Annotated in this window: 226 protein-coding genes, 3 tRNA genes, 1 other RNA gene, 8 pseudogenes and 1 riboswitch (2 of these 239 only partly in view); of the genes and pseudogenes, 42 read left to right on the top strand and 196 right to left on the bottom strand. The window is 43.3% G+C overall.

Going from position 1 to position 230,686, the window contains the following annotated elements; all coding sequences use genetic code 11:
- The 3 genes from comA to D8790_RS01535 form a co-directional block, all read right to left on the bottom strand.
- Positions 1-1,753 carry the 5' portion of a peptide cleavage/export ABC transporter ComA gene (gene comA / locus D8790_RS01545; RefSeq protein ID WP_005591091.1) on the bottom strand. Its footprint begins 401 nt before the window's first position, so 1,753 of the gene's 2,154 nt are visible here — the first part of the coding sequence; its start codon is at positions 1,751-1,753; its stop codon lies off the left edge, out of view.
- A gap of 352 nt (positions 1,754-2,105) precedes the next feature.
- A complete protein-coding gene (locus D8790_RS01540; RefSeq protein WP_125387334.1) occupies positions 2,106-2,366 on the bottom strand; it encodes a hypothetical protein in 261 nt (86 codons plus the stop codon).
- Between the two features lie 32 nt (positions 2,367-2,398).
- Entirely contained in the window at positions 2,399-2,572 is a 174-nt protein-coding gene (locus D8790_RS01535) for a class IIb bacteriocin, lactobin A/cerein 7B family (protein ID WP_005592399.1), read from the bottom strand.
- Positions 2,573-2,798: 226 nt separating this feature from the next.
- Between D8790_RS01535 and rnhC the strand changes: the two genes are divergently transcribed.
- From rnhC to recD2, 3 genes are all read left to right on the top strand, one after another.
- Entirely contained in the window at positions 2,799-3,683 is an 885-nt protein-coding gene (rnhC, locus tag D8790_RS01530; RefSeq protein WP_125387333.1) for a ribonuclease HIII, read from the top strand.
- Positions 3,684-3,686: 3 nt separating this feature from the next.
- A complete protein-coding gene (gene lepB, locus D8790_RS01525; protein WP_062004066.1) occupies positions 3,687-4,319 on the top strand; it encodes a signal peptidase I in 633 nt (210 codons plus the stop codon).
- Positions 4,320-4,394: 75 nt separating this feature from the next.
- Entirely contained in the window at positions 4,395-6,761 is a 2,367-nt protein-coding gene (gene recD2, locus D8790_RS01520; RefSeq protein ID WP_125387332.1) for an SF1B family DNA helicase RecD2, read from the top strand.
- A 167-nt stretch (positions 6,762-6,928) separates the two neighbouring features.
- Here the strand turns inward: recD2 and dinB are convergent, their stop codons facing one another.
- A complete protein-coding gene (gene dinB, locus D8790_RS01515; protein ID WP_125387331.1) occupies positions 6,929-7,993 on the bottom strand; it encodes a DNA polymerase IV in 1,065 nt (354 codons plus the stop codon).
- A gap of 392 nt (positions 7,994-8,385) precedes the next feature.
- Here dinB and pflB point away from each other — a divergent pair, with 392 nt between their 5' ends.
- The 3 genes from pflB to D8790_RS01500 all read left to right on the top strand — a co-directional run bounded on the left by pflB (position 8,386) and on the right by D8790_RS01500 (position 12,055).
- On the top strand, positions 8,386-10,701 hold the full coding sequence (gene pflB, locus D8790_RS01510; RefSeq protein WP_125378941.1) for a formate C-acetyltransferase: 2,316 nt from the start codon (positions 8,386-8,388) through the stop codon (positions 10,699-10,701).
- 117 nt (positions 10,702-10,818) lie between these two features.
- On the top strand, positions 10,819-11,592 hold the full coding sequence (locus tag D8790_RS01505; protein ID WP_125387330.1) for a threonine/serine exporter family protein: 774 nt from the start codon (positions 10,819-10,821) through the stop codon (positions 11,590-11,592).
- A 4-nt stretch (positions 11,593-11,596) separates the two neighbouring features.
- Positions 11,597-12,055, top strand: coding sequence for a threonine/serine exporter family protein (locus D8790_RS01500; protein ID WP_125387329.1), 459 nt, complete (start codon positions 11,597-11,599; stop codon positions 12,053-12,055).
- A gap of 16 nt (positions 12,056-12,071) precedes the next feature.
- Here the strand turns inward: D8790_RS01500 and D8790_RS01495 are convergent, their stop codons facing one another.
- The 22 genes from D8790_RS01495 to fabM all read right to left on the bottom strand — a co-directional run bounded on the left by D8790_RS01495 (position 12,072) and on the right by fabM (position 32,881).
- On the bottom strand, positions 12,072-13,352 hold the full coding sequence (locus tag D8790_RS01495) for a hydroxymethylglutaryl-CoA reductase, degradative (protein WP_125387328.1): 1,281 nt from the start codon (positions 13,350-13,352) through the stop codon (positions 12,072-12,074).
- On the bottom strand, positions 13,349-14,527 hold the full coding sequence (locus tag D8790_RS01490; protein ID WP_125387562.1) for a hydroxymethylglutaryl-CoA synthase: 1,179 nt from the start codon (positions 14,525-14,527) through the stop codon (positions 13,349-13,351). The genes D8790_RS01495 and D8790_RS01490 overlap by 4 nt, the downstream gene beginning before the upstream one ends.
- A 289-nt stretch (positions 14,528-14,816) precedes the next feature.
- Positions 14,817-16,127, bottom strand: a complete 1,311-nt coding sequence (gene der, locus D8790_RS01485) for a ribosome biogenesis GTPase Der (RefSeq protein WP_125387327.1) — start codon at positions 16,125-16,127, stop codon at positions 14,817-14,819.
- A 42-nt stretch (positions 16,128-16,169) separates the two neighbouring features.
- Complete coding sequence (locus D8790_RS01480) at positions 16,170-16,886, bottom strand: nitroreductase family protein (RefSeq protein ID WP_125387326.1); 717 nt, start codon at positions 16,884-16,886, stop codon at positions 16,170-16,172.
- On the bottom strand, positions 16,883-17,782 hold the full coding sequence (dnaI, locus tag D8790_RS01475; RefSeq protein ID WP_125387325.1) for a primosomal protein DnaI: 900 nt from the start codon (positions 17,780-17,782) through the stop codon (positions 16,883-16,885). The genes D8790_RS01480 and dnaI overlap by 4 nt, the downstream gene beginning before the upstream one ends.
- Complete coding sequence (locus D8790_RS01470) at positions 17,783-18,937, bottom strand: replication initiation and membrane attachment family protein (protein ID WP_125387324.1); 1,155 nt, start codon at positions 18,935-18,937, stop codon at positions 17,783-17,785. It lies immediately after the preceding gene.
- Between the two features lie 6 nt (positions 18,938-18,943).
- Positions 18,944-19,417: a transcriptional regulator NrdR gene (gene nrdR / locus D8790_RS01465; protein ID WP_005591110.1), complete on the bottom strand. Its 474-nt coding sequence runs from the start codon at positions 19,415-19,417 to the stop codon at positions 18,944-18,946.
- 148 nt (positions 19,418-19,565) lie between these two features.
- Complete coding sequence (locus D8790_RS01460; protein ID WP_125387323.1) at positions 19,566-20,897, bottom strand: alanine/glycine:cation symporter family protein; 1,332 nt, start codon at positions 20,895-20,897, stop codon at positions 19,566-19,568.
- A 90-nt stretch (positions 20,898-20,987) separates the two neighbouring features.
- A riboswitch (glycine riboswitch) is annotated at positions 20,988-21,077 on the bottom strand.
- A gap of 428 nt (positions 21,078-21,505) precedes the next feature.
- Entirely contained in the window at positions 21,506-22,054 is a 549-nt protein-coding gene (locus D8790_RS01455) for a carboxymuconolactone decarboxylase family protein (RefSeq protein ID WP_185761884.1), read from the bottom strand.
- A 182-nt stretch (positions 22,055-22,236) separates the two neighbouring features.
- On the bottom strand, positions 22,237-23,007 hold the full coding sequence (locus D8790_RS01450) for an acetyl-CoA carboxylase carboxyl transferase subunit alpha (RefSeq protein WP_125387321.1): 771 nt from the start codon (positions 23,005-23,007) through the stop codon (positions 22,237-22,239).
- Complete coding sequence (accD, locus tag D8790_RS01445; protein WP_125387320.1) at positions 23,004-23,867, bottom strand: acetyl-CoA carboxylase, carboxyltransferase subunit beta; 864 nt, start codon at positions 23,865-23,867, stop codon at positions 23,004-23,006. Before accD ends, D8790_RS01450 begins: the two co-directional genes overlap by 4 nt.
- 65 nt (positions 23,868-23,932) lie before the next feature.
- Positions 23,933-25,300: an acetyl-CoA carboxylase biotin carboxylase subunit gene (locus D8790_RS01440; RefSeq protein ID WP_125387319.1), complete on the bottom strand. Its 1,368-nt coding sequence runs from the start codon at positions 25,298-25,300 to the stop codon at positions 23,933-23,935.
- A gap of 18 nt (positions 25,301-25,318) precedes the next feature.
- Complete coding sequence (gene fabZ, locus D8790_RS01435; RefSeq protein ID WP_125387318.1) at positions 25,319-25,741, bottom strand: 3-hydroxyacyl-ACP dehydratase FabZ; 423 nt, start codon at positions 25,739-25,741, stop codon at positions 25,319-25,321.
- Positions 25,738-26,235, bottom strand: a complete 498-nt coding sequence (accB, locus tag D8790_RS01430) for an acetyl-CoA carboxylase biotin carboxyl carrier protein (RefSeq protein ID WP_125387317.1) — start codon at positions 26,233-26,235, stop codon at positions 25,738-25,740. Before accB ends, fabZ begins: the two co-directional genes overlap by 4 nt.
- A complete protein-coding gene (gene fabF / locus D8790_RS01425) occupies positions 26,236-27,468 on the bottom strand; it encodes a beta-ketoacyl-ACP synthase II (RefSeq protein ID WP_125387316.1) in 1,233 nt (410 codons plus the stop codon).
- 51 nt (positions 27,469-27,519) lie between these two features.
- Complete coding sequence (gene fabG / locus D8790_RS01420) at positions 27,520-28,254, bottom strand: 3-oxoacyl-[acyl-carrier-protein] reductase (protein ID WP_125387315.1); 735 nt, start codon at positions 28,252-28,254, stop codon at positions 27,520-27,522.
- 12 nt (positions 28,255-28,266) lie between these two features.
- The gene (gene fabD, locus D8790_RS01415; RefSeq protein ID WP_125387314.1) at positions 28,267-29,187 is read right to left on the bottom strand and encodes an ACP S-malonyltransferase; all 921 of its coding nucleotides are present in this window, start codon (positions 29,185-29,187) and stop codon (positions 28,267-28,269) included.
- The gene (gene fabK, locus D8790_RS01410; RefSeq protein ID WP_125387313.1) at positions 29,180-30,154 is read right to left on the bottom strand and encodes an enoyl-[acyl-carrier-protein] reductase FabK; all 975 of its coding nucleotides are present in this window, start codon (positions 30,152-30,154) and stop codon (positions 29,180-29,182) included. Before fabK ends, fabD begins: the two co-directional genes overlap by 8 nt.
- 130 nt (positions 30,155-30,284) lie before the next feature.
- The gene (locus tag D8790_RS01405) at positions 30,285-30,509 is read right to left on the bottom strand and encodes an acyl carrier protein (protein ID WP_005591706.1); all 225 of its coding nucleotides are present in this window, start codon (positions 30,507-30,509) and stop codon (positions 30,285-30,287) included.
- 54 nt (positions 30,510-30,563) lie between these two features.
- The gene (locus D8790_RS01400; RefSeq protein WP_125387312.1) at positions 30,564-31,538 is read right to left on the bottom strand and encodes a beta-ketoacyl-ACP synthase III; all 975 of its coding nucleotides are present in this window, start codon (positions 31,536-31,538) and stop codon (positions 30,564-30,566) included.
- Positions 31,538-31,972 (bottom strand): fatty acid biosynthesis transcriptional regulator FabT, encoded by a 435-nt coding sequence (gene fabT / locus D8790_RS01395; RefSeq protein ID WP_045500607.1) that lies wholly within the window; start codon positions 31,970-31,972, stop codon positions 31,538-31,540. The genes D8790_RS01400 and fabT overlap by 1 nt, the downstream gene beginning before the upstream one ends.
- Before the next feature lie 117 nt (positions 31,973-32,089).
- The gene (gene fabM, locus D8790_RS01390) at positions 32,090-32,881 is read right to left on the bottom strand and encodes a trans-2-decenoyl-ACP isomerase (protein ID WP_125387311.1); all 792 of its coding nucleotides are present in this window, start codon (positions 32,879-32,881) and stop codon (positions 32,090-32,092) included.
- Positions 32,882-33,124: 243 nt separating this feature from the next.
- Here fabM and D8790_RS01385 point away from each other — a divergent pair, with 243 nt between their 5' ends.
- The gene (locus D8790_RS01385) at positions 33,125-34,492 is read left to right on the top strand and encodes an aspartate kinase (RefSeq protein ID WP_125387310.1); all 1,368 of its coding nucleotides are present in this window, start codon (positions 33,125-33,127) and stop codon (positions 34,490-34,492) included.
- A 64-nt stretch (positions 34,493-34,556) separates the two neighbouring features.
- Here D8790_RS01385 and D8790_RS01380 read toward each other — a convergent pair whose 3' ends face one another.
- The 10 genes from D8790_RS01380 to D8790_RS01330 form a co-directional block, all read right to left on the bottom strand.
- Positions 34,557-35,468 (bottom strand): DMT family transporter, encoded by a 912-nt coding sequence (locus D8790_RS01380; protein ID WP_125387309.1) that lies wholly within the window; start codon positions 35,466-35,468, stop codon positions 34,557-34,559.
- Positions 35,469-35,722: 254 nt separating this feature from the next.
- Positions 35,723-36,016, bottom strand: coding sequence for a hypothetical protein (locus tag D8790_RS01370; RefSeq protein WP_015605774.1), 294 nt, complete (start codon positions 36,014-36,016; stop codon positions 35,723-35,725).
- 48 nt (positions 36,017-36,064) lie between these two features.
- On the bottom strand, positions 36,065-36,421 hold the full coding sequence (locus tag D8790_RS01365; RefSeq protein ID WP_048763482.1) for a hypothetical protein: 357 nt from the start codon (positions 36,419-36,421) through the stop codon (positions 36,065-36,067).
- A gap of 90 nt (positions 36,422-36,511) precedes the next feature.
- A complete protein-coding gene (gatB, locus tag D8790_RS01360; protein WP_125387308.1) occupies positions 36,512-37,945 on the bottom strand; it encodes an Asp-tRNA(Asn)/Glu-tRNA(Gln) amidotransferase subunit GatB in 1,434 nt (477 codons plus the stop codon).
- Positions 37,945-39,411, bottom strand: coding sequence for an Asp-tRNA(Asn)/Glu-tRNA(Gln) amidotransferase subunit GatA (gatA, locus tag D8790_RS01355; RefSeq protein ID WP_045500592.1), 1,467 nt, complete (start codon positions 39,409-39,411; stop codon positions 37,945-37,947). Before gatA ends, gatB begins: the two co-directional genes overlap by 1 nt.
- Positions 39,411-39,713, bottom strand: coding sequence for an Asp-tRNA(Asn)/Glu-tRNA(Gln) amidotransferase subunit GatC (gatC, locus tag D8790_RS01350; protein ID WP_005591696.1), 303 nt, complete (start codon positions 39,711-39,713; stop codon positions 39,411-39,413). Before gatC ends, gatA begins: the two co-directional genes overlap by 1 nt.
- Positions 39,714-39,915: 202 nt before the next feature.
- Positions 39,916-41,652, bottom strand: a complete 1,737-nt coding sequence (gene aspS, locus D8790_RS01345; protein ID WP_125387307.1) for an aspartate--tRNA ligase — start codon at positions 41,650-41,652, stop codon at positions 39,916-39,918.
- A gap of 310 nt (positions 41,653-41,962) precedes the next feature.
- Positions 41,963-42,520: a cysteine hydrolase family protein gene (locus D8790_RS01340; protein WP_125387306.1), complete on the bottom strand. Its 558-nt coding sequence runs from the start codon at positions 42,518-42,520 to the stop codon at positions 41,963-41,965.
- Positions 42,520-43,308, bottom strand: coding sequence for a GTP-sensing pleiotropic transcriptional regulator CodY (codY, locus tag D8790_RS01335; protein ID WP_005591692.1), 789 nt, complete (start codon positions 43,306-43,308; stop codon positions 42,520-42,522). Before codY ends, D8790_RS01340 begins: the two co-directional genes overlap by 1 nt.
- A gap of 212 nt (positions 43,309-43,520) precedes the next feature.
- On the bottom strand, positions 43,521-44,735 hold the full coding sequence (locus D8790_RS01330) for a pyridoxal phosphate-dependent aminotransferase (RefSeq protein ID WP_125387305.1): 1,215 nt from the start codon (positions 44,733-44,735) through the stop codon (positions 43,521-43,523).
- Between the two features lie 257 nt (positions 44,736-44,992).
- Between D8790_RS01330 and D8790_RS01325 the strand changes: the two genes are divergently transcribed.
- Positions 44,993-45,448, top strand: a complete 456-nt coding sequence (locus tag D8790_RS01325) for a universal stress protein (RefSeq protein WP_005591690.1) — start codon at positions 44,993-44,995, stop codon at positions 45,446-45,448.
- A 108-nt stretch (positions 45,449-45,556) separates the two neighbouring features.
- Here D8790_RS01325 and uvrA read toward each other — a convergent pair whose 3' ends face one another.
- Positions 45,557-48,382: an excinuclease ABC subunit UvrA gene (uvrA, locus tag D8790_RS01320; RefSeq protein ID WP_125387304.1), complete on the bottom strand. Its 2,826-nt coding sequence runs from the start codon at positions 48,380-48,382 to the stop codon at positions 45,557-45,559.
- A gap of 122 nt (positions 48,383-48,504) precedes the next feature.
- Between uvrA and D8790_RS01315 the strand changes: the two genes are divergently transcribed.
- Together D8790_RS01315 and D8790_RS01310 are read left to right on the top strand one after the other, a co-directional pair.
- Positions 48,505-49,449 carry a magnesium transporter CorA family protein gene (locus D8790_RS01315; RefSeq protein ID WP_125387303.1) on the top strand — a complete coding sequence of 315 codons (945 nt, stop codon included), beginning with the start codon at positions 48,505-48,507 and terminating at the stop codon, positions 49,447-49,449.
- A gap of 18 nt (positions 49,450-49,467) precedes the next feature.
- Positions 49,468-50,142 carry a DUF1129 domain-containing protein gene (locus tag D8790_RS01310; protein ID WP_125387302.1) on the top strand — a complete coding sequence of 225 codons (675 nt, stop codon included), beginning with the start codon at positions 49,468-49,470 and terminating at the stop codon, positions 50,140-50,142.
- Between the two features lie 30 nt (positions 50,143-50,172).
- Here D8790_RS01310 and D8790_RS01305 read toward each other — a convergent pair.
- The 11 genes and pseudogenes from D8790_RS01305 to gla all read right to left on the bottom strand — a co-directional run bounded on the left by D8790_RS01305 (position 50,173) and on the right by gla (position 58,773).
- Positions 50,173-50,682: pseudogene (locus D8790_RS01305) on the bottom strand (GNAT family N-acetyltransferase).
- 97 nt (positions 50,683-50,779) lie between these two features.
- Entirely contained in the window at positions 50,780-51,019 is a 240-nt protein-coding gene (rpsR, locus tag D8790_RS01300) for a 30S ribosomal protein S18 (RefSeq protein WP_000068664.1), read from the bottom strand.
- A gap of 40 nt (positions 51,020-51,059) precedes the next feature.
- The gene (locus D8790_RS01295) at positions 51,060-51,554 is read right to left on the bottom strand and encodes a single-stranded DNA-binding protein (protein ID WP_005591685.1); all 495 of its coding nucleotides are present in this window, start codon (positions 51,552-51,554) and stop codon (positions 51,060-51,062) included.
- A gap of 11 nt (positions 51,555-51,565) precedes the next feature.
- Entirely contained in the window at positions 51,566-51,856 is a 291-nt protein-coding gene (rpsF, locus tag D8790_RS01290; RefSeq protein WP_002896497.1) for a 30S ribosomal protein S6, read from the bottom strand.
- Positions 51,857-52,033: 177 nt separating this feature from the next.
- Positions 52,034-53,038, bottom strand: coding sequence for a type 2 isopentenyl-diphosphate Delta-isomerase (gene fni / locus D8790_RS01285; RefSeq protein ID WP_125387301.1), 1,005 nt, complete (start codon positions 53,036-53,038; stop codon positions 52,034-52,036).
- Positions 53,022-54,041 (bottom strand): phosphomevalonate kinase, encoded by a 1,020-nt coding sequence (locus D8790_RS01280; RefSeq protein WP_125387300.1) that lies wholly within the window; start codon positions 54,039-54,041, stop codon positions 53,022-53,024. Before D8790_RS01280 ends, fni begins: the two co-directional genes overlap by 17 nt.
- Complete coding sequence (gene mvaD, locus D8790_RS01275; protein ID WP_125387299.1) at positions 54,031-54,978, bottom strand: diphosphomevalonate decarboxylase; 948 nt, start codon at positions 54,976-54,978, stop codon at positions 54,031-54,033. The genes D8790_RS01280 and mvaD overlap by 11 nt, the downstream gene beginning before the upstream one ends.
- Positions 54,960-55,838: a mevalonate kinase gene (mvk, locus tag D8790_RS01270; protein ID WP_125387298.1), complete on the bottom strand. Its 879-nt coding sequence runs from the start codon at positions 55,836-55,838 to the stop codon at positions 54,960-54,962. The genes mvaD and mvk overlap by 19 nt, the downstream gene beginning before the upstream one ends.
- 179 nt (positions 55,839-56,017) lie before the next feature.
- Positions 56,018-56,950 (bottom strand): serine hydrolase domain-containing protein, encoded by a 933-nt coding sequence (locus tag D8790_RS01265; protein WP_125387297.1) that lies wholly within the window; start codon positions 56,948-56,950, stop codon positions 56,018-56,020.
- Positions 56,947-57,684, bottom strand: a complete 738-nt coding sequence (locus D8790_RS01260; RefSeq protein ID WP_125387296.1) for a CppA N-terminal domain-containing protein — start codon at positions 57,682-57,684, stop codon at positions 56,947-56,949. Before D8790_RS01260 ends, D8790_RS01265 begins: the two co-directional genes overlap by 4 nt.
- A 192-nt stretch (positions 57,685-57,876) precedes the next feature.
- On the bottom strand, positions 57,877-58,773 hold the full coding sequence (gene gla, locus D8790_RS01255; protein WP_048764115.1) for an aquaglyceroporin Gla: 897 nt from the start codon (positions 58,771-58,773) through the stop codon (positions 57,877-57,879).
- Positions 58,774-58,874: 101 nt separating this feature from the next.
- Between gla and D8790_RS01250 the strand changes: the two genes are divergently transcribed.
- The gene (locus D8790_RS01250) at positions 58,875-61,166 is read left to right on the top strand and encodes a Xaa-Pro dipeptidyl-peptidase (RefSeq protein WP_125387295.1); all 2,292 of its coding nucleotides are present in this window, start codon (positions 58,875-58,877) and stop codon (positions 61,164-61,166) included.
- Positions 61,167-61,202: 36 nt separating this feature from the next.
- Here D8790_RS01250 and D8790_RS01245 read toward each other — a convergent pair whose 3' ends face one another.
- Positions 61,203-61,616 carry a glycosyltransferase gene (locus D8790_RS01245; RefSeq protein WP_185761883.1) on the bottom strand — a complete coding sequence of 138 codons (414 nt, stop codon included), beginning with the start codon at positions 61,614-61,616 and terminating at the stop codon, positions 61,203-61,205.
- Positions 61,617-61,785: 169 nt separating this feature from the next.
- On the opposite strand from D8790_RS01245, the gene D8790_RS01240 reads away from it, so the two are divergent.
- Positions 61,786-62,085: a YbaB/EbfC family nucleoid-associated protein gene (locus tag D8790_RS01240; RefSeq protein ID WP_061908727.1), complete on the top strand. Its 300-nt coding sequence runs from the start codon at positions 61,786-61,788 to the stop codon at positions 62,083-62,085.
- Between the two features lie 119 nt (positions 62,086-62,204).
- Here D8790_RS01240 and purH read toward each other — a convergent pair whose 3' ends face one another.
- The 22 genes from purH to rsgA form a co-directional block, all read right to left on the bottom strand.
- Positions 62,205-63,752: a bifunctional phosphoribosylaminoimidazolecarboxamide formyltransferase/IMP cyclohydrolase gene (gene purH / locus D8790_RS01235; protein WP_125387294.1), complete on the bottom strand. Its 1,548-nt coding sequence runs from the start codon at positions 63,750-63,752 to the stop codon at positions 62,205-62,207.
- Between the two features lie 17 nt (positions 63,753-63,769).
- Positions 63,770-64,189 carry a hypothetical protein gene (locus D8790_RS01230; RefSeq protein ID WP_125387293.1) on the bottom strand — a complete coding sequence of 140 codons (420 nt, stop codon included), beginning with the start codon at positions 64,187-64,189 and terminating at the stop codon, positions 63,770-63,772.
- A 3-nt stretch (positions 64,190-64,192) separates the two neighbouring features.
- The gene (gene purN, locus D8790_RS01225) at positions 64,193-64,744 is read right to left on the bottom strand and encodes a phosphoribosylglycinamide formyltransferase (RefSeq protein ID WP_125387292.1); all 552 of its coding nucleotides are present in this window, start codon (positions 64,742-64,744) and stop codon (positions 64,193-64,195) included.
- On the bottom strand, positions 64,741-65,763 hold the full coding sequence (gene purM / locus D8790_RS01220) for a phosphoribosylformylglycinamidine cyclo-ligase (protein ID WP_125387291.1): 1,023 nt from the start codon (positions 65,761-65,763) through the stop codon (positions 64,741-64,743). The genes purN and purM overlap by 4 nt, the downstream gene beginning before the upstream one ends.
- A 44-nt stretch (positions 65,764-65,807) precedes the next feature.
- On the bottom strand, positions 65,808-67,250 hold the full coding sequence (purF, locus tag D8790_RS01215; protein ID WP_125387290.1) for an amidophosphoribosyltransferase: 1,443 nt from the start codon (positions 67,248-67,250) through the stop codon (positions 65,808-65,810).
- A gap of 12 nt (positions 67,251-67,262) precedes the next feature.
- Entirely contained in the window at positions 67,263-70,988 is a 3,726-nt protein-coding gene (locus D8790_RS01210; RefSeq protein WP_125387289.1) for a phosphoribosylformylglycinamidine synthase, read from the bottom strand.
- Between the two features lie 66 nt (positions 70,989-71,054).
- Entirely contained in the window at positions 71,055-71,762 is a 708-nt protein-coding gene (purC, locus tag D8790_RS01205) for a phosphoribosylaminoimidazolesuccinocarboxamide synthase (protein ID WP_125387288.1), read from the bottom strand.
- Positions 71,763-71,946: 184 nt separating this feature from the next.
- Entirely contained in the window at positions 71,947-73,293 is a 1,347-nt protein-coding gene (glnA, locus tag D8790_RS01200) for a type I glutamate--ammonia ligase (protein WP_005591666.1), read from the bottom strand.
- A gap of 31 nt (positions 73,294-73,324) precedes the next feature.
- Positions 73,325-73,690: a MerR family transcriptional regulator gene (locus D8790_RS01195; protein ID WP_005591665.1), complete on the bottom strand. Its 366-nt coding sequence runs from the start codon at positions 73,688-73,690 to the stop codon at positions 73,325-73,327.
- Between the two features lie 76 nt (positions 73,691-73,766).
- On the bottom strand, positions 73,767-74,291 hold the full coding sequence (locus tag D8790_RS01190; RefSeq protein WP_005591664.1) for an FUSC family protein: 525 nt from the start codon (positions 74,289-74,291) through the stop codon (positions 73,767-73,769).
- Between the two features lie 431 nt (positions 74,292-74,722).
- Complete coding sequence (locus tag D8790_RS01185; RefSeq protein WP_125371180.1) at positions 74,723-75,922, bottom strand: phosphoglycerate kinase; 1,200 nt, start codon at positions 75,920-75,922, stop codon at positions 74,723-74,725.
- A gap of 245 nt (positions 75,923-76,167) precedes the next feature.
- Positions 76,168-77,175, bottom strand: a complete 1,008-nt coding sequence (gene gap, locus D8790_RS01180; protein ID WP_005591661.1) for a type I glyceraldehyde-3-phosphate dehydrogenase — start codon at positions 77,173-77,175, stop codon at positions 76,168-76,170.
- Between the two features lie 239 nt (positions 77,176-77,414).
- Entirely contained in the window at positions 77,415-79,493 is a 2,079-nt protein-coding gene (gene fusA / locus D8790_RS01175) for an elongation factor G (protein WP_125387287.1), read from the bottom strand.
- A gap of 278 nt (positions 79,494-79,771) precedes the next feature.
- The gene (gene rpsG / locus D8790_RS01170; RefSeq protein ID WP_005591659.1) at positions 79,772-80,242 is read right to left on the bottom strand and encodes a 30S ribosomal protein S7; all 471 of its coding nucleotides are present in this window, start codon (positions 80,240-80,242) and stop codon (positions 79,772-79,774) included.
- 19 nt (positions 80,243-80,261) lie between these two features.
- A complete protein-coding gene (gene rpsL, locus D8790_RS01165) occupies positions 80,262-80,675 on the bottom strand; it encodes a 30S ribosomal protein S12 (protein WP_005591658.1) in 414 nt (137 codons plus the stop codon).
- Positions 80,676-80,978: 303 nt separating this feature from the next.
- Entirely contained in the window at positions 80,979-81,596 is a 618-nt protein-coding gene (locus D8790_RS01155) for a hypothetical protein (RefSeq protein ID WP_125387286.1), read from the bottom strand.
- 15 nt (positions 81,597-81,611) lie between these two features.
- Positions 81,612-82,427: a pur operon repressor gene (purR, locus tag D8790_RS01150; protein WP_061422196.1), complete on the bottom strand. Its 816-nt coding sequence runs from the start codon at positions 82,425-82,427 to the stop codon at positions 81,612-81,614.
- 200 nt (positions 82,428-82,627) lie between these two features.
- A complete protein-coding gene (locus D8790_RS01145) occupies positions 82,628-83,572 on the bottom strand; it encodes a 3'-5' exoribonuclease YhaM family protein (protein ID WP_045500508.1) in 945 nt (314 codons plus the stop codon).
- Positions 83,562-84,818 carry a DNA recombination protein RmuC gene (locus tag D8790_RS01140; RefSeq protein WP_125387285.1) on the bottom strand — a complete coding sequence of 419 codons (1,257 nt, stop codon included), beginning with the start codon at positions 84,816-84,818 and terminating at the stop codon, positions 83,562-83,564. Before D8790_RS01140 ends, D8790_RS01145 begins: the two co-directional genes overlap by 11 nt.
- A 1-nt stretch (position 84,819) precedes the next feature.
- A complete protein-coding gene (locus D8790_RS01135; protein WP_125387284.1) occupies positions 84,820-85,452 on the bottom strand; it encodes a thiamine diphosphokinase in 633 nt (210 codons plus the stop codon).
- On the bottom strand, positions 85,445-86,104 hold the full coding sequence (rpe, locus tag D8790_RS01130; RefSeq protein WP_125387283.1) for a ribulose-phosphate 3-epimerase: 660 nt from the start codon (positions 86,102-86,104) through the stop codon (positions 85,445-85,447). Before rpe ends, D8790_RS01135 begins: the two co-directional genes overlap by 8 nt.
- 14 nt (positions 86,105-86,118) lie before the next feature.
- Positions 86,119-86,997, bottom strand: coding sequence for a ribosome small subunit-dependent GTPase A (gene rsgA / locus D8790_RS01125; RefSeq protein ID WP_125387282.1), 879 nt, complete (start codon positions 86,995-86,997; stop codon positions 86,119-86,121).
- A gap of 99 nt (positions 86,998-87,096) precedes the next feature.
- Between rsgA and D8790_RS01120 the strand changes: the two genes are divergently transcribed.
- Positions 87,097-87,179 (top strand) — tRNA-Leu (locus tag D8790_RS01120).
- Between the two features lie 117 nt (positions 87,180-87,296).
- On the opposite strand, the gene rsmA is transcribed toward D8790_RS01120, so the two are convergent.
- The 6 genes from rsmA to D8790_RS01090 all read right to left on the bottom strand — a co-directional run bounded on the left by rsmA (position 87,297) and on the right by D8790_RS01090 (position 92,894).
- Entirely contained in the window at positions 87,297-88,169 is an 873-nt protein-coding gene (gene rsmA / locus D8790_RS01115; RefSeq protein WP_125387281.1) for a 16S rRNA (adenine(1518)-N(6)/adenine(1519)-N(6))-dimethyltransferase RsmA, read from the bottom strand.
- A 20-nt stretch (positions 88,170-88,189) separates the two neighbouring features.
- Positions 88,190-89,044 (bottom strand): SDR family NAD(P)-dependent oxidoreductase, encoded by an 855-nt coding sequence (locus D8790_RS01110; protein WP_125387280.1) that lies wholly within the window; start codon positions 89,042-89,044, stop codon positions 88,190-88,192.
- An 11-nt stretch (positions 89,045-89,055) separates the two neighbouring features.
- Positions 89,056-89,652: a ribonuclease M5 gene (rnmV, locus tag D8790_RS01105; protein ID WP_125387279.1), complete on the bottom strand. Its 597-nt coding sequence runs from the start codon at positions 89,650-89,652 to the stop codon at positions 89,056-89,058.
- Positions 89,618-90,388, bottom strand: coding sequence for a TatD family hydrolase (locus D8790_RS01100; RefSeq protein WP_125387278.1), 771 nt, complete (start codon positions 90,386-90,388; stop codon positions 89,618-89,620). The genes rnmV and D8790_RS01100 overlap by 35 nt, the downstream gene beginning before the upstream one ends.
- A 102-nt stretch (positions 90,389-90,490) precedes the next feature.
- Positions 90,491-91,723 carry an MFS transporter gene (locus tag D8790_RS01095; protein WP_125387277.1) on the bottom strand — a complete coding sequence of 411 codons (1,233 nt, stop codon included), beginning with the start codon at positions 91,721-91,723 and terminating at the stop codon, positions 90,491-90,493.
- Positions 91,724-91,856: 133 nt separating this feature from the next.
- Positions 91,857-92,894: an ArsR/SmtB family transcription factor gene (locus D8790_RS01090; protein WP_125387276.1), complete on the bottom strand. Its 1,038-nt coding sequence runs from the start codon at positions 92,892-92,894 to the stop codon at positions 91,857-91,859.
- A 252-nt stretch (positions 92,895-93,146) separates the two neighbouring features.
- Between D8790_RS01090 and D8790_RS01085 the strand changes: the two genes are divergently transcribed.
- Genes D8790_RS01085 through D8790_RS01075 form a run of 3 tightly spaced genes read left to right on the top strand, consistent with a single transcriptional unit; the run spans position 93,147 to position 95,271 of the window.
- Complete coding sequence (locus D8790_RS01085; RefSeq protein WP_041826919.1) at positions 93,147-93,623, top strand: DUF2975 domain-containing protein; 477 nt, start codon at positions 93,147-93,149, stop codon at positions 93,621-93,623.
- Between the two features lie 8 nt (positions 93,624-93,631).
- Positions 93,632-93,850 carry a helix-turn-helix domain-containing protein gene (locus D8790_RS01080; RefSeq protein WP_005591644.1) on the top strand — a complete coding sequence of 73 codons (219 nt, stop codon included), beginning with the start codon at positions 93,632-93,634 and terminating at the stop codon, positions 93,848-93,850.
- 2 nt (positions 93,851-93,852) lie between these two features.
- Positions 93,853-95,271 (top strand): DUF4153 domain-containing protein, encoded by a 1,419-nt coding sequence (locus D8790_RS01075; RefSeq protein ID WP_125387275.1) that lies wholly within the window; start codon positions 93,853-93,855, stop codon positions 95,269-95,271.
- Between the two features lie 411 nt (positions 95,272-95,682).
- Here the strand turns inward: D8790_RS01075 and rpmH are convergent, their stop codons facing one another.
- From rpmH to D8790_RS00930, 24 genes are all read right to left on the bottom strand, one after another.
- Positions 95,683-95,817, bottom strand: a complete 135-nt coding sequence (gene rpmH, locus D8790_RS01065; RefSeq protein ID WP_000831905.1) for a 50S ribosomal protein L34 — start codon at positions 95,815-95,817, stop codon at positions 95,683-95,685.
- 139 nt (positions 95,818-95,956) lie between these two features.
- Positions 95,957-96,589: a ribonuclease P gene (locus tag D8790_RS01060; protein ID WP_125387274.1), complete on the bottom strand. Its 633-nt coding sequence runs from the start codon at positions 96,587-96,589 to the stop codon at positions 95,957-95,959.
- 51 nt (positions 96,590-96,640) lie between these two features.
- On the bottom strand, positions 96,641-97,651 hold the full coding sequence (gene jag, locus D8790_RS01055) for an RNA-binding cell elongation regulator Jag/EloR (RefSeq protein WP_125387273.1): 1,011 nt from the start codon (positions 97,649-97,651) through the stop codon (positions 96,641-96,643).
- A gap of 18 nt (positions 97,652-97,669) precedes the next feature.
- Positions 97,670-98,485: a YidC/Oxa1 family membrane protein insertase gene (locus tag D8790_RS01050; protein ID WP_125387272.1), complete on the bottom strand. Its 816-nt coding sequence runs from the start codon at positions 98,483-98,485 to the stop codon at positions 97,670-97,672.
- On the bottom strand, positions 98,469-98,828 hold the full coding sequence (rnpA, locus tag D8790_RS01045) for a ribonuclease P protein component (RefSeq protein ID WP_045500481.1): 360 nt from the start codon (positions 98,826-98,828) through the stop codon (positions 98,469-98,471). The genes D8790_RS01050 and rnpA overlap by 17 nt, the downstream gene beginning before the upstream one ends.
- Positions 98,829-99,157: 329 nt before the next feature.
- Entirely contained in the window at positions 99,158-99,805 is a 648-nt protein-coding gene (locus D8790_RS01035) for a DUF6287 domain-containing protein (RefSeq protein ID WP_125387271.1), read from the bottom strand.
- A 97-nt stretch (positions 99,806-99,902) separates the two neighbouring features.
- The gene (gene gltX, locus D8790_RS01030) at positions 99,903-101,360 is read right to left on the bottom strand and encodes a glutamate--tRNA ligase (RefSeq protein ID WP_125387270.1); all 1,458 of its coding nucleotides are present in this window, start codon (positions 101,358-101,360) and stop codon (positions 99,903-99,905) included.
- A 112-nt stretch (positions 101,361-101,472) separates the two neighbouring features.
- Entirely contained in the window at positions 101,473-102,252 is a 780-nt protein-coding gene (locus D8790_RS01025; RefSeq protein WP_125387269.1) for an alpha/beta hydrolase, read from the bottom strand.
- A gap of 160 nt (positions 102,253-102,412) precedes the next feature.
- The gene (locus tag D8790_RS01020) at positions 102,413-104,080 is read right to left on the bottom strand and encodes a ribonuclease J (protein ID WP_125387268.1); all 1,668 of its coding nucleotides are present in this window, start codon (positions 104,078-104,080) and stop codon (positions 102,413-102,415) included.
- 462 nt (positions 104,081-104,542) lie between these two features.
- Positions 104,543-105,580: an alcohol dehydrogenase catalytic domain-containing protein gene (locus tag D8790_RS01010; RefSeq protein WP_125387266.1), complete on the bottom strand. Its 1,038-nt coding sequence runs from the start codon at positions 105,578-105,580 to the stop codon at positions 104,543-104,545.
- A 669-nt stretch (positions 105,581-106,249) separates the two neighbouring features.
- Positions 106,250-107,008 (bottom strand): ABC transporter ATP-binding protein, encoded by a 759-nt coding sequence (locus tag D8790_RS01005; RefSeq protein WP_005591610.1) that lies wholly within the window; start codon positions 107,006-107,008, stop codon positions 106,250-106,252.
- Positions 107,005-107,871: an ABC transporter permease gene (locus D8790_RS01000; RefSeq protein WP_045500429.1), complete on the bottom strand. Its 867-nt coding sequence runs from the start codon at positions 107,869-107,871 to the stop codon at positions 107,005-107,007. Before D8790_RS01000 ends, D8790_RS01005 begins: the two co-directional genes overlap by 4 nt.
- A 102-nt stretch (positions 107,872-107,973) precedes the next feature.
- Positions 107,974-108,468 (bottom strand): beta-class carbonic anhydrase, encoded by a 495-nt coding sequence (locus D8790_RS00995; protein WP_125387265.1) that lies wholly within the window; start codon positions 108,466-108,468, stop codon positions 107,974-107,976.
- Between the two features lie 167 nt (positions 108,469-108,635).
- A complete protein-coding gene (locus tag D8790_RS00990; RefSeq protein WP_125382794.1) occupies positions 108,636-109,331 on the bottom strand; it encodes a TIGR00266 family protein in 696 nt (231 codons plus the stop codon).
- Between the two features lie 73 nt (positions 109,332-109,404).
- Positions 109,405-110,775 carry a DNA repair protein RadA gene (gene radA / locus D8790_RS00985; protein WP_125387264.1) on the bottom strand — a complete coding sequence of 457 codons (1,371 nt, stop codon included), beginning with the start codon at positions 110,773-110,775 and terminating at the stop codon, positions 109,405-109,407.
- Between the two features lie 6 nt (positions 110,776-110,781).
- On the bottom strand, positions 110,782-111,297 hold the full coding sequence (locus tag D8790_RS00980) for a histidine phosphatase family protein (protein ID WP_185761899.1): 516 nt from the start codon (positions 111,295-111,297) through the stop codon (positions 110,782-110,784).
- 1 nt (position 111,298) lies between these two features.
- Positions 111,299-111,742, bottom strand: coding sequence for a dUTP diphosphatase (locus D8790_RS00975; RefSeq protein WP_125387262.1), 444 nt, complete (start codon positions 111,740-111,742; stop codon positions 111,299-111,301).
- An 85-nt stretch (positions 111,743-111,827) separates the two neighbouring features.
- Entirely contained in the window at positions 111,828-112,277 is a 450-nt protein-coding gene (locus D8790_RS00965; protein ID WP_125387261.1) for an 8-oxo-dGTP diphosphatase, read from the bottom strand.
- Positions 112,278-112,531: 254 nt separating this feature from the next.
- Positions 112,532-113,221, bottom strand: a complete 690-nt coding sequence (locus tag D8790_RS00955; protein WP_125387260.1) for a gamma-glutamyl-gamma-aminobutyrate hydrolase family protein — start codon at positions 113,219-113,221, stop codon at positions 112,532-112,534.
- Between the two features lie 169 nt (positions 113,222-113,390).
- The gene (locus D8790_RS00950) at positions 113,391-114,134 is read right to left on the bottom strand and encodes a 16S rRNA (uracil(1498)-N(3))-methyltransferase (RefSeq protein WP_125387259.1); all 744 of its coding nucleotides are present in this window, start codon (positions 114,132-114,134) and stop codon (positions 113,391-113,393) included.
- Positions 114,135-115,088, bottom strand: coding sequence for a 50S ribosomal protein L11 methyltransferase (prmA, locus tag D8790_RS00945; RefSeq protein WP_125387258.1), 954 nt, complete (start codon positions 115,086-115,088; stop codon positions 114,135-114,137). It lies immediately after the preceding gene.
- A gap of 11 nt (positions 115,089-115,099) precedes the next feature.
- Positions 115,100-115,999, bottom strand: coding sequence for a GIY-YIG nuclease family protein (locus D8790_RS00940; RefSeq protein ID WP_185761882.1), 900 nt, complete (start codon positions 115,997-115,999; stop codon positions 115,100-115,102).
- Positions 115,986-116,447, bottom strand: coding sequence for an NUDIX hydrolase (locus tag D8790_RS00935; protein ID WP_125387256.1), 462 nt, complete (start codon positions 116,445-116,447; stop codon positions 115,986-115,988). Before D8790_RS00935 ends, D8790_RS00940 begins: the two co-directional genes overlap by 14 nt.
- 9 nt (positions 116,448-116,456) lie before the next feature.
- A complete protein-coding gene (locus D8790_RS00930) occupies positions 116,457-116,927 on the bottom strand; it encodes a DUF3013 family protein (protein WP_125387255.1) in 471 nt (156 codons plus the stop codon).
- 87 nt (positions 116,928-117,014) lie between these two features.
- On the opposite strand from D8790_RS00930, the gene D8790_RS00925 reads away from it, so the two are divergent.
- Together D8790_RS00925 and D8790_RS00915 are read left to right on the top strand one after the other, a co-directional pair.
- Positions 117,015-118,283, top strand: a complete 1,269-nt coding sequence (locus tag D8790_RS00925; RefSeq protein WP_125387254.1) for a replication-associated recombination protein A — start codon at positions 117,015-117,017, stop codon at positions 118,281-118,283.
- Between the two features lie 265 nt (positions 118,284-118,548).
- Positions 118,549-118,621 (top strand) — tRNA-Lys (locus D8790_RS00915).
- A 70-nt stretch (positions 118,622-118,691) separates the two neighbouring features.
- On the opposite strand, the gene D8790_RS00910 is transcribed toward D8790_RS00915, so the two are convergent.
- Positions 118,692-119,825 (bottom strand): site-specific integrase, encoded by a 1,134-nt coding sequence (locus D8790_RS00910; protein WP_111676683.1) that lies wholly within the window; start codon positions 119,823-119,825, stop codon positions 118,692-118,694.
- 61 nt (positions 119,826-119,886) lie between these two features.
- Between D8790_RS00910 and D8790_RS10470 the strand changes: the two genes are divergently transcribed.
- The 4 genes from D8790_RS10470 (at position 119,887) to D8790_RS10780 (ending at position 121,565) form a co-directional block, all read left to right on the top strand.
- Positions 119,887-120,075, top strand: coding sequence for a hypothetical protein (locus D8790_RS10470; protein WP_125387253.1), 189 nt, complete (start codon positions 119,887-119,889; stop codon positions 120,073-120,075).
- A 278-nt stretch (positions 120,076-120,353) separates the two neighbouring features.
- Positions 120,354-120,842: an LPXTG cell wall anchor domain-containing protein gene (locus tag D8790_RS00900; protein WP_172454769.1), complete on the top strand. Its 489-nt coding sequence runs from the start codon at positions 120,354-120,356 to the stop codon at positions 120,840-120,842.
- Positions 120,843-121,295, top strand: a complete 453-nt coding sequence (locus D8790_RS00895; RefSeq protein ID WP_111676697.1) for a hypothetical protein — start codon at positions 120,843-120,845, stop codon at positions 121,293-121,295. It abuts the gene before it with no gap.
- Positions 121,296-121,484: 189 nt separating this feature from the next.
- A complete protein-coding gene (locus D8790_RS10780; protein WP_376739449.1) occupies positions 121,485-121,565 on the top strand; it encodes a putative holin-like toxin in 81 nt (26 codons plus the stop codon).
- Positions 121,566-121,928: 363 nt separating this feature from the next.
- Here D8790_RS10780 and D8790_RS11025 read toward each other — a convergent pair.
- Positions 121,929-122,120 (bottom strand): annotated as a pseudogene (locus D8790_RS11025) (site-specific integrase); the annotation flags it as partial.
- A gap of 238 nt (positions 122,121-122,358) precedes the next feature.
- Between D8790_RS11025 and D8790_RS00885 the strand changes: the two are divergent.
- The 4 genes and pseudogenes from D8790_RS00885 to D8790_RS00865 all read left to right on the top strand — a co-directional run bounded on the left by D8790_RS00885 (position 122,359) and on the right by D8790_RS00865 (position 125,614).
- Positions 122,359-122,790 (top strand): Rrf2 family transcriptional regulator, encoded by a 432-nt coding sequence (locus D8790_RS00885; RefSeq protein WP_125387252.1) that lies wholly within the window; start codon positions 122,359-122,361, stop codon positions 122,788-122,790.
- Positions 122,791-122,883: 93 nt separating this feature from the next.
- Positions 122,884-123,888, top strand: a complete 1,005-nt coding sequence (locus tag D8790_RS00880) for an NADP-dependent oxidoreductase (RefSeq protein WP_125387251.1) — start codon at positions 122,884-122,886, stop codon at positions 123,886-123,888.
- A gap of 13 nt (positions 123,889-123,901) precedes the next feature.
- Positions 123,902-124,738 carry an alpha/beta fold hydrolase gene (locus D8790_RS00875; protein ID WP_125387250.1) on the top strand — a complete coding sequence of 279 codons (837 nt, stop codon included), beginning with the start codon at positions 123,902-123,904 and terminating at the stop codon, positions 124,736-124,738.
- Position 124,739: 1 nt separating this feature from the next.
- Positions 124,740-125,614, top strand: a pseudogene (locus D8790_RS00865) (SDR family NAD(P)-dependent oxidoreductase).
- 273 nt (positions 125,615-125,887) lie between these two features.
- Here the strand turns inward: D8790_RS00865 and groL are convergent.
- From groL to D8790_RS00800, 13 genes are all read right to left on the bottom strand, one after another.
- Positions 125,888-127,510 carry a chaperonin GroEL gene (gene groL / locus D8790_RS00860; protein ID WP_125387247.1) on the bottom strand — a complete coding sequence of 541 codons (1,623 nt, stop codon included), beginning with the start codon at positions 127,508-127,510 and terminating at the stop codon, positions 125,888-125,890.
- Between the two features lie 23 nt (positions 127,511-127,533).
- Positions 127,534-127,815: a co-chaperone GroES gene (gene groES, locus D8790_RS00855; protein ID WP_125387246.1), complete on the bottom strand. Its 282-nt coding sequence runs from the start codon at positions 127,813-127,815 to the stop codon at positions 127,534-127,536.
- Between the two features lie 142 nt (positions 127,816-127,957).
- The gene (locus D8790_RS00850) at positions 127,958-128,248 is read right to left on the bottom strand and encodes a hypothetical protein (protein ID WP_005591588.1); all 291 of its coding nucleotides are present in this window, start codon (positions 128,246-128,248) and stop codon (positions 127,958-127,960) included.
- Positions 128,249-128,265: 17 nt separating this feature from the next.
- A complete protein-coding gene (locus D8790_RS00845; protein ID WP_125387245.1) occupies positions 128,266-129,105 on the bottom strand; it encodes a PTS system mannose/fructose/sorbose family transporter subunit IID in 840 nt (279 codons plus the stop codon).
- 1 nt (position 129,106) lies between these two features.
- On the bottom strand, positions 129,107-129,952 hold the full coding sequence (locus D8790_RS00840) for a PTS mannose/fructose/sorbose/N-acetylgalactosamine transporter subunit IIC (RefSeq protein WP_005591586.1): 846 nt from the start codon (positions 129,950-129,952) through the stop codon (positions 129,107-129,109).
- Between the two features lie 124 nt (positions 129,953-130,076).
- Entirely contained in the window at positions 130,077-130,571 is a 495-nt protein-coding gene (locus D8790_RS00835) for a PTS sugar transporter subunit IIB (RefSeq protein WP_125382829.1), read from the bottom strand.
- A 38-nt stretch (positions 130,572-130,609) separates the two neighbouring features.
- Positions 130,610-131,044 (bottom strand): PTS sugar transporter subunit IIA, encoded by a 435-nt coding sequence (locus tag D8790_RS00830; RefSeq protein WP_125387244.1) that lies wholly within the window; start codon positions 131,042-131,044, stop codon positions 130,610-130,612.
- A 179-nt stretch (positions 131,045-131,223) separates the two neighbouring features.
- Positions 131,224-132,504, bottom strand: coding sequence for an ABC transporter substrate-binding protein (locus D8790_RS00825; protein WP_125387243.1), 1,281 nt, complete (start codon positions 132,502-132,504; stop codon positions 131,224-131,226).
- Complete coding sequence (locus tag D8790_RS00820; RefSeq protein WP_061908824.1) at positions 132,501-133,184, bottom strand: response regulator transcription factor; 684 nt, start codon at positions 133,182-133,184, stop codon at positions 132,501-132,503. The genes D8790_RS00825 and D8790_RS00820 overlap by 4 nt, the downstream gene beginning before the upstream one ends.
- Positions 133,177-134,490, bottom strand: coding sequence for a sensor histidine kinase (locus D8790_RS00815; protein ID WP_125382837.1), 1,314 nt, complete (start codon positions 134,488-134,490; stop codon positions 133,177-133,179). The genes D8790_RS00820 and D8790_RS00815 overlap by 8 nt, the downstream gene beginning before the upstream one ends.
- Entirely contained in the window at positions 134,490-135,476 is a 987-nt protein-coding gene (locus tag D8790_RS00810) for a substrate-binding domain-containing protein (protein WP_125387242.1), read from the bottom strand. The genes D8790_RS00815 and D8790_RS00810 overlap by 1 nt, the downstream gene beginning before the upstream one ends.
- A gap of 211 nt (positions 135,477-135,687) precedes the next feature.
- A complete protein-coding gene (locus tag D8790_RS00805) occupies positions 135,688-137,466 on the bottom strand; it encodes an ABC transporter ATP-binding protein (RefSeq protein WP_125387241.1) in 1,779 nt (592 codons plus the stop codon).
- A 1-nt stretch (position 137,467) separates the two neighbouring features.
- On the bottom strand, positions 137,468-139,174 hold the full coding sequence (locus tag D8790_RS00800) for an ABC transporter ATP-binding protein (RefSeq protein ID WP_125387240.1): 1,707 nt from the start codon (positions 139,172-139,174) through the stop codon (positions 137,468-137,470).
- 157 nt (positions 139,175-139,331) lie between these two features.
- On the opposite strand from D8790_RS00800, the gene D8790_RS00795 reads away from it, so the two are divergent.
- Positions 139,332-140,348 carry an NAD(P)H-dependent glycerol-3-phosphate dehydrogenase gene (locus tag D8790_RS00795; RefSeq protein ID WP_125387239.1) on the top strand — a complete coding sequence of 339 codons (1,017 nt, stop codon included), beginning with the start codon at positions 139,332-139,334 and terminating at the stop codon, positions 140,346-140,348.
- Between the two features lie 30 nt (positions 140,349-140,378).
- Positions 140,379-141,281 carry a UTP--glucose-1-phosphate uridylyltransferase GalU gene (gene galU, locus D8790_RS00790; protein ID WP_125387238.1) on the top strand — a complete coding sequence of 301 codons (903 nt, stop codon included), beginning with the start codon at positions 140,379-140,381 and terminating at the stop codon, positions 141,279-141,281.
- Positions 141,282-141,572: 291 nt separating this feature from the next.
- Here the strand turns inward: galU and D8790_RS00785 are convergent, their stop codons facing one another.
- The 13 genes from D8790_RS00785 to D8790_RS00725 form a co-directional block, all read right to left on the bottom strand.
- Complete coding sequence (locus tag D8790_RS00785) at positions 141,573-142,256, bottom strand: rhomboid family intramembrane serine protease (RefSeq protein ID WP_125387237.1); 684 nt, start codon at positions 142,254-142,256, stop codon at positions 141,573-141,575.
- Entirely contained in the window at positions 142,240-142,776 is a 537-nt protein-coding gene (locus D8790_RS00780) for a 5-formyltetrahydrofolate cyclo-ligase (protein WP_125387236.1), read from the bottom strand. The genes D8790_RS00785 and D8790_RS00780 overlap by 17 nt, the downstream gene beginning before the upstream one ends.
- Before the next feature lie 19 nt (positions 142,777-142,795).
- Positions 142,796-143,929, bottom strand: a complete 1,134-nt coding sequence (locus tag D8790_RS00775) for an N-acetyldiaminopimelate deacetylase (RefSeq protein WP_125387235.1) — start codon at positions 143,927-143,929, stop codon at positions 142,796-142,798.
- Between the two features lie 87 nt (positions 143,930-144,016).
- Complete coding sequence (gene dapD / locus D8790_RS00770; protein WP_125387234.1) at positions 144,017-144,715, bottom strand: 2,3,4,5-tetrahydropyridine-2,6-dicarboxylate N-acetyltransferase; 699 nt, start codon at positions 144,713-144,715, stop codon at positions 144,017-144,019.
- A gap of 123 nt (positions 144,716-144,838) precedes the next feature.
- A complete protein-coding gene (locus tag D8790_RS00765; protein ID WP_260470251.1) occupies positions 144,839-145,564 on the bottom strand; it encodes a hypothetical protein in 726 nt (241 codons plus the stop codon).
- Positions 145,565-145,715: 151 nt separating this feature from the next.
- Positions 145,716-146,606, bottom strand: coding sequence for a hypothetical protein (locus D8790_RS00760; RefSeq protein WP_125387232.1), 891 nt, complete (start codon positions 146,604-146,606; stop codon positions 145,716-145,718).
- Between the two features lie 112 nt (positions 146,607-146,718).
- Positions 146,719-147,696, bottom strand: a complete 978-nt coding sequence (locus D8790_RS00755; RefSeq protein ID WP_260470250.1) for a hypothetical protein — start codon at positions 147,694-147,696, stop codon at positions 146,719-146,721.
- Positions 147,697-147,771: 75 nt separating this feature from the next.
- A complete protein-coding gene (locus tag D8790_RS00750) occupies positions 147,772-149,121 on the bottom strand; it encodes a hypothetical protein (protein ID WP_125387230.1) in 1,350 nt (449 codons plus the stop codon).
- Between the two features lie 596 nt (positions 149,122-149,717).
- Positions 149,718-151,067 (bottom strand): glucose-6-phosphate isomerase, encoded by a 1,350-nt coding sequence (locus D8790_RS00745; RefSeq protein WP_007519938.1) that lies wholly within the window; start codon positions 151,065-151,067, stop codon positions 149,718-149,720.
- Positions 151,068-151,593: 526 nt separating this feature from the next.
- Positions 151,594-151,679, bottom strand: an RNA gene (gene ffs / locus D8790_RS00740) — signal recognition particle sRNA small type.
- A 38-nt stretch (positions 151,680-151,717) separates the two neighbouring features.
- Positions 151,718-152,185, bottom strand: coding sequence for a tRNA adenosine(34) deaminase TadA (gene tadA / locus D8790_RS00735; RefSeq protein WP_185761880.1), 468 nt, complete (start codon positions 152,183-152,185; stop codon positions 151,718-151,720).
- A gap of 182 nt (positions 152,186-152,367) precedes the next feature.
- Positions 152,368-153,024: an HAD family hydrolase gene (locus D8790_RS00730; protein WP_125387228.1), complete on the bottom strand. Its 657-nt coding sequence runs from the start codon at positions 153,022-153,024 to the stop codon at positions 152,368-152,370.
- Between the two features lie 213 nt (positions 153,025-153,237).
- Positions 153,238-154,530 carry an adenylosuccinate synthase gene (locus tag D8790_RS00725; protein ID WP_125387227.1) on the bottom strand — a complete coding sequence of 431 codons (1,293 nt, stop codon included), beginning with the start codon at positions 154,528-154,530 and terminating at the stop codon, positions 153,238-153,240.
- A gap of 302 nt (positions 154,531-154,832) precedes the next feature.
- On the opposite strand from D8790_RS00725, the gene gshAB reads away from it, so the two are divergent.
- From gshAB to D8790_RS00710, 3 genes are all read left to right on the top strand, one after another.
- Positions 154,833-157,085, top strand: coding sequence for a bifunctional glutamate--cysteine ligase GshA/glutathione synthetase GshB (gene gshAB / locus D8790_RS00720; protein WP_185761898.1), 2,253 nt, complete (start codon positions 154,833-154,835; stop codon positions 157,083-157,085).
- Positions 157,086-157,309: 224 nt separating this feature from the next.
- A complete protein-coding gene (locus D8790_RS00715) occupies positions 157,310-158,155 on the top strand; it encodes a hypothetical protein (RefSeq protein WP_125387225.1) in 846 nt (281 codons plus the stop codon).
- Between the two features lie 24 nt (positions 158,156-158,179).
- Positions 158,180-159,436, top strand: a complete 1,257-nt coding sequence (locus D8790_RS00710) for a toxic anion resistance protein (RefSeq protein WP_125387224.1) — start codon at positions 158,180-158,182, stop codon at positions 159,434-159,436.
- A gap of 152 nt (positions 159,437-159,588) precedes the next feature.
- Here the strand turns inward: D8790_RS00710 and tpx are convergent, their stop codons facing one another.
- From tpx to D8790_RS00690, 4 genes are all read right to left on the bottom strand, one after another.
- Complete coding sequence (gene tpx / locus D8790_RS00705) at positions 159,589-160,080, bottom strand: thiol peroxidase (protein WP_125387223.1); 492 nt, start codon at positions 160,078-160,080, stop codon at positions 159,589-159,591.
- Positions 160,081-160,232: 152 nt separating this feature from the next.
- The gene (scbA, locus tag D8790_RS00700; protein ID WP_125387222.1) at positions 160,233-161,162 is read right to left on the bottom strand and encodes a metal ABC transporter substrate-binding lipoprotein/adhesin ScbA; all 930 of its coding nucleotides are present in this window, start codon (positions 161,160-161,162) and stop codon (positions 160,233-160,235) included.
- Between the two features lie 18 nt (positions 161,163-161,180).
- Positions 161,181-162,029, bottom strand: coding sequence for a metal ABC transporter permease (locus tag D8790_RS00695; protein ID WP_312023742.1), 849 nt, complete (start codon positions 162,027-162,029; stop codon positions 161,181-161,183).
- Between the two features lies 1 nt (position 162,030).
- A complete protein-coding gene (locus D8790_RS00690; RefSeq protein ID WP_125387220.1) occupies positions 162,031-162,750 on the bottom strand; it encodes a metal ABC transporter ATP-binding protein in 720 nt (239 codons plus the stop codon).
- A gap of 148 nt (positions 162,751-162,898) precedes the next feature.
- Here D8790_RS00690 and D8790_RS00685 point away from each other — a divergent pair, with 148 nt between their 5' ends.
- Positions 162,899-164,791, top strand: a complete 1,893-nt coding sequence (locus D8790_RS00685; RefSeq protein ID WP_125387219.1) for a M13 family metallopeptidase — start codon at positions 162,899-162,901, stop codon at positions 164,789-164,791.
- 72 nt (positions 164,792-164,863) lie between these two features.
- Here the strand turns inward: D8790_RS00685 and D8790_RS00680 are convergent.
- Positions 164,864-165,529, bottom strand: a pseudogene (locus D8790_RS00680) (potassium channel family protein).
- Positions 165,530-165,709: 180 nt separating this feature from the next.
- Here D8790_RS00680 and leuS point away from each other — a divergent pair.
- A complete protein-coding gene (gene leuS / locus D8790_RS00675; protein WP_125387560.1) occupies positions 165,710-168,211 on the top strand; it encodes a leucine--tRNA ligase in 2,502 nt (833 codons plus the stop codon).
- Between the two features lie 179 nt (positions 168,212-168,390).
- A complete protein-coding gene (locus D8790_RS00670; RefSeq protein ID WP_045500318.1) occupies positions 168,391-169,080 on the top strand; it encodes a VIT1/CCC1 transporter family protein in 690 nt (229 codons plus the stop codon).
- Positions 169,081-169,163: 83 nt separating this feature from the next.
- Here D8790_RS00670 and tsf read toward each other — a convergent pair whose 3' ends face one another.
- Complete coding sequence (tsf, locus tag D8790_RS00665) at positions 169,164-170,207, bottom strand: translation elongation factor Ts (protein WP_125387218.1); 1,044 nt, start codon at positions 170,205-170,207, stop codon at positions 169,164-169,166.
- Between the two features lie 81 nt (positions 170,208-170,288).
- Positions 170,289-171,071 carry a 30S ribosomal protein S2 gene (gene rpsB, locus D8790_RS00660; RefSeq protein WP_015605907.1) on the bottom strand — a complete coding sequence of 261 codons (783 nt, stop codon included), beginning with the start codon at positions 171,069-171,071 and terminating at the stop codon, positions 170,289-170,291.
- A gap of 275 nt (positions 171,072-171,346) precedes the next feature.
- Here rpsB and D8790_RS00655 point away from each other — a divergent pair.
- A tRNA-Cys gene (locus D8790_RS00655) sits at positions 171,347-171,417 on the top strand.
- A gap of 197 nt (positions 171,418-171,614) precedes the next feature.
- Here the strand turns inward: D8790_RS00655 and nusG are convergent.
- From nusG to pbp2a, 4 genes are all read right to left on the bottom strand, one after another.
- Positions 171,615-172,151, bottom strand: a complete 537-nt coding sequence (gene nusG, locus D8790_RS00650; RefSeq protein ID WP_005591544.1) for a transcription termination/antitermination protein NusG — start codon at positions 172,149-172,151, stop codon at positions 171,615-171,617.
- Positions 172,152-172,445: 294 nt separating this feature from the next.
- Positions 172,446-172,625 carry a preprotein translocase subunit SecE gene (gene secE / locus D8790_RS00640; RefSeq protein ID WP_015605909.1) on the bottom strand — a complete coding sequence of 60 codons (180 nt, stop codon included), beginning with the start codon at positions 172,623-172,625 and terminating at the stop codon, positions 172,446-172,448.
- A 9-nt stretch (positions 172,626-172,634) separates the two neighbouring features.
- Positions 172,635-172,787, bottom strand: a complete 153-nt coding sequence (gene rpmG, locus D8790_RS00635; protein WP_015605910.1) for a 50S ribosomal protein L33 — start codon at positions 172,785-172,787, stop codon at positions 172,635-172,637.
- A gap of 60 nt (positions 172,788-172,847) precedes the next feature.
- Positions 172,848-175,070: a penicillin-binding protein PBP2A gene (pbp2a, locus tag D8790_RS00630; protein ID WP_125387217.1), complete on the bottom strand. Its 2,223-nt coding sequence runs from the start codon at positions 175,068-175,070 to the stop codon at positions 172,848-172,850.
- Positions 175,071-175,221: 151 nt separating this feature from the next.
- Between pbp2a and D8790_RS00625 the strand changes: the two genes are divergently transcribed.
- Positions 175,222-176,109: an RluA family pseudouridine synthase gene (locus D8790_RS00625; protein WP_125387216.1), complete on the top strand. Its 888-nt coding sequence runs from the start codon at positions 175,222-175,224 to the stop codon at positions 176,107-176,109.
- Positions 176,110-176,455: 346 nt separating this feature from the next.
- Here D8790_RS00625 and D8790_RS00620 read toward each other — a convergent pair whose 3' ends face one another.
- From D8790_RS00620 to D8790_RS00380, 47 genes and pseudogenes are all read right to left on the bottom strand, one after another.
- Positions 176,456-177,649, bottom strand: coding sequence for an acetate kinase (locus tag D8790_RS00620; RefSeq protein ID WP_125387215.1), 1,194 nt, complete (start codon positions 177,647-177,649; stop codon positions 176,456-176,458).
- Positions 177,650-177,684: 35 nt separating this feature from the next.
- Complete coding sequence (locus tag D8790_RS00615; protein WP_125387214.1) at positions 177,685-178,650, bottom strand: class I SAM-dependent methyltransferase; 966 nt, start codon at positions 178,648-178,650, stop codon at positions 177,685-177,687.
- Between the two features lie 80 nt (positions 178,651-178,730).
- The gene (gene comGG, locus D8790_RS00610; protein ID WP_125387213.1) at positions 178,731-179,129 is read right to left on the bottom strand and encodes a competence type IV pilus minor pilin ComGG; all 399 of its coding nucleotides are present in this window, start codon (positions 179,127-179,129) and stop codon (positions 178,731-178,733) included.
- Positions 179,110-179,547 carry a competence type IV pilus minor pilin ComGF gene (comGF, locus tag D8790_RS00605; RefSeq protein WP_005591538.1) on the bottom strand — a complete coding sequence of 146 codons (438 nt, stop codon included), beginning with the start codon at positions 179,545-179,547 and terminating at the stop codon, positions 179,110-179,112. Before comGF ends, comGG begins: the two co-directional genes overlap by 20 nt.
- Positions 179,531-179,824: a competence type IV pilus minor pilin ComGE gene (gene comGE / locus D8790_RS00600; RefSeq protein ID WP_185761879.1), complete on the bottom strand. Its 294-nt coding sequence runs from the start codon at positions 179,822-179,824 to the stop codon at positions 179,531-179,533. Before comGE ends, comGF begins: the two co-directional genes overlap by 17 nt.
- Positions 179,790-180,224, bottom strand: a complete 435-nt coding sequence (gene comGD / locus D8790_RS00595) for a competence type IV pilus minor pilin ComGD (protein WP_125387211.1) — start codon at positions 180,222-180,224, stop codon at positions 179,790-179,792. Before comGD ends, comGE begins: the two co-directional genes overlap by 35 nt.
- On the bottom strand, positions 180,184-180,501 hold the full coding sequence (comGC, locus tag D8790_RS00590; RefSeq protein ID WP_125387210.1) for a competence type IV pilus major pilin ComGC: 318 nt from the start codon (positions 180,499-180,501) through the stop codon (positions 180,184-180,186). The genes comGD and comGC overlap by 41 nt, the downstream gene beginning before the upstream one ends.
- Complete coding sequence (comGB, locus tag D8790_RS00585; RefSeq protein WP_125387559.1) at positions 180,498-181,514, bottom strand: competence type IV pilus assembly protein ComGB; 1,017 nt, start codon at positions 181,512-181,514, stop codon at positions 180,498-180,500. Before comGB ends, comGC begins: the two co-directional genes overlap by 4 nt.
- Positions 181,462-182,403: a competence type IV pilus ATPase ComGA gene (gene comGA, locus D8790_RS00580; protein ID WP_125387209.1), complete on the bottom strand. Its 942-nt coding sequence runs from the start codon at positions 182,401-182,403 to the stop codon at positions 181,462-181,464. Before comGA ends, comGB begins: the two co-directional genes overlap by 53 nt.
- Before the next feature lie 85 nt (positions 182,404-182,488).
- A complete protein-coding gene (locus tag D8790_RS00575; RefSeq protein WP_125387208.1) occupies positions 182,489-182,860 on the bottom strand; it encodes a DUF1033 family protein in 372 nt (123 codons plus the stop codon).
- 134 nt (positions 182,861-182,994) lie between these two features.
- Positions 182,995-184,263, bottom strand: a complete 1,269-nt coding sequence (locus D8790_RS00570; RefSeq protein ID WP_125387207.1) for a CapA family protein — start codon at positions 184,261-184,263, stop codon at positions 182,995-182,997.
- 242 nt (positions 184,264-184,505) lie between these two features.
- A complete protein-coding gene (gene comW, locus D8790_RS00560; RefSeq protein ID WP_125387206.1) occupies positions 184,506-184,736 on the bottom strand; it encodes a sigma(X)-activator ComW in 231 nt (76 codons plus the stop codon).
- Positions 184,737-184,925: 189 nt separating this feature from the next.
- A pseudogene (locus D8790_RS00555) lies at positions 184,926-185,159 on the bottom strand (UDP-glucose 4-epimerase); the annotation flags it as partial.
- 44 nt (positions 185,160-185,203) lie between these two features.
- Complete coding sequence (locus tag D8790_RS00550) at positions 185,204-186,256, bottom strand: glycosyltransferase (RefSeq protein WP_125387205.1); 1,053 nt, start codon at positions 186,254-186,256, stop codon at positions 185,204-185,206.
- A gap of 10 nt (positions 186,257-186,266) precedes the next feature.
- Positions 186,267-187,259 carry a stealth family protein gene (locus tag D8790_RS00545; RefSeq protein WP_125387204.1) on the bottom strand — a complete coding sequence of 331 codons (993 nt, stop codon included), beginning with the start codon at positions 187,257-187,259 and terminating at the stop codon, positions 186,267-186,269.
- Positions 187,256-188,356, bottom strand: coding sequence for a UDP-galactopyranose mutase (gene glf, locus D8790_RS00540; RefSeq protein WP_125387558.1), 1,101 nt, complete (start codon positions 188,354-188,356; stop codon positions 187,256-187,258). Before glf ends, D8790_RS00545 begins: the two co-directional genes overlap by 4 nt.
- Positions 188,357-188,369: 13 nt before the next feature.
- Positions 188,370-189,368, bottom strand: coding sequence for an acyltransferase (locus tag D8790_RS00535; protein ID WP_125387203.1), 999 nt, complete (start codon positions 189,366-189,368; stop codon positions 188,370-188,372).
- Between the two features lie 2 nt (positions 189,369-189,370).
- Positions 189,371-190,786, bottom strand: coding sequence for a flippase (locus D8790_RS00530; protein ID WP_125387202.1), 1,416 nt, complete (start codon positions 190,784-190,786; stop codon positions 189,371-189,373).
- A 49-nt stretch (positions 190,787-190,835) separates the two neighbouring features.
- Entirely contained in the window at positions 190,836-192,011 is a 1,176-nt protein-coding gene (locus tag D8790_RS00525) for a polymerase (RefSeq protein WP_185761878.1), read from the bottom strand.
- A gap of 78 nt (positions 192,012-192,089) precedes the next feature.
- The gene (locus tag D8790_RS00520) at positions 192,090-193,076 is read right to left on the bottom strand and encodes a glycosyltransferase family 2 protein (RefSeq protein ID WP_125387201.1); all 987 of its coding nucleotides are present in this window, start codon (positions 193,074-193,076) and stop codon (positions 192,090-192,092) included.
- Positions 193,077-193,098: 22 nt separating this feature from the next.
- Entirely contained in the window at positions 193,099-194,073 is a 975-nt protein-coding gene (locus D8790_RS00515) for a glycosyltransferase (RefSeq protein ID WP_125387200.1), read from the bottom strand.
- Between the two features lie 54 nt (positions 194,074-194,127).
- Positions 194,128-194,736, bottom strand: a pseudogene (locus D8790_RS10770) (DUF1919 domain-containing protein).
- Positions 194,729-195,886: a glycosyltransferase family 4 protein gene (locus D8790_RS00500; RefSeq protein ID WP_125387198.1), complete on the bottom strand. Its 1,158-nt coding sequence runs from the start codon at positions 195,884-195,886 to the stop codon at positions 194,729-194,731. Before D8790_RS00500 ends, D8790_RS10770 begins: the two are co-directional and overlap by 8 nt.
- Before the next feature lie 3 nt (positions 195,887-195,889).
- Positions 195,890-197,062: a beta 1-4 rhamnosyltransferase Cps2T gene (gene cps2T / locus D8790_RS00495; RefSeq protein WP_125387197.1), complete on the bottom strand. Its 1,173-nt coding sequence runs from the start codon at positions 197,060-197,062 to the stop codon at positions 195,890-195,892.
- Between the two features lie 30 nt (positions 197,063-197,092).
- Positions 197,093-198,469, bottom strand: a complete 1,377-nt coding sequence (locus tag D8790_RS00490) for a sugar transferase (RefSeq protein WP_125387196.1) — start codon at positions 198,467-198,469, stop codon at positions 197,093-197,095.
- A 3-nt stretch (positions 198,470-198,472) separates the two neighbouring features.
- Positions 198,473-199,186, bottom strand: coding sequence for a tyrosine-protein kinase (locus D8790_RS00485; RefSeq protein WP_125387195.1), 714 nt, complete (start codon positions 199,184-199,186; stop codon positions 198,473-198,475).
- Positions 199,187-199,194: 8 nt separating this feature from the next.
- Positions 199,195-199,890 (bottom strand): CspC family polysaccharide chain length determinant protein, encoded by a 696-nt coding sequence (locus tag D8790_RS00480; protein ID WP_125387194.1) that lies wholly within the window; start codon positions 199,888-199,890, stop codon positions 199,195-199,197.
- A gap of 28 nt (positions 199,891-199,918) precedes the next feature.
- Positions 199,919-200,650 carry a capsular polysaccharide biosynthesis protein Cps4B gene (cps4B, locus tag D8790_RS00475; RefSeq protein ID WP_125387193.1) on the bottom strand — a complete coding sequence of 244 codons (732 nt, stop codon included), beginning with the start codon at positions 200,648-200,650 and terminating at the stop codon, positions 199,919-199,921.
- A 3-nt stretch (positions 200,651-200,653) separates the two neighbouring features.
- Positions 200,654-202,111 carry an LCP family glycopolymer transferase CpsA gene (gene cpsA, locus D8790_RS00470; RefSeq protein ID WP_125387192.1) on the bottom strand — a complete coding sequence of 486 codons (1,458 nt, stop codon included), beginning with the start codon at positions 202,109-202,111 and terminating at the stop codon, positions 200,654-200,656.
- Between the two features lie 328 nt (positions 202,112-202,439).
- On the bottom strand, positions 202,440-203,039 hold the full coding sequence (gene nrdG, locus D8790_RS00465; protein ID WP_061910173.1) for an anaerobic ribonucleoside-triphosphate reductase activating protein: 600 nt from the start codon (positions 203,037-203,039) through the stop codon (positions 202,440-202,442).
- On the bottom strand, positions 203,005-203,550 hold the full coding sequence (locus D8790_RS00460; protein ID WP_125387190.1) for a GNAT family N-acetyltransferase: 546 nt from the start codon (positions 203,548-203,550) through the stop codon (positions 203,005-203,007). The genes nrdG and D8790_RS00460 overlap by 35 nt, the downstream gene beginning before the upstream one ends.
- A gap of 9 nt (positions 203,551-203,559) precedes the next feature.
- A complete protein-coding gene (locus tag D8790_RS00455; RefSeq protein ID WP_125387189.1) occupies positions 203,560-204,057 on the bottom strand; it encodes a GNAT family N-acetyltransferase in 498 nt (165 codons plus the stop codon).
- Positions 204,058-204,112: 55 nt separating this feature from the next.
- Positions 204,113-204,250 carry a hypothetical protein gene (locus D8790_RS00450; protein ID WP_005592063.1) on the bottom strand — a complete coding sequence of 46 codons (138 nt, stop codon included), beginning with the start codon at positions 204,248-204,250 and terminating at the stop codon, positions 204,113-204,115.
- A 1-nt stretch (position 204,251) separates the two neighbouring features.
- Entirely contained in the window at positions 204,252-206,447 is a 2,196-nt protein-coding gene (nrdD, locus tag D8790_RS00445; protein WP_125387555.1) for an anaerobic ribonucleoside-triphosphate reductase, read from the bottom strand.
- A 121-nt stretch (positions 206,448-206,568) separates the two neighbouring features.
- On the bottom strand, positions 206,569-208,125 hold the full coding sequence (locus tag D8790_RS00440; protein ID WP_125387188.1) for a heme transporter CcmD: 1,557 nt from the start codon (positions 208,123-208,125) through the stop codon (positions 206,569-206,571).
- 35 nt (positions 208,126-208,160) lie between these two features.
- A complete protein-coding gene (locus D8790_RS10465; RefSeq protein ID WP_185761877.1) occupies positions 208,161-208,307 on the bottom strand; it encodes a hypothetical protein in 147 nt (48 codons plus the stop codon).
- 286 nt (positions 208,308-208,593) lie between these two features.
- Complete coding sequence (gene cls / locus D8790_RS00430; protein ID WP_125387187.1) at positions 208,594-210,129, bottom strand: cardiolipin synthase; 1,536 nt, start codon at positions 210,127-210,129, stop codon at positions 208,594-208,596.
- 179 nt (positions 210,130-210,308) lie between these two features.
- Positions 210,309-210,806, bottom strand: coding sequence for an SP_0198 family lipoprotein (locus D8790_RS00425; protein WP_125387186.1), 498 nt, complete (start codon positions 210,804-210,806; stop codon positions 210,309-210,311).
- A 60-nt stretch (positions 210,807-210,866) separates the two neighbouring features.
- The gene (locus D8790_RS00420; protein ID WP_125387554.1) at positions 210,867-212,099 is read right to left on the bottom strand and encodes a bifunctional folylpolyglutamate synthase/dihydrofolate synthase; all 1,233 of its coding nucleotides are present in this window, start codon (positions 212,097-212,099) and stop codon (positions 210,867-210,869) included.
- Positions 212,100-212,372: 273 nt separating this feature from the next.
- Positions 212,373-212,684 carry a DUF1292 domain-containing protein gene (locus tag D8790_RS00415; RefSeq protein ID WP_005591498.1) on the bottom strand — a complete coding sequence of 104 codons (312 nt, stop codon included), beginning with the start codon at positions 212,682-212,684 and terminating at the stop codon, positions 212,373-212,375.
- 20 nt (positions 212,685-212,704) lie between these two features.
- Entirely contained in the window at positions 212,705-213,124 is a 420-nt protein-coding gene (gene ruvX / locus D8790_RS00410; protein ID WP_005591497.1) for a Holliday junction resolvase RuvX, read from the bottom strand.
- A complete protein-coding gene (locus D8790_RS00405; protein WP_005592119.1) occupies positions 213,124-213,390 on the bottom strand; it encodes an IreB family regulatory phosphoprotein in 267 nt (88 codons plus the stop codon). Before D8790_RS00405 ends, ruvX begins: the two co-directional genes overlap by 1 nt.
- A 168-nt stretch (positions 213,391-213,558) precedes the next feature.
- Positions 213,559-214,116 (bottom strand): SP0191 family lipoprotein, encoded by a 558-nt coding sequence (locus D8790_RS00400; protein WP_125387185.1) that lies wholly within the window; start codon positions 214,114-214,116, stop codon positions 213,559-213,561.
- 43 nt (positions 214,117-214,159) lie between these two features.
- A complete protein-coding gene (locus D8790_RS00395) occupies positions 214,160-214,726 on the bottom strand; it encodes an SP0191 family lipoprotein (protein WP_125387184.1) in 567 nt (188 codons plus the stop codon).
- A gap of 107 nt (positions 214,727-214,833) precedes the next feature.
- On the bottom strand, positions 214,834-215,232 hold the full coding sequence (gene spx / locus D8790_RS00390) for a transcriptional regulator Spx (protein WP_005591493.1): 399 nt from the start codon (positions 215,230-215,232) through the stop codon (positions 214,834-214,836).
- A gap of 85 nt (positions 215,233-215,317) precedes the next feature.
- Positions 215,318-216,466: a recombinase RecA gene (gene recA, locus D8790_RS00385; RefSeq protein WP_125387183.1), complete on the bottom strand. Its 1,149-nt coding sequence runs from the start codon at positions 216,464-216,466 to the stop codon at positions 215,318-215,320.
- Between the two features lie 57 nt (positions 216,467-216,523).
- Positions 216,524-217,780: a competence/damage-inducible protein A gene (locus tag D8790_RS00380; RefSeq protein ID WP_185761876.1), complete on the bottom strand. Its 1,257-nt coding sequence runs from the start codon at positions 217,778-217,780 to the stop codon at positions 216,524-216,526.
- Between the two features lie 270 nt (positions 217,781-218,050).
- On the opposite strand from D8790_RS00380, the gene relB reads away from it, so the two are divergent.
- Positions 218,051-218,461 carry a type II toxin-antitoxin system RelB family anti-toxin gene (gene relB, locus D8790_RS00370; protein ID WP_125387181.1) on the top strand — a complete coding sequence of 137 codons (411 nt, stop codon included), beginning with the start codon at positions 218,051-218,053 and terminating at the stop codon, positions 218,459-218,461.
- 171 nt (positions 218,462-218,632) lie between these two features.
- Here relB and D8790_RS00365 read toward each other — a convergent pair whose 3' ends face one another.
- The 3 genes from D8790_RS00365 to D8790_RS00355 are packed head-to-tail and all read right to left on the bottom strand — an operon-like array spanning position 218,633 to position 221,753.
- Entirely contained in the window at positions 218,633-219,151 is a 519-nt protein-coding gene (locus tag D8790_RS00365; protein ID WP_125387180.1) for a hypothetical protein, read from the bottom strand.
- Complete coding sequence (locus tag D8790_RS00360; RefSeq protein ID WP_002894088.1) at positions 219,148-219,771, bottom strand: ATP-binding cassette domain-containing protein; 624 nt, start codon at positions 219,769-219,771, stop codon at positions 219,148-219,150. Before D8790_RS00360 ends, D8790_RS00365 begins: the two co-directional genes overlap by 4 nt.
- Positions 219,771-221,753, bottom strand: a complete 1,983-nt coding sequence (locus D8790_RS00355) for a bacteriocin-associated integral membrane family protein (protein WP_125387179.1) — start codon at positions 221,751-221,753, stop codon at positions 219,771-219,773. The genes D8790_RS00360 and D8790_RS00355 overlap by 1 nt, the downstream gene beginning before the upstream one ends.
- A gap of 345 nt (positions 221,754-222,098) precedes the next feature.
- Between D8790_RS00355 and D8790_RS00350 the strand changes: the two genes are divergently transcribed.
- Positions 222,099-222,947, top strand: a complete 849-nt coding sequence (locus tag D8790_RS00350) for a helix-turn-helix domain-containing protein (RefSeq protein ID WP_125337578.1) — start codon at positions 222,099-222,101, stop codon at positions 222,945-222,947.
- Positions 222,948-222,956: 9 nt separating this feature from the next.
- Here D8790_RS00350 and D8790_RS00345 read toward each other — a convergent pair.
- From D8790_RS00345 to ruvA, 4 genes and pseudogenes are all read right to left on the bottom strand, one after another.
- A pseudogene (locus D8790_RS00345) lies at positions 222,957-223,070 on the bottom strand (DNA-3-methyladenine glycosylase I); the annotation flags it as partial.
- A 121-nt stretch (positions 223,071-223,191) separates the two neighbouring features.
- On the bottom strand, positions 223,192-223,845 hold the full coding sequence (locus D8790_RS00340; protein ID WP_125387178.1) for a CPBP family glutamic-type intramembrane protease: 654 nt from the start codon (positions 223,843-223,845) through the stop codon (positions 223,192-223,194).
- A 4-nt stretch (positions 223,846-223,849) separates the two neighbouring features.
- On the bottom strand, positions 223,850-224,404 hold the full coding sequence (locus tag D8790_RS00335; RefSeq protein WP_125387177.1) for a DNA-3-methyladenine glycosylase I: 555 nt from the start codon (positions 224,402-224,404) through the stop codon (positions 223,850-223,852).
- Positions 224,405-224,413: 9 nt separating this feature from the next.
- Complete coding sequence (gene ruvA, locus D8790_RS00330; RefSeq protein WP_048763536.1) at positions 224,414-225,007, bottom strand: Holliday junction branch migration protein RuvA; 594 nt, start codon at positions 225,005-225,007, stop codon at positions 224,414-224,416.
- Positions 225,008-225,176: 169 nt separating this feature from the next.
- Here ruvA and D8790_RS00325 point away from each other — a divergent pair, with 169 nt between their 5' ends.
- The gene (locus D8790_RS00325; protein ID WP_037586090.1) at positions 225,177-225,683 is read left to right on the top strand and encodes a helix-turn-helix domain-containing protein; all 507 of its coding nucleotides are present in this window, start codon (positions 225,177-225,179) and stop codon (positions 225,681-225,683) included.
- Positions 225,667-226,242, top strand: a pseudogene (locus D8790_RS10765) (RDD family protein). The gene D8790_RS00325 and the pseudogene D8790_RS10765 overlap by 17 nt, the downstream one beginning before the upstream one ends.
- Positions 226,243-226,374: 132 nt before the next feature.
- On the opposite strand, the gene mutL reads toward D8790_RS10765, so the two are convergent.
- Positions 226,375-228,321 (bottom strand): DNA mismatch repair endonuclease MutL, encoded by a 1,947-nt coding sequence (mutL, locus tag D8790_RS00310; protein WP_015605960.1) that lies wholly within the window; start codon positions 228,319-228,321, stop codon positions 226,375-226,377.
- A gap of 184 nt (positions 228,322-228,505) precedes the next feature.
- On the opposite strand from mutL, the gene D8790_RS00305 reads away from it, so the two are divergent.
- Positions 228,506-228,946, top strand: coding sequence for a LytTR family DNA-binding domain-containing protein (locus D8790_RS00305; RefSeq protein ID WP_125387176.1), 441 nt, complete (start codon positions 228,506-228,508; stop codon positions 228,944-228,946).
- On the top strand, positions 228,943-229,413 hold the full coding sequence (locus tag D8790_RS00300; protein ID WP_125387175.1) for a DUF3021 family protein: 471 nt from the start codon (positions 228,943-228,945) through the stop codon (positions 229,411-229,413). Before D8790_RS00305 ends, D8790_RS00300 begins: the two co-directional genes overlap by 4 nt.
- 191 nt (positions 229,414-229,604) lie before the next feature.
- Here the strand turns inward: D8790_RS00300 and mutS are convergent, their stop codons facing one another.
- A protein-coding gene (mutS, locus tag D8790_RS00290) for a DNA mismatch repair protein MutS (RefSeq protein WP_125387174.1) crosses the window boundary here: on the bottom strand, positions 229,605-230,686 show its 3' portion. Its footprint extends 1,468 nt past the window's final position; only the last 1,082 of its 2,550 coding nucleotides appear in the window; its start codon lies beyond the right edge, outside the window — the gene reads right to left on this strand; the stop codon is at positions 229,605-229,607.

Raw genomic sequence — 230,686 nt, 5'->3', positions numbered from 1 at the left:
CGGGCTTGGCACCTAGGAGAACATTCTCCAAGATGGTACCATTAAAGACATAAGGCTGTTGCGGCAAGTAATTGATATGACGGCGCAAGACATGCTTGTCAATCTGATTGAGGTTGATATTATTAACCAGAATTTCTCCCTCGTTTGGATCGTAAAAGTTCACGATCATCTTGGCAAGAGTCGTCTTTCCAGAACCAGAAATTCCTACAAAGGCCACCTTGCTGCCTCTTTCAATGGTCAAATTAATATCCGACAGAACATTTCGTCCATAGCCATACTTGTAGCTGACATTTCTCAACTCAATGTCGCCCTTGGTCATGCTCAAATCACGGATCGCTTTTTTATCCATAAATTCAGAGTCAACCAAATAGACCTCGTTCAAGCGATTATTGGCAACTTGTGCTGTCTGAAGCTTGGTTTGTAGGTTGATAATATTTTCCAGCGGATTTGTGAAATAAACCAACAAAGTATTATAAGTAATCAGCTGCCCCAAGGTCATTTTATTGTCCATTACCAAAAGGGCTCCCATCCAAAGGATTGCAACATTCAGTAAGAGCTGAGCGGTCTTCTTCAAACCGATTTGGATATTCTCCATCCGACTATAGGCAAATGATTTCTTCAGATAGTCAACAAATTCTCTATCAATCTTTTGATAGCGGAAATCTTCACTTGTCAAGGATTTGATCGTCTCAATACCATTGATATCTTCGATAATAGAAGAAGACAAAATGGCATTAGATTCCATCGTATCGCGATTCATTTTTTCAAATGGCTTCATGAAAGCAAAAATCACGACGATATAGATCGGCAGCGAGAGCAAACTGATAAAGAACAAGTAAAAGTTTTGCGAGAACAAAACAATTGCCATAACGACAACGATAGAGACATCCAAAAAGATGGACAGAATGGTACTGGCCAAAGCATCAATGATACTATTGGCATCGTTGAAGCGCGATACGATTTCCCCTGTCCTTCTTGTCGCAAAAAAAGACATGGGTAGATGAAAGACATGCTTAATATAGGACAAAATCACATCAATCGAAAGGCGTTGTCCCAAAATGAGAAGCAGATAGCTCTGAGCATAAGTTAGGACCTGTTGCAAAATGTAGACGACTATTAGACCGAGAGAAATAATTCCTAAGGTATTCCTCATCTGATTCGGTACGTAAGTATCAATAATCCCCTGCATGTAGTAAGAGCCCACGATATTGATAATCGTCACCAGCATCGTTGCGATAACGATATTGGCAATCAGTCCCTTTTGTTTCATTAAAATTGGAACAAAAGACCAGAGACCGTTTTTCTTTTCCTTGTGTGGTCTATATTCTGGCGCTGGGGCGATGAAAATAGAGACACCTGTCCACTCTTGCGCAAACTGTTCCTTAGAAAGTTTGGTCATTTTAACAGCCGGATCTGGATCCGCAATATAAACCGAATGTTTATCGTGCCCAGTCACAACATAATAGTGAAGCAATTTCTTGTCTTTGATAACATGGGCGATAAAAGGATAAACAATGCCCTTCATGTCAAATAAAGACATATCCGCTTTAAAGGCTCGTGTTTCAAAACCTAACTCTTCCGAAACCTTCACTAGCCCAAAAGCAGTTGTTCCTCTTAAAGTTGTCTTGGCCATTTCACGCAAACTAGCCAAAGAATAATAGGAACCATAATAACCATATATCATGGCTAGCGCTGCTACACCACAATCTCTCGCGTCAACTTGAGCCCTATAATGACGCTTTGTAAATCTCATACAAACTCCTTTATTCACAAAAGTGTAAATTTGCTTTTATGGAGAACAACCCTCGCATAAAAACTCCTAATTAGTAAACATACTATTCAACAAAAACTGCTTGTCAACTTTATCCATAACGGTTCTCTTCAACAAAAAACAAGTATAAATTAGGGAGAAGAACTTTCATAACAAGCAAAAAATAGATATCTCTATCATACACTAATGTGGCGTATTTTTCCAATGGTATCAGTCGTTTTACTCTGTATAAGTACAAAATTACTTAAAAAACAGACATAATGTAACTTTTACACTAAAAAACCTCTTGTCCCAATCAAGACGAACAAGAGGCTCTATGTCGAAACACAAAATATTAGTTAAAAACGTCTGGACTTGCAGCACCACCGTTGTTAGCGCCACCACCGTTGCTAGAGCCAGAACGTGATCCAATTCTAGAACGAATACGACCATATGCACGAATAGCAAGTCCACGTATAGTGCGACCAACTTCACGACCGATATCAAATACGGCACGTACAAGGTCACCACCGACCCATCCACCTTCTACTTCAACCAATTCAGCTTCAGTAAGTGGCATAAATTTTTGATCCAATGATTTAAAATCTTTGTTCATGAAATTCACCTTCTTCTATTTAAAATATTAAATTAGCTGAAAAGTCCTACTAAGAAGCCTGAAACCAATGAGCCACCCAAAATAGCCAATGATACTGTGAAAATGTCAACAGGGATACCGTAGAATGCCCATCCACCGTCGATCATCATCATTTCTTCTTCAGTCAACGCAGCAAATTGGTTGTCCATCATAGCAAAGTTTTCCATATGTGTTCTCCTTTTTTACAAGGCCTTCTTAACCTTGTTAATATATTGTTTGCGGTCAGTTTTTTTTCAAACATTGACTCAACACCTATATTATACAACAACCATATGTGGTTCAACATGACATTGATGTCATGTTGAGAAGAAAAATGTGTAATTTTTTCATAATCTTTTAAATATCCTATTTTTCCCATTTTCCCTAGTTTCATTTTGTGGTACAATAGGGGCTATGGAAAGTATTACTTTGAGTCCTAAACGAGCAGAAATTGAGGCTTTTGTCCAGAAATATCAAGACAAGCTTGTGCCTAGTAAAAATCAGTATATCCAATATCTACTGAAATTGAACCAGGCAACTGTCAGTATCTATACTTCTGGCAAGGTTCTTTTCCAAGGAGAAAAAGCTGGTCACTATGCTGCTTTTTTCGGCCATCAAGCCGAAGAAACAAGCAAGACCTCTCAGAACATTTCCCTTATCGGTACTGATGAGGTCGGAAATGGCTCTTACTTTGGTGGTTTAGCAGTTGTTGCTTCCTTTGTCAGTCCAGAACAGCACGCTTTCTTGCGCAAGTTAGGCGTGGGCGATTCAAAAGCCTTGACCGACCTTAAGATTCGACAGCTGGCGCCGATTTTGAAAAAGGAAATCCAACATCAAGCCCTGCTCTTGTCTCCAGAAAAATATAACGAAGTGATTGCCTCTGGTTACAATGCCGTATCTGTCAAGGTGGCCCTTCACAATCAAGCCATTTATCTGCTGTTACAAAAAGGTCTGACACCAGAAAAAATCGTCATCGATGCCTTTACCAGTCAGCAAAATTATAACAAATACCTGCAAAAGGAAAAGAATCATTTCCCAAATCCCGTTAGCCTCATTGAAAAGGCTGAAGGGAAGTTTCTAGCTGTCGCCGTTAGCTCCATTATCGCTCGCGATCTCTTTCTGGAAAATCTGGAAAATCTGAGCCATGAGCTTGGCTATACCCTTCCGAGCGGGGCTGGGAGCAAGAGCGATCAAGTTGCTTGCCAGATCCTCCAAGCCTATGGAATGACTGGCCTCCAGCATACCGCTAAACTTCATTTTAAAAATACAGAAAAAGCTAAAAAGCTCTTAGAAAGGTAGACTATGAAAAACAAACGCTTTGACTTCCGTGCCTTCCTCAAGGAGTGGGGAGTCTTTACCCTGATTATCTCTGTTATCTTACTCACTCGCTGGCTACTCTGGGCACCTGTCAAGGTAGACGGCCACTCTATGGACCCAACCTTAGCAAATGGGGAGTATCTGATGGTTTTGAAACACCAGTCCATTGATCGTTTCGATATTGTTGTAGCCTCTGAAAAGGATGACGACGGCAAAAAGAAAGAAGTCGTCAAGAGAGTGATTGGCCTTCCGGGCGATACCATTCAGTACGAAAACGACACCCTTTATATCAATGGTAAAAAAACTGATGAATCTTACTTAACAGAATACATCCAGAAATTCAAAAAGGACAAGCTCCAATCTACTTATGTAGGCAAGGATTACACGGACAACGGAACTTTCTTCCGCAAGCTAGCCTCTCAAGCCCAAGCCTTTACCGTGGACAAGGAAGGTAGCCCCGTCTTTACCATCAAACTCCTAGATGATGAGTACCTGCTTTTAGGTGACGATCGCATCGTGTCCAAGGATAGCCGGCAGGTCGGTGCCTTTAAATCCAGTCAGATTCAAGGCGAAGCTAAATTCCGTATCTGGCCAATCCTACCTTTCAAGACTTACTAATACTTAAGAGTATACCTCCTCCAAACTCAGTTGACTACTCAGCTGGGTTTGCTTTTTAAAGAGCATATATAAACAATGACAGAATTTTATTTTTCAGGCACTATTGAGCGCATCATTTTTGAAAATCCCAGCAATTTCTTTCGAATCCTCCTCTTGGATATCCAAGACACGGATTGTGAAGATTTTGATGATTTTGAGATTATCGTGACCGGAACCATGGCCGATATTATCGAAGGCGAGGATTATACATTTTGGGGCAACCTAGTCCAACATCCAAAGTACGGACAGCAGCTAAAAATTTCCCGCTACGAGAGGGCAAAACCGACTAGCAAGGGGCTGGTTAAATATTTTTCCAGTGACCACTTTAAAGGCATCGGGGTCAAGACAGCTCAAAAAATCGTGGAACTCTATGGGGACGAAACCATTGACAAGATTTTAGCTGAGCCAGAAAAACTTAAAGAAATCGGTGGCCTTTCTGCCAAGAACCGAGAAGCCTTTGTGGCCAAACTGCAACTCAACTATGGAACAGAGCTGGTCTTAGCTAAACTGGCCGCCTACGGCATTCCCAACAAACTAGCCTTTCAAATCCAAGAAACTTACAAGGAAGAAACGCTGGAAATCGTCGAGCAGTATCCCTACCAACTGGTTGAAGATATCCAAGGTATCGGCTTTAAAATCGCCGATCAGCTGGCCCAGCAGTTGGGAATTGAAAGTGATGCTCCTGAGCGTTTTCGAGCTGGCTTGCTTCATACCCTTCTGACCCAGTCCATGGAAACTGGCGACACCTATTTGGAGGCTAGAGACCTATTGGCTCATACGATTGAGCTTCTGGAAAGTTCGCGCCAAGTAGAGCTAGACCCTAGTCTGGTAGCCGATGAATTGGCTCACCTGATTGAAGAAGACAAAGTCCAAAATGTTGAGACTAAGATTTTTGAAAACAGCCTCTTCTTTGCCGAGGAAGGCATCCGCAGCAATCTGGTCCGCCTCTTGGAAAAAGGCCATCAAGACCGCTTTGAAGAAGAGAAAATCCTCGATGCCATCAGCCAAGCTGAAGATGACCTAGGCATCCACTATGATCAGATTCAGAAGCAGGCCATTTTCGACGCTATCACACAAAAAGTCTTTATCCTGACGGGTGGACCAGGAACAGGAAAAACAACCGTCATCAATGGTATCATTTCCGTCTATAGCCAGCTTCGAGACTTGGATTTGAAAAAGAAGGCCGATTTGCCCATTCTCCTTGCTGCTCCGACTGGTCGAGCTGCTCGCCGTATGAACGAACTGACTGGACTACCCAGCGCTACGATCCACCGACATCTCGGTATGACTGGAGATGATGATACCAGTCATTTGGATGATTATCTGGATGCTGATTTTATCATTGTTGATGAGTTCTCCATGGTGGACACTTGGCTGGCCAATCAGCTCCTCAGTAATATCTCCTCCAATACCAAACTGCTTTTGGTGGGCGATGCAGAGCAGTTACCCTCTGTCAGTCCTGGGCAGGTATTAGCTGACCTACTGCAAATACCTAGTATCCCCCAAACCAAGCTGGAAAAAATTTACCGTCAGAGCCAAGATTCGACCATTGTCACTCTGGCTAGTCAGATCCAAAAGGGACTACTGCCAGAAGATTTTACTGAGAAAAAAGCGGATCGTTCCTATTTCGAAGCTCGAAATGAACACATCCCGCCCATGATTGAACGAATTGCCAGCGCAGCTATTCGCAGCGGCATTCCTGCTCAAGATGTGCAAGTGCTAGCTCCAATGTACCGTGGACAGGCCGGTATTGACCAGATAAACAACCTCATGCAAAATCTCATCAATCCTGTGGAAAAAGACCAGCTGACCTTTGAAGCACCCGACTGCCAATATCGACAAGGAGACCGGATCATCCACCTCGTCAATGATGCTGAAAGCAATGTCTTTAACGGTGACTTGGGCTACATCGTCGACCTGCTGCCAGCTAAGTACACCGAGTCCAAGCAGGACGAATTAACCATCAACTTTGACGGCAATGAAATTAGCTACCAGCGCAGCGAGTGGTACAAAATCCGCCTAGCCTATGCCATGAGTATCCATAAGTCTCAAGGCAGCGAGTTTCCCGTGGTCATCCTTCCCATTACCCGAAGCAGCCACCGCATGCTCCAGCGCAATCTGGTCTACACAGCTATCACCCGAGCCAAGAGCAAACTGATCCTACTTGGGGAAAAGTCGGCCTTTGACTACGCCGTAAAAAATACTGGAACAGCCCGCAAAACCTATCTGATTGAACGTTTTGGAGATGTAGAATCCCTTCAAGAAATTATCCACAATCCTGTGTATAACAGCGAACCGACTGTGGAAAACTATACCCTAACAGAGGAAAACTTACAGAAAATTGACCCTATGATTGGGATAAGGGAAGAAGATATTCACAGTATTTTTGGCGATGGCAATTAAATGGAAACCGAATCCAATAGGTTTTACTTTTTATGCTGTCACAGAACCTTACTAAGAAAGCCTCACAAGTTCCTTCTTTACTCAGATTCGACCAAGAGTGCCTTATCAAATATTCCCCTTTAAAACAATAGAGTCTGAGATAGTTGTGTCCCAGACTCTTTTCTATCTTATCCAAACCCCGTCACTGTCAGTCCTAACAAACGAACGCCTCGAGGCTGCTCTTCCAGACTGTCGTAGATTTCATGGCCGACTCGCTCAATCACTTCAACTTCCCTCGTTTCTTGCTCTAAGGTCCTCCTCTTGGTTAGAGTTGAAAAGTCAGCATAGCGGATTTTGAGGACAACCGTCTTGCCGGCTTTCTGGTGTTTCTCTAAGCTGAGAGCGACCTTAGCTGCCAAACGAGATAGTTCTTTTTTTATATCCTCCTCGCCATGGAGCAGTTTGGCATAGGTCCGCTCCTTCCCGATCGACTTACGAATACGATTGGATTTGACTGGACTATTACTGATGCCACGCGCTTTCCGGTAGAGATCAAAACCAAAGCGACCAAACTTATCTATTAAAGTCATTTCTGGTATCTTGAGTAGATCTGCACCAGTATAAACTCCCATTTCATGCAGTTTTTCAACACTCTTCTTACCAATTCCATGAAACTTGGCAATGTCCATAGGTGCCAGAAAGGCCTCTGCCTCGTCAGGCAGAATAACAGTCAGACCATGAGGCTTCTCATAGTCACTGGCAATCTTGGCTAGAAACTTATTATAAGAAACGCCTGCCGAAGCCGTCAGTTGCAGCTCATTCCAGATATCGTGCTGAATCAACTTGGCTATTTTGACTGCGGATTTAATCCAAAGCTTGTTTTCCGTTACATCCAGATAAGCCTCGTCGATGCTCATTGGCTCAATCAAGTCCGTATAGCGCTTGAAAATTTCTCGGATCTGCAATCCGACCGCCTGATATTTTTCGTAATTCCCAGAGATAAAAATCCCCTGCGGGCAGCGCTCATAGGCTTCCTTAGAGCTCATAGCCGAATGAACTCCGAACTTTCTGGCCTCATAATTGCAGGTGGAGACGACACCACGACCGCCTGTCAAGCGTGGGTCGCTGCCGATGATGACTGGATGCCCCTTTAACTTAGGATTATCCCGCTCTTCCACCGAAGCGAAAAAAGCATCCATATCAATATGAATGATCTTTCGCGATGTGTCATTGATTAGCGGAAAAATTAGCATGCCGTCTCCTATAAGTTAGAATAGCTCTTTAGCAAATTTTATCATTTTTAAAGCAAGTTTCAAAGGATTTTTGCTCAAAAGCAAGACCGGAAAATGTGAGACACTTTCTGAGGTGAATAGACAAAGTATTAAAATAGGAATTTCAGTATTGGACAAATTTCTACATAGTAACGTTCAAAGCAAGTACAAAATAATTCAACTTATCAGCTTCTTTCTACTATTTTCATTTACCATTTTCAAAATTATAAAACAGTTTACGATAAAATATCAATCTGTATTATAAAAGAAAGCCTCTTTTAGCACCGAAATTCGTTTGTGAAACCGATTACCTTATGATATACTTTAATTATAAATGTAACAGTTTATGTTGCTAGAATAAAGAGGAAAATCTAATGGTTGTTAAAACAGTTGTGGAAGCTCAAGACATTTTTGACAAAGCTTGGGAAGGCTTCAAAGGTGAAGACTGGAAAGAGAAAGCAAGTGTTTCTCGCTTCGTTCAAGCCAACTACACACCTTATGATGGAGATGAAAGCTTCTTGGCAGGTCCTACTGAGCGCTCACTCCACATCAAGAAAATCGTAGAAGAAACAAAAGCTCACTACGAAGAAACTCGTTTCCCAATGGACACTCGTCCAACATCTATTGCAGATATCCCTGCTGGTTATATCGACAGAGATAACGAACTAATTTACGGTATTCAAAACGATGAACTCTTCAAATTGAACTTCATGCCAAAAGGTGGTATCCGTATGGCTGAAACAACTTTGAAGGAAAATGGTTATGAACCTGATCCAGCTGTTCACGAAATTTTCACAAAATATGTGACAACTGTTAACGACGGTATTTTCCGTGCTTATACTTCTAACATCCGCCGCGCTCGTCACGCTCACACTGTAACTGGTCTTCCAGATGCCTACTCACGTGGACGTATCATCGGTGTTTACGCACGTCTTGCTCTTTACGGTGCAGACTACTTGATGCAAGAAAAAGTCAACGACTGGAATGCAATCAAAGAAATCGACGAAGAAACAATCCGTCTTCGTGAAGAAGTAAACCTTCAATACCAAGCTTTGCAACAAGTTGTTCGCTTGGGTGATCTTTACGGTGTTGACGTTCGCAAACCAGCGATGAACGTTAAAGAAGCAATCCAATGGGTTAACATCGCCTTTATGGCTGTCTGCCGTGTTATCAACGGTGCTGCTACATCTCTAGGACGTGTGCCAATCGTATTGGATATCTTTGCAGAACGTGACCTTGCTCGTGGTACATTTACTGAATCAGAAATCCAAGAATTTGTTGATGATTTCGTTATGAAACTTCGTACAGTTAAATTTGCTCGTACAAAAGCTTATGACCAATTGTATTCAGGTGACCCAACCTTCATCACAACTTCTATGGCTGGTATGGGTAACGACGGTCGTCACCGTGTTACGAAGATGGACTACCGTTTCTTGAACACTCTTGACAACATCGGTAACTCTCCAGAGCCAAACTTGACAGTTCTCTGGACTGACAAACTTCCATACTCATTCCGTCGCTACTGTATGCACATGAGCCACAAACACTCTTCTATCCAATACGAAGGTGTAACAACAATGGCTAAAGACGGATATGGTGAAATGAGCTGTATCTCATGCTGTGTGTCACCACTTGACCCAGAAAACGAAGAACAACGTCACAACATCCAGTACTTCGGTGCTCGTGTAAACGTTCTTAAAGCCCTTCTTACTGGTTTGAACGGTGGTTACGATGATGTGCATAAAGACTACAAAGTATTTGACATCGATCCTATCCGTGACGAAGTTCTTGAATTTGAATCAGTTAAAGCGAACTTTGAAAAATCTCTTGACTGGTTGACTGACACTTATGTAGATGCTTTGAACATCATCCACTACATGACTGACAAATACAACTACGAAGCTGTTCAAATGGCCTTCTTGCCAACTAAACAACGTGCTAACATGGGATTCGGTATCTGCGGATTCGCTAACACTGTTGACACATTGTCAGCTATCAAGTACGCTACAGTTAAACCACTCCGTGACGAAAATGGCTACATCTACGATTACGAAACAATCGGTGAATACCCACGTTGGGGTGAAGATGACCCACGTTCAAACGAATTGGCAGAATGGTTGATCGAAGCTTACACAACTCGTCTACGTAGCCACAAACTTTACAAAGACGCAGAAGCTACTGTATCACTTTTGACAATCACATCTAACGTTGCTTACTCTAAACAAACTGGTAACTCACCAGTCCACAAAGGTGTATACCTCAACGAAGATGGTTCTGTGAACTTGTCTAAACTTGAATTCTTCTCACCAGGTGCTAACCCATCTAACAAAGCTAAAGGTGGCTGGTTGCAAAACTTGAACTCACTTGCTAGCCTTGACTTTGGCTACGCAGCTGACGGTATCTCATTGACAACTCAAGTTTCACCACGCGCTCTTGGTAAGACTCGTGACGAACAAGTTGATAACTTGGTAACAATCCTTGATGGTTACTTTGAAAATGGTGGACAACACGTTAACTTGAACGTTATGGACTTGCAAGATGTTTACGACAAGATTATGTCTGGCGAAGATGTTATCGTACGTATCTCTGGATACTGTGTAAACACTAAATACCTCACTCCAGAACAAAAAACTGAATTGACACAACGTGTCTTCCACGAAGTTCTTTCTATGGATGATGCACTTAGCTAAGCCTCTTTCCTAATTGTAAAACCAGCTGAAAATCAGCTGGTTTTCTTTTGCTTTGGAGAGATAGCTTTGAGCATTTGTGTTATAATAGAGTTATTGTGAAATGAAAAAGGGGATATAATGGCTGAGAAAATGTCTACAGATGAAAAAAATCTTAATCTGGCCGTTGATGTTATCATGCTAGCTGGGACCTTGCTATTACAAAGCGGTTCAGAGATTTATCGGGTCGAAGACACCATGATCCGGATTGCCCATTCACAAGGCATCCTGGACTGCAATGCCTTAGCCATGCCCGTTGCCATATTCTTTTCAATTGAAAATACTAATATTTCTCGAATGAAGCGAAATATCCATATGAACTACAATATCGAGAAAGTCTGCGATGTCAATCAGGTTTCTCGGCAATTAGTCAGTGGAGCAATCAATTTGGAAGAAGCTCTTGAACAGCTAAAGGCACTTAAAACAAAAGGGGTTCCCTATAGCAAAAGAGAACTCATCACAGCAGCTACACTCAGTGCTCCTTTCTTTTCTATCATGTTCGGTGGAAATTTCTACGATGCTCTTGGAGCCGGCATCGCGACTCTGTTTGGCTTCTCTTTCTCTCTTTATGTCGATAAATATATTCGAATTCCTTTTGTTTCAGCCTTTGCTGGAGCTTTTGTCTTCGGATTATTAGCCCAGATTTGGGCTCACTATTCGGGCTTCGATTCAACAGCAGACTTGATCATCGCAGGAGCTGTTATGCCCTTCGTCCCAGGAATCGCTCTGACCAACTCAGTTAGAGATATCATGACCAACCATATCAACTCTGGAATGAGCAAACTCTTTGAATCGCTCCTCATTACCCTTGCTCTCGGCGCCGGAACCTCTGTCGCCCTCATTCTTATGAAATAAGCCTATGACAATCTTGACTTTCTTACTACAAGCTCTGGCCAGCCTACTGGCTATCATCACTTTTCTAATCGTTCTAAATGTCCAGCGTAGTATGCTGATTCCTGGCGGAGTTTTAGGAATGGCTACTTGGCTACTCTATCTTCTACTCAAGGGACCGACTAATGTTATCATTGCAACTTTCGTGGCTGCTATCATTGGTTCCTGTGCCAGCCAAATCCTCGGCATCATCTATAGAACGCCGGCTGTCGTCTTTATTTTGGCTATTCTAGCGCCTCTAGTACCTGGATATATTTCCTATCGGACAACCGCCTTCTTTGTGATAGGTGATTACAGTCATGCTATGGTTAATGCTACCTTGGTCGTCATCCTAGCCTTAGTCATCTCTATCGGCATGGCTAGCGGGACGGTTGTCTTAAAGATTTACAGCTACCTGAAGAAACATCCTCTTCACTATAAAAAATGAGTCAATACATATTGACTCATTTTTCTTTACGCATTTTGGTTAGAATTTCCTTAGCTTTTGCCTGATTAAATTGCTTCTCTTTGAGAAGTTCTGCAACAACAGCAGCAATCTCACCTTCCTGAGCACCGGCCAATAAAGCTAGGGATTTAGCTTGAAGCTTCATGTGGCCAGCTTGAATTCCCGTAGTCACCAGTGCTCTCAAAGCCGCAAAATTCTGCGCTAAGCCGACAGAAGCGATAATCGAAGCTAATTCTTTGGCTGTCGGTTGCCCCAATAAATCAAAACTAGCGACAACCATTGGATTAAGACCGATGGAGCCTCCCTTAGCCGCAACCGGCATGGGTAAAGTCAACTGGCCATAGAGTTTTCTTTCCTCTAAATTGGCCTTCCAGTTACTCAATCCTTGATAACGGCCATCACGAGCAGCATAGGCATGGGCCCCTGCTTCAATGGCCCGCCAATCATTACCTGTCGCCAAAAGAACTGCATCAATGCCGTTGAAAATCCCTTTATTATGCGTGCTGGCCCGATAAGGATCCTGTTTTGCGAATTGACTGGCTAAAGCGATTCTTTGAGCAGTTCGTTCAGCTTCTGCCTTGTCTCGACTGAGTGAGTGGAAATCAATTTCGCAAGAGGCTGTTACAAGCGCTTCAGTCGCATAGTTAGATAAGATAGCCATCAAGCTCTGTCCACCTGTTAACTCCTCTAACCGTTCTTTTAGGGCTTCTAGCATTGTATTAAGGATATTGGCACCCATGGCTTCCTGAGTGTCCACGACAAGGTAGACAACTAGAAAGTCCGTCTCTCCCTCCAGGAAATCCGTTCTCAAATCACGCGCCCCACCTCCTCGCTTGACGATGGAAGGATGGGCTTGATTTGCCAATTCTAATAAAGCTGACTTCTCATTTTGGATCTGCTCCAGGGCTTTAGCTACATCGGGCACATCATAAAGTGCGACCTGCCCAATCATTTGCCGATTATGAATCTTGGTCTTGAAACCGCCGTTGCGCTTAATGATTTTTGCTGCAAAACTAGCAGCAGCAACGACAGAAGGCTCCTCTGTTGCAAAAGGTACCTGATAAACCTGCTCATCTATGAGAAAGTCCGGTGCAATCGAATAAGGCAAAGCCAGAATAGAAAGCACATTTTCACTCATTTGACTAGCTGTCTCCAGCGGCAGATGGCTTTGATTAGCAAGATTCTGCCAATTCTCAGCCTGGAGTAGTTCATGGGATTTCAGAAACTCTAGCCGCTCTGCAGGCGTTTTTTTAGAAAATCCAGTCCAATTTATTTTCATAATGGTTTCTCAACTTTGATATACTTGCGCTGGTGTTGGTCGATTTGAACCAAGGCGTAAACTTGGTCATCGTAGTCAGAAAAAACAGCTGATCCGTTTTCATCTAGCTGGGCTTCTGCAAAGAAAAGCTCTTCATAAGCAGCAACTGTCAGTTCCTGCCGTTGATTCAATTGCTCTAAACGATGAATCGTCAGCTGTTCTTCATAACCTTCTACCAGATTTGCACTGAAAATCTCAGCGACAGCACCACTACCATAACTAAAGAGAGCAATCTTGTCACCAGCCTTAAGATTTTCAGAGTTTTCCAAGAGGGACAAAAGCCCTAAAAAGAGGGAGCCTGTATAGATATTCCCAACCTTTTGGCTATAGAGAATAGACTTGTCAAAGTTTTCTTGCAGACCCTTTTGCTCCTCCTGAGACAAGCTTTTATCCATAATTTTATTCAGCCCCTTAAGCGCCAATTTAGGATAAGGGAGATGGAAACAAATCGCTGCAAAGTCTCCCAAAGCTAAAGCATGACGCTTTTGGTATTCGTTCCAAGTCGTCTTGAGGCAATCCAGGTACTGCTGGGTTGAATAAACACCATTGACGTAAGGAGTCGTAGAGTAATTTGGCCGCCAGAAGTCCATAATATCACGAGTCTGAGCCACATTATCTTCATTGAATTCAAGGATGCGTGGATTTTGACTGATCAACATGGCGACAGCGCCTGCACCTTGAGTCGGCTCGCCTGGCGTCTCTGCCCCGTATTTGGCAATGTCACTAGCGATGACCAAGACCTTGCTTTCTGGATATTGTCTGATATGCAGCTTGGCATAGTCTAGAGCAGCAGTTGCCCCATAGCAGGCCTCTTTAATTTCAAAGCTACGAGCAAAGGGCTGGATGCCCAAAAGACCATGAATAAAGACCGAAGCCGCCTTACTTTGGTCGATGCTAGACTCTGTTGCGACAATGACCATATCAATGGCCTTCTTGTCCTCTGCAGTCAAGATTTGCTCAGCCGCTGTCGCACCCAAAGTGACAATATCCTCAGTTAAAGGAGCAATGCTGATCTCCTTCATCAATAATCCCTTGCTGAGCTTGTCAGGATCAATGCCCCGCTTCTCAGCTAGATGATCTAATTTTAAAACATAATTGCTGGTCGCAAAACCGATTTGATCGATTCCGATTTTCATCACAAAGACCTCATTCAATTCATTTGATAGCTAATAGTATTCAGACATTATTTTACCATAATTAAGGCTAAAACTCTTTTAAAAACCATTTTTTAAGCTCAAATCCGACTTGAGACGGAGAAAGTTTCTCATCAAAAAATGAGAGAAACTCAATTTTTCCAATTCAGTTTCCCTCATCAGTCTATTCCACATTTTGAACTAGCAAGTTTATGGATTTAAGGATAAGCTTCCCCCCCATAAATTCTTTGCAATATCCCTTTTTTTCTTTGTAAACAGGCTGAAGCAAGCCCTACTTCCGCTTCCTTGCAATCAAGTGAATCGGTGTTCCTTCAAAGACAAAGGCCTTGCGAATTTGATTTTCCAAGAAACGCAGGTAAGAGAAGTGCATAAGCTCTTCTTCGTTGACAAAGATGACAAAGGTCGGCGGTTTGGTCGCAACCTGAGTCGCATAAAAAATCTTGAGACGCTTGCCCTTGTCAGTCGGTGTCGGATTGATGGCGATAGCATCCATGATGACATCATTGAGCACCGCTGATGGAATACGGGTATTCTGACTCTGACTGATTTGCTTAATCATGTCCGGCAGCTTATGGAGACGCTGCTTGGTTAGGGCAGAGACGAAGATAATCGGCGCATAAGACAAGTACTGGAACTGGTCGCGGATATCTTCTTCCCAGTCTTTCATGGTATGGTTGTCTTTTTCCAGCGTATCCCACTTATTGACGACGATGATCATCCCTTTTCCTGCTTCATGGGCAAAGCCAGCGATTCGCTTGTCGTACTCACGAATTCCTTCTTCAGCATTCAGCACCATCAGAACGACATCTGAGCGATCAATCGCCCGCATAGCCCGCATAACAGAGTATTTCTCCGTATTTTCATATACCTTGCCCGACTTGCGCATACCAGCCGTATCGATCATGGTAAATTCCTGACCTTCACTGTCCGTAAAGACCGTATCAATAGCATCGCGCGTGGTACCAGCCACTGGACTGGCAATGACCCGATCCTCACCTAAGATGGCATTGATCAAGCTAGACTTGCCGACATTAGGCCGGCCAATCAAGCTAAACTTAATCATATCAGGATTTTCAACCACTTCCTCATGTGGAAGATTTTCAACGATAGCGTCTAGAACATCCCCTGTACCAATCCCATGGACAGAAGATACTGGAAATGGATCGCCCAAGCCTAGCGCATAGAAATCATAGATTTCGTTGCGCATTTCGGGATTATCCACTTTATTAACCGCTAAAATAATCGGCTTGTTGGTCTTGTAGAGCATGCGAGCGACATACTCGTCCGCATCAGTGATGCCTTCCTTGCCAGACACGACAAAAACGATAACGTCAGCCTCGTCCATAGCAATCTCAGCTTGGTGCTTGATTTGCTCCATAAAAGGTGCATCAACATCGTCAATTCCGCCCGTATCAATGATACTGAACTTACGATTTAGCCAATCTGCCGTCGCATAGATGCGGTCACGGGTAACCCCTTCTACGTCTTCCACAATGGAAATCCGCTCACCAGCAATCCGATTAAATAGCGTTGACTTGCCGACATTGGGACGGCCGACAATGGCAATAGTTGGTAAAGCCATGTTTTTCCTCTTTCATTCTTTGAGACAGAGCTGAGCTCCGCCTTAGTTTTCTAATTTCTTTTCTTTGAACAGTTGATCAATCGCTTGATTTGGCTCCTGACCAAATTGAGCTGCCAAACGCTGGCTCCAAGTATCCTGTGCTCGCTCACCAGCATACTCAGCCTGCACACGGTCATAGGTCTCGATGACTGAGCTGAGTTGCTCACAGTATTCTTCCTCAGAGACCACCGCTTCATAAGGCAGACGTGGCTTGACAGCATGGTTTTGATTGGGTTTTCCTAAAGCCATACCAAAAACTGGATAAGTATAGTCTGGCAGATTAAAGAGCTGGGCAATTTTTGAAGCTTCATAGCGAACTAAACCAATAATAACGCCGCCATAACCCAGACTTTCAGCTGCTAAGAGGGTATTTTGCCCCGCCAAAGCAGCATCTACCGAACTAATGAGAATATTTTCGGTTCCTTCAGGGTAAAAACCATCCGTGTGCAATTGAACGCCCTTTTCAGCTCGATTGAGGTCTCCTACAAAGAGCAAAAAGGCTGACGCCTGAAGAATTGCTTTTTGCGGAACTAAGTCAAAAAGAGCCTCTTTTTTCTCCTGGCTGCGCACCACAATGATCGAATAGGACTGGAAATTCTTCCAACTGGAAGCAGCACGTCCAGCATCGATAATGGCGCGTAGTTCTTCAGCTGAAATCTGCTCTTCCGTAAAGCGCCGAACAGACGTATGAGCCTTCATCAAGTTAATTGTTTCATTCATCGACGGTTCTCTCCTTCTAGATGCACTTCTTGAGCCAGAAACTTAATCCGCTCCATAACCCGCTTGGCTTGCCAGGTCTCATCGCCATTCTTAGAATTAGCAAAGTGACGCTCCAAATCTGCAAAACTAAAGTTAGAAGTAAAGAAAGTTGGCAGATTTTCCTGCATGCGGTGCTGGAGAATGACCTGCAAAATCTCATCCCGCATCCAGGGACTAGACTGCTCTGCACCGATATCGTCCAAAATCAGCACTTGAGCTGTCTTGACCTGGTCAATCTTGTCCTTGACCAAACCAGAGCTGATAGCATTCTTAACATCCAAAACAAAGCTCGGATAGTGAAGCAGAGTCGTTGAGACACCACGTTTTTCTGACAAATCATGTGCCAGCGCAGCCATCATGTAGCTCTTACCCACGCCGAAATCTCCGTAGAGATAAACAGCCTTTTGATAATGCGGAAAATCCGCAACAAAACTGGTCAAGAGCTCAAAAGCTTTGTAACGACCAATATCGTCTAAATCCACTTTGGCCAAACTAGCCTCTTTTAGACTGACTGGCAGATTGATAAGGTTGAGACGGCTTCTAATCGCCTCCTGTCTCTCCTGCTCAATCAACTCAGGCGTCTCTTCATAGGCAACATCCGCATAGCCTTCATTTTTCACCAAAATTGGCTTATAGCCCTTAGCAATATAGTTCTGATCTTCTAGCAGGAAACGATCTCGTTCGGTAATGTATTGATTGAACTTAGAAATGCTACGCTGAATTTCGGTTGGAGACAGTTGTTCTCGACTGATAAAGGCAGCGATATCTGGATCTGCTAAAATCTGCTGGACTAATTTTTGATAATCAAACTGCTTCACCTTATTCATATGAGGCATTGCCTGTCCTATTTTTTCCATTTAATCGCCTCCTTCTTCCAGTTTTGCTAAAAGCCTTCTTTTTTGTTCTTCTAGTTCCGCTTGTTTTTCTAAACTCGTTTCATTCTTGTAGTCCGGCTGACTCCAGTTCGGCACATTGCTTTTAGCAGCAGCTGGGCTGACTTGCGCAGGACGACTATTCGTCTGCTGATTACGCTCACGGATTTTCAGGACTGCCTCTTCAGCCGAGGTCACCTTTTGATAAGAAAAGTCATTGGCCACCTTGAGGGCATACTTTTCATTGAGGTTGGCTGAATCCACCTTGTTAAAAGTCAATAGCAGGATGATATTGATAACTTCATCCAACAGTCCCATCTCTGCCAAATCCTGAATCAGCTTCCGTTCACTACGCGTAATGGCCGCTTGACGGGTTTTCTTGATTTCTGCCAAAAAGAGCAAGGGCTGCTTGCTTTTAGCCTCACGGATAATAGACTGCTCTTGCTGAGAAAAATCTCCCGAAACTGGTTTTTGCTGAATCTTTTGCTGCATCCTTTTCGTCGAAATCACATGCGACACAGCTGTTTCACGCGCTAAGACATAGGTCTCATACCAAGTCCATTTCTTCTGCTCCGCAATAGCAAACAAGTCCAAGAGATCCGCTTTTTCATCTGCAAAACGCAAGCCATCCTGAGCCATTCTCTGTTTAAAATGCGTCAAATCAAAATCATTTTGGCGACTAGTTCTCGTCGGACTGATGTCATCCATGCCATAAATCTGGCTAAAAGAAGCACCGATTTTTTGCCCAGCTGGATTTTCCGGTCGTAGCTTATCTACCGCCGCCTGACCAATCTTTTTCTCCAAAAGACTAGTGTACACATGATGAGCAAAGAAGTCCTCAGCGGACAAGGTTGGATAGAGTCGAATGAAAAATCCCGTCTCCGTCTGGAAAAGCTCTAGCAATCCAATAGCTGATAGACGTTCCAAGCTTCTCTCCAACACTTCCATACCAAAATCAAGATGATTCAAAATATGGCTGAAAAGTCGCTGCTGAGCTCCATTATCCCAAAAAGAAACCAGATAAAGATAAAGCGCGACTGCATCCTTGCCCACAATGGGTAGGTAATAACGGGTCAGCCCGCTCATATCTTGACTGACCTGGTTATTAGACAAGAAAGAAAAATGATCATTTGGTTTCATAAGCCATTATTTTTCCTTTTTCTTCTTAGAACCCTTGGTAATCTGCTTCAAAAGGCTTTCCAGCTCGCCAACATCCTTAAAACTCCGGTAAACACTGGCGAAACGAACGTAGGTGATTTCATCCAGCTCGGCCAGCTCATCCATAACCAGAGAGCCAATATATTCGCTGGCAATTTCATTTTCACTCTGACTGCGAAGTTTTTGCTCAATCCGATTGACCAATTCTTCGATCTCGTCACTTGAGACCGGACGCTTCTGAGCAGAGCGGATGATTCCGTTAAATATCTTATCCCGAGAAAACTGCTCACGCGTTCCATCTTTTTTGACAACGACTAGGGTTCTTTCTTCCACGCGCTCATAAGTTGTAAAACGATGCTGGCATTCCTCGCATTCACGGCGACGACGGATTGTATTTCCATCTTCTGCCTGCCGGCTGTCAACCACACTTGATTTGCTTCCGCCACATTTGGGACAACGCATGTCATTTCCTCCTAGAATCTTAATACTTCATTATACCATGTTTTGACCAATAACAAAAGACGAGAGATTTCCCAGCCATAAAAAAACTAAAGCTGATAAAGCAGCTTTAGCAAGAAAATCTTCTTTCAAAAATCCAGCAAATGGAAACTCAGCCCTTCTTGTCAAAATACTTTTTGGTCTCAGCAATAATAACAGGAGATAAGGCCAAGAGAGCAATCAGATTTGGCAAGGCCATCAAGGCATTGACAATATCGGCAATGACCCAAACTGCTTCTAGCTCAATAAAGCCCCCTAAGAGCACCATAGCAACAAAGATAATTCGGTACAAGCGAATATATTTAACACCAAACAGGAACTCAAAGCAACGCTCACCGTAATAGTTCCAGCCTAAAATCGTGGTAAAAGCAAACAGAACTAGAAAAACGGATAGAAGGATTGGACCAAAATTAGCAAAGACAGTCGCAAAGGCTGCCTGAGTCAAGGACACACCATTGAGATTGCTATCCCAAACTCCTGTGATTAAAATTGTTAAACCTGTCAGACTACAAATAATCAGAGTATCAATAAAGGTTCCCGTCATCGAAATCAAGCCTTGCTCAACAGGCTCCTTGGTCTTGGCTGCCGCCGCAGCAATAGGTGCTGATCCTAGACCAGATTCATTGGAGAATACCCCGCGCGCGACCCCATTTTGAATCGCCATCTGGATGGTTGCACCAGCAAAGCCACCAACAGCAGCTGTCTGACTAAAGGCAGAACTAAAGACTAGCTGAAGAGTTGGCAGCAGACGATCTAGATTGACTGCTAATACAGTCACAGTCCCCAAGATATAAATAGCCGCCATAAAAGGCACAACCTTGGTCGACACTCGAGCAATCGACTCGATACCGTTAAAAATAACCAGAGCCACCAAAATAGCCAAGATAGAGGCAGTCACAGCTGGAGGCAGCTGAATGGTATTCTGCATAGCTTCTGTAATGGAATTCACCTGTGTGAAGGTCCCAATCCCTAAAAGAGCCACCAAGACACCAGCTACAGCAAAGAAGATAGCAAGTGGACGCCATTTTTCGCCCATTCCCAAAAGAATATAGTGCATGGGACCACCAGCAACTGCTCCATGGGCATCCTTGGAACGATACTTGATCGCTAATAAACCTTCGGCATACTTGGTTGCCATTCCAAAGAAAGCAGCTAGCCACATCCAAAATAAGGCTCCTGGTCCACCAACTTTTATGGCAGTCGCTACACCGATAATATTACCCGTTCCAACCGTGGCTGCCAAAGCTGTACAAAGAGCCGCAAAGCTTGACACTTCTCCATGATGATCCTCGCCGGATACAAAAATTAAGCGAAAGGCTCGAGAAAGACGCGAAATCTGTAGCAACCTCAGACGAAAAGTCAGATAAATTCCCGTTCCAACTAATAAAATCAAAAGGGGAGGCCCCCAGACCAAAGAATCAATTTGATTCAGCAACTTCAACATAAATCTTCTGCTCCTTTTCCACACCGAGAAAAAGAAAAGTACATGTTTACACATGTACTCTGGATGCCTGAGAATGACCGACTCCTGTCCTTCCCTTGCTCTGTCCTTTTACCTGAGAGTTTGAGCAGTTGCCTGCCTTGCCCCTTCGGTGCCAATCATGGTCTCTCCAGAGTTCCGTCCATTTCACAGTCATAAGGTACAAACGCTTATTTCTGAAAAACTTCATTCGGTGTTTATTCTAAATTTTCTATTATTTTAAAATAATATTCGGTTTTTGTCAATGTTTTATGAAAAATTTTGAATATTATATTGACCCCAAAAGGTTAGACATATAATTTATTCGAAGGTAAGATAATAATAGCTCATAGAATCTCCTTTATTACCTGTTGATGTAGTTATTTATGGTTTACACTGTTTGAAGTTCTGTAAGTTTTTGTTGCACTATATTTTACAATTTTTCATTCCTTAAAGTATTGATGACATTCTTCCAAGAGTTAGTCAAGAAAAATTTTAGAAAGTTCTGCTAGTTCAGCACTGGTTTCTTGCTTGACTTGTAGTCAATGAAAAAGAATGGGTCGTTCTAAAAAGCCCTTTCACCCCCTCAAAGACTAGGCATAAGGCTGTAATTCCGGATTGATTGGTGTGTTGGCCAGATTATTGGCATAATTGCAGAGGGTCGCAAGGCTGACACCCAGAACCACATCCAGAGCATTCTCATGTGTATAGCCTGCTTCTAGGAAGTCTGCCAAAGCCTCATATCCGACCCGTCCCTTGGTATTGATGACAGCAATGGTAAATTTAGCAAGCGTATCTAGCTTCGGATCTGTATCAATCGGAGTACGATTGCGCAGAGCCTCCAAAAGATCATCATTCATTTGAATCTGCTTGATTGAAAAGGCTGTATGGCCCGCTACACAGAAAGCGCAGCCGTTGGTAACCGCGGCCGTAATCTGCACTACTTCACGCTCAGTCGGTGTCAGGCTGTTACGACGATTGATGGCTCCAACCGTCCGATAAGTTTCCAAAGCCGTTGGCGCATTGGCCAAAAGACCGATAAGATTGGGAATGTAGCCACCGTTATCTTTTTGAACCGTTTCTAAAACCTCTTTCACCTCAGCTGGTGCGGACTCAATCGTGTGGATAGTAAATTCTGACATATGAAACCTCATTTCTTTTGATTAGCAACTATCTTAACATAGGTCTGACAGCTTGTATAATATATATTTTATATGACCTCTATAAAGAGAATATATTGCTATATGTCAAACCAAAATATATTACTGCTTTAACTGTCTCCTTACCTCTCTCAAACAAGAAAAAGAAGCCCTAAGGCTTCTGACTAATATTTTCTAAAACGTTGATAGCGATCTTCCAAAAGTTGCTCGATAGAAAGTTTGGAAAGTTCCGCTAGTTCAGTACTGATCTCTTGCTTGACTGCAGCCAAGAGCTCATTTTTATTAAAGCCGCGTTCGGGGATGACCTTATCAACGACACCCATCTGCAAAAGCTCGTGCGAGGTGATTTTCATCATCTCCGCCGCCTCCATTGCTCGGCTGCCATCTTTCCATAAAATCGAAGCAAAACCTTCTGGACTGAGAATGGCATACATAGAGTTTTCCAGCATCCAGACCTTATCAGCAACTGCTAAGGCCAGTGCCCCGCCAGAGCCACCCTCGCCGATGATAATGGCAATAATGGGCACTTTCAAATCACTCATTTCCATGAGATTACGGGCAATGGCTTCACCCTGTCCGCGCTCCTCAGCACCGACACCAGGATAGGCACCAGCCGTATTGATAAAGGTCACGACTGGACGGCCGAATTTCTCAGCCTGCTTCATGAGACGTAGGGCCTTGCGATAGCCTTCCGGATGAGGTTGACCAAAGTTCCGCCGTAAATTATCCTGCAAATTGCGACCTTTTTGAATACCGACCACTGTGACCGGCTGACCATTTAAGGTTCCGATACCGCCAATGACAGCACCATCATCACGAAAACCACGATCTCCGTGCAATTCCACAAAATCATCAAAAATTCCTTGAGCAAAATCCAGAGCCGTCAAACGGGACTGATCACGCGCTGCTTTGATAATCTGACTGATTTTTGTCATTGGTCACCTCCATGAAATCTCAAGAGAGTAGCAATCCGATCCCGCAATTCACCACGCTTGACTATCGCATCAACAAAGCCATGCTCCAGCAAAAATTCTGCCTTTTGAAAGTCATCTGGCAACTTTTCTCGTACAGTAGACTCAATAACTCGACGACCAGCAAAGCCTACCAGAGCCTGCGCTTCTGCCAAGATAATATCCCCTTCCATAGCGAAGGAAGCTGTGACACCGCCTGTCGTCGGATCTGTCAAAACGGTTAGGTAAAAAAGACCAGCCTTTGAATGACGTTGCACAGCAGCTGAGGTTTTAGCCATTTGCATCAGGCTCATGATACCTTCCTGCATGCGGGCACCGCCAGAAGCCGTAAAGAGGACGACTGGCAGCTTATGCTCTGTCGCATACTCAAAGAGGCGGGTAATCTTTTCACCTACAACCGTCCCCATAGAAGCCATAATAAAGTTGGAATCCATGATCCCAAGGGCAGATTTGTGACCTTTTATCAGAGCGGTTCCTGTCAAAACGGCCTCATCTAGACCAGTCTTTTCCCGCATCTTTGCCAGTTTTTCTTGATAATTTGGAAAATGTAAGGGATCTGTCGTCTCAATACCAGTGAACAATTCCTCAAAACTTCCTTGATCCACCGTTAAACTCAGGCGCTCAAAAGCTGAAATCCGAAAAGTGTAGCCACAGCTTGGACAGACACGCTCTGCCCCCAAATCCTTTTGATAAATGGTATGCTTACAACCTGGACACTTGGAAAAAAGCTCATCTGGAACTTCTGGTTTTGGCTGAGGCAAGGCACGAGAGGAACGATTAGGATTGATCCGAATATATTTATCCTTTTTTGAAAACAAAGGCATTGCTTACTCCTTCATTAAATTTTAGAGTGATTCTGCTTCTTTCAAACAAAATCACTCCTTGTCATCTATTTTTTCTCTTGATAAGCCGGAAGGAACTTCTCCATGAGAAAGGCTGTATCATAATCACCAGCAATCACATTAGGATCTGAAATCAGATCCAGTTGGAAACTGCTATTGGTCACAACACCGTCGATTTCTAGCTCATAGAGAGCCCGTTGCATCTTCATCAGGGCATCAAAGCGATTTTCCCCATGAACGATGATTTTGGCAATCATACTGTCATAGTAAGGAGGAATGGTGTAGCCAGGATAGACTGCCGAATCCACGCGCAGTCCCACTCCGCCACTTGGCAGATAAAGATTGGAAATCTTGCCTGGGCTCGGTGCAAAGTTAAAGGCTGGATTTTCAGCATTGATCCGACATTCAATCGCATGACCGCGAATTTCAACATCTTCTTGACTAAAGGACAGCTCTTGACCATCTGCAATCTTAATCTGCTCTTTAACAATATCCACACCAGTAACAAACTCAGTCACTGGATGCTCTACCTGAACCCGAGTGTTCATCTCCATAAAGTAGAATTCACCCTTGGCTTCATCCAGCAGAAACTCAATCGTTCCGGCATTTTCATAGCCGACAGACTCAGCTGCTCGAACAGCCGCTTCCCCAATCTGCTGGCGCAGGGTTTTCCCAATCGCTACAGATGGACTTTCTTCCAGTACCTTTTGGTTATTCCGCTGCAAAGAGCAATCCCGCTCGCCCAAGTGGACCACATGCCCCTGCTGATCTGCTAAAATCTGCACTTCAATATGGCGCGCTGGATAGATAACTCGCTCCATATACATGGCACCATTACCAAAGGCTGCTTTGGCTTCACTAGAAGCAGACTCAAAGGCCGCTACTAAATCCTCAGGCTTTTCAACCTTACGAATACCCTTGCCGCCGCCGCCAGCAGAAGCTTTAAGCATGACTGGATAACCAATCTTTTCGGCGACTTCCAAGGCTTCTTTAGAGGTATGGACTTCCCCATCAGAACCCGGGATAACTGGCACTTTTGCCTTAATCATCTGAGCCCGAGCATTGATCTTGTCCCCCATCAAGTCCATGACAGCACCTGAAGGTCCAATAAACTTAATGCCAACTTCTTCGCACATAGTCGCAAATTTGGAGTTTTCACTCAAAAAACCAAAACCAGGATGAATGGCTTCCGCACCTGTCAGAACAGCAGCAGACAGGACAGCGTTCATATTCAGATAAGAATCTGTAGACTTGGCTGGCCCGATGCAGACTGCTTCATCAGCCAGTAAAGTATGGAGCGCTTCCTTATCAGCTGTTGAATAAACAGCGACTGTATCAATTCCCAGCTCGCGGGCTGCACGAATAATTCTGACCGCAATTTCCCCACGGTTAGCAATTAAAATTTTACGAAACATGGTGAAATCTCCTCTTTCTTATTGACCAATCGCAAAGGTCAAGGTTCCGCTGGCTGCAAGTTTACCGTCAACTTCGCCCTTGGCCTCTACCACTGCAATAGTGCCACGACGCTTGACAAACTTGGCCGTCATAATCAGCTGATCACCTGGCACAACTTGCTTTTTGAACTTGACCTTGTCCATGCCAGCATAGAAGACCAGCTTGCCCTTGTTTTCTTCTTTAGACAATTCCAGCACACCAGCCGTTTGAGCCAGTGCTTCCATGATTAAGACACCCGGCATAACTGGATACTGAGGGAAATGTCCGTTAAAGAATGGCTCGTTGATCGTCACATTTTTCAAAGCGACAATCTCATCTTCGCTGACTTCCAATACACGGTCCACCAACAACATAGGATAGCGGTGCGGAAGCGCCTCTTTTATTGCATTGATATCAATCATTTGATGCGTACCAGCCCTTTCCCAAACTCAACCATTTCTTCATTCTGAACCAGAATTTCTGTAATCAGACCATCTTTCGGCGCTGGCACTTCATTCATGACCTTCATGGCTTCAATAATCATCAGGGTTTGACCTTTTTTAACTTGGTCTCCTACACTGACAAAAGCTGGTTTATCTGGACCTGCGGCCAAGTAAGCCACGCCAACCAAGGGACTTTCCACAACATCACCTTCAGCAGCAGGGGCCGGAGCCTCTAGAGCCACCTCAGGTGCTGCAGTTGGAGCTGCTTGGGAAACCGTATCAGCTACAGGTGCACTTGCTGGCTGCACAGGAGCTACAATTGGAGCTGCACTGGCTGCTGGAGTTGTTGCGACTGCGGCAGAACTTTCATTCTTGCTGAAAGTCAATTCATCACTTTGATTTTTATAAGAAAATTCACGCAGGCTTGATTGGTCAAACTGAGCCATCAAGTCTTTAATTTCATTGATATTCATCTAGCCCTCCCAACGCTTGAATGCCAGAACAGCATTGTGACCGCCAAAACCAAATGTATTGGAAATCGCATAAGGAATTTCCTGCTCTAAGCCCTGTCCATAAACGACGTTCGCTTCAATATAATCTGACAATTCACTTGTTCCAGCTGTTTTTGGTACAAAGTTATGGCGCATTGCTTCGATTGTAGCGATTGCTTCTACCGCTCCTGCAGCTCCAAGCAAGTGTCCTGTAAAGGACTTGGTTGAAGATACAGGTACTTCTTTACCAAGAACAGCTACGATAGCTCCACTTTCTCCTTTTTCATTAGCAGGAGTTGAAGTACCGTGGGCATTGACATAAGCTACTTGCTCTGGAGAAATTTCTGCTTCTTCCAAAGCCAATTTAATTGCCTTGATGGCACCTTGACCTTCTGGATGAGGTGAAGTCATGTGGTAAGCATCACAGGTATTACCGTAGCCAACTACTTCAGCCAGGATAGTCGCTCCACGTTTTTCAGCGTGTTCCAAACTTTCAAGCACCAACATACCAGAACCTTCTCCCATGACAAAGCCATTACGGTCTTTATCAAATGGAATAGAAGCACGAGTTGGATCTTCTGTAGTTGATAGGGCAGTCAAAGCTTGGAAACCAGCAATGGCAAATGGAGTGATAGAGGCTTCTGATCCACCCACCAACATGACATCTTGGAAACCAAACTTGATAGAGCGGAAGGCATCCCCAATCGCATCATTTGATGAGGCACAAGCTGTATTGATTGATTTACAGATACCATTTGCACCAAAGCGCATAGCAACATTTCCTGAAGCCATATTTGGCAAAGCTTTTGGAAGAGTCATTGGCTTAACGCGTTTTGGACCTTTTTCATGCAAACGGATAACTTGATCTTCGATTTCCTTGATACCACCGATACCAGAAGCCACGATGACACCAAAGCGGTCTTTATCGATTGCTTCTACATCAAGATTGGCATTTGTTACCGCTTCTTGAGCTGCATACAAGGCATACAAAGAATAATTGTCAAAACGATTGGTATCTTTCTTGATAAAGTATTTATCAAATGGAAAGTCTTGGACTTCAGCCGCATTATGAACAGCAAAATCGCTATGATCAAACTTGGTGATGGGAGCAATCCCAATCTTACCTTCTTTCAAACTATTCCAAAATTCTTCTGGTGTATTTCCGATGGGAGAGGTTAAGCCATAACCTGTCACAACAACTCGATTTAGTTTCATAGTGAACTCCTTTATGATAATTGGTAAACTGTCAAATCCAAATGCATGTAATTACTGCATTGTCAGTCCGCCATCAATCGCGATGACCTGACCAGTAAGGTATTCCTGACCTGCTAAGAATAGGGCAACATCCGCCACTTCTTCGGTATTTCCGAACCGCTTCATTGGGATTTGAGCCAGAGAAGCATCTTTGATTTTTTCAGAAAGCCCGTCTGTCATATCCGATTCGATAAAGCCTGGGGCAATCACATTGACACGGATATTGCGCCCAGCTACCTCACGAGCAACCGACTTAGAAAATCCAATTAAGCCAGCTTTAGAGGCTGCATAGTTGGCCTGGCCGACATTACCAGTCAAGCCGACAACACTTGATAAGTTAATGATTGCTCCCTGACGAGCCTTGGTCATTGGTTTCAATACAGCTTGCGTCATATTAAAGGCTCCAGTCAGATTGACCTTCAGCACTTGCTCAAAGTCTTCCTCTGTCATCTTGAGCATAATCTTATCGCGGGTAATTCCAGCATTATTGACCAAGACATCTACAGAGCCCAAAGCTGCAATCGCCTCTTCAATCATTCGCTTAGCATCAGCGCCATCAGATACGTCGCCTGAAATAGCCACGACCTTGACCGGATAGCCAGCAAACTCAGCCAAAACTTCGTCTGAAATTTGTCCGCGACCGTTCAAGACAATATTGGCACCTGCACTTGCAAACTTATGGGCAATAGCCAGACCAATCCCACGGCTAGAGCCTGTAATAAAAACATTTTTATTCTTTAATTCCATTGGTATTCCCCATTATTTTTCCAGCAGGGCTGTCAAAGTCTCCACACTTTCAACAGAATAAACAACTGCTGATTTATCAATTTTCTTCATAAAGCCAGACAATACTTTCCCTGGACCAATCTCGATAAACTCAGTCACACCAGCTTCCTGCATTTTAGCGATACTATCGTAGAAACGAACCGGTTCCATGACCTGACGAGTTAACAATTCCTCAATTCTATCGGCTTCCATGATATCCGCCTCTGTATTGCCCACTAGCGGAAGTTGAAAATCAGCAAATTCTGTTTCAGCCAAAACCTGAGCTAATTGCTCACTGGCTGGTTTCAAGAGTGCTGTATGGAAAGGACCTGAAACATTCAGCGGAATCAAGCGTTTCACACCTGCTTCCTTGAGGAGTTCTACCGCTTTATCCACCGCTGCCACATCTCCCCCAATGACGATTTGACCTGGAGTGTTGTAATTGGCAGGAGAGACCACTCCTAGCTGACTAGCTGTCTGACAGGCTTCCTCGATAAGAGCCACGTCCGCATTTAGGACCGCAACCATCTTTCCAGAGCCAGCAGGAGCTGCTTCCTCCATGAAAGCTCCGCGTTTAGCGACTAGAGCTACCGCTGTTTTGAAGTCCAGCGCACCAGCAGCTACCAAGGCAGAGTATTCACCTAGAGAGAGGCCAGCCACCATATCAGGACGGATTCCTTTTTCTACCAACAGGCGATAAATAGCAAGAGAAGTTGTCAAAATTGCTGGTTGAGTATAGCGAGTTTGGTTGAGTTTTTCTTCATCTTGGTCAATCAATGCCCGAACATCATAGCCCAGGACCTGACTAGCTTCCTCAAAAGTCGCCTTAACCACATCATACTGCTCATAGAGGTCACGAGCCATTCCCAGATATTGGGCTCCCTGACCAGCAAATAGAAAGGCTGTCTTAGTCATTTCTAGTTACTCCTGCCCAACGTTTTGCTTCTTGCTGAATCTTCTCAGCAGCGCCATAATAGATATCCTTGAGGATTTCTTCGACTGTTTCTTCCTTGCTGACCAAGCCGGCAATCTGACCAGACATGACGGAACCATTTTCCACATCGCCACGGACAACTGCATTGGCCAGAGCACCAGCACCCAGATTTTCAAAAACAGTCAAGTCTGGATTTTCTTGCTTGAATGCTTCTTTTTCAGCCTTTTCAAAATCGCGAGTCAGCTTATTCTTGAGCGCACGAACCGCATGACCGAAGTGCTGAGCAGAAATTGTCGTATCGATATCACGAGCTTTCAAGATCATATCTTTATAATTTTGATGGGCATTGGATTCTTTAGCCACAACGAAGCGTGTACCGACCTGAACCGCTTCTGCTCCTAACATAAAGCCAGCCGCAGCACCAGATCCATCCGCAATACCACCAGCCGCAATAACTGGAATGTTAACTGCTTCTACAACCTGACGGACCAAGGTCATCGTTGTTAACTTACCGATGTGACCACCAGCTTCCATTCCTTCAGCAATGACGGCATCCGCTCCAATTTTTTCCATCCGTTTAGCCAAAGCCACACTTGGTACAACAGGAATCACCGTAATACCTGCTTCATGGAAACGAGCCATGTACTTACTTGGATTGCCCGCACCAGTCGTCACCACTTTTACACCCTCTTCGATCACCAAATCCACGATGTCATCTACAAAAGGCGACAAAAGCATGATATTGACGCCGAAAGGACGATCCGTCAAAGACTTAATCTTGTTAATATTAGCTTTCACCACTTCCTTAGGCGCATTTCCGCCACCGATGATCCCAAGACCACCAGCCTTTGAAACAGCACCAGCCAAATCACCATCTGCGACCCAGGCCATACCACCTTGGAAAATAGGATATTTAATATCTAATAATTCTGTAATTCGTGTTTGCATAATACCTTCCTCATAATCATTGCTTAAGTAATAGCTTGAGCCCAAACCGCTAGATAGCAGTCTTTTTACTTTGAAATTCAAACTATTACCTAAACAAGAGAGAATATCTTGCGATACTCTCAAATCTTTATTATTTTGTTTTTTCTTCTACGTAGGCAACCAAGTCACCAACTGTTTTCAAGCCTTCTTCAGTTTCGATTTGGATGTCAAATGCATCTTCGATTTCTGAAATTACTTGGAACAAATCCAATGAATCTGCTTCAAGATCATCGAAAGTTGACTCAAGTGTAACTTCTGATGGCTCTTTACCAAGTTCCTCAACGATAATTTCTTGTACTTTTTCAAATACTGCCATGGATAGACTCCTTTAAAAAATATATTTTTTATCTATGTGTTTCCACATGATTAACTAAATTGTAACAATAAGCGTGCCCCATGTCAAACCTCCACCGAAACCTGACAACAAAACTGTCTGGTCTCCGTTCAGCTTAATCAAGTCCTGTTGGACACACTCAGATAATAAAATCGGGATGCTAGCTGCACTAGTATTGCCATATTCCATCATATTAGCAGGTAGTTTTTCCCGAGAAACTCCGAGTTTCTTAGCCATTTTATCTAAAATTCGGATATTGGCCTGATGCAAGAGCAGATAATCAAGCTCCTCCACTGAAAATGGACTCTCTTCAATGGTATTTTTGATAGACTGTGCCACATCACGAATGGCGAAATCAAAGATTGCTCGGCCTTCCATTTTCAAATAGCGATCATCAACTTGCTTTTCCGAAAACGGAGAGAACAAACCAAGTCCACCACAGGTCAAACTCTGACCTCTCAAGCCATCAGTAAACTGACTTTCAGCCCAAAAATGCTGCTTTTCTGCCGCTTCAAGCAAGACTCCCCCAGCCCCATCGCCAAATAAGACTGACGTCGCACGATCCGACCAATCAACGACCTTTGATAGCGTTTCGCTACCGATGACCAAACCTCTTTGATAGCGACCAGAGGAAATGAACTTTTCTCCAGTTGATAAGGCAAAGATAAAGCCACTGCATGCTGCCGTCAAGTCAAAAGCAAAAGCCTTGGTAGCTCCAATATTGGCCTGCACTCTAGCTGCAGTTGACGGCATCATAGAATCCGGAGTGATCGTCGCAACAATGATAAAATCAAGCTGATCAGCAGACAGCTGGGCCTTTTCTAGCAATTGCTCAGCAACCCTTGTAGCCAAGTCACTTGTTGACTCAGTCCGAGATAAATGTCGCTGTTTGATACCCGTGCGGCTGGAGATCCATTCATCACTTGTATCCATCATCTTAGCCAGATCATCATTTGTGACAATCTGCTCTGGAGCATAATGAGCTACTTGAGTAATTCTTGCATAGTTCATTATTTCAACTCCTCTAAAAAATTATACAAGTTCTGCAAACCTTTTTGCATTGCATTTTTTTCTTCTGAGGACATTCCTTCCACTACTTGCATGACCATGCGATTGTGGAATCGTTTATGAAGGCGATACAAGAGCCTCCCCTTCTTAGTCAAACTCAGATGAACTACACGACGGTCAATGGATGAACGGCGACGCTCGATATACCCTTTACGCTCCAAGTTATTCAAGCTGGTTGTGACAGTCCCCAAAGTGACTAACAATTCCTTTGAAATATCGCTTGGAGTCGCATTAGGCATGGTACCAATAACATCAATAGTGTGCATTTCTTTAATCGAGACATCTTTAAATTGACTGCCTCGGAGGCTGGACTCTTCAATAACCAAAACATTATTAAAAATAGATGTTAAATAATCATTGACTAATTGATAATTCAAACCAACACCTCCTTCATAAATACTTTGACATTCAAATTTTATCAGATCTCAAAATAATTTGCAAGTCCTTTTGAAAATTTATTTGATTTTCAAACAATTTTCTTATCCTGCAAATCCTTACTTACCTATAAATTGTGGACGACGCTTCTCAGTATAAGCTTGGACACCTTCTTTGAAGTCCTCAGTGAAAGCAAGAGACTTCTGTAAAGATAGCTCCAACTCCGCATATTCTTTCCAACCGCTGAACAGGCTCTTCCAGACCATTTCTTTCATAGCTCTGTAAGAATTCAGCGAACCGCGTTTTAGCTTCTTCAGCAACTGTTCCGTTGTTTTTTCCAGTTTTTCTGCTTCACAAACTTTATAGAGCAAACCATAATCCAGAGCCTTCTCTGCTGTCAGGGCCTCTCCCGTCATGACCAAATGGGTCGCCCGAGTCACACCAATTGCCCGAGTCAGAAGATAAAGTCCACCGGCATCTGGCGCTAAGCCCACTCCCACAAAAGCCTGAATGAAGCGAGATTTTTCCGTTGCAATACAGAAATCTGCAGCCACGACCATATTGGCAGCTGCACCAGCAACAGGGCCATCCACACTCATAATAACTGGCTTAGGTAGCCGTTTCATAGCAAAGGAAATATCATTGACCAACTCTGCAATTTTTACCAGGGATTGAATATCGTCAGCACTGACAGCTCTTTGCATCTCAGCTAGGTCGCCACCGACAGAAAAGACCTTCCCATTGGCATTGATCACTAGAAACTTCACTGCCTCATCATTTGCGGCCAGCTCAATCGCTTCTAAAATCTCCTCACACATCGGAATATTGAAACCATTTGAAACTTCAGGACGATTGAAGGTAATAGTCGCCACTTCATCAACTACCTTATAAAGAATACCATTAAAAGTCATTCTAACTCCATTCCAGACTGGGTAATTACAGTCGTTTTATTTCATAATTAAATAATTTGATAGTCAAATTACATTTATTCTAGCATAAAAGATGTAAGAAAGAAAACAAAAACTGGAAAATTTGATTTCATATTCGTTTTTTGCTTATTTTGCAACAAATTTACATAAAACAGTACTTCTGATAGATTTGCAAAATTTTCAGAATTTTGTTATAATTTTCCTAAATTATGTTTAGGAGTCTCCATGAAAGTTGTTAAATTCGGTGGAAGTTCACTCGCTTCTGCTTCACAGTTAGAAAAAGTCTTACATATTGTAAAATCTGATGCCGAGCGTCGCTTCGTTGTCGTTTCTGCACCAGGAAAAAGAGATGACCAGGATACAAAAGTCACCGATGCCCTGATTAAGTACTATCGCCAGTACATTGCAGGAAATGATGTCTCCAAGGAGCAAAATTGGATTATTAAACGCTATTCCGATATGGTCTCTGAGCTAGGCCTGAAATCTGCAATTATTGAGAAAATCTCTAAGAGCATCATCTCCCTAGCTACTCTGCCAATTGAAAACAATGAATTTCTTTACGACGCCTTCCTAGCAGCAGGTGAAAACAACAATGCCAAGCTAATCGCCGCTTACTTTAATCACAATGGCATTCCAGCCCGCTACGTCCATCCTAGAGAAGCTGGGCTAGTGGTTTCAAGCGAACCTGGAAATGCCCGCATCCTTCCTTCGAGCTATGATAAGTTGGAGGAATTGAACCATTCCGATGAAGTCCTTGTGATTCCTGGCTTCTTTGGTGTCACTCAAGATGGACAGATCTGTACTTTTTCTCGTGGTGGCTCAGACATTACTGGGTCGATTATTGCAGCTGGTGTCAAGGCTGATGTCTATGAAAACTTCACTGATGTGGACGGCATCTTTGCTGCTCACCCTGGGATTATTCACAAACCACGCTCCATCGCTGAGCTTACTTATCGCGAAATGCGGGAATTAGCCTATGCAGGCTTTACGGTTCTTCATGATGAAGCCCTACTGCCAGCCTATCGCGGAAAAATTCCACTCGTCATCAAAAATACCAACAATCCCGAACACCCTGGTACACGCATCGTCCACAAACATAGTGAGGATCATCCCCCTGTTGTTGGAATCGCTGGAGATTCTGGCTTTGTAAGTATTAACATGTCCAAGTACCTCATGAACCGAGAAGTTGGATTCGGTCGCAAGGCGCTGCAGATTTTAGAAGATTTGAACATTGGTTGGGAACATATGCCGACAGGAATTGATGATCTTTCTATCATCCTTCGTGAACGCGAATTGACTCCAATCAAGGAAGAAGAGATTCTGCGCCAACTTGTGCAAAAAGCGGAAGTAGACTTCGCAGAAATTGAGCACGATCTTTCTATTATCATGATTGTCGGCGAAAAAATGAAAAGTCATATCGGGGTGACTGCTACTGCGACTAGAGCTCTTTCTGACAATAAAATCAATATCCAAATGATGTCACAAGGTTCCAGTGAAGTTTCCATCATGTTTGTTGTCAATAAAAACCAAGAAAAGGCTGCCATTCGTGCCCTTTATAAAGCTTTCTTTGGCAGCTCAGAAAACGATGAATAAACTGAACAAGCAAACAACAAAGACCTAGCTCTGAATAGAGCTAGGTCTTTGTTATTCTTTCTTGTTATAATAATCCTTTTTTCTTTTCCAATATTAGGTCTTTGACAGATATCAACAGGACAGCCAGCAAAATCATGCCCATACCTACGAAATCGAGTAGATAAAAGCGTTCATTCATAATGACAAAGGCAAAGAAGACGGCTGAAATTGGCTCAATCGAGGCTAGGAGGCTAGATTTGACAGGACCGACCAAGCTTGTTCCCTTCAAAAAGACAGTGTAAGCAAAGATTGTTCCGATGACAATGATGCCAACCAAGGCCAGAAGAATATCCAAACGGAATTGCCACTGATGATGGAAAATACCGCTGAAAGGAAGGAGCAAGATACCTGCAATGGTCATGCCAATCCCGATAACCAGCATGCTTCCCCACTTTTTAATGAGCTCAATCGGCAAAAGAATATATAGCGCGTATGTAAAGGCTGAGAAAATCCCTAAACATAAGCCTTTTGGCGTCATCGAGAGCTGATTGACCTGACCGTGGGTCGCAATCAGAAAGGTTCCTCCAATAGCTAAAATCATGGAGCAGACCTGAGCCACAGTCGGAACTACTCTATCTTTGACACAAGTGTAAGCCAAGACTCCCACTGGACAGAGATATTGTAAAACCGTTGCTGTTCCTGCATTTGTCTCATGAATAGCCGCCAGATAGGCGTATTGGTTGATGAACAAGCCTAAAATTGAAAAAATTAAAATGTGTAGTAGAGAATTCTTATCTTTCCAAATCTTTTTAAAGGATTCTTTATTTGTAGCATAAGCCAACATCATCAAGACTAAACCCGCTAGCAACAAGCGCACATTGGTCAAGCTCAGCGCCGAAAAACCGTTCTCCATCAGATATTGACCACTTGTTCCCGATAAGCCCCAGGCAATCCCCGCAGCCAAGGTATAGATAGTTCCCCTTAAAACTTTTGACATCCCTAACCTCTTTCTTTTAGCTTTGATCATTATAACATAAACCATAAAAAAGAGAGTGGGACAGAAATCGGTAATTCGTTAGAATTCGATTTCGTCGTCCCACCTCCGCACAGTTGAGTAGGGCTGTAAAAGCTGATGAAATCAGCCTAGTAGAGCCCACTCAACCACTGTGTCTTGCTCGACAATCCAAAGATAATTAAGAGGCTAGGACTTTTGTCCCAGCCTCTTTATGATTCAACATAGCTAAAAGACGACTAAGCCTCTATCTCAAGAAGTAAATAAGGCAAGCCTAAGATCAAGCCAATAACTCCTAGCATAGCTCGCATTCCAGAAGCTGTAACAAGTACCTTCTGACCATCTTTTACCTGAATCTTATGCGATTTCATAAAACTTTGTCCAACCTGTAGTTCAACACTGTCTCCCTCAAAAGTCAGCGTTTTACCTTCATCATTCGCAAGTTTATCCACAAGTTCGCCATTTAGATAGACTGCAACATTTTGAACTACTCCAACCATACCCGTAGAACGCGTAATTGTAAATTTTGACATCAAAAGCTCCTTTATTTCAATCCAGCCTATCAACAAAAATTCTTTAGTTTATTCTTCAATCCTAGCTGAGTAAAAAGGCAGAAGAAACATTAAAACAATATAAAGAATTAAGAGAATTGCACGCACTAGACCACCAAAGAACAAGCCGAGCAACAAAACTCCTAGACAGATAGAAAAATTAGTAAAATTTGTTTCAACCAGCAAGGTTTGCCCTGCTTTAACTGTCACTGGCTTGGTTCTCATAGGAGCTGCTCCTACACGAACAACAGCTTCTTCTCCCTCAATAGGAAAGGCCGCCTCGTCGCCATTCTGGATTGTACCAACCTTTTGACCATTGATTAAAATTGGAAAATTCCCAATGATCCCTACAAAGCCTGTTCCGCGTTTTACTTTAATTTCTGACATAAGAACTCCTTTATTTTTTATTTATTTTACCATAAATACCATTCAAATAAAAGGTGAAAACCAGCCTCGCGACTGGTTTTCTACTTATTTCTATAGTTTTTCCAACTCTTCATTGAGCAGTTTTTGTGCTACTTGTGGGTTGGCTTGACCCTTGGTTGCTTTCATGAGCTGACCGATCAGGGACTTAGCCGCATTCTTATTGCCACCCTTATAGTCATTGATAGCTTTTTCGTTGTTGGCAAATACTTCTTGGATGATTGGCAGAAGCTGCGCAGGGTCTGAGATTTGAACCAGGCCTGCTTTCTGTATATACTCTCTAGCAGAGCCACCGTTTTTAGCCAGATGGACAAAGACCTTCTTGGCAATCTTAGAAGAAATCGTTCCGTCTGCAATCAGAGCAATCATCTCAGTCAGGTTCTCAGGCGTCAGCTCAATCTCAGAGATAGTCTTGCCTTCAGCATTGAGGTATTGCGCTACTTCTCCTTGGAGCCAGTTAGAAACAGATTTAGCGTCACCACCTGCAGCAACAGCTGCTTCAAAGAAGTCTGACACAGCCTTCGTCGCTGTCAACTGCTTGGCATCATAGTCAGACAGACCGTAATCGCCCACATACTTAGCCCGGCGTTCTTTTGGAAAGGCTGGCAGGCTACTGCGTACTTGCTCAATCCAAGCATCTTCAATCTCAAAGATAGGCAGATCAGGCTCTGGGAAGTAACGGTAGTCAGCCGAACCTTCCTTGACCCGCATGAGCAAGGTTTCGCCAGTCGCTTCGTCATAACGACGGGTTTCCTGACGTATTTGACCGCCACTGCGTAGGATTTCTGCTTGACGTTTTTCCTCAAATGCTAGACCCTTACGAACAAAATTGAAGGAGTTAAGGTTTTTCAGCTCAGTCTTGGTACCAAATTCTTCCTGGCCGTAAGGACGGATAGAAATATTGGCATCGACCCGCATGGAACCCTCTTCCATCTTGACATCAGAGATCCCAGTGTACTGGATGATTTCCTTGAGGGCAGTCAAGTAGGCATAAGCTTCTTCTGGACTGCGCATATCTGCTTCCGATACGATCTCAATCAACGGCACCCCTTGACGGTTGAGGTCCACATAAGAGTAGCCATCGCTGCCGTGGGTATTTTTTCCGGCATCTTCTTCCAAGTGGGCCCGCTCGATACGGATTTTCTTGGTCGTGCCATCTTCTAGTTCAATCTCAATCCAGCCATTGTAGCCAATCGGCTCATCAAACTGAGAAATTTGATAGGCTTTTGGATTGTCCGGATAGAAGTAATTCTTGCGGTCAAAGTGCATCTTCTGGTGAATGTCCATGTTCAAAGCCAGAGCAGCCTTGATACCATAGTCAATGACACCCTTGTTCATAACAGGCAGGACACCTGGGAAAGACCAGTCAATGATATTGGTGTTGGCATTTGGATCTTCACCGAAGTGAGCTGGAGCCGGTGAGAAAATTTTTGAATTGGTCTTCAATTCAACATGGACTTCCAGTCCGATAACTGTTTCAAAGTTCATTATTTTTCACCTCCAAAGATAACTGGCTGCTGTTTGTGATAGTCAGTCGTCGATTCAAATGCTGCGGCTGCCTGATAGATGGTCGCTTCATCAAAGTGGTTCCCAATCAGCTGCAAGCCAACTGGAAGACCATCTGCAAAGCCAGCTGGGATTGAAATGCCAGGCAGACCAGCCAGATTGACTGGAATGGTCAAAAGGTCAGCCAGATACATGGCCACTGGATCTTGGTTTTGACTGCCCAAGTCATAAGCTACAGTTGGTGCAGTTGGGCCTAAGATCAAATCATATTTTTCAAATACTTTAGCAAAATCTTGCATAATCAAGGTCCGAACCTGACCAGCTTTCTTGAAGTAAGCATCGTAGTAACCAGACGACAAGCTGAATGTCCCCAGCATGATGCGGCGTTTCACCTCTTCACCAAAGCCTTCGCTGCGAGATTTGACATAGACATCTTCTAGATTTTCAATGCCTTCTGCACGATAGCCATAGCGAATGCCATCAAAACGCTGCAGGTTAGAGCTAGCCTCAGAAGAAGCAATGATATAGTAAACAGCCACTCCATACTTGCTGTGGGGCAGGCTAACTTCTTCAACAATCGCACCTAGGCTTTCCAAGTGCTTAGCTGCTGCCAGAATCGTTTCCTTGACCTTGCTGTCAATTCCCTCACCCATGTATTCCTTAGGCAAGGCAATCTTCATACCCTTGATGTCTTGGCCAATTTTGCTAGTAAAGTCTGGCACTGCTTCTTGTGATGATGTCGAATCCTTAGGATCATTACCAGAAATAACATTCAAAAGCTGGGCATTTTCCTTAACCGTCTGAGAGAAAGGCCCAATCTGATCTAAAGAAGAACCAAAAGCAATGAGACCAAAACGAGAAACCCGTCCGTAAGTTGGCTTGAGGCCGACTACACCGTTAAAGGAAGCAGGCTGGCGAATAGAACCACCCGTATCTGAACCCAGTGACAGACGAACCTGACCAGAGGCAACAGCTGTCGCTGAACCACCAGATGAGCCACCAGGAACCTTGCTACTGTCCCAAGCATTCTTAGTCGTCTTAAAGTAAGAGTTTTCGCTGGATCCCCCCATGGCAAACTCGTCCATGTTGGTTTTCCCAACGATAATCATATCCTTACCATAGAGCTTCTCTACACTGGTCGCATCGAAAATTGGTTTATAGTTGTAGAGCATTTTAGATGCAGCTGTTGTCAAAATCCCCTTGGTTGAGATATTGTCCTTAACCGCCAGCGGAATTCCGCTCATGAGATTGTCAGCATCAATGCCCTTAGCATCCAGAGCTGCTGCCTGAGCCAATGCTTCTTCTTCGCTGACAGTAATAAAACTATCCACAGCTCCTTCACGTTCTTTGATGTCTGCCAAAGTCGCCTGAGTTAACTCTACTGCAGAAATTTCTTTCTTGACCAGCAGATCATGCAACTCTTCAATGGTCTTGTGATTAAAAGTCATTAGGCATCTCCTCCGTCATCTAGGATGGCAGGCACTTTGATGTAGCCCCGCTCTTTTTCAGGTACATTTTGGAAAAGCTCTTCTCGGTTCCAGCCCGGCTGAGCCACATCTTCTCGCATATAGTTGATGTTAGCTGCCACATTGGAAGTGAAAGGCACACCCTCCGTATCCACTTCATTGAGCAATTCGACCATGTCGACAATTTTAGACAAGGTTGTCGCAAACTCAGCTGTCTCTTCTGGTGAAAAAGCCAGTTTTGACAGTTTTGCAACGTGACTTACTTCTTCTTGAGTAATCTTCATCTCTGATTCCTTTCATAAGATAGGCGAGCCTGAATACCAGTCGAAAATGATAAGTCTAAGAAAGATCTTTGTTTTCGAGGTATTTAACTCGCATTGTTTTGCTAAGATAGAGGCACCAAGCTCTCGTAGCTGCGACCTCTTTCTTTAACTTCTTCCTGATTTCTTCAGGAATTCGCATCATTTCATTTTACCATATTTCCGGCTAATTCTTCAATTCCAAATACAGTTCTTTAAGCTGTCTTTGGTCCACCAAACTCGGACTTTCAAGCATAGGGTCAAAGCCAGTACCATTTTTCGGAAAAGCAATGACTTGGCGGATATTTTCTTCCCCAGCCAAAATCATAACCAAGCGATCTAAGCCTAGAGCCAAGCCGCCATGTGGTGGGAAGCCATACTCCAAGGCTTCTAAGAAGAAACCAAAGTCCCGCTCATAATCTTCCCGGCTCATGCCCAATAGCTCAAACATCGCTTCCTGAGCCTTCCGATCATGAATCCGTAGACTTCCTCCACCAATTTCATAACCGTTCAAGACGATGTCGTAGGCGTGACTGCGGAATTGATCTGGCTCCTGACCTTCTTCAAAAATGCCCTGTGTGAAAGGATGGTGCATGGCTTGATAACGATTTTGGTCTTCATTCCACTCCAACAGTGGCCAATCCACAACCCAGAGGAAATGAAGCAGGCTTGGCTCAATCAAATCCAAAGTTTTTGCGACTTCTATGCGCAGATGTCCCAAAGCTTCCTGAGCACGACGCTTCTTGGCCATGACTAGCAGAATGAGATCTCCATCTTTGGCCTCAAAACGTGTCAGTAACTCCTGACTTTCAGCTTCAAAGGTGCTAGCCAAATCCCCAACCAACTGACCATTTTCAACCTTTAGACTGGCGAAACGACTGCAGCCAAATTCCTTCATTTCCTGATAGTAGTGACTCAGCTGTTTCTTACTAAAAGCACTAGCCGCATCTGGCACACAGATTCCCATCACTTCCTCTTGGTTGCCCAAAGCTTTCTTGATGAGAAGCGATTCATTGGACTGGCACAAATCCGTCAAACTCTTTAGCTCTAAACCAAAGCGTGTATCTGGCTTATCAGAGCCAAAACGGCTCATAGCCTCTTCATAGCTGATCGTTGGAAAAGCTTCTGTCAGCTCTAAACCATGAGTTTTCTTGATAACAGCCTTGAGCATAGCTTCAACCAGAGCTCGGATTTCTTCCTCGCTGGCAAAACTCAGTTCTAGGTCCACCTGGGTAAACTCTGGCTGACGATCGCCCCGCAAATCTTCGTCACGGAAACAACGAACAATCTGATAATAGCGCTCGAGGCCAGCTCCCATCAGCAACTGCTTGAGCATCTGTGGACTCTGTGGCAAGGCGTAGAACTGATTTTTAAAGACCCGACTAGGCACCAAGAAATCCCTAGCCCCTTCAGGAGTTGACTTGGTCAGATAGGGCGTCTCCACTTCCAAAAAGTCCAAACCGTTTAAATATTCCCGAATGGTTGAGGTGACCTTGTGACGCAGTTTGAGGTTATGTGTCATCTTCTCACGGCGCAAGTCTAGGTAGCGGTATTTCTGACGTAGGTCTTCCCCCGTATGGGCATGCTGGTCCAGCTCAAAAGGCAGGGCCTTGCTGCTAGCAATAACCTCAATCTTTTCAGCTCTCAGCTCAACCTGACCAGACTTGATTGCCTTGTTGACAAAACGCTCTTCCCTCTGAACGACTTGCCCTGTCACTGCAATGACATCCTCTTTGCCAATTTCTTCTAGCTTAGCAAAATCTTCAAGCTCACCGTCAACGAAGACCTGAAGCAAGCCTTCGCGGTCCCGCAATTCAATAAAGGCTAGCTTGCCGTGATTGCGGATGTTGGCCACCCAGCCAGTTGCAGTCATGGTCTGTCCAACCTGCTCTAAACCATAGTTTCCGATAAAAATTTCTTTCATATTCTTCCCTCTCACATCCATTTGCAAGCCGCCCTGTCCTTAGGCATATTAGCAACTTTCTTACAGCATATCCACTTTCTCTTTTGCAAAAGAAAAGGGCCTCCGTCTCTGAAACAGACGAAAGCCGTGGTACCACTGTTATTCGCCGCCCTAAAAGGCAGCCTCTATGCTCGTAACGTGAGCGGCGTTTGTGCTTAATCACACAAAAGATTACGAAACATGTTCTTCGGTTTTTGCTCTCTTGGTACTGCTCTCAGCTATCAGTACTCTCTGTGCAAGTCAGCAAGCCTACTCTGCTTCTCTTTTACTCTTAAATTGTATTTATTATAGTCGAACCTAGGACATTTTGCAAGTGGTTTAGGGCAAATTTATGATTTTCCTCTGAAATAGAAGCCACAGCAGGCTCTACCACCTGAATCTGATAACCAAGATTATAGGCATCAATTGCTGTATGCAAGACGCAAATATCCGTCAAGACCCCTGTCAAAATGACCATATCTACCTTTCTTTCCCGCAAACGGATATCTAAATCCGTGCCAGAAAAAGCAGAATAATGGCGTTTATCCATCCAAAAGACCCGAGAGTCTGCTTGATGCTTGTCATAAAAATCAGCCAAAGGACCGTAAAGATTGCGACCGCTAGTCCCTTTGATATTATGAGGTGGAAACAGCTTGCTTTCAGGATGAAAGGCGTCATTTTCATCATGGGCATCAATCGCGAAGAAGATATAGTCGCCTCGATCAAAAGCTGCCTCGGTCACTTGGGCAATGGCTTCAGAAATCGCCTGAGCCGGCGCTCCTGCGGTCAACTTGCCCTCATCTGCAACAAAATCAACTGTATAATCAATGGAAATCAGTGCTTTAGCCATTAATAGTCCCTCTTTTTAATTTCCTCAAAAACATCTGGAATCAGTACTTTCAGATAAGTTCCCTTCATCCCCAGCGAGCGGCTTTCAATAATCCCCGCACTTTCCAGCTTGCGCAAGGCATTAACAATCACTGAGCGGGTAATCCCAATACGGTCAGCAATGACAGAAGCCGTCAGTTGCCCTTCATTGCCATTGAGTTCTCCCAGAATAGCTGAGACAGCTCTTAACTCTGAGTAAGACAGGGTATTGACTGCCATGGTCACAGCTGTCCGGCGGCGGATATTTTTCTCATCCTCTTCACGCTGGAAGTTAAGCAGCTGGATACCAACCACTGTGCTGGCAATCTCGACCAAAATCAGGTCGTCATCCAAAAATTCCTTGTCATTGCGCCAGATAATCAGCGAGCCCAAGCGAATTCCTGAAACATGAATCGGTGCGATAGTAGTCAAACCATCTGGAAATTCATCCTTGGTTTCCACTGGGAAAATGGTTAAATCGTGAGTTACAGGCAGATTAGCCTCCGTCTCATACACCATGTTTGCTTCTTGGACATATTCTTTGGGGAATGTCTTGTCTTGGAAAAAGGCTTCTACACGATCATTATTTGTCTTGTAGCGCATGAAATAGCCCAAGAGACGACCCTTGCTGTTGATGATGCAGGCATTGCAATGAATAATATCAGCAAGCTGGCGAGTGATCGCATTGTAAGGAAGTTCCTCCTGAAGCTGCTCTTCTGAACGTTTCAAGATAGAAGTAATCTTCCTTGTTTTTTCTAATAGTTTTGCCATACATTTACCTCGTATTTAGTCTCCTTGATTGTATCATAATCGACCGAAATTTTCAATAATTATCTGAAAATTGTGTATTGAAAAAAAATTCGCTACAATTCTGAAAGATTCAGAATTTGGCGATTGCGAAAAAAATCACTCCATCAAAAAAACCATTTAAAACAATTCTAAGACGAATTTGTTTTAAACGGTTTATGACTTGTATTTTATGCTTATCTGCGGTATTGGCGTAGGAAGCGTGTCATTTTTTCTTGGATCTGAGCTAGCTCATCTACCCGAGGCAGATAAACGATTCGGAAATGATCTGGATCCTTCCAGTTAAAGCCTCGTCCATGGACAAGAAGGACTTTTTCCTGCTTGAGGAAATCCAAGACAAACTGCTCATCATCATCGATCCGGTACATTTCCCGATCAATTTTCGGGAAGATGTAAAGACCCGCCTTAGGTTTGACTGCAGACAAACCTGGAATATCTTGAATGGCATTGTAAATGAAGTTTCTTTGTTCATAGATACGGCCACCTGGCAAAAGCAATTCATCCACCGACTGGTGACCTCCAAGCGATGTTTGCACAACCTGTTGAGCCAAGACATTGGAGCACAGGCGCATATTTGAAAGCATATTGAGGCCTTCAATATAGCCTTTAACATGCCGCTTAGGACCAGATAGCACCATCCAGCCAACTCGGAAGCCAGCGATACGGTGGGATTTTGACAGGCCATTCATGCTGACACAGAAAACATCTGGAGCTAGGCTTGCCACAGGCGTATGCACATATCCATCCATCACCATGCGGTCATAAATCTCATCCGCAAAGATAATAAGATTGTTCTGGCGAGCAATTTCTACGATCTCTAGCAAAAGTTCCTTAGGATAAAGTGCCCCCGTTGGATTGTTAGGATTGATGATAATGATAGCCTTAGTGTTAGAAGTGATTTTTGACTTGATGTCGTCAATATCTGGATACCATTCTGCCTGCTCATCACAGACATAATGAACCGCATTCCCACCAGCCAGACTAACTGCAGCCGTCCAGAGCGGGTAGTCCGGCATCGGTACTAAGACCTCATCTCCATCATCCAAGAGTCCCTGCATAGACATAACAATCAGCTCGCTGACTCCATTTCCAAGATAAATATCATCAATATCAACATTAGGGAAATTTCTGAGCTGGCAATACTGCATAATGGCCTTACGAGCTGAGAAAATCCCCTTAGAATCAGAGTAACCCTCACTATCACGCGCATTCATAATCAAATCATGAATGACCTCGTCTGGAGCGGTAAAGCCAAATTCAGCTGGATTTCCCGTGTTCAGGCGGAGAATTTTTTCTCCGTTGGCCCGCATCCGCATCGCTTCATCCAAAACTGGTCCACGAATATCATAAGCTACATGCTCCAGTTTGCTGGACTTATTAAATTCTTTCATCCTATTTTCCTCAATTCATCTGAATGATTTTATTATACCACCAGAAAAAAAGATTGACAATTAGGAAGAATCTAAGAAAGTTCCTTTCAACTAAAATAAGGCTTATAACTTAGGAAAATACACTTGTCCATCATGATAATTTCACTTGATTTCTGAATTTCATTTGCAGCTTTACTTTTTTTCTGAAAAGGTTTACAATATAAGTGAAGATATAAGAAACTCGAATCTAGGATTCGACAAAAGATGGAGGTAGCTTTATGACTCAACAAAAATATGAAAATATCATGGTCGCTGTTGACGGCTCTCGCGAAGCAGAACTCGCTTTTGAAAAAGGTGTTAATGTAGCGCTGAGAAACGCTTCTCGTTTGACAATTGCTCATGTGATTGATACACGGGCTCTCCAAAGCGTCTCAACCTTTGACGCTGAGGTCTACGAAGATCTCCAAGAAGAGGCACAAAAGTTGATGACAGAGTACAAGGAAAAGGCGCAAAAAGCTGGGGTCAAATACGTTGATGTCGTCATTGAATTGGGCAATCCCAAAACCCTCCTGTCAACTGACATTCCTGACGAACACAAGGTTGACTTGATTATGGTCGGAGCTACTGGTCTCAATGCCTTTGAACGCCTCCTAGTCGGCTCATCATCCGAATATATCCTCCGCCACGCGAAAGTGGACTTACTGGTCGTTCGTGACAAAGAAAAAACATTCTAAACCCACCAGGTAAGCAGTTCTAATGCCCTGCTTCACCCATAAATGCAAGTTAAAATCCCTCATTAGGTTAGCCTAGTGAGGGATTTGTGTTTTAGAACGATAAAAATCTTATTTCAGCTTGCCTTTCAAATACTGACCAGTATAGCTGGCTGGATTGGCTGCGACTTCCTCTGGTGTACCTGTCGCAATGATCGTTCCACCACCGACACCGCCTTCCGGTCCTAGGTCGATGATATGGTCTGCCGTTTTGATAACGTCCAGATTGTGCTCAATAACGAGGACCGTATTGCCATCATCCACGAAGCGGGCTAAAACCTTGAGCAAACGCGCAATGTCCTCTGTATGAAGCCCTGTCGTCGGCTCATCCAAGATATAGAAGGACTTACCAGTCGAGCGCTTGTGAAGCTCGCTGGCCAGCTTCATCCGCTGGGCTTCACCACCCGACAAGGTTGTGGCTGGCTGCCCTAGAGTCACATAGCCTAGTCCCACATCCTTGATGGTCTGGAGTTTGCGAGCAATCTTGGGAATGTGCTGGAAGAATTCTACCGCATCATTGACCGTCATGTCCAGAACCTGAGCGATATTCTTCTCCTTGTAGTGAACTTCTAGAGTCTCGCTATTATAGCGGGTACCGTGGCAGACCTCACAGGCTACATAGACGTCAGGCAGGAAGTGCATCTCAATCTTAATAATTCCATCACCCGAGCAGGCCTCACAGCGGCCTCCCTTGACGTTAAAACTGAAACGGCCCTTCTTGTAGCCGCGAATCTTGGCTTCATTGGTCTTGGCAAACAGATCGCGAATATCGTCAAAGACTCCAGTATAAGTGGCTGGATTAGAGCGAGGTGTCCGCCCAATCGGACTTTGGTCAATATCAATCAGTCGATCCACATGCTCAATGCCGCTGATTTTCTTGAACTTACCTGGCTTAGCAGAATTGCGGTTGAGTTTTTGGGCAATGGCCTTTTTAAGGATAGAATTGACCAGCGTTGACTTACCGGACCCAGAAACTCCAGTCACAGCGATGAATTTGCCCAAGGAGAATCTGGCCGTGATATTCTGCAGATTATTTTCCTGAGCACCAGTCACTTCAATAAAGCGGCCATTGCCTACACGACGTTCCAATGGTACTGGGATCTCGCGCTTACCTGACAGGTATTGGCCAGTAATAGACTTCTTATTTTTAGCCACTTGTGCAGGAGTACCGGCTGCGACGATTTCTCCACCGAAAACACCGGCTCCTGGTCCCACATCAATCAGCCAGTCAGCCTCCCGCATGGTGTCCTCATCGTGCTCAACTACGATGAGAGTATTGCCTAGATCACGCATCTTCTTGAGGCTGGCAATCAGGCGGTCATTATCACGCTGGTGCAAGCCAATAGAGGGCTCGTCCAGGATATAGAGGACGCCACTCAAGTTAGAACCAATCTGAGTCGCCAAACGAATCCGCTGACTCTCACCTCCTGATAGAGTCCCAGCCGAGCGAGACAAAGTCAGGTAATTAAGGCCAACGTTATTGAGGAAAGTCAGGCGATCATGAATTTCTTTGAGAATAGGCCGCGCAATAGTAGCTTCATTGTCAGTCAAGTGAAGCTTGTCCAACTGAAGCAAATGATCTGCAATGGACAAGTCTGAAATCTCACCGATGTGCAAGCCATCTTCGCCGCCAACCTTGACAGAAAGAGCCTGAGGACTGAGTCGATAGCCCTGACAAGCTGCACAGGTCAGCTCATTCATATAAGCCCGCATCTGTGTCCGAGTAAAATCACTATTGGTCTCATGGTAGCGCCTGTTGATATTGGTGACAACCCCCTCAAAAGGAATATCAATATCACGCACACCGCCAAATTCATTTTCATAGTGGAAATGGAACTCCCGCCCATCTGAGCCAAAGAAAATCAGCTGCTTTTCTTCCTCAGTCAGCTCCTCAAAAGGCTTGTCCATATCAATGCCAAAGGCTGCCATGGCCTGCTCCAGCATCTGCGGATAATAGTTGGAGGAGATGGGATTCCAAGGCGCTAGCGCTCCTTCGCGCAAGGTCTTGCCAGCATCCGGCACAACCACATCTAGATCCACCTCAAGCTTAACCCCCAGACCATCACAGTCCGGACAGGAGCCAAAAGGCGCATTAAAAGAAAAGAGGCGTGGCTCTAGCTCTGGCACCGTAAAGCCACAGACTGGGCAGGCATAGTGCTCAGAAAAGAGCAGCTCTTGACCGTCCATGGTATCAATCACCACATAACCCTCAGCAATCCGTAGAGCTGCTTCGACCGAGTCAAAGAGGCGGCTGCGCACCCCTTCCTTTATGACAATTCTGTCCACCACGACTTCAATATCATGTTGCTTGCTCTTAGAAAGCTCTGGCACTTCTGTTACATCATAGACATCGCCATCCACGCGCACCCGGACATAACCGTCCTTCTGAATCTTGTCAAAAACGGTCTTATGCTGGCCCTTTTTCTTGCGGATGACCGGCGCCAAAATCTGCAGTCGCTGACGCTCGGGCAATTCTAAAACCTTGTCGACAATCTGCTCAACAGACGAAGCCTTGATAGCCCCGTGGCCGTTGATACAGTAAGGCGTTCCGACACGAGCATAGAGCAGGCGCAGGTAGTCATTGATTTCGGTAGCTGTTCCCACTGTTGAGCGGGGGTTTTTGCTGGTCGTCTTCTGGTCAATGGAAATAGCCGGGCTGAGACCATCAATCGAGTCCACATCTGGCTTTTCCATGTTGCCCAAAAACTGCCGAGCATAGGCCGATAGGCTCTCAACGTAACGGCGTTGTCCCTCAGCGTAAAGGGTGTCAAAAGCCAGACTGGACTTGCCCGAACCAGACAGACCAGTTACCACGACCAGCTTGTCTCGGGGAATTTCCACATCAATATTTTTTAAATTATGAGCTCGCGCTCCATGAATCACAATTTTATCTTGCATCTAGTCCACACTTTACCTTTAAACTTCTTCTATTATAGCAAATTTTTCTGCAAACTTTTGCCCAAAAGACTAGAATTTGTAGTATAATAGGACGGTGCTTATAAACGATTCTAGGAGGAGATATGAAACAAGTATTTTTATCAACAACAACCGAGTTCAAGGAAATTGATACACTTGAATCGGGAACTTGGATCAATATGGTCAATCCTTCCCAGAACGAATCTTTAGAAATCGCAAACGCCTTTGGCATTGACATAGCTGACCTACGAGCACCGCTCGATGCCGAAGAAATGTCTCGTGTCACCATTGAAGATGAGTACACACTGATCATCGTAGACGTACCCATCACTGAGGAGCGGAATAATCAGACTTACTATGTTACTATTCCGCTCGGTATTATCATCACAGAAGAAGCCATCATCACGACTTGCTTGGAAAAATTGCCCCTGCTCGATATTTTCATCAATCGACAACTGCGCAACTTTTACACCTTCATGCGGTCACGTTTTATCTTTCAGATTCTCTACCGCAATGCCGAGCTATATCTGACAGCCCTGCGTTCCATTGACCGCAAGAGTGAGCAGATTGAAAGCCAATTGCACCAGTCGACTCGAAACGAAGAACTGATTGAGCTCATGGAGCTGGAAAAGACCATCGTCTATTTCAAAGCCTCCCTCAAGACAAATGAGCGCGTGATTAAGAAACTGACCAGCTCTACCAGCAATATTAAGAAATACTTGGAAGATGAAGATTTGCTGGAAGATACCCTGATTGAGACCCAGCAGGCCATTGAGATGGCTGATATTTATGGAAACATCCTCCACAGCATGACAGATACTTTTGCGTCCATTATTTCCAACAACCAGAACAATGTCATGAAGACACTGGCTCTGGTAACTGTTGTTATGTCCATCCCGACTATGCTCTTCTCAGCCTATGGGATGAACTTCAAAGATAACGAACTACCTCTAAATGGCGAGCCCCATGCTTTCTGGATTATCATGTTTATCGCCTTTGCTCTGAGTGGCTCTCTGACCCTCTACCTCTTCCATAAAAAATTATTCTAACCACCAGAAAGGACCACCATGTCACAAGTATTATTAGACAAACTAACCAAGAAAAACAAGGAATTTCTCCACATTGCTACTCATCAACTCCTCAAAGATGGCAAATCCGATGAAGAAGTGAAGGCAATCTTGGAGGAAATTATTCCAAACATTTTAGAAAATCAAGCCAAGGGTATCCCTGCCCGTGCTCTCTATGGGGCACCAACTTACTGGGCTTCTTCTCTCACTGCTAAGGAGCGCTATGATGCCGAGCATCCCAAGCAAAATGATGATCCAAAATGGATGATGCTGGATTCCGTCCTCTTCATTTTCGGTTTCTTCACCGTTCTGACTTCCATCGTCAATTTGGCATCTTCTAAACCCTCTGTTTACGGCATGACGACACTTGTCTTTGGTAGTATTGTCGGTGGTCTCGCTTTCTACGCCCTCTATCATTTCGTTTACCGTTTTTACGGACCAGACACTGACCGTAGCCAGCGTCCACATCTGCTCAAATCTATCCTTATCATGCTAGTAGCTATTGCTCTTTGGACCCTTTCAATTGTTGGTTCTAGCCTATTGCCCGACTCTCTCAACCCACATTTGTCAAATATCGTCGTTGCCATCATCGGAGGGATCACCCTAGCACTTCGTTTCTACCTCAAGAAACGCTTCAGTATTAAGAGTGCAACCATGGGGCCAGCGAAATACTAAGCCACATAAAAAAGAGGTTTTCGACCTCTTTTATTTTGCTCTTTTTGAAAAGTATAATACCAAGTCATCGTTATTCTCGCACGAAGCATAGGGCGTGAGTGGCTGATTTTGAAACCAAACTCCTGATCCATCTGGCATATAACCACGACCCACATACAGTCGTTGTGCTGGACCATAGCCTTTATGTAGCCCAACACCCAAGCTGACCACATCTGAATAATGCTGCGCTGCTTGTTCAGCTTTGTCCAATAAAGCTGTCCCAATTCCTCGCCTTTGGAAACTTTCAAAAACATTAAAATCCGTTAACTCAGGATAAAGGCCAGCAAAGGGTCCATGCTTTGCCAAGGGAATAACCGTAATGTAACCAGCCAAAGATTCCCCAACAACCGCCACCAAAACTTGGCGTTCACCCTCCTCTTGCTCCAGAAAGTAGTTTTTTTAAATCTCTCTCCGACCAGGCCAGCCTTGCTGGATAAAAGCATTCGATAAGGCCTCAATATCCTCAAAAAGCATCTTTCTGATGGCTAGTTCTTCTGTCATGGCAAGCCTCCCATATCTTGATAGTTTCTTCTATTATAGCACTGGCCCTTCCTATCATCAAGACAGCAAAAATCCCTGCTAGAAGCAGGGATTCATATTAGTCTTCATTTACGAAAGGCATCAAAGCCATTACGCGAGCGCGTTTGATAGCTGTTGTTACTTTACGTTGGTTTTTAGCTGAAGTTCCTGTTACACGACGAGGAAGGATTTTCCCACGTTCTGAAACGAAACGGCTAAGAAGCTCAGTATCTTTGTAATCAACATATTCAATCTTGTTTGCTGCGATGTAATCAACTTTTTTACGGCGTTTGAATCCGCCACGACGTTGTTGAGCCATGTTATTCTCCTTTATATTATAGTTCTAGTTTTGTCCATTATTAGAATGGTAAATCATCGTCTGAGATGTCCATCGGGTTTGAATTGCCGAATGGGCTTTCATCACGAGAAAAATTCGGTACTTGGTTGAATGAGTCAGCATTACCATAGCTTGGTGCAGAATTTCCACCGAAGCCACCGCCACCAAAGCCAGCTGAAGGCTGCCCTTCACGGCTTGCACGACTTTCCAGAAGCTGGAAGTTGTCTGCAACGACTTCTGTGACATAGACACGCTGGCCTTGCTGATTGTCGTAGTTACGAGTCTGGATGCGACCAGTAATTCCGATTAGAGCGCCTTTTTTGGCCCAATTAGCAAGATTTTCTGCCTGCTGACGCCAGATAACAACATTGATAAAGTCCGCTTCACGCTCACCACTTTGATTTTTAAAGTTGCGATTAACAGCCAGAGTAAAGGTTGCGACCGCTTGGTTTTGCGGTGTATAGCGAAGTTCAGCATCACGGGTCATACGTCCCACAAGTACAACGTTATTAATCATAATTTACCTTCTTAAGCGTCAAGTTTGACGATCATGTGACGAAGAATGTCAGCGTTGATTTTTGAAAGACGGTCGAACTCTTTAAGAGCTGCATCGTCGTTTGCTTCAACGTTAACGATGTGGTAAAGTCCTTCACGGAAATCTTGGATTTCGTATGCAAGACGACGTTTTTCCCAGTCTTTTGATTCAACAACAGTTGCACCGTTGTCAGTCAAGATAGAGTCAAAGCGTGCTACCAAAGCGTTTTTAGCTTCTTCTTCAATGTTTGGACGAATAATATAAAGAATTTCGTATTTAGCCATTGATATGTTCCTCCTTTTGGTCTAATGACCCCAAGACGCTGCAAGGGGTAAGTGAGGTTCACTCACAAATAATAATTATACTAGATTTTCCAACAAATAGCAAGAATAATTTTCACTTTTCCTTGAATGATTTGCTAAAGCATTTTATCAACTAGACAAAGTACATAAGCTGGTGATTTATTGCACCTGCTCGGCTCCTTCTTTTAATCGACCATAGAGCAGATAGGGGACGGATGTTAATTCTTCAAGGTTGCGACAGGATAGGGCACACATCAGCAGACGTAAATCTTCTTTCCAGCCATTTACAATAGCAATGACCTCTTCGACTGAGTGTTTTTCGACCAAGTCTAACATAGTCCGAGAAAGGCCGACTGCTTTAGCACCAAGGACCAAGGCTTTAACCATGTCTAGAGGATGGCGAATGCCACCGCTTGCCAGCAACTCCACCTTGTCCACCCAGTCTTGGGCTGCCAGTAAGGCCTGAGCTGTGGTCTGCCCCCAACCGTTGAGGTAGTCTCGCTGACCGCTCCGCTGATTTTCAATATAGGCAAAGCTCGTTCCACCACGACCAGAAATATCAAAGGTTGAAATCCCTAGTGTCTGAGCTTCCTCAATCGTTTTCCGATCCATGCCAAATCCTACTTCCTTGAGGACAAGGGGAACTGGAAAATCTTTTCCATAAACTTCCAAATGCTGTTTCCAAGTTCTGAAAGTTCGTTCTCCCTCCGGCATTAGCAATTCCTGCATGACATTGACATGTAGCTGGAGAAATAAAGGTTTCAAATCCGACACCGCCTGCAAGCCTGCTGCTACTGGTTTGTCAAGTCCGATATTGCTGGCCAAGAGTAGATTAGGCTTATCCTTTGCCACAGCATAAGAATCATCATCTGGATTTTTCAGGGCTGCACTGTAGGAACCTGTCACAAAGAGGATGCCGCAGTCCTCCGCCACTTTAGCCAGTTTTTCATTGATTTCTCGCCCTTTTGGACTTCCACCTGTCATAGCATTAATATAAAAGGGAAAATCCCAGTCACGCCCAGCGAAATGAGTGGATAAGTCAATCTCGTCCAAATCATAGGCTGGCAAAGAGCGATGGATTAATTCTATATCATCAAAGCTATTGTAGCCAAGGGGCTGTTCTAAGGCGTAGTTGATGTGATCATCTTTACGACTTTGGCTCATGAGCACCCATCCTTTCTTGGTAGAGTAATTCCAGACCAGCTTCTTGCCAGCGTTGGATCAAGGTTTGGCTATCTTCGGTAGCAAAAGACAGGGCGAAGCCACAGTCTCCACCGCCAGCTCCACTGCTTTTAGCGACACAATCCAAGCCTTGACTCGCCTCTCTTAAGGTCTGTAATTTCTCCGTGTAAATTAGCGGACTGAGCCTGTCTAATAACTGACTGGCAGTCAATAAACTATTTTTTACAGCTGTCTTATCAGCCGACAAAAAAGCTTCTTTCAGACCGTCCACCTGAAGCTGGGTTTGAGTCAAGAAATCTTCGTTTAAGCTCGACTTAACCTGCTTGACAAGGTCACTCGAAATAGCTGGTTCTCTCGTCCAACCAACCAGAAAATCACAGGATAAAGCAGGATAGATTGGTTTGATCTCATAGCCCCAGTCGTGCTTCAAAATCTCTAACAGATTTGTGTTGACCAATCGCTGGCGGATTGCCATCCGATCAAAAGAACGATAATAAACCAGTTGTTCATAAGCAATGCAGGCCAGATCTCCCATGGAGCCATTATCCCCCCGCTTGAGAAGCACTACTGCAGCTAGTCTAAAGAAGAGGTCAGAGCTTAGTTTCAGTTGATAAAAGGCAGCCATAGCCTTGATCGTCAAGACAACCACGCTGCCACTGGAACCCAGCCCAAACTTGCGCCCGTCTTTCTCCATTTTTCCTCTGATAGTCAAAGCAAAAGGATGCGATGGTATTTGCAGCAAGCCGAGATAATCGTTCATCAGCTGAATGGTCTCTTGAATCAAGCCATAGTCCGCGTCTGGCGCTAGACTGGCTTTGTGGCTAAAGAGATCCGAATCCAGCTCATAACTATCCGCCGCCTCAATCTCTGCCCGCATATAGATGGGAATATTCTTAATCAAAGCCGCATGACCAGGACTCAGAACAGCGTATTCCCCAGCTAGATAGAGCTTTCCGCAGGTCTGGACTTGCATATTAGTTTCCATCAGGCAATTCCTTCGTTTTGGAGACAATCAGACGGTACTGATCCGCAAAGAGGGGCACCAAGTCTTCCAAGTCCTCTTCAAGGCAGAGAACCTTGACATTAGGGCCAGCGTCCATGGTGAAATAGCAAGGATGCCCCTGGCCTCGAAGCTGGCGAACAAAGTCCATTGCAACATAACTTTCCTCCGTCAGATAAGTAAATGGAGGCGTGGCTGTCTCGGTCGTTGCATGCATCCGCAGGGCATTCTCCTCGGTCAACTGCCCAACTTTCTCAAAATCATTATCCTTTAAGTAGGCCAGCATATCCTGATAGTCCTGTGCTGACTGGTCAATCCAAGCCTGAAAATTTTTGGACGTTTCGGCACAGAGCTGCATGCCGAGTCGACTAGAAATCGGCTTTTTCTCATCATGAAGCACCAACATAATCATGGCTAGCTTAAGATCGGTTTGCACAGGGTAAATTGCTCCGCTATCCTTGTCCCATGCTGCCAAAGGACCAAAAAAGGAGCGGGCTGACGAACCTGAAGCAAACTTGGCCAACTGGGCCAGCTCCTCAGTATTGTAACGGGTTTCAAAATAAGCATCACAAGCCTTGACCAGAGCAGATAAGCCGCTGGAACTAGAGGATAAACCTGCTGCTGTCGGCATATTGTTACTGGTGTCAATCCGCACCCAGTCACTTGGCTCCGTGCGAAAGCGATCAATAATCCGACTGACCTTAGCATGCTCTTCTGGGCTTTGCAGTTGCCCATCGATATAAAATTCATCGCCAGCAGCCTCAGCCGAAAGCGGGCTTAACTGGGTTTGGGTGTACATATTCTCTAAAGTCAAGGAAATACTGCTGGTGGAAGGAATCATCCGCTCAGCATCTGCCTTTCCCCAATACTTGACAATAGCAATATTGGCGTAAGACTTGACACTTACAGGCTTTCTATCCATATATTGCTGGCTCCTTTCTCTCTCAAAAGACGGGCTAGGTCTTCCGCCTCTTTCTTTTCTTTTATTAGCACAATCACGCAGCCACCTAGGCCGCCGCCACTCATTTTAGCTCCGAGAGCCCCATTTTCAAGCGCTAGCTCGACCAAGTCATCAGATAGCTGGCAGGAAACTCCCAACTGGGCTAGTTTGCCGTGAGCCTTGGTCATGGCCTGTCCCATAGTTAGCAAATCCTTGAGATGGATCGCCTTCTCAACGATTTTTGTCAGATTTCCCAACTCCTGTAAGAGGGGCAGAGCCTCCTGACCCAAACTTTCTACCTTTTTGATGGCTTCCCGCGTATGTCCGTGAATACCCGTATCCGCAATCAGCAGATGAGCATCCAAATCTAACTCAATCTCTGAAAATCCGACATTGCGGATAAACTTGATGGCTACACCGCTAAGGCAGGTCTTGGCATCCAGACCACTTGGATTCATATGAGCAATCATCTCTGCTCGATTAGCCAAAATTTCCAGCGTTTCATGGTCCAAGGATTCTTCAAAGTAGTCAAAAACCGCACGAATAGCTGCAATGCTGACAGCTGCAGACGAACCCATCCCCCGCTTTTCTGGTACCATGGAATTCACCTGGCAACGAATCTGAACACCTTGCTTCCCCAAGTGCTCCAGACAGGCAAAAACAGCCATGGACAAGGTATCTTCCTCATAGAGATTCCAAGGCTTCTCAGAAGGAAATACCTGACAAGTCACTTCGATATTATTGAGAGGCAAAGCCAAGGCTGGATAGCCATAGACCACCGAATGCTCCCCCATCAGAATAATCTTGCTATGTGCCTTGCCGACACCCTTCTCTTTTGTCATACTTTCTCTCTATTTCTTCCTTCTATCTTCTATATTTTAATATACTTTTGAAAAAAAAGCGATCTTTTCCTGTTTTGACTGACAAAGTCACGTTAAGCAGTCAAAAACTCCAAGCTAAAGCCGGAGTTCTATCCTATTTTATCATCAGTGACTAGTCTTTAGCTTCGGTAGGGAGGATGCTACCACTCTTTCCTGATTAGATCCATCAGTTCATTGCGGTCTAAAATCCACTGGGCACGCTCATCCTTTTCATAGGTGCGATTGGACAGAAAGATTGCGGCTTTCTGTTCCGCCCGATTGTATATGATAAAAGTACCCGTATAGCCAGTATGATCCAGCCAGTCCCCTTCCAAATTCCAAGCTAGACTGCGTGTCTTGCCCGGCTCTAGAGCAAAGTTTTGGCTCAATTTCTCTGCAAATTCGTCCTGCAAATAATGCTCTAAAAAGATCTGCAAATCCTCAAGTGTTGAAAAAAGCCCGGCACTTCCAGCATGATGGCCTAAGACACGCGCTTTGGGATCATGAACCACCCCTGCTTCAACGCCACGAACAGTCGGCACCGCAGAAGCTACTGGTCCAAAGCTAGTTTTCCGCATCGCCCACGGCTTAAAAATCTTGTCTTCAAATAAGCGGTCCAAAGCTTCCCCGTACAGCTCCTCCAGCATAAAGCCCAGCAGGAGAAAATTAACATCTGTATAATGGAAGGATTTGTCATCCAGCACCGTCAAGCTATTGAGGGCTGCCTTTAATTCTTGAGCATTGAGCCTATCCCGATTAAGAATAAAGGGATCTAGCCCAGAGGTATGGGTCAACAACTGGCGCAGAGTCACCCGATCATCATGAAAGGCTGGATAGTATTGTCGCAAAGGCGCATCGATATCCAAGTCACCAGTCTGAAACAAAAATGCCACCAAGGTCCCTACACCAACCACCTTGCTGACGCTGGCCAGATCATAAACCAGACCAGCTCGCGTTACTGATTGATTGGCCGGGTCTGCTAAGCCCAGATAAAAACTCTGCCAGTGTCCATCACGATAAAGAGACAAACTAGCCCCAGAATAAAGCCCTGCAGCAAGCTGCTGATCGATCTTTTCTAAAATCCGCTGGGTCATAGTTGCTCAAACCATAGTTCAATATTACTTTGGTCTTGGCTGACTAAGAATTTTTTAGATTTAGGTACAAAAAATTCCTGTATCGCAAAAATCGATGACAATTTTTCCACATCAAAGTCCGCCACCAAACATTTGAGCATAGCCAGATCCCAAGTTTTCGTATTATCAGCTTGCAAATCTTGTCCTTGAGCTTCCTGCACATCTAGGAAATCCAAGACATTGCTCACCGGCTGATAAAAAGCCTTGACAGCCTGTAACTCTGGAACACGAAGTTCAATCTTTTCCACATCAAATTGACTCAAGCCGATAAAATCGTCCTGCCCTTCAAATGCAGGAGTTTCTTGGACTGGTTGTAAGCTGCTCAGGTTCTCTTCTGCATGGAGCAGGATGTGATCACCTTCCGGAGAAGTCGATTCAAATGCATAACCTTTTTCCCCACGATATAAACTGTCAACTTCAATCCCTCGAGCCAACAAAGCTTCAATTTCTGACGCTTTTGCCACCTTAATCACTAAGCGAGCCAATTTTTTTGCCCCTTTAACTCGACGAGAACGCATGCTTGGAGATTCTTCTAAAATCAATCTTTCTGTTTTAGTTTGATCGCCCAAAGACAACTGGGCTCCTTCTTCTAATAGGGATTTCATCCCTAGCGTTTTGCTATAGAAATCTTGATTTAGGTTCCGATTATTTACTTTTATTACTGGGACAATTCTTGCAACATGATTCACACTCATAACTTCCTCCAAACTATTTTATTGTAATAAATTTTCATTTTTTTGACAAGAAATTATGCGCAAACCAACAATTTTCAGAACATTTCCACTATCCTAATCTAACAGACCAAAAATATAAACCAAATCGCATTTTTCTATTAGTCAGAAACCAACAAAAAAAGACCGAGATTTCTCTCAGTCTTTTGATAAATATTATCCGTAAATTGCTTTAAATAAAGCTACTGCTGCAATACCAGCTGCAATTGGTGCCACAACCGGTACCCAAGAATACCACCATTTTGAATCGCCCTTGTGTTCACCAAGGATTGATTTTGGCAAGATAAAGTGCAAGATACGAGGTCCGAGGTCACGGGCTGGGTTAAGACCTGGTCCAGTAGGACCTCCAAGTGAAGTTACCAAAGCCATGACAAGGAAACCAAGCGCCAAGTGAGCGACAGCAGATGAACCATTTGTTGCTTGTGCAAATGTATTGTGAATAAGACTTTGAACATCTGATTCTGCTACTTTTTGGCCTGCTTGAGCTGCTTGAAGAGCTTGTTGTTGTACATTCTTCTCGATAAGAACCTTCAATTCCGCACCGAAGTGAAGTTTAGTCATGCCCATCGCTGCAAAGAAAAGAACAAAGGAACCAACAAACTCATTGATAAAACCATTGATTGTTGCTGCTTTACGAGATTCAGGTGTTCCGTGATCTAGACTTGAAATGGTTGAGAAAGTACCCAAGATATTGTTTGGATTTTCTGTTTTCAAGTAGTAAGGGCGGTGTGTCGCTACGACCAAAGCCTGTCCGAAGATAGCACCCAAAACTTGAGCAAGAATGTAAGGTGCTACATGCGCCCATGGGAAGTAACCACTAATCGCAAGTGCTAAAGTGAAGGCAGGGTTGATGTGGTTACCTGAGGTATTTCCAAACATCAAAGCTGGAATCATAACCCCCATACCGTAACCAACAGCAATGACCAACCAGCCACTTTGATGACCTTTAGTTCCTTTTAATTCAACATTGGCAACAGCACCATTCCCCAAAATAATAAGGATAGCTGTCCCTAAAAATTCCGTGGCATATTTAATAGCCCAACTGAAATCCATCTAATTTCTCCTTTAAAATTTTTTAGACAATCTATATTTTATCAAGTATAATGGATAATGTAAAGGTCATTTTAATAAAAACCAGAAAAAGAGGGAAAAACATGCGCTTCAATCAGTATAGTTATAGCAAGACAAATCCAGACACTATGCGCCAAGAATTAGCCGAGTTGGGCTTCATCTATGAGCCGCACCTTTCTGACAAAGACAATCTCCAAAACTTTCTACGACGCTGTTTCTTTCTCTATCAGGATACCGACTACTTGCTTCGAGCTTGGGCCGCTGATAGCGAAACTGACTTGTTGACCTTCTTCGAGTCAGACCGCGAACTGACAGCTGAGGTCTTCTATATGACTGCCTTTCAGCTCTTAGACTTTGTACCTTTTGTTGATTTCACCGATCTTGAGAAATTCCGAACAGAAAGTAACTTTCCTATCGTTTACGGCGATCTGCTAGAAAACCTCTACCAGTTGCTCAACACTCGAACAAAGAATGGCAATTTGCTTGTTGATAAGCTGGTCAGCGAGGGATTGGTTCCTGAGGATAATACCCACCACTACTTCAACGGTAAGAGCCTGGCAACCTTTTCCAGCCATGATGCCATCCGTGAGGTGGTTTATGTGGAAAGCCGAGTTGATACTGATGGAGATGGCCTGCCAGATCTGGTCAAAGTTAGCATTATCCGTCCTCGTTACCAAGGGCAAATTCCTGCTGTCATGACCGCTTCTCCTTATCACCAAGGAACCAACGACCCAGCCAGCGACAAGGCCCTCCATAATATGAATGTGGACTTAGTAAAAAAAGAGCCACATCACATCACTGTACAAGATCCTGAGCTTAAATTGCTCCAACTGGATTCGACAACTCCTGCCCAAGAAGTCTCTGAAGCCGAGGAAAAATTAGGTCATATCGGCACCTACACCCTCAATGACTACTTGCTGCCCCGCGGCTTTGCTAATCTCTATGTGTCTGGTGTAGGAACTAAAGACTCTGAAGGACTGATGACCAGCGGTGACTATCAGCAGATCGAGGCTTATAAGAACGTTATTGATTGGCTCAACGGCCGCTGTCGAGCCTTCACCGACCACACACGCCAGCGGGAAATCAAGGCTACTTGGTCCAACGGAAAAGTGGCTACGACAGGCATTTCATATCTGGGTACCATGTCCAATGGGTTGGCGACAACTGGTGTAGATGGATTGGAAGTCATTATTGCCGAAGCTGGGATTTCTTCTTGGTACAACTACTACCGCGAAAATGGCCTTGTCACTAGTCCTGGAGGCTACCCAGGAGAAGACTTTGAATCCTTAACTGAACTGACTTACTCCCGCAACCTGAGGGCTGGTGACTACTTGCGCCACAACGACGCTTATCAGCAAAGCCTAGAGCAACAGCGTAAGGACCTAGATCGGCAAACTGGAGATTACAATCAATTTTGGCATGACCGAAACTACCTGCTCCACGCAGATAAGGTCAAGGCCGAAGTCGTCTTCACCCACGGCTCTCAGGACTGGAATGTCAAGCCCCTCCATGTCTATAATATGTTCCGAGCTCTGCCATCTCACATCAAAAAGCACCTCTTCTTCCACAATGGTGCTCATGTTTACATGAACAACTGGCAGTCAATTGACTTCCGCGAAGCCATGAATGCCCTCCTCAGCAAGAAACTGCTGGGCCATACTTCAGACTTCGAACTGCCGCAAGTCATCTGGCAGGACAACAGCCAAGCTCAAAATTGGCTAACTCTGGAAGACTTCGGTGGACAAAAGAACTACGCTCATTTCCAACTAGGTGAAGGCTCTCAAAAGATTCAAAACCAGTATTCAGAAGAAGATTACAATCGTTTTGCCAAAAGCTATCAAAGCTTTAAAAACGAACTCTTTGACGGCAAGGTCAACCAGATTACTCTGGATTGGACTTTGGAAGACGACCTCTTCCTTAACGGAGCCACCCAGCTCAAACTGCGCCTTAAATCCAGCACGAACAAGGGACTGCTTTCTGCTCAATTGCTGGACTTCGGACCAGCTAAGCGCCTCACACCAATCCCTACGCCTATTGAACCTAGAGTCATGGACAACGGCCGCTACTATATGCTGGACAATCTGGTTGAACTGCCTTTTGCCGAAACGCCACACCGTGTCATCACCAAAGGCTTCCTCAACCTGCAAAATCGGACAGATTTGCTGACGGTCGAAGAAGTCATTCCTGGCCAATGGATGGAATGTAGCTTTAAACTGCAACCAACTATCTACAAGATGAAAAAAGGCGACCAGCTCCGCCTCGTCCTCTACACTACAGACTTTGAGCATACTGTTCGTGATAAGACCGACTATCAGCTGACGGTAGATTTAGGGCAATCTAGTCTAGACTTGCCGACCATGACATCACTTTCATAAAACCTAAAAGACGCTGAAATTCAGCGCCTTTTTCTTTTATCGTAGATTAAAATATTTCTCTGCATATTTTTTATAATCTGGCTTTTCCTTGCGGTTCATAGCAAAGAGCATACTACCTGTGAGATAATCCTCGTCTGAATCAGGAATTAGCATAATAGCAACATTTTTATCTTTCTCAGGAAAGACGATAGAAAATATCTTTCCATTATCTTTCCGAGTCAGGCCATAATAACTCACCCCATTTTTAAAACCAACAGCATTTTGAGTATACTTATACTCTTCTTCGTTGACAATGATGGTCTTGTCTTTTATTTCAATAGTCGTTTGTTCACCGCTAGCGTCCTGAACATTCCATTTCCCCTGAATTTTAGGGCTACCACTACAGCCGATTAGGATGAAGAGGGATGAGAGCACTACCAACAACAAACCTTTTATCTTCTTGTTTTTCAAGCTGTCTTCTCCTTGGGATATAGATTCATGACCATTCTACTATAAAGGCTAAATCTTTGTCAAACCTTCTAGAAATGTTCTTCTTGCCACTTTCCCAAAAAATGATATAATTGAAGAGTGAAGATTGCTAAGGGGCTCAGCCCTTGCGAGAGAAAGGAAAGAAAATCTTATGATGAATATGCAAAACATGATGAAGCAAGCCCAAAAACTTAAAAAAGACATGGACATTGCTCAAGCAGAATTAGCTGCAACTGAATTTGTTGGAAAATCTAGCCAAGATTTAGTTGTAGCAACTCTTACTGGTGATAAAAAGGTTGTCAAAATTGACTTTCAGCCTGCTATCGTAGACCCAGAAGATATGGAAACTCTATCTGATTTGACTAGCCAAGCTATCAATGCTGCTATCGATCAAATCAACGAAGTAGCTAAACAAAAACTCAGCGCTTTCCAAAGTGGACTTTCTTTCTAATTCTGCTAAGTCCCTATAAAAATCAACTCCCAAAAGATGATATATTCATTCTTTTGGGAGTTTTTTTGCGCAAAAAAATTGGAGAAAAGATTTAAGCATTTTCTCCAATATAAATCTCCTTAATGTCTAAAATGTCTCACGCCTGTGAAGACCATGGTCAAACCATATTTATCCGCCGCTTCGATAGATTCTTGGTCACGGACGGAGCCACCTGGCTGGATAATCGCCTTGATGCCAGCTTTGGCGATTTCTTCCACGTTATCCGCGAATGGGAAGAAGGCATCTGAAGCAAGCACAGCGCCGTCAAGGCGGTCTTTAGCTTGGTCAATGGCGATGCGAACAGAAGCCACACGGTTAGTTTGACCTGGGCCAACGCCAAGTGTCATGTGGTCGTTGGTCACAATGATACCGTTTGATTTGACGTACTTGATGGCTTTCCAAGCGAACTCAAGGGCTGTCGCTTCTGTCTCGGTTGGTTGACGTTTGGTCACCACTTGCCAATCAGCTGGGCTCTCTTTGACCACGTCTTGGTTTTGCACGAGAAGTCCACCGACAACACCTGTGTATTCTGCTTCCACTTCACTAGCCTCTTGAGCGTCAAATGGCAAGGCAAGGATACGCAAGTTTTTCTTTTTGTTGGTCAAAATGGCTAGCGCCTCATCTGTATAGCTCGGTGCGATGATGATTTCAAGGAAGACGCCGTGCATCTTCTCAGCGGTCGCAGCATCCACCTCACGGTTGAGAACGACAATACCACCGAAGATAGACACTGAATCAGACTCATAAGCATAGTCCCAAGCAGTCTCGATGTCATCAGCTTGACCGATTCCACATGGGTTCATGTGTTTGAGAGCTACAACGGTTGGACGGTCTTTGAAGTCACGGATAATACGAATGGCAGCATCAGCATCACGGATATTGTTAAAGGACAATTCCTTACCGTTAAGCTGTTTCGCTGATGCAATTGAGTAGTCTGTCGGCAAAGCTTTTTGGTAGAAGTCCGCATCCTGCTGAGGATTTTCCCCATAGCGCATGGCTTGCTTGAGGTCATAGGTCAAAGTGAGTTTTTCTGGTTTTGCTTCGCCCACTTGAGCTGTGAAGTATTCTGCAATCAAGGCATCATAAGCTGCTGTGTGACGGAAAACCTTAGCCGCCAAACGTTGACGCGTTTCGTAAGTCGTTTCACCATTGGCTGACAATTCGTCCAAAACCACAGCATAGTCAGCAGGGTCTACCACAACCGTCACACTGGCATGGTTTTTAGCCGCTGAACGAAGCATAGACGGTCCGCCGATGTCGATGTTTTCAACTGCATCAGCGTAAGTCACGTCTGGTTTGAGAATTGTTTCCTTGAAAGGATAGAGATTGACCACGACAAGGTCGATCAATTCGATATTATTGTCCTTGGCTGCTTCTAAGTGACTATCCAAGTCACGACGAGCCAGGAGACCACCGTGGATATTTGGGTGAAGGGTCTTGACACGACCGTCCATCATTTCTGGGAAACCAGTCACATCATCGATGGCAATGGTCTCCACCCCAGCATTATCAAGGGCAACCTTTGTCCCACCTGTCGAGATGATGTCCCAACCGAGTTTTTTAAGTTCTTGGGCAAATTCAACAATGCCCACTTTGTCTGAGACGCTGATTAAGGCGCGTTTAGTCATGTTTTCTCCTTATTATTTTATTTACTATGTTCTAATCTTTCTAACTTAAAAACAAAACGATCAGTAAAAAAACCAACCACCAGAGGGATAAGAAATAAAGTCAGTATCTTGTCGACATTATTTAATATGATTTTATCTATATTCCAAAAAGCTTCTTTTGAATTTAAGTTTTGGTACGTCTGCCCAATCATACATACTAGGGCAAAAAACATTAAAATCATGACTGCAAAATAGTCAAATTTATACCGAAAATCCCTTCCAATCCTAAATCTTGTCCAAGACAAAACAATAAAGACAGAAAATACTGGAGATAGAATGTTTTCTAACACAAAATCTTTAAATGGTGCATTAGGATAGCCAATCCATAAAAAACCAACTAACATTATTATTAAAAAGTAAATTATATACCTCATTGCATTCTTGTTATCTTTTTTCATTACCTATAACCTCTCCATCCCCAAACTATCCAACACTTCTGGATACAACTTGTACTCTGCTTCATGAATGCGGGCTTCAAAGCTTTCGATAGTATCATCAGCTAGACGTGGCACACGCACTTGTTTGATGACCTTGCCTGTATCCACACCAGAGTCCACCCAGTGAATGGTCACTCCAGACTCGTCTACGCCAGCATTCCAAGCGTCCTCAATCCCATGAGCTCCTGGAAATTCAGGCAAGTAAGCTGGATGAATGTTGATGATTCGGCCTTCATAAGCTGCCAACAAGGTGGGGCCAACGATTTTCATATAGCCTGCTAGGCAAACCAAGTCAATCTGGTGTTCTTCCAATAGTTCGACAAGGGCTGCTTCGTAGTCTGCCTTGTTCTCGAACTCCTTGAGTTCAAAAGCATAAGACAGAACGCCAAGCTTGTCTGCACGCTCGAGCACATAGGCGTCACGATGGTCTGAAAAGACAAACTCCACCGGAAATTCTTCGGCAACCACCTGAAAATTTGAGCCATTACCAGAGGCAAAAACCGCTATTTTTTTCATTTGATGATGACACTTTCGTTTTCTTTCTTGACGATGCGACCAATTTCATAGACTGGTTCATCCAGCAATTCCTTGACACGATCTACATTTTCAGGGCTAACTGCCAGCATAAGTCCCACACCCATATTGAAGATTTCAAACATTTCTTCGTGTTTGATTTGACCGTATTTTTCAAGAGCCTTGAAAATCGGAAGCACTGGGACTTTGTCTTCTTCAATTTCCGCAGCTAGGTCATCTGCAAACATACGAGGAACATTTTCGATAAAACCGCCACCTGTGATGTGGGCAATACCGTTGACCAACTCTTCCTTGATAAGTGGTAAGACAGCCTTGACATAGATACGAGTTGGCTCAAGAAGGACTTCCTTGAGTTTCTTGCCTTCCAATTCTGGCAAGACTTCCTCACCTGTGTAGTCCGCAAAAACACGACGCACGAGTGAGTAACCATTTGAGTGAATCCCACTTGAAGCAAGCCCGAGAAGGACATCACCTTCAGCTACTTTTGAACCGTCTATGATTTGAGATTTTTCAGCCACACCGACTGCAAAACCAGCCAAGTCGTAGTCATCTTCTCCATACATACCAGGCATTTCAGCCGTTTCTCCACCGATAAGGGCGGCGCCTGCCTGCACACAACCTTCTGCTACACCAGCAACCACTTGTTCTAGCTTGGCTGGTTCATTCTTACCAGTTGCGACGTAGTCAAGGAAGTAAAGAGGCTCCGCACCTGCAGCGATGATATCATTGACACACATGGCAACACAGTCCTGACCGATGGTATCGTGCTTATCGTATTTGATAGCCAACATGAGCTTGGTTCCGACACCGTCAGTCCCTGAGATCAAGACCGGTTCTTTGACACCTGTTTTTGAAAGGTCAAACATGCCACCAAAACCACCAAGAGCTCCCATGACACCTGCACGCTCCGTACGAGCTACGTGCTTTTTGATCCGCTCAACAACTTCATAACCCGCTTCAACATCCACACCCGATTGGGCATAAGCATTCTTATTTGTCATTTTTGTCTCCTCTTCCTTTCCTTTAATGGAGGGTCTTCATCCGCCTATTTGTAAAAACTGGTTTTTTCATCCAAACTTCTACGATAGTCTTCTTCATAGTCGTAGAGAGGAGTTGGGTAGTCACCGTCAAAGTAAGCGACACAGAGACCACCGTTCGGCGCATCTGTTTCGATCCCGATAGAGTTAATCAAGCCATCAATCGAAAGATAGGTCAGGCTATCTGCACCAATAATTTGGCGTGTTTCTTCGACCGTATGATTGGCAGCAATCAGCTCCTGACGCGTCTGGATATCAATCCCGTAGAAACATGGATAAGCTAGCGCAGGACTGCCAATAGCAACGTGAACCTCGGACGCACCTGCTTCTTTCAAAAGCTGAACGATACGGCGAGAGGTCGTCCCACGAACAATGGAATCATCAATCATGACCACACGTTTGCCTTTGACAACACCCGAAACAGCAGACAGTTTCATCCGCACCCCTTGCTCCCGCAATTCTTGAGTCGGTTGAATAAAGGTACGTTGCGTGTATTGGTTTTTGATCAACCCCATTTCATTTGGCAGACCTGATTCTTCCGCAAAGCCCATGGCTGCGCTGAGTGAGGAATTTGGCACACCGACCACAATATCCGCTTCGTGCTTAAATTCACGCGCCAATTGAGCCCCCATACGTTTGCGAGCTGTATGGACATTGACACCGTGGATATTAGAATCAGGGCGAGCAAAATAGATATACTCCATAGAGCAAATCGCCAACTGTGTATCATCTGTATAGCTATCATACTGGATGCCCTTATCATCAATGATCACAATCTCTCCAGGCTTCAAATCGCGAATCCACTCGGCACCAATGACTTCAAAAGCACAGGTTTCTGACGAAACGACCACCGCTCCGTTTGCCATTTTCCCAATAGAAAGTGGACGGAAGCCATTAGGATCAAGCGCCGCAATCAACTTGTCCTCAAACAGCAAGATATAAGCAAAGCCACCTTTGACAAGACTGAGCGCCTCCTTTATTTTACCCATCAAGTTCGGATTGTGACTCCGACGAATGAGATGAGCCAAGATTTCTGAATCGGAAGTTGAACTGAAAATAGCACCTCTTTGTTCCAATTCTTTCTTGAGCGATTCGGCATTGGTCAGATTTCCATTATGGGCCAAGCCAAACTGCATATCATGAAAGCGAAAAATGAAAGGCTGGATGTTATCTACAGAAGCTTCTCCTGCGGTCGCATAACGCACATGACCGATGGCAGCAGTTCCTGTCAGTTTATCCAATTTGGTAGGATTTTTGAAAACTTCTGATAGAAGTCCCATATCACGATGGCGCTTCAATTGCCCCTGATCATTGGAGAGGATTCCAGCCCCCTCCTGACCACGGTGCTGAAGACTGTGGAGCCCAAAATAGGTCATTTTAGCAGCATCTAGATGTCCCCAAATACCGAAAACACCACATTCTTCATTAAGAGATTTTACTTCGTATGTCATTTTTTATACCTTTTATTTCCCTGTGAAATAACGCACAGCTGACGCAAACAGGTGCTGGTCTTTATTTCCTGGGATATTTTGGAAGAGACCGTCTTCATAACGTTCTGAGTGGCCCATCTTACCGATGATTTGTCCGTTCTTACTGGTAATTCCTTCGATGGCATTGACAGAACCATTCGGATTATACTTAGAGTCCATACTTGGTTTGCCGTCAAAGTCAACGTATTGGCTGAAGATTTGGCCATTGTCACGGAGTTCCGCAAATTCCTCAGCTGTCACGACAAATTTCCCTTCACCGTGCGATACTGGGATGGCATGGATATCGCCCACTTGCACGCCAGCCAACCATGGTGAGTTGGTATTGGCAATTCGAGTTTCCACCATCTTGGCCACGTGCTGGTTAGCATCATTGTAGAAGAGGGTTGGACTAGTACCATTAGCATCTTCAAAGTTTCCGTATGGAAGAAGACCTGATTTGACCAAGGCCTGGAATCCATTACAGATACCGATAATCAAGCCACCACGAGCGATAAATCTATCAATGGCTGCACGCACTTTTTCATTAAGCAGGATGTTGACGATAAACTTAGCTGATCCATCTGGTTCATCCGCAGCTGAGAAGCCACCTGCAAAGAAGAGGATGTTAGCCTTGCCGATATTGTCAACCATGGTTTCAACTGACTTGACAATGGCTTCTTCATTCAAGGTCACGAATGGCACCAAGTTGAGCTCTGCACCTTCTTTTTCGAAGGCCTTAGCTGAGTCATATTCTGAGTTGGTTCCTGGGAAGACTGGAATGTAAACCACAGGTTTTTCAATAGTTTCCTTGGCTTTGATGACTGCGTCAGAAGCGACAGCTGGAACTTCAGCCAATTCTTTGGCCTGTGCAAATTCTGTTGGGTAAACTTCTTCCAGTTTTCCTTGGAAGGAACTGTCAAGTTTGTGTCCATCTAGCTTCACACCGTTGACAGTCAGTGTAAAGTCTACGCTTGTTTGACCGATTCTCTCCACTCCAGCGATTTCTTGAGGAGATGTGAAGATAAATCCACCTAATTGAGCTGTTAAAGAACTTTCAAGTTCAGACAAGATAACCTCTGCACCGATATGGTTCCCAAAGCTAGCAAGAGCCAAGCTTTCAACGACACCACCATATTTAACAGCTGAAGCTGCCGTCACTTTGTGGGTTGCTTGGATGGCTTCAAACTGAGCAAAGTTTGACTTGATCAAGTCAAAATCAATCTCTGCAGAGAGGGCTTGACCTGGAATGTAGTAGATGTTTTCACCAACGGTCTTGAACTCAGGAGAGAGTACCTTACGGCTATCTGCCGTCGTCACCCCAAAGGCAACCAAGGTTGGCGGTACTGTCAATTCTTCAAAAGTACCAGACATAGAGTCCTTACCACCGATAGATGGCAAACCAAGCTGAATTTGTGCTTCAATAGAGCCTAGAAGAGCTGCTACTGGCTGACCAAAACGCTCTGCCTGTTTGTCCATGCGCTCGAAATATTCTTGGTATGAGAAACGAGCCTTAGACCAGTTTGCACCAGCAGCCACCAAACGAGCAGTCGCTTCGATAACCGCATAAGCAGCACCATGGTATGGAGACCATTCTGCTACATAAGGGTTGAATCCTTGAGCCATGACTGACGCAGTGTGAGTTACACCGTGCTGAACTGGCAATTTCTGCACAGATGCCTCAGTTGGTGTGAGTTGGTAGCGACCACCAAGTGGGTGATTGACCGTTGAACGACCGACCGAGCAGTCAAAGATGGTTTGCAAACCTTTTTGACTCGCATGGTTAAGATCAGATAGAACCGCAAGGGTATCAGCTTCAAGTGTGTCAGCGCTTGTTGTGCGCTCTTCTGGAAGCTCGACATCCTTGTCTACAACCTTGGCATCGACGACCACACGCACACCGTTTGTATCAAGGAAACGACGTTCCAAGTCGACAATTGTTTCACCATTCCAGTGCATGACAAGATTTGGTTTTTCAGTCACTGTCGCAACCACAACCGCGTCAATATTTTCTTTATTACATTCTGCAACGAAGGTATCTACATCCTCGGGACGAACCACGACCGCCATCCGTTCTTGTGATTCAGAGATAGCAATTTCTGTACCATTCAAACCTTGATATTTAAGAGGAACCTTGTTGAGGTCGATTTCAAGACCGTCTGCCAATTCACCGATGGCCACACAGACACCACCTGCTCCAAAGTCATTGGACTTCTTGATAAGACGAGTGACATCGCCATTACGGAAAAGGCGTTGAATCTTACGTTCTTCAATGGCATTCCCTTTTTGAACCTCAGCACCAGCAGTCTCCACAGACTCAACTGTTTGAACCTTAGAAGATCCTGTCGCACCACCGACACCATCACGTCCAGTTTTCCCACCAAGCAAGATAATCACATCGCCGGCTTTCGGTTTTTCACGGACAACGTTGCCCTTGGGAGCCGCACCGACAACGGCACCAAGCTCCATACGTTTGGCTACAAATCCTGGGTGGAAATACTCACGAACGTAAGTCGTCGCAAGCCCAATCTGGTTACCATATGAAGAATAACCGTAAGCCGCTGTTTTAGAAATGACTTGTTGTGGCAATTTCCCTGCGCGCGTTTCCGCAATCGGCGCTGTAATGTCACCAGCACCTGAGATACGCATAGCTTGGTAAACATAGGAGCGACCTGACAATGGGTCACGAATGGCTCCACCGATACAGGTAGCCGCCCCACCAAATGGCTCAATCTCCGTTGGGTGATTGTGGGTTTCGTTTTTAAACATGAGGAGCCAAGGTTCCTTGACACCATCAACATCCACTTCGATTTCGACCGAGCAAGCATTGATTTCATCAGACACTTCCATGTCGTCCAAACGCCCATTAGCACGCTCATAACGACCAAAAATAGTCGCCATATCCATCAAGGTTTGTGGCTTTTCAGACCGACCTAGTTCCTCACGCATGGCAACATACTTGTCATAAGTCGCCTGCAATTGTTTTTGGAATTTAGAAGCTGAGAAATCAATCTGTTTCAACTCGGTTTCAAAAGTCGTGTGACGGCAGTGGTCAGACCAGTAAGTGTCCAAAACCTTAAGCTCTGTTTCCGTTGGCACGCGCCCGATTGACTTGAAATAGTCTTGGATAAAGAGCAAATCGTCCACTTCCATGGCCATCCCTTGTTCGGCCTTATAGCGAGCAAAGTCTTCTGCTGTATAGCTTTCAAAGAAAGTCAACTTGGGAATGGTCTTGTCTGACTCAGAAAATTCCTGCTTGGCAATCCCTGTCGTGATGTCCTTGAAACGAGAATCAACTGGGTTGAGCAAGTAGTTCTTGACCGCTTCTAACTCCGTCGCATCAATATCTTTATTGACCAAGTAAAGTTGGGCTGTGTTGACTGTCACGTCACTCGAACTTCCCAGCAAAAGCAAGGCTTCCTGTGAAGAAGCCGCGCGTTGGTCAAACTGCCCTGGCAGGCTTTCAATGGCAAAGAAAGCATAGTTGGCAAGATCCGCCTGCACAACCGCTTCGTCCAAAACATGGTCTGTCACCTGCTCAGAGAAGATGTGCTTCTCTGCAGGTGCGAACAAGTTCTCTGATAAATCAAAGACATCATAAACCTGCACAATGCGAATACTTTTCAAAGTTGACAATCCCAAGTTGTGCTGGAGTTCTCTTACCAAACTCTCTGACTTGACCTGAAAATCAGCCTTTTTTTCAACAAAAATACGTTTATCCATTAATTCTTATTCCTTTATTTCAGCTCTTACGATATTCCCAACGACCTTGAAGTTGTTGCAAACAGATTATTTCAATTCCTGCAACTTTTCCCAAACAACTTCGTAAACGTCTGTCAATTCACCCAAGCCACGGCGGAAAACATCCTTGTCCATGTGGTTGCCATCCGCGTCCCACAAGCGGCAGTTGTCTGGTGAAAATTCGTCTGCCAAGATAATCGTGCCATCCTTGTCAAAACCGAACTCTAGCTTAAAGTCAATCAATTTGAGGCCAATCTCAGCAAACCAGGCTTTCAAGAGTTCATTGATACGACGCGTTTCTTCCTTCAAGTAAGCAATCTGCTGGTCATCCGCAATTTTAAGGAATTTCACATGTTCATCATTGATAAAAGGATCATCCAAATCATCATTTTTATAGTAAAATTCAACGATCGGAGTCTCAAATGCGATACCTTCTTCTACGCCAAAACGTTTTGAAAAGGAACCAGCTGTGTAGTTGCGGAGCACCACTTCCAGAGGAATAATGTCAACTTTTTTATTAAGCTGATCTGTATCTGAGATTTTCTCGATAAAATGCGTTGCTACACCGGCAGCGTTCAACTTTTCAAAGATAAAGGCTGAAATCTGATTATTTAACACTCCCTTACCTGCAATTTGCTCCTTCTTGACACCGTTAAAAGCAGTCGCCTGATCCTTGTAGCGGGACAAAATCACCTGCTCATCTTCTGTCGCAAAAATATCCTTTGCTTTTCCCGAATATAACAACTTGTTTGACATTTTATTATTCGCCTTTCGTATTTTTGTGCTTTAAGTGTATCACTTTTAAATATATTTTACAAGTTTTTCCCGTACAATCTGAATACAAAAGCATGAAAAAGATTGGAAATACAACATTTAAAAACTGAAAATATCTTGTTTCCATACAAAAACAGGACTTTTTCAAGTCCTGTTTTAGAATTCATTAATATAAGTCTAAATAATTATCAATTTCCCATTGGGAAACGAAGGTCGCATAGCTAGCCCATTCAATCCGCTTGGCTTCAACAAAGCTAGTGTAGATATGGTTGCCCAAAGCTGCCTTGACGACCTCATCCTCAGTTAAAGCCTTAAGGGCATTGTGGAGAGTAGATGGCAGGTCTGTAATACCGGCTTCCTTGCGCTCCTCAGCTGTCATCACATAGATATTTTCCTCGATTGGAGCTGGCGCTTCGATTTTATTTTCCACTCCATGCAGTCCCACTTCTAGGAGCACTGCCATAGCAATATAAGGATTAGCCATCGGGTCTACTGAACGCAACTCCAAGCGAGTTCCCATACCACGTGATGCTGGTACTCGAACCAAAGGTGAACGATTTTGCCCAGCCCAAGCGATGTAAACCGGTGCTTCAAAACCAGGCACCAAACGTTTATAAGAGTTGACAGTCGGATTCATGATAGCTGTATAGTTATAGGCGTGCTTAATCAAACCACCCAAGAAATAGTAGGCTGTCTCAGACAACTGCATTCCTTTTGGATCCTCTGGATCATAAAACGCATTATTTCCATCTTGGTCAAAAAGGGACATATTACAGTGCATACCAGAACCAGCAATACCAAACTTTGGCTTAGCCATGAAAGTCGCATAGAGGCCGTGCTTACGAGCGATGGTCTTCACCACCAACTTGAAAATCTGAATCTTATCACAAGCACGAAGCACTTCATCATACTTAAAGTCAATCTCGTGCTGACCAACTGCTACCTCGTGGTGACTCGCTTCTACTTCAAATCCCATCTTAGTCAAAACATTGACAATTTCTCGACGGGTATTATCCGCCAAGTCTGTCGGCGCCAAGTCAAAGTAGCCACCCTTGTCATTCACTTCCAGTGTCGGATCGCCATTCTCATCCAGTTTGAAAAGGAAAAATTCTGGCTCAGGACCAAGATTAAAAGACTTGAAGCCCAGTGCTTCCATATGTTTGAGAGCTCGCTTAAGGTTACTACGAGGATCTCCTGCAAAGGGAACATGTTCTGTCGTATAAACATCACAGATCAAGCCTGCTACACTGCCATTCTCATCTCCCCAAGGAAAAACTGTCCAAGTATCCAAATCAGGATAAAGATACATGTCAGATTCATTGATCCGAACAAATCCCTCGATAGACGAACCGTCAAACATAGCCTTATTTGATAAGACCTTTTCAAGCTGCTCATCCGTTGCTGGAATTTCAACGTTTTTCATGGTTCCCAAAATATCAGAGAACATAAGACGGATAAAAGTGACATTTTTTTCTTTTACTTCGCGACGAATATCAGCTGCTGTAATGGGCATGGGTAACTCCTTATAGTTTTAAAAAAATAGTTTATGGCCGACGCATGTGACCAAAGGTTGGCAGAGAAGAGCCAAAACGACCTTGCTGTAAAATATCATTGTGGAGAGCTCGACGGACTTCCTTTTCACTAATCGTTTTGTGGGATTTAGCTTCACGCTCAGCATATTTCTTTTTAATAGCAGCGATATTATAGCCTTCAGAAATATAATCCTTAATTTCCAAAAGTCGGTCCATATCATTCAGAGAATACATTCGACGATTGCCCTCATTCCGAAGGGGAGTGATGAGGTTTTGCTCCTCATAATATCGAATCTGACGGGCAGATAAGTCCGTCAACTTCATAACGCTACCTATGGGAAAGACTGCCATATTTCGGCGAAACTCTTTTTCCTTCATTTTTTTCCTCTCTATGCACTATTATAACTAATTTTTTTTGTATGTCAACAATCAATGTGAGATTTTCTCACACATTTTAATTTATAGACTTAAAGAAATTCTTAATTCTATCCACATCCGAATTTACCACTATTGCAACAAAGACACCCATAAAGGTTTCAAAAACTCTAGCAAAAACGTATAAAATAGTATCTTCCGGACTAATGGAGAGAGTGATAATCAGCATGGCTGAAACACCACCAATCACCCCAGCCTTATTGTTCATAGCAACATTGGTCATGATCGTCAGCATCGTACAGATTGGCACAAATACCAAGGTCACCCAAAATTGGCCGTTCAATAAATTTCCCAACAGATAGAATAGCAAGGCATAAAAGCCCCCGACACTATTTCCTAAAATACGAGAAGTTCCGAAATGAACACTTTTATCAAAATCTTCTCGCAGGCTAAACACCGCTGTCAAAGCCCCAATTTGGAGCCCCTTCCAGCCAAACATACCAAAAATAAGTAGGACAATAAAGACTGCTATCCCTGTTTTCATCGTCCTCATACCCAAGCGAAATTTTGATTTATCAAATTTGTACTTACTAAAATAGCTCATGCCTTTTCCCTTTTAAAAGTAGACTATCTTTATTCTAACATATTTTCTAACAAAAAGGCTCTGTCCATCGAGTTTATTGTTTGTATCCTACAAGAATGCATAGCCAGCTTCTACTGTATTTCTAACTATATTTCCCATTATTGATTACTCATTAGGAAAATAGAAGCCAAAAGTCCATTTCCTCAGAAGCCTACGCGTACAAAAGAAAAAGAGTTGGTCTCCCAACTCTTTCCGTTTCAAAGATTATTTTTCAGTCAAAGCTGCAAGTCCTGGAAGAACTTTACCTTCAAGGAGTTCCATTGAGGCACCACCACCGCGTCACAAATACCTCCACTAACACAAAAAGGTGACATAGCCACCTTTTTGTTAACGTTTCAGTTTTGTTCCTTTTTCTACAAAATCAGGATTTTGTAGAGACTAACGGGCTGAAATTATTTTTCTGTAAGTGCAGCCAAACCTGGCAATACTTTACCTTCAAGAAGCTCCATAGAAGCGCCTCCGCCCGTACTAATCCATGAGAACTTGTCTGCACGACCAAGGTTGATGGCTGCGGCAGCTGAGTCACCACCACCGATAATTGATTTCACGCCTGGTTGTTTCACGATAGCGTCCATCACACCGATTGTACCAGCTTGGAAGTCAGGATTTTCAAACACACCCATTGGTCCGTTCCATACAACTGTTTTCGCACCAGTCAAGGCTTCGTCAAATTTAGCGATAGATTTAGGACCGATATCCAAACCAAGGAAGCCTGGATCTACTGCTTCACCTTCAGTATCTTTCACTTCAGTGTAGTCCGCAAATGCGTTTGCTTCTTTTGAATCAACTGGCAAGATCAATTTGCCGTTTGCTTTTTCAAGAAGAGCTTTGGCAACATCCAATTTGTCTTCTTCTACAAGTGAGTTACCGATTTCGATACCTTGCGCTTTGTAGAATGTGTAAGTCATCCCACCACCGATAAGGACTTTATCAGCTTTTTCAAGCAAGTTTTCGATAACACCGATCTTGTCTGAAACTTTTGAACCACCAAGGATAGCCACGAATGGACGTTCTGGAGCTTCAACTGCTTCTTGGATGTAGGCAATTTCATTTTCAAGAAGGAATCCAGCAACTGCTTTTTCAACATTTGCTGAGATACCAACGTTAGATGCGTGTGCACGGTGAGCTGTACCGAATGCATCGTTTACGAAGATGCCATCTCCAAGTGAAGCCCAGTATTTACCAAGTTCAGGATCGTTTTTAGATTCTTTCTTGCCATCAACATCTTCAAAACGAGTGTTTTCAACCAAGAGAACTTGTCCATCTTCAAGAGCGTTAACAGCTGCTTCCAATTCAGCACCACGTGTAACGCCTGGGATAAATTTAACTTCTTGTCCCAATTTAGCAGCCAAATCAGCAGCTACAGGAGCAAGTGATTTACCTTCTTTATCTGCTTCTTCTTTTACACGTCCAAGGTGAGAGAAGAGGATTGCACGTCCACCTTGTTCAAGGATGTACTTGATAGTTGGAAGAGCTGCAGTGATACGGTTGTCGTTAGTAATCACGCCATCTTTTACAGGAACGTTGAAATCAACACGAACGAGAACTTTTTTCCCTTTCAATTCAACGTCTTTAACAGTCAATTTTGCCATTAGATATGACTCCTTCTTTTTTTATACGTGTTAATTATATCACAAAATCTACAAAAGTGATAGCAAAAATTCATGGCTTTTCCTTTTCTCCAATCAAAGATAGATGAAAGACCACACGATTCTCATTTTTCTGATAAATGCTAATGCTGCTAGATGATCGAGTTGATTTCCAATAGCCACTCCTTCAAGCTGTTCTACAAAACAAAAAAAGAGACCCATTCGGATCCCTTCTTCATACAATTGAATTATTTAGCGATTTTTGCAAAGTATTCAAGAGTACGTACAAGTTGTGCAGTGTAAGACATTTCGTTGTCGTACCATGATACAACTTTAACCAATTGTTTACCGTCAACGTCAAGAACTTTAGTTTGAGTTGCGTCGAACAATGAACCGTAAGACATACCTACGATATCTGAAGATACGATTGGATCTTCTGTATAACCGTATGATTCGTTAGCTGCTGCTTTCATAGCTGCATTTACTTCATCAACAGTAACGTTCTTTTCAAGAACTGCTACCAACTCAGTAACTGATCCAGTTGGAGTTGGAACGCGTTGTGCAGAACCATCAAGTTTACCGTTCAATTCTGGGATTACAAGACCGATAGCCTTAGCAGCACCAGTTGAGTTAGGAACGATGTTAGCAGCACCAGCGCGAGCACGACGAAGGTCACCACCACGGTGTGGTCCGTCAAGGATCATTTGGTCACCAGTGTAAGCGTGGATAGTAGTCATCAATCCTTCTACAACACCAAAGTTGTCTTGAAGTGCTTTAGCCATTGGAGCCAAACAGTTTGTAGTACATGAAGCACCTGAGATAACTGTTTCAGTACCATCAAGAACGTCGTGGTTAGTGTTAAATACGATTGTTTTAACATCGTTTCCACCAGGAGCAGTGATAACAACTTTCTTAGCTCCACCTTTAAGGTGCTTTTCAGCAGCGTCTTTCTTAGCAAAGAAACCAGTTGCTTCAAGAACGATTTCTACACCGTCAGTAGCCCAGTCAATTTGTTCTGGGTCACGTTCAGCAGAAACTTTAACGAATTTACCGTTAACTTCGAATCCACCTTCTTTAACTTCAACAGTACCATCGAAACGACCTTGAGTTGTGTCGTATTTCAACAAGTGTGCAAGCATAACTGGATCTGTAAGGTCGTTGATGCGAGTAACTTCAACACCTTCTACGTTTTGGATACGACGGAAAGCAAGACGACCGATACGACCGAAACCGTTAATACCAACTTTAACTACCATTAGTGATTTCCTCCTTATGAAAATCAAAAAAAATTTTATGTGAAAAGAGTAACTTGAATCACTACAAATCACCTTTCAACATATCTATTATATACCTTATTGACCAAAATTGCAACTGATTTCATTATTATTAACAAGTAACAAATTTTCTTTCATGTATTTTCGATGTTTTTCATAAATTTCATATTTCGATTCCAAAAAGAAAAAACGCCCGCTAGAAGCGAGCGTCATGTAGTGAATTATTCACCACGGTGTTTCTTAACGATTTCTTCTTGTACTGACTTAGGTACATCTTCGTAGTGGTCAAATACCATCATGAAGGTACCACGTCCTTGTGTTGCAGAACGAAGGACAGTCGCATAACCAAACATTTCAGCAAGCGGAACATAAGCACGAACGATTTGGCTGCTACCATGTGCTTCCATACCGTCAACACGTCCACGACGAGCTGTTACGTGACCCATAACATCACCAAGATTTTCTTCAGGAACAGTGATGGTTACAAGCATCATTGGCTCAAGGATAGCTGGTTGTGCAGTCTTAGCAGCTTCTTTCAAAGCAAGTGAAGCCGCAACCTTGAAGGCTGTTTCAGATGAGTCGACATCGTGGTATGAACCATCGTAAAGTTTAGCTTTCACATCAACGATTGGGTAGCCAGCAAGGACACCATTCGCCATTGACTCAATCAAACCTTTTTCAACCGCTGGGATGAATTCACGAGGAACCACACCACCGACGATAGCATTTTCAAACTCGAAACCTTTTCCTTCTTCGTTTGGAGTAAATTCAATCCATACATCACCGAATTGACCTTTACCACCAGACTGGCGTTTGAAGAATCCACGTGCTTGAGTAGAAGCGCGGAATGTTTCACGGTAAGATACTTGAGGAGCACCTACGTTTGCTTCAACTTTGAACTCACGACGCATACGGTCAACAAGGACATCAAGGTGAAGCTCACCCATACCAGAGATAACTGTTTCACCAGTTTCAACGTTTGTTTCAACGCGGAATGTTGGATCTTCTTCAGCCAATTTTTGAAGGGCAATACCCATCTTATCTTGGTCTGCTTTAGATTTTGGCTCAACCATCAATTGGATAACTGGTTCTGGAACGTTGATTGACTCAAGGATGATTTTAGCTTTTTCATCTGTCAATGAGTCACCAGTTGTCGTATCTTTCAAACCAATAGCAGCTGCAATATCCCCAGCATAAACGGTTTCAATTTCTTGACGACTATTGGCATGCAATTGCACAAGACGTCCGATACGTTCACGTTTACCTTTAGAAGTGTTCATTACGTAAGAACCAGATTGAAGTACACCTGAGTAAACACGGAAGAATGTCAAACGACCTACGAATGGGTCAGTCATGATCTTGAAGGCAAGAGCTGCAAATGGCTCTTCGTCAGATGCTGGACGAGTTTCTTCTTCGTCTGTATCTGGGTTGATACCTTTGATCGCTGGGATGTCTAGTGGGCTTGGAAGGTAGTCAATAACCGCATCAAGCATCAATTGAACACCTTTGTTCTTGAAGGCAGAACCACACAATACTGGGAAGAATTCAACGTTGATAGTTGCCTTACGGATACCAGCTTTCAATTCTTCGTTAGTGATTTCTTCACCTTCAAGGTATTTCATCATCAATTCTTCATCAGTTTCAGCAACAGCTTCCACCAATTTTTCACGATATTCTTGTGCTTGTTCAAGGTATTCAGCTGGAATATCTTCTTCAAGGATATCTGTACCAAGGTCGTTAGTATAGATTTCAGCTTTCATCTTGATCAAGTCGATGATACCACGGAAGTCATCTTCAGCACCGATTGGCAATTGAATTGGATGAGCATTTGCTTGAAGACGGTCATGAAGTGTGCTTACTGAGTAAAGGAAGTCAGCACCGATTTTGTCCATTTTGTTAGCAAATACAATACGTGGAACTCCGTACTCAGTTGCTTGACGCCAAACTGTTTCAGTTTGAGGCTCAACACCTGATTGTGAGTCAAGAACGGTAACCGCACCATCCAATACACGAAGAGAACGTTGTACTTCGATTGTGAAGTCCACGTGTCCTGGTGTGTCGATGATATTTACGCGGTGGTGGTTCCATTGAGCTGTTGTCGCAGCAGATGTGATAGTGATACCACGTTCTTGCTCTTGCTCCATCCAGTCCATTTGTGACGCACCTTCGTGAGTTTCACCGATTTTGTGGATTTTACCAGTATAGTAAAGGATACGCTCAGTTGTAGTTGTCTTACCAGCATCGACGTGAGCCATGATACCGATATTACGAGTTTTTTCAAGTGAAAATTCGCGTGCCATGAGGTTAGTTTCTCCTATTTTTTTATTTTACAATCTATTATAACATTATTTAGAAAAAACGGATAGGCAGGACCTACCCGTTCTAAATGTTTATCTTGTTTTTTGTTGGTTTCAACTTACAAGATGATCAGTTGAATTATAGCTAAGAATAATATTTTTAGCTAATTTGAACCCGAGCGAGGCCCTGCGCAAAAAAGACAAACTGCTTTGTGTTCTTCAAACACTGCATCAGTTTCCTATTTTTACCTTGTGCCTTTGGCGCCCTTGGTATCATGATCTTACCAACGGAAGTGTGCGAAGGCACGGTTAGCTTCAGCCATACGGTGAGTATCTTCGCGTTTCTTAACTGCTGCACCAGTGTTGTTAGCAGCATCCATGATTTCTTTTGCAAGACGATCTTGCATAGTGTGTTCACCACGACCACGTGAAATTGTTACCAACCAACGAAGTCCAAGTGTAGTACGACGTTCTGGACGAACTTCAACCGGTACTTGGTAGTTTGAACCACCGACACGGCGTGCACGTACTTCAAGAACAGGCATGATGTTTTCCATCGCTGTTTCAAATACTTCAAGTGCATCATTTCCAGTAGCTTCTTTGATTTGCTCAAAAGCTCCGTAAACGATAGAAGCTGCTGTACCACGCTTACCATCAAGCATAACGCGGTTGATAAGACGAGTAACTAATTGTGAATTGTAAAGCGGATCTGGCAATACTTCGCGCTTAGGCGCACGGTTTTTACGACTCATTTATCTTTATCCCCTTTCTTTATGCTTTTGGACGCTTAGTACCGTATTTAGAACGGCCTTGCTTACGGTCAGTAACACCTGCTGTATCAAGTGCACCACGAACGATATGGTAACGTACCCCTGGAAGGTCTTTTACACGTCCACCACGAAGAAGCACCACGCTGTGCTCTTGCAAGTTGTGTCCGATACCTGGGATGTAAGCCGTAACTTCGATCAAGTTGCTCAAACGTACACGGGCAAATTTACGAAGGGCTGAGTTAGGCTTCTTAGGTGTCATAGTTCCGACACGAGTTGCAACACCACGTTTTTGTGGTGAAGATACGTTTGTTTGAACTTTTTTGTGGCTGTTGTAACCAACGTTCAAAGCTGGTGATTTAGATTTTTCTACTTTTGATTTACGCGGTTTGCGAACCAATTGGTTAATTGTAGGCATCTACATTCTCCTGTATTTTTTTAATTTTGGTGATGATACACTTGGTGACAGCTACCATCTGTGTGTACTTTTGCAACATTTGTCAGCACGTCTCTGTACACTTTTGAGAGACCAAAAGTAAAAAGTACCGTTTATCATTGTAACACAGAAGCATATCCTCGTCAATAGATTTTCTTAATTTTTTACTTATCTTCACTTCTTAATCAACCTTTTGCTTGATTATTATCATCTTAAAGATCTGAAAATATGCTACAACTAATTGGTGATAATTACTTAAATACTAACAAAAATAGCTATTCAATCTTATTTTTCACTTGAAGTCTGGGAAGGAACCACCGTATTTGAAGAGGCGCCCGAAGTATCTGAAGACGGGCTTGGTATCTCCGAAGATGGACTTGGGGTAACTTCTGGACTAGAGGATGGTGCAGGAGTCGAACTTTCTTGTGGCTGTATTCGTGGTTCGATTGAGATGGCAGGTGTTCGATAAACTGGCGCAACAGGCGTAGGAGAGAACGACTGCTGCTGGTCTGAATCAGGTTCAGTGGATTCCTCAGGTGTTTTCATTGCATCTTTTACGGCTTGAATTCGACCTTGAAACTTAGCTTTAGCGTCCTCATCTTTTACCTTGTCAACCGCTGCTTGTGCTTGAGTCAAACTTTCATCGGTACGCTCTTCTTCTAACTTTTTAACAGCTACTTCAGCATCCTGAATCGTATTATCTTCTGACGATGCTTTCTTAGTAGAACTAGCTTTACTGGAGCTTGAACGTCTACTGTAACTGACTGTTTTGGCGGAGCCCGTATTCTTCTGAGCTGGTTTTAAAAATATAAGTCCAGAAACCAAGATAAGCAGCATTATTGCCAGGATTCCTAAACGAACAAGGTTAGAAGCTCTCTCTAATTTATCAAAAATATTTCTCATAATTCTTTCCTAAAGTTAATCAAATATATTCCCAATCTCAACATCAATCTTATTTGATTTAACGTCGATATTGGTCACCTTTAACAGCGATTTGTATTCCAGATGATCGCGATTGGCTTGCGCATTGTCCGCAAAGACCGCTACTCCTGCCAACTCCGAATCAAACTCGGACAGAAGGCTAATCATCCCATTAACTGTTCCGCCTCCCTTTAGAAAGTCATCAACAATCAGTACCCGACTGCCAGCTTTTAGGCTACGTTTAGAGAGGAACATTTTCTCAATCCGATCTCCACTAGAGCCAGAGACATAGTTGACACTGACCGTAGAGCCCTCAGTGATTTTCAAATCGCGACGGACAATGACAAAGGGAACATTCAAAACATTCGCGACAGCATTGGCAAGCGGAACCCCCTTGGTCGCCACTGTCATAACAGCATCAATCTTTTGATCTTTAAAAGCTTTGGCAATGATGCGACCGATATTATTGAGGATAGATGGCGTACTGAGCAAATCGGACAAGTAGATATAGCCGCCAGGCAGGATTCGATTGCTTTCAGACAGCTGATCGCGGAGGTCTTGAACGATAGCCTTGGCCTCCTTTTCTGAAATGGAAGGAGTGAAGACGACACCTCCTCCAGCACCAGTAATTGTCTCAATCGTACCAATTTCGATTTCTTCAAAGGCACGTTTGATAATCACAATGTCTTCTGAAATGGAAGACTTGGCAGATTCATATTTCTCTGCAAATGTATTTAAACTTGTTAATTGGTAGGGATGGTTAATCAAGTAATTGGAAATAACCACCATGCGCTCACTTCTTCTTAATTTCATTTTTTCACCAATTCGACTCCATCAAAATCAGCCACAAACTAATCTGAGAACGTAGCTCTTCTCGCATAGAGCAGTAATCAATTCTTCCTATTTCAAAGTTTGGAGTGATTTCTATGAATATTTATTTTATTTTTTTCATTATATCATACTATATCAAAAAAACGAACATTATACTAAATATAATGCCCATTTTTCGTATTTCACTTATCAATTTTTGGTTTATAGAAGGAACGATTTTCCAATGCGAATATTTTATTGGTCATTTCTCCTGGAGCAACGAGAGACAGAGCCGTAGTCATCATCATCATTTCCGCATCCAGATTGTCAATCATGTGTAGGATTTCTGCTTCCATAATCTTTGGACGAACGGGACTGCCGTATTCAAGGAGACCGTGATGACTGAGGAGGACGTGGCGTAAAACAATGACATCTTCCTTGGTATCATCAATTTTCAGCTCCGCCAAGGTTTTGGTCAATTCTTCGTCAATCAGTGCAATATGGCCAATCAGATTGCCTCGCACGGTGTATTCCGTATTTTCCGGACCGCTCAACTCAATGACTTTGGCCAAGTCGTGCAACATAATCCCCGCAAAAAGAAGGCTTTTATTGAGCTGAGGATAGATGTCACCAATCGCATCCGCTAGTTTGACCATGGTAGCTGTGTGAAAAGCGAGTCCTGATTCAAAAGCATGGTGATTGGTTTTCGCTGCGGGGTAGGAATAGAATTCCTTATCGTATTTGCTGTAAAGGGAGCGCACAACCCTTTGCCAGACTTGATTTTCAATCTTGAAAATCATTTGTGCCAAGTATTCTCGCAGTTCTTTTTGATCAACAGGTGGTTTTTCTTTGAAATCAGCAGGATTATTAGGCTCACCCGCTTTTGGCAGGCGCAGGGTCAACTGATTAACCTGCGGGGTGTTATTGTAGACTTCGCGGCGTCCTTGCATGTGAACGACTTTCCCCGCTGTAAACTCTGCCACATTATGGGGCTGGGCATCCCATAATTTCCCTTCAATCACTCCAGTGTCATCTTGGAAAGTGAAGGCGAGGTAATTCTTCCCAGCTCTGGTCTGTCGGACTTCGGCTGACTTAATCAGATAAAACCCTTCAAACATCTCATCTTTTTTCATTTGATTAATTTTCATAGTTTTCCCTTTCGTCTGGAATATCGAGCAAGTGTAAATGGAGGTCTTGGTCAGACAATTCAATATGCCGCAGCGTTCTTTCAATGGCATTGGTTCGGCGAGTCAGTAGCTCGTCAATGCTGCCAGAAGCGTTCTTCAGGTGCTTCTGAGCCTTGGCTAGAATACCGCCAAATTTGTTGAATTCCAGCTTGACGCTGCCCAGAACCTTGCTGATGTCATCTGCGCTACGCTGAATGTTCAGGGTTTTAAAGCCAACTGAGAGAGAGTTGAGCAGGGCTGACAAGGTAGATGGTCCCGCCACGACAATCTGCTCATCTCGCCGCAAACCATCGAAAAACTCTGGATTGCGAACCACTTCGGAATAGAGTCCTTCCGTCGGCAAAAACATAATCCCAAAATTAGTCGTAGCCGGTGGAGCCAGATACTTACTATTAATATCCTTGGCAAAGCGCTTGACGCTAGCCAACAGCGACTTACGGTAAAGTTCAATTTCTTCCTTGTTGCCAGACTCGTAAGCATCTTCCAAGCGGTAGTAATCCGCCAGAGGAAACTTAGAATCGATGGGCAGGTAGACATAGTCCTGCTCCGTCTGTCCCGGCAATTTGATGGCATACTCCACGCGCTCACTAGAACCTGCTACTGTAGCAAATTCCCGCTCATACTGGCTGGATGTCATGATATCTTCGATAATTTGTCCCAGCTGGAGCTCGCCCATAATGCCACGGGTTTTTGTATTGGAAAGAACCTTATTGAGACTGCCCACATCCCGAGCCACCGTCTGCATCTCTCCTAATCCACGATTGACAGATTCTAGCTGCTTGGATACCGTCTCAAAGGAGGTCTGCAGGCGACTCTGCAAAGTCTTCTCTAATTTTTCCTCAACGGTCTGGCGCATCTGCTCCAGCCGCAGGTCATTGGACTCCTGAATCTGACGCATCCGCTCATCGGTTTTGTCTCGATTTTTGCTGAAACTATCCGCCATTTCGGTTCGCAAATCCGTCAAATGGAGATGCAAATCTGTTCGAACTTCTGCTAGCCGATCGCCCAGAACCAGTTCCAGCTCTTTTTGCCGAAGAGCTTCCTGCTGCCTTTCCTGCTCAAAGCGATAGTCCAGCTGGTCGGACAGATGATCTTCCTGCTCTTCTAGCAAGACTTTGATTGCCTGCTCCTGCTGCCCCTGTCTCTGCCAGAAGAAATAGAGAAAGACCAGATTGATGATAAGCAGGATGATGATGATATATTCCATATCAACTCCTATCTTTACTGTAAATAACAACCGTATAACCCTTGTCAAAGGATAAAAATACAGGTCTATCTATAAATTCGTTAGAAGCATAGACTTTTTTAAAGAAAAAATTCCTTTCATTTAAAGGATATTTAGCTCCTTCAATGGTCAAAGGAACATCCTCTGTCGGCATAAAGGCTAGATAGTCCATCCCTTCCACTGGCTTGATTTCATGACGGCCAGAAGGCACATAGCGGATGCAATTCTGGGCATCAACTAAGATCAGCTGCTCCATATAGGGAGCGATCTTATCGTTGCTGGGTAAGAAAATGTTGGCCAGAGCATGGTCTAGACGACCGCCAAAAGCGCCGAAAATCGTCAGATAAGCATCTGGATAGCGCTCAAGACAAGCCAGAACGGCCAATTCCAAGTCCGTATCATCCTTTTCAGGCTGAGCCTGAATTACTTCCTTGGCACCAGCTTTTATGCGCAGCAATTCTTCTTCAGATACAGAATCAAAATCACCAACCGCTAAGTCCAGAGGCAATCCCTGCTTTAGCAAATAAAAGGCGCCACGATCAACTCCGACAAAGATATCAAAATCTCGATTGAGCTCAGTCAAATCACCGCCAGCAAACAGAGCAATCCTAGGCATCTAACGCATCCCTCAAGGTCTGAACTTGATGACTGACATCACCTTTGAAGACATAGCTACCGGCCACAAAAATATTGGCGCCAGCTTCTCTAGCCAGCTGAATCGTCTTATCGTCAATCCCTCCGTCAACCTCAATATCAAAGTTCAGCTGATTGGCCTCTCGCAAAGCGACCAGTTCACGAATCTTATCCATGGTTTCTGGCAGAAAAGCCTGACCACCAAAGCCTGGGTTGACTGTCATAACTAGGACCTGATCCACTAGATTCAAGACATTTTTTATCGCTTCAACCGGTGTTCCAGGATTGATAACAACGCTAGGCTTGACGCCTGCCGCCCGAATCTTCTGCAGAGCCCCATGAATATGCGGTGTTGCTTCCACATGGATGCTGATAATATCCGCACCCGCCCGAGCAAATTCCTCAATATGATGCTCAGGATTGGACACCATGAGATGACAATCAAAAACCATCTTGCTGTGGGGACGCATACTTGCTACAACACCAGCACCAAAGCTGATATTAGGTACAAAATGGCCATCCATGACATCCAAATGGGCATACTCCGCCCCGCTAGCTTCTAGCTTTTTCAGCTCAGTCTCAAAATTAGCATAATCCGCACTCAGAACAGAGGGAGCAATTTTAAATGTTTTCATGATAGTTCCTTTCTCTATTTAGGAAGTTTTTTAGCTGTCTTTTTATAGGTTTCACGACGGTTCTCGATTTCACTGAGAAATTGCAGGTAATTTTCAAAACGAAAAGCAGCAATTTGCTCGGCTTCTACGGCTGGTTTGACAGCACAAGCCGGCTCATGTGTATGGGTGCAGGTTCGGAATTTGCAGTCCCGACTGATTTCGGCAATTTCTGGAAAGACTGTATTCAGGTCTTCTGCCTTGTCCACCTCATAATCCAGAGAAGAAAAGCCCGGAGTGTCCGCAATCTTTCCGCCGTTAAGATTATAAAAGCTGACCGCCCGTGTCGTATGACGACCCCGCCCCAGACTTTCAGAAATTTCTCCTGTTTCTAATTGCAAGTCTGGGGCAATTTTATTGAGCAGGGTGGATTTCCCAACACCGGTCTGACCCATGAAAACAGTGACTTTCCCTGTCAGAAGTGGCAGCAACTCCTCAGTGGTTTTAACGACCTCATAGCCGATGGCCTGATAGGCCTGTACATAGACATCCAAGCTCTGCTCATTTTCAAGCAGGTCTAACTTGCTGATGTAGATAATAGGATGGATCCGCTTGTGCTCCAAAAGCACCAAAAAACGATCCAAGAGATTAGCATTGAAGTCCGGCTCCTTGGCACTCATGATGACAACTGCCTGATCAATGTTGACAATGGGTGGCCGCACCAAACTATTTTTACGCTCGGCGATTTTTAAAATGTAGCCTTCAGAATCCTTGTCCGCTGAAAATTCGACATGGTCACCAACATAAGGCGTCTGACCTTTTTTGCGGAAATTTCCACGCGCTCTCGTCTGATACACCTGCCCATCTGACTCTACATAATAAAAGCCAGCCAAGGCTTTGATAATTATTCCTTGCAAGACTGCTCCTTTAAAGTTAATACAATTATTATATCAAAAAAACATATATTTGGCTTTTACTATTGGCATTTTCAAAAAATATGTTATAATAAAAAGCAAGCGGAGGTGGTGGAACGGCAGACACGCATGCTTCAGGCGCATGTGCCCGTACGGGTGTGAGGGTTCAAATCCCTTCCTCCGCATCGAACAGGAACTCTTGTCCAAGTTGACAAGAGTTTTTCTTTTGAAAAATTATAAAATCTTCTTGAAATTTCTTTCAGAAAAACCAGCCCTTTTCAAAAAGGGCTGGTTTTCAAATCTTATAATCCTTGTTCCTTCAAGGCATCCGCCAGACGGGCAAAATCTGCCAAAGTCAAGGCTTCTCCCCTGACACTTGGAGACAATTCAGCTTGCTCTAAGGCAGCTGTTAACTTAACTTTAGTCTCCTCAGACTTCCCAAAATAACTGGTCAGGTTATTCCAGAGAGTCTTCCGACGGTGGACAAAACTGGCCTTGGAAACCTTGAAAAAGAATTTCTCGTCTTGGACTTCCACTGCTGGCTGGTCTCTACGCACCATCTTGAGAATGGCCGAATCCACATTTGGCGCTGGCACAAAGACTGTCCGCGGCACGATAAAGGCAACCTTGGCCGTCATGTAATACTGCACCGCGATTGACAAACTGCCATAGGCCTTGGTATTAGGCTGAGCCGAAATCCGATCCGCCACTTCTCTCTGCATCATCACGACAAACTCACTAAAAGGAATCCCACTCTCAATCAAATGCATGAGGATCGGCGTCGTGATGTAGTAGGGGAGATTCGCCACTACCTTGATAGGCAGGCCCGGATTTTTAAACTCTGCTATGTACTGAGCCAGATCAACCTTGAGAATATCCTGATTGACCACTGTCACATTATCAAAATCGCGCAGAGTATCCGCTAAAATCGGAACCAGTCGATCATCAATCTCAAAGGCCATTACCTCGGCGGCACTTTCCGCCAAAAATTCTGTCAAAGCCCCAATACCAGGACCAATTTCAATGACATTGACATTTTTATCAATCTCGGCTGTATCCACAATCTTCTGGAGGATGTTGGTATCCGTCAGGAAATTCTGACCGAAGGATTTTTTAAAAGTGAAACCGTGACGCTCCAGAATGGCACGGGTCACACTATAATCTGCAATTCTCATTTTCTCTCTTTTCTAATTCGTTATTCGTTATCTTTTAAGGAGGTCATTTGCTCTAGCAAGGTGTAGAGTTTTTTCTGTTCTTCTTCCTCGTAAGCAAATGCATTAGCCTTAACTTCTCTACATTTCTCGTCATACAAAAAGCCCTCATAGCCATCTTCTGTAGATAAGGCTGTATAGACTTTCGCCATTTCTTCAGGACTAATCGAAAATCTCGACTTAATTTTATACAGATTTTTCATAAAAGCGCTGAGGTGATCATAGCGGCGCATATCTACTTTGACATTGGTTACACGGATTGCTTGAATTTTGATGCCTTTCCACTGTTTCCGCATATAAAGTGACAGCATCAACAAGGCCAGCTTATTCTGATAATAAGTCTTGGCAGGACTGTAATGTTTTTGACCGGATAAATTTTCAAAATCAAGCTTCATGAAAGGATAAAGCACCAGTCCTTGGGAAGAAATATTAATAATCCGACCATTCTCAGACTTTTCCAACAAGCCTCTCAACAAAGCAGAAAGTAAAAAGGGAGCAACCACATTGGTCGCAAATTGTTTTTCCAATCCGTCTTTGGTAAGAATAGCCTTCTTGACCGATAAGTCAAAATCGGCCGCATTGTTAATGAAAACATCTAAAGTCGCTTCTTTTTGGATATACTGTTCTACCGCTTTCTTGACACTTTTCATCTCAGATAAATCAACCAAGATATAATCTACATGCGGATTTTCTGTTTGTTGACGGATTTTCTCACAGGCTTGCTCAGCAGCTTCTTTTCTCCGGCAAAATAGGGTCACTGACCACTCTTTTTCAGCTAACTGTCTAGCAGCCTGGTAGCCAATACCACTATTGCCGCCTGTAATAATTACTTTTTTCATTTCTGACTCCGTTAGACTGAATACTTAAGCATGGCTTCTTCCACTTCTGCCAAGGTTACTCCAAACAGTTCCAAGCGTTTGAGTAGCTGTTTGCCATTGGAGTAGCCAATACGAAGCTCTTCCCCCAGATACTCTCGGCGCTGACGGCTGTCGCTTCCTAGGAGCAATCCCAGCCGCATGAGGTCATTCTTCGTCACATCAAAATCACTGCTTGACTCAAAATGGCTGGTTACCCCAGCGAGGGCTGTCTTTAAGTCTTCAAAGCTAGCATGCTCAATGCCTAACGAGCGCCCTTTGGTCTTGGACTTAGGAGCTGCTTCGTCACGCTTGAGGAAGGCATGTTGGACAGTGGGAATTTCCGTCATAATCAGACGGCGAATCCGCTCGCCATTGAAGTCGGGATCTGTAAAAACAATGACTCCATGTAAGTCCTGCAAGCGACGAATCCGTTCAATATCCGCATCGCCAATGGCAGAACCTCTCGTTTCATAAGTCTCAACATCAAAATAGCGCTTGAGATTAGCTGTGTCATCACGCCCTTCCACAACGACCACTTGGGGGATTTTTATCTTTTCAGTCAAGTCCAAACACCTTCTTTGCATTGGCATAGGTTGCTTTCGCCACTTCTTCGACCGTCAGCCCACGAAGTTCAGCAATTTTCTCCACAACATAGCGGGTATAGGCTGTTTTGTTTTCTCGGCCGCGTTTGGGAACAGGTGCTAGGTAAGGCGCATCCGTCTCGACGAGAATTTTATCCAAAGGCAAGTTCTGCGCAGCCTCCTGAATATCCGTCGCTTTTTTAAAGGTGACGACTCCAGAAAAGGAAATCATCATCCCCAGCTCGATAAAGCGCTCAGCCATTTCCAAAGAACCTGAATAAGAGTGCATGATACCGCCCCGAGGGCCTACACCCTCACTCTTGATAATCTCATAGGTGTCTTCTAAAGCGTCGCGCGTGTGGACGACAAAAGGCAGGTCTAACTCTTTCGACAGCTGGATTTGTCGGCGAAATGCTCGCTCTTGCACTTCCTTAGGCGCTGTCATCCAGTGATAGTCCAGCCCAATCTCGCCCAGAGCCACCACTTTTGGATGACCAAGCTTGTCCAGCAGATAGGCTTCCACAGCCTCATCATAAGTCCCAGCCTCAGTCGGATGCCAGCCAATCGTAGCGTAAATCTGCTCATAACTATCGGCCAACTCCAAGGCGCGCTCAATGGTCGGCCGGTCAAAACCGACAACATTCATATTGCTAACGCCCATTTCTGCAGCCAACTGAAGCTCTTCTGCCTCTCGACCAGCAAATTCTTCCACATTTAAATGCGTGTGTGTATCAAAAATTTCCATGCTTTACTTCCTTGTATTTCCTGCCTTTCATTATACCAAAAATGACCTAAAAATGCAGAAGTCACTCTATCCAAAGTAGAAAAATGAGAAAATTATTATTCGTCAACTATCCGTATCCAAATCTCCCATCGGAATAATGAGCCAGACAGACAATAACAGCATTAATACAAGTGGAGGAAGAATGTAGTCAATCCCCATACTACTAGCAAGGGCTATCAAGAGCATAGATAAAATACTTGGAACGGTCATGCTAAATAGGTTAATGGCTGACTGGATGGCTCCCATGGACTCTTCTGGTATCAGGCTGAAGACAGATTTTTGCAATCTAGGACTCAGCAGACCTACCACAACGGCACAAACAAAGGTCGCTATCAAGACAAGTAAAAAATTCTGCAAGAAAAAACCACAAAGGATAAAGCCTTCAAACAATTGGCTAGCATACATAACAAGCTTGGTCGACAGTTTTTTCAGTAAACTGCCACTCAACATATTCCCTAAAATCAACCCAGCAGAACTGAAAACAATCAGCAAGGCAAGGGACTGGCCTACCTGCATGTTCCAAAAAGTTTTTTTGAGCAATAGCAGAGTCGCTACTGGCGTCAGGATATTTAGAATAACTTGACCCAAAGATGAAATCAAGAGCAGTCTCACAATGTCTTTCAAGTCCAGCAAGACTTTCAGAGAAGCTAACAGGTGTTTCCAATAATTTTCTTTAGTTAACTCCTTGTCATGGCCGAGGGTCGGCTCTAAGTCATGCAGATGCTTACTAATCTGTCGAAAGCCCAAGTAGGCCAGCACAAAAGTCAAGGTATTTAGGCCGGCCAAAGCTCCGATGCTCATCCAAGTAATGAGAAAACCACCAGCCAGATTGCCCAAGATATGAACCAGACTCATACTAGCCTGTCGAAAGCCCATAGCAGAGGTCATATCCTGCTCAATCACCTTTATGTAGACGGGTGTCAGCATGGCACCTGAAAAATAACTCAGACTATCCGACAGAAAATTTATCAAGCAAATCACAAGCAGAATCAAGAAAGAAAAATCTTGCCCAAACAGCAAAAGCGTCACCAAACTATATAGTAGGATCTTGCTAAATTGTATGAGTAGGTATTTCTGGGTACGGTTCTTTTGAAAATCTGCCGCAACTCCAGTAAAAACTTGAATAAACTGGGGCAAGGTTTCAGAAAGCGAAATGATGAAAACCGCAAGTGGAGCAAAGGAATAGGCAGAAACATAGTTCATCAAGGCTAAATAAAATACAATATCGCCAAAACCTGAAATCCATTGATTGATGAGCAACTGACGGAAATTTCTGTTTTTTAGAAAGATATTCATAAAGCAACTCCTTTATTTTTGTTAGAGTTTTATTTAACAAAAATAATAGCAATTTATTAAACAGTTGTCAACAATTGGTTAGACAATTGCTTTACAAAAATAAAAACCTAGGATAAATCTAGGTTTTCTTCAGCTATTTCAAGTCCTGATTGAACTTCTCTATAATTTTTTGAATCAGTTTTTTATTGACCGTGTATTTCACAGAATCGTCATCCATCACAAGCTCCAGCAAGCCAGAGTTTAGCAACTTCTGCGTATGGAAAGAGATAGAAGCTCTTGTGAGGCCTAGCTTTTTCGCAATATCTTTATTCTTGGCATGTGGCTGAATCAGCTCAATCAAGACTTTATAGCGAGTTTCATCTCCAAGAGTTTTCAGTGTCAGAGCGAGTGTTTCGTCATCAAGCTCCGATCCTGTCTGTGACACCTGGGAACTTCTCGTCGAAACGACCAAGAAATAAGAGCTAAAATCAGGAATTTTTTCAAAAAAGAAATCTATAAATACAGGTGACAAGACAAAGACATGTGTTTCATTTGCAAGTAACTTATCTTTCAGCGCTTCATCATCAAACATGTCAGATAGGCTAAAATCTTTTTCAAAAACCAAGACTTCCTGCTCAAATCGCTCATAAATCGGCTGATAAAGTTTGAAGACTTCTTCCAGTAAAGAAACTAGCCGATTCCGCAGCTGCTCTGGATGCTGAATGGCTTGATACCAGTACCATTTATTCTCTGGAGACTTGTCACTAGCCTCTAGAAAAGCCAACAAATCTTCCTGACTTCTGTTGGCAACCCTTCCAACAGAAAGCTTGAGTTCTAGGCAATAAAGAATTTGATCTGTGTCTAAAGCTCTCAAACACTCCAGTAATTCCTCTAAATTGCTTGGATCTTCCCCTTTTTCCAATAAATAGAGATAAAGGAGCGGAGCCAGCCCTACCGTAGCTTCTTCAAATAAACCAACAGCAACCAGCTCGCTTTTCAGAGGGAGTAAAGCCTGATAAAGCTGATCATAATAGGGCTGCACATCAAGCAACAGCTCCTTTTGATCCTGCCGCAAATCCTTCCACATATACTTATCTTCCCTTGAAACGATAGCAGGTGCCATGAGAAATTCATATATTTTACTACGGTAATGAAGATTTTTTAGACCCACGGACTCTTTCCTTTCTTGCATTATTCTCTCGATCTCCGATCAGCAAAGCCAGACTACTCCTGCCTTTCATTATACCAAAAAAGTCAGTTAAAGGGGCAAGAGCTTTACTTTCTCTCCATCTATTCCAGCGAGTATTTGTTATTTTTTCAGCGCTTATCAAAAATAATTTTACTGTTTTTTGATAAATTTTTATTATTTTTCGATATTTTGTTATTGATTATCGATATGTTTTGTGATATAGTAAATAAAACTAGAAATTATTTGGAGGAATCCATGTCAAAGACAAGACAAAAAACAGCTGAAGATATAAGCATTGTGCTTACAAAAATCAGCCTCAGCATTTTATTTATTGCTTCCATTGTCCTGATAGCCATCGGACCTTGGGTAGTCAGCCTAGTCATCGAATTTCCCTCACCTTTCTTTCAGGGAGAAAGTCGCTATTGGATATTGTTGCTTCTAGGCTATGTCTTGGGCTGCCTAGCTCTGACCTGTATCGTACATCTCTACCGGCTCCTCAGCCGCATCGGGAAAAATCAGGTCTTTATCAGACAGAATGTGCAGTATATGCGCTATCTGGGCTGGGAAGTCGGAATGGTCGCCCTCATTTCTTTCTTTATGGGCTTGACAGTCTATATGCCCATGCTCCTCGTAGCCGTTTCTTGCTGCATTTTAACCTTGATTATTCGGGTTATCCGCAATGCTTTTGGCAAGGCCATTGAGCTGCAAGAAGAAGTAGACTACACGATTTAGGAGGGACTATGATTCAGATAAATTTAGACCTTGTCATGGCTCAAAAACGGATTAGTGCTGGACGCTTAGCAGAATTGATTGATCTCACCCCTGCCAACTTGTCCATCTTGAAAAATAATCGAGCCAAGGCAATACGTTTTTCAACACTTAATGCCCTTTGTCGGGAATTGGACTGCCAGCCCGGCGATATTCTTGAATATATCACAGATGAAACCGAGGAGGAATAAACATGGAAACACCATCACAAGGACAGATGACGGGACAACCCTACCTTCCTTTTGAAAAAGACCAAGAGCGAAAAAGCATCTTCACAGCTTTAAACATAAAGGAACTGAAGAATTTTAGAATCAGCTCTCTCATTCTCTATTTCTTAGCCTATTTTTATGCAGTTGCCATTGACGGCAACAAGACCATTTACTTTTTTCCTATTGCGACTGGTCTAATTAGCCTGACCGAGTGGTTAGTAAGAAAAACGCCGATAAGCTTGCCTCAAATCGAACAGGATGCCTCTGCTGGGCTCGAGTCCAATCTTTTTCTGGTTCTCAGCCTGACTCAGGCACTGGCTCTCAGTATCTGGGGCTTTCACCCGCAATTAGAGATTTTTCAAGCTTTGACTCTCCACATCTCCTTTTCTTTTTACATCTTGTCGCGGACAGGTTGGCTCAATCAAGGTCGCTTGGGAATCATGGTTTGGTACGATAGCATTCAAGCCTTTGTAATTCTACCTTTTAGAAACTTTTTCGCTGGTCTTCAGGTCTTTGCTCGGACTGGCAAGACTTCAGATACGACTGCTGAAGACGGCGATTCTTCTAAAAAAGCAGTCCAAAGTACGATGATCGCAAGTAGCCTTCTTATTGCTGGTATGCTTGTCTTCTTCGTTTGGTCACAACTTAGCCAAGTCTCTGATCGATTCGCTCTTTTCTTTAGTAATACAGCTGATGCCTTGCATCTTTTCTTTGACTTGATCTTTTCAAATCTTGATACAGACGCCATCGCTCTTCGTATCTTTTTTGCCCTACCTATCGGCCTTTATCTCTACAGTCTGATTGTTGGTAGCTTATTGAATCAAAAAAATATCAAAGTTACCTACCAAAGCTTCCAAAATAAAATTCAGCCACTGCGGATGTTCCCTGCTTTTACAGCCTATATCATCATCGGTAGTCTCTGCCTGACCTACGCTCTCTTTTTCCTCGTTGGTTTAGGAGAATTAAGTGAACTCCTTAGTGCTGGCACTAGCCTCCAAACCATTTCTCCACAAAATGCCTCAACCGTTGCTGTTGCTGGCTTCTGGCAACTCGTTCGTGTATCACTTCTAAATTTCGCTGTGCTAGCCGCCTTTTATTTGCTGGCTCAAAAACCTCTCTGGGACCAGAAAGGTACTCGTCTAGCCAGCACTGTCCTCTTTATTTTTGCCTTTTTACTGGCCTTGCTTGCCGGCTGGAAACTCTTTGGCATCTATATCTATCTTTATGGTCCAACGCCATTGCGCCTGATCTCCGCTTGGTTTATCCTCGTTCTACTGGTCTGGTGTATTCTGACACTGATTCGCTTCTACAAGCCCATCCAAGCGATCCGAATCGGTATCTTCTACGCCCTTATTAGTTTCACGCTGCTCTGCTACCTCTATCCCCTGCTCTTAGCTGCTTGATAGAGAGCATCCTTACATTCCAATATAATTATCAAAAAGAGGCTGGGACAAAAGTCCTAGCCTCTCAATTGTCTTTGGATTGTCGAGCAAGACGCAGTGGTTGAGTGGGCTCTACTACGCTGATTTCATCAGCTTTTACAGCCCTACTCAACTGTGCGGAGGTGGGACGACGAAATCGAATTCTAACGAATTACCGATTTCTGTCCCACTCTCTTTTCTTTTATTCAAACTAGATAAGATATACCTAGAAACCACCTAGACTAGCCCGTTTACCTTCCATTTCATGTAAAGTTCCTATTCTGCACGGACTCGACTAGCTAACTTTAAACCGTACAAGCTTATTTAATCAAGAACAATAGAAAAACCAGCGGTCTCGAGTCTCCACTGGTTTCTTTATGGTAATCGTTTGGATTATGCAGCCAAAACTTTGCGTCCTTTACGACGACGAGCTGCCAATACGCGACGACCGTTTTTAGTTGACATACGGTTACGGAATCCGTGTTTGCGCGCACGACGAAGTTTACTTGGTTGATAAGTACGTTTCACGATGAATACCTCCTCATAGATTTTGTATTCGTTTAGCCGGCTATAAAGTGATCAGTTACTAAACATACTTTACCATTCTATCGGATTCTCTCCTGTTTGTCAATAGTATTGGACTAATTGTTTCTTTTTGGAAACGAAATCATTCAAATCGTGTCGCTTCATAGAAGGGAATCAAGGCAGTCATAGCCTGCTCAAGCTCCGACAGAACTTCCTGCTTGCTTCTAGCATCGGAAAGATTGACATCATATTTGATCAAAACCTTGCGGACTAGCCCAGCAGCCACCTGCTGGCTTAGATGCTGCCTATTTGCCTCAGTAGCCTCGAAGCGTTGACTCTGGCCGTCTATCTGGGCAAAATAGTAAGCTGGCGGTTGAATGGGCAGATTCAAGACCCGATTTTGCTTGCTAAGGCTATGCTCATCTTTCTTGCGCTCCATGAAGCTCACCTCTAGCGAGACCCCAAAATCTTCTGCAGTTCCATACAAGCGCAGAGCGAACATAGGCTCTGTGATGTCCCCATAGCCTCTTAGATAATTCCAAAAATGTGGGCGTAAAATCTGAGCCTGATTCAGCCAATTGCTGGTCCGCTCCAGACTCAGCTTAGGATAGAGAGCCTGAAAGTCTCGGACTAAGTTCGCAAACTCCTGCCGAGCAGCCTGACCTCTAGCTTTCAAATCCAACATTGTCTCTCGCAGTTCCCCTGCCTTATCTGGTGAAATGTATTTACTTCCTTGAACAGTCAAAAATGACTCAATAGCTGGAAAAAGTGACATAGAATTTTCTCCTTTCTGTATCTAAAAACCAGCTAAGCAGCTGGTTAAGATTTATTCCGAATCAATATCTACAACAACGTAGCGGTTAGGCTCATCGCCTTCTGAATAGCTAGTCACACCATCAATTCTTGAGATGATCCGGTGGATGATTTTACGCTCACTATTGGACATAGGATCCGTATGCTGGCTGCGACGGTCTTCTAGAGCACGCTGAGCCAATTTTTGAGCATAGCTTTGCAAAACTTCTGCACGATGCTCCACGTAGTCATTTACATTGATAGAAATGTAGAAGCTCTTGGAATATTGATTGTAAAGATAATTCTGAGCCAACAGCTGCAAGGCTTTCAAGACTTTACCGTGGTAACCAATCACGCGCCCTGGCTCATTGGTATCAATTTGCATATTGATTGTTCGGCGATTGTGGCTGCTAGAAAGAGTCGCTTCAACATCCATCTCATCCACAATCTTTTGCACATATGTAGTCACGCTTGCGACAACTTCTTCAATATCACAATCATCCTCAACCTGGATCCCCAAATCAAAGAAGGACGACTCAGCTGTCTCTTGCTGACCAGGTACCACTTCTGCTAAAGAGCTATCTTCCTCTGAGTCTTTCAGAGTTTGTGCTTCATCAATCGCTTGACTGGTCTTTAAGAAATCAATTGCACCTGTTTCTTCCAGAATGGTACTGGCGTCTTTATCGTTTTTAAGAATTTCAGCCTTGACTTTTTCTGAAATAGTTTCACCTTCACCCTCGGCCTTCTTGATAGCTGTCACCACTCGTCCTAAGTCGACTGTTGCTTCACTAACACTTTGTACCGGCTCGTTTTGTGCATTGATTTCCTCAGGAACTCCTTTTACCGCCTGTTGGTTGGCCTTGGCCACAGTCGTTTCAGCAATCGGCTCCACATCTACCTGCGCAGGCTTTTTGCCAAATAAACCGAGAAATCCTTTCTTTTCACGCGAAACAACGGTAATATGTGCTCTCATTCGTGGAATATCCAGCGTTTTTAGTCCATTTTGAATCGCTTCTTCAACACTTGCTCCTGTAAAAATAACCATCTGCAAGAGTCCTCCTTTTTACTTTTTCTTTTTCTGTGCTTTTTGAAGGGCACGTTTTTTCTTCATTTCCAATTGGCGCTCTGCCTTTGCCTTTGCTTCACGTTCAGCAATGATCTTAAAAGGATTGCTTAAAAGCAAGGTCTGACCAACTTGATAGGCGTTGGAGACTGTCCAGTAAAGAGCAACCCCGCTGGCTGCATACACCGCAAAGAAGAAAATCAATACCGGCATCAGGTAGGTCATCACTGCCGTCCCACCATTTTTTTCTGGCAAGGCTTTATTGGATAGCCAAGTACTAAAGAAAGTAAAGAGAGCAGCGAGAATAGGTAGGATAAAGGTCGGATCCGTCGCACCTAGATTAAGCCAGAGGAAGTGACCTGTTTTCAGAAATTCAACCCGTGTCAAAGCTTGGAAAAGTGCCAAAAGAACTGGCATTTGGATAAATAAGGGAAGAAAGGCGGCATAGGGATTGACACCCATTTCCTTGTAAAGCTTGCTGGTTTCCTCTGCTAAAGCAGTCTTACTATCCATATCCTTGCCTGGATATTTTTCCTGAAGCTTCTTGATATGAGGCTGAACTTCCTGCATCTTTCTAGATGAGGTCGTCTGAAATTGAAAGACTGGCAACAAGACTGTCCGAATAATCAACGTGAAGAGAATGATCCCGATCCCTGTACTTCCATTAAAGGACAAGAATTGAATCATCTCCGCAAAGAAATAAACTAATTTCTCCCAAAAATCACTTGAATTAGCTGTCACTTCGCTGGTGCCACAAGCCGTCAAAATAAGCAGCGAAGCCGCTAAAAGAAATCCTATCTTACTCTTCTTTTTCACAAACAAATCCTTCCTGATAAATTTTTGCAACTTTTAAGACATGCAATAAATTTTGTTCCACTTGATGGTAGTCTAGAGTTTCAACTCCCTTGCGAGCAATAACAACAAAGTCATCCTTGGTCAAATCCGCCCGATGCTGAATCAAGACATGACGAATCTTTCTTTTGATACTATTGCGGACAACTGCATTGCCCAGCTTTTTACTAACTGAAATCCCCACTCGAAAATGGCGCTGTTCTTTTTCTAATTTATAAACGACAAACTTTCGATTGGCAAAATTCTGCCCAGCTTTAAAAATCGCCTTGAAATCTTTTTCGCTCTTGACGCGATAGTTTTTTCTCAAAACTCAACTCCATCCACCAAAATTAACTCTATTATACCATATTTTCCCAAAAAGCCAATAAGGGCCAGGTACGAGACGAGCTCCCTTTTTAGAATAGTTTTAGCGAATGAAAGAAGCAGTTTGGAGAGAAGAGACCATCCGCGCAGCTCCAAAAAAGAGTCTGGGACAAAAGTCCTAGCCTCTCAATTGTATTTGGATTGTCGAGCAAGACGCAGTGGTTGAGTGGACTCTATTACGCTGATTGCATCAGCTTTTATAGCCCTACTCAACTGTGCGGAGGTGGGACGACGAAACCGAATTCTAACGAATTACCGATTTCTGTCCCACTCTCATTTTACACGGTAAAAAACGTCTGGGTGCTCTGAGATGCCTTGGGCAATAATGAAGCGATCTCGACTGCTATCAGTCGGATCCTGCCCGCTAACAGTCTCTCCTGCTAGCAACTTTTTCCCCGCTGGAATAATAGACAAGGCAGCACCTGTAAGATTATGCCAACGAATGCTAGTACGATAAATTCCATTTTCATCCAGACCAGCGTAAACCAGCTCCAACTTGGCAACATCTGATACAAGTCCCTTGGCATCAAATGTATAAGTGACGCCATTGGCATCTTTCCAAGTACCAGCCATGCTAGAAAAGTCCCCAGAAGCAATGGCCTGCATGTCTAAACTAGAGGTAGCGGCAGACCCTTTTTCCCCCTTGCTTTCTGACTTAGCAGAAGACTCCTTAGTTGCTGGCTCCGAAGGTTCTTGACTGTTTTCCTGACCACTAGAAATAGAAGTGTCCGAACTACTTGTTTCGGTAGAAAGCTCTGTCGAACTTTTGCGCGTCTCAGACTTTTTGGAAGGAGCCGAACTGGTCGAACTAACTTTGGAACTGCTAGAAGGCGAAGTCGGCTGGTCTTTCTTTTGACCGCAGGCCACTAACACAGACGATGCCACCAGAGTTCTAGCCAAGAGAATCATCCATTTTTTCATCTTTAGCACCTCGCAATATTTTCCTGTTATTGTAACATTATTGTAACATAAATACAGCTTTTTAGAAAGCAAAAACCAGCTCGAAAGCTGGTTTATCTTATTGAATTTTTTTCAACATATTGTCGATATGCTGGATGGATTTTTCGCGGCCTAATAGATAGATGGTATCTGGCAATTCTGGACCGTGCATTTCGCCAGAAACAGCGATACGGATTGGCATGAAGAGATTCTTGCCCTTGATACCTGTTTCTTTCTGGACTGCTTTGATTTGTGGGAAGATGTTTTCTGTCACAAATTCTTCATCTGTCATTGCTTCCAGTTTTGCTTTGAAAGCTTCCAAAACGACTGGAACTGTTTCGCCGGCCATCACTTCTTTCTCTGCTTCCGTCAATTCTGGGAAATCTGAGAAGAAAAGGTCTGTCAATGGAACGATTTCATCCACTGATTTCATTTGTGGTTTGTAGAGTTCAACCATTTTCTCAGCCTTGTCGGTCAAGCGTCCTGCTTCTTCCAAGAATGGTTTTGCCATTTCAAAGATTGTCTCAAAATCCGCATTCTTGATGTACTCATTGCTCATCCAGTCCATCTTTTTCTGGTCAAAGGCAGCTGGAGACTTGCTGAGGCGGTTCTCATCGAAGAGTCTGATGAGTTCTTCACGAGAGAAAATTTCGTCTTCCCCACCAGGATTCCAACCAAGAAGAGCGATAAAGTTAAAGACTGCTTCTGGCAGGTAGCCTTTCTTGCGGTAATCCTCGATAAACTGGAGGGTATTGGTATCGCGTTTTGACAACTTTTTACCCGTTTCAGAGTTGATAATCAGGGTCATGTGACCAAACTCTGGTGCTTCCCAACCAAGCGCTTCATAAACCATGAGCTGTTTTGGAGTGTTGGCAATATGGTCGTCACCACGAATAACATGAGAAATCTGCATGTCGTGGTCATCGATGACAACGGCAAAGTTGTAAGTTGGGTAACCGTCTTTCTTTTGGATCACCCAGTCACCACCGATATTGCCACCTTCAAACTCAATGTCACCCTTGACCATGTCTGTCCACTTGTAGATACCAGCTTCATTGACAGCCAGACGAACCGTTGGAATGATACCCGCTGCTTCACGCTCTGCGATGTAAGTCGCTTTCTCCTCTTCGCTCATGCCAAGGTATTCGTTGATGTAGCGAGGTGTTTCGCCAGCCGCTTCTTGGCGCTCGCGCTCAGCAGCCAATTCCTCTTCTGTAACGTAAGATTTGTAGGCCTTGCCTTCAGCTAGTAGTTGGTCGATGTATTTCTGATACAATTCCAAACGCTCTGATTGGCGGTAGTTTTCATGAGTTTCTGGACTTTCATCCCAGTCCATACCCAACCAACGAAGGTTTTCAAGCTGTGAACGCTCCCCATCTTCGACATGGCGCTTGCGGTCAGTATCTTCGATACGGATGATAAATGTTCCACCATGATGACGAGCATAAAGGTAGTTAAAGAGCGCCGTCCGCGCATTTCCGATGTGTAAAAGCCCAGTTGGACTTGGTGCATAACGCACTCGAATATCTTTTGTCAATTTTCGATCTCCTATTTGGGAATAGCAGGGATATCTCGCCCCCTGCTTTCGTATTCAAACGTTATTATTATATCACATTCTCGACCCAGAATCTGCTGAATCGTATGATTTTTTAAGACAGTCTTTCTTCGAGGACAAAGTCAATCGGCAGCCAAGCTAAAACCTTCTCCAATTGCTTTTCCCAGTAGTACCATTCGTGCTTACCAGGACTGTGGCTGTAGCTAATATCCAGACCTAGCTTTTTCAAATTTTCCACGGCATGGTTATTGGCCGCATAGAGGAAATCCTCCTCGCCGCACCAAGCCCAAAACTTAGTTTTGCCATCCGACTGCTTGGCCAAAGTTTCCAGCGAATAAGGGCTGCTGGTCCAGTCCTCCAAATCACCAAAAATACCACGCCAGTATGCCGGCTTGGCTAGGTCAGTATCGTCTGGATGCCGATCGTGAAAGCTGAGTGCCCCAGACAAACTAGCTGCATAAGAAAAACGATTAGTCTTAAGCGCCAGCATAAAAGAGCCGTAGCCACCCATGGACAAGCCAGCAATAAAGTTTTTCTCCCGCTTGTCAGACATATTGGCGAAAAAGCGTTTGAGCACCCGTGGCAGCTCCTCAGCGATAGCTTCATAGTAATGATAGCCATACTGGGTATCAGTGTACCAGCCATTGTTGGTATTTGGCATCACAATAATCAAGTTAGTCGAGCGAACGAGGCGCTCAATATTTGAGCGTTTGAGCCAACTATTGTGGTTGCCACTCATACCATGAAGCAGATACAACACAGGAATATCCGTATCATCTGGTTCGTCCACGCGCGACGCATCTGGATAAAGGACATTGACTCCCCACTCCATCTCCAAGGCTTCTGAATAATATTCTATCTGCATCACTGCCATCTTTTTTCTCCTCTTGTAAAAACTACTGTTCTTGGCTAGGCGTCACCGTTAGCCACACTCTGAAATCAAATCCTGTTCTGCAATCGCCGAAAGATAAGAAAAAGCCGATATTCGACTTTCTCTCTACAAAATACTGGGAAAGCTCTTTCCTCGAATAATTCTAGCGAACTTCCATGACAACCGGAAGAATAGCCGGCCGGCGTTTGGTTTGCTCAAAGAGGAACTTGGCCAAACTATCACGGACTGTTCCCTTAAGCTCGCCCCAGTCAAAGTTATCCTGAGCCAGATAGTCTTCTACTGTCTTATTGATCAGGTCAGTGCTCTCCCGCAGGATGTCACGACTCTTCTTGACATAGACAAATCCTCGAGTATGAACCTTGGCTTTAGAAATGATTTTCTTCTCCTTACGATTGACCGTGAGCGCCACGATGAAGATACCGTCTTCTGACAGAACCTTACGGTCACGCAGGACGATATTGCCCACATCACCGATGGCATTCCCATCAATCATGACATCGCCTGCTGACACTGCTCCAGCTGGTACAAAGTCGCCATTTTCATAAGCCATGATGCTGCCACGCTTAGGTATCAAGATATTTTCTGGTAAAATCCCAACTTCCATGGCTGCCTTGGCATGGGCGTCCAGACCACGATACTCTCCCTGAATCGGGAAGAGGTACTTGGGTTGCAATAAATTGAGCATGAGCTGCAAGTCACGCGCATTGGCATGACCAGATACACGCAAGTTTTGGGTAATCAGCTTGACCACGCCACCAGCTTGATAAATCATATTTTCCACACGCGCTACGACTGCTTCCTTAGCAATAGATGGCGTTGTAACGATGTAAACCAAGTCTCCGTCTTTGATTTCTACATAACGGTGACGACCAATGGACATCTTGCGCAGGCCGTTAATAGGCTCACCCATCCGACCTGTCTCCAAGATAATCAGCTCATGGTCCTCAAACTTAGACATTTCCTTAGGCTTGATCAAAAGTCGTTCATCAGCCAAGGATAATTTCTTGAGGCGGATAGCCGTACGGACGATATTTTCAATATCAAAGCCTGTCAAAACAACGCGACGACCTGTTTCTGCCGCAGCTTCAAAGACCTGCTGAATCCGAGATAGGTTGCTGGCAACTGCTGCTACGATGACACGTCCATCCCAATCCGAAATCGTGTCTGTAATCTCACGACCAACCTCGCTCTCACTAGCTACTTGCACAGTGCTATCAGCGTTGGCTGAATCACTCAAGAGAGCTAAAACGCCCTCACGGCCAATCTCAGCCAAACGGCCAAAATCTGTCGCATAAGATTCGCTGGCAGATTGGTCAAACTTGAAATCTCCCGTATAAACAATATTGCCTTCACGCGTCTTGACTACGATTCCCAGACTCTCTGGAATCGAGTGAGTCGTCCGGAAGAAAGAGACAACCGTTTCGCCAAATTCAATTTCTGTATTTTCATCGATAACATGAAAATCATTGAATTTCTTCACGGCGTCATTGCTTTTAACAAAGAGCTTGGCTAGCTCAATCGTCAACTCCGAACCGAAAACCGGTACCTTGGCTTCTGTCAAAAGATAAGGTAATGCACCGATGGCATCCGCATGACCGTGGGTCAGAAAGACACCTGCAATTCGGTCTTTGTTTTCAAACAAATAATCCATGTTGGGAATGACGACATCTACTCCCAACTGCTCATTTTCTGGGTACTTGAGCCCAGCATCCAATACAAAAATGGAATCATCCACTTCGGCGACGTAGAGGTTTTTCCCATTCTCGCGCACGCCGCCCAAAGTAATCAGCTTAATAGTGCTTTTACTCATTTTTACTCCTATTCGATTTTAGAATCTCATTTATCAAAGATTCCTTGATTTTATTACTAACGGTCCTTGGCAAGCCAAGTCGAATTACAGTTTTGCAAACAAAGTTTGCACATCCTAGTCATTATAGCATTTTTTCACGCTTTTTTCAAAATAAAGGAAACCCCTAGAGCAAGCTAGACATCTAAGAATAGGTATTTGATACAGCAAGTCTCTGACCCCTTCTTCCTGATTAAAAGTGTAGCTGCGCTCCAGTCAATCTCTTCTCTAGCTCCACTATAGCAAAAAAAGAAGACGCTAGCAACGCCTCCTTTTCGACTTCCTAAAAAGCCACTCTTTCTTCTATAATTTGTGGAAGACTGAAAATCCTGTCCTAATCCTTGCAAATCGTTTTACTGATATCTCAAAATTCCAAATTCCTTTGAGTGCCTTTAACATCTCCTAGCATGATACTCTTGACAAACCTTAGTCAAAGACAATCAACGACTTAATAGTCTTCCGCTCATCCATATCTTTATAGGCCTGGTCAATCTCTTCCAGTTTATAGCTGGAAGTAAAGACGCGGCCTGGATTGATGTCGCCATCCAGGACTGCTTTCAGCAAGACTTGCTTGTCGTAGGTTGTGACAGAGGCTGCGCCACCTGCCACTGTGATGTTTTGTGCAAAAGTGGAACCAAGGGCACGATTATTATAGTGGGGAACACCAACAAAGCCTAATCGGCCGCCGTTGTGAAGGACACCAAGGGCTTGGTCAACAGCTGCTCCTGTTCCGACACATTCAAGCGCAGCGTCAGCACCGCCGCCAAGGATTTCGCGCACCTTGGCAATGCCTTCTTCGCCACGTTCAGCAACAACAGCTGTCGCTCCTGATTCAAACGCCATCTTTTGCCGGTCTTCATGACGGCTCATGAGGACGATTTGGGAAGCACCACGCATCTTAGCGGCGATAACAGCGCATTGCCCAACAGCCCCATCACCGATAACAACTACCTTGTCACCTGGTTTGACATCTGCCACACGCGCAGCATGGTAGCCTGTCGGCATGACATCAGCCAGCGCCAAGAAGGACTTAAGCATCCCCTCTGAATAGTCTGACGGCTGACCCGGAATCTTCACCAAAGCCCAGTTGGCATACTCAAAGCGCATATATTCCGCTTGCACCCCATCTGACCAGTTATTGCCAATATGGCGGTCACAAGTTCCATCATAGCCAGCGCGGCAAGCGTCACAGTCCCCACATCCATGAGTAAATGGAGCAATGACAAAATCGCCTACTTTCACAGTCGTTACTGCACCACCGACTTCCTCGACAATCCCGATCGCCTCGTGTCCACTGTTCATGCGCCCAGGCTTCACCTGCTCATTTCGATAACTCCACAGGTCAGAGCCGCAGACACAGGTCCGAACAATACGGATAATGGCATCATCTGGATCTAGAATTTGCGGATGATCCATTTCTACTAGTCCAACTTGACCAGCTTTAAGATAAACTGCTGATTTCATTGCTTTTCTCCTTGTGTTTTACTAACTATATTATATCACTTTTCAGATACCCAGCCTAAGGGAAGACAAAAGAGTAGCGTGACAATTTTCTTTCGCAGAAAGCCCTACCCATCACTTTTTAAAGCTGCTTCCTTAGTCCTCACTAGCTGAGGGCAGACTCCAGCAACACCCGCTGAATCCATCAAAATGACCTCTAGCGTGACTCTGCTAGAGGTCTGACTTACCTTGCTGATATGGGAGCAATCAGTTTATTCCATTCGGAACTGACTAACAATGATTGTTGATTATTAAATTTTTAATTCCTTTAAGCGCTAATGATTTTCTTTTATCTTAGCATTAGAAATATTAATCACAAAGCAACTATCGGTTAACATCTCGAAGACTGAAAACCATCTAAAAGCTTCTACTTTCTATCCCACTGTCATAATCAGATAGGCTAAGCAGGCCTACCCAATGATCTAACCAATAGTCCAGTAAAGCAACGACTTATATGTTACAAATAAATATATCAGCAAAGCAAATCGAATGCGAAATGAAGTTTTTCCTTTCCATATCTTTATTTATATTATACTCCTTCTAGCAAAAGATTGCAAGCGTTTACAATTAAAAGTATAAAAGTTTTTGCATAATTTTTTAACGAAAAAGAGCCGAAACTATCAGCTCTTCACTCTATTCAAACAAGCCATAATAGTCCGCTATGGTCATCTTGGCTTTTTCTTCTTGCTTGAGATCTTGGATGATTTGCCCTTCTTTCATGACAATCAGTCGGTTGCCATATTTGAGAGCATCCTCCATGTGATGGGTAATCATGAGGGCCGTCAGCTGGTCTCTGCGAACAAAGTCGTCAGTCAGCTCCATAAGAGCCACACTGGTCTTGGGATCCAGCGCTGCTGTATGCTCGTCCAAGAGAAGCAGTTCTGGGCGTTTAAGCGTCGCCATGAGCAGACTCAAAGCCTGTCTCTGACCGCCAGAGAGAAATTCAATCGGCGTATCCAAGTGTTTCTCCAGACCATTGCCGATCTTATCAATAGTCTCCTGAAACTCCTGCCGATAACTATTCAGTCGACGAGGAACTAGGCCACGAGATTCGCCACGAAACTTGGCAATCAGCAGGTTTTCCGCCACTGTCATCCGAGGAGCCGTTCCCATCTTGGGATCTTGGAAGACACGCGACAGATATTTGGCTCTCTTTTCAGGTGAAAAGTTGGTCACATTTTCGCCCAAGATGTAAATGCTACCGCTGCTCAGAGAGAGCGTACCGGCAATCACATTAAAAAGAGTTGACTTCCCTGCTCCATTGCCACCCAAAATAGTGATAAAATCGTGCTCATGAATCTCCAGCGACACATCGTTTAGGATGACCTTTTCTTCATCAAAGCCGTTATTGACCCGCTTGCTGGCATTTTTTAATTCTACAATCGCTGTCATTTGCTTAACTTAGCTCCTTTAAAGAATGTATTTTTCAAGGTCGGAATCATGAGGCAGATTGCCAAGATAACCGCACTGTAAAGGCGGAGATAGCTCGTGTTGAAGCCAAGAGCGATGACACCCCAAATCAGAAACTGATAGGCAATGGCACCAACCACAATGGTAATCAGACGTTCAGCCAAGGTCAGACTCTTAAAAAGAACTTCTCCGATAATCAGACTGGCCAAGCCGACAACGATAACCCCAATTCCACGGGACACATCTGCATAGCCCTCCTGCTGGGCAATCAGAGCACCAGACAAGGCAATGACGCCATTAGACAAAATCATGCCCATCAATTCCATGCGACCAGTATTGATACCGAAACTACGCGCCATATCAGGATTGTCCCCAGTTGCGATGTAGGCCTGCCCCAGCTTGGTATCTAGGAAAAAGAGCAGAGCGACAATAACCAGACTGACAAAAATCAAGCCTGTCAGGAGATTATTGATTTCCCCAGAGAAGGGCAAAAAGTCCTGAATCTGCCGAGTTCCCAGCAAACCTAGGTTAGCCCGTCCCATGATCATGAGCATGATGGAATGACAAGAGGTCATGACCAAAATCCCTGACAGCAGGGTCGGAATCTTGCCCTTGGTATAGAGAAGCCCAGTCGCTAAACCTGCCAGACAGCCCGCCAATACCGCAGCTGCCGTTGCCAAGAAAGGGTTCACCCCTTTGGTGATTAAAGTAACGGCTACCGCTCCACCCAGAGGGAAGGAACCTTCAGTCGTCATATCCGGAAAATTCAAAATCCGAAAAGTCATGAAAATCCCCAGACCCAAAATAGCCCAGACCAGACCTTGTGAAATAATGGAAAGAATCATCTTATTGTCCTAACTAAATTAAAATCGTATTCTATTTTAACACAAAAAAGCAGCCAATTTCAATGCCGAAATACCGACAGATAAATTGGCTTTCCTAGGTAATTACTGAACGACGGTCATTCGCCCTGTAGCAACGTCATATACCGCTCCTGAGATCTCTACATCATCTGGGATTAGGGGTGATTGGCGGAGAAGCTCCACGTCTTCCCGCACACTTTCCTCCACATCTGTAAAAGGAAGGAAATCCTGACCGCTGACATCAACGCCCAGCTCTTGATTGAGAAAAGCAGTAAATTCTTCATTTTTGAAAGTCTGTGCCCCACAATCCGTATGGTGCAAGATTACAATTTCCCGCGTGCCCATCTGCTGCTGTGAAATAACCAGCGAGCGAATCATGTCCTCTGTCACCCGCCCGCCAGCGTTGCGCAAGATATGAGCATCTCCCAGCGCCAAGCCCAGAGCCTGAGCCACGTGGAGCCTAGAGTCCATACAGGTCACGATCGCTACCTTGGTCTTGGGCTTAATCGGCAGGTGGGAGGTTCCATGCAGGTCCACATAGGCTTGATTGGCCTTCATAAAATTTTCAAAATAGGACATTCTTTCCCCTTACTAGAATTTATTTGATAGTCAAACCATTTCCTACCATCTTATCATCTTTTACCTATTTTGTCAGTTTTCGGATCTAGATAAAGCAAAAATGTCCGTTTTTTATGAAAAAATGAAAGAAAAATGCAAGAAAGGTGCGGAAATTCATCCACACCTTTCTATGAACCTTTTGCGATATAGCGGCTGAGTGAGCCCGCAAAGCTTTGAAGATTGAGACTTTGAACATAGATTTCTCCAGTGCCTCGGAAGGTGTTTACAACTCCTTCTCCCGTTCCGATCGACTGCCAGAAACCATTTTCCAGATGGATATTATAATCCAAGGACTGACTCCAAGCTACGACATGGGCATTGTCAATGGTTACTTCTTGGTTATTTAGCTCAATTTTCCTAATCGATCCGTAGGCATTGGCCAAAAGAGTGCCTTGCCCTTGAGTCGTCATGACGAAGAGGCCTCCTTGACCGCCAAATATCGCCTTGCCAACAGACTGGCGCTCCATGGTATAGTAAGCTGTACCATCCAGAGCCAGAAAGGCACCGTCATTGAGCCGGTACTGCTTTTCTCCTAGATAGAGAGGAATAACTTGGCCGGGAACTTCTGGTGCTAAAGCTAGGAAACCATTGTCAGACTGGGCGACAGCCTGAGTGATGAAGGTACTTTCACCCGACACCATGGAACGGCCGACTGCCTTGACAAAGCGTCCCAAACCCGAACCGTTAGCATTGAGCTGAGTGTTCAAGATCACATTAGGGGTGTGATAGACCATACTGCCACGCTGGATAAAGACTGTCTCCCCTTGATTGAGGTAGAGGTCAACGAGTGGAAATTGCATGTTGCTATCCATGGAAAATTGCATAAGAGTTCCCTCCTTGTTTTTTAAGAAAATTATAGCAATAATAAAATATTTTTGCAATCTAAAACAAAGAAAATCATCCAGCAAAGACTTTTTTCAAGACTTCCCCAATCGTTGTCACACCGATGACTTGGATATTGTCTGGTACTTTGAGGCCGTTCAGAGAGTTTTTAGGAGCATATACCTTGGTGAAGCCCAGTTTTGCCGCTTCATTGATACGCTGCTCGATGCGATTGACTCGACGGATTTCGCCAGTCAGGCCAATTTCACCGATAAAGCACTCTTGAGGATTGGTAGGCAGATCCTTGTAGCTGGAAGCAATGGCTACCGCTACCGCCAAATCAATCGCTGGTTCATCTAGCTTGACACCGCCAGCTGATTTGAGATAGGCATCTTGATTTTGCAGGAGGAGTCCTGCCCTCTTTTCCAGAACCGCCATGATGAGGCTGGCTCGGTTAAAGTCCAGCCCAGTCGTGGTCCTCTTAGCATTGCCGAACATGGTCGGTGTCACCAAAGCCTGGACTTCTGCCAAAATCGGCCGCGTCCCTTCCATGGTCACAACGATCGATGAGCCTGTCGCACCATCCAGACGCTCTTCCAGAAAGACTTCACTTGGATTGACAACCTCAACTAGCCCGCCAGATTGCATTTCAAAAATGCCAATCTCATTGGTTGAGCCAAAACGGTTCTTGACTGCTCTCAATATACGGAAAATGTGCTGACGTTCGCCCTCAAAATAAAGCACGGTATCCACCATGTGCTCTAGCGTCCGAGGGCCAGCTAAGGTTCCTTCCTTGGTCATGTGACCAACGATAAAGGTCGCAATATTATTGGTCTTGGCCAGCTGCATGAGCTCAGCTGTCACCTCTCGAACTTGTGAAACAGAGCCTTGAACACTGGAAATTTCCGGCGACATCACCGTCTGTATAGAGTCAATAATCAGAAAATCTGGCTTGATTTTCTCAATCTCTGCACGGATATTTTGCATATTGGTCTCGGCATAGAGATAAAATTCACTGTCAATATCACCGAGCCGTTCCGCCCGCAGCTTAATCTGCTCAGCTGATTCCTCCCCGCTGACATAAAGGACTGTGCCCTGATGAGAAAGCTGGGTGGATACCTGCAGAAGCAGGGTGGACTTCCCGATACCGGGATCCCCGCCAATCAGGACCAGACTGCCAGGCACTACGCCACCACCCAGCACACGATTGAACTCGTCCATTTCTGTCTTGGTACGGTTGACATCAATCGAAGTGACCTCAACCAGCTTCATGGGCCGGGTCTTTTCGCCCGTCAAGGAAACACGGGCATGCTTGACCTCAACAGCTTCTACTTCCTCAACAAAAGAAGACCAAGAGCCGCAGTTAGGACAGCGACCGAGATACTTGGGCGAATGATATTCGCAATTTTGACAGACAAAGGTTGTTTTTTTCTTAGCGATGGTGATTCTCCTTTATATTTCTAATTCATATTCAACAAACTGGCAAAAATCAATCTGCTCATCAGGCACAAACTGAAGGATGAGCATGCGATGGGCTACAAGGACTACTGTCTGGTAGCCTCGATACTTTGCCATACAGTCTACAAAACGAGCCTTCATCTCCGCAGCCGTCTCATACTGAATAGGACTACTGGGGAGCAAGGCACCATTATTTTCTAAAAACAGGCTTCGAGCTTTTTCAAAGTTCTCTCTTCCCGTTTCATAAACCTGCCATTCATGCAGCAAAGGCTCCACTCTCAAAGGAAGGCCAGTGACACAAGCCACATAAGATGCCGTTTCTAAAGCTCGCGTCATTGCAGAAGACACCAGCAAATCAGCTGAACGCAGTAAAGGATGCTGGCAAAGTTCCTGAGCCTGCCGTCTTCCCTGCTCAGATAAAGGCGCCAAATCCAGACCAAAGCCAGTATAAGAACGCTCCTCTAACTCATGGTAATCAGGCTCACCATGGCGCACAAAGATCACTTTCATCTCAATGCCCAGTAGAGCCAAATCCGCCTGTCCGCACACCGTCGGCTACATCCCCATCCGTAATCAAAAATGGTGCGAAAACAGCCTGCACAATGCGGTCACCCACTTCCAGTACAACCTCTTGGTCTGTGATGTTCTGCATCTGAGCAAAGATATGGCCTTCATTTCCAGGATTGCCATAGTAGTCGCCGTCAATAACCCCAACGGAGTTAATCAAAACCAGACCTTTTTTACGAGGATTGGACGAGCGGTCATAAAGATAAAGCACCTCGCTTGGCTGCATATAAGCCTTGACACCCGTCGGAACCAGCTTAATCTCCCCCGGCGCAATGATGGTGCGCTCTGCCACTTTCAAATCATAGCCCGCTGCATGAGCCGTCTCTCTCTTGGGCAACAAATCTTCATTTGGAAAGCTGGAAACCAGCTCGAATCCGCGAATTTTCATACAGTTCTCTTTTCTATTTTTACTGTCCCTATTATACTAAATTCGNAAAAAACAAGCAAAAGAACCGCCGATTGGGCGGTTCTCCTTAGTATAAACCTTTGACGACCTCTCCATCCTCTAGGTAGGTAAACTGCTCCGTCAAATCTGATGTGAAAACCTGATACATTTCCTTAAAGCTCACGGCCAGCGAGTAGAGGTCAAGGTCTTTGCGGTCAATCCAGAATACCTCCCCTTCTTCGGATGAGACCAGTTCTCCCTCAAAACGATTGGTTTTGTAAAGAAAAACGATATAGCGCTCATCTTTTTCAGTGTAAAACTGCTTGACACCACACAAGCGAGGCTCATAGATGGTCAGACCTGTTTCTTCCTTGATTTCCCGTATCACTGATTTGACAAAGGACTCACGATGTTCAACATGGCCGCCTGGAAAGCAGAGGCCCGTCCAATCGTCATTTACTTTATTTTGTACTAAAATGCGGTCCCCATCGTAAACCATACACATATTTGTTAAAATAACTCGCTCTGCTCTTGACATCTCTGCTCCTCCATCTACCGACCGATTCGCTCGGCCTGCTGTGACTCATTATAACATAAAAGTGATCAAATTGATGAAAATCCAGATTTCTCAGCCCTTCCAGCAAAAAAACCGCCGATTGGGCGGTTCTTATAGGGAGATTATTATGAAAAAGAAAAGTTTTAGGATTTCATCAAATAAAGTTAGGAGGTCTTCATTTGATGGTTATATTATATAAAGCTTATCTTAAAATTAGCTAAAAATAATTTTAGATTTTATAATTCTTGCAAAAGATATTGAAATAGCTCTAAATTGCCCTTTTCTTCGTTGATCAAAAACTCTGGATGCCACTGAAGGCCGATGATACGGCTGCCGTCCACAGCCTCGATCGCTTCAATGGTATTGTCTCTTGGGTCAAAGGCGGTTGCTCGAAAATTGGGTGCCAAGTCCTTAATACTTTGGCGATGGACAGAATTAATCTGGCTGGCCTGACCAAATAACCGCTCCACAACGCTACCTTTCTCTGTGCGAATGGAATGCGAAGTCCCAAATGGTTGCCCCTGCCAGTGATTGTCAATCTGCTGGTTGAGCGTGCCACCAAAAGCGACATTGACCAGCTGCAGACCACGGCAGATAGCCAAGACGGGCTTATCCTGACGAATAGCCTCCTTTAAGAGTGCCAGCTCAAACTCATCCCGAGCCAGATTGTAATCATCGCTATCAATAGCCTTTTCCTCCCCATAAAACTGCGGATGAACATTTTGACCACCTGACAGGATCAACTTATCAATGGTTTCTATATAGTCCTTGACCAAACTTTTATCCCCAACAGGAATCACCATAGGCAGACCGCCGACTAGCTTGATGCTTTCGGCAAATTTGCAGGATACAGATGAATGAATGTTTTTGCCCGCCTGATCCACTGGACAAAGATTAGCCGACACTCCAACAATTGTTCTGCACATAGATGATCCCTCCTTAACTTGATATAGAATATCTTACCATTCCACCTCTCAGCCGTCCAATAGTATTTTTTTAAGCTGGCCATAAAAATTTTTTATGTCAAGAACAGTTTTCCATAAAAAGGGATATAGTAGCGACAGACAAGAAAAAATCAGCAGAAGTCCGCTGATTTCATTTTTCTAATTCAAGCATGACACTGACTGCGGTCAAGGCATAAAGCGGAGCGGTTTCAGCCCGCAGGATCCGTGGGCCTAGACCTGCTGAGACAGCGCCTGCTTGGCCAAAGGCTGCTATTTCATCTGGCGACAGACCACCCTCTGGTCCGAAGATAAAGAGCAGTTTGTCTCTCTTGGTCAAGCCTTTCACAGCCTGCACTAGAGCAGCAGCTTCACCTTCCTTGGCTGCTTCCTCATAGGCTACGACGATTCGGTCAAAGTCTGCCAAGACCGCCAGAAAGTCTGCCTTTTTATCAAAGAGCCGAACTTCTGGTATCAGATTGCGTTTGCTCTGCTCTGCTGCTCCCTGAGCAATTTTCTCCAGCTTTTCACTCTTTTTAGCCAGCTTTTTGCCATCCCACTTGGCAACCGACCAGTCCGCTGGAAAGGCCCAGATAGCATTGGCTCCCAGCTCCGTTGCCTTTTGGGTGATAAACTCTAACTTATCACCCTTGGGAAAACCAGAAGCAATAGTCACTTGAACAGGCAGCTCAGTATTGTCCGCCAGCTCCTCCAAGATTTCCAAGCTCTGCTGGCTGGGATCCAACACCTGAGCCAGCCGTTTCACGCCATCATCAAAAACCAGCGTGACTTGGTCCCCCGCTTTGAGCCGCATGACTGAAAACATATGTTTGGCCGTGTCCTTATCTGTGACCACCAAAGGAGACTGAGAACTTCCTTTTATAAAATACTGCTGCATCTAACCACCTATCACACCTGAAATGTCCTGCGTTTTCTTAAAGACGCCGGCATTCCATTCGCCCTGAATCATATGCGTTTCTAAGAAAAATCCTGCCGCTTCCGCTGACTCGCGGACCATTTCCCACTTCTCAGAAATAATCCCACTCATAATCAGATAGCCTTCATCCTTGACTAGACGATAGGCATCTTCAGTCAAATGGATGAGAATATCAGCCAGGATATTGGCGACGATAACATCAGCCTTAATCTCTATACCTCGGAGAAGATCACCTGGCGCTACATGAATGTTCTCCATACCTGGATTGAGCTCAATATTTTCCTGAGCCACGCGCACCGCCACCCCGTCCAAATCATAGGCATAGATGTCCTTAGCGCCTAAGAGAGAGCTAGCAATGGACAGAACGCCGCTGCCTGTACCCACATCCAACACCGTTTCTCCGCCCCGCAAGACCTGCTCCAGAGCAAAGAGGCTCATCTTGGTCGTCGGATGAGTGCCTGTACCAAAAGCCATGCCAGGATCCAGCTTGATAATCTTCTCACCAGCTGTCGCCTCATAGTCCGTCCAAGACGGCACAATGGTCAAGTCATGGGTGATCCGAGCTGGCTCAAAGTATTTCTTCCAGTTGTCCGCCCAATCTTCCTCAGCCAGTTCCTGCCGAGTCAGCTGAATATCGCCCGTCTCCAAGCCAAAGCCATCCAGCTCAGCCAAACGCTCATTGGCCTGGGCCGCAATGGCCTCTATATCCACCGAATCCGGGTAGTAGCCGGTAATCCTGACCCGCTCGCTCTGCTCAACTTCTGGAAAAAGCTCACCGTACTGGTCAACCTGCCCCAGATAGTCTGCGCTGTCATCGATAGCCACACCCTGACTGCCCAGCTCAATCAGAATATTCGAGGCCGCTTCCTCCGCCTCACGCTTCACTTCAATCGTTAATTCCTGCCAAGTGTCCATTAAAAACCTCCTTATTCATCAATTAGTTCTTCTAATTCTTTTAATGTTCTACCATTTTTATCTCTCCAGTCAGTCCGTCCATTTGTATTCATTCCTAGAATAAAAGCCACTGCATAAGAGGGACTAGAAAAAAGTTGTTTTTCTTGTAAAATACCATCTCTAATTATATTTGCTTCGATTAACTCCTTACGCAATTCTTGAAGACTAGCTGGTATCGCGGATGAGTCAATCACCTCCACATGACTTCCTTCCAAAACTACAAAACCTTCCGAAGTACGTTCACAGATTGCTTCAATAATTCTATTTGATTTCTTAGTTTTTCGCTTTAAATACAAATAAGTTGAATGATCATTAGATAAATCCTGCACCGCTTTCTTTACCATAGGAACAAAAACTCGATATCCCAAAGTACCAATTATCGTCAAGGTATTCTCTACAACTTCATCTAACTCAGACTGTTTTTCTTCAGTTACATTTCCAGAATTTGGTTCATTACTATTTTTTACAATAAAGCGGCCAGATTCTTTAGCTAGTTGAGTAAATTTATTTTCCAAGTAACTAATTTCTGTAGGTCCAAAAGAGTTATTTTGCGTAGTTAGAATAATGACATCGTTAAAATAATCTGCATGAGTATCACGAGTATGTTCTTGAACTCGTAATAATACTCCTTCACCATTTTTTCGCGTAGTTGCTTGTCCAATGTAGGTCGCATCTTTTTGCTTATCTTCATCGCGACCAAATAAGAAATAAATTCCACTTTGCTTCATCTCGTCACGAGACTTTAAGTCTGCTAATTGAATACGGGGAATTTTGTATATCACTCCTGTCCAATTTGACAAGGTGCACTTGATTTTACCAGTTACTTCCCCATCCATGAGAAACATATTGATATTTTTACTACGACTCACCAAGCTCTTCCTCCAAATAATCTTTCAACCTGTCCTGCAGCTGCGGAATAACCTTTTCGTCTGATAAGAACTGGCTTACATCCATCATCTGATAAGCCTGTCCCTCATCACCAAAGACAATGCTGGCAAATTCTTCCTGAGTGATGGTTCCCACCATAAAAATAGAGGTTTTGTCAGGATCAAGCATTCCTTGATATTCCTTAACCCAGAGAATATCCGCTTCTTCAAGCTTCAAACCAAGCTCTTCGAAAACTTCTCTTTGTACGCATTCAAAAGGCGTTTCCTCGTCCTCTCGGCCACCGCCCGGCAACTCCCACATATTGGGCCAAGGAATGGTTGAAATATCGTCTCGCAAGATAGTCAGCAGCTTGTCATCACAAATCAAGGCAATCTTGCAGCCAGAAAATTCCATCCGTTTGTGCAGCAAATCTAATTCTTCTGCATTTTCCATAAGCGCCTCCTAATACCTCGGATAGGGATAAAAGTCTGTCTCAATCAAATCCGCTCTGCCATTTTCAAAAGCCTCAGCATTCCATGCCATCTCAAACTCTGCCGTCTCTGGATCTGCTAAAAAGTCCATGAGCGCATCAAGGCCAGACTCAGCTGTTTGGGTTAGGAAATCCACGAAATAAGCCAGAAACTCCCGCGACAGCCCTTTCTTCGGCTCATAGGGCAGGGCAGCCAGATAGTCCTCGGCCTCAAAACGAGACTTAACTGGATTGTAGAAAAGCACGGCTTCCTCAAAGTAAATATCCTCAGCCGAGGCATTGCCCTCAGCATCAACGGTCTCAATCCCACCTGAATTTTGCACCTCAAGGAGAAAGGCCACTTCCACTGCGTGATTCTTCTTGTCCCAGTTAATCTCATAGTCAAAAGGAAAATTCTTCTCCATTTCCTCATCTAATATATCTAAAAAACCGTACTTAGTCATGATTTCCTCTTTTCATTGTGATAAAATATTACTATCTATAATAGTAACACAAAACGCTAAGAAAAACACTTGCAGAAAGGAAATCTTATGCCAGAAAACCTCGCCTTGCGCATGCGGCCGACCAGCATTGATCAGATCATCGGCCAGCAACATCTGGTCGGACCCGGGAAAATCATCCGCCGTATGGTTGAAGCCAACCGCCTGTCCTCGATGATTCTCTACGGGCCACCCGGCATCGGAAAAACCTCTATCGCCTCAGCTATTGCCGGCACAACCAAGTTTGCCTTTCGGACCTTTAACGCCACCGTAGATAGCAAGAAACGCCTGCAAGAGATCGCTGAAGAAGCGAAATTTTCCGGCGGACTGGTGCTCCTGCTAGACGAGATTCACCGTCTGGACAAGACCAAGCAAGATTTCCTGCTGCCACTACTAGAAAGCGGGCTAGTCATCATGATTGGGGCGACGACGGAAAATCCTTTCTTTTCTGTCACTCCTGCCATCCGAAGCCGAGTTCAGATATTTGAGCTTGAGCCCCTCAGCAACGACGACATTCGGACAGCCATTCAGCTAGCCCTGACGGATAAGGAACGAGGATTTGATTTCCCAGTGGAGCTAGACGATGAAGCTCTAGACTTCATTGCTATCTCTACCAACGGAGACCTGCGCTCTGCCTATAACTCACTGGACCTAGCCGTACTCTCTACCCCAGAAGATGGCAAGGGTATCCGCCACATCACTCTCGATGTCATGGAAAACAGCCTGCAAAAGAGCTATATCACCATGGATAAGGACGGGGACGGCCATTATGATGTCCTCTCTGCCCTGCAGAAGTCCATCCGTGGCTCCGATGTCAATGCTAGCCTCCACTACGCAGCTCGGCTCGTTGAGGCAGGAGATCTTCCTAGCCTAGCTCGACGCTTGACCGTTATCGCTTACGAGGATATTGGTCTGGCAAATCCTGACGCCCAAGTCCATACCGTTACAGCGCTAGAAGCTGCCCAACGGATCGGCTTTCCTGAAGCCCGTATCCTCATTGCCAATATTGTCATTGATTTGGCTCTATCGCCCAAGTCCAACTCAGCCTATGTGGCCATGGATAAAGCTTTGTCTGACTTACGAAAGAATGGAAATCTTCCCATTCCCCGCCACTTACGCGACGGCCACTATGCCGGCAGCAAGGAATTGGGCAACGCACAGGACTATCTCTACCCTCACTCCTATCCTGGCAATTGGGTCAAGCAAGACTATCTGCCTGACAAGATAAGAGATGCCGATTATTTCACGCCTAATGAGAATGGCAAGTACGAACGAGCCCTTGGAATGACCAAGAATAGGATTGATGACTTAAAAAAATGATGGCATCGTTTGCAAAAAATCACATTTTTCTCTTGAATTTTTCAAAATTTATGGTATTATAATTATAGAAACGCTGTGGTGTACGACTTCACACTTAAGTGTTGACCGACTATTTTTTGTATTATTAGGGAAACAAAAGACTTCTAACAGCGTGCAGGCCGTGTCACGCGGAAGCAGCTTCAGTTAGAGCGAGTTGCCCACCTGCTTAATTGCGCGGGTTCAATACAAATCGTGAAGGTCCGGCACCAATACAGCTTTTTCTGTTGCCTCCTTAGCTCAGTTGGTAGAGCAGTAGACTCTTAATCTATGGGTCGCAGGTTCGAGCCCTGCAGGGGGCATTTTTTAGTGCCGAAAAAGCCTTATTTATAGGGCTTTTTTCATTTTTGTTCAAAATTTGTTCAAAGAATACTATGATACTTGTAGAAGACTTCTAATCAGGTTGTATTCCTTATCTTTCTTTTCTTTAAGTAGGTGTCCATAAGTTTCGGTTACCTGCTTGATGTCCTTATGTCCCAGAACAGTAGCTACTACCCAAATGTCAACACCTTTAGCTAATAGAATACTTGCGTAAGTGTGGCGAAGACCTGTAGCCGTCAGATTGTACGGCTTTATTTGCTGCTTCTTTAACACCAACCGCAAATACTTATTTACACCTGTATTGGTTGGAACACCATAAACCACATCATAGAACAGAAAGTTTTTCTCATTCTTTATTCCATGGTGAAATAGCGTCCTAGCTTGCTCATACTGAAGTTTTTTCAATACAGTAATAGTTTCATCATCAATCGGAACATGGCGGACAGAGGTTTCTGTTTTGGGTGGTTTCCATTGATAAGTGACACTGTCATAACGTCTGTAGGTATGAATAGTCTTGTCTTCCCAGTCAATGCAATCCCAAGTCAGACCAACGGCTTCACCAAAGCGCAAGCCTGTTTTTGCCTCTATAAAGAGCAAGTACGGTGTCACGGATCTCTGATAGTCCATGCGTCCTTTCAATTCAGACAGAAGTTTGTAATAATCAGCTATATTACTGATATACTTTTCATGTGCTGCTTTACTAGCACGCTTACCAGTGATAATAGCCCCCTCTGTAAAGTCCGTTATATCCAAATGATCCCGTTGGGCAAATTGGATAACTTTCCGCACTTCAGCATTCAGTCTTCTTACGGTGTCTTTGGTCACTCGTTCAGCGTATTTATTGAGTTCACGCTGATACTGGCTGAACTTTATCTGAGTGGCAGGTAAATCCCCAAACATCTGTAATAGCAAATCCCCGCGCCTCTGGTGTTTGGATAAGGTCGCTTCACTCTTATCTAAAGGACGAACACTAACATCAAGCCATTCTTGCCACAGCTCATAGAGTGAAGCAGATGAATTAACGGTTAGATGATTAGAAGCCTTTAGCTCTATTTGCATAGCCTCAAGTTCAGCTTCTTTTTTAGTAGAAAAGCCACTTGCGGTTGCAAGTAACTTCCCTTTGGTGTCAAAGACACGGTATGACCAAGTTTTATTTTTTCCACGTTGTGAACAGGAAATTGACATAATTGATTACCTCTTTCTAAAAGCGATAATTGATTTCTTTAGACTGCTTTCCAATCAAGATATGCTGAAAAACATTATGACTTATTTACCGCTACTAGAAACAATATTCCAGTCAGAAGAAGCATTAGAAATTTTTTGCAACGTAGCAGATAGATTGGAACAATTTAGACTTATTCATGAAGCAGAAAAATGGGAAACAATCGACGAAGAGGCGCATAAGATTTCCCAACAATTTGGTATAAATCTATAAAACAAAAAGACAAGCTATTTTATTTTAGCTTGTCTTTTCTATTTTAGGGATTGCAGCAGTATCCTCACGCCTTTTATGAACAATTCCTTTTGCGCCGCTGGTAATTCTTCGATTTCTTCCATCAACTCATAAAGCTCAGGATTTCTGGAATCCGAGGGTGGGAAATTAAAAAATGCGGCAGGGCTGGCATCTAGCGCCTCTATCAATTTATCGATAGTATCTAAGCGAGCATTGAGACGCTTGTTCTCTAGCTTATAAAGGTGGCTGAGGCTGACCGTTTGGCTAAACTCTTAGTAGAGAAGGCTGTAGAGCTTCCTAAGTTGCAGACGGCTATCAAGGGGTATTCTGCTAAGCTTGCGGAGTTGAAAGAAACCCTAGCTCAACAGCTAGCTGACCTTAAACCACTAAAAGCCACCTCTGCTAAAGCTACAGCTCGTTACAACAAGGTTAAGGCTGAGTACGACGAGGTTGTTCGTAAGGAAACCTTGGCTCGTCAGAAGGCTGAGATTGAGCGCCGTGGGGGTACTGCCGTTGAGGTACGTGACGAGTCTGGTAAGGTAGTTGAGTATAAGGGGATTTTTCCTCAATCAGCACCTAAGAAACTCTCTACACCTGTTGTCTACCGAGGCTTATCCGTTTACAAGTCAGCTGAAAGCCAACTCCCATCTACAGGAACAGCAGAAAACGCCATGCTTCCTATGATCTGTCTAGCCCTCGCAGGGGTCGGCATGATGGGACTGAAAAAGAAAGAGGAAGAGGAAGAATAAATGAGCGATGAGAAAATTGTAGTTTATCGATTGATTCCGCAAGATGCAGACGGGGGGATCAACATCTCCGCTGAACAAGTTCTAAAAGCACATTATGAACATGCTCTTACCCATGATGGTAGGGTAGTTTTTACAGCAACTTCTTCAAAATTATACGATAAAGCGAAGCAAATTATACTATTACTGCCTCACTCAGATGTCGCTCTAAAAACCGATATTCATAGCTCAGGCAAGTTTTCAAATGATACATTTGATAGTCAATTTTCTGTTCCTGAAAAATTTCAACAAGAAACATTGGAAGACGAAATAGCTAAGGGAGTTGCTTGGTATCAACTTGAAAATACCCAACTTTTAATTAGAAAAGAGTTAAAAAACCAATATATAGTTGAGAATAACGGCAACGATATTAGTGATTATAAGGGAAATTCTCCGTTCTATGCGATACACCGTTAATAGCGTAAAACTCCGCCCATAATGGCGGAGTTTTTATACATGAACTGTTTTACAATCCAAAAATAGATATTATAATAGATTCACAGACAAGTAAAGACGGTGGCTCTTACTTTATGACTGGAGGTGGTGCGATGGACACAAGAACGTCCATACTGTGCTCAAATCTAGTGGAAAGGAGGAGCAAGACTTTTGACAGTTTATGAAGCATTATCTTTGATGATCGGCTTTGCCACTCTCATTGTAATGCTCATGAACAACAAAAAGAAATAGCCGTCCTCACTTTGGTTAGGTCGACGACTATTTCTTAGTTGTTTTCACCAGCCACCGTCTTAAACGGGTCTGTAGGGAGTTGTTGACGCAACTCCTTTTTCCATTTCTATTGTATCATTTTAAAGAATAAATGCAAGCTCCCAACTTATTATTCCTTAATGACCAATTCGGACTTTGCAGTATGCTTGTTCAAAATTTGTTCAAAAATTTAAAATCCCTTCCTACTCAGTAAATGGTAAAACCTTGATTTATCAGCGTTTTTGTTACTTATTTCTACTTATTTTAACGTCTGAGCGACTGCAGGGGGCATAGAAAGTATGACTAAGAAAGCCTATTCTGTAGGCTTTTTTGCTTGCTCTGAAATCATTTTGCCCCATCATTTGCCCCACATTTTTTATGAGCAATCTTTCCAAACACCTCTGGTTTGAAAACTTTCTCTTCTAAAGTATGAGTATAGACTTCCACTGAGCTTGAAATATCTCGATGCCCTAAAATTTTTGTAATAACTCCAAGGTCAACATCTTCGTCCCATAGAGAGCCAGCCTTTTGTCGTGCTAATAGAGCAAACAGCCCATTCTTCGAGTAATACATGCAAAGCTACACATAATCAATATTTTTCCTATTCCATTTGCTTTCTAAATAGAATTCGAAAGACAGGTTAAATTGCAGATTATTGATTATATCCTACTCTTTTTAAAAAATTTTTAAAAATTTAAAACAAAAGCCTTGCTTTTCTTTTTATTTGCGCTATACTTGTTCTTGTATCAGATACAAGTTATCTAAAGGAGTTTATATGGATACAAAATTCTCAGTTGCTTTGCATATCCTAACAATGATTAGCGAGAGCAAGGAAACCCTAAGTTCTCAAGCACTAGCTATTAGTGTTGGGACTAACGCTAGTTACATTCGTAAGGTAATCGCCTTATTAAAAAATGCAGACTTAATTAGTTCCCAGCAAGGAAAAACTGGCTATCGACTCAATAAATCTCCAAAAGAAATGACTTTACTTGAGATCTACTATGCAACTCAAGAAATCAATCATATCAGTTTATTTCCTGTTCATCAAAATAGTAATCCCGATTGTCCCGTTGGAAAACATATCCAAGGAGCAGTTTCACCGCTTTTCGCTAATGCCGAATCTCAATTAGAGAAGGAATTAGTAAATCAAACTTTGGAAGATGTCATTGACAATCTATATCAACAAGCAAAACAAGTTCGGAACTGATTTGATAGCAAGTCAGTTTTTATTGGAAACAACATATACTTGTATTAGATACAAGTATATTGAATCGTATTAAATAAAGAAAAGAGAAATCATATGAAAGTCGCACAACACACTGCTTATAACAAAAACAATATCACACTGAACATTACAGAAATCGCTAAACCAAGTATCACAGACAAAGAAGTTTTGGTCAAAGTCACCGCAGCTGGTGTTAATCCTCTGGATAACATGATTTCTCGTGGAGAAGTCAAGATGATTGTCCCTTACAAACTCCCACAAACTGCAGGTAATGAAGTTGTTGGAATTGTTGAAAGCATTGGAAATAAAGTTAAGAATCTTCAAGTAGGAGATCGTGTCTTTGGACGTCTACCGCTTGACCATATTGGCGCCTTTGCAGAATACGTAGCGGTCGATAGTCAGGCTCTAGCCAAGGTTCCAGACTATCTATCAGACGAGGAAGCTGCTGCTGTACCTTTGACTGCCTTGACCATCATGCAAGCCTTAGAACTCATGGGCGCTCAAGCTGGAAAAACTATCTTTATCTCTGGTGGAACAGGCGGGGTCGGTGGCATGGCCATTCCGATTGCCAAGGCCAAAGGCTTGAAAGTAATCACTAATGGTGCTGGAGATAGTGCAGAACGCGTTTTGAAACTAGGAGCAGATCGTTTTATCGATTACAAAACAGAGGATTATACAAAAACTGTAAACGAGGTTGATTATGTCCTAGATACCCTTGGTGGAGCTGAAACTGAAAAACAAATGTCTATCATGAAAAAAGGTGGTCACCTTGTTTCTCTCCGTGCTATGCCAAACGGTGACTTTGCCAAACGCATGAATCTGCCAAAGTGGAAGCAAATCCTACTCGACTTAGCAGGTCGTAAATTTGATAAGATGGCGGAAAAATATGGTGTCCACTACCATTTTATTTTTGTAGAAAGCAATGGCGCTCAATTACAAGAGGTAGCTGACCTCTTTAGTAAATTAGAAATCAAACCATCTATCGATACAGTTTATCCATTTGAAGAGGTAAATAGCGCCTTAGACAAGATCGCTAATGGTCGCTCGCGTGGAAAAACAGTCCTCAGCTTTAAGAAATAAAAAGGAAAACATCATGTCATATCTTACAACTAAAAATCAATACATCACTGTCCAAGAAAACCAAATCGCCTATCGCGAACTCAGCAAAGGCAAATCAAAACTACCTCTTCTGATGCTGGTCCATTTGGCAGCAACCCTCGATAACTGGGACCCAAAACTCTTGGACTTGATTTCTGAAAAACATCATGTCATTGTAGTCGATCTTCCTGGTGTTGGAGCCAGTAAAGGCAAAGTTGCTTCGACTATTCCTGGAATGGCTGAGCAGACAATTGACTTTGTAAAAACCTTTGGTTATGATAAAATCAATCTCCTAGGTCTTTCTATGGGAGGTATGATTGCCCAAGAAATCATCCGAATCAAGCCTAATTTGGTCAACCGTCTCATCTTGGCAGGAACAGGACCTCGAGGTGGGGTTGAAATGGACAAGGTTACAGGGAAAACTTTTAGTTTTATATTTAAAGCTGGTCTCGAGCGCATCGATCCTAAACGCTATATCTTCTATAACCATGATGAACAAGGAAAAATTGAAGCCTTGAAAGTTCTAGGACGAATGGGTATGAGGACCAAGGAATTTGCGGATAAAGACATGAACGTACCAGGATTCCTAACTCAACTCAAAGCTATTAAACGTTGGGGGAAAGATCCTCAAGACGACCTCAGATTCATCACCCAACCAACCTTAATCGTCAACGGGGACAAGGATATGCAAGTACCAACGAAAAATTCCTATGACATGCATGAGAAAATTAAAGATAGTAAGCTGATTATCTATCCAAATGCAGGTCATGGTTCTATCTTCCAATATGCAGACGAATTTTCAAAAGAATTAAAAGCTTTCTTGGAGGACTAAGATGGTCAAAACGATTCTGATTACAGGTGCTACTGACGGTATCGGTAAACATTTGGCAAAGAAATTAGCCAGTGAAGGCCATCATGTCACCTCCATGGTCGAAATCCTCAAAAACTTGAGCTGGCACTTCAAGAGGTTCGTTCAGTCTCCTTGAGAGGCAGAGTTTCTAGCTACCTCGCAGATTTTTCAAAATTAGACGATGTTTATCGATTTGTAGAGGAAATCAAGAGAGACTTTAAAAGTATCGATGTCTTGTTTAACAATGCAGGCCTGTATGCAGGGAAAGAACGAAAAGCGAGTGTTGAAAATGTCGAGTTGACTTTTATGTTATCCGTTCTGGTTCCCTATATTTTAACAACTGAGCTAAGTTCCTTGTTAGAAAAAGCGGCTGACGGCCGTGTCATTAATACTTCTTCCTATATGCATCATTTTGCCAAGGTCAAGGATTTGGACTTTGGTTTTGAGAAAGAATACAATCCAGGATTGGCCTATAATAATTCCAAACTTTACACGATTTGGATGACACGCTATCTAGCAAGGGATTTCTTTTTAAGAGGTTCAAATATCACTATTAATGCCTACCATCCGGGCTTGATTTCAACTAACTTAGGGAATGATTCTAGTGATGAAAAGACGAAAAAGTCTCTCTTCGGACGCCTGATGAAGTCTCTCTCAAAAAATCTAGATGAAGGGATTGAAACAGGCTACTATCTCACCTTATCAGAGGAAGTCAGGGGCTTGACTGGCTACTATTTTGATGAGAAGAAAGTGAAGTCAGTATCTGAAAAAGGCTACACACTTGAAAAAGCTAAAACTTTAATCACTTATTGTAATGATAGAATTGAGTTGTTCCAAAACAAGTCCGAAACAGTTTAACGTTCTTAGTCCTTGCTAAGCAGCGTTAATTTTCAAAACTAAAGTATTCTCTACTGCTATCAGATTATTTGCCCCATTTTGAAATAATAACATTTACAATCACTCCAAGCAGCTTTCGAAAATCATTTACATTTCAACCTTTTTCATTATTTTACGAGTTTTTGTCTCATTATCCGCACAATAAAAAGACTTCAAACCATTGTTTTTGACCAATAGTTTGAAGTCTTTTTTACTTTATTGATTTCAAAAAAGTTGTACTTTCTTCGATGTGTCTTACATCATGCCGCCCATCATACTTGGGTCCATAGCTGGTGCTGCTGGCGCAGGTTCTGGCTTGTTGGCCACAACAGCTTCTGTTGTCAAAATCAAGCTAGCAACTGAAGCGGCATTTTGCAGGGCTGAGCGCGTCACCTTAACTGGGTCAATGATTCCAGCTTCAATCATGTTCACCCATTCGCCAGTTGCGGCATTGAAGCCTGTACCTGCTTCAGAGTTTTTCAGGCGGTCAATGATGATAGAGCCTTCAAAACCAGCATTCAAAGCGATTTGACGAACAGGCTCTTCCAAAGCGCGGAGAACGATGTTACGACCTGTCGCTTCATCACCTGTTAATTCGAGGGCAGCTACTGCATCCAATACGCTAACAAAGGCTGTACCACCACCAGACACGATTCCTTCTTCTACTGCGGCACGAGTCGCATTAAGGGCATCTTCAATGCGGAGTTTCATTTCTTTAAGTTCAGTTTCAGTTGCAGCACCGACCTTAATCACCGCCACACCACCAGACAATTTAGCCAGACGTTCTTGCAGCTTTTCTTTATCAAACTCAGAAGTTGTACTTTCGATTTGCGATTTGATAACGGCCACACGATTGGCAATAGCTTCTGGATTGCCAGAGCCTTCCACAATCACAGTGCTATCCTTGTCAACAGTGACTTTAGAAGCTTGTCCAAGCGCTTCAATAGTAGCGTCTTTGAGCTCTAGGCCAAGATCATCTGTAATTACTGTACCGCCTGTCAAAATAGCGATGTCTTCCAACATAGCCTTGCGACGGTCACCGAAACCTGGTGCTTTAACAGCCACTACATTGAAGGTACCACGAATCTTATTAAGAACCAATGTTGGCAAAGCTTCACCATCCACATCATCTGCAATAATCAAGAGCGGACGGTTGGTTTTCAAAATACTTTCCAACAATGGCAGAATTTCTTGAATGTTAGAAATTTTCTTGTCTGTAATCAAGATATAAGGATTATCCAGATCAGCCACCATTTTTTCACTATCCGTCACCATGTATTGAGACAGGTAACCACGGTCAAACTGCATTCCTTCTACGACATCCAGCTCTGTTTCCATACCTTTGGACTCTTCGATGGTGATAACGCCATCGTTGCCAACTTTTTCCATAGCTTCAGAGATGTACTCGCCGACTTTCTCGCTGCGAGAAGAAACGGCGGCAACCTGAGCAATCGCTTCTTTGTTAGAAACCGGAATCGCCGTTTCTTTCAGAGCGCTGACAGCAGTCGCAACTGCTGCTTCAATCCCGCGGCGGATACCGATTGGATTGGCACCAGCAGTGACGTTTTTGATGCCTTCACGGACGATAGCCTGGGTCAATACAGTAGCAGTCGTTGTTCCGTCCCCAGCAATATCATTGGTTTTTGAAGCAACTTCTGATACTAGCTTAGCACCCATATTTTCAAAATGGTCTTCCAGTTCGATTTCCTTGGCAATGGTCACACCGTCATTGGTAATGAGGGGTGAGCCAAAAGATTTGTCCAAAACAACATTGCGACCTTTAGGGCCCAAGGTTACCTTGACAGTATCTGCTAAAATATCCACACCACGAACCATTGCGCTGCGTGCATCTGATGAAAATTTAATATCTTTTGCCATTTTTAAACCTCTTTCTTAGATTTTTACTCCACAATTGCAAGAATGCTTGCTTCCCCAACAACCAAGAATTTCTCATCTTGATCTTTGACTTCAATGCCAGCATGGCTTTCAACTAAAACCTTATCACCTGGCTTAACACTTGGTGCGACCAATTCTCCGTTGAGCGTGCGGATGCCTTTGCCAACTGCGATGACTTTTGCCTCTTTTGTCGCGTCTTGTCCTGCACCAGCAATGACAAAGCCACCAACTTTCTGTTCTTTTTCTTCTACTTTTAAGACCACACGGTCACCTAATGGTTTTAACATCTTTATTCCTCCAAAGATTGAATTTTAGCACTCTACAACAAAGAGTGCTAATCTATAGTTATTATTTTATCACTTGGTCAGAAATAGTCAAGAAAAAACTTTGCCGAATGACAAAGTTTTTGGGGGAAATTAATTGGAAACATTATTGAGCTAACTTCAGTTTCTCTTCAAAATCATCAATAACCTTTTGAAGATTTAGTCTACCCTTGTAGATGCCATAGCCAAAGACCAGCATGACAAGAATTCCCAAAATAGCTAAGATGACTCCTACGATGAACAGAAGCAGATTGGTTCGATGAAAGAGATAGATCAGGACAAAACCGATACTGGCAATGGTAAAGAAAAGACTAAACCAGCGTCCGAGATTTTCGATCATATGCTTCTGGTATTGAATTTCTGTTTCATAGCCTTGAATCAATTCTTGTTCTGTCATGATTTTCCCTCTTTTTCTTAATATTGGAGACCTGGATTAAAGAAGCCAGCCAGTACTCCAAGGAAGGCGATAACAACTAGAATGAGCATCACTTTGATTGGAGAAAGGTTCTTCTTGGCCATGAGCCACCAGCAAAATACGATAAAGACAGCTGTTAAGAGACCTGGATAAACACCATCTAATTTATCTTGTAAGACAAGGTAAGGCTCTTTTTCACCCGGATTGGTCAATTGGAAGGAAGTTTTGATAGGTACCCAAGTCGCTGCAACAGCACCGATAACCATTCCACCGACAATCCCAACAGATTTACGGATAGCTTGCCCTTGTTCTCCTACTAAGAATTCAACAGCCTTGTCTCCCAATTCATAGCCTTTAAAGTAAGCAAAACGCATACCGAAATAAGCCAGCAGGTTCCAAACTAGGATATAGAAGATGGCACCGACAGGTGAGCCTCCATTTGAAAGCCCCATTGAGATCCCCAAAATAACTGGAATCAAGGTTCCAACGATCAGAGAGTCACCGATACCGGCAACCGGCCCCATTAAGCCAGCCCGAAGTCCGTTGATGGTTTCGTCATTTACTGCTTCTGCACCATTGGCACGCGCTTCTTCCAAACCAGCTGTGATCCCAACGACTAGGGTACCCAGCTGAGGTTCCGTGTTGAAGAAGGCTGTATAAGTGTGCATAGAACGTGCTTGCTCTTCTTTTGTATCGTACAATTCTTCCACGATTGGCAGCATAGAGGTCAAATAACCAAAAGTCTGCATATGCTCTTGAGAGAAGCAGGTCAAGTGACCATAGTACCAGTGGTGGAATGATTTGGTCAGTATTTTTTTAGATATTTTTTTAGTTGCCATCTTAGATGTCCTCCTCATCATCATCGTCAAAATCACCTACTGCCACAGCACTAGCTTTGACATTTTTCGCCATCTGTACTTCATAGAAGAGCAGGGCAAAGATTAGTGATACAACTGCACTAGACACAAGGTTGAGACCAAGTGAAGCAGCCAAGGTAAAGCCAACGAAGAATGGGACAAAGTCTGTCACCTTTTCAACGATTTGTTTCAAGAGAATCGCAATACCGACACATGGAAGGAGAGAACCTACTGTAAAGAGGGTTTTCATTGGTAGACCATCCATTGGGAGGGCATCTTTCAGAGCTGTAACGGCATCAGCACCGTAACGGCAAAGAATCAGTGTTGGCAAGAAAGAGAAGAGGAAGTGGGAAACCCATGGCAAATACCAGTCAACTGCATACAATTTTTTGTATTCTCCCTGTTCGACCGCTTTCCAGCCCATGTGTTGCCATACCAAGTTCATCGTTGCTGTTCCGTAGAAGAGAACAGTTCCCAGCGTACCAACCAGCACACCCATTGATTTTGCAAAGTCAGCAGCCTGCTGCGCATCTGAAATTCCTTGTGACTTGATCGCAACCATTGCCAAAGGAATACCGATATAAGAAACTGCACGGACATCGGCCGAAACAGTACCGCCAGGTGTTACCAGCGCGATATACACCAACTGCATGGCTACCCCACAGATAATCCCGAGGCTCACATCTCCTAAAATCAAACCACAGACGAGGCCTCCGACAAGCGGACGTCCAAGTGTATAGTTACCAATACTTGAGCCACCCATACCCGGCATAGAAGACAAACTAGCAAAGATACCGAGGATTGCGGCTTGCAACCAAGAAATTGTCATAATCTTTCTCCTTTAAGTAAGATTGAGCAGTAGCAGGATCTCAGTTCCAAATCCCTCAAACAGACCTTGCCTGGCAAGGCTATCGAAAGTCCAAAACTTTGCACTGCTTAACTTCTGCTCCTGTTTAAAAACCAAATTTAGATTTGAAATCGCTCCAGTAACCGATAGAAACGTCTGGAAGTAGCTGGAATTTTACCTTATAACCTGCTTTTTCAATCGCTTCAATCGCTTCAGCTTCTTCTTGCGTGATGGATTGATTGTTGCCCAGCTTGACAGCTCCCGGACGATCATTGGCTGGCCCGACGATGATTTCTTTGACATTACCTGGCACAAAGCCTTGGTCCACCAAGATTTCTTTCATATCAATCGGATTTTTAGTAATCAAGAAATAACGGCTGTCAGATTCGGTTACCTTGCCAGATTTTTCCTTGAAGGCTTCCTTGGTCCAAACGAAAGTTTTCTTGTCAGAAGCCCCTTTGTAGGCTTGGATCAAAACTTTGTTGCTTGCCGCTGCATCATTGACTGCAATCAGCCCATCGCAAGGATATTCCTTAGCCCAACGAGTGACCGTTTGACCGTGGATCATGCGGTCGTCAATCCGTACAAATGTTACTACCATTTTGAATCTCCTATCTAATTTAGTAAATGAATAACTTTTTAAATATTGTCGTCTTCCTCATCATCGTCTGATGAGACTTCAAACTCCTGCAAGGCTGCCGTCGCTTCTGAAAGAATCGTCTGAGCAAGGTCTTTGCCTTCCAGCATATCCTTCATCACAAGCCCAGTGAGCCCCATTGTCAGATTCAGTCCTCCAAGAATGACTGCCGAATCCAATTTACCCAATTCCGCTAAGACACTAGCGGCTGTGGTCAAAGGACTGCCTCCTACAATATCGGCCAAAACCAAGACAGAATCCTCTGCTTCTAAACCTGCCAAGGCTTGGCGGAAATCAAGAGTAAAATCATCAACTGATTTCCCCTCTTTCAGACCTACAGCGATGATTTGGTCTGTTTTATCACCAGCAAACATCTTCAAGGAGCTTTGTACGCCTTCAGCTAGCCCCCCGTGACTGACCAGTACAAGATATTTCATCTTTCCTGCCTCCTTATTTTCTTGATTCTATTGTACACAAAATGAAATCGCTTCCCTATTGTCAAATGTCACTTTGAAAAGATGACAAATGTGAGTTTAGATGTGACAAATGTCATATTGGTCTAGTCATCCGTTACTTTCTTTCTGACTTAATTAGAAATAAAAAAGAAAGCAGAAAATTATCTGCTTTCTATTTCTCTTTGAATGCTCGGCAAGGTACTGTCAATTTCTTGATTTCCCAGAGCTTCCTTAATCAAATAATCAAGTCTTTCCAAGGTCTGCCGATCGACTGCTTGTCCAATATCTATGATAGAACGCTCCATCATACTATCTAGCCTCTCAGAAGTCAGAGAATCCAAGCCGAAGTCATCTGCCTGCAGAATTTGTTTGGTTTGCTGACTTTTCACTACGGAGGGCAAGACTGAAGTTCCCTGCGATTTTTCAAACAAGGTCTGCTGGCTCTCTTTGTCCTGTGACAACAAGAGCATAAATTCCCAAGCCAGCTTCTCTTGCTTAGTGTTGGAAGACATGCCAAAGAGGGAGGTCTTGACCTGTGTTCCCATCACCTTACTGTTGGCTGTCGGCATGGGGATACAGGTCCAAGAAAAGCTAGAATACTTGGCAACATGATAAGGATAAGGCTTGTAGGTCCGATACTGAGCCAAGCTCATGGGATAGAAGGCCACCCGTCCCTCATCAAAGTCATGAGAAGTCACCTTATAGTGCTGGCTGAGCATGTCCAGCTTGCTCATAAAGGCCAAGGCTTGGTGCATCTCTGGGCTGTCTACATTGATACCGGATTTATCGGTCAGATGGCCGCCGTAAGCTACCAGAGCCTGCTGCCAAGTATAATCTGTAATACCGTACTGATCCACCACACCATCGCCATTGGTATCCTTGGTTACTTTCTTGCAAATCTCATAGAAATCCGCCAAAGTCCAGCCTGACTCAGGAATGCTAATTCCTTCTTTTTCAAGCAGATCTTTATTAACACACATCATGATAGGATTGCTCTCGACTGGAAGAGCATAGCTGACTCCCTGATATTGCCCAGCTTCATAAGCGACGGGATAAAAGGCTGTCCGTTCATCATCCGTTAAAAGGGTATCCAAGGATTTGAGGGCACCAGCAGAAGCCAACATACTAAAGTCATTTTCTGGCATCATAAAAAGATCCGGCTGTTCGCCTTTTAAGACTTGCTCTGCCAGCCAGTCAGCATAATCCTTCTTGGGAATCCCGCTTTCGTAGACGACCTTGACATGGGGATGTGTCTTTTCAAACTTTTTAATCAGGTTGTCCAAGACCTTGTTTTCACGACTATTTGGAACATCCCAGCTCGAGCCCGCATAGACACCGATGCGCAGGACTTTTTCATGGCTAGACGACCAGAGAGCAAAGCTTAAAACACCTGAAACAATAACTAAAACAAGAAGCATCAAATGCCTGAATCGCCACTTCATTTGTCACTTCCCTTGCTAAAGTCTCGCTGGGTCACTCCTGTCTGAACCGCCCAAATAGCCAACTGAGTTCGGTCACGCAAATTCAGTTTAGACAGAATCCCTGATAGGTAGTTGCGCACGGTCCCTTCCGACAGATAAAGCTTGGCCGCAATTTCTTTATTGGAAATCCCAAAGCCAATCTGCTGGATAATCTTCCACTCCGTCCGGCTCATGTCCTCTACATTTTCCTCTGACACCGTGATAGCAAAGTTGGACTGGGCCATCTGTGAAAAGATTTTGAAGACCTTGGTGGCAATATTGGGATTGATCATGGCTCCGCCCCGATAGACTGTCTGAATGGCTTCGTGAAGCTCTTCTGTCGAGACCCCTTTTAGAATGTAGCCAGAGGCACCGTATTTGAGAGCGGAGAAGATAAATTCATCGTCATCAAAGGTCGTCAGAATGATAATCTTAACATCTGGATACTGCTCTTTGACAGCCTTGGTACAGAGCACACCGTCCATGACTGGCATGCGAATATCCATCAAAATCACATCTGGGCGCACTCGATGAAGCTTTTCCAGCACTTCCTTGCCGTCTCCGACTGTCCCGACTACCTCAATATCTGCGTGGGCAGACAGAATGATTTGCAGAGACTCACGAATCAAGGCCTGATCGTCTGCAATTAAAACTTTAATCATTCCAACCTCCTATTTTAGGGATTTCAATGTAGGTATAAAAACCTTCTCGATTTTCAAAATGAACCTTCCCGCCGATAATAGCCAATCGTTCCTGCATTTGCTTCAAACCATAGCCATAATGCAATTCATCAAACCCCACACCATCATCTCGAATGGTCATAATATAATTTTCTTTTTCTAATAACTCAATCCAAACGGTCTTAGCATGCCCGTGACGCACAGAATTGGTAATTGATTCCTGAACAATACGGAACACAATATCTTCTTTAGCAATGTCTAAATCGATAGTATCCCATTCATAGAGAAAATGGATATCCAAATTGGAAATGGCTTCATACTCTCGGATGATCTTGAGCAAAGCCTCTTTCAGACTATTATTCTCCAGAGTGCCTGGCCGCATTTTATTGAGCGAGCCTCGAACATCCCGAATCCCGTCACGAACGACGACCGAGACATTGTTGAGCTGCTCTTTGGCCCGCTCGGTATCAATATCCACTAATACCTTGATGGCATCAATTCCCGCTGAGATACCCGTCAAAGCATGCCCCAGTGTATCATGAATCTCACGGGCAATCCGCTTTCTTTCTCGGTCTTCAGCAATTTTTTCCGATAAGGCTAGATAGCTATTCAGCTCCCGATTGGCCTGAGAAGCCATGCGAAGCTCCTCCTCAATCCGGTGCCGTTCTGTAATCGCCGACATGATATAAAAGAGCAAGGAAATCATAAAGACGACAATATTGAGGGAGAAAAGAAAGTTCTTACCAAAAAGCAACAGCAAACGTATAGATTCTGGATAAAAACGAATATAGGTATCCAATGAAGGCAGTTTGACAAAGAGTGACAGCAGGTCATAGTTTGACAATAGCAACATACTGAAACTCAAGATAATAAAGGAGAACCAGTATTTTTTGTCCTTGGAGGCATTGAACTCCTTAGATCCATAGAAAATATCTGCAAAAACAAGAAGAATCAACCCATTGTAAGACGAATGCAAAGCAGTAAAGATGACCAGCATCAGTAAAATCTCAATCATGGTCACCTTATCATAAACGGATAGCTGATTGGGATGCTTTTCCCGATAGTACATCACCAGCAATAGGCAGGCATAAAAGATTATGGAAATCAGAAAAATGAAACTGGGAGATCCTGGAATGGCATCTAAGCGTTCCAAAAGCGAGTGACTGAAGCCTCTTGTTACGACATAATTAGTTGCAAAAAGGTAAATCGAAGCATTATAGACAATGGCTATAAAATTGATGACCATCAGAGCTATTTTACTGTAAAAAATGCTTTTGTTTGGTTTCATTACTGCCACCCTGTAACTGTATACTCGCTGATATTGTCCTTGTTTATCAAGCGGACTGGTATCAAATACTGTCTATCACACGACTTCTCTTCCCGCAGCAGCTCAATCACTTCTGCCACCTTTCGTCCCATCTGAATAGGCGACTGGGCCACTGTTCCTTGAATGTCATTCGTATTGGCTAAAAAATTCTTAATATCTGGAGAGCCGTCAACCCCATAGATATAAATTTTTTCTGTCACACCTTGGTCCTTGATTGCTGCCAAGGCACCAATTGCTGCACGGTCATTAAGAGCCATAACAACGTTAAATTTCAAGCCATTGTCCAAGGCATTTTTGACCTGGGGCATGCTTTCTTCGGTCTGTCCCAAAGTCTCCAGCTGAGAAACGATTCGATAGCTTGGATGTCCCTTGATGGTATCCAGAAAACCCTGTAGCCGATCCATAGCTGAGATGGCATTCTGGTGTTCAAGTAAGAGAATATCCGCTTCGGAAAGCCGACCCATCATATCTTTAGCAATCAAAACTCCCGCTTGATAGTTATCCGACACGATAGTCGTATCAACGGCTACTTGCTTGCTCATCGGCGCATCTACCACGATAATGCGAATGCCAGCTTTTTTAGCTTCATTCAAAGCCCTGACAATAGCTGGGCTGTCACTCTTTACTGGATTGATGACGATGACATCCACCTTCTCTTTGATAAAATAAGCAATTTGCTGGCTCTGCTTTTTCTCATCCAACTCCGAATCACGAACATAGAGCCGACTCCCCTGCTGATTGGTTTTTTTCTCCAATTCAGCATTCAAGGTTTGATAAAAATCATTGTTCATGGTCATATAGGTTGCCCCGATTTTCATTTGATTGCTATCGGGCATACTAGCCTTAGCATAAATAAAAGCAAGGCAACAGATTGCCAGCACAAAAATAGACCAGAGAGCGCATTTCTGGCAAGTCTGAATCCTCTTTTTCCCCTTACTTGATCCCATTCCCATCTCCTAGTCACCTATACTTACTAACACTTCACTTACGTTTATTATATTATAATCAAGCGAAAAAGCAAAACGTTTCTTGAATCCTCTAATCAATCAGAGGCTAAACGACAGACTTTTTTAGCTTCTGATTTTTAGGGCGAGATAAATGAATATCAAAAACAAAAACGAAGGTAGCCTCATGAAATACCTCCGTTTCTGTATATATTTATTCAAATACAAATTGATTGTGGTAGAGCTCAGAATAGAAGCCGCCTAGATGCAGCAATTCATGATGATTGCCTCTTTCAATGACTTCCCCATCTTTTAAGACAATAATCTGGTCCGCATTTAATATGGTCTTTAGACGGTGAGCGATGACAAAGCTGGTTCGCCCTGCCACAATGGCCTCCATCGCGCTCTGGATCTTGCTCTCGGTTACCGTATCAACATTGGAGGTGGCCTCATCCAAGATCAGCACTTGAGGATCGGTCAAAAGGGTTCGAGCGATTGAAATTAATTGCTTTTGACCTGTTGAAAAGATGTTTTGATCATCATCTACGATTGTATCGTATTTATCAGGCAAGCTTTCAATATACTCGTGAATATGGGTAGCACGCGCAGCGATTTCAACCATCTCCTGACTGGCATCCGGTACTCCAAATCGGATATTGTCTCGAATGGTTCCGCTGAACAGGACAGAATCTTGCAAAACGATACCTACATGGCTGCGCAAGCTATCCAAGTCATAATCTCGGATATCGCGCCCGTCAAATTCGATACTGCCCTTATCCACATCGTAAAAACGATTGATCAGGTTCATGATGGTCGTCTTCCCTGATCCTGTCGGTCCTACAACGGCAATCATCTTACCTTTTGGCGCTGAAATGGAAACATCTTTCAAAATCGGCTTACCTTCGACATAAGAGAAATCCACATGCTTTATCTCGACGCCTTCTCTCAGCTCGGTAAAGGCTGGAGCATTCTGCGGGCGCACTTCCTCAGGCGCATCAAACATTTCCTGAATCCGATCCGCACCAGTGAAAGCCAGCTGCAGGCTTCCCCAGCTTGCCGCAACCTGAATGATAGGCTGATAGTATTGTTGAGAAAACTGTGTAAAGGTTGAAATCAGACCAATGGCTACTGAGGTCTTCACATTAGGATCATTGAGCATAATGGCTGAACCCACAAAAATCACGATAGCCGTATTGATCAGGCTCATTCCATTCATGACAGGAAAGAGCAAGCCAGCAAAAGCGCGTCCTTTAAAGGTTGCTGACCGAACCTTATCATTTTGTTGGACAAAGCCCTTGATCACTTCTTCTTGCATTCCCTGCACAATAACTGCCTTCTGGCCGGAAATCGTCTCATCCATATAAGCATTGAGTTGACCTACTTCTTTTTGCTGCAAGTCTGTGTACTTGCGAGCCAGCTTGACGATGGACACCAAGACAATGATGGCTACTGGCGTACTGGCAATCGTCACCCAAGCCAAGGTCGCATGCCGCATAAACATGATGATAATCAGACCAATGTAAAGAGCGATATTGCTCATCACTTGGACTAGGCTCTCGTTGAAAGCCTGCAAGATATTATCTAAATCGCTGGTAAAACGCGACAAGATATCCCCGTCTTGATGGCGGTCAAAGAAGGAAACGGTCAAGCGAGCCAATTTTCCAAAGAGACCCTTACGCATTTCATTGGTTGAGTAAGAAATGATCCGACTCATCAATAGCATGTAGATCAAGCTAGATAGCGAAAGGAAGATGAAAGCCAGCGCCAAATTCCACATGATTCCTTGGAAAGCGGCAAAGGCTGAAACATCACCTGAAGCAAGCTTGCCATTCGCAAAAGCACTGCCCAACTCCACCAGCTCACTGATGGCGAGACCAGTGAAAATCGGAAAGAGAACCTGTAAAACCGTAGAGATAACAATCATAATCATGACGACCAAAAAGGCCAGTTTATACTGTTTGAAATATTGCCAGAAAAATTTTGCTGTCTTCATCTTAGTCCTCCTTTCCTTTTTGAGTCTCATAAATTTCTCGGTAGACATCATTTGTAGCAACCAAGTCTGCGTGTCTACCTTGCCCAATCAAACGCCCTTGATCTAGCACCAAAATCTTGTCCGCATGAACCACGGAGCTAATCTTCTGGGCAATGATAATGGTTGTTGTTCCCTTCAAATCCTTGTTCAGCGCCTCTTGAACCAGCTTTTCGGACTTGGCATCCAGAGCGGAAGTCGAGTCATCTAGGATAAGAATATTGGGACTGCTGACGACACCACGCGCGATGGACATTCTCTGCTTTTGTCCGCCAGAGAAATTATTTCCCCGTTCTTCGACCTGGCTGTTGTAGGTATCTTCCATGCGATTGATAAACTCGCTTGCCTGAGCAATGCGCGCCGCCTGTTCTAATTCTGGCAGGCTGGCATTTTGCTTTCCTTGACGCAGATTGTCCGCAATCGTTCCCTTAAATAAAATAGCTTTTTGCAGAACAATAGAGACATTTTTTCTCAGCGAAGCTTCACTAATGTCTCGCAAGTCCTTGCCGCCAATCTTGATAGAACCTTCCTGAGGATCAAAAAGACGTGGAATGAGCTGGGCCAGAGTTGATTTTCCTGCTCCTGTCGCTCCGACAACACCAATCATCTCTCCTGGTTTGACTTCAAAGCTAATATCCTTGAGCATGGGCTCTGTATCTGTCGGATAGGTAAAGGTCACATGGTCAAAGACCAGACTACCTTCCAGATCTTCTTCAGCTTCATGCTTGAAGGTCATCGCTGGCTCTGTATCCAAGACCTCCTTGATCCGCCGAATCGAAACCATAGCACGCGTAACGGTATTGCCCAAAAAGCCAACCATGATAATAGTAAACATGATTTGATTCAAATAAGAAATGAAAGAAACAATCGAGCTAACCAAGCCTGGATCCATCTGTATCATGCTAGACAAGAGCCACATGGTCAGATAGACAGCCCCGTAGCCGACGATCATCATCATTGGTTGAACGATCGAAAAGGCGTATCCAATAAAGAGATTTTGCTCTAGAAGTTCATCTGAAACTTGCGTAAATTTCTGATACTGCTCTCTCTCCTGCACGAAAGATTTGACGACACGGACGCCACGCAGATTTTCTTTGGCAATCGAATTGATCTTTTCTAAGAGAACTTGGAATTTGGCAAAGCGTGGACCCATCAAACCCATCATCACTCCTGTCAAAAAGAAGACCAAAAAGACCATCAGGACAATGACCCACCACAAGGAAGGAATGGTCACCACCGCCAAAATAAAGGAACCTAAAAATAAAATAGGCAGGCGGAATAAAATCTGAAACATCATCATGACCAAATTTTGCACTTGGTTGATGTCATTGGTCATTCGGACGACTAGATTCCCCGCATTGAACTGTTCAATATTGGCATAAGAGAAAGTCTGGATTTTCCGAAAGGTTTTTTCACGTAAATCTGACGACACACCTTGCGCAATATAGGCTGCCAGGGTCACATTTGCCCCGCCAGCAAGCAGGCCAACCAAACCAAAACCCAGCAACCAAGCCCCTAAACGATAGATTTCTTCTCGATTTCCTGATAAAAGAGCATTCAAAACATCTTTTAAATACAAGGGCTGCAACAGCGAGCTAGCCAGCATCAGCGATGTCATAAGAAGAGATAAAAAGATAAATAATTTATAGGCTGATAAAGCTTTTCTGAACATAATTCCTCCTCGTAGATTTTTAACTTTGTTTAGCTTCCTTACTATATCATAGATAAAAACAATGTCAAGTAAGAAATTTCAGTTATTATATGGTACAATATAATAAATAACTCTAAATTGATTGAGTCCTTTTATAGGTCTCGTACAAGGAGAAAAGATGGATAAACAACGAATTGCTGTGATTGGTCCTGGTTCTTGGGGAACGGCTCTGTCGCAAGTCCTCAATGATAATGGCCATGAAGTCCGGATTTGGGGCAATATTGCAGAGCAGATTGACGAGATCAATCACCAGCATACAAATAAACGCTATTTCAAAGATATTGTTCTAAGCGAGGAAATTAAGGCTTATCACGACTTGAACGATGCTCTAGAAAACGTAGATGCTGTGCTTTTTGTCGTACCGACCAAGGTGACTCGTCTGGTAGCCCAACAAGTTGCGCAAACCTTAGATCACAAGGTAAAAATCATGCATGCATCCAAGGGATTAGAGCCTAATAGCCACAAACGAATTTCGACTATTCTGGAAGAAGAAATCCCTGCTGACTTGCGTAGCAAGATTGTCGTTGTTTCAGGTCCTAGCCACGCTGAGGAAACTATCGTCCGCGACATTACCCTGATTACCGCAGCATCTAAGGACCTTGAAACTGCTAAATATGTACAGGAGCTCTTCAGCAACTATTACTTCCGCCTCTACACCAATACCGATGTCGTTGGAGTGGAGACAGCAGGTGCTCTGAAAAACATCATCGCAGTCGGAGCTGGAGCTCTCCACGGACTGGGCTATGGTGACAATGCCAAAGCTGCCATCATCACACGCGGGCTGGCTGAAATTACCCGGCTTGGTGTCAAGCTTGGTGCCAGCCCTCTGACTTACAGCGGTCTTTCTGGTGTCGGTGACTTAATCGTCACAGGAACTTCTGTCCACTCTCGCAACTGGCGGGCCGGCGATGCATTGGGTCGTGGCGAAAAATTAGCTGATATTGAAGCTAATATGGGCATGGTTATCGAAGGAATCTCTACGACCAAGGCTGCCTACGAACTGGCTCAGGAGCTCGGTGTCTATATGCCAATTACCCAAGCTATTTACAAGGTCATCTATGACGGCCATGATATCAAAGACGCCATTCATGATATGATGAGCAATGAATTCAAAGCTGAAAATGAGTGGTCTTAATTTACAATATTTTTTATAAAGGAGAAATTTATGTCAAAAGTCAGAAAAGCAATCATCCCTGCAGCCGGTCTCGGAACCCGCTTCTTACCAGCCACTAAGGCACTGGCCAAGGAAATGCTGCCGATCGTTGACAAACCAACTATTCAGTTTATCGTCGAAGAAGCTCTCAAATCTGGAATCAAAGACATTTTGGTTGTCACAGGGAAGTCAAAACGCTCCATCGAGGACCACTTTGACTCCAACTTTGAGCTAGAATACAACCTCAAAGAAAAGGGCAAGAACGACCTGCTCAAGTTGGTGGATGAGACCACTGGTATTGGCTTGCATTTCATCCGTCAGAGCCATCCGCGTGGACTCGGGGACGCCGTCCTTCAAGCCAAGGCCTTCGTCGGAAATGAGCCTTTTGTGGTCATGCTGGGGGATGATTTGATGGACATTACCAATGACAAGGCAGTGCCACTCACCAAGCAACTCATGGATGACTATGCAGCAACCCACGCATCTACAATCGCAGTTATGCAGGTTCCTCATGAAGAAGTCTCTGCTTACGGCGTTATTGCACCACAAGGCGAAGGCGTCAATGGCCTCTACAGCGTTGAAAAATTTGTTGAAAAACCAGCACCAGAAGATGCACCAAGTGATTTGGCCATTATCGGACGCTACCTGCTAACGCCAGAAATTTTTGAAATCTTGGAGAAACAAACTCCTGGTGCGGGCAATGAAATTCAACTGACTGATGCTATCGATACCCTCAACAAAACTCAGCGCGTTTTTGCCCGTGAATTCAAAGGCGACCGCTATGATGTCGGCGACAAGTTTGGCTTCATGAAAACTTCTATCGATTATGCCCTCAAACACCCTCAAGTCAAAGACGATTTGAAACAGTACATTATCGATTTAGGCAAAAAATTAGATAAGAAAACGAAAAAATAATAGAAGTGCACAAGCAATAGATTAGCTAATGCGTTAGCTTTTATCATCGTACAGAAAAACACCTAGATTTACTAGATGTTAGATTGAAGAAAAAGTCCATTTTGGACAATTTCTTCAATCTTTTTCTTTTGCTGGATAAAGTAAAAAAACTCTTAAAAATAATATCACATCAACATCTCTAAAAGTTTTCACTATATGGTAATCAACCTCTATCAGCAAAAGAAAAATTGACGATAGAGGTTGGCAACATTTTGGAATACCGCTTTAAAAAGCGGTAATTGAATTCATTTCTCAAAAAATTGGTCGTTGAAAAGTCAGAAAAATCAAAATAGCTGCTAATCCAAGGTAGGCTGCCAATGCTAAAAACCGTTGAGACTTGCTAAAAGCGTAGCGCTCTCCCGAAACTGGTAAGATCACAGCTCCTAAAGCTCCGCCAACTAGACCGCCCAAGTGGCCTGCAAGGCTAATTCCCGGTAAAAAACTCATGACCAGATTGACAGCCAGTAGGCTCATATAGGACTGACCCAGCTGCTGCAGATAGTAGTTTCGCGTAGCAAAACGAAGCACGACAACGGAAGCAAAAAGGCCGAAAAGAGCAGTAGAAGCCCCAGCTGCCAAGCTATTGGGTGAAAAATAGACCACGAATAAATTCCCCATCACGCCTGACATCAGGTATAGGATCAAGAATTTCCAAGAGCCAAAGATAGCCTCAATCTGTCGACCAAGAAAGTAGAGCGTCAGCATATTGACCACAAAATGCTCCAAACCAATATGGATAAAAATAGCAGCAAAAACCCGCCAAAACTGCTCCGGCAGCGCTTGAATCGTATAACCATGTACGGCTCCAAAGTGATACAAGGCTTCGGAACTGCTGTATTGAAAACCGTAAGAAAGAAACATCAAGACAAAAACAAGGCTCGTCAGGATAAGCAAGATACTTGTCACGGGATAGTTTCTATCAAAGATTTGCTTCATAAATAAGTAACTCCTTTACTGCAACATCATGTTGAGCTGGTGTAAATTCTGCCTGTTGGACTGCATAAATAGTGCTGATGCTTGCTCCTGTATAATCAGCCAGATAGCGATCATAGTAGCCACCGCCGTAACCAATCCGAAAGCCTTGAGAACTGAAGACCACGCCTGGCACATGAATCAGATCAATTTCTGTCTTGTCCACAGCCTCTTCACTTATTGGCTCCAGCAGACCAAAAGAGCTTTTTTGCAGATGGCTTTCATCATAGTCCACAAATATCATCCGACCCTGGCCATAGGTCTTAGGCACTAAAACCCGCTTGCCATCCAACTGAGCCTGCTCGATAAAGGCTGCAGTTGAGACTTCATGCGGCATGGAAAGATAGGTAGCGATAACCTGAGCTTTTTGATAAGCTGCTGAATTGAGCAAGTGCTGGATCAGCCAGTTATCTGCCTGCTCTTTTTCTTTTCCCGACAGTTTCTTCATTTGCTTTAGTACAGTTTGTCGTAGTTCTTTTTTCATGCGGCTCACCCCACCTTTTTTATCTTTCGTTGATTTTATAATCTAGGAATTTCCCAATCTTTTCAATAGCAAAGGGCAGTGCTGCCTCGTCCGGTGTCATCTTGGGATGATGGAGGGCATAGGGGCTGTCCACTCCCAGCCAGAACATGACGCCCTTGACCTTGCTGAGCAGATAGCCAAAGTCCTCGCCTGTCATAGCCGGCGCAATATCAATCAGCTCTACTCCTTCTTCCTTCTGGAAAAAGTCCATCAATTCGTCTGCCAAGCCAGGATGATTTTCTACAGGTAGGTAGCCACCTTGTTTAAGCTCCAAGTCCAATTCCAGATCGAAACTTTGGGCTATGCCCTCTGCTATTTCCCGTAAGCGCTTCTGAGTCAAGATGCTCATCTCCTGAGTCAGAGTCCGAATGGTGCCATGCAAAAAGGCTGTTTCTGCGATGACATTGTTGGTCGTGCCAGCATGGAGCGAACCAAAGGTTACAACCGCCCCCTCGATCGGATCGACATTGCGGCTGACAATGGTCTGCACCTGGGTGATAAAGTAGCTAGCCGCCACCAAAGCATCATTGGCTTCATGAGGAAAAGCCGCATGCCCCCCCTTCCCCTTAAAGGTCAGCTTGACTTCACAGGTGCCAGCAAAGAGAGTTCCTCTGTTAGTCGCAATATCACCAACTTTGAGATCCGGCCGCACATGAAGTCCGTAAAATTCATCTGGCAGCCAGTCGCCAAATGCACCATCTTCATACATGAGCATACCGCCAGCTTCGTTTTCCTCAGCAGGCTGAAAGAGAAAGAGCAGATTGTGGATAGGCTGAGCGCTCACCGCTTGCTCCAGCAGGCCTAGAGCCACCGTCATGTGCATATCATGTCCGCAGGCATGCATGCGACCTTCATGAGTACTGGCAAAGTCCAGACCCGTCTCCTCCACAATCGGAAGGCCATCGATATCTGTCCGCCAGCCAATCGTCTTATCCGGCGAACTTCCCTTGATAAAGACCAAAATACCAGTCCGCCAAGTTCGGATTTCCACAAAGTCTAGACCTGCTGTCAGTTCATCAATGACCTGCATCAGGTAGGCATGGGTCTTGTATTCTTCCAGACCGATTTCTGGTATCTGGTGTAAATCACGTCGAATGTTCAGATAATCAAGCATTGTTTCTTTCCTTTAAAATCTTGTCAGTACAAACAAAGAGTCAGACCGCCCCGATGAAGTTCAAGGGCGGCTATCTTTTAACCAATATTAAAGAGTACGCAGAGCGTCTTCCAGAGCTGTCTTCTGCTGGGTCTTCTCGTCAATGGTCTTGATAACTCGTGCCGGAACACCAGCAACCACTACGTTCTCTGGCACATCTTGGGTCACAATCGCACCAGCCGCAACAACGGAACCACTGCCAATTTGTACACCTTCAATCACAACCGCATTGGCACCAATCAGCACATTGTCTCCAACCCGAACTGGCTCAGCGCTAGCTGGCTCAATGACTCCTGCTAGAACCGCACCAGCACCGACGTGGCTGTTTTTGCCGACAATCGCTCGTCCGCCCAGAATAGCACCCATATCAATCATGGTTCCCGCACCAATCTCCGCACCGATATTGATGACTGCCCCCATCATGATGACAGCATTATCACCAATTTCGACTTGGTCACGGATAATAGCGCCCGGCTCAATACGGGCATTGATGTCGCGCTTGTCCAAAAGCGGCACCGCTGAATTGCGGGCATCCTGCTCTACAACATAGGTCTTATTTTCCTCTAAGTTCACTAGGAGCGGCTTGATTTCTTCCCAGTCTCCAAAAAGAACATTGCCTAACTTCACAACAGACCAAGGAATCGCTCCGTGCAATTCTCCATCAAAGGTTACCTTGACAGGAGTTTTTTTCTTAGCATCAGCGATAAATTTGATGATTTCTTGAGCATTCATTTTCGTAGCAGACATGGCGTCACCTCTTTGTTCTTTCTATTCTTTGTTGGGAGAGGATAGTCCCTCTCCTATCCCTTTTATTTCTCTATTATAACACAATTCGGCTATGCAGTTGTGACTTTATTAGCAGCTAGTATGCTATTTAGACTCTTGAACTTTATTCAGATGAAATTGTCCATCCTTGCCCTTGACAAAGTTTAAATGGAAGAAAGTTTTATCCTCTGCCCTATAGCCCATAGACATACTGTAATATCCTTTCACCACTGCTTTGTAGTAGTTGTTGGGACGTCCCAAATGTTCTATCACTTCTAGATCGGTGATACCATTTTCTTCATCTGACGTCATTCCCTTAAAGAAGGAGAGCCGTTCCCCTGTCAAATCCCTATTTTGATAAATATTATAAGCCATGCTGGTAAGATGTAGACCTGAACCAAAATCCCAGAATTGAAGGACGGCAAAGCCTCCTCCCTTCAAATCATAGATCAGTGATAATAATTTATCCTTCTTGCCAATCACCGTTTCATCGCTGCTTTTAGCTAAACCATGTTGACGAACAAAATTGGATACTGTTATATTTTTATCCTCGTCCTCTTCAATCTTATACTTTATAAAATCCCTTGGTTCCCAATCCAAAACTTCGGCATTTGAAGAAGAATATTTTGCTTCTGTTCTTACAAACGTATTCTTTCTGTAAGAATTGGTCCAATTCCCGATTAAGACAAGTAGGCCGATAACAAGGCCAATCAGGGCTAGAGCACTCACTAGCTTGAAAAATGGTGATTTGTGTTTAAACTTTGCGGTTCTCTTAAAAGTTGACTTTGATTCTTGTCTTGTGCCTTCCTTGAGGTTTGTTTCAGCTAGCAAACTAGCTCCTTCCTTAGACTCTTGCTTTAAGGATGCCCTAGTTCTGCTAAATTTTCCCTTATGTTCCCTTCGTAATTTTTCTAGATCTCTTTTTCCCCATTCTTCTATCCTTATCTATGCCAAAAAAATCTGCGCTCTCCAGTCTAGGCTCTCAGACTGTGCTTGTCATCATACTTTTTAGACGGTAAAGCCCATTCACTTCGTAAAAAAACAAAGAAACAGTCATATTGTCTGTGGTTGAGTAACTTAGACTAATTGAATCAACTTCCCCCTTAACTGGTTTAAAAGCATAAATAGTTTTAGGCATCCCCAGTTCTTCTATGGCTTGCTTGACTTCCATTCCTTCTCGATCACTTTTGGGAATGAGCGACCGATAATCATCAACTGTCTTCGTAATCGATGCCTCAGCATTCTGGAGGAAATCGGCAGATACCATAGAGAGCTCCATTCCTCCTCCAGTACTCCTAAGATGCATATTAACAACTCCTTTTCTTCCTGTTAGCTTGTATGAAAGCAGCACCAGTTGACTATCTTCCACGCGATTATCTATGCTACCGGAACTAGCTTTTCCATACTTCTCGACAACATCCTGTGGAAGCACATTAGGTTCTTTCATCGTTTTTACCATCTGTAGTATATCTTCTATTTGAAAGTCTATTTGTCGATTCTCGTCAACAAGATTAGAATCTGCCTCAGTCAGCTGCTTTATCTTATTTTCTGATTCTGTCGGAACAGTATTAACAGACGATACAGCCGATTGATTTCCTTCTGACTTAAAAGTTGGTCGCATATACATCATCAAGAAGCTAATCAGTCCCACTAGACCTGCGGCAATCAGTAAGAGTGAAGCATAACGTGATAGCCAAGACTTTGCTAAAAACTGGCCATTAGGTTTGCCTGTTGACTCTGTTCGCCGCTTTTCTTTACTTGAAAACTCAAAACTCGACTCTCGAGAGCCATCATGAGAGAAGGCTCTCTGCTTTTTTTGGTCTAAACTTGACCTTTTTCCCCAATCTCTTTGGACTTTTCTTCCTTTTCCCATCCTCATCTCCTCCAAGGAACCTAAGTTCCTCTTGCTTTTCTAGTAATTCCTGTCTTTCCGCTAAAAACAACTTCTGCTAAATAAGCCAAGCTCTAACACCAAGCACTTCCTATCAATAGACACTCTTCCGAGTCAACTCATAGTCACCTGTTGGACTTAAGACAAACTCTAAATAGAGATATCTTCCATCTTTTAGTTTATATTTGATGTAAACTGTCGTTTGATTCTTATAGTCCGCCGACTTATTGATAACTTGTGGCACACCAAATCGTTCTAATACTGCTTGTAAATTTTTACTTGGTGCTGATTTATCCACAGTAAAATCCTGAAAATCTTCCTCAGTCCATAAATCCGAATGAGTTGATTGAGACTGGCTAAGCAATCCTTCCCCTCGAATTGTATTCAGTCGATACTGATCTCCGATAAGGTTGAAATAGAGCTTGACAATTTGCCCTCCACCTGATGAGAGATAAAAAAGGTAGAGAGCCTTTTCTTCTCCATCTTTGGCCACACTTCCCGAACTTGCTTTTCCATATCGTTCAGCAATTTCCTCTGCTGTCGGAGACAGTTGCTCACTCGCCCCTTGCCCAGGCGAAGAAACGTGCAGAGCTAGGACATCCTCGAAAGTCCAAGTCATATTTTCTGGCTCCTTGTCAGCACTAGAAGCCGACGATGCCGACTCCTCTTGATCCGAAACTTCCCATTCGCTAGACGAGTCTGCAACGTAAGCAGAAGCTATATTTTCTTGGCTCGATTCCCAGCTTATTTGGTCAATACTTCTGTCATGAGTGCCCATATTTGAAAGAAAACGATAGAGCAAAAGAAAGACTAATGATAGCAAGACCAGACTCGCCAAAGCAGCAACTAGAAACTTAACATTCCCCTTCTTTCTTGTTCTAAGCCTCTTCGATTTCCAACCAGTTTTGACTCCAAACTGCTTCTCTCCTAGCTTTTCTTTCCTTGATTCTTCCTTTGTCTCTTCGAGGGCAGCTCCTCCCCGTTCCCACTGATTCTTGACCGACGAAGTGTTTCTAGCTTTAAACTTGGATTTGTGCTCCCGCCTCAATGCCTCTAAATTTCTATCTTTCACCTTTTCACCTATCAACTAAATACTTGATTGCTCATTCCCTTTCTACAAACGGTTGATTCTCCTGCTAGGCAAGCGCTACTGAGCGCCTGCATCTCCCGCTTCATTTCCCAGACCCGAACTCTCTGTTAATTGATAGCTCTGAGACTTATTATTTTCAAAAGAAAAACCGACTTCCTGCCCATCCTCTAAACGGTAATAAATCGATAAAGTAGCATTGCCAAAGATTCTCCCATTCCAATCAAGGCGCTCTGGAAGTCCCAACTGACTGACAATCTCCTGATAGGTCTTCCCTTTCTCTATACCAGTAAGTTCTTGATGAGTAAGTTGAGCATTTCGGTTTGGCAAATGCGCACTACTGAGATGAACACATTTTAGGGATTGCAACTTAGGAGTTTCAGAAGAACCAAAATGGCTCTTAAAAGAGAGGCTGACTTTCGCTTCCGTCCCCGCTTGTGAATAATCTAGGGCTATCGTCTTGATTGGGGCATCTTGGTCTATTTCTTTACCAGACTCAGCTTTCCCTAACTTTGCAACCACCTCGTCGACCGTGGTCAGATTTGGAACCGATGAAGTGAAGTCTGAGAACAAAGAAGTGACATCATCATAGGTAATATGAAACTGATACTCCTCTTTTTTAGCAATCCATTCTGGACGATTATCAGATTTTAAGTCTTGATCTTTTCTATATGAGTCTAACATAAGAGAAATATCTGCAGCCTTTTCTTTATCTTTTACCTTTTCCATCTCTAGCCATGCTCTTCCAGCGTTAGCCAAAAAAGTCAAAATCCCCAAACTAGAAAGTACCATCATCCATATCTTAGAAAAGAATCCTCGTTTTTTCTTCTTAAACTCTACTTTATCTATCTCTCTAGTAAGCTCATTAGAGGATATTCGCGGAGAAAGCTTTGTCTGCTTTGATTCAACAAGGCCTGACACCGGCTGGCTAGCTTGATTTCCACGATGGACTTGGTTTTGTTTTTTAGCTTTCAGTGATTCTAAGCTAGAAATGAGACGCTTCAGCTCTCTCTGCTTTAATTCCAACAAATTCTGTGACAGAAGCGACAGAGGCTCTTTTACCTGCTGAGCTCCTTCCAACTGCTCAGAAAACACCGGCTGGTCTTGATAATTTATTTTAGTCCCATAGCCGGTTTTGTCCTCTATCGAAAAGACGGCAGACGGCTCATTGCTTGAGCTCTCTATTAGAAAGGCCGCTTTTGATGGAGGCGAAACAGATGGACGAGGATGATTTTCTTTTGGTCCTCCCTGCACTTCTTTCAGTCCAGCAGATGGTTTGATATGTTTGTCTTCCTTGGTTTTCCATTTGGATAGAAAGGATGGTTGGCTATTTGCTGGCTTTTTCGTTTGAGCCTTCTTGAATTTTGATTGATGTTTCTGCCTCAAAGCTTCCAGATTTCTCTTTCCCATAACTCCTCCTCATCTATTGACTCTTCTATCATTGAAAAGACGACTTTATTAACAGTTCACACTGCCTCTTCGCTGAATGCTGCTATTCTCTTTTCTATAACCATACCAGTCAAATAGCTACGCAAACTATCAGAATTTCTACCTTGTGTACTTAACTGTTTCAAGACAATAGCCTACCCTGAAACTTGTCATGCTAATATAACTTTATTCCAGTATATCATATTTTGAACGGGCTTAGCTTGAAAGCACACAAGCAAAAAGGCACGAACTCTCGCCCGTGCCCACAAAACCAACTATATATGACCATTTTTATTTCACTTTTTCAGCCAATAATAACTTCATCAGGACTCCTTTTCAATCTTAGTCCTCTGCTTTTCCAGATCCATCAAAATAGCAGCAAGTTCAACTTTCTAGATAAAAGTCTATCACATTGCTACTGCATCTTCTCTGATTGTAACATATAATCAGGGAAAGGAAAACCATCGCTGAGTGGACAAGTAAGGAAAAAGCCAGATAGCAGGCTGGCTAATAAAGCATGGTAACAGTTGATTTTTAAAAGAGCAAAAAACCTCCCCAAAGGGAGGCTGCGTTCTATATTACAAACGTGCGTTGAGTTCTTTGCTCAATTCTTCAAATCCTGGTTTACCAAGAAGGGCAAACATGTTGCGTTTGTAGGCTTCAACACCTGGTTGGTCAAATGGGTTGATAGCATTCAAGTAACCTGAAAGGGCGATGGCCAATTCGAAGAAGTAGATAGTGTAGCCAAGAGTGAAGGCATCTTGCTCTGGAAGAGTCACGTACATATTTGGTACATCACCGTCTGTGTGGGCAAGAAGGACACCGTCAGTCGCTTTTTTGTTTACAAAGTCAACGTCTTTTCCTTGAAGGTAACCAAGTCCGTCAAGGTCTTCTTCCAAAGTAGGGATAATCACGTTCTTACGTGGTTTGTCAACACGGACAACTGTTTCAAACATGATACGAGTTCCCTCTTGGATAAATTGACCCAATGAGTGCAAGTCAGTTGAGAAGTTAGCTGAAGTTGGGTAGATCCCTTTTTGGTCTTTCCCTTCTGATTCACCAGCCAATTGTTTCCACCATTCTGAGAAGTATTGAAGTGATGGCTCATAGTTTACCAAGATTTCAGTTGCATAGCCTTTACGATAAAGGATGTTACGAACTGCTGCGTATTGGTAAGCTTCATTTTCTGAAAGTTTATCTGAAGTGTAGTCTTTACGAGCTGCGTTAGCACCTTCCATGAGGGCCTTGATATCAGCTCCTGATGCAGCGATTGGAAGCAAACCAACTGCAGTCAAGACTGAGAAACGTCCACCGATGTCATCTGGAACTACAAATGTTTCCCAACCATTCGCATCTGCTTCGACCTTAACAGCACCTTTTTGGCGGTCAGTTGTAGCGTAGATCCGTTTGTTGGCTTCTTCTTGACCGTATTTCTTAACCAAGAGTTCTTTGAAGACACGGAAAGCGATCGCTGGTTCTGTTGTTGTACCTGATTTAGAAATCACGTTTACTGAGAAGTCTTTATCAGCTACATACTCTACCAAGTCAGCAAGGTAAGTAGATGAGATTGAGTTTCCAGCGTAAAGGATTTGTGGAGCTTTGCGTTCTTCTTTTGTTTGCAAGTTAGCAAAGTGGTGGTTCAAGAAGTCGATAGCTGCTTTGGCACCAAGGTAAGATCCACCGATACCGATCACAACCAAGACATCGCTGTCTGACTTGATTTGCTCAGCAGCCTTCAAGATGCGGTCAAATTCTTCGCGGTCATAATTTTCAGGAAGGTCCAACCAACCCAAAAAGTCGCTACCAGCACCAGTTCCTTTACGGATCAATTCGTCTGCTGCTGTTACTTGTGATTGCATGTATTCCACTTCATGTGGGGCAACAAATTTGTCCAAAACTTTTGAATAATCAAATTTAATATGTGACATGATATTCCTCCATTTTTTCTTCCACTCTATCATATCGCTTTCATACTTTTTTAGCAAGTAATTCCTTCAATGAAAACGCTTTTAGTTGATATTTTGTTAAAATTTTTACAATTTTGCAAATCCTTGACTAGAAGCGAACGCAATCGTTTGCGCAATCTGCTATTTTTACCAAAAAATTCCTGCTCTCAATTTCATGAGCAGGTTGAGAGGTTCAGCGTCCTTTGGACTTGATTCGGTTTACAAGGATTAACGTATTCCCACCTTAACTAAATATTAGTCAAGCAACTTAACGCAGTAGCTGATTGGCTATTCTTTCGCTTTTCAAGCTTGGAAGAAAGCCTAATTAGCCTTGCGGGGGTGGAACTACGAACAAAAGTTCTGTTCTACTCCCAGCTATTGCTCTAAAATTCGTCTGCGTCCTATAGGCTTGATTTTGTAGTTTTCGGAACGTAGTTCTCGCTTTGCTCAAACTGCGTCAATGTATCTAAGTTCTTCTGCACCCTTTGGACTTGATTCACTAAGGTACATAGAAAAAGAGCACACAGTTCAAATCGCTTAGGGCTGCTGGATTCCTCCCCTGACCCGCTTCACGCAGAACTGTTGCTCCACTAATTAGTATAACACAAACTTTCTTTTTTGGCTAATTTTCTTTACTTTTTCCTGCGATTTCTGAAAAAGTTCTGCATAATCGCCGCACATTCTTCTTCTAAAAGGCCGCTTTCAACCTCTACGCGATGATTCAACCGCTCATCCGTTAGGATATCGTAGAGACTGCCCCCAGCCCCGAATTTCTGGTTTTTCGCTCCATAGATCACCTTTGGAATCCGAGCCAGACCGATGGCGCCACTGCACATGACACAGGGCTCAATCGTGACAAAAAGCGTCGTATCCAGCAGGCGCCAGCTATTTTCATGCTGATTGGCCTCCTCAATCGCCATGATTTCCGCATGCATGACCGCCCGCTGCAGCTCCTCACGCGCATTATGCCCGCGTCCGATAATCCGACCATCCTTGACCAAAACACAGCCAATCGGTATTTCATCATTGGCGAGGGCAATCTCCGCCTCCTTCAGCGCCTCCCTCATAAATATTTCTTTTTCCTCTATCGTGTAATCCATCTCTTCCCTCTTCCTTTTAGTTTCTTTGTTCATTATACCACAGGCAGCTTATGACTCACAAAAAAGCCGCCGATTGGGCGACTCTTATTGGGAGATTATTATGAAAAAGTTTAGGAGGTTTAAACAAAGTTAGGAGGTCTTTGTTTATGCTTCTAGTATAGCTGGCCTATCTTAAATAAAGCTTAAGCTCTCTGAGTATTGATAATTTTAGCAATTTCTCCAACTTCTTGGGCAATATAGGTGGCTCCGGCTTCTTCCAATTCTTCCCTGCTACCAAAGCCATAAAGAACACCGATAGAATCAAGCTTTTGCGCTTGAGCGCCAAGCACATCATGCTCCCTGTCTCCGATCATGATGGTATGCGCCAAATCTGTAATCCCATTTTGCTCTAAGGCATACTGGATAACATCGCTTTTTTTACTACGTTTTCTATCCATGGTCGCACCAGCAACAAATTCAAAATAATCATACAAGCCAAAGTGCTTGAGAATCTGAATGGAAAATTCTTCAGGTTTTGACGTAGCTACAATCAACTGTTTGCCAGCCTGCTTCAGAGAAGCTAGCAAGTCAGGAACGCCTGGATAGACCTCATTTTCATAAAGGCCTTTTTCAGAAAAGTACTCATGATAGTAGTCAATGGCCTTTAAACATTCTTCCTTAGAAAATCCATAAAAGCGCTCAAAAGAATCCTGCAAGGGCGGACCGATAAAAACTCTCAATGCCTTCTTGTCTGGCACTTGAATCCTATATTTTCCTAAGGCATAGGCCACTGAGTTGGTAATCCCTAGTTCTGAGTTGGTCAAGGTACCGTCTAGGTCAAATAAAATCGTTTGATACATTTTTCCCCTTTCTGCTTTCAAAAAGAGGCTGGGACAGAAGTCCTAGCCTCTCAATTGTCTTTGGATTGTCGAGCAAGACGCAGTGGTTGAGTGGACTCTACTATGCTGATTTCATCAGCTTTTACAGTCCTACTCAACTGTGCGGAGGTGGGACGACGAAATCGAATTCTAACGAATTACCGATTTCTATCCCACTCTCTTGTCTTCATTTGCTTATAAACTAGACCAAACACTTTCCAAGATATTGGTTTGCTCGCGACCTGGTCCGACTGAGAAAGTCGAAATGCGGACTCCAACCAGTTCGCTGACACGGCGAACATAATTGCGGGCATTTTCTGGCAGGTCTTCTAGACTGCGGACACCAGTGATGTCTTCTGACCAACCTGGCAATTCTTCATAGATTGGCTTGCAGCGCTTGAGCTGCTCCAAACTTGCTGGATAATGGTCGATTCGCTCCCCATCCAAATCATAGGCCACACAGATTTTGACTGTATCCAGACCACTCAAAACGTCAATAGAGTTGAGGGAAAGATTGGTAATGCCTGATACGCGGCGGCTGTGGCGCATCACAACGGAGTCAAACCAGCCCACACGACGCGGACGGCCCGTCGTTGTACCGTATTCATGGCCCACTTCGCGGATACGGTCGCCCACTTCATCAAACAATTCAGTTGGGAAGGGACCATCACCGACACGGCTCGTATAGGCCTTGCAGACACCAACTACCTTGTCAATCTTGCTTGGACCAACACCTGAACCAATCGTCACCCCACCAGCAACTGGGTTAGATGAAGTTACAAACGGATAGGTACCTTGGTCAATATCCAGCATGACGCCTTGAGCCCCTTCAAAGAGGACACGCTTGCCTTGATCCAGCGCATCGTTGAGGATGACAGATGTGTCGGTCACATACTGCTTGATTTGCTGACCGTATTCATAATATTCTTCAAAAATATCGTCAACGCTCATCGCTTGGCTATCGTACAATTTCTCAAAGAGGCGGTTTTTCTCAGCTAAATTCCGCTCCAAGCGCTCTCTAAAAATGTCTTTATCCAAGAGATCAGCGATGCGGATACCAACACGCGCAGCCTTGTCCATGTAGGCAGGACCGATTCCCTTGATCGTCGTCCCGATTTTATTGTCGCCCTTAGCTTCCTCTTGCAGGCGATCTAGCTCGATATGGTAAGGCAGGATGACATGGGCACGGTCTGAAATGCGTAAATTATCTGTGGTAACACCTTCTTGGTGCAGATAAGCCAACTCCTTGACCAGAGATTTAGGATTAACCACCATCCCATTTCCGATTACTGAGATCTTTTCTGGGAAGAAAATTCCTGACGGAATCAAGTGCAATTTATATTTTTTCCCGTCAATCACAATCGTATGTCCAGCATTGTCACCACCTTGGTAGCGGGCAATCACTTCAGCATTGGCCGAAAGGAAATCCGTAATTTTCCCTTTTCCTTCATCTCCCCATTGGGTTCCTACAACAACAACTGATGTCATAATTTCGTCTGAGCTGCGAGAGCTCTTCCTTTCTTAATCTACAAGGCAGGAGTTTCACCTGCAAACGTATCTTACACTTTATTATAAGAAAATTTTGAATTTTTTTCAAGATCAGGTATCTTTTAAATTTGGATTTTCACTTTTGAAAGCGAATAATTCTTTTTAAAATTTTTCATTTTCACGAAATATATCCAACAAATGGCGATAAAAGTTCGGGAATTCATCAAAAACGTAGTGAATAGTTGTTTTCTAGCCTTTTTTATAATAGACTGAAAGTACTATACTAAGGACGGAAAAACATGATGACTATTGATCGTTTACTCGAAAAGCTAGACCCTGCCAGCCCGATCTTACAGGCGACTTTTGGACTGGAAAGAGAATCCCTGCGCGTGACAGAGGCAGGTACACTGGCATCAACTCCCCATCACAGCTCTTTGGGCTCTCGGAGTTTTCATCCCTATATCCAGACGGATTTTAGCGAGCAACAGCTCGAATTAATTACGCCCATCGCCTCTTCAACTCAGGAAGCCCGTCGCCTACTGGGTGCCATCACCGATGTAGCTGGACGCTCCATTCCCCAAGATGAACTCATGTGGCCCTTGTCCATGCCTCCCCAGCTCCGAGAAGACGAGATTGAAATTGCCCACCTCGAAAATACCTACGAACTCCATTATCGTCAAGGTTTAGCAGAAAAATACGGCAAACGGCTCCAGACCATTTCCGGCATTCATTACAATATCGAGTTAGGAAAAGATTTGATGGCGGCTCTCTTTGAAGCCAGCGACTTTTCTTCCTTCAAGGTTTTTAAAAATGCTCTCTATCTCAAATTAGCTCGCAATTTCCTCCGTTTCCGCTGGTTCTTGACCTATCTTTATGGTGCGGCTCCACTAGCAGAAGCTGGCTTTTACGATGAGTCAGTTGAGGCTCCTGTTCGCTCACTCCGCAATAGCCATCACGGCTATGTCAATGAGGAGCATGTTCATGTGTCATTTCGCTCGCTGGAAAGCTATGTTTCGGACATCGAATCCTATGTCAAGTCTGGCGACCTAAGTGCAGAAAAGGAATTTTACTCGCCTGTGCGCTTTCGCGGTCAAAAACGAAATCGAGATTATCTGGAACAAGGCATTACTTACTTGGAACTGCGCTGTTTCGACCTCAATCCTTTCGACGTTTTGGGCATCAGTCAAAAAACCTTGGACACAGTCCATCTCTTTCTCTTGGCTCTATTGTGGCTGGATGATGTGACAGATAGCGATACACAGCTACAAGCGGCTCATGCTCTCAACGATGCCGTTGCTTTGGCTCACCCCTTGACGCCTCTACCTGCAGGGGCCGACAGCTCTGCTATTCTCCAAGCTATGGAAAATGTGATCCAGCATTTCAATCTCCCTGACGCCTACCGTCAATTGCTAGCACAAGTCAGAGCTACGCTGGCTGAGCCCAAACGGACTCTGGCAGGGCAATTATTGCCTCATATTGAGAAGAATTCCCTCTCAGCATTTGGACTGGCAAAAGCACGGGAATATCGAGATTACGCCTGGACTGCGTCTTACGCTCTCAAGGGCTATGAAAAGATGGAACTTTCCACTCAAATGCTGATGTTTGACGCTCTCCAGAAAGGCCTCCACCTCGAAATCTTAGATGAAAATGACCAATTTCTCAAGCTCTGGCATGGTCAGCATGTTGAGTATGTCAAGAACGGCAATATGACCTCTAAGGATAACTATGTCATCCCTCTAGCCATGGCCAATAAAACAGTCACCAAAAAGATTTTGGCTGCAGCTGACTTTCCTGTTCCGGCTGGGGCGGAGTTTTCTTCTCTCGAAGATGGTCTGGCCTACTACCCTTTGATTAAAGATCGACAAATTGTCGTCAAACCCAAGTCAACCAACTTTGGACTAGGCATCTCTATCTTCCAAGAACCGGCTAGTCTGGAAGCTTATCGCAAGGCTTTGGAGATCGCTTTTTCAGAAGACGCTGCTGTCTTAGTCGAAGAATTTATCGCTGGAACGGAGTATCGCTTCTTTGTCTTAGACGGTCAGTGTGAGGCAGTCCTCTTGCGAGTAGCAGCCAATGTCGTTGGAGACGGTCAACACACCGTGAGAGAATTGGTTGCCATCAAAAATGATAATCCGCTGCGGGGCCGAGACCATCGTTCACCGCTCGAAATCATTGAACTGGGAGACATTGAGTTGCTCATGCTGGACCAGCAAGGCTATGGACCAGATGATATCCTGCCTGCTGGTGTCAAGGTTGACTTGCGGCGCAATTCCAATATTTCTACTGGCGGCGACTCGATTGACGTCACAGACAGCATGCACCCATCTTATAAAGAACTAGCTGCGGACATGGCAAAGGCTATGGGAGCTTGGGCTTGTGGCGTTGACCTAATCATCCCTGACAGCTCTGCTATTTCCACAAAGGAAAATCCCAACTGCACCTGCATCGAGCTCAATTTCAATCCCTCTATGTATATGCACACCTATTGTGCTGAGGGGCCGGGACAAAGTATCACCCCTAAAATATTGGCCAAACTTTTCCCAGAAATGGACTGATAAAACAAGAATCGCAGGGGATTCCTTGCGATTTTTGCTTGCCCGCTTGTGATAAAAAAGAACTCTTACACTTGCTTTTAGGAAAGGAAGCAAAGCTCTTTCTTGATGAGGCAAATATTCTCATCAAATCTAAAAGTGCGGCTGAATATATCAATCTTTCTCCTTCAAAAACCAGCTTTTATGTTAAAATAGAGATATCACATTGAGAAGAAAGAGAAAGGTTCATGTCGAGAAGAAAGAATTATTCTAACCAGCAGCCGGAATGGTTTAGCTGGATTTGGATACTTGCAATTATTTTTGGTTTTGGAGTCGTAGCCAGCTATCTGATCCCCATTGCTATTTTGGGAGGTATTGGCTACGGAATCTATCGCTACCAAAAGCAGAAAAGAGTTCGTATTGAAGCTAAACAAGCTAGCATTGGCCGTATTGAAGATTTAAAAGCAGAGATTGGGCAGGCTGACCGCCGTATTAAAGAATTAGAAAGCTACCAAGAATACGGCAAGAAGGAAGATTACCAAGATTTGGCCCTGCAAATTCTTCCCCAACTCACCTATATCAAAAACGTTGCTAAGGAATTGCGAGATGAAATTCCTGCCTCTGTCTACCAGCGCATTCAGACTAAAATTACGACTGTAACCGAGGAAATTGATAAACAACTGCAAAAGATTGAACGAGAGAAAAGGCAAAAGGAAGCGCAGCCAAAGAAAACGAGTCTAGAAGAGCTAGCCCCAGAATTGGTCGCTACGGTTCGCAATATTCAGATTGACCACGAGGCCATTCTTCAAAAAATCTCTCAATCCGAAAGCAATAACAAGGAAGAACTGACTGCCATTCATCAGTCCCAGATGGAGCACTACGAAGATATTTTACAAGGCTACCTCAAAATCAAAGCCTCTCCCAAAGATTTTTATAATGCCGAGGAGCGGCTAGCCAAAGCCAAAGCAGCTATCGAGCAGTTTGACTTGGATCTAGACGAGGCGCTGCGCCAATTAAATGAAGCTGATTTGAGGGATTTTGACATCAGCCTGCGTATCCTAGACAAAGAAAAGCAAACAGACACCGGCTTTTAAGCTAGATAAACCAAAGGAGAAACTATGAGCCAAGAATTTAATTTTGACATTGATAAAATTGCTAACAATGCCATCAGTAAAAGCGACAAAACAACAGAAATCATCGAGGCCAATACGACTCAAGAAAATGGCCAGCTAACTTTTCTAGAAAAGCTGACGCCTGAGCAACAGAGTGCGATTACGGCTAAAGCGCCTCAGCTGGTGGATAATTTCGTATCGGACCAGAATGCCTTGCTGGACTTTGGCCAATCTGCGGTCGAAGAAGTCAACGGCACTGTCAATCGTATCTTAGCCGAGCAGAAAAAATTACAAATTCCCCAGGTAGATGAGCTTTTAAAAAATACCAACAAGGAACTCAATGGCTTTGTTGCAAAATACAAGGATGCTCAAGTAGCAGAATTGGACAAGAAGCCTAATTTCTTGGAAAAACTCTTCAAACAGAGCAAAAACACTCTTCAAGAATTCTATTTTGACTCACAAAATATCGAGCAGAAAATGGATGGCATGGCTGCAACCGTCGTCAAACAAGAAGATGTTTTGGCTCGCAATATTGTTTCTGCTGAAATGCTGATTGAGGACAATACCAAATCGATTGAAAATCTAGTCGGAGTCATTTCCTTTATTGAAGCGTCTCAGCAAGAAGCTGGCAATCGAGCGCTCAAGCTACAGGCTGAAGTTGCTCAGTTAGATATGACAACTGTTGACTACCAAGTCAAATCGCAGGAATTAGCCCGAATGACAGAGGTGGTCAATACCTTAGAGCAGCAACACACTGAATATGTCAGCCGTCTCTATGTTGCTTGGGCGACAACGCCTCAAATGCGTAATCTGGTCAAGGTTTCCTCTGATATGCGCCAAAAACTTGGAATGCTCCGTCGAAATACCATTCCAACTATGAAACTGTCTATCGCCCAATTAGGCATCCTCCAGCAATCCATGAAGTCTGGTCAAGTAGCTGACGCCATCTCTAATGCGAATAACGCTGCCCTGCAAATGCTCGCTGAGACCAGCAAGGAAGTCATTCCTCAGCTGGAGCGGATTTCCCAAAGCCCTACTATCGCTGTTGAGTCTGTCACTAAGCTGGCAGAAAGTCTCGTCGCACAAAATCAAGGCATTATCGAAGCCATTGATAAAGGACGGGAAAAACGCGCTCTGCTAGAAGCAGCGGTCATCCAATCCGCAGAAACTATCAACAACTCTGTCAAACTGCGTGATCAAAAGATTATCCAAGCCCTGCTGGATCAAGGCAAGGAAGCCCAGAAAGAATTAACTTCAGAATAATTAAAAGAGCCTAGATGGCTCTTTCAAATCGTAGACAAACGTCAAAATTGATGTTTGTCTTTTTGTATTTTCCAAAATTTTTAGTTAAGCAGACAAAAATACACTCAACTCTTATGAAGAATTAAGTGCATTTTTTGGAAAAGTATAATTCTTTACAGACTTTTGACTGCAGCAATGGCTGCATCGTAATCTGGCTCGGTATTGATGTTGTCTACGTACTCAGCGTAGGTCACGGTGTTGTTTTCGTCTAAAACTAGGACTGCCCGAGCCAACAGGTGCCATTCATTGATGAGGACGGCATAGTCGCGACCAAAAGAATGGTCAAAGTAGTCTGATAGCATGACAGCATTTTCGATGCCTTCAGCAGCACACCATTTGCCTTGGGCGAAAGGCAAGTCAACTGAAACCGTGATAACAACGGTATTATCCAAGTCAGAGAGTTCTTGATTGAAACGACGAGTCTGGGTTGAGCAAACGCCAGTATCGATAGACGGTACGATGCTGAGGACTTTCTTTTTGCCAGCAAAGTCAGCCAGAGTTTTCTTTGAAAGGTCAGTAGCCGTCAGGCTAAAATCGTGGGCTGTGTCGCCAACTTGCAGTTGCTGACCTGTAAAGGTTACAGGATTTCCGAAAAAGGTTGTCATTAAAAGTCTCCATTCATATTTTCTAAGATTATTTTACTGCTAATATGGATTTTTTTCGAGTAATTTGTCTGAAAAGACGGCACCCGAATTTGGATGCCGCCTTTTATATTAGAAAACTGAGAATCAATGTACATCTAGCGAATTTTTCGGTCTTATTTAGACAGACCTTCTGCGATCTTTTCTAAGTTGTATTTCATCATGCTGTAATAGCTATCGCCTTCTTCGCCTTCTTCTGCAACAGAGTCAGTGAAGATTTTAGCGTAGATTGGGATATTAGTGTCTTTAGAAACAGTCTTCATCGGACGGTCGTCTACACTTGATTCCACAAAGAGAGATGGCACTTTCGTCTTGCGTAGTTTTTCAACCAAAGTTTTAATTTGGTCTGGAGTCCCTTCTTCTTCAGTGTTGATTTCCCAAATATAGGCAGATGGCACATTGTAGGCCTTAGAGAAGTATTTGAAGCAACCTTCGCTGGTTACAATCATTTTCTTTTCTTCAGGAATGTTGTTGAATTTCTCTTTGGCTTCCTTGTCCAAAGCGCTTAGTTTTTCCACATAAGCTTTAAGATTTTTCTCGTAAGTTTCTTTGTTAGCTGGATCCTTTTCGCTCAAGCGCTTGGCAATATTTTTTGCATAGATGATCCCATTTTCCAAGTTAAGCCAAGCATGCGGGTCTTCCTTGCCCTTTTCATTTTGGCCTTCCAAGTAAATGACGTCAACACCTTCGCTGACAGCGTAGTAGTCCTTGTTTTCTTTCTTCTTAGCATTCTCTACCAATTTTGTGAACCAAGCATTGCCGCCAGTTTCAAGGTTGATCCCATTGTAAAAAATGAGATCCGCTTGAGAAGTCTTTTTGACATCTTCAGGTAGCGGCTCGTATTCGTGCGGGTCTTGCCCGACAGGCACGATGCTGTGCAAATCTATTTTATCGCCAGCTATATTTTTGGTAATATCAGCGATAATGGAATTGGTCGCAACAACCTTGAGTTTGGACGATCCGCCAGACGAATTCTTTTGACTAGAGCAGGCAAAAAGAGTGCAGACTGCTAATAAAAGCAGTGATAAAAAACCTAATTTTTTCATGGGATTCCTCCATTAAATTTATTTTAGTTTAGGTCGATTTTTTAGTTTTAAATACCGCTGCTTAGGAGCGATAAAGAACGAGATAAGAAAGATAAGTGCTGAAATCAGAACAATACTAGAACCTGCCGCGACATTAAAGCTATAGCCGATGAAGAGGCCCAATACAGAAGCTAGAGCCCCCAATCCTGAGGACAGCAGAATCATGGTTTTCAGACTATTGGCATAGAGATAGGCTGTCGCAGCTGGTGTAATCAGCATGGCCACAATCAGAATCGTTCCAACACTTTGCATGGCTGTGACAGAAACCAGAGTCAAGAGAATCATCAGCAAATAGTGGTAAAAATTAACCTTCATTCCCATAGCCTTGGCCAAAAGTGGATCAAAGGAAGTCAACAAAAGCTGCTTGAAGAAAATGGCAATGACCAGCAGCACCAAGATGCCCACACCAATACTAATCCACATATCAAGGTCTTGCACCGCCAAGATATTCCCAAAGAGAATATGGAAGAGGTCGGTCGAACTCTTGGCAACGCTAATCAAAATGATCCCCAGAGCCAAGAAGGAAGAAAAAGTAATCCCGATAGCCGTGTCACTTTTGATAATAGAATTGCCCTTGATGTAAGTGATAATAATGGAAGCTAGTAAGCCAAAGGTAATGGCACCGATGAAGAAATTAATCCCCAAAATATAAGACAGGGCCACACCGGGCAGCACCGCGTGAGAGATGGCATCCCCCATGAGCGACATGCCCCGCAGAATGATAAAACATCCAACAGCACCAGCCACTACTCCAATCACAATGGCCGTAATCAACGCATTTTGTAGGAAATGAAAGTCGTTTAAGCCTTGAATAAATTCCTGGATCATCCTAGGCACCTCCATTCATAAAGAGCTGAGAGCCGTAGGTCTTCTGCATATTTTCTTTTGTAAAGGTGCTCTCAGTTGATCCGAAAGCAATGACTTCCTTGTTAAGCAGCAAGACTTGGTCAAAATAAGCGACTACCTTGCTCAAGTCATGGTGAACAATCAAAATCGTCTTTCCAGCTTTTCTTAGCTGGCGGAGCGTCTCCATGATAATCTCTTCGCTGACTGAATCAATTCCAACAAAAGGCTCATCTAGGAAGATATATTCAGCCTCCTGAACCAAGCAACGGGCAATCAAGACCCGTTGAAATTGCCCACCAGACAACTGGCTAATCTGCCGCTCAGCAAAATCTTCTAAACCAACGATTTTCAAAGCCCGAGCAACCTTTTCCCAGTCAGACGCTTTGAGGCGTTGAAAGAGCTTGATCTTAGGATACAAGCCCAGAGACACACACTCTTTGACCTTGATCGGAAAATTATAATCAATGTGAATTTTCTGCTCCACATAAGCAATCTTGCTTAATTCTTGCTTCATGGGTTTTCTATCCAGAAAGGTCTGCCCCTCACTCTCAACAATTCCTAACATACCCTTTATGAGAGTTGACTTTCCAGCCCCGTTTGGTCCGATAATACCTGTGATAGTCGGCCCTTTTATTGTTAAAGAAGTTGGTTCTAAGGCCAACTGTCCTTGATAACTGACACTTAAATTTTTCATTTCAATCATTGTTATACCTCTTTTGTTTTAATATACATTAAAATGAAAATTAAGTCAAGTTAATTTTTAAAAAATCCTTACAATCAATATAAGAAATATTTGAAAAAAGGAGCTAATTTTGATAAGGTTATATCAAAAGCATGAAAGTGAGAACAAGATGACACGTTTACAAGATGATTTTTATGATGCCATTAATGGTGAATGGGCCAAAATAGCGGTTATCCCAGATGACAAGCCTGTCACCGGCGGGTTCACAGATTTGTCAGATGAGATTGAAAAGCTGATGCTCTCCACCACCGATAAATGGTTGCAGGGTGAGGAAGTTCCTGACGATGCTATTTTGCAAAACTTTATCAAGTACCACCGTTTAGCAGCTGACTATGACAAGCGGGAAGCACTCGGTATCAAGCCTGTTTTGCCTTTGATTGCGGAATACCAAGCGCTCAACTCTTTTGCAGAATTTACCACAAAGATTGCTGAGTTTGAGCTAGCTGGCAAGCCCAATTTCTTTCCTTTTGGTGTAGCACCTGACTTTATGGACGCCCGTATCAATGTCCTCTGGGCAGATGCGCCAGGTACTATTCTCCCAGACACAACCTACTATACCGATGGGCATCCTCAAAAGGATAAGCTCTTGAAAAAATGGCGCGAATCTTCCGAAGCTTTGCTGCAGAAATTCGAATTTTCAGCAGAAGAAATCCAAGATTTGCTGGATAAGGTTTTAGAACTGGATGCTCGAATTGCCAAAGTCGTTCTGTCACGGGAGGAAAGTTCAGAATATGCTAAGCTCTACCACCCTTACAAGTGGGAAGACTTCAAGGCCTTAGCACCGAATCTACCTTTAGATGCGATCTTCACCCAACTCATCGGGCAAATTCCTGACCAGATTATCGTACCTGAGGAGCGTTTCTGGCAAGCTGCTGACCAATTCTACTGCGAAGAAGCTTGGCCCCTCCTCAAGGCCGTGCTTATCTTTAACGCTATCGCGTCAGCTGAAGCCTACTTGACTGACGAAATCCGTGTCCTAGCAGGCGCTTACCGTCGCGCCCTATCTGGAACACCTCAGGCACAAGACAAGAAAAAAGCTGCCTTTTACCTAGCTCAAGCGCCTTTCAATCAAGCCATCGGACTCTGGTATGCTGGTCAAAAATTCTCCCCTGAAGCCAAGGCAGATGTGGAGCAGAAGGTAGCCAAGATGATCCAAGTCTACAAGGAACGCCTCGCAAGCAATGACTGGCTAACACCAGAAACTCGGGACAAGGCCATTGTCAAACTCAATGTCATCAAGCCTTATATCGGCTACCCAGAGGAGCTGCCTGAGCGCTATGCAGACAAGATTGTGGATGAAAAGCTCAGCCTCTTCGAAAATGCCCAAAAACTGCGACAAGTGGAAATTAAGTATGGTTGGAGCAAGTGGAACCAGCCCGTGGATTACAAAGAATGGGGAATGCCAGCCCACATGGTCAATGCCTACTATAATCCTCAGAAAAACCTGATTGTCTTTCCAGCGGCTATCCTGCAGGCACCTTTCTATGACCTGCACCAGTCTTCTTCAGCCAATTATGGCGGTATCGGAGCGGTCATCGCCCATGAGATTTCTCATGCCTTTGATACCAACGGCGCTTCCTTTGATGAAAACGGCAGCCTCAACAACTGGTGGACAGAGCATGACTACCAAGCCTTTACCGAGCGAACTCAGAAAGTCATTGACCAGTTCGAAGGTCTAGATTCCTACGGTGCCAAGGTCAATGGCAAGCTGACCGTTTCAGAAAACGTAGCGGACTTGGGCGGTATTGCAGCGGCTCTCGAAGCAGCCAAGAAAGAAGCGGACTTCTCTGCGGAGGAATTCTTCACCAACTTTGCCCGCATCTGGCGGATGAAGGGACGCGAACAGTACATGAAGCTCTTAGCCAGTGTCGATGTCCATGCGCCCGCTAAACTTCGGACCAATGTTCAGTTACCTAACTTTGACGACTTCTTTACGACCTTTGATGTCCAAGAGGGAGACGGCATGTGGCGCAGCCCAGAAGAGCGCGTGGTGATTTGGTAAAGGACTTCAATTATATTTAATCAATCAAAAAACCTGCTCAGGAAGGGCATCAGAGCCTTCTCGAACAGGTTTTTATAGTTCTTTGATTTCTTTCATATAGCCAGCTGTGATGATACCAGCGGGCAGAGCCACAATGGCGATTCCTAAAAAGGAGGAAATCATGGTAATAATTTTTCCAGTCGTTGAAACTGCATAAATATCACCATAGCCAACCGTCGTCAGGGAGATAGTTGCCCAATAGAGGGCATCAAAAAAACTAGGAAACGTGCTGGGTGCTACATTAAAAATAATAAAGGCAGAAATGAAGATATAGCCGAGAGCCAAAAGACCCACGATCATCAAACTGTCCTTCTGCTTTTTTAAGACATTGGTCAGTATTTGAATATTTTTAGAATAGCGAATGAACTTAAAGAGTCGCAAACTATTATTCAACAAAAAGAGGGAAGGCAAAATGCAGAACAGATCAGCCAGCGCCAGAAAGGTAAAAGGATAGAGGAGAAAAGAAAGCTTCCCTTTTTACAATTTATAATCGGCAGTAACGAACATAAGCACATAGTCAACAATAAAAATAACCGTTGACACAAAATCCAACCACATGAAGATTCCGGTGTGACTCTTGGTGGTCAGGAGGATCAGGCTGACAATAATAGTCAGGAACATAAGCACATCATAGGCTTTTTCAATCGCATTTTCCTTTTGATGGGGCTCAATAATCTGAAATAAAATCTTTCTTGTCATCCTCAACCTCACTTTTTTAAACTTGCTTTCATTCTATCTGTTTTTAAAAATAAGTCAAGGTCGATCCGCAAAGATTTTCTTCATTCTCCTTCGTCGGTTGCTTTCAAAATCCCTTGAAAATGGTATAATAGATAGAAACGTGTCTAGAACACGGAAAAGATCGTTGGAGAGTAAATGATTATGGCAACTTACAATCACAAAGAAATCGAATCCAAGTGGCAGAAATACTGGGCTGAGCACCATACATTCAAGACAGGTACGGACAAGGACAAGCCTAACTTTTATGCGCTGGACATGTTTCCTTACCCATCAGGAGCTGGTCTGCACGTAGGACACCCTGAAGGCTACACAGCAACAGACATCCTCAGTCGTTACAAGCGCGCCCAAGGTTACAATGTCCTTCACCCAATGGGTTGGGACGCTTTTGGACTGCCAGCTGAGCAGTACGCTATGGATACAGGAAATGACCCAGCTGACTTTACAGCAGAAAATATTGCTAACTTTAAGCGTCAAATCAACGCTCTTGGTTTCTCCTATGACTGGGATCGGGAAGTCAATACCACTGACCCCAACTACTACAAGTGGACCCAGTGGATTTTCACAAAGCTTTACGAAAAAGGCCTGGCTTATGAAGCTGAAGTGCCAGTAAACTGGGTTGAAGAGCTGGGAACGGCTATCGCCAATGAGGAAGTTCTGCCAGACGGCACATCTGAGCGCGGTGGCTATCCAGTTGTCCGCAAACCTATGCGTCAGTGGATGCTGAAAATCACAGCTTATGCAGAACGTTTGCTCAATGACTTGGAGGAACTGGACTGGCCAGAGTCTATCAAGGATATGCAGCGCAACTGGATCGGGAAGTCAACCGGTGCTAATGTAACCTTCAAGATTAAGGGTACAGACAAGGACTTCACCATCTTTACGACTCGTCCGGACACCCTTTTTGGTGCGACCTATGCTGTTTTGGCTCCAGAGCATGCACTGGTCGACGCTATTACAAATGCAGAACAAGCCCAAGCAGTTGCAGACTACAAACACGCAGCTAGCCTCAAATCTGATCTAGCTCGGACTGATTTGGCTAAAGAGAAGACTGGGGTATGGACAGGAGCTTATGCCATCAATCCTGTCAATGGTAAGGAAATCCCAATCTGGATTGCCGACTATGTGCTTGCAAGCTACGGAACAGGGGCTATCATGGCCGTTCCAGCGCATGACGAGCGCGACTGGGACTTTGCTAAGCAGTTTGATTTAGAGATTATTCCGGTTCTAGAGGGTGGCAATGTTGCTGAAGCTGCTTATACAGAAGACGGTCCGCATATTAACTCTGGCTTCCTAGATGGCTTGGACAAGGCTGCCGCTATTGAGAAGATGGTTGCTTGGTTGGAAGCAGAAGGTGTCGGAAATGAAAAAATCACCTATCGCTTGCGCGACTGGCTCTTTAGTCGTCAACGCTACTGGGGTGAGCCGATTCCAATCATTCATTGGGAAGATGGCACTTCAACGGCTGTCCCTGAAAATGAATTGCCGCTCGTCTTGCCTGTAACCAAGGATATCCGCCCTTCTGGTACCGGTGAAAGTCCTCTGGCCAATCTGACTGACTGGCTGGAAGTGACTCGCGAAGACGGTGTCAAAGGACGCCGCGAAACCAACACCATGCCGCAATGGGCAGGTTCTAGCTGGTATTACCTGCGTTACATTGACCCGCACAATAATGAGAAGTTAGCAGACGAAGACCTGCTCAAGGCTTGGCTTCCTGTTGATATTTACATCGGTGGTGCAGAACATGCCGTACTCCACCTCCTCTACGCTCGCTTCTGGCACAAATTCCTTTATGATCTTGGAGTGGTTCCGACCAAAGAACCTTTCCAAAAACTCTTTAATCAAGGGATGATCTTGGGAACAAGCTACCGTGATCACCGTGGAGCACTTGTGGCAACTGACAAGGTGGAAAAACGCGACGGTTCTTTCTTCAATATCGAAACGGGAGAAGAACTGGAACAGGCACCTGCCAAGATGTCTAAGTCTCTCAAGAATGTGGTCAACCCAGACGATGTGGTGGAGCAATACGGTGCTGATACCCTTCGTGTCTATGAAATGTTCATGGGACCACTGGATGCTTCCATTGCTTGGTCAGAAGAAGGTCTGGAAGGCAGCCGCAAGTTCCTAGATCGTGTCTACCGTTTGATTACAAGTAAAGAAATCGTTGCGGATAACAATGGTGCTCTCGACAAGGTCTACCATGAAACAGTCAAGGCTGTCACAGAGCAGATTGAGGAGCTCAAGTTTAACACAGCCATTGCCCAGCTCATGATCTTTGTCAATGCGGCCAACAAGGAAGAAAAGCTCTATGTCGAATACGCCAAAGGCTTTATCCAATTGCTGGCGCCTTTTGCACCGCACTTGGCTGAAGAACTCTGGCAGGCAGTCGCTCAAACTGGCGAGAGCATTTCCTATGTAGCTTGGCCAACTTATGATGAAAGTAAGCTGGTCGAAGCAGAGGTCGAAATTGTAGTGCAAATCAAGGGTAAAGTTCGCGCTAAGCTAGTCGTAGCAAAGGACCTGAGCCGTGAGGAATTGCAGGAAACCGCCCTGGCAGATGAGAAAATCAAGTCTGAAATTGCCGGCAAAGAAGTCGTGAAAGTCATTAGTGTGCCAAATAAACTGGTTAATATTGTGGTGAAATAATCAGTTGGCTACAACATTATCGTGATTACAAAGAAAGGAGTCGTTTAAAACGGCTCCTTTTTTGATAAGAATTTTCCCTTAAATCGTCGGACTTTTCTCATTTTCCGACTTTCACTTGCTATCCTCATTCTTTTTATTTATAATCATTATAAATAAAAAGAAAAGAGAAAAGTTTCAGAATGGAAGAACATAAGATTGACAAAAATTTTAGCGGACGCCTGAATATTTTGCGAGCTGGAGTTTTAGGAGCTAACGACGGTATTATTTCTATCGCAGGGGTGGTCATCGGAGTGGCCAGTGCGACGGAAGATGTTTGGATTATCTTTCTATCTGGTCTGGCTGCTGTCTTTGCCGGTGCCTTTTCTATGGCAGGCGGGGAGTATGTATCCGTCTCCACTCAGAAGGACACTGAGGAGGCTGCAGTAGCTAGAGAGCGAGAACTCTTGGAAAAGAATCCCGATATTGCCAGACAGTCCCTCTACGCCTCCTACGTCCAAAATGGTGAGTGCGAGACTTCTGCCCAACTCTTGACCAATCGCGCCTTCTTGCAGGATCCGCTCAAGGCCTTGGTAGAGGAAAAGTACGGCATTGAGGTCGAAGAGTTCACCAATCCTTGGCACGCAGCCATATCCAGCTTTCTAGCCTTTGCCATAGGTGCAATTTTCCCTATGCTGACCATCGTTCTGCTTCCGGCTGCCTATAGGATTCCAGCGACCGTCCTTGTTGTAGCTCTTTCCCTCTTGGGAACCGGCTATACTAGTGCAAAATTGGGACAGGCACCCATTAAAAATGCCATGATCCGTAACCTCACTATCGGACTTTTGACCATGGCTGTCACCTATCTCGTAGGCCAATTCTTCTCAATTTAAAAGAAGAACTATTCAGGCAAGCATAATAAAAAAGATTGAAAAGAAATAATTTCTTTTCAATCTTTTTTTGTTATAAACTTAGATTAGTTTTGGCCAAGAGCAGCTGCCATTGTTGCTGCAACTTCTGATTCGAAGTCGTTAGCTGCTTTTTCAATACCTTCACCAACTTCAAAGCGAACAAACTCAACTACTGAAGCATTCACTGATTCAAGGTAAGCTTCAACTGTCTTGCTGTCATCCATGATGTACACTTGTGCAAGAAGTGTATAAGCTTGGTCAACTTTAGTGTTGTCAAGCAAGAAGCGATCCATTTTACCTGGGATGATCTTGTCCCAGATTTTTTCTGGTTTACCTTCAGCAGCTAATTCAGCTTTGATATCAGCTTCAGCTTGTGCAATCACTTCGTCAGTCAACTGAGCTTTAGAACCATACTTCAAGTGTGGAAGTGCTGGCTTATCAACCATAGCGCGGCTTTCATTGTCTTGATCGATAGCATGGTTCAATTGTGCCAATTCATCTTTAACAAATTGCTCATCCAATTCTTTGTATGAAAGAACAGTTGGTTTCATAGCAGCGATGTGCATAGAAATTTGTTTCGCAAGAGCGTCATCGCCACCGTCAATCACTGAAACAACACCGATACGGCCACCGTTGTGTTGGTAAGCACCGAAGTGTTGAGCATCAGTCTTTTCAACCAAAGCAAAACGACGGAATGAGATTTTTTCTCCGATAGTTGCAGTTGCAGATACATATGCAGCTTCAAGAGTTTCACCTGAAGGCATTGTCAATGCAAACGCTTCTTCGTTGTTAGCTGGCTTGCCTTCTGCGATAACTTTTGCAGTAGTATTTACCAATTCAACGAATTGAGCGTTTTTCGCAACGAAGTCAGTTTCAGCGTTAACTTCAACGATAGCTGCAACGTTACCATCCACGTAAACGCCTGTTAAACCTTCAGCGGCAACACGATCAGCTTTCTTAGCTGCTTTTGCCATACCTTTTTCGCGAAGCAATTCAATCGCTTTTTCGATGTCACCATCTGTTTCAACCAATGCTTTCTTAGCGTCCATGACACCAGCACCAGATTTTTCACGCAATTCTTTTACAAGCTTAGCTGTAATTTCTGCCATTTTTCTTCTCCTATGTTTACTATTTTTAAATAAAGGGGCCGGGCTGAGCCCCGCCCCTTTAGGTTAATTGACTTATGAAAATTATGCGTTGTCGCCTTCTACAACTTCAACGATTTCTTCGATTGAGTCTGCTTGAGTTTCAGTTGCAGCAAATTCTGCTTCAACAGTCGCTACAGCGTCCTCACCTTGACGACCTTCGATAACAGCGTCAGCCATTTTCGCAGTGATCAATTTAACGGCACGGATAGCGTCGTCGTTAGCAGGGATAATCACATCGATATCGTCTGGATCAGTATTTGTGTCAACCATCGCAACTACTGGAATACCAAGTTTCTTAGCTTCCTTAACAGCGATTTGCTCTTTATGAGGGTCAACGATGTACATTACATCTGGGATGCGCGGCATATCTTCGATACCACCCAAGAATTTTTCAAGACGAGCACGTTGTTTGTTCAAAAGTGCTACTTCTTTCTTAGGAAGAACTTCGAAGATTCCTTCTTCTTCCATACGCTTGATTTCTTTCAAACGAGCAACACGTTTTTGGATAGTTGTCCAGTTTGTAAGAGTTCCACCCAACCAACGGTGGTTGATGTAGTATTGACCAGCACGTTCTGCTTCTTCTTTTACAGCTTCAGCAGCTTGCTTTTTAGTACCAACAAACAAGATAACTGCATCGTTTGCAGCTGCATCACGCATGAAGTCATAAGCTTGATCTGCATATTTTACAGTTTGTTGAAGATCGATAACGTGGATACCGTTACGCTCAGTGAAGATGTACTTAGCCATCTTAGGGTTCCAGCGACGAGTTTGGTGACCAAAGTGAACACCAGCCTCAAGAAGTTGTTTCATTGAAATTACTGCCATGAGTAAATTCTCCTTTTTGTTTTTTTCCTCTTTTAGATTTCAGCTCGCAGAGCTACCAATCGGCAACGGCTCCACAATTCATCTAAAATGAGTATTTTTGCCGTTTAAACGGCATCTACTATCATATCAAATTTTCTAGCTTTTGACAAGTCTTTGGGCAGTATTTTCTCGCTTTGATTCAGCTCATCTGCTAGCCATCCTTCAAGAAATTCTCACTTAAGTCGGATCAGGCTCTTGACGAACAGGCCGTTTTAAGGTAGAATAGTAAGAGTTGTGGCGGTATAGCCAAGTGGTAAGGCACGGCTCTGCAAAAGCTTGATCGTCGGTTCAAATCCGTCTACCGCCTTTTTTATCGGTTCAAAGCCGACTTTATACTAACCAAAAGCTTGAAAAATCAGGCTTTTTTTGTTTATTTTTTACGTCACTGCTCAAGTTTAATGAATTGCAATGATAGCAGAATGACCAGCTTTTATCTAAAACCTCAGCGCTACTAACAAAAAAGAGCGGAAAATGCTTTCCGGCTCCTTTTAGTGCATTACAAAATTATAATTCAGCAATTTGGCTGAGGTTGACTTCGGCAACCGTGTCATTTCCAAACATAGAGATAATCATCTTGACTTTATTATTGTCAATTTCCGTGATTTTGCCAGTGTAGTTAGCAAAGGCACCGTCAATGATGCGAACTGTATCGCCCACTTTGACATCCAAGTCAAACTCTTGAACCGTTTGTCCCATAGAAATCAGAATGCTGCGGATTTCTTCCTCCAAGAGCGGAGTTGGTTTCGAACGATTTCCGTGTGAACCTACAAATCCAGTTACGTTTGGTGTATTCCGCACGACAAACCAAGCTTCGTCCGTCATGACCATCTCAACCAATACATAACCTGGGAAGCGGTTCTCTTCGACTTCCTTGCTCTTACCGTTTTTCTCTACTTGCACGGTCTGAGTCGGAATTTCCACGCGCAGGATATTTTCTAGCATATTATAGGTCTGAGCGCGCTGCAAGAGATTTTCCTTTACCTTATTTTCATAGCCTGAGTAGGTTTGCAGTACAAACCAGCCTTTATCAAAACTGTCCATGTTTTGTCCTTTCCTAAATAAAAAAGCCTAGGGCTTCTGCTTGATATCTAGCCTTATTATACCATAAAATCTAAAATTACAAAGCATTTTGATAAATATTTTGCAGACAAATGAGAGGGGGACAGAAATCGGTAATTCGTTAGAATTCGATTTCGTCGTCTCACCTCCGCACAGTTGAGTAGGGCTGTAAAAGCTGATGAAATCAGCCTAGTAGAGCCCACTCAACCACTGCGTATTGCTCGACAATCCAAAGACAATTGAGAGGCTAGGACTTTTGTCCCAGCCTCATCTTTCTTATGAAAACATGTTGATTATGCGGAAGAGACCGCTAGCAACTACCTTATCAAAAATGTAGATTAGCACAACAAAGAATGCTGTGTATTCCATTACGGAAAGGAAATCAGTCCATCTTTCTTTACGGGTAGGCCAAGTTGTATCTCTCAATAATCCAAAAACATCTTTAATGAATCTCACAACTGTCTCCTATCTGGTTTCTTTATGCAGAGTATATTTACTGCAGTGTTTACAATATTTATTTACTTCTAGACGCGTAGGTTTTGGAGTGCTACTGAGTTTGATTGAGTAGTTTCGCGACCCACAAACTGTACACGCTAGACTCGCTTTTTTTAATGCCATGACGCCTCCATTCCTCTTATTATAGCAGTTTTCTGCTTCTTTGACAAGCTGTTTAGCAGATTATTGGAACCAGCCGGTGACGGTGTCCCAGAGATTTTTGGCTTTTTCAGTAATACCAGACTCATCGATAGCCTTCTTAGCATCATCTACCAGGTTTTGCGCCCTTTCTTGGACTTCTTTTAGGAAGTCTTTATTTTCGCTAGTCGTATTCGTTTCGCCAGTACCGTAGGTATCGACTGGGGAAATGCCGTTCTCAGCATAAGCATTTTTCTGACCTGAGAAGGACGTTCCTTCCGTATAAGGCAGGATACTGTTGGCCACATTGCGGAAAATAGCCGAAGCTTCATTGGCACTGGTTCCAGTCAGATAGTGAGTTTCATCCGTCTTAGGGAAGCCCAGCCACTGGCTGATAACTAGGTCTGGTGTGTAGCCGATGACCCACTGATCTCCTGACAAGTCAGGGTTAAAGTCAGTCTCTGTCGTTCCTGTCTTTCCAGCCATGGTATAGCCATAAGGAGCTGCATAGATTCCCGTTCCGTTTGAGAAAGTTCCCAGCATCATGCTAGTCATCTTTTCTGTGGTCGAACGGTTAAGGACGCGGGTTGAAGTCTGCCGATGGGTTTTGACAACTTGACCGCTGGCATTTTCTATCTTGGTGATGAGATGGGCGTCATTCATAACCCCATCATTCGCAAAGACTGAGTAGGCTTGAGCCATCTGGAGTGGATTGGTCGTCACGCCGCTTCCCAGAGCCACGCCTAGATTTTGTTCCACCTTGTCCATATTAAGCCCAAATTTTTTGCCGTATTCAAATGCCTTGCTCACGCCTAACTCATCAACTGTTGAAACCGCTGGGATATTGAGAGATTCAGCCAAGGCTTGATACATCGGAACCGTCGGTGAAGTTTGGATATTGCCATAGTTATTGACCGTATAATCGCCAAAAACTGTCCGACTATTGTCTAACTCCTTATCCGTTGACCAGCCGGCTGCTATAGCTGGGCTGTAGGCTACCAAAGGCTTGATGGTCGAGCCTGGACTTCGAGCAGACTGGGTTGCATAGTTAAAAGTCCGAAAGGCAGAACCCTCAGCGCTGTTGACACGGCCGACCAGAGCCCGAACGCCACCTGTCTTAGGATCCAGTGCTACGCTTCCTGACTCAGCCCTCGTTCCGTCTTCAGCTTGCGGGAAGAGATCAACATTGCTATAAATAACCTGCATGCTGGCTTGATAATTTTGGTCCAATTCGGTGTAAATCCGATAACCATTGTTGACGATTTCTTCCTCTGTCAGGCCGTAATGGTTGACCGCTTCATTGATAACCGCATCAAAATAGGATGGATAGCGGTAGTCTTCCGACTTGCCCTCATAGGCATCGACTAGCTGGCCTCCAATGCCAACCGTCGCAGCCTGATCCGCCGTTGCCTGATCAATGTAACCTGCCGCCACCATATTTTGAAGAACGGTGTCACGACGGTTGGTCGCATTCTCAATCGAATACAGGGGATTATATAGCTCTGGTCCTTTGAGCATGCCGGCTAGAACCGCTGATTGATCCAGACTGAGCTGGCTAGCAGATACACCAAAGTATTTCTTGCTGGCATCTTCCACGCCCCAAACCCCATTTCCAAAATAAGAATTATTGAGGTACATGGTCAGGATTTCCTGCTTGCTGTATTTTTTGTTAATTTCTAAAGCTAGGAAAAATTCCTTAGCCTTACGCTCAATGGTCTGATCCTGAGAGAGATAGGCATTCTTGGCCAGCTGCTGCGTGATGGTCGAACCACCACCAGAGCGCCCCGCAGTCAAAATGGCCAGAAAGAAGCGACTGTAGTTAATCCCGCCATTCTTATAAAAAGAACGGTCTTCTGTCGCAATAACAGCGTTCTGTAAGTCCTGACTAATCGCGTCTAATTCGACATAGGTTCCCTTTTGCCCAGACAAGCTGCCCGCCTCGTTTCCATCCTTATCATAGATCAAAGTCGTGGCTTTCAGAGCATTCTGCAAATCTTTGACATTAGTCGTCTTGGCTACATAAAAAAGATAGCCACCAACCACTAGACCAAAGGTCAAGCCGAGAATCAAGAATATCTTGGTCAGATGAAACCTGCGCCAAAAGCGACGGAAGGGATGTTGAGACAGGGGCTTCTTCCGATTCTTACCAGACCGGCTATAGCTAGGCTCAGGTGTCTCACCTTCCAACTCCTCAGCAACTTTTTTCTGAGGATGATCCGTTTTAAACAGATTAACTAATTTTTCAAATATCTCATTTAATTTCTTCATAAAACATATTTTATCACCTTATCCATGCAGACACAAGGCGCGAGCCCGCTGCTTTCTCTTTCTTTTAGCTTTCTTTAAGGAAATAGCAGAGCTACTTTCCATTTTCCAGCTAAGCATTTCCAAATGGGCTAGTTTTTGCTACAATGAAAATATGAAATTTACCATTACCATCCCCGCAAGTCTACCTTCAATGACCGTCAAAGAATTACTAGAAGACCAGTTGCTGATTCCTCGCAAGATTCGTTACTTTCTCCGAACCAATAAACACGTCTTAGTCAACGGAGAATCCACCCACTGGCAGAACTTGGTCAAGCCTGGCGACAGCATTCAACTGACCTTTGACAAAGAGGACTATCTAGAAAAAGAACTCCCTGCTGGTCAGCCTAGTCTGGTCGAAGAGCTCTATCAAGACGAGCATCTCATCATCGTCAATAAGCCTAAGGGCATGAAAAGCCATGCCAACGAGCCGACGGAAGTCGCTCTGCTCAATCATGTGTCAAGCTATGTCGGCCAGACCTGCTATGTCGTTCACCGTCTGGACAAAGAAACCAGTGGTGCTATCCTGTTTGCCAAAAATCCTTTTGTCCTCCCCATTCTCAACCGCCTCTTGGAAAACAAAGAAATCGCCCGCGAATATTGGGCCCTTGCCCAAGGGAAATTCCCCAGCAAGACTATCGTCTACAAAGATAAAATTGGACGTGACCGCCATGACCGACGGAAACGTCTCGTTGATCCGAAAAAAGGACTCTACGCTGAAACTCATGTGACCCGACTCAAGGACTTCGGAAAGACGACTCTGGTCAAATGTCAGTTGAAAACCGGACGGACTCACCAAATCCGCGTCCATCTCGCCCATCACGGCCATCCCATCGTCGGTGACCCCCTCTACCATCCTCAACCCCAAGGTCGCCTCATGCTCCATGCCCACCGCCTAACATTGACTCATCCATTTACCCTAGAAACCATCAATGTGGAAGCACCGTCAAAGAGTTTTGAAGCAGAAATCAAACGGCACAGAAGCAAGGCTAGAAATCGATAGCTTGCCTGATTGCCGAGTCTCCAAGTCTAGCACTCCAGACACTCAACTAGCTGCAGCCTCTAGAAGAGTCAGATTTTTTACCCAAAAATATAAGTATCTTCAAAGACGATTCCCTACCGGACATCGTCTTTTTCTTCTCCTCTAATTAGCAACTTAGCACGCCAGATACAAACAAGTATCTACCCGTTCTTTATAGATCATCTACCTTGTGTCAAATTGATTTCCAGTCCATACTTGACTATTAGTTCTTACTGCTACAAGCCCCGACCCGCTTTGAATCATCCTATCTGACCAAAGAATAATCACAAAGTCACAAGAAAAAGCTCAGCTAGGCTGAGCCTTTTGATTATTGATTTTTAAAACGTTCTACATCACGCGCAATGACTAACTCTTCATCTGTCGGGATAACCAGAACTCTGACTTTAGCAGCTTCTGTTGAAATATCTCCTGTTGCACCAAAGAAATTCTTCTCTGGATCGACATCGCAACCAAACCAAGAGATCCCTTCGATAACCATGCTACGGATGGTCACAGAGTTTTCACCGATACCAGCTGTAAAGATAATGGCATCTGCTCCATTTAAAACAGCTAAATACTGACCAATGTATTTTTGAATGCGATCCACAAAAATTTCATTTGCCAATCGTGCCTTTTCATCACCCGCACGCATAGCTTCGTGAATATCGCGCATATCACTTGATTTCTCAGAAACGCCCAACAGTCCAGATTCACGATTCAAAATTCGACTGATATCTTCTGGCGTGTTAAAGTCATCTGTATGCTGCATCAAGTATGGAATAATCGCTGGATCGATGTCACCCGTACGTGTTCCCATCATAACCCCACCAAGAGGCGTGAAGCCCATAGAAGTATCCACCGAACGCCCCTTATCAACTGCTGTGATAGAAGCACCGTTTCCGATGTGGCAAGTGATGAGTTTCAATTCTTCAATCGGTTTACCCAAAAGTTTTGCAGCTTCGTGGGCTACATACTCATGGCTGGTTCCATGTGCTCCGTATTTACGAACCTTATTCTCAGTGTAGTACTTAGTTGGCAATGGGTAGCGATAAGCTTTTTCTGGCATAGTTGTGTGGAAAGATGTATCAAAAACAGCCACACTAGTGATGTCTGGAAGAAGTTGCTTGAAAGCACGGATACCTTCCGCATTAGCAGGATTGTGTAAAGGAGCTAGTAGAGACAACTCTTCAATCTTTTCCAGCACATCGTCAGTCACAAGAGCTGATTCTTTGAAATACTCGCCTCCAGCTACGACACGGTGCCCAACACCTGTAATTTCATCGTAAGATTGAATAATTTCAAATCGTTTCAAATCATCCAATAAAATTTTCACAGCTTGAGTATGGTCAGCAATATCTAAGGTTTGGCGTTCAGAACGACCATCAAATTTAACAGTAGAGATTGAGTCCTTGAGACCAATCCGCTCAATCAAACCTTTAGCTAGCACCTTTTCTTCTGGCATTGAATAAAGTTGCCATTTTACACTCGAACTTCCAGCATTGATAGAAATAGTTTTTGACATCTCGTCACCTCTTTAAGCGTTTTCAAACTATTATATCAGAAATTTGTTCGAATTTCACTAACTTTGACCCAGTTTTGAAAACTTTCACGAAACTTTAAGATTTCATCCTGACTTTGCAAGTCCTGCAAAGGGTAGATAAACGGCTGGATGTCTGATTCGCCTTGTTTTCTCAAGACAAATATCGTCTTAGCATTCTGCCGGCTCGCGAAAATCTTTTCTGGCAGGGAAATCATTGCCAAGAGCTGAGCGCTAGACAGTAGCCATTTTTTCAGCAGGTGACTTTGTGGGCTTGTCAGCAGATTATTTGGGGCGAGAAAGATAGCATAGCCCCCCGGTTTTAAATATTTTAACGATTGTTCCATCAAAAGATGATGGGCGTAAGTATGCTCGTCTGGACTGGCAACCTCATAACGAGCCGCCACGGCATCATCTGGATAATAGCCCACTGGCAAATCACTGACAATCAAGTCGCTTTCTTTCAGAACCTGAGGTCGCACCGCATCTCCTTGAGCAAAGTGTGCCTTAGAATTCATAACTTCGGCAATGCTGGCAGACAAATCAATCAGCAAATCGTCAATTTCTAGACCCAGATAATCCATGTTTTTTTGTGTGTGGTTAAGCAGAGTCTCCGCCAAATTGCCTGTTCCACTGCCGATCTCCAGCAAATCAACTCTCTCGTCTTGGGCCAACTGGTCGATCAAAAAACTCAGCAAGAAGCCGACCGAATCAGGTGTGAACTGATGATTGGCTTGTAGCGGCTCTGTCTGAGAAGCCTTCATAAAAATAAACTGATAAGCCCGACGCCACTCTTCCTTGGTCAAATGCAGGGCACGGAGTTTCTCATTATTTTTCAGAATTTCTTGTAATTCTGTATCTCCGTCCAGATAAATCCCATTCTGCTCAATCAAGGCATCATAGAAATTAGTTCCCAGCGCATTTTGGATATTTTGCACATTTTCTAAAAGCAGGTGAAAAGCTCGTTCTATTTTTTCAAATTTCATGGCATCCTCCGTTGTCTTATGATACCAAAAAGAAGCCCTCTTTCCAAGGGCTATCGGATTACAAATCTTTTACATTTATATTAGTAGCTTTTCTTGTCAGTTGAAGGAGAGGGCGCTTTACTTTTTCTAGTATCTTTGGAGTCTTTAGCTTCTTTGTCCTTCTTCTCTGGCTCCTTTTTGCTCTCAAAATAGAAAGAATAACTCTTCTGATTGGCGAGTTGGCTGCTGACTTCCAGCATATTTCCCTGCCTGCGATAATGGGTGCTCCCTTTGTCAAAGGCTAACTGCCCGTTCTCCTCTGTGGCAGTCTCCTTGGTCAAAACAGCCAAGGCATAGGCTTCTGCCCGCTCCCGATTGGCTTGAAAGAGACGCTGATTGGCCACCTGCCGATTCAGATAAAATTGCAAGAGCAAGCTAAAGACTGCTGCCATAAAGAGGGCATAAAGCAAGATGCCTGCCTTAACTTTTATCTTGAACACGATAGATATACTCTCTTTCTAAATTATTTTCAAACCGGAAGCGAAAGCGAACAAGGTCCCCCTCCTGACTGACCGGAGCAGCTTTAAGTCCATAGATCATGGGTTGATAGCCACGTCCCGAAGCATCCGTCTTGCGAAAATCATCACTCCGAGATTTGCCCAAAGCTATATGTTTGCCATCCTGTTTGACATAGATTTTGTCGTTTTCGACTCGATCAAATTGGCTGCGCGATAGCTCTGTCTCCAACTGATCGACAAATAAGAGCCATTCCTGCTGCTTATTTTCCTGTTGATGTCGCAGTTCAAAAGCCAGAAGCTTGGTCATCGACTGAAAAACCAACATACCACCGCTCAAGACTAGCAGGGCGACTAGAGTCTCTAAAAGTGTAAAAGCTTTGATTTTAACGTTTTTTAACACTGAGCACCTTCTCCTCTTGGTGATAGACTGTTAATTGCTGGTCGGTCTTGATCTGGCGGACTGTAATGCCGTTGACCGTCAGATTTTCCTGCCCCGTCTGCATAGCCATCCGAGTAACCCGTAGGACTTCCTCCTCCTGCAATAAGCGAGTCTGTTCCTGCCGCGACTGACTAATCTGGCCAAGCAGGAGGCTGGCAATAGCCGCAAAAACCGCCATTGCCACCAAGGCCTCCAGCAAAATGCTAGCCTTCATTCGTCGTCTTTTTAAATTTTCCATTACCCATATAAAGCTGGTAAACAACCTTTTTATCCTCCGTTTGAAAAACAATCTTGCTGAGCGAAGAATTCCCGCCAGCCTGGTCAAACTGAATAGTCTGAGGAGCATGTTCCTGCAAAGTCTTGGGAAACTCCACCTGCTGGTAGCCATTGGAGATGTTGCGCTCCGAAATGGTCAATTTGATCTTTTCATGTCCAGCCATACTTAGCTTTTGGCTCTCCTGATAAAGATGCTCAAATTCCATGAAAAACAGCTGCTCCTGCACCTGATTGAAACCAGCCTGAACAGAGCCAGATAGACCTAATAAAATGAAACTGACTACAAATAAAGCCAGGAGACTTTCCAGCAGCGTAAAAGCCTTAATCCGCAACTGAGCGAGTTTCACTGCTGTTTTTTCCATAGTAAGCCTTATAGGATGCCACCTGCTTCTCGGTAATCCGACCATCGGCAACTAATTTCCCTAGGGTGGCTTTTTCATTTACATTCTTCAATTCATAAAGCTCAGCCTGACTTTCCACGACCTTGACTACAGCTGCGTTGCCCGTATCTGAAACAGCATCCTTCTGCTTGGTCAAATTTGGGACAAACAAGAGCATCAAGACGCTGATGATTAAAAGAACGACTAACATTTCCACCAAAGTAAAGGCTTTAACCTTCAAAGCTTTTAATTTTTTCATAATTGAATCTCCATATTCTGATAAATTGGCAGCAACATGGCTGCATAAAGTAAAACGATAACAAGGGCGACAAAGACAAAGACGAGAGGCTGAATCAAATTCATGGCACGATTGATTCTCAGGAAAAACTCTTCCCAAGTCTTTTCGGCATACAATTCCAATTCGTCACCCAACTTGGACTTGACCTCGCCATATTCGATGATTAAGGCCAGCTCTTTCTTAAAGAAGGGATAGGTGCCGACCTTCTCGGCATAGCCTTGACCTGCACCTAGGGCCGCCTCCAAGTCTCGTCCCAGCTCCTGAAAGAGCTGAGAAGGCTGGTCCTGCATGATGAGAAAGATCTGGCTCAATTCCAATCCTTGCCCAATCATATTTCCCCATTCACGCGCATAGTAGGCCGTCAGATAGGCCCGCACTAAGGTGCCAACAAAAGGAAACTTAGCCAAACGGCTGAAAAATCTCATCTTAGAGCTCTTGCGATAATAGAACCAACCACCGCAAATCAGCAAGCAAATCACCAGAACGCCTCCCAAAAAGATTTGCGGTAAATAATGAATGAACTGAGTAGCCATATTTTGACTGTCCAACTGGGGCAAGAGATAATTACGCAAGCCCAGCATAATCAGTACCAAAAACCCAAGCAGCATCAGGGGATAAGTCCCCACCTCAATCAATTTCTTACGAACCTTGGATAGATTTTCCAGATAATCCTCGATTTTACCCAAACTAAGATTTAGGTTTCCATGCAACTCTGACAAAGATAGCTGGGTGACCACATTATCTGAAAATCCTAAACGCTTCATAATCTGGGAAAATGACTGGCCAGCAGCCAAACCCGAACGCATTTCCGCGACATAGGCCTCCTCTAAAAGGGCACTCCGCCGTAGGAAATCAACAATCTCCGCAAGATGGAAACCGCTGGTGAATAGATTGCGGAACAGCTCGATAATTTTCTTTTGCTTAGGCGTAGATAATTTTTTCCGCCTGCCTTTGATCAGCTGTGATATGTCCATCTGCAAAAAGCTGGTCAATCTGCTGGTTCCAGAGACTGGCTTCATGCTTTTGATAGTCTTGGTTGACAAAGTCGATCACACCTCCTCCCCCGATTAAGCGCTGGTAACAGACGCCCTGTAATACCATGCGCAGCTCGTCTTCACTGACACCCAGCTCTAGCAGCCGCTCATACACTCCGCGAATGCTCTTAGCATGGATGGTTGAAAAGACCGTGGCCCCTGTCAAACTAGCCCTTACCACCGCACGAGCCGTTTCTTGGTCGCGGATTTCCCCGATAATCAAGAGATCTGGTCGGTGGCGCAGAGACAGCTTGATGAGGCTGTCATAGGTCATCCCGATAGTTTCATTCAGCTGAAGCTGGAGCATGTTTTCCTGCTTGATTTCCACAGGGTCTTCGATAGACATGACCTGTTGCTGCCCAAATCTCATCTGAGCCAGCTGGTGCATCAGCGTCGTCTTTCCACTGCCAACTGGTCCTGAAAAGAGATAAAGGCCACGAGAATTGACTTTTTTACGAAGATCAGGCAGATTGTCAAACCAGAAACGCAGCTCACGCTCCTCATCGTGTAAGAGCCGAATCACCAAGCTCTCATAGCCACGGTAATCGCCGACAGTTGATAGACGAAGCGAGACCGTCACATCTCCACAATCATAATCGCAGGAGCCTAGCTGGCTGCGCCTCTTCTCCCCGACATTCATGCCTGAGACAAACTTAAAATGGCTGATGACTGACGATAATAAGTCAAAGTCATAGGTCTGAATAAAGCGCCGCTCATCACCCACCCGCATATAAAGCTCATAGCAGGTGCTCTTGGGAATCAGATAGACATCTTGAGCTGCTTCCTGCCTGGCCAATTGAATCATTTCCTTTGCAATTTTTTGAACCATAAGTCCTCCTCACCTTACTATTCGCACAAAATGAGAAAAAATAAAAAAAGAATGAAGAAATTTTCTCCATTCTTTGATTTCTAACCTACCTAGCCCGCACTTTAATTTTGCAAATGCGGTGTTTTTCAGTAGCATTTTGCTTGCGGTAGCCTGGACGATACTTACTCTTGGGGATCTTGCCTTCATTTTCTAACAAAAGCAGGGAGTGGTATTGCTGAATCTCTTCATTGCACTCCTCACACCAACGTTGATCGGCCGGATCCCAGAAAATCGTCATAAGATCACTGCGGCTTTTATAAAGTGGCGACGCCTCAGACATCTCTAGCCAGCGGTTCTTATAGTATTTGAGGGCGGTATAATAATCATCGAAATACCTTTTCTCAATGATATCGTCCTCCCAACCGTCTAAAAACCACCAGGGCTCATAATCGCCATACATTTCTATTACGCTGTACATACCTGTCCCCTTTTGTATCCTATATTATATATAAAATTCTTTGATAATGAAACTATTTTGCTCGTCGGCTCTATAATAGTTCGTTTTTCATCAAAGAAAAGCAAAGAAACAAAAGGGAGTGTCCTTTTCTGTGCTTATTTCCAATTCAGATGCACATGCTCTTTCATTTCCTTATAGGCCGTATCAATCCGATCTTTGGTCGCCTGATCCAGCTGATTGTGATACTTTCCACCCTCGATGAAATCTTCTAAGATAAGGGTTTGATAAGTGTAAAGCGGGTAACCCTCTGGCGAATAAGTTCCCTTTTCCACACGGCTAACCCAGCTTGGATGCGCCTGAGCTGTTTTGATAATGGTCCCCTTATCCGTCTTTTCAATGGTCACATCCATCAAGACGCCACGCTCGGTCCACTCAGCCGTATCTACACCAGCCATGGTTTCAATCCGCTGGTTAGAGATAAAATTTCCCATGGAGTAGATAATCAGCTTCTTCTGACCATCTTTTTCAAGGATTTCTGAAGGCTGCACTACGTGCGGATGCCCACCAAAAATGATGTCCGCTCCCCAGTCCACCATCTTATGATAGAGCACCACCTGCTCCTCATTTGGCTCCAGCTGGTATTCGATCCCCGTCTGCGGCATGACTACTGTAATGTCCGCTTCTTTCTCTGCCTGCTCAATCTCCGCTTTCATCTTCTCCTCATCAAAGGTCGATAGGTGATGATCCATCTCCTTCTGACTGAGATTGGACTCCAAGCCATTAAAGCCATAGGAGTAAGCCAGAATCGCAATCTTGATACCTTTTACTTCTTTGATCAGAATGGGCGCTTTATCCCTGTTTTTGTGAGTATAGATACCGACTGGGCTAATTCCGTGATCTTCAAAGGCTTTGGCAGTCGTAAAGACTCCCTCAAGCCCTGAGTCTAGGATGTGATTATGGGCCAGATCCACCACTTGATAGCCAGCATCTTTGATAGCGAGCACAACAGCCTCCGGAGCGTTGAAAAGCGGATAGCCTCCCAAAGGATAGTCTGAGCGAATGGTTCCTTCAAAATCCCCCAAGACCAAGTCACCTTGATGAAGCCAGCCCTTGACATAGGTGAAATTTTCCGAGAAATCATAGCTACCATCAGCCTTTTGGGCACTCATATAAAGCCCATCATGATACAAAAGATCGCCATTAGCCATAATCCGTACCGTTTTCGAATCAGCCTTCTTTCCTGCAACCGAGGAAGATTTGGGAGCATCTTTAGAAACATTCCTACCGCTTCCCTTAGGCAGCCCCATGATGCTTTGGAAGAATAAAATAGCTGCCGCTGATACAAATACCGCTCCCAGCAGGGCAAGGATAAAGGCACGGTTGCTTAATACTACTTGTCGCTTGGTTCCAGATCTTTTCTCCATTTTGCCAACCTCCGTATTACTTATATTTTATCATAAATTATCCTCCCAAGGGAATAAAAAAGAGTCTGGGACAAAAGTCCTAGCCTCTCAATTGTCTTTGGATTGTCGAGCAAGACGCAGTGGTTGAGTGGGCTCTACTACGCTGATTTCATCAGCTTTTACAGCCCTACTCAACTGTGCGGAGGCGGGACGACGAAATCGAATTCTAACGAATTACCGATTTCTGTCCCACTCTCTAAATATCAGGCCGAGCTCGGCATCAAGGACTGCAAATACCAGCGGTAAGCTGCCCGATAATGATAGGCATTAAAGAACTTCATCTCCCCGATATCATAGCGCATCAGATAGTAAATCAGATAGCGCAGATGCAGGCTTTCCCACTCCGTGCTAGCCTTTTGACAATGAGCATACTCAGCCTCAAGATCCCCATAGTAATCTCTGAATTGATTATAAATTTCTTGAATTTCCATCATAACTCCAATCTTTTTGCTTTAACACTAGTTTATCGCAAAAAGGCGAAGTTTTGGGACAAGAATCTTAACTTGTCTCATTTAAGAGCCAAAAGGTAGAGTAGGTCACTAGAAAATGACATTTCAGGGAATATTTTTGACATTTGGGAGTTGGGGGAACAACCTTTTTGCTAATCATTTACGATTAAATACTTTACTATGTTGAAATTTAGAAGTAGCTAATATTTTAGGACGACGTTCCTTGATTACATAAGGAATCTTGACTCCATTTTCACATTCAAAAGCCTTAACCATATCCAAAACGCTATAGCCAGTCCCAGTTCCAAGGTTGAAAACAGCTGTTCCCTTATGTTCTAAATTATGCTTCACAGCTAAAACATGACCTTTTGCTAAATCTAACACATGAATATAGTCTCGCACACCTGTATCTAAAATTTTTGTCGTAAGTTTATCCCTTCATAATAACAATCTCACTTCAATTTTGATAGTGCAGTCCTCAAATATTGCCCTTGCCGAAGTTTACTACCAATTTGTTTAGCATTTTCTAACATTTCTTTGTATTGCTCTTCTGACAAGGTATCTAAATTTTCTTTTAAATCAGAAAGAGAAGAAACAGCTAGACCACACTGTTTATCTATCACAAAATGAGCCAGTGCTGACTCTTCCCAAACAACTACAGGGAAGCCTGCTGCTAAATAAAGCGAAGCCTTGTGCGAGTTGTTGTAGCGAAGATATTCACCAAAGACACCACTACAGGTCTCCGCACTATCCCCGTCCCAGACAAGACCAAAGCCACCTTCAAGAGCTGCTGGTAGCTCGTCAGGTAAGAAGGACCCAAAGTAAGTCTCATTCGCAAGAGCTCTGCTCTCGTCGAAGCCAACACCATAAAGGTTATAAGCAGGTTCTTCAGGAAGAGAGTAAAGATAACCAGCTTTTTCCTGAGCCAAATTACCAGCCACAATAATTGGCTGATTCTTAGTAAGACCCGTCTTCTCTTGGAAATTTGGAATCAAATAGTCGAAAATGCCAAGGCTAACAATCTTATCTGCCTCAACGCCTTTATCCACCAAAACAGATTTCATTATTGGATTGTGGGCGATGATCCCATCAGCTGCGCCAAGAAGACCTGATTCTTGAATTTGAACTCGAATCTTATGCTTCAAAAGGATATTATCAACTTTAACGTAACGAAGAGCTTCTAAATCATGGATAATAAAATGAACTTTTACACCCCTTTTCTGAACTTTCTTTACATGATGCGTTGAGAAAAAGCTATGGTGAAGCATGGGAAACTGGATCAATAACTCATCACCTTGCTTTAATTGATCCAAAGCCTGACTAAAAGCCTTAGATTTATGAATCTGTGCTTTAAGTGTACTCATCTCGTACCAATTATCAACTGAAAGAACCAAGGGCTGATACCCTTCTCTCTTTACAATTTCTTCAACATCATTCCGTGCCTTATTACCCGCATTTTTAACATTGTTATCGTGTAAAAACTCTTCTTTTAAATAGTATTTCATCTCTTATCTCTCATTTTTCAAAAGCTGATTTTTCAGGATAGCGCTCTTTCAAGATTTCCTGAAAACGAATGATATTCTCCTCTTTAAAGTCAACATCGTCATTCACACAAAGTAGTTTTTTATGTTTATCTTTAAAAATACTCTCTAACCTATCAACTTGATTTATATCTATCGACTCTCCAAAATTCTTTGACATAGGATAAAACTGATTGCTTTCAATTTGCCAATGCTGACAGATGTATTGATTAACATCCACTCCATAGTCTCTAATTTTATTTCGTGATATTTTATCTAACGTTTCTGCTTCAATTTCCCATAAATGTACCAAGGTACTCTTTTTCATAGGAACAGGTAAATGCTGATTTACATAACCTGTTGGCCCCCATGGCAAGAGTAACAAGTTTTTCAAAACCAAGGATCCATAACGGAAATTAAAGAATTTCCAAGGCGAAAATTTTAAAGCCTTTTTATTAGGAAAATGGCGATAGATTAACTCAACATTATTGTGATAAGTATTCGTAAAAGGTGACCAAGGAACCAAAGCATCATATACAGCTAAAAGCTTGGGTTGTCCATTCTTATAAAAATCCGAAGGCTGACTGTCTCTGATTAAGTACATATCATCATTGAAATAGATATAGTTTTCCGACAAGCCCTCAATCCGATGGAGGTTGAGTTCAATAGCCGCTGAATTATAGGTAGGTAGATACTCTTTAGGGATAAATTCCTTATGAGTGATCAACTTGAGTTTTGGATGCTCCAAATTCAACCATTCCGGTTTTTGGCCATTGGTGACTAAGTAAACACGATTTACCCAAGGAGCATGATTTTCAATCATTCGAAACCAGTAATTAAAAATCCCGTAATCACGATAACGCTGCTCTCCGTCGATTTCTTGGTCCAAATCTGCCACTTGACCAGTCACAGCTTGTTTCTCACGGATAAACTCAGGATCACTTCCGTCGACCCAAAGAACTACGATATCAATTTTTTCTTGTGTCATTTAGTAAATTCTTTCTCGACGACTTCCAAAGCACGCTCAATAACCACGTGCATGTCGTAGTATTTATAGTCTGCTAGACGTCCACAAAAGATGACCTTGTCATTTTCCTCAGCTTCTTCTTGGTACTTAGCAAACATGGCATTGTTTTTGTCATCATTGATAGGGTAGTAGGGCTCATCTCCACGTTTCCAATCAGCTGGGTATTCGCGAGTGATGACCGTCTTTGGTTGGGTTCCATACTCGAAGTGCTTATGCTCGATAATCCGAGTATAAGGAATCTCACGCTCTGTGTAGTTGACTACAGCATTACCCTGATAATTTTCCTCATCCAAGATTTCATGTTCAAAACTCAGGCTACGGTACTCCAACTCCCCATGTTTGTAGTCAAAGTACTGGTCAATCATTCCTGTAAAGACTACTTTTTCAGCTGATGCTTCCAGTTCTTCACGATTGGCAAAGAAATCAACCCCAAGTTCGACTTCTACATCGCCCAGCATGTTTTCAATGATGACGTTGTAACCACCAATTGGAATCCCTTGGTAACGGTCGTTAAAGTAGTTATTATCGAAGGTCAAGCGAACTGGAAGACGTTTAATGATAAATGGTGGAAGGTCTGTTGCAGAACGTCCCCATTGTTTTTCCGTGTATCCTTTGATCAACTTTTCATAGATATCTGGACCAATCAACTTGATAGCTTGTTCTTCCAAGTTTTTAGGCTCAACATCTTTCATGTCAGCTGTTTGCTGGGCAATCTTGTCCTTGACTTCTTGAGGAGTCTTAGTTCCCCACATTGCGTAGAAGGTATTCATGTTAAAAGGAAGATTGTAAAGGCTCCCCTTGTAGTTAGCTACTGGTGAGTTAATATAGTTGTTAAACTCAGCGAACTGGTTAACATAGTCCCAAACTTTTTTGTTGGACGTATGGAAAATGTGGGCACCATACTTGTGAACATTGATCCCCTCAACCTCTTCACAGTAGATATTTCCACCGATGTGATCTCGTTTATCAATGACTTTTACTTTTTTACCACGTTTTGTTGCTTCGTGTGCGAAGATTGCCCCCGACAAACCTGCACCAACGATCAGATAATCGTACATCATAAACTCCTTTTTATAACTTAACTATTCTATTGATATAAGGGATTTTCATTAATATCATAATAATTATAAAACTAATAAGTAATGTAAAAACAGGGAAAAATAAGTACGCCCCCACTATGTTAAACCCTATAAACTTTTGCCATATTTTCATAACATAGGTATGTATTATAAATACTCCCATCGTTTGGATCGATAAAAAGTAGATGATTTTATATTTATTAGAGTCAATAGTTAGCGTTAATAATGTAAGAAATAAGCCTAAGCTAATGACTTTTACCAAAAGATTATCATAAAAATATTCAGCAAAAAGATTATGATAAATAGTTTTTGCCATGAAAAATAATATCATTGGTGAAATCAATAACAAAAGCATGCTAACGACTTTCATCCATCCCTTAAATATATATTTTAAATTATCTATATCGAATTGCGCTACAAAGCCACCTAAAATATAGTAAAAGAACCAAGTCCATAATCTAAACGTTTGAATAACATAAGTTTGCACCGGCATTTGAAGCAAAAAATTTACCAATTCAAAAATCAAACCAATAACGACTAATAAAGATAGAATGTATAGATAACTTCTTTTTGAATGTAAAATTTTTTTCAAAATTGGTAAGCACAAATAAATTAATATCAGTGATCCAAAAAACCAAAATTGGAAGAAATAACCTTTTTGTATTAAAGAAGCTGCAATCTTTTTAACTGGATTAGCTGTAAAATCTCGTTTTAAAAGCCAAATGATAAGGTTCCATGAGCACACTGTTATTAAAATCCATTTTACCTTTTCCAGTATATAAGAGTATTTTATTTCACTTTTCCCCAACAATAAATAACCATTTACCATAAAAAACAAAGGAATTGAATAAGTCCCTAAATAATATAAATAGGATGAATAATCCCATATTCTTGTTTCCTTAAATCCCGGCATTGTAGTATGAAGTAAAACAACTCCAATACAAGCAATAACTTTAATAAAGTCTATGTCAATATTCCGTATTTTCTTCATTTCTAATTTTTTCCTATTATCTGTTTTAATTCTTTCACATCTACCACTTTCAGAGATAGGATAGCGATCAGATAAGTGATCCCACCAAGCACCGCATACACAAGTACATTCAGGGTAGGGGTGAAATGTAGGAATGGTTTTACAAGTAGCAACAGGCCATACATCAGAGCAGATGCGAAAATAATTTTTGTCATAGACCCAATAATCGGAACTTCCTTAAGGTAATGACGGGTATAGTACAATTGAATGAACCATACCAGTGACTCTGTCAGAACTGATACAATAGCTGCGCCAATAAAACCAAAGTGCGGTAAGAAGAGCAGGTTCAACCCGACACTGACGATAGCAGGAATCGTGGTGGACAGCATAAATTCTTTGTTCTTATCATGCGGGATGAGAATTTGAATCCCCATAATATTGGTCCATCCGATGAAGAACATACGAAAGATCATGATAGCGATGGCATAGCGAGCATCTTGGAAATCCTTCCCTAAGAAGAATCTAACAAAGTCATCGTTGACAATCAGCATACCCGCAATAATTGGGAAAATGACCAAATTATAGATCAAAAAGGACATTTGGTGCATTTTATTGACAGCCTTGCGATCTCCTGAAGCCAAGAGATTCGCCACGCGCGGAAGCATCACACTTCCTAAAGATGTCACAAGAGTCAGCAAAATATTGACAAGTTTTAAGGCCTGGTCATAGATCCCCACATCCTTTGTAGAGGCGAGAGCTCCCAACATGGTCCGGTCCAAAGTGACATAGAGGGAAATGGCAATCTGCGGTAAAAAGAGCAGAATGACCGGTTTTAAATGCACCCGTGCATAAGCCAAATCAAAACGTGCTTTCCCAATAAATTCACGGGCGGGCAACCACATACTGAGTTGACCTAACAGCTCAAAAATCGTTAGTAAGAATACATAGAGATAAAGATCATTAGCAGACTTAACAAACAAGAAGATGGAGATGACTCCAACCAGTTTGACCGTGATATTCCGAATCGTAATCTTGCGAAAATCTTCCAACCCCTGAAAGAGCCAGGAGATGTCGAGTCCCTTTGATACTAAGCTAAGACCTAAGATATAGGCCACAGGATTTTGCATGGAAGATAGGGTTACACACAAAAGAACATAGAGGGCAAGGGATAAAATCGTAGCCCCCAACTGGAGGGTATAAATCCCCCAGAAATTCTTTTGGATGTCTTTTCGGTGGCCTGAAATCTCCTTGGTTCCATAATTGGCCACTCCTAGGGTCGCCAAAAGGATGAAGTAGGTGACAATAGAGTTGAAATAGCCATAAGTCCCTAAGTCATTTGAACTAAAAACCCGTGTTACATAAGGAGTGGTGATAATCGGCAAGATAATCACCAGTAACTGGTAGGAGAGATTATAGGCGTAATTTTTTAGCACTTTCATAAGGATGTAACTAGTCTTAATCTTTCTTTTTAACTGGACTTAACTCATTTTATTCAATGTTATTATCTGGATTCATAATAAATAATCGGCTAATAAACAAAATTAATGGAGAGTAGCGGAGAACCAACATCTGAGGATCAAACATTCCATGGATAATCATAATCCCTAAACAGGCTAGTACGATATCTTTTCGAATGGATGTGAAATATTTCATAACTTTAGTAAGAGCAAATAACATGAAGGCACTGACGATTAAACCATCAATAACCAACAACTGCACAAACGAGCTATCTATGAAATTATAATTACTAGTGAAATTTCCAAACATATCAAGAGTTGTAAAGGAAATTGGTTGCCCTAACCAAGATACTCCAAAATTTCGGAAACCATCCACACTAAGACGCAAGCGATTATGCGTAAATTGATCGACTAAGTGAAATAAATTCCCAGATGAATAAAAACAAAAATACAAGATAATCGCTAAAGCTACAATAAAACCGTACTTCGCAAGTGCCTTTGACCAGAAATTTCCCACGATAAACTCTTTTTTAAAGATTTTAATACTCAACAAAGCATAGGTTAGTATCAAAATACTTAAGTAAAATGGACTAGATGTCGAAGTTTGTTTGTACATATAAACCGTAGCCGAGAATAAGGCTAACAATTCAAGGTAAGAAATTCTTTTACCCCGAAACATTAGATAAGTACACAAGGCAAAGAACAGTCTCTGTGATGCAAATGATACATAGTTAAATCCTAGACTAAAACGGTAGCCACCATCTGCATTCATAAACATATTGGCAATAATGCCTTTTTGACTGGCATAAACTGTCAAAGCAAGTACTAGGAAAGTCGCTAAAGAAAACGTTCCTAATAATTTCCTAAAATCAATATCTCTAGCGGAAAAAACAAGAAGCAACACATTTATATCTAACAAGCCATCGCGATTTTTTGCAACTATAAACATTGCAATAAAAAATGCTGTTACTATTAATAATTGTTGCCAATGAAATCTAAAGTAATATAGCGTTTTCGGAAAGTTCATCAACTCCTTTATCAACAGCATAATAATTGTAAAGTAAAGGAGTAAACGATAAAGCGATAGAAAACCATCTAATCGAACAAAATAAGTGGTTGTGACTAACGAAGCGACAACAACCCATATAAACAAGGTAAATAAATAAATTTTTTCTGAGATAAAACGATTGTTCATCACAACAGTCATCCAAACCTTTCAATCATGATCATATAGTCTTATTACTGGTATCTATAAAAACCTTTCACAACTAAATAGCGAATTTCCCTATTTTATCAAGGTTTGCAGTTTTTTTAAAAAAATTACTGTCAGATACATTCTGAAATGTAATAACCGTCTAACTAGAGGGTGGAGTGGAGAAGTAGCTTTTTTTAACAAGGCAATCATCTCTTGATTTCTACACAAGACCTCAACATAGTGTCGTTTTTTAGAAAGAGACATCTTTTGCTTTGATATGTTCTGAATATTACTCATCAGGATACGCGCCTTTATTTGATCTATAAAGTGTTCATCATGGATATTCCAGTTTGTCATCAACTGATCAACTTTTCCTAGTTCTTCCAATTGATAGTTCATCCTATTAGGATTATACTGTCCCATCGCAGAATCTATTCTTCCTGAAATATAGACATAATAACAAGATTTCACCAAGAGAACTGCATTGACATGCTGATAAACATTCAAATTGAAACGAACATCTTCTCCCAATTCATAGGATCCAAAAACAATTTGATGTTCCTCCAGAAATTCTTTACGGTAAATTTTATTCCAAACAGTATACATCATGTCTGTTAACCATAATTCTTGAAAAAGCGCAATAAAATCACTCTTATCTTTTTTTCCTTCAGTAGGAAGTATTTTTGCAGATCGATCTATTTCTGATAAGTTCTTTTCAATCGAATTATAGTAACTAAACACCAATAAGTCTAATTGTGAATCTAATTGACTTTCCACATCTGAAAATAGATTTCCCACAAGATAGTCATCCGCATCCACAAAACAAATGAACTCGCCTTTCGCTTTGGATAAGCCAAAATTACGGGCTGAACCGACCCCCTTATTTGGAATATGATAGGCTATAATATTTGAAAACTGAGCCGCATAATCCTCACAGATTTGACCACTTTGATCTTTGGAGCCATTATCAATCAACAAAATTTCCAAATCCACATAATTTTGAGCAAGTAGACTATCGATACAACGAGACAGATAATTCTCTACATTGTATACCGGTATAATGACTGAATACTTCAACAGGGTCCCCCCTAAATTTTTCTCACTTCATCCCTTGTATAGCGAAAGCCAGCTTCAATAAATGCAAACGATACAACAAATATTTGATTCTATTTGGAATAGATTTCACTTCACTACACGTCATTTTATTTTTTTCTAATTCCTGTTGCACTTCACTTGTAATCTCACCATAATTTTTATCTAATTTGGATTTATACAAACTGGCAAGTATGTGCGTCAAACCATTTACATAATAAAGCTGTGAGATGTGTAACTCCTCTTGGTTCAATTGAGAACGAACAAAATCAGAATAAAAAACTTCTTTGTAGAACCCAAACATATCTCTAAACTTCTTCTCATTCCAAGACTGTGTAATGGAATCCGGGTTATCGATTAAGTAGTGATAGTACTTCTGATTTGTCGCATAAACCTTCTTAGCAGCAAGAACGAGTTTGTAATTGGTACCAAGGTCCTCATAATACTTGCCAACTGGAAACTGGATAGTATTCTTAGTGAACAATGCTTTTCGATATATCTTATCAGTGGTAAAACCAGTAATAAAGCCATAAGAAAACATATCTATAAGAGCTTCTTTTCCAGTTAATCGTTTAGTCCGTTTTGAATCGGATTTTATAATATCATGTTCACTCTTTACAAATTCTTGATTGAAGGAAATAATATCATACTGATCTGATTCAATAACCTCAGCTAAATCACTAAATGTATTCGGTTCAATCCAATCATCTGAATCTAGGAAATAAACATATTCTCCCTCAGCATTAGAAATACCTGTGTTACGAGCTTCAGAGACCCCTCCATTTTCTTTATGAATAACTGAGATAAAGTCATAAGCTTTAACATAATCATCACAGATTTGAGGAGAACTATCTGTACTTCCGTCATCTACAAGCACAATATCATAATTATGCCACCCTTGGACAAGTACGCTTTCTATACAACGTTTTAAATACTTTTCGACATTATAAACTGGAATTACAACAGTTAAAAGTAGTTTCATAGATTCTTCACCTAAATTTTTATTTTATGTTAAATCTTCCCCATCCTTATTCAATCAGGTAACAGCATTAAAATAGCGGTGGTAAGTTTTCAAACCAATCCCAACATGTCCTTGCTTCTCTGCTAATTTGAAATGAACTAAGGAAGGTAGATCACTATCATTCTTCGAAGAGAAGATGACCTTACCCTTATATGGAAGCTCTTCAAACTCTTTCATCAACTCGTAAGTACAAGCATCATTGTCGTTGAACTTAAAATACAAATTATCCCAATGAATGCGTGCCAAACGGCGTTGCCATTTCTAAGTAGCTTCTTCTTCATCTGCATAGTGCAAGAAATGAAGCTCGATATCGTCAAGGAGTGCTATTGGATAAGCATTATCAAATTTTTCAATGTACTTTGATTCCTTAACAAATTTCAACGAGATATTTCCGCTCAAATAGTATTTCAAATTCTTAAGCATCTTGATATAATCAGGAGAAAAAACAAACATCCCGATAAAGGGTGTTTGGTAGGGCAAACCTAATTCTTGGTATACTTTTCCAGCCCAACAATTATCACAAATAATGGTGAACTGTTTGTTTTTTAATCTTCTCCTAGAAATAAAATTAATGATAGGATAAACAATTGGTTTTAATTTATTCTTTATTGTTTCTTTATTCATTTTTATAACTCTTATATAATTCTGAGAAATTACGGATATAAGATTCCAAAGAAAACGATTCTCCTTGTCTTCTTACTGATGCTTGGCCAAATTGGAGCCGTTTTTCTGGATCAGAAACCAACTCCAAAATCGCATCCGATAGTTCTTGTGATTGTCCTGGGCTTGCCAGTAAGCCATTGGTTCCTTCAGCAACCATTTCACAAACACCACCATGACGGTATCCGACTACTGGCTTACCACAAGCCATAGCCTCTAGTACCACTGTTGGTAGTGGATCGGGATTGGTGCTTGGTAAGACAAAGATATCAAACATATTATAAAGCTCAGTCGTATGCTCATAATAATCAATTCGTTTGATTTGTGAGGCTACACTTGATTTGGAAATCTTAGACTCTAATTCTTCAACTCGCCACTCTTCACCAGCAAAGGCACTCCCCGCTAGAAAAGCTACGGAATTCGGATTATGCTCCAAAATCGGTGTCACAGCTTCTAGAAAATCTCCTTGCCCCTTCCACGCGTTGACACGTCCAACCATACCAATGACGAGAGCATCCTCTGGGATACCAAATTTTTCACGCACTGCGCTTACCTGCATCGGATGATAGATCGCATTGTCCACTCCGTTATAGATAACCTGAACCTGACCCTCTTTGATAAAGGGAGACTGTTTGACATGACTGGCCACAGCTTGAGAGACTGTTACAATCTTATCTGCATAACGCCCCATCAAGAAGTTGATAAAATCTGAAATAGCCTTGGGCTTAACAATAATCTCATGAACGTGCCAGATCAAGGGAAGTTTCACCTTTCTTTTGAGATAGATTCCTTCCAAGACAGCTGTTGTATTGTTATGTACAAGATCTATTCCATTTTCACGCACATATTGGGCAATTTTTTGGGAGTAACGACGATAAGATTTCAGATATTCCAAAATCCCTTTAGGATTAAAGTATTTTCTACGTAAAATCGGATAATCCAACACGCTAACCTGAGCGCCAACTTGGCGTAAGGCTTCGACTAAAACACCGTCATTAGGCAGGATAACATGAGCTTCAAATTCTTGGGGATTTAATCCTTTGATTAATTCCAGTAAAACCTTGTCTGCTCCATACATTTCTGCACCAGCATGTAAATATAAAATCCGTTTCATTCTTTACCCTTTAAACACTTCCTCATAATCCGACACAATCTTTTCCCACGTAAACGCATCCGCAATTCGTTGGCTAGATTTTTTGTCTAATTCCGAAATAGCACCTTCATCAAATCGTTCCACTTCCTCGATTACACGCGCCAGCTCATCTTTTTTCCAATAAATGGCTCCGTCTTCACCAACTTCACGGTTAAAGCCAACATCTAGCAATAAATTAAGTTTTGTTGAAGCAAGAGCTTCTAAAAGCGATGGGTTTGTCCCACCAACTTCATGGCCATGGAAATAAGCAAAAGCATTCTCTCGTATGTACTTGAGCAATTCTTGATCATATACAGTCCCAACAAATTTGACTCTTGGGTCTTTGTCGAAACCTGTATCCTTGAGCAACTGATCGTAAAACTTATTTTGTTCCACATTTGTAATGAGAACAAAGTCTTTTTTAGAATTAGACTTCATAAATTCACGAATCATGGTTTCATAGTTGTTTTCGGGAACGAATCGTCCCACAACTAGATAATATTCGTTTTCAGCAACGCCTTTTTCCCGATACCAATTACGAACTTTTTCGTCTTCAGATTTTAATACAGACTTACTTGTATCTGTCCCGTAGGCGATGTAAGTCGTCTTTGGTTGATACTGTTTATAGTCTTCTTGGATATATTTTTCGATATTTTTACTATCGCAAACTAATAAGTCAGCATGTTTGACCATGAGTTGCTCTGAGTATCTCCAATACTTACGGACAGGTAAACTCCATTTTGCACGGAGCCACTCATGCCCATCAGGATTGACAAATAAACTGCCTCCGATGGCTTTGATTTTCTTCTTAAGCCCAGCAATAAAAGGTCCAATACGACAAGCTAAAATATAGAAAATAGGAGCTTCATCCTTATTTGCTTTAGCGATTTCAATCGCTCTATTTACAGCAGCAATATCATAGGCAATGGCTCTGGCTGGCCCAATATTAGGCACATCAATATTGAAACAAATTGCCCCATTATGCTCAAATTGGTCATCCGTGATTCCAGACTTAGCCGAATTTTCGCGCATACAGGCTACATAGTACTGTATATTCCTATCTTGCTGATATTCTGTTAATTTCTCAACAAAGGTTTCAAAGCCTCCATACTTGGCAGGGATTCCTTTTGAGCCTATGATATAAACGGACTTCTTCATCTTTCTCCTATCAAGGAAGCGAAGTCTCACTTACTTCGCTCCATCTTTCATTAATACAACTTTAACAGTCTTTAGTAAAATTTTAATATCCGACCAGATGGTCCAATCATCAATATAGGACACATCTAGTTTTACAACATCATCAAAATTCCTGATTTCACTGCGGCCGCTAACTTGCCAGAGGCCTGTGATACCTGGTTTGAAACTCAAACGTTTTTTCTGTTCAGGCGTGTATTTCTCATATTCATCCACAGTTGGTGGACGCGTACCGACCAGACTCATATCGCCTTTTAGGACATTCCAAAACTGAGGCAGCTCATCCAGACTTGTCTTGCGGATAAAGTGTCCAATTGGTGTGATACGAGGGTCATTATCGACCTTAAACATACCATCTGACATCGTATTTTGCGCCATCAACTCTTTTTTACGCTCTTCCGCATCCACAGCCATAGAGCGGAATTTATAAAATTTAAAGATACGACCATTTTTCCCAACTCGATCTTGAGAGAAGATAGCTGGACCACCATCTTTTTTGATTTGAGGCACTAGGAAAATAGCAGCTATCCCACATATCAATAAGCCAAAGAGGGCACCAACAATATCCAGAAGTCGTTTCAAAAGGACATGATAATAACTATAGAAGCGAGTTGAGAACGTCACGATATTAAAACCAGCTACATTGCGAATGCGCTTTTCTCCATTGGTTGGAAAATCTAGAGCATTAATGTTAACATTGACGTCAATGCCCATATGCTCAAACTGAGAAATCAAATCTTCTAAGCGATAGAGGTCACTAGGTAGGTTGATAAACACTTCATCCACTACTGACCGGGTCGCGTACTCAATCATATCTTTTTCCAGCACCACATCAAAAGCAGAGCTTGTAAAAGAAGGATCATCCACTACTGTTACTGCCACTATCTGACCAGCAAAGTCTTGTGCTTTTTCAATTTGAGCAAAAAATTTTCCTACCCTAGAGCTTGTAGTAATGACAAAAACTTTCGTACTGTTTTTTGACCGAGCATGAATAGAAGAATAGTAGTTTTTAAACAAAATATTGGCCGCGTAAACTAGTAGACCATTTAGTAAGATAAAATAAATCAGCCCCCGGCGAGAGATAGAAAAGTGTTCCTCCATGATAAAGGAAGCAAAAGTGACAAAGAGGGCATAGAAGACACTGTATTTTAAAGTTTGGATAAACTCTACAAAGTAACCTCTGCGGAAAAAGTGATGAAAATAATTACTGATGTAAAAAGCAAGGATGTGAAGCAAAGAGAGGATAAAGACACTTGTCCTTGTCAAGTCAGAATTAGAAATAAGGCTCACTAAAACCGCTGCCAGCATAGACACCAGCAGTTCCAATACAGCTACTCCTAACTCTTGAATTTCCCTTTGCTTTCTAAACATACATTACTTCTCGCTTTTCTTTTCTTCTCTCAAACGATCTCCATAGTTTCCGTAGGAACCATAGAAACCGTATTTATCTGCTTCGACATTATATTTATTTAAGATTACACCAAGGAAAGGAGTAGAGGACTGCTCCAGCTGGGTCTTAGACTTTTGAACCATTTTCCGTTTCACTACATTACTAGCAACGACTAACATGCTTGCATCACAAAACTTGGAAATAAGAGTCGCATCTATGACCATACCGATAGGAGGAGTATCCACAATAATATAATCATAATGGCGACGGAGAACATCCATCATTACCTCAAACTTTTCGCTCTGCACAAGTGCCGTTGGATTTGGTGAGGCTTGCCCTGAAGTGATAACAAAGAGATTTTCCTCATCCGTTTCACACAAGCCTTGCGATAAGTCTGTAGTCCCAGACAAGTACTCTGTTAGGCCTGTGATTTTCTCACTACTCCTAAAAACACCACCAAGCATCTTAGAATTTCGAATATCCGCATCAATCAAAAGAGTCTTGTAACCCGCATTAGCAAAGGTCAGGGCCAGATTGGTTGATGTTGTCGTCTTTCCCTCTCCCGGGAAGGTAGAACTCACAGCAATAACCTTGATGTTCTCGCCACTAAGTTGGATATTGGTTCGAAGAGCATTGTAATACTCCTCTACCCTCGAAATAGAAAGTTTTTTCTTTTTTGCTAACTCTAATATTGGCATTGTATCTCCTAACCTACCTTACTCATATCTGGGATGACACCAAGCAAAGTCATTCTCAAAGTTTCTTCAATATCTTCTGGCTTCTTGACACGGTCATCAAGGATCTCAACAATCACTACTACAATGACCATCAAGACACCACCCGCAAGCACTCCAATGATGGTATTGCGACGGATGTTCGGAGAAGACGGTGTTTTGGGTGTTTCTGCTTCTTCTAGCGTTGTAACGTCGGATACCTTGGTAACAGCGATGATTTTCTCAGCAGCGACTTCACGTAAGGTATTGGCGATACGGCTAGCTTCTGCCGGATCCGCATGCGTAACCGTAATAGACACAATCCGAGTATCTGTCGGTACGGTCACAGTTACCTTAGATGCCAAGTCAGATGGCGAACCTGACAGTTTCAACTCTGAAATGACGGAGGCCAAGACATCCTGAGACAGGATAATTTCCTTGTAGTCCTTTACCAGATAAGAACCGGCCTGCAAGTCTTGGTTTGTCAATGTAGGATTTTCGCCCTGCTGACGATTGACAACGTAGATACGCGTCGTACTCTTATAAGTAGGTTTGGCAATAAAAACGCTATAACCTAGAACTAAAATCCCCGTCAATAAGGCCGTTAAGATAATTAAAAATTTCCGTTTCCAAAGTATCTTTAACAAAGACAACACATCGATTTCGATTATTTGATTTTCTTGATTCATGTATTTACTTTCTCCAGAGTTTGATTGATTAAATAAACTCGTTACTTAATAAGATTTCTTGGTTGGTTTTAAAGAGTTCTTCCGCACGCGCAGCTCCATATTTTTTCGCGACAATCTGATAGGCCTTTTGCATATAAGGCGGCCTGTCATCGAGATTGTGCATATCGCTGGCAACGAAATGAACCAAGTCCCGTTCCAGAAAGAACTGAACACGCTTTTTCATAAATTTGTAACGATCACCAAAGAGCTTAGGCTTCAAAATATTTGAACTATTGACCTGCATGTAGCAGCCCATATTGATCAATTCGCTGACCCTGTCTTCATCATTTTCCAGACAGTGATAGCGCTCAATATGTGCCACTACCGGAGTCATACCTAGGCGAATGACATTACCCAAGGCGGAATGAATATCTTTGTAGGGTGTATTCATACTAAACTCGATCAAGACATACTTGGTGCCACCTAGACTGGGAAATGTCCCTTCCTCTAGCTTTTTCAAAATATCACTAGTATAGTAAATCTCCGCTCCATATAGCACGGTCAAGTCGTCAGCAACTTGCTTGGCCAAGTCCTGCACTTGCTTGAAGTTTGCTGCAATCTTTTCTTCAGGCGTTTCAAACATGCCCTTTCGGCGATGAGAAGTAGAAATAATGGTACGAACGCCCTGACGATAGCTTTCTTCGAGCAGACGTCGGCTATCCTCTAGTGTCTTAGGGCCGTCATCCACATCAAAAATGATATGCGAGTGAATATCAATCATGCTTTATTTCCCTTCCATTACTTCTTGGATCGCTGCTTTGGCCGCTGCCAAACTATTTTGATCAATTTCCATCATGTAGAGATTGGCTTCTGGCATCGCATGGGAAGGCAGACCTGTATTTCCAGTTCCGGTCAAGGCCTGAGAAGTCACGTTATAACTTCCGCCTGACTCCAGTTGAGTATTGATCAGATTCATCATCGTCTCCAAACTCATATCGGTCTGGACAGAATCCTGTAGCCCTGAAAGAATGGCATTGTAATTCTTCAGCGCATCTGTCGAGGTCAACTTTTTAATGACTGCTGCAATGACCTTTTCTTGGTTCTTACCACGATCATTATCTCCACCATTTAGAGAATAACGCTCACGGACGAAGCCTAGAGCTTGGTCAGAGTTAAGATGGACCTTACCTACAGGGAAATGGTAATTACCGTGCAGACTAGTAAACTCTTGGTCGTTCTCAATATCAATCCCACCCAGCAAGTCAATCAACTTGAGGAAGGAAGTGAAATTCAGACGCACATAATAATTCAAATCAATACCGTAGAGATTTTCCAAGGTGTGAACTGAAGCGTCCACGCCATAAATACCCGCATGAGTCAGCTTATCCGGCTGATTAAGGCCACCATCTGCAATCGGAACATAGGCATCCCGTGGTGTCGTTGTCAGCAAGACTTTCTTGGTCTTACGATTGACTGTCATGATAATGTTGACATCTGAACGTGACACAGAAGAAATTGGCCCATAAGTGTCAATACCACTGACATAGATATTGAAGACCTCTGCATTCGGATCTTGCTTGCCAATAGCTGTATCAATCTTCTTGCTTATCTTGTAAGTATAGATTTTTTTAATCTTAGAAGCATAGTCGGGGTCTTCTCCACGAATGGTATCTTCAAAAACACTATTCAAGAGCATAGCCTTGGCTTCACCAGAAGTCAACGACTTATAGGCAGCGAGATAAGAAGATGCTGTATCTACTGTCAGCTCATGCCCTTGTGTCTGACTGATATTTTTCATCAGCGCTTGGATATTGTCTTGGTCATTGCCTGACGGTGCTAAGACATTTGTCAACTGCTTGAGGTCCTTAACATCACTATCTGCCGGCACCACGATACTCATCTCATACTCAGAGTAGTTGGACGTAGAGTTGACACCTGTTGACAAGTCGACCAAGCCTTTTACAGCATACATAGACACTGACCCCACAAGCAGGGCTACTATTAAGATAGCACTAGTGGTCTTGCCTGCCTTCCCCTTGAAAATGAGGAATCCTGATAGAACCGCCACTGATAGGATAAGAGCTGTCACTAAGATATTCACATAGCGAAAAGCTAGAAAATGATAGCGGAAAATTGTGAAAATCAAGAAGGCCGCTAACAAAGTATAAACACCCAAGAGGGTGCTATTAACTATTTTTAATTGATTGTTTTTCTTTTTAGACTTTTTTGCTCTCTGATACATTTACCTTACTACTTTCTGTGCGAAATTACTCTAGTCTATTATAGCATAAAAATATGATTTTTTTAAGAATTTCTTAAGAATATTACATAATTGTAAAAAAATCCTATTCTTTTGTCAACGACTTCAATTTTGAAATCGAATTCAAGCTAAAATACAGAAAAAATAAAGCGATACCAAGGCATTGGCATCACCTTATTCTGTAAGTTAGAGCTCCGCTCATGAAATTCAGAGAGCTACTGGCATATAGTAAGGACATTTAAAAAATTATGGACAAAATTGAACCAAACGTCCTGTTTTCATACTGAAAATTTTGCTCTGATCTTGACGATTACAGCAAGCTATCTCGGTCCACTTGCTCATAGGCTTGCAAACCATCATTGAGCTTGTCCCAGATAACTACCTGTCCTGACTGAAGGGACTTCTGCACATCGATGATCCGCTGATTGGAAGAACCGCGAAACTGCAACATGAGATTCTTCTTGGTAATATCAAAACGACCGTCCACTAGAATATCAATCAGGCTCAGCAGCTCCAGCTTATCCTCCGTTTCCAACATCATCTCCTCCCAAGTATAGCCCGTCCAGGACCAAATATCCTTGTCTGGAAGCTCTCTCCGAATCCGCTTGACCAAGGGCAGGAGAATGCCTGTATTGAGAAATGGCTCGCCGCCTAGGAGGGTCAGCCCCTGCACATAGGGTTCCGCCAAGTCTTTCATAATCTGCTCCTCCAACTCTTGGGTATAAGGAATGCCGGCGTTGAAAGACCAAGTTGCTGCATTATAGCAGCCCTCACAGTGGAACATACAGCCACTGACATAGAGGGAGTTACGGACACCTTCGCCATCCACAAAGTTAAAGGCCTTATAGTCAATGATTCGCCCCTTACTCAGCTCCTCACTTTTCCATTCTTGAGGTTTGGGATTGTTCATCTTCATCCTCCAAATCAATCCAATAACGCTGACTTCTGTCGATTGTATTTTCGTAAACACCGCCAGCAGAGAGAATGGTACGGCGGCTGGCTTCGTTGTCTTCATCGCAGGTAATCAGCACTCGTTCCAGTCCTTGCTTTCGAGCTTCTGCTAACCCTAGCTTTAGCTGTAACTTGGCCAAGCCCTTTCTGCGTTGACTGGGCCGGATAGAATAGCCTATATGCCCACCCTCCACAAATAATTTGTCATTCAAGGACAAGCGCAGAGCTAAAAAGCCCAGAGGCAAGCCGGTCTCATCAAAGGATAAAAATTGGACGGCAGGAACCCAACCTGCTGGCAAGTTTGCCACATCTTCCTTCCGTTCTACAATTTTCAGCCAATCCTCATAATCCTTTGCTCGTTTCCAAGTAGAGCCCATGCCACCATGCATATAGGATTTTGCAGCATCGAACTCAGCAATCATCTCTAAAATAGCATCTTTATCTTCCAAAGTTGGTCGTCGTAATTCCATAAACCCTCCTCAATCTATATCAATCCAGTAACGCTCCTTACCAGCTCGAATATCCTCTAAAGCCCCGCCATTAGCCAGAATCACTGCCCGACTGGCAGCATTGTCACAATCACAAGTCACTAAAGCACGTTTGATATTTTTACTTTTAGCTACTTGCAAGCCTTGTCGCAGCTGCTCTTTGGCCAATCCTTTCCCACGCGCAGAGGGACGGATGCTATAACCGATATGCCCGCCTTCTTGGAGCAAATGGTCATTGAGCCGCAAGCGCAGATTGAGAAAGCCCATTGCCTGACCATCCACAGCAAAAGCGACCAGTTGAATATAAGGCACAAACCCTTCTGGCAAGCCTAGACCTGCCTCAGCTAGCCGAATGGTCTCCAGCCAGTCCTCATAGACAAAATCCGCTCCGCCAAAGAAGCCATCCTGTCGGCTACCAGCCGCTTCAAAGTCAGCCAGCATCTCTAAAATCTTTTCCTTGTCTTCTAGTTCTGGTCGTCTCAGCTCCATAGATCCTCCTGATACGAAGAGAGTGAGACCGCCTTGCGCCCCACTCTGACTTCTATTATTTCTTGTTCTTTTCTAAAAATTGCTGACGCAGTTTGGCCAATCGCTCTTTTTTGCCATTGCCTCCCCGCGAATGTTTTTCATGGAAACGCTGCACCTGAGCCTTTCCTTTGTCGTCCAATTGATACTTTCCCATCTTAATCTCCCTCATACTTAATAGTCGAGCCATTCATGTGCTTGACCCGAGCTGATATTTCCTTGTGTCGGCCGTTGACCATTGGACGAGCTTGCGGATTTCCTAAGTAACCGCAGGTCCGCTTGACCACATCGACCGTCTTGGGATCGCTGTTGCCGCAGTTTGGACAGGTGAAGCCCCGCTCGGTCGGCGTGAAATCTCCCTCAAAGTTACACTTGTAACAACGGTCAATCGGCGTATTAGTTCCCAGATAGCCAACCCGATCATAGGCATAGTCCCAGACAGCTTCCAAAGCCTTGGGGTTTTGCTGCAGCACAGGATATTCACAATAATGGATAAAGCCGCCTGAGGCTCCCACTTCAGGATAAATCTTTTCAAAGTCCAGCTTTTCAAAAGGCGTTGGATTCTTACGCACATCGTAGTGGAAGGAGTTAGTATAGTACTCCTTGTCAGTAATATCTGGAACGATGCCAAACTTCTCTGTATCCAAACGGCAGAAGCGGTCAGTCAGGCTTTCAGATGGCGTCGAGTAAACAGAGAAATGATAGTCATACTGCTCGGACCATTCTTCCACCCGACGCTTCATATCTTTGACAATAGCAACTGTAAAGTCCTTGGCTTCTGGATTGGTCTCCCAATTAACGCCGTAAAAGACTGCTGCCACTTCATAGAGCCCGATATAGCCCAGGGAAACCGTTGCACGACGGTGAGTAAAGAGCTGGTCTACCTGATCATACTTGCCCAAGCGTTGGCCAAAAGCTCCATACTGATAGAGAATCGGTGCATTGGCTGGACTGGCTTCCTTGGTCCGCTCCACTCGGTAGACCAAAGCATCTTCAGCGATATTCATCCGCTCGTTAAAAAGTTCCCAGAATTTATCCAAATCCCCCTCGGATTCAAGCGCAATCCGCGGCAGATTGACAGTAACGACACCAAGATTCATACGGCCGGAGTTGACTTCCTGACCATTTTCATCCTTCCAGCCTTGTAGGAACGAACGGCAGCCCATCGGTACCTTGAACGATCCAGTTAAGTCGATAATCTTGTCATAGGAAAGCACATCTGGATACATGCGCTTGGTGGCACACTCCAGAGCCAATTCTTTAATGTCATAGTTAGGCGTTCCCGGCTCGAGATTGAGCCCACGCTTAAGGGTGAAAATCAGCTTAGGGAAAATCGCTGTGCGGTGCTCACTTCCCAACCCCTTGATACGGATATTGAGAATAGCCTTCTGAATCTCCCGCTCAAAACGGTTGGTCCCCAGACCAAAGCCCAGCGAAGTAAAAGGAGTCTGACCGTTAGAGGTAAAGAGAGTATTAATCTCATACTCTAGCGACTGCATGGCATCGTAGATATCCTTCTTGGTCTTCGCCCAAGCGTATTCTTCCTGCTTATCCGGCAAAACCCATTGCTCTGCATCTTTGAGGTGCTTTTGATAATTAAGCTCAGCGTAGGGCGCCAAGACCTCATCAATTCGATCGGCTGAGCAACCGCCGTACTGGCTGGAAGCTACATTGGCAATGATTTGCGAGATTTGAGCTGTCGCAGTCTGAATAGACTTGGGACTCTCTACTTCTGCATTGCCAATCTTGAAGCCATTTTTCAGCATGCCGTCAAAGTCAATCAGACAGCAGTTCGTCATCGGCGTATAAGGGCTGTAGTCCAAATCATGGTAGTGGATGTCCCCCTTCTGGTGGGCATTGGCCACATGAGGCGGCAGCATCTTAAGTCCAATGGACTTGCCGACAATCCCTGCGGTCAAATCCCGTTGGGTATTGAAAACATCGCTGTCTTTATTAGCATTCTCATTAACCACCGTACGATCTTTGTTGAGAAGCTTGTCAATAGTAAAGTTGATGTCAGTCGCTTTTGAGCGCTCAAAATCCCGTTGAGTGCGGTAAGTGATGTAGTTCTCTGCAATGGCATATTCCTTGGCATTTAAAAGCTCATGCTCAACGATGTTCTGAATCTCATAGATTTTGACATACTTAGCGAAGCGACTGCTGATTTCTGCCACAACACGGTCTGTGATGGTTTCGAGCTTAGCTTCCAGCATAGGCGTCATGGGACCAAGATCCTGAGCCGCTCGTACCATAGCCTTATAGATCTTAGTCACATCAAAAGCTACTCTCCGGCCGTCTCGCTTCTCAACGTAGATGGTAGGCGCTGTATCAAATTTTGCTTCTCTTAAAATCATCACAAACACTTCCTCTTCTCAATTAATCATCTACCAAACATTATATCACTCCAAAATAAAAAATCAATATGTTGTGGTGAAATTGTTATTTTTTTATTTTAAACACAACATATTGATTTAATTACTTGATTTGATAAAGCTTGAAGTGATTGAGTTTTAGGTTTACTTCTTCATAATCTTGAGAAATTTTCTTTTTCACGTCCGAAAAGAGTTTCACATCTTTATTAACTAAAATAAACTTTGGACTTGCCTCGTTTAAAGCATTACGCAAGAAAATGCGATTTTCCTCCGTTCCTGTATAAAGCGACGGACTCAATAGAGAAACAGCTGATAAACGCTGCGCTTTTTTATAGAGGCTAGCTGTATTGTCCCAAGCATAAATGCTATCCTTGCTAGTGCTGTTTTCACGAATATGTTGGGCAACCAGATTTCTCTCTGCTGAAACTCCATTGGATAGAATATACTCATTTACAAATGGATAAGCTACGAGATAAAGCATCGCAAGCAAAGGCAGAAAGAGTTGCTTGCCCAAGTAACGATTCCAGCTAGAAGCCTGGGTAGGCTTACGGTGGCGTCTTTCATGTCCATCCCTGTCTCCACCTGTATCTAGCCACAAGGCTAATAATAGTAGGGCAAAAGGCAGGGTTGTCAACAATTGATAAGCACCCTTCTCTGGCAAGCCTAGAACTCCAACAAAGCTGATAGGAAGACCTAGTAGCCCAATAAAGCGCATGCCACGCGCGGCAGTTGGTTCTTCTTTGAAAGCAAAAGCCGTCATCAACGCTGTCGCAAAACCTAATACTAGGAAAAGTAAGCCATAATAGAGCAAATGATCGAATATATAGCTGCTATTGAGACGAAAAGCCTCTAGAACATAAGTAGCTTGACTAATCGCTACACCAAAAGAACCATTCAAAACTGTATAGTAGCCCAGTGGATAAAAGACTAGAGAAAAACCTAATAGACCTGCTAACAACTGATAAAAACCACGCGCTTTTCGCTTGTCAGCGATATTGTACAAGAGCAAGAACAGCGTCGTCAATGAGTAAAAAAGCAGACTAAAAGCTGGCTCGATTAGAAAAGCCAAGGCTCCAACCATCCCAAAACGAATAAAAGACTCATCGCGGACACGCCCTTGTAAGTACTTCACGAGATGGTACAAACTCCGAAAGATAAATGGGAAAGCAAAAATAATAGAATAGGTTCCGCCAAATCCCAGTGTCAGCACAAACAAATAGAACAGAATTGTAATCTGGCGAGCTAGACCACTTCTAACCGTTATTTGTGAAATTGTCTGGAAGAGATATACTCCTGCCAAGGTCAAAGCCACTACTTGGAAAAGTAAAAACAATAGCTGACCCAAAAATAAATTCCCCAACCAGCTTACCAAGTAGTAGAGAAGACCGCTAGTTCCATAAATATTTGCATAGGCAACTTCTCCCTGAGTCAAGGCCCAGCCAGCATATAGATTTTGCGATTGCAAATTGGTGGCTAAGTTGGTTAGTAGAGGATTGATGACACTGGTCAAACTGACCAAGATACTCCAAAAAAATAGTTGTAAAGAAGGAACTGGCTCGATTATTTTCTCTAGCCGCCGTCTCTCACTCGTATTTTGCCAGGTTTCTGCGGACATAGATACTAAAATTTCCACGTTTTCCTGTTGATTTCTATCGTTCATAAAAGTTCTCCTTGATTTCCATACTCTATAGTATATCAAAAAGCACTCTTTCTGTCAGCCTTATCTTGGCCCCCTTTCTCCTCCTGTCTCTTCTTTGCCAAGCGCTCCAAATCGCGGAATCTTAGGTAAACTAGCCGCTCTTCTGGACAAGAAAGCCGATAAATTATTTTTGCTATTTCCATCTATAATCCTCCTTTGATTCTCTGCCCCCTACTTACTATTCGTAAAATAAAGGCAGTAATCACAAGAAAGCAGGATTTGTAGCTAATCTCTCAGCAAAAGACAGAAAAAAGGGGCTGGGACAAAAGTCCTAGCCTCTCAATTGTCTTTGGATTGTCGAGCAAGACGCAGTGGTTGAGTGGGCCCTACTGCGCTGATTTCATCAGCTTTTACAGCCCTACTCAACTGTGCGGAGATGGGACGACGAAATCGAATTCTAACGAATTACCGATTTCTGTCCCACTCTCTTTAAAGTAGCGGAGCAAATAATTGCATGATTTCCTTCAGTAAACGCTGGTACCAGCTATTCTGAAGGGTTTCAAGAGAAATTTCTTTGGAAACATCAAACAAATCTTCAAAATCCTGCTTAATGTTCGCAATCGTTTCTGTCTGATACATAAGAACAGCATTTTCATAATGGTGCACCAGACTACGGTAGTCAAAATTAATAGTTCCGACCACGGCTAACTCATCATCCGAAATAACGTTCTTACTGTGGATAAAACCAGGAGTGTACTCATAAATCTTAACACCAGCCTCCAGCAAGTCTGGATAAGCACCACGAGTGACTATCTGAATCAGCTTTTTATCAGGAATAAATGGCGTCACAATGCGAACATCCACTCCTCTCATGGCTGCATTTTTGATATCCTCTGTCAAATCATAGTCAATAATCAAATAAGGGGTCGTGATATAGACATAATCGATGGCTTGATTGATGATATTCTGATAGACAGCCTTGCCCACCTGTTCCTTGTAAATTGGCTTAGGCCCGCTCCCGTAAGGGATGTAAAGCCCCTTGCCTTCCACTCGCCGGCTATCAAAATGGTAACGGTCAAAATCCGTAATTTCCCCGCGATTGATGTACCAATTCATCAAGAAAAGACGTGTCAAAGCCTTCACTGCTCGACCTTCCAAACGGACACCGCCATCTTTCCAATGCCCGAAGCGCACGATATGGTTGATATACTCGTCTGCCAGATTGATTCCGCCTGTATAGCCGACTTGCCCATCCACCACCAAAATCTTGCGGTGATCACGATTATTATAGGCTACCGTCATCCGCGGAATCACCTTATTAAACTTATGGGCATCAATTCCCATCTTGCGCAGTCTTTTCGTGTAATCTCCCGAGAGGGTCGCCATACAGCCAATGTCATCGTAGAGCAGCTTGACTTCAACTCCCTGCTGGACTTTATCTACCAAAATCTCAAGGATACGATTCCACATCAGACCTGGATCAATGATATAAAATTCAAGAAAAATGAATTTCTTGGCTGAGCGCAAATCATCCAGCATGGCCTCAAACATCTCTTCGCCAAGGGGGAAATACTGAGAAGCCGTGCCATCGTAGACATCAGCATTGTGATCCATACTCAGCAAAGACTTGACAATGCCAAAGGCTGATTTATTTTCCTGCTTGAGTTCGACTCGCAGGTCATAGCTGTTGTCCTCTCGAAACTTCATTGAGTCCATTTTTTCCAACTGCTGGATTTCTTTTTTGGAAAGGCGCCGCTCTCCAATCATCAGATAGAGCAAGAATCCAAAAACGGGCACAACTGCAAATAAAATCCAAGTCACCTTGCTTTCGGGAGGCATATTCCGATTGACAATCGCCAAGATAGTCCCAATATATAAAGAAACAATGACAAGGGCTGACAACCAATTAGGCACCAACTGATTAAAATAGAAAAAGGCCGCAAAAACAAGAAATAATTCCAGTAACATGATAATGATGCTGAAACCATACTTGGACATCAGCAAACGAAACTTGCCCAGACTCATCCTAATCCTCCCTCATCTCACATTTTATCTAGTATAACAATAATTAGCAGCAATTTCAAAATTTTTTCAAAAAACGCCCTCTAGTCCAAGGTTAAAGGAAGTTCCTGCACTCTGTTATCCACAAACGCAAAAAGCTGGAGCATCTGCCCAGCCTCTTGTAAGATATTCCTTTTTGAAAATTATTGCTTGGTGAAGACGATTGTGTCATCATCATCATTTTCCTGCGATAAATCTTCCAGAGTCAATTGTTTTCCCTCTACGCGATAACGCTTAACGTCATCTCCAACGATCATGGTTTGATTAGTCGGATCAACCTGCACCTGTTCAATTTCCTGATCACCGTCGCGTTCGACTTTGGTCAGGGTTCCTTTATTTCCAGAAACTTCTAGAGTTAAAGCATCACCTTCATGAGTGGCCTTATAAGTCCCATCTAAGTCACTAGCAGCCGTTTGACTGGAAGTAGAAGCCTCTGAACTACTAGTATTTACGCTACTGTTTGTATTGCTACTTGCCTTGCTATTTGATGACACTGTCTCAGATGACTGAGAAACGGAGGAACTCGCTTGAGATTGAGCAGCTTGATTGGATGGATTTTGGCCAGAATTGCCACAAGCTACCAATACAAAAGCGGTCATAGCCGTAAGGGCTGAAAGAACTAATTTTTTTGAAACTTTCATTTTGTTTCTCCTTTCTTTGTTCCACTTCTATTTTACCAAACAGGGCTTTCTATGGTCAACTTATACACTCTGGAGGTAGGCTCGAACCTCTGCAATAAAATAAAGTGAACCCGTTACAAAAAGAACTTGGTCGGCCGTCTGCTCTTGTTTGAAATTCTCGATAAAGGCTCTGTAATCCGCCACATAGTCAAAGTCCGCAGCTTCTGCCTGCCCCACAGATTCCCCGTAGTCAAAGCTGGTCACCGTCACCTGAACCTCCGGCAGAGCCTCCTGCAAATAGTCCAGCATGCCGCTATAATCCTTGCGCTTCAAAGCTCCAAACAGCAGGCTGCATGTCTTGCCCTTCTGTCCCTTGATAAACTCGACCAAACGCGCCAGAGCTGGCAAATTATGGGCACCGTCCAGATAGATATTCGGACGAATTTCCTCTAGCCTCCCCGCCCAATGGGTCTTCCGCAAAGATGAAGGAAGCATAGAAAAATCAATTTCCCAGCCCATTTGCTTCATAAAAAGCAGAAAGGCCTGCAAAGCCAGCGCTGCATTTTCTTCTTGGTAAGTACCTTGCAATCCCAAGACCAAATGCGATAAAATCAAGTCTTTATTCTTAAAAGAACCATCAGAAAACGAAAAATTTCGCCTGTATTCATACAAATCCAAGTCCAAACTTGCTGCCCGCTGTTCACAGACCTGACGAGCCTCCTCTGGCAAGGGACCAATGACTGCAGAGCGACCGCTCTTGAAAATGCCAGCCTTCTGCTCCGCAATCGCTGTAAGCGTCTGCCCCAGCGTTTCCTGATGATCCAAGCCCACCGATGTCACCACTGCAACTTGCCCATCCAAGACATTGGTCGTGTCCAAGAGTCCGCCAATTCCCACTTCGATGAGAGCCAGATCAACCTGCTCCTCTCTGAAATAAAGAAAGGCTAGCAAGGTCAAGATTTCAAAATAGGATAGCTGGTCGTGAGTCTTGACCAATTCATTCTCCATCTCCTGAATCTGCCGCCCCAAGCGAACAAAATCAGCATCCGAAATCGGCAGGCCATTGATACAAATACGGTCATGGACGCTGATCATATGCGGAGATGTAAAGCTAGCTACCTTTTTCCCTTGATCGGCAAATAGATTCCGCATAAAAGCAATGGTAGAGCCCTTGCCGTTCGTTCCCGTCACATGAATGACGGGGTAAGCCCCTTCAGGATTCCCCAGCAAATCTACCGCTCTCTGCATCCGTTCCAGACCTGAACGAAAGTTTAGGCCAATACGACCGTTCAACCATTTTTCAATTTCATTCATCATTTTTCCTACATAAAAAGAGAAGCGAAGCGGACTTCAAATGTGAATCACCACTCGCTTCTCTCTCTTTTCTATTCTTCGTAAAGAAACTAGCTGTGGCCAAGCCATGATAAATTCTCCAACTGGCTGGCTTCCTAATTTCTAAGTCCGGGCTAAAAAGGTCCCCCGGACCTTCCTCGCTCTCTAGTTTTCAAGCTCGGGCTAAAAAGGTCCCTCGGACCTTCCTCGCTTTCTAGTTTTTAAGCTCGGGCTAAAAAGGTCCCCCGGACCTTTTTACTCCTCCATAAAGCTGTTGAAGACTTCTTCAATCATATCCCACTCTGCATCAGAGTCTTCTGGAATTGGTTCCAATTCGCCTTCTGTGCCGTCTTCATTTTCAGTAAATGAGTAAGCTTGGATTTCAACTTCGCCGTTCTCATCTTCTTCAGCATTTACTGGTACCAAAAGTACGTAATTTTTTCCAAACTCTTCCTTACCATCAATGGTCAGAAGAATTTCAAATAGATTCTCGTTCCCTTGCTCATCTACCAAGGTAATCAATTCAGGCTGTGCCTGTTCGTGGTCATGGTTATGATCGTGTGCCATAATTGTTTCCTCAATTCTTTCTAAAAGTTTCTATCTAAATAATTTTGTAAAATTAGCTGAGCCGCCAATTTATCAATCACTTTTTTGCGCTTGCTGCGGCTGACATCTGCCTGTTCAATCAGCATGCGCTCAGCAGCCACTGTCGTCAGACGCTCGTCCTGATACTCGACCGGAATTTGGAAAAGCTGGGCAATCTTCTCACCATAAGCCTTACTCGCTTCCACTCGTGGACCGCTGGTATTGTTCATATTTTTAGGGAGGCCAAGCACAAACTTGTCCACCTTATATTGCTCGACAAGCTCCGTCAAACGCTCAAAACCGAACTGCTCTTTCTCTTCATCAATCTGAATGATTTCAAGCCCCTGAGCGGTGAAGCCAAGTGGATCGCTAATTGCAACGCCTACTGTTTTCGAGCCGACATCTAGTCCCATAATTCTCATCAGAGGTCAATGCCTTGCCCTTTCAAATAATAACGCACCAGTTCTTCTACGATTTCATCGCGTTCATATTTACGAATCTGATTTCGAGCATTATTATAACGAGGCACATAAGCGGGATCTCCACTCAGCACGTAACCTACGATTTGATTGATTGGATTATAGCCCTTATCATTGAGTGACTTGTAGACATCGGTCAAAGTCTCGCTAATTTCTTTTTTGTTTGAATCATCAAGATTAAAACGTACAGTTTCGTCTGTAAATCCCACAATTACACCCTCTTTCTCTAAGAATACCATCATTATAGCATAATTACAGCAGTTTCACAAACTTAATCCATGTAAATTTTCTACTTTTTCGACATTTTTTCAACTATTTACCGCTCCTTCCCATCAAAAAACTAGCCCTTTTTCAAAGACTAGTTTTCATCAAAAATATTAGGACGGATTGCTAATTTCCTTGCCCCCTTCATCCTGGAAGGATTTGATAAATTCTTCTGGAGTCTGAGACTTCATTTGGCTAAAAATTGGCCCATAGGTCGGTACTTTAGAAGCCGCATCATAATCAAGATTTGTCGGATCAATAATAAAATCAATATCAACAGTGCCTTTTTCAGTCACTTTAACATTCACTTGAATACCTTTTACTTGTTCAAGTTTATCCACTCCTGAACTTTGCTTGAAGCTCTTGCTCACCTCTTCTTGCAGAGAGGACAAGTCTTGACCAGCTAAGGCAGACTTAGCTTCTTCTGGTAAATTTTGTGAAATAGCAATATTCACCTTTTCATACTTCTTGCCCGCGTAGGTAACTGTCAAGGTCATCGTTTGATCGAGCCCTTGTACCTTTTGATTTAACTGATAAGACTTGGTAACCGATTTATCTTTTACCTTGCTTTGAACAGACTGATTGCTACCAGCTTTTCCACTATGTGATTGTTGTCCACAAGCTGTCAACACCGCCAAGCTAGCCATTAAAAGTACTACTGATTTTTTCATTTCTTTCTCCTTTTTGGTTTTCTATGATTGACAAGAAGCTTCCTTACTGTTGCTCCTCAGCCCCGTTTATCAATAAATTATTGATATATTCTTCAGGTTGCATCTTTGTCATTTCTTTTAGATTGCTATTTTTAAAATAATTTAAAGTGAGTGCCTTTTCAATATCCAAATTGTCAAAATCGTAAGTTGATGTGATTTTCAGTTCATTTTCATTAAGAATCTGAACGGTTCCAGTGAAACCAGCAACAGTTTTTGCTTGAGTATAGTCCGTATCCTTTTGCATTGATTCATCCAAAAGTCGCTGAGTCTCCTCCAGCCCCACTTCTTTAATCGCATTTTTGATACTATCATCCGTTGGAGTAATTCTCTCCATAATCACCTTGATAAAGCGTTTCCCTTGATAAGTAATAATTTGACTAGATTGAATTCCTTGCTCATCTTTGGGGAAAACTAGTTTCTTGGTGATAACTTCCTGCTTTTCAGCCTGACTGATAATGGGAAGATTAGTTGTAATTTCCTCTTTTTTCCCCTTTGGCTTGTCCGCTTTCTTATGAGCGCAGCCAGTCAATATCACAGCTGCTAAGCCAAAAATTAGTAAAAATTTCTTCACGTTCCGTCCTCCTCAGAGATATTGTATCATAGTTTAACCGCTTGTCAATCATTTTTAGGTAATGAGACAGAAAAAAGGCAACCTAAAAGGCGCCTTTCCTTATCTAATTATAGAGCTGCTCGTAAGCGAGCCTCTGTATTCTCAACATTGCGCACTGCACGAGGTAAGAAGGCACGGATATCATCTTCCTTGTAACCAACTTGGAGACGCTTGTCATCCACCAAAATCGGACTTTTCAGAATCCGCGGTGTTTCCATGATGATGTCAATGACTTCGTTTACACTCAAATCTTCAATATCAACACCGAGTCCTTTTGCATAACGGTTTTTTGAAGATACAATGCTGGCAATGCCATTTTCAGTTTTTGCTAAAATATCAAGAATTTCTTCTTTGGTAATTCCTTCCTTACCAAGGTTTTGCTCCTTGTAAGTCAATTGATGGGCGTTTAGCCAGGTCTTTGCTTTTTTGCAGCTAGTACAACTTGAAACCGTATAAATTGTGATCATGCAAGTACTCCTTTCGCTACACGATACTACTATCGTAGTATATTATACCACAAAAACCATCGGTCTTGCGACCTATTTTGAAAAATTATTCCTCAATATCAAAGGCATCGTCTAGATCAAGAGTCACTTCTTCTAATTTTTCAAGAGGAGCCTCAGCCTTACCCTTCACTGCTTCTGCTGGCTCATCTTCCTCAATCAAGCCGTAACGTACACGGACTTGACGGTCGATTTCATCAAAGACTTCTGGATGATCAGCCAAATATTTCTTCGCATTTTCAGATCCTTGACCGATTTTTTCATCATTGTAAGAGTACCAAGCACCCGCTTTTTTGATGATATCCAAGTCAGTCGCAATCTTAATCAGCTCGCCTGTCTTAGAAATACCTTCTCCGTACATGATTTCCACAAAGGCTTCCTTGAATGGTGGAGCCACCTTGTTTTTAACGACCTTGATTTTAGTTTCCTTACCGACATTTGTATCTTTCGCATCGCCCGTACCCTTGATTTGGGTATTGCCACGGACATCCAGACGAACAGATGCGTAGAACTTCAAAGCACGTCCACCTGGTGTTGTTTCAGGATTTCCAAACATAACACCAACTTTTTCACGAAGTTGGTTGATAAAGATGGCAATCGTCTTAGTTTTGTTGATAGAAGCAGACAGTTTGCGCATGGCCTGACTCATCATCCGAGCCTGCAAACCAACGTGGCTGTCACCGATATCGCCATCGATTTCTGCACGAGGTACAAGAGCCGCAACTGAGTCGACAACGACCAAATCAACGGCACCAGAGTCAATCAATTTTCCTGCAATTTCAAGACCTTGCTCCCCTGAGTCTGGTTGTGACAGCAGCAACTCATCAATGTTTACACCCAGAGCTGCAGCGTATGACGGATCCAAAGCGTGCTCTGCATCGATAAAGGCTGCGATGCCGCCTTCTTTTTGAGCTTGAGCAACTGCATGAAGGGCAACGGTTGTCTTACCAGAAGACTCTGGACCATAAATCTCAATAATCCGCCCCTTAGGATAACCACCCGCACCGAGGGCGATATCCAAAGCCAGAGAGCCTGAACTCATGACTTGAACCTTTTGCTCCGCTCGCTCGCCCAAGCGCATAATAGCTCCCTTACCGAAATCTTTTTCAATATTCTTAAGAGCGTTATCCAAAGCTTTTTGGCGTTCATCTCCAAATTTCTTTGTGATTTCATCCAAATTTTTCTGTTTTTTTGCCATTTATTTCTCCTATTTTTTCTAAAATATCTTTTGGCCATCTTTTTATTATACCAAAAATCAGTTCTTTAATAAAGTTTTTCGTACGAGGTTGAAGGCATGCATAACAGCAATCTTTCGCACATCACGACGGCTGCGTCCAGCAATATTTACCTTAATGGTTTCCGTTCCTGATTCACTCGCTAAGCCGATAAAAACCGTTCCAGCTGGATGACCTTCCAGTGAATCTGGTCCAGCCACACCTGTCAGACTGACAGCCAAGTCACTCTGAGTCAGCTTTCTAGCCTGCTCTGCCATTTTCCCAGCCGTAAAAGCTGAAACGACACCATGCTTCTCCAGATCTCCCAACGGGATATCCAGCATCCGGCTTTTTTCTTCCATGCTGTAGGTGACAAAGCCACCTGAAAAAATAGCTGAAGCTCCAGCAAAATCAGCCAAGGTCGCTTGAAAGAGGCCAGCTGTCAAACTCTCCGCCGCCGAAATCGTCTTCCCTTGACTCTTCAGCAAGTCGAAAGCCACCTGAGGCAAGGAATTGTCATCTCCATAACCATAGAAAATCTCGGACAAAGACTGCCCCTCAAAACTCTGATACGCCAAAATAGACTTTTCCACAGCCTCAAACTTAGTATCCGCTTCTGCCTGACTCAATGCCTTGGTGGACAGTCGCAAGGTCACTTCGCCCGTCTTTGCATAAGGTGCAATGGTCGGATCGCTTTGTTGATCAATCATTTCAGCCAAAATAGTCACTAACTGACTCTCACCAATACCGAAGAAGCGGAGCACCCGTGAATACAATTTCTGGCCTGTGGATAAGAGGGGGACCAGCTCGTTATTAACCATAGGCTTGAGCTCGCTAGGCGGGCCAGGCAAGACTACATAGGTCACTCCGTCTGCTTCTAACAATCCTCCAACAGCTAAGCCGGTCGCATTTGTTAACGGCGTCGAGCCTTCGACCAGCTGAGCCTGACGCTCATTGTTAGGTGTTCGAGCATAATCTGGTCGGCTAGCAAAAAAGCAATCTAGCTTTTCCACAGCCGCTGGGTCGAAGCTCAAATCTCGACCGACAAATTTAGCCAAAGTCTGCTTGGTCAAATCGTCCTCTGTTGGTCCCAAGCCCCCTGTCAGGATAATTAAATCACTGCGCTCTTTGGCAATTTCTAGGACAGAGAGAAGACGGTTTTCATTGTCCCCCACTGCTGTCTGAAAATAGACATCAATCCCTAGACTCGCTAGCTTTTCAGATAAAAACTGGGCATTGGTATTGACAATCTGACCTGTCAGAATCTCGGTGCCCACAGCAATAATTTCTGCTTTCATAGAACCTCCTACCTTACTATTCGGAATTGGCTTTATTTTATCACAAAAAATCTTAAAAAAGGTGATTTTCCTTTCAGGAAATAAAAAGAGCTGTCAATTTGATTGACAAAGTTGTCAACATCCTGTGGATAACTTTTAAAAATCTGTTTGTTATGGAGAATAACTGGATTGTTAGGCAGATGCTATTGGCAACGGAGACTTTTCTTTTTATAATAAACATGAAAAGGATGTAAAAAGTGATTTATTCATTTCGTTAGAAAGGGAACCATCATGAAAATCTCTCAAGTTCTCAAAGACATTCGTCAACAACATCAACTCACTCAGGAAGCCTTAGCAGAAAGGCTCACTGTTTCCCGCTCTGCCATTGCCCGCTGGGAAAGTGGAAAAGGAAGCCCTGATATTGGCAATCTCATCGCTATCAGTCGGGAGTTTGATCTCAGTCTAGATCAGCTCATCAAGGAGGACGAGCGCTTGGAGAAAAAGGTCATCGAAGACAGCAAGGCTAAAAAATGGCATTATTTAGTCATCCTCTACCTTTTTTCCATCTTAGTTTACATTGGTGTCTCTGCTTACTTACACCATATCTTTATGGCAGGTTTCCTTGTCTCTACTCTCTTTATGCTTTTCTACGAGCTGCGCATCTTTATCAAGGAAAAGATTTGGATGCAGAAGGATAACTAAACAAAATTCCTTGGTTGTTAGAAAACCAAGGAATTTTTCCTATGAAATAAGAAACAGAGTCACCCTATTATGAGACATATGAAAGAGAGCAGGCAAGCAAAGATTGCGTTCGCTTTTTACATATAAGATAGAAATCATTTGTATTTCAAAAATTTATTGGAACTTTTGTCTTTATGCGTTTGTCGTGTCATCATAAATTATTTTTTTAAACGCTTCGTATAGTTTTTTATAGAACTCTTTCTTTTCTTTTTTTTGATCATTAAACTCTTTTTTGCCGTAATCAAAATTCGCTACTGAAAATCCCTTGCCATCATCAGAAAAAGTGAAGAATTCTATCCCAATCAATTTATTATTTTTAGCATCTACTACAGTAGTTCCTAAATTATTGTTAAATTGTTTAACTTCTTCTTCACTAACCCCAAACCCCATAGCAGTGCCATCTGCAATAATATTTGAAAACACTTCTTCTGAAGATGCTACTTCTTTGACAGATATTAGATAGACAGCATCTTCTGTTTCTACTTGCCTTACCTTATCCCATCTTTCGGTATCATTCGAAGAGATTGTATAGACTGTTAAATCCACCGAAGGTTTATTGGAATTTTCTTTTTTAATCACTTGTTTGCCAATTAAGACGATTGCGAGTATTCCAATGACTAGTAGCAAACTAATATAAATTTTCTTTTTCATGCCTGACTTCCTATATCTTTTATATCAATGATAACATCAACTTTACTATATACAGCTGGATCATGCGTTGCTATAATAACATAATTATTCTTGGCTGCTTCACTCAATAATAAGTTGATGATTTCATTCCCAATCTCACTATCCAAGGCTCCTGTAGGTTCATCCGCTAAAATAATTTTACGCGGTTTCATTAACATTCTTGCAATAGCTACACGCTGAGCCTGTCCCCCAGACAATTCATATATTTTATGTTTTAAATAGTCCGTAGAAAGGCCTACTTTTTCAAGTATCTCAGATATAATCTTTTTGTCTTTATTGAGGAGTTTTAAATTATCATATACTGTTTTGTTTTCTATCAAAGAATAATTTTGGAATACATACCCAATAGTATTTTTAAAATAGGTTCTTTCTTTTGTTTTCCAAATATCCTGTTTATCAACTAACACTTTTCCACTGTCAATTTTTTCTAGCCTTCCTATAATGTTTAGCAAGGTACTTTTACCTGAACCCGAACCGCCAATCAAGGCGTAGCTTTTCCCAGCTTCAAAGGTTAAATTTAAATCTGTAAATATTTCTTTTGAGCCATATTTTTTTGTAACATTCACAATTTCAATTGTCATTAGTCATCTCCTTTTAGAATTTGAGTGTATCTATCAGATAATTTTCTGAAACTTATTATTATTGACATCATTAAAACCGTTAAAGAAGCAAGACCAATATACAATAACTCTATTTGTCCAGTCATGATAAATGTCAATAAGATAACCATTATAATCGTTATCATAAAATATTTTAGACTTGAAATGGCTATACCTGTTTTCGATAGGCCTAAAATGATTTTTTTGACATAGTCATTCTGTTTTAAGGCAACAAACATTTGAGCATATTGATAAATGAGTAGAAATACAATTCCACAAATAATTATTTGCAGTATTTTTGAAAGGAGAATTTGGTGCTCTAAAGATTGAATATTAAGTTTCACAGTTTGGTAAACCTCGACTGGATTGATTGAAAAATTCAAACTAGCACTCAAATCGTTGATGTCCTTAATTGCTTCTGGACTAAAAAGTGAGTTATATATGATATTGCTTGCCAAAATAAAATCGTTAGTTTCTACCATTTTATCAGTATCTAATACAACCACTATATTACTCTTACTATTTGTCACACTTTCCAAAGGTAGATTATCTTTATTCTCAGGGACACTACTGCCATTTTCATTGAAATAGAAAAATTCTTGCCCATCAGGAATGACTTGCACCGTAAGATCATCTTTTGTATAGTTTGTACCAGTAAATTGTTCTGCTACAACCGTATTCTCGATTGATGCCTTATTCTCTTTAAATTTATTAGGAATATAGATGGTTGCTATTTTATTATCTAAAATACGATAGTTTGTTCCATTAACTTTATTTTGTACCTTAGCACCTGTTTGATTGATATAAACCAGCTCTTTATTAACCTCTGGATTCGTTATCCCATCACTTTTTAATTGCTTAGAAAAATCTTCTGTAACATGAGAAGTTTTCATAAAATCTGGAACATAGGCTGAAGATGATTTGATATATATAAAATCCAGTTTTTTTAAGGCTTTAGCAATCTCTATATACTTAGCTCCTGAGTCATTTGCTTCTTCTCCATTAGTAACAGATTCATTTTCAATACCCAAAAACTCTACTCTTTTCCAATCTTTTACTGCACTCCATGGTTCTAAATGCTTTATCTGTATATTTATCTTTGATTGACTAGCCTTTGTTTCCCGTAAAAAGACTCCTGAAACAACTATTATGCTAGAAATAACCGCAAGCCATACGATAAAAATGAGGCTGTTTTTGGCCTTATTTTTTATAATTTCAATAGGCTTTTCAACCTGAATCGTCAGCCAAAATAAAACAAAGGTGATGAGATCAATGATTTGAAATAGTATAAAATTCGTTAGAAGCAGAGAGAAAAATAACTTAGAGCTATAGGTGAAGAGACCGCTCCCCAGAAAAGAGCCATAGAAAACCATCAATAAAGCGACTATAATCAGCTCAAAAGTAACAGAAATTAAATAATCCTTTTTTAGGTTATACACAGGTAATCCTAAAGAACGTCTTATCACCCCTTCTTTTATCTGCCTCGCTCTAACAACAAATAAAACAACTAATAAGGTTAAGTAAATTGAAATCATTAACAAAAATCTTAAAGAGCCAGTAAATTGTATCATTCCTCCCATATACCAAGGGTAAGCCATATATACTACTTGCAGACCTGTAGACGTGAGTTTTTTTAAACCATTTGAATCTATTTCCCCTAGAGTATAGTACATCCCTGTTATCGGTATAGACTTTAATTGTTCATGGCTGGCATCATCAAGATTTATATAAGTCAACTGTCCTGAATTCTGAACCACCGGCTTGTATATTTTAACTTTTTTCTCTTCTGATAGGCCACTAATCATTTGATATATTTCTTCATTAGAAAGATTGCTTTTCCCTTGAATGGAGAAGGCACCATCAATTGGTAAAGGTATTGGTTTTTGAGTATCACTAATACTAACCAGACCAATGGCAGCAATTAAGCAAAAAAAGAGTCCTATAACACCTAATTTTAATTTCATAAGCTCCTACCTATATTATAAAAGACCTTATAATATTATTGGGTCTTCCAACTTTCATAAACTATTGTTAAAATTTAAAGTAGTTCCAATGTGCATTTAATCGAACATCATTCCAACTTTTTGTTGAACTTGACATTGCCCATCCATATTTTTGAGAATCAGATGACTTAACAGTTCCCCAAAGATTAGTTATCGAAGATTTTGAACCAATATTATTCGGAGATTTAACATAGTAAATTGTATTTCACTTTCTTCATTTTTGCCCTCCTTTTTATTTCATGATATACTATTTTAAAATATTTTTTCAAAATGTAGCTTTTAGTAACATTTTAAAAAGGAGTTCTTATGCGCTGGGATTATGGAAAAATCTATAAAGAAATTAGAAAATCAAAAGGGCTGACTCAAGAAGAAATTTGTGGGGATTTTTTAGCTCGCTCAACTTTGGCACGAATTGAAAGCGGACAAGTCGTGCCAAAGTTCGATACCATGATTTTTTTACTTCGCCAGATAGATATGACACTAGAAGAATTTAAATACATTTGTGATTATTATCAACCTAGTCAGAGACAGAAAATTTTAAATTCTCTTTATAACCAAGGTGAGACTATTGTAGGGACGAAAGGTTTGTTACAATTAAAGAGAGAATGCGAGGCATATCTATGTAAACATTCCGATATTCCGATTAAACATGCTTTAGATAGCATCAATATTACTATTCATCTGAGACAAAATGGAATTTCTGAGACAAAAGAAATTAATGCTACTACCAATAAAATTTGGGCGTATTTAGAAAAACAGGACACTTGGTATGAAAGTGATTTTCGACTTCTTTCTACTATTCTTTATTTCTTCCCTTTAGAAAATATAAAACAATTTACCCAAAAGATTTTAAATAGCATAAAAAAATACCAATCATTCCGCTATGGGAATAATCTACAAATCGGACTCTTAGTCAACCTTTCTACCATCTATCTTTATAATGGATTAAAGAGAGAATGCGCTGAAATCACTAAGTACATTTACGATTTGTCAAAAAAAGAAAAACGTTATGATTCCCTCGGGCTTTCACAGATTCGACTTGGAATTTGCAAAAATGATAACGAATTAATAAAAAAAGGGATTGGTCTACTACAACTTGCCGATGAAAAAGAGCTAGTAAAATCGCTAAAAGAAGAAATTGAAAAATACCGTTGAGAGTTTTTCTCAAACGGTATTTTTATGTGGATTGAAATCACAATCATTTTCATGGTCATTGATAAGGCCAGCTGCTTCTAGGAATGAATAGACACAAACGGAACCGATAAATTGAAATCTTTGACAAGGTGTCAAAATACTTTTACAGTCTCTTATTAAACAAAAGGAATCACTATTTTAAATGATTTACATTCTCCCTACTCTCTAAAGATAAATTAGCTGATTATACATTACTTTCATCTTTCTATCTTAAAATAAATGAAATAATAAAAGCAATGATATTATTGCAGCAATGAAGGGCAATTGGATACCAGATATTTTTGTCCTTTCTCAGATACAGGAGCGAGAGAAGAAGACCTCCGGCAATATAGGAAATAGCTGTCACCCACTCTGATAAGGCCCAGCTGTGCATATGAAGGGTGGCAAATATAAAGGTTGTTAAGACAATACCGAGCCCGTCAGAGAATTTTGCCAAGAAAGTGCCTAGGAAAAAGCGACGGAAGAAAAACTCTTCAACAATTGGCCCGATAAAGCAACCGATAACCAAGATTAGAAAGGGATTTTTCAACAAGGCACCTTGAATACTGGCATCATTCTGCCCCTGTAGCGGCAAGCCCAGACTCTGTTTAATCAAAGCTGAAAGCAGGTTGCAGGCAATGGACAGGAAGAAAACGAAGACCATATACAAAGAAATCGTTTTTAAAAATTCCTTCTTCTTAGTCAGAATCAAGGCTAACTGCTCCTTTAATTCTTCCCGATAAGCTAAGATTCCCAAAATAAATAAAAGGAAATAAACTGGGTAAATCAACCAATTTATCCCAAGCAGTTCCAAGCCTCTACCTAGGAATAAGATCGTATAGAGGGTGGTAAAAATAAGGAGAAATTTTCTTGTTTTCATTGTTCTACTTCCAATCACAATCATTTTCATGGTCATTGATAAGACCAGCGGCTTCTAGAAATGAATAGACACAAACGGGACCGACAAATTTGAAGCCTTGCTTCTTCAGCGCCTTGGACATGCTTTCTGACAGCTCTGTCTTCGTCGGAGCTTCCTTGTAGTTCGTAATTTGACTGTCAATCGTTTTGAACTCGACAAAGGACCAGATATAATCATTAAAAGAGCCAAACTGCTTTTGAACAGCCAAAAAAGCTTGAGCATTATCCCTGGTCGCATAGATTTTCATCTTATTGCGGACGATATCAGGATTATCCAAAAGAGCATTCAAGTCTGCATCCGTCATCTGAGCAATTTTCTGGGCATCATAAAAATGAAAAGCTTCCCGAAAAGCCTGACGTTTATTGAGAATGGTCTCCCAAGAAAGTCCAGCCTGATAGGTCTCCATGCAGAGCAATTCAAATAATTTCTGATCATCATGGAGGGGCTTGCCCCACTCCTCATCATGATAGGCTACATACAAAGGGTTATTCATCTTTACCCAGCCACAGCGTTTGGTCATATCTTCCTCCTATTTCACCAACATCTTAAGGGCAGACTTGATATAGTTTTCAGCTGTGTCCGTCGTGCCTTCAAAGAATTTCTTGATTTTCTTAAGTTCCGCGGCTTTGTAGCCCAGAGCCAGCATAGCTTCCATGGCTTCTTCCAACTCTTGGTTTTCATTGCTAGCTTGTACTGCAGCCTTGGCAGGAAGTTCGTCACCAGCTACTGCCACTTTGCCCTCCAGATCCAACACCATCTGCTGGGCTGTTTTCTTACCAATCTTAGGAAACTTGGTCAGGTAGGTGATGTTTTTCTGCTCAATGGCTTGCACTAAGCCAGCATTATCATCCGCCGCAATAATAGCCAGGGCAGACACTGGGCCGATACCTGAGACTGAAATCAAGCTGAGAAAGAGTTGCTTCTCCTCCTCAGTCGCAAAGCCGTACAGGAGCTCCGCATCTTCTCTCACCACCTGGTGCACATAGACCTTTGCTTCCTGATGAAGATGTCCTGAGTAAGCATAAGGATTAGCTACATGAAGAATATAGCCGATAGAGTTGACTTCCAACACAATGTACTTGGCTGTTATTTTACTGATGATTCCTTTAAAATATTCGTACATAATCTTCCTTCTTTTTTGTATCATTTTGCCTATCTAGTATATCATATTTTCCATTTGGAAACTGCAAATAGAAGTGCAACCATTGGTTGACAAAATGTACAGGAAGCTGTATTCTCAAGATAAGGAAAAGCTGTTAGGATAGAGATAGAAAAAGAAAGGAGCTGTCATGATGAAACTCGCTGATAAATTATTTGAACTAAGAAAAGAAAAGGGCTGGTCACAAGAAAGACTGGCTGAACAAATCAGTGTCTCTCGCCAGAGCATTTCCAAGTGGGAGTCTGGCCAAGCGCTACCTGAACTCGAAAAAATTGTAGAGCTGAGCAAGATTTTCCAAGTGACGACAGATTATCTGCTTTTAGAAGACAGCGATAAGCCGGAAATAAAACCCATTCTCTCAGAAGACGAAAAAGATCGCTACTACAAGGAAGTAAAATCTTATGGCTTCTGGCAGGTTCTGTATATTTTTATATCTGCCTTGGCTATCTTTCTCTTTTTCGCAGGTTCTAGCTTTCCAGCAACATTCACTGCGCTGGTCTGGTTAAGCTTTTTCCTCTTAATCGCGTCTGCAATGGCTATTAACAAGGCGCTAAAAATCAAGAAAAAGTATCTGGACAAGGTTATAGACCTTGATGAGGCTTCTAAGAAAGAAGGCGACAAGGATGAATCTAAAAATTAACAATCCCATACCTGTCAAAACACGTCTGAAAGAACTCTTTGGAGACTGGCTCTTCATCTCAGGCTACCTCATTGCTCTTTTTTTACTAGCTATGGGCTTTTATAATCTGGTTCTAGGGGGCATTCCTGTATTCACTGAAGCCCAGAGCCAACTTCTGGCTTTTTCTACCTCCGTTCTTCCTCTAACTATCATCTTTGCTTAGCTAGACTATAGAAAAGGCTGCTTGGGCAAACCTTGGGCAGGTTTACAGTTGGTTTACAAACATAAGAGCCTTTCCTACAGCCTTTTGCGCTCTGCTATCAAGTTTTTCCCTTGGCAGCTGGGGCATCTGGGAGCTATCCGTAGTGCTTATCAAGCAGATACCCTGTCAATTTTCTTGTCAACATCAGCAGGGATTCTCTTCTTGATCTTTCTGCTGATGGGACTGCTCCGCAAGGACAAACGTCATCCAGCTGATTTGCTTGCTGGAACACAAGTTCAGCTTAACAATTCAAAACGAGGCTGGGACAAAAGTCCTAGCCTCTCAATTGTTTTTGGATTGTCGAGCAAGACGCAGTGATTGAGTGGGCTCTACTACGCTGATTTCATCAGTTTTTACAGCCCTACTCAACTGTGCGGAGGTGGCACGACGAAATCGAATTCTAACGAATTACCGATTTCTGTCCCACTCTCGTTTGATCTTCTATACAGTTTAGTATTTCCCTAACTCCCGCAGGCTAGTGTGATTTTCCTGAATACGGCGGAACATTTTTTCCATATCCGACTTGGTAAAGTTGACCAAGACCGGCCGGCCGTGTGGGCAGTTATAGGGATTGTCACACTGGGACAGCTGAAAGAGCAAGTCACGCGCAGAGTAGTCATCCAGACTGTGATTGGCCTTGATGGAGCGTTTGCAGCTCATCATAATGGCCAGCTCTGCCCGATATTTCTTGATGGAAACTTCCTTGGTCAGGAGAAGCATATCACACATTTCATAGATGCCGGCTTCAATCTCCTCTTCCTTGAACCAAATGGGATGCTCGCGGAGGATAAACTGATTGGCTCCGTACTCTTCTAAAAAGATGCCAGCATCTTCTAACAACTCCATCCGCTGCTTGATTCGCAACATATCATCCGCTGGAAATTCAAAGATATGAGGTACTAAGAGCTGCTGCTGGCTATTGTCCACATCCCCAATCTTCTCCCGATAATACTCATACTTGACTCGCTCTTGGGCGGCATGTTGGTCAATAATGTAAAGACCGCCCTTGCCCTGAGCAAAGAGATAGGTACCATGCATCTGGCCGAAATATTCTAACTCTGGGAAGCTTGACTTCTCTTCTTGTTCCAACTTATCCACAGCCCGCTCCAGACTAGCCTGATCTAGCTCTGGATGGTCTAGTTGGTCATGGCTGGCAGGCTTTCTCTCTGCAAATTTGACCGAAGTCGATTGTGGCAGTTCTGCTTTTTCATCTGTCGCTTCATGAACAGGCTCCGCTGATTCTTCAAAGAATAGCTGCTGCTCAGCCACCTGCGGCTTGAGGAAGAAATCATTCTGCTCCCTATCGTAGTAGAGGCGATTTTCTTTCAGCGGAAGACTGGTCTGTTCGGGCTTAGTCGCACGCTTAACAGTTGATTTGGCTAGATTTTCCAAAGCATCCGGAATCAGGTCTTGCTCCTTGAGACTAGTCGCAATGGCTTGTGAAATCAAGGTCATGAGTTCCCGCTCTTTAGAAATCCGCACCTCTTGCTTGGTCGGATGGACATTGACATCGGCCAGATAGGGGTCAATCTGAATATTGATGACCGCTAGTGGAAAGCGGCCTACCATAAGCTTGCTGCCGTAGCCATCCAAAATAGCACGATTGAGCAGGAAATTCTTGATATAACGGCCGTTGATGAGAATCGTAATATAATTACGATTTGCCCGAGTCAGCTCAGGCAGACTGACATAGCCGCTCACTTCAAAATCCAGATCTGAAGCAGAGATTTCCACCATTTTCTTGGCTGTTGCCAGACCATAGATACCCGCAATAGCCTGACGCAGATTGCCACTGCCGGCAGTCCGTGTCATTTCGCGGCCGTCACTGATAAGGGTGAAAGCCACTTCCGGATGGGCCAGACTAAGCCGATTAATCACATCAACAATATGGGACAGCTCAGCCTGCTGGCTCTTCATATACTTGAGCCGGGCTGGAGTATTGAAGAAGAGATCTTCTATCTTGATTTTCGTTCCTACCGGACTGCTGGTCGGCTCATGCTCTTCAATCTCACCGCCTTGGGCAACTAGTAGAGTCCCATGCTGGCCAGATTCAGTCGCTGTTTCAATGGTAAAACGTGAGACAGAAGCAATGGAAGGAATGGCCTCACCACGAAAACCCAGCGTCCGAATCCGAAAGAGATCCGCTTGCTTCTTGATTTTACTGGTAGCATGGCGTCGAAGGGCCAGAGGGACATCTTGGTGGTCAATGCCCTCGCCATTATCCGTCACCTGAATGCTCTTGAGTCCAGCTTCTTCGATTTCGATCGTAATCTGACTGGCACCCGCATCAATTGAGTTCTCCACTAGCTCCTTGACCACGCTGCTAGGCCGTTCAATGACTTCACCGGCCGCAATCTGATTGGCTAGAATTTCTGGAAGTTCGATAATTTTTGACATCTTGTTCTCCGTATTTGTTCTGCTATCTATTATAACACATTGGGCTCTTTCTAGCAGAAGGCAGCCTTTTCTTGACCATTCTGTCCGTCAGCCAAACCATATAGACACAAATAGCTGCCACATGGACAAAAGGGCTTGTTTTCTCTGCTTGGTTGCGGTTTAATAAAGGTGAAAGGAGGAAGTTATGAAAGTTAAGCTAAGAATCGATTCTCAAGTCTCAGAAGACTCTATCAGCATTGAGGCCCGCCTCATGACAGAAAGCATTCAGGAACTGGTCCACTTTGCTCAAGATCTAGGCAAAGTGGACAAGATTCATGTCAAGAAAGAAGATGAAATCTATCTGCTGGACACTAAGGAAATCCACCGAATCTACACAGAAAATCGTCAGGTTCGGGTCCGAACAGCAAAAGACAGCTATCGAGCTCAACAAGCTCTTTATCAGTTGCTGCAGATCCTGCCGGACTATTTCCTACAGATTTCGCAGTCAGAGATTATCAACAGCCGACAAATCAGTCACCTCAAGCTGACGCCCAATGGTCTGATTCAAATATTTCTGAAAAACGGCGATACGACCTACTCGTCCCGCCGTTATCTCAAATCCATTAAAGAAAGGTTGCAATTATGAAAACTCGTCTTAAAAAACTCTTTTTCGGAGGGATTGGAGGGATTTTCATCGGTCTCTTCTTCTCCATGATTGTTTCTTATTTTTACAATCCTGCTTATCTACCGCTTCACCCTCGCTCTCCTATTGGCCACTTCTTTTTGAGCCAGCATGTCCATGTTTCCCTCATCATGCTCTACTGCCTGTTTATCTGGTTTGTCATGGGAGCTGTTTTTAGATGGAGTGGAAGCTTCTTCCAAAGAGAATGGAGCATCCTGCGCTCCATCATCAGCCACTATGGTGTGATGATTCTGACCTTTGCACTTTTGGCTAATCTAGCTGGATTTTTCCCGAGAGAAAAAATACTTAGCCTGACACTAACTGCCGTCGGGGAATTCACCCTCATCTATCTGATTATTTCAGGAGCCATCTACTACCACACCTACCGCAACATTCAAAAAATCAATAGCGGTTTGTCTAGCAAATCGTGAGAATAAAAAGAGAGTGGGACAGAAATCGGTAATTCGTTAGAATTCGATTTCGTCGTCCCACCTCCGCACAGTTGAGTAGGGCTGTAAAAGCTGATGAAATCAGCGTAGTAGAGCCCACTCAACCACTGCGTCTTGCTCGACAATCCAAAGACAATTGAGAGGTTAGGACTTTTGTCCCAGCCTCTTTATTTTTACAACTTCTTCTTGAGCTCGGCCACTGCTGCCATGACTTCCAGGGGAGTCATATTGTAGATGTCCAAGTCTCGGAGTTCAGTCAGGACTGGATTTTCCGTTCCTTCTGCGAAAAGAGACATCTGCTCAGCTACTTGTGATTGCTTCGGTCTGGATGCAGCAGGAAGCTCTGAGCCTAGTCCTGTACCTTGACTCTCCAAATGGCTCAAAATGCTATCCGCCCGCTCCAGTAATTTCTCAGGAAGTCCAGCAATCTTCGCCACATGGATTCCGTAGGACTTGTCAGCCGGACCCGGCTCAATCTTATGCAAGAAAGTCACTTGTTCGGCCTTTTCCAAGGTTGCCACATGGACATTTTCCAAATGCTCCAAGCTATCCTCCAAGGCTGTCAGCTCATGATAGTGGGTGGCAAAGAGGGTCTTAGCTCCAGTATAATGATGAATATGCTCAATAATAGCCTGAGCTAGCGCCATCCCATCGTAAGTCGCCGTCCCACGGCCCAGCTCATCAAAGAGAATGAGCGAACGCTCGCTGGCCTGTCGGATGGCTCGATTGGCCTCCATCATCTCCACCATAAAGGTGGACTGGCCAGATACCAGATCATCCGCTGCACCAATGCGAGTGAAAATCGCATCGAATAGCGGCAGACTGGCAGACTGAGCGGGCACATAAGATCCCATCTGTGCCATAATGACGATGATAGCCAGCTGGCGCATATAAGTCGATTTCCCGCTCATATTCGGACCAGTAATCAGCTGGATGTCCGTTTCCTGGTCCAGCAGAATACTATTTGGAATGTAGCTTTGGGCTCCCATGACCTTTTCTACAACAGCATGCCGACCTTTTTCAATCTGCAGACGGCGCTCCGCAGTAAAGACTGGGCGCACCAAATGCTGCTGCTCTGCCACCGCAGCAAAGCTCTGCAGGACATCTACAGCTGCCAGCGTTTGTGCCAAGGCCTGCAAGCGCTGGATATATTTGCCAACTTCCTCGCGAATTCGCATGAAAATCTCGTATTCCAGATTAGCAGATTTTTCACGCGCCTCCAACATCTCTCCCTCAATCCGAGCCAGCTCTTCCG

Origin of the sequence: Streptococcus cristatus (assembly GCF_003943535.1) — a bacterium.
Taxonomy (GTDB): domain Bacteria; phylum Bacillota; class Bacilli; order Lactobacillales; family Streptococcaceae; genus Streptococcus; species Streptococcus cristatus_L.
The sequence above is the reverse complement of the archived record's forward strand: the minus strand, read 5'-3'. Positions and strand labels throughout refer to the sequence as shown.

Excerpts from the sequence above, each read along its gene's own strand:
- D8790_RS00685 (WP_125387219.1), top strand. The coding sequence starts at position 162,899 with ATGACACGTTTACAAGATGATTTTTATGATGCCATTAATGGTGAATGG.
- D8790_RS00785 (WP_125387237.1), bottom strand. The coding sequence starts at position 142,256 with ATGAAGCAAATCTTTGATAGAAACTATCCCGTGACAAGTATCTTGCTT.
- D8790_RS01010 (WP_125387266.1), bottom strand. The coding sequence starts at position 105,580 with ATGAAATCAGCAGTTTATCTTAAAGCTGGTCAAGTTGGACTAGTAGAA.
- accB (WP_125387317.1), bottom strand. The coding sequence starts at position 26,235 with ATGAATATCAATGAAATTAAAGACTTGATGGCTCAGTTTGACCAATCA.
- rpsB (WP_015605907.1), bottom strand. The coding sequence starts at position 171,071 with ATGGCAGTAATTTCAATGAAACAACTTCTTGAGGCTGGTGTTCACTTT.
- D8790_RS00930 (WP_125387255.1), bottom strand. The coding sequence starts at position 116,927 with ATGACTAAGTACGGTTTTTTAGATATATTAGATGAGGAAATGGAGAAG.
- tsf (WP_125387218.1), bottom strand. The coding sequence starts at position 170,207 with ATGGCAGAAATTACAGCTAAGCTTGTAAAAGAATTGCGTGAAAAATCT.
- D8790_RS00615 (WP_125387214.1), bottom strand. The coding sequence starts at position 178,650 with ATGAAATTTGAAAAAATAGAACGAGCTTTTCACCTGCTTTTAGAAAAT.
- D8790_RS00935 (WP_125387256.1), bottom strand. The coding sequence starts at position 116,447 with ATGGAAAATGCAGAAGAATTAGATTTGCTGCACAAACGGATGGAATTT.
- fni (WP_125387301.1), bottom strand. The coding sequence starts at position 53,038 with ATGAGCCAAAGTCGTAAAGATGATCACATCAACTACGCCTTAGAACAG.
- D8790_RS00800 (WP_125387240.1), bottom strand. The coding sequence starts at position 139,174 with ATGTTCAGAAAAGCTTTATCAGCCTATAAATTATTTATCTTTTTATCT.
- comGD (WP_125387211.1), bottom strand. The coding sequence starts at position 180,224 with ATGGAAAAAACAGCAGTGAAACTCGCTCAGTTGCGGATTAAGGCTTTT.
- rnmV (WP_125387279.1), bottom strand. The coding sequence starts at position 89,652 with ATGCCAATGCAAAGAAGGTGTTTGGACTTGACTGAAAAGATAAAAATC.
- gatA (WP_045500592.1), bottom strand. The coding sequence starts at position 39,411 with ATGACTTTTAATCACAAGACCATTGAAGAGTTGCATGATCTGCTGGTC.
- D8790_RS00500 (WP_125387198.1), bottom strand. The coding sequence starts at position 195,886 with ATGAAACGGATTTTATATTTACATGCTGGTGCAGAAATGTATGGAGCA.
- D8790_RS00325 (WP_037586090.1), top strand. The coding sequence starts at position 225,177 with ATGAAACTCGCTGATAAATTATTTGAACTAAGAAAAGAAAAGGGCTGG.
- D8790_RS00440 (WP_125387188.1), bottom strand. The coding sequence starts at position 208,125 with ATGAACGATAGAAATCAACAGGAAAACGTGGAAATTTTAGTATCTATG.
- uvrA (WP_125387304.1), bottom strand. The coding sequence starts at position 48,382 with ATGCAAGATAAAATTGTGATTCATGGAGCGCGAGCTCATAATTTAAAA.
- fabM (WP_125387311.1), bottom strand. The coding sequence starts at position 32,881 with ATGACTTTTAATGGTATTCTTTATAAGGTAGTTGATGAAGTGGCGACT.
- D8790_RS00835 (WP_125382829.1), bottom strand. The coding sequence starts at position 130,571 with ATGGTAGTAACATTTGTACGGATTGACGACCGCATGATCCACGGTCAA.
- rpsF (WP_002896497.1), bottom strand. The coding sequence starts at position 51,856 with ATGGCTAAATACGAAATTCTTTATATTATTCGTCCAAACATTGAAGAA.
- D8790_RS00360 (WP_002894088.1), bottom strand. The coding sequence starts at position 219,771 with ATGACAATTGAAATTGTGAATGTTACAAAAAAATATGGCTCAAAAGAA.
- D8790_RS01310 (WP_125387302.1), top strand. The coding sequence starts at position 49,468 with ATGTCACAAGTATTATTAGACAAACTAACCAAGAAAAACAAGGAATTT.
- purN (WP_125387292.1), bottom strand. The coding sequence starts at position 64,744 with ATGAAAAAAATAGCGGTTTTTGCCTCTGGTAATGGCTCAAATTTTCAG.
- ruvA (WP_048763536.1), bottom strand. The coding sequence starts at position 225,007 with ATGTACGAATATTTTAAAGGAATCATCAGTAAAATAACAGCCAAGTAC.
- D8790_RS00425 (WP_125387186.1), bottom strand. The coding sequence starts at position 210,806 with ATGAAAGTTTCAAAAAAATTAGTTCTTTCAGCCCTTACGGCTATGACC.
- D8790_RS00780 (WP_125387236.1), bottom strand. The coding sequence starts at position 142,776 with ATGAAAAAAGAACTACGACAAACTGTACTAAAGCAAATGAAGAAACTG.
- galU (WP_125387238.1), top strand. The coding sequence starts at position 140,379 with ATGTCAAAAGTCAGAAAAGCAATCATCCCTGCAGCCGGTCTCGGAACC.
- D8790_RS00775 (WP_125387235.1), bottom strand. The coding sequence starts at position 143,929 with ATGCTTGATTATCTGAACATTCGACGTGATTTACACCAGATACCAGAA.
- D8790_RS00990 (WP_125382794.1), bottom strand. The coding sequence starts at position 109,331 with ATGCAATTTTCCATGGATAGCAACATGCAATTTCCACTCGTTGACCTC.
- D8790_RS01495 (WP_125387328.1), bottom strand. The coding sequence starts at position 13,352 with ATGAAAATAAATTGGACTGGATTTTCTAAAAAAACGCCTGCAGAGCGG.
- D8790_RS00820 (WP_061908824.1), bottom strand. The coding sequence starts at position 133,184 with ATGATTAAAGTTTTAATTGCAGACGATCAGGCCTTGATTCGTGAGTCT.
- comGA (WP_125387209.1), bottom strand. The coding sequence starts at position 182,403 with ATGGTTCAAAAAATTGCAAAGGAAATGATTCAATTGGCCAGGCAGGAA.
- D8790_RS00885 (WP_125387252.1), top strand. The coding sequence starts at position 122,359 with ATGGATACAAAATTCTCAGTTGCTTTGCATATCCTAACAATGATTAGC.
- D8790_RS00875 (WP_125387250.1), top strand. The coding sequence starts at position 123,902 with ATGTCATATCTTACAACTAAAAATCAATACATCACTGTCCAAGAAAAC.
- D8790_RS01145 (WP_045500508.1), bottom strand. The coding sequence starts at position 83,572 with ATGAAAATTAATCAAATGAAAAAAGATGAGATGTTTGAAGGGTTTTAT.
- D8790_RS00515 (WP_125387200.1), bottom strand. The coding sequence starts at position 194,073 with ATGAAACTACTTTTAACTGTTGTAATTCCAGTTTATAATGTCGAAAAG.
- gap (WP_005591661.1), bottom strand. The coding sequence starts at position 77,175 with ATGGTAGTTAAAGTTGGTATTAACGGTTTCGGTCGTATCGGTCGTCTT.
- D8790_RS00620 (WP_125387215.1), bottom strand. The coding sequence starts at position 177,649 with ATGTCAAAAACTATTTCTATCAATGCTGGAAGTTCGAGTGTAAAATGG.
- D8790_RS01370 (WP_015605774.1), bottom strand. The coding sequence starts at position 36,016 with ATGTCAAAATTTACAATTACGCGTTCTACGGGTATGGTTGGAGTAGTT.
- groES (WP_125387246.1), bottom strand. The coding sequence starts at position 127,815 with ATGTTAAAACCATTAGGTGACCGTGTGGTCTTAAAAGTAGAAGAAAAA.
- D8790_RS00810 (WP_125387242.1), bottom strand. The coding sequence starts at position 135,476 with ATGGGATCAAGTAAGGGGAAAAAGAGGATTCAGACTTGCCAGAAATGC.
- comGB (WP_125387559.1), bottom strand. The coding sequence starts at position 181,514 with ATGGACATATCACAGCTGATCAAAGGCAGGCGGAAAAAATTATCTACG.
- D8790_RS01500 (WP_125387329.1), top strand. The coding sequence starts at position 11,597 with ATGACAATCTTGACTTTCTTACTACAAGCTCTGGCCAGCCTACTGGCT.
- D8790_RS01490 (WP_125387562.1), bottom strand. The coding sequence starts at position 14,527 with ATGAAAATCGGAATCGATCAAATCGGTTTTGCGACCAGCAATTATGTT.
- pflB (WP_125378941.1), top strand. The coding sequence starts at position 8,386 with ATGGTTGTTAAAACAGTTGTGGAAGCTCAAGACATTTTTGACAAAGCT.
- D8790_RS00895 (WP_111676697.1), top strand. The coding sequence starts at position 120,843 with ATGAGCGATGAGAAAATTGTAGTTTATCGATTGATTCCGCAAGATGCA.
- D8790_RS10465 (WP_185761877.1), bottom strand. The coding sequence starts at position 208,307 with ATGGAAATAGCAAAAATAATTTATCGGCTTTCTTGTCCAGAAGAGCGG.
- pbp2a (WP_125387217.1), bottom strand. The coding sequence starts at position 175,070 with ATGAAGAAATTAAATGAGATATTTGAAAAATTAGTTAATCTGTTTAAA.
- scbA (WP_125387222.1), bottom strand. The coding sequence starts at position 161,162 with ATGAAAAAATTAGGTTTTTTATCACTGCTTTTATTAGCAGTCTGCACT.
- D8790_RS00625 (WP_125387216.1), top strand. The coding sequence starts at position 175,222 with ATGAAATTTACCATTACCATCCCCGCAAGTCTACCTTCAATGACCGTC.
- D8790_RS01250 (WP_125387295.1), top strand. The coding sequence starts at position 58,875 with ATGCGCTTCAATCAGTATAGTTATAGCAAGACAAATCCAGACACTATG.
- mvaD (WP_125387299.1), bottom strand. The coding sequence starts at position 54,978 with ATGGATAGAAAGCCTGTAAGTGTCAAGTCTTACGCCAATATTGCTATT.
- D8790_RS00955 (WP_125387260.1), bottom strand. The coding sequence starts at position 113,221 with ATGTGCAGAACAATTGTTGGAGTGTCGGCTAATCTTTGTCCAGTGGAT.
- purC (WP_125387288.1), bottom strand. The coding sequence starts at position 71,762 with ATGTCAAACAAGTTGTTATATTCGGGAAAAGCAAAGGATATTTTTGCG.
- D8790_RS01000 (WP_045500429.1), bottom strand. The coding sequence starts at position 107,871 with ATGATTCTTTCCATTATTTCACAAGGTCTGGTCTGGGCTATTTTGGGT.
- D8790_RS00725 (WP_125387227.1), bottom strand. The coding sequence starts at position 154,530 with ATGACATCAGTTGTTGTTGTAGGAACCCAATGGGGAGATGAAGGAAAA.
- D8790_RS00535 (WP_125387203.1), bottom strand. The coding sequence starts at position 189,368 with ATGAAGAAAATACGGAATATTGACATAGACTTTATTAAAGTTATTGCT.
- recA (WP_125387183.1), bottom strand. The coding sequence starts at position 216,466 with ATGGCAAAAAAACAGAAAAATTTGGATGAAATCACAAAGAAATTTGGA.
- D8790_RS01400 (WP_125387312.1), bottom strand. The coding sequence starts at position 31,538 with ATGAACTATGCAAGAATTACTCAAGTAGCTCATTATGCTCCAGAGCAG.
- D8790_RS01085 (WP_041826919.1), top strand. The coding sequence starts at position 93,147 with ATGTCAAAGACAAGACAAAAAACAGCTGAAGATATAAGCATTGTGCTT.
- gshAB (WP_185761898.1), top strand. The coding sequence starts at position 154,833 with ATGACTATTGATCGTTTACTCGAAAAGCTAGACCCTGCCAGCCCGATC.
- D8790_RS00995 (WP_125387265.1), bottom strand. The coding sequence starts at position 108,468 with ATGTCCTATTTTGAAAATTTTATGAAGGCCAATCAAGCCTATGTGGAC.
- dapD (WP_125387234.1), bottom strand. The coding sequence starts at position 144,715 with ATGTCTGCTACGAAAATGAATGCTCAAGAAATCATCAAATTTATCGCT.
- dnaI (WP_125387325.1), bottom strand. The coding sequence starts at position 17,782 with ATGGAAAAAATAGGACAGGCAATGCCTCATATGAATAAGGTGAAGCAG.
- tadA (WP_185761880.1), bottom strand. The coding sequence starts at position 152,185 with ATGGATTACACGATAGAGGAAAAAGAAATATTTATGAGGGAGGCGCTG.
- nrdD (WP_125387555.1), bottom strand. The coding sequence starts at position 206,447 with ATGATTTTAAGAGAAGCAAAATTTGATACAGCGCCTACCATCTACGTT.
- D8790_RS01240 (WP_061908727.1), top strand. The coding sequence starts at position 61,786 with ATGATGAATATGCAAAACATGATGAAGCAAGCCCAAAAACTTAAAAAA.
- D8790_RS00760 (WP_125387232.1), bottom strand. The coding sequence starts at position 146,606 with ATGGGAAAAGGAAGAAAAGTCCAAAGAGATTGGGGAAAAAGGTCAAGT.
- D8790_RS01340 (WP_125387306.1), bottom strand. The coding sequence starts at position 42,520 with ATGGCTAAAGCACTGATTTCCATTGATTATACAGTTGATTTTGTTGCA.
- D8790_RS00460 (WP_125387190.1), bottom strand. The coding sequence starts at position 203,550 with ATGGAATTACGACGACCAACTTTGGAAGATAAAGATGCTATTTTAGAG.
- D8790_RS01025 (WP_125387269.1), bottom strand. The coding sequence starts at position 102,252 with ATGGCAGTGATGCAGATAGAATATTATTCAGAAGCCTTGGAGATGGAG.
- D8790_RS01280 (WP_125387300.1), bottom strand. The coding sequence starts at position 54,041 with ATGGAAACTAATATGCAAGTCCAGACCTGCGGAAAGCTCTATCTAGCT.
- D8790_RS00830 (WP_125387244.1), bottom strand. The coding sequence starts at position 131,044 with ATGAAATATCTTGTACTGGTCAGTCACGGGGGGCTAGCTGAAGGCGTA.
- D8790_RS00695 (WP_312023742.1), bottom strand. The coding sequence starts at position 162,029 with ATGATCCAGGAATTTATTCAAGGCTTAAACGACTTTCATTTCCTACAA.
- D8790_RS01020 (WP_125387268.1), bottom strand. The coding sequence starts at position 104,080 with ATGAGTAAAAGCACTATTAAGCTGATTACTTTGGGCGGCGTGCGCGAG.
- D8790_RS00490 (WP_125387196.1), bottom strand. The coding sequence starts at position 198,469 with ATGTTTAGAAAGCAAAGGGAAATTCAAGAGTTAGGAGTAGCTGTATTG.
- D8790_RS00715 (WP_125387225.1), top strand. The coding sequence starts at position 157,310 with ATGTCGAGAAGAAAGAATTATTCTAACCAGCAGCCGGAATGGTTTAGC.
- D8790_RS00825 (WP_125387243.1), bottom strand. The coding sequence starts at position 132,504 with ATGAAGTGGCGATTCAGGCATTTGATGCTTCTTGTTTTAGTTATTGTT.
- D8790_RS01295 (WP_005591685.1), bottom strand. The coding sequence starts at position 51,554 with ATGATTAATAACGTTGTACTTGTGGGACGTATGACCCGTGATGCTGAA.
- nrdG (WP_061910173.1), bottom strand. The coding sequence starts at position 203,039 with ATGAACAATCCCAAACCTCAAGAATGGAAAAGTGAGGAGCTGAGTAAG.
- D8790_RS01095 (WP_125387277.1), bottom strand. The coding sequence starts at position 91,723 with ATGAATATCTTTCTAAAAAACAGAAATTTCCGTCAGTTGCTCATCAAT.
- D8790_RS01265 (WP_125387297.1), bottom strand. The coding sequence starts at position 56,950 with ATGACCCAGCGGATTTTAGAAAAGATCGATCAGCAGCTTGCTGCAGGG.
- D8790_RS01195 (WP_005591665.1), bottom strand. The coding sequence starts at position 73,690 with ATGAAGGAAAAAGAGTTTCGCCGAAATATGGCAGTCTTTCCCATAGGT.
- D8790_RS01185 (WP_125371180.1), bottom strand. The coding sequence starts at position 75,922 with ATGGCAAAATTGACTGTTAAAGACGTTGAATTGAAAGGGAAAAAAGTT.
- D8790_RS01455 (WP_185761884.1), bottom strand. The coding sequence starts at position 22,054 with ATGTCAGAATTTACTATCCACACGATTGAGTCCGCACCAGCTGAGGTG.
- D8790_RS00880 (WP_125387251.1), top strand. The coding sequence starts at position 122,884 with ATGAAAGTCGCACAACACACTGCTTATAACAAAAACAATATCACACTG.
- D8790_RS00950 (WP_125387259.1), bottom strand. The coding sequence starts at position 114,134 with ATGCAGCAGTATTTTATAAAAGGAAGTTCTCAGTCTCCTTTGGTGGTC.
- fabD (WP_125387314.1), bottom strand. The coding sequence starts at position 29,187 with ATGACTAAGACAGCCTTTCTATTTGCTGGTCAGGGAGCCCAATATCTG.
- D8790_RS01210 (WP_125387289.1), bottom strand. The coding sequence starts at position 70,988 with ATGGATAAACGTATTTTTGTTGAAAAAAAGGCTGATTTTCAGGTCAAG.
- lepB (WP_062004066.1), top strand. The coding sequence starts at position 3,687 with ATGAAAAACAAACGCTTTGACTTCCGTGCCTTCCTCAAGGAGTGGGGA.
- tpx (WP_125387223.1), bottom strand. The coding sequence starts at position 160,080 with ATGACAACCTTTTTCGGAAATCCTGTAACCTTTACAGGTCAGCAACTG.
- D8790_RS00815 (WP_125382837.1), bottom strand. The coding sequence starts at position 134,490 with ATGAAACCAAACAAAAGCATTTTTTACAGTAAAATAGCTCTGATGGTC.
- relB (WP_125387181.1), top strand. The coding sequence starts at position 218,051 with ATGAAAATCTCTCAAGTTCTCAAAGACATTCGTCAACAACATCAACTC.
- cps2T (WP_125387197.1), bottom strand. The coding sequence starts at position 197,062 with ATGAAGAAGTCCGTTTATATCATAGGCTCAAAAGGAATCCCTGCCAAG.
- D8790_RS00570 (WP_125387207.1), bottom strand. The coding sequence starts at position 184,263 with ATGGAGAAAAGATCTGGAACCAAGCGACAAGTAGTATTAAGCAACCGT.
- D8790_RS01380 (WP_125387309.1), bottom strand. The coding sequence starts at position 35,468 with ATGTCAAAAGTTTTAAGGGGAACTATCTATACCTTGGCTGCGGGGATT.
- der (WP_125387327.1), bottom strand. The coding sequence starts at position 16,127 with ATGGCTTTACCAACTATTGCCATTGTCGGCCGTCCCAATGTCGGCAAG.
- D8790_RS00400 (WP_125387185.1), bottom strand. The coding sequence starts at position 214,116 with ATGAAAAAATCAGTAGTACTTTTAATGGCTAGCTTGGCGGTGTTGACA.
- D8790_RS01315 (WP_125387303.1), top strand. The coding sequence starts at position 48,505 with ATGAAACAAGTATTTTTATCAACAACAACCGAGTTCAAGGAAATTGAT.
- D8790_RS00965 (WP_125387261.1), bottom strand. The coding sequence starts at position 112,277 with ATGTCAAGAGCAGAGCGAGTTATTTTAACAAATATGTGTATGGTTTAC.
- rpsG (WP_005591659.1), bottom strand. The coding sequence starts at position 80,242 with ATGAGTCGTAAAAACCGTGCGCCTAAGCGCGAAGTATTGCCAGATCCG.
- D8790_RS00420 (WP_125387554.1), bottom strand. The coding sequence starts at position 212,099 with ATGAATGAAATTGAAAAATGGTTGAACGGTCGTATTGGCCTAAACTTT.
- D8790_RS01505 (WP_125387330.1), top strand. The coding sequence starts at position 10,819 with ATGGCTGAGAAAATGTCTACAGATGAAAAAAATCTTAATCTGGCCGTT.
- rpmG (WP_015605910.1), bottom strand. The coding sequence starts at position 172,787 with ATGGCATTAAAAAAAGCGAGTCTAGCGTGTACAGTTTGTGGGTCGCGA.
- fusA (WP_125387287.1), bottom strand. The coding sequence starts at position 79,493 with ATGGCACGCGAATTTTCACTTGAAAAAACTCGTAATATCGGTATCATG.
- D8790_RS00805 (WP_125387241.1), bottom strand. The coding sequence starts at position 137,466 with ATGAAGACAGCAAAATTTTTCTGGCAATATTTCAAACAGTATAAACTG.
- cps4B (WP_125387193.1), bottom strand. The coding sequence starts at position 200,650 with ATGATTGATATTCACTCGCATATCATTTTTGATGTGGATGACGGCCCT.
- D8790_RS00925 (WP_125387254.1), top strand. The coding sequence starts at position 117,015 with ATGCCAGAAAACCTCGCCTTGCGCATGCGGCCGACCAGCATTGATCAG.
- D8790_RS00795 (WP_125387239.1), top strand. The coding sequence starts at position 139,332 with ATGGATAAACAACGAATTGCTGTGATTGGTCCTGGTTCTTGGGGAACG.
- D8790_RS01100 (WP_125387278.1), bottom strand. The coding sequence starts at position 90,388 with ATGGAAATTTTTGATACACACACGCATTTAAATGTGGAAGAATTTGCT.
- purR (WP_061422196.1), bottom strand. The coding sequence starts at position 82,427 with ATGAAATTAAGAAGAAGTGAGCGCATGGTGGTTATTTCCAATTACTTG.
- D8790_RS01385 (WP_125387310.1), top strand. The coding sequence starts at position 33,125 with ATGAAAGTTGTTAAATTCGGTGGAAGTTCACTCGCTTCTGCTTCACAG.
- nrdR (WP_005591110.1), bottom strand. The coding sequence starts at position 19,417 with ATGCGTTGTCCCAAATGTGGCGGAAGCAAATCAAGTGTGGTTGACAGC.
- D8790_RS01155 (WP_125387286.1), bottom strand. The coding sequence starts at position 81,596 with ATGAGAAATATTTTTGATAAATTAGAGAGAGCTTCTAACCTTGTTCGT.
- D8790_RS00910 (WP_111676683.1), bottom strand. The coding sequence starts at position 119,825 with ATGTCAATTTCCTGTTCACAACGTGGAAAAAATAAAACTTGGTCATAC.
- leuS (WP_125387560.1), top strand. The coding sequence starts at position 165,710 with ATGGCAACTTACAATCACAAAGAAATCGAATCCAAGTGGCAGAAATAC.
- D8790_RS00840 (WP_005591586.1), bottom strand. The coding sequence starts at position 129,952 with ATGACAATTTCTTGGTTGCAAGCCGCAATCCTCGGTATCTTTGCTAGT.
- D8790_RS01005 (WP_005591610.1), bottom strand. The coding sequence starts at position 107,008 with ATGACAGCGATTGTAGAATTAAAAAATGCCAGCAAGCGGGTCAATAAC.
- ruvX (WP_005591497.1), bottom strand. The coding sequence starts at position 213,124 with ATGAGAATTATGGGACTAGATGTCGGCTCGAAAACAGTAGGCGTTGCA.
- D8790_RS01060 (WP_125387274.1), bottom strand. The coding sequence starts at position 96,589 with ATGTCACTTTTTCCAGCTATTGAGTCATTTTTGACTGTTCAAGGAAGT.
- cpsA (WP_125387192.1), bottom strand. The coding sequence starts at position 202,111 with ATGTATCAGAGAGCAAAAAAGTCTAAAAAGAAAAACAATCAATTAAAA.
- D8790_RS01440 (WP_125387319.1), bottom strand. The coding sequence starts at position 25,300 with ATGTTTCGTAAAATTTTAATTGCTAACCGTGGGGAAATTGCGGTCAGA.
- D8790_RS01080 (WP_005591644.1), top strand. The coding sequence starts at position 93,632 with ATGATTCAGATAAATTTAGACCTTGTCATGGCTCAAAAACGGATTAGT.
- fabZ (WP_125387318.1), bottom strand. The coding sequence starts at position 25,741 with ATGATTGATATCAATGCAATAAAAGAGGCGCTTCCGCACCGCTATCCT.
- D8790_RS01330 (WP_125387305.1), bottom strand. The coding sequence starts at position 44,735 with ATGAAAGAATTTAATAAGTCCAGCAAACTGGAGCATGTAGCTTATGAT.
- D8790_RS00530 (WP_125387202.1), bottom strand. The coding sequence starts at position 190,786 with ATGAAAGTGCTAAAAAATTACGCCTATAATCTCTCCTACCAGTTACTG.
- D8790_RS01365 (WP_048763482.1), bottom strand. The coding sequence starts at position 36,421 with ATGTCAGAAATTAAAGTAAAACGCGGAACAGGCTTTGTAGGGATCATT.
- D8790_RS01190 (WP_005591664.1), bottom strand. The coding sequence starts at position 74,291 with ATGAGCTATTTTAGTAAGTACAAATTTGATAAATCAAAATTTCGCTTG.
- D8790_RS00455 (WP_125387189.1), bottom strand. The coding sequence starts at position 204,057 with ATGGAGCTGAGACGACCAGAACTAGAAGACAAGGAAAAGATTTTAGAG.
- D8790_RS00525 (WP_185761878.1), bottom strand. The coding sequence starts at position 192,011 with ATGACTGTTGTGATGAACAATCGTTTTATCTCAGAAAAAATTTATTTA.
- D8790_RS00845 (WP_125387245.1), bottom strand. The coding sequence starts at position 129,105 with ATGGCAACTAAAAAAATATCTAAAAAAATACTGACCAAATCATTCCAC.
- purF (WP_125387290.1), bottom strand. The coding sequence starts at position 67,250 with ATGACATACGAAGTAAAATCTCTTAATGAAGAATGTGGTGTTTTCGGT.
- D8790_RS00575 (WP_125387208.1), bottom strand. The coding sequence starts at position 182,860 with ATGTACAGCGTAATAGAAATGTATGGCGATTATGAGCCCTGGTGGTTT.
- D8790_RS00365 (WP_125387180.1), bottom strand. The coding sequence starts at position 219,151 with ATGAAAAAGAAAATTTATATTAGTTTGCTACTAGTCATTGGAATACTC.
- fabK (WP_125387313.1), bottom strand. The coding sequence starts at position 30,154 with ATGCAAACACGAATTACAGAATTATTAGATATTAAATATCCTATTTTC.
- spx (WP_005591493.1), bottom strand. The coding sequence starts at position 215,232 with ATGATCACAATTTATACGGTTTCAAGTTGTACTAGCTGCAAAAAAGCA.
- D8790_RS01230 (WP_125387293.1), bottom strand. The coding sequence starts at position 64,189 with ATGAAAAAAGATAACAAGAATGCAATGAGGTATATAATTTACTTTTTA.
- D8790_RS00745 (WP_007519938.1), bottom strand. The coding sequence starts at position 151,067 with ATGTCACATATTAAATTTGATTATTCAAAAGTTTTGGACAAATTTGTT.
- D8790_RS00355 (WP_125387179.1), bottom strand. The coding sequence starts at position 221,753 with ATGAAATTAAAATTAGGTGTTATAGGACTCTTTTTTTGCTTAATTGCT.
- D8790_RS01035 (WP_125387271.1), bottom strand. The coding sequence starts at position 99,805 with ATGAAAAAATGGATGATTCTCTTGGCTAGAACTCTGGTGGCATCGTCT.
- D8790_RS00350 (WP_125337578.1), top strand. The coding sequence starts at position 222,099 with ATGCGCTGGGATTATGGAAAAATCTATAAAGAAATTAGAAAATCAAAA.
- D8790_RS00415 (WP_005591498.1), bottom strand. The coding sequence starts at position 212,684 with ATGGCACACGATCATAACCATGACCACGAACAGGCACAGCCTGAATTG.
- purM (WP_125387291.1), bottom strand. The coding sequence starts at position 65,763 with ATGACAAATAAGAATGCTTATGCCCAATCGGGTGTGGATGTTGAAGCG.
- D8790_RS00670 (WP_045500318.1), top strand. The coding sequence starts at position 168,391 with ATGGAAGAACATAAGATTGACAAAAATTTTAGCGGACGCCTGAATATT.
- rpe (WP_125387283.1), bottom strand. The coding sequence starts at position 86,104 with ATGAAAACATTTAAAATTGCTCCCTCTGTTCTGAGTGCGGATTATGCT.
- aspS (WP_125387307.1), bottom strand. The coding sequence starts at position 41,652 with ATGAAAGAAATTTTTATCGGAAACTATGGTTTAGAGCAGGTTGGACAG.
- D8790_RS00380 (WP_185761876.1), bottom strand. The coding sequence starts at position 217,780 with ATGAAAGCAGAAATTATTGCTGTGGGCACCGAGATTCTGACAGGTCAG.
- D8790_RS01075 (WP_125387275.1), top strand. The coding sequence starts at position 93,853 with ATGGAAACACCATCACAAGGACAGATGACGGGACAACCCTACCTTCCT.
- rnhC (WP_125387333.1), top strand. The coding sequence starts at position 2,799 with ATGGAAAGTATTACTTTGAGTCCTAAACGAGCAGAAATTGAGGCTTTT.
- comGC (WP_125387210.1), bottom strand. The coding sequence starts at position 180,501 with ATGAAAAAATTAAAAGCTTTGAAGGTTAAAGCCTTTACTTTGGTGGAA.
- D8790_RS00300 (WP_125387175.1), top strand. The coding sequence starts at position 228,943 with ATGAAAACTCGTCTTAAAAAACTCTTTTTCGGAGGGATTGGAGGGATT.
- rsmA (WP_125387281.1), bottom strand. The coding sequence starts at position 88,169 with ATGAGAATTGCAGATTATAGTGTGACCCGTGCCATTCTGGAGCGTCAC.
- D8790_RS00305 (WP_125387176.1), top strand. The coding sequence starts at position 228,506 with ATGAAAGTTAAGCTAAGAATCGATTCTCAAGTCTCAGAAGACTCTATC.
- rpsL (WP_005591658.1), bottom strand. The coding sequence starts at position 80,675 with ATGCCTACAATTAACCAATTGGTTCGCAAACCGCGTAAATCAAAAGTA.
- D8790_RS00340 (WP_125387178.1), bottom strand. The coding sequence starts at position 223,845 with ATGAAAACAAGAAAATTTCTCCTTATTTTTACCACCCTCTATACGATC.
- D8790_RS00550 (WP_125387205.1), bottom strand. The coding sequence starts at position 186,256 with ATGAAATACTATTTAAAAGAAGAGTTTTTACACGATAACAATGTTAAA.
- D8790_RS00850 (WP_005591588.1), bottom strand. The coding sequence starts at position 128,248 with ATGACAGAACAAGAATTGATTCAAGGCTATGAAACAGAAATTCAATAC.
- D8790_RS00730 (WP_125387228.1), bottom strand. The coding sequence starts at position 153,024 with ATGTATCAAACGATTTTATTTGACCTAGACGGTACCTTGACCAACTCA.
- D8790_RS01470 (WP_125387324.1), bottom strand. The coding sequence starts at position 18,937 with ATGAAACCAAATGATCATTTTTCTTTCTTGTCTAATAACCAGGTCAGT.
- D8790_RS00975 (WP_125387262.1), bottom strand. The coding sequence starts at position 111,742 with ATGAAAATTCGCGGATTCGAGCTGGTTTCCAGCTTTCCAAATGAAGAT.
- recD2 (WP_125387332.1), top strand. The coding sequence starts at position 4,395 with ATGACAGAATTTTATTTTTCAGGCACTATTGAGCGCATCATTTTTGAA.
- fabF (WP_125387316.1), bottom strand. The coding sequence starts at position 27,468 with ATGAAACTAAATCGAGTTGTTGTGACAGGTTATGGCTTAACCTCTCCC.
- D8790_RS00545 (WP_125387204.1), bottom strand. The coding sequence starts at position 187,259 with ATGACACAAGAAAAAATTGATATCGTAGTTCTTTGGGTCGACGGAAGT.
- D8790_RS01460 (WP_125387323.1), bottom strand. The coding sequence starts at position 20,897 with ATGTTGAAGTTGCTGAATCAAATTGATTCTTTGGTCTGGGGGCCTCCC.
- mvk (WP_125387298.1), bottom strand. The coding sequence starts at position 55,838 with ATGACAAAAGAGAAGGGTGTCGGCAAGGCACATAGCAAGATTATTCTG.
- D8790_RS01540 (WP_125387334.1), bottom strand. The coding sequence starts at position 2,366 with ATGAACAAAGATTTTAAATCATTGGATCAAAAATTTATGCCACTTACT.
- D8790_RS01135 (WP_125387284.1), bottom strand. The coding sequence starts at position 85,452 with ATGCCTAGGATTGCTCTGTTTGCTGGCGGTGATTTGACTGAGCTCAAT.
- D8790_RS00690 (WP_125387220.1), bottom strand. The coding sequence starts at position 162,750 with ATGATTGAAATGAAAAATTTAAGTGTCAGTTATCAAGGACAGTTGGCC.
- purH (WP_125387294.1), bottom strand. The coding sequence starts at position 63,752 with ATGACTAAACGCGCCTTAATCAGCGTCTCAGACAAAGTGGGCATTGTT.
- D8790_RS00980 (WP_185761899.1), bottom strand. The coding sequence starts at position 111,297 with ATGAAAGTGATCTTTGTGCGCCATGGTGAGCCTGATTACCATGAGTTA.
- D8790_RS01090 (WP_125387276.1), bottom strand. The coding sequence starts at position 92,894 with ATGCAAGAAAGGAAAGAGTCCGTGGGTCTAAAAAATCTTCATTACCGT.
- codY (WP_005591692.1), bottom strand. The coding sequence starts at position 43,308 with ATGGCAAAACTATTAGAAAAAACAAGGAAGATTACTTCTATCTTGAAA.
- gla (WP_048764115.1), bottom strand. The coding sequence starts at position 58,773 with ATGGATTTCAGTTGGGCTATTAAATATGCCACGGAATTTTTAGGGACA.
- D8790_RS00750 (WP_125387230.1), bottom strand. The coding sequence starts at position 149,121 with ATGGGAAAGAGAAATCTGGAAGCTTTGAGGCAGAAACATCAATCAAAA.
- fabG (WP_125387315.1), bottom strand. The coding sequence starts at position 28,254 with ATGGAATTAAAGAATAAAAATGTTTTTATTACAGGCTCTAGCCGTGGG.
- nusG (WP_005591544.1), bottom strand. The coding sequence starts at position 172,151 with ATGGACAGTTTTGATAAAGGCTGGTTTGTACTGCAAACCTACTCAGGC.
- gatB (WP_125387308.1), bottom strand. The coding sequence starts at position 37,945 with ATGAACTTTGAAACAGTTATCGGACTGGAAGTCCATGTTGAATTGAAG.
- D8790_RS00485 (WP_125387195.1), bottom strand. The coding sequence starts at position 199,186 with ATGCCAATATTAGAGTTAGCAAAAAAGAAAAAACTTTCTATTTCGAGG.
- prmA (WP_125387258.1), bottom strand. The coding sequence starts at position 115,088 with ATGGACACTTGGCAGGAATTAACGATTGAAGTGAAGCGTGAGGCGGAG.
- rpsR (WP_000068664.1), bottom strand. The coding sequence starts at position 51,019 with ATGGCTCAACAACGTCGTGGCGGATTCAAACGCCGTAAAAAAGTTGAT.
- D8790_RS00710 (WP_125387224.1), top strand. The coding sequence starts at position 158,180 with ATGAGCCAAGAATTTAATTTTGACATTGATAAAATTGCTAACAATGCC.
- comGE (WP_185761879.1), bottom strand. The coding sequence starts at position 179,824 with ATGGAAAATTTAAAAAGACGACGAATGAAGGCTAGCATTTTGCTGGAG.
- D8790_RS01535 (WP_005592399.1), bottom strand. The coding sequence starts at position 2,572 with ATGGAAAACTTTGCTATGATGGACAACCAATTTGCTGCGTTGACTGAA.
- D8790_RS00480 (WP_125387194.1), bottom strand. The coding sequence starts at position 199,890 with ATGAATCAAGAAAATCAAATAATCGAAATCGATGTGTTGTCTTTGTTA.
- mutL (WP_015605960.1), bottom strand. The coding sequence starts at position 228,321 with ATGTCAAAAATTATCGAACTTCCAGAAATTCTAGCCAATCAGATTGCG.
- comW (WP_125387206.1), bottom strand. The coding sequence starts at position 184,736 with ATGATGGAAATTCAAGAAATTTATAATCAATTCAGAGATTACTATGGG.
- glf (WP_125387558.1), bottom strand. The coding sequence starts at position 188,356 with ATGTACGATTATCTGATCGTTGGTGCAGGTTTGTCGGGGGCAATCTTC.
- accD (WP_125387320.1), bottom strand. The coding sequence starts at position 23,867 with ATGCCTTTGTTTTCAAAAAAGGATAAATATATTCGGATCAATCCTAAT.
- D8790_RS01325 (WP_005591690.1), top strand. The coding sequence starts at position 44,993 with ATGACTCAACAAAAATATGAAAATATCATGGTCGCTGTTGACGGCTCT.
- D8790_RS00335 (WP_125387177.1), bottom strand. The coding sequence starts at position 224,404 with ATGACCAAACGCTGTGGCTGGGTAAAGATGAATAACCCTTTGTATGTA.
- groL (WP_125387247.1), bottom strand. The coding sequence starts at position 127,510 with ATGGCAAAAGATATTAAATTTTCATCAGATGCACGCAGCGCAATGGTT.
- D8790_RS01450 (WP_125387321.1), bottom strand. The coding sequence starts at position 23,007 with ATGACAAAAATCAGTCAGATTATCAAAGCAGCGCGTGATCAGTCCCGT.
- D8790_RS01480 (WP_125387326.1), bottom strand. The coding sequence starts at position 16,886 with ATGAATGAAACAATTAACTTGATGAAGGCTCATACGTCTGTTCGGCGC.
- cls (WP_125387187.1), bottom strand. The coding sequence starts at position 210,129 with ATGAGTCTGGGCAAGTTTCGTTTGCTGATGTCCAAGTATGGTTTCAGC.
- D8790_RS01110 (WP_125387280.1), bottom strand. The coding sequence starts at position 89,044 with ATGAAAAAAGTAATTATTACAGGCGGCAATAGTGGTATTGGCTACCAG.
- gatC (WP_005591696.1), bottom strand. The coding sequence starts at position 39,713 with ATGAAGATTACTCAAGAAGAAGTAAGTCACGTTGCAAAACTGTCAAAA.
- D8790_RS00450 (WP_005592063.1), bottom strand. The coding sequence starts at position 204,250 with ATGGGAAAGTATCAATTGGACGACAAAGGAAAGGCTCAGGTGCAGCGT.
- glnA (WP_005591666.1), bottom strand. The coding sequence starts at position 73,293 with ATGCCCATTACAGCAGCTGATATTCGTCGCGAAGTAAAAGAAAAAAAT.
- D8790_RS01260 (WP_125387296.1), bottom strand. The coding sequence starts at position 57,684 with ATGAGTGTGAATCATGTTGCAAGAATTGTCCCAGTAATAAAAGTAAAT.
- dinB (WP_125387331.1), bottom strand. The coding sequence starts at position 7,993 with ATGCTAATTTTTCCGCTAATCAATGACACATCGCGAAAGATCATTCAT.
- D8790_RS10470 (WP_125387253.1), top strand. The coding sequence starts at position 119,887 with ATGCTGAAAAACATTATGACTTATTTACCGCTACTAGAAACAATATTC.
- D8790_RS01405 (WP_005591706.1), bottom strand. The coding sequence starts at position 30,509 with ATGGCAGTATTTGAAAAAGTACAAGAAATTATCGTTGAGGAACTTGGT.
- D8790_RS01140 (WP_125387285.1), bottom strand. The coding sequence starts at position 84,818 with ATGGAATATATCATCATCATCCTGCTTATCATCAATCTGGTCTTTCTC.
- jag (WP_125387273.1), bottom strand. The coding sequence starts at position 97,651 with ATGGTTATTTTTACAGGAGCAAGTGTTGAAGAAGCGATTCAAAATGGA.